This window comes from Streptomyces sp. NPDC093510, assembly GCF_040683555.1.
Lineage (GTDB): Bacteria > Actinomycetota > Actinomycetes > Streptomycetales > Streptomycetaceae > Streptomyces.
The window spans coordinates 112,920-338,879 of record NZ_JBFBEE010000008.1 but is presented as its reverse complement, the minus strand read 5'-3'; the positions used below and the strand labels follow the sequence as shown (position 1 = coordinate 338,879).

The following is a 225,960-nucleotide window of genomic DNA, read 5'->3' as shown; positions in this document are numbered from 1 at the left end:
GAGGGCTGCCACGAGATGGTGAACGTGATCCGCTCACCCGGCGAGACCGTGAAGTCGGCGTAGGTCGTGAGGTCCTTGCCGTAGGTCTCGGCGGTCGTGTCCAGCCAGACCGAGTCGGGGCCCGCGACGGCCACCGTCCGCCCGTCGAACTTGTGTACCCAGGGCACCACGCGGCCGTAACTGAACCGCATCCGCAGGGCCGAGTGCATCGGCACCCGGCCGCTGACGCCCTCGACGATCCGCACCAGCTGCGGGGCGTCGGCGTCGCGCGGCGGCATGAAATCGATCACGCGGACCGTGCCGCGCGGCGTGTCCCACTCGGATTCCAGCACCAGTGAGTCGCCGCGGTACGTGCGGCGCGCGGCAGTGGGGGGCTGCGCGTCGGGGCTGTACGCGGGCCCGAGGCGCCAGAAGCCGTGCTCCTCGGTGCCCAACAGGCCGGCGAAAACGGCGTGGGAGTCGAAGCGGGGCAGGCACAGCCAGTCGACTGTGCCGTCCCGGCAGACCAGTGCGGCGGTCTGCATGTCTCCGATGAGTGCGTAGTCCTCGATGCGCCCGGCCACGTCTATCTCCAGTCGAACGGCCACGTTCGCCCCGCGGGGCGCTTACAAATCAGCGGTCAAGTGATCGTTGACGAGCGCTTGTTCCGGGTGCAAGGCGGGATGTGCCGTGTGCCGGAGGGGCTCGGCAGCGAGTGTTTGAGCAGGATACGACGCACCCCGGTGATCTGCGCGCCCCTCCCGGCAACGATGCTGCGCCGAACGGGTGAGCGCCAGGTGAGAGCGGGTGCGCCGGGGAAAAACCTGGGGCGTGCGGGTCTGGTGACGGATATGTGTGCACCTGGTGGCGGTGCGTGGCCGGAAGCAGGCTCCTTCGGGCGCTGATACCCTGGTAGCCCGTGAGCCGGTGGTCATAGAACCCCCGAACCGCAGCGACGGCACCTCCCCGAATCCCTGGTGAGGACGCCGGTACGCACCTCCAGACCGCGACCACGGGAGCCCCCTCTTGGCCATGCAGCCCGCTGCTTTCCGAAACAGCACAGCCACGACGACCAAGCACATCTTCGTCACCGGGGGTGTCGCCTCCTCTCTCGGCAAGGGTCTGACGGCGTCCAGTCTGGGCGCGCTGCTCAAGGCTAGGGGCTTGCGCGTCACGATGCAGAAGCTCGACCCGTACTTGAACGTGGACCCGGGCACGATGAACCCCTTCCAGCACGGTGAGGTGTTCGTCACCAACGACGGCGCCGAGACCGACCTGGACATCGGCCACTACGAGCGCTTCCTCGACGTCGACCTCGACGGCTCGGCGAACGTGACCACCGGCCAGGTCTACTCGCAGGTGATCGCCAAGGAGCGGCGCGGCGAGTACCTGGGCGACACCGTCCAGGTCATCCCGCACATCACCAACGAGATCAAGCACCGCATCCGCCGGATGGCGACCGACGACGTCGACGTCGTGATCACCGAGGTCGGCGGCACGGTCGGCGACATCGAGTCGCTGCCGTTCCTGGAGACCGTCCGCCAGGTCCGCCACGAGGTCGGCCGCGACAACGTCTTCGTCGTGCACATCTCGCTGCTGCCCTACATCGGCCCCTCCGGCGAGCTGAAGACCAAGCCGACCCAGCACTCCGTCGCCGCCCTGCGCAACATCGGTATCCAGCCGGACGCGATCGTGCTGCGAGCCGACCGCGAGGTGCCGACCGCCATCAAGCGCAAGATCTCGCTGATGTGCGACGTCGACGAGGCCGCCGTGGTCGCCGCCATCGACGCCAAGTCGATCTACGACATCCCGAAGGTCCTGCACACCGAGGGCCTCGACGCCTACGTCGTGCGCAAGCTCGACCTGCCCTTCCGCGACGTCGACTGGACCCAGTGGGACGACCTCCTCGACCGGGTGCACAACCCGAAGCACGAGGTCACCGTCGCGCTCGTCGGCAAGTACATCGACCTGCCCGACGCGTACCTCTCGATCACCGAGGCGATGCGCGCCGGCGGCTTCGCGAACAAGGCCCGCGTCAAGGTCAAGTGGGTCACCTCGGACGACTGCAAGACGCCCGCGGGCGCCAAGAAGCAGCTCGGCGACGTCGACGCGGTCCTGATCCCCGGCGGCTTCGGCGACCGCGGCGTGAAGGGCAAGATCGGCGCGATCCAGTACGCCCGCGAGAACAAGGTGCCGCTGCTCGGCATCTGCCTGGGCCTGCAGTGCATCGTCATCGAGGCCGCCCGCAACCTCGCGGACATCCCCGACGCGAACTCGACCGAGTTCGACGCGGCCACCGGCCACCCGGTGATCTCCACCATGGCCGAGCAGCTCGACATCGTCGCCGGTGAGGGCGACATGGGCGGCACGATGCGCCTTGGCATGTACCCGGCCAAGCTCGCCGAGGGCTCCATCGTGCGCGAGGTGTACGAGGACAAGGAGTACGTGGAGGAGCGTCACCGCCACCGCTACGAGGTGAACAACTCCTACCGCGCCGACCTGGAGAAGAAGGCCGGCATCCAGTTCTCCGGCACCTCCCCGGACGGCAAGCTCGTCGAGTACGTCGAGTACCCGCGCGAGGTCCACCCCTACCTGGTCGCCACCCAGGCGCACCCGGAGCTGCGTTCGCGCCCGACGCGCCCGCACCCGCTCTTCGCCGGTCTCGTGAAGGCCGCCGTCGAGCGCCAGCAGGGCCAGCACAAGTCCGGCGGCAAGTCGGGCAAGTAACACCGGAGCGATACGGTTGCCGGGGTGTGCGTCTTCCGAGGCGCGCACTCCGGTTTCTTTTTGCACGTGTGGGAGGACAGGGCACATGACGATCAAGGACACCGCCGAGGAGTGGCAGGTCACGGCCACGGAGACCCCGTTCGTCGGGAACAAGACCTCCGTACGCACCGACGACGTGGTCATGCCCGACGGAACCGTCGTCCGGCGCGACTACCAGGTCCACCCCGGCTCCGTCGCCGTCCTCGCGCTCGACGGCGAGGGCCGCGTCCTGGTCATCCGCCAGTACCGCCACCCGGTCCGCGAGAAGCTCTGGGAGATCCCCGCGGGCCTCCTCGACATCCCCGGCGAGAACCCGCTGCACGCCGCCCAGCGCGAGCTCTACGAAGAGGCGCACGTCAAGGCCGAGGACTGGCGTGTCCTGACCGACGTCTACACCACCCCCGGCGGCTGCGACGAGGCCGTGCGGATCTTCCTCGCCCGCGATCTGTCCGAGGCGGAGGGCGAGCGCTTCGAGGTCTCCGAGGAGGAGGCCGACATGGAGCTCGCCCGGATTCCCCTCGACGAGCTCGTCCGCGGTGTGCTCGCCGGTGAGCTGCACAACAACTGCCTGGTGGTGGGCGCCCTCTCGCTGCACGCGGCCCTGAACGGCGACGGACTCGACGCGCTGCGCCCGGCCGAGGCGCCCTGGCCGGCCCGCCCCTTCGAGGCGTAGGACCCTCGGGACGCGGAGCCGTTCGGTATGGCGATATGACGATCTGTTGATCCGATCGGGCGACTTGTGCGTGCTGCGCGACCCGAAGCGCCACAGGGCCTGAACTAGGCTCTGAAAGCGTCCCGCCCGGAGTCCCGGCGGGCTCGTGCGCAGCGGACGGGAGCGTGGCCCGTGACGGATCAGGCGGTCGACACGGACGGTGCGGCGGCGGGCGGCGCGGTGCCGCCCCCCGCGAGTGCCTCCCTGCAGCCGACGAGGACTCAGTTCGTCGGCAGACGCCGGGAACTGAAGGAACTCCGCGCCGACATCGACCGGGCGGGCCTCGACACCCTCGCGGGCCGCAAGGCCCCCCGCGCGCGCGTGCTGCTGATCGCGGGCCGCCCCGGCTCGGGCCGCACCTCGCTCGCGGAGGAACTCGCCCGGCAGGTCGCCGCCGACTACCCCGACGGGGTGCTGCGCGCCCGCCTCACGGAACCCGACGGCAACCGGGTGCCCACGGAGCGCACCGCCCGCGAACTCCTCGGCGCCCTGGACGTGCCCGCACCACCGGGAGCCGCCGAGGACGACCTCGCCGAGATCCTCAGGGACGCGCTGTCCGGACGCAGGGCGCTGCTCCTCCTCGACGACGCCGCGGACGCCGAGCAGGTCGACCCGCTGCTCCCGGACACTCCCGACTGCCTGGTCGTCGCGGTCTCCGAGGGCCCGCTCACCGGCATCCCCGACGTGCGGCCGTGCACGCTCGGGGGCCTGGACAAGGCGGCCGCCGTCGAGCTCCTTGCCCGCGCCGCCGGGCCCGTCCGCATCACCGTCGACCCGGGCTCCGCGGAGTCCCTGGTCGAGGCGTGCGCGGCGCATCCGGCGGCGCTCGTCCTCGCCGGCGGCTGGCTCGCGGCGCGGCCCAAGGCGGCCGTCGCCGACCTCGCCAAACGGGTGCACGACCTGCCCGACGAGGGCTCGGCCCTCGCGCGTGTCTTTGCCCACACCTACGCCTCGCTGCCCGCGGCCGCCGCGCGGATACTGCGCTTCCTCTCCCTCGCTCCGGCCGGTGACGTCGACCCGCACACCGCCTCCGCGCTCGCGGGCTGCTCGGTCTCCGCGGCCGGGACCACGCTCGACGACTTCGTGGCGCTAGGGCTGGTGCGGAGCGTCGCCTCCCCGCTCCCGCAGTACGAGGTGCCCGGCTGCCTGGTGCCGCTGCTGCGGGCGCGCACCGGGAGCCAGGACCGTCCGGCGGAGATCCAGCTGGCCAGGGCGCGGATGCTGGAGCGGACCGTGCGTCTGCTGCAGTCCTGCCGGGCCGTCACGGAGCCGGACGCCTCGGCCGCCCGCAAGAAGCTCGCCGGGCTGCCGCGCGCCCTGCGCTTCCCCGGCCCGCCCGCCGCCGCCGAGTGGCTGCGCGTCCGGCAGCCCGCGCTGCTCGCCTCCGCCCGGCTCGCGGTGGCCGACGGCGAGCTCGACACCCTCGCGCGGCGCCTGATGGCGGCCCTGGTCCGGGCCCTGGTCGCGCACCGCGGCACCGAGGACGCGGCTCCCGAGCTGTACGGAATCCACCGTCTTGTCCTGGACGTGGCCGAGCGGCGGAACCTGCCGCGCGAGCAGGCGGCCGCACTGCTGAACCTCGCGGACCTCGACGCGCGGACGGGCCGGACACGGGACGCGCTGGCCCGCTACCGCGCGGCGCTGGACGCGGGACGCGCGGCGAACGATCCGTACGCGACCGGGCGCGCGATGGAATCCGTAGGCGGCGCGTATCAGGAGCTGGGGGACTGGCCGCGGGCCTCCGACTGGTTCGGCAGGGCGCTGGCCCAGCGCCTGGCCCGCGGCGAGCGCGCGGACGCCGCCCGCTTGTACGGCCGGATCGGCGCGGTGCACACCTACGCGGGTCGCTACGGAGAGGCGCTGCGCAACTGGAGCTCGGCGGTCACCGGGCACCGCAAGAACGGCGATGTGGCCGCCCAGGCAAGGGCGTTGAGCGAGATGGCCCGCGTGCAGGAGTACGCGGGACGGCCCGAGGAGTCGTTGCGTACCTGCCAGGAAGCCGTGGAGCTGGCGCGGCACGCCGAGGACGTCCGACTCCAGGCGGCGCTGCAGCTCCGTCTCGCGGACACCTTGGAGCGGCTCGGCGACCCGGCGGCCGCCCGGCTGCACCGCAGCGCGGCCGAGCGCATGCTGGGAACCGAGCTCCTCCAGGGTGCGAGGCTTGAAACGAATGGCGGACCGGAGCCTTCCGCCTGCGAAATCCGTAGTGCATCTGCGGAAGATTGAAGTATTGAAAGGCTAGACAGCGAGAAATCCTTCATTAGACTGGCTCCGCCGCATACCTCTGCGGTGTCTCCCGCTGCGCCCCCACGCGCACCGGTATGCGTTGCATTGCCCGAGATATCCCCTGAGCCAAGGACCGTGATCGACGATGAAGGTCGGCATCCCCCGCGAGGTCAAGAACAACGAGTTCCGGGTGGCCATCACCCCCGCCGGTGTGCACGAGCTGGTGCGCCACGGCCACCAGGTCGTCATCGAGCGGAACGCCGGCGTCGGCTCCTCGATCACGGACGCCGAGTACGTCTCGGCCGGTGCCACGATCCTGGACACCGCCGACGAGGTCTGGGCCACCGCGGACCTGCTCCTGAAGGTCAAGGAGCCCATCGCTGAGGAGTACCACCGCCTCCGCAAGGACCAGACGCTCTTCACCTACCTCCACCTGGCCGCCTCCAAGGAGTGCACCGACGCGCTCCTGGAGTCGGGCACGACCGCCATCGCGTACGAGACGGTGGAGACCGCGAACCGCGCGCTCCCGCTGCTCGCCCCGATGTCCGAGGTCGCGGGCCGCCTGGCTCCGCAGGTCGGCGCCTACCACCTGATGGCCGCCAACGGCGGCCGCGGTGTCCTGCCGGGCGGCGTCCCGGGCGTCGCCGCGGGCAAGGCCGTCGTCATCGGCGGCGGCGTCTCCGGCTGGAACGCTGCGCAGATCGCCATCGGCATGGGCTTCCACGTGACCCTGCTCGACAAGGACATCAACAAGCTCAAGGAAGCCGACAAGATCTTCGGCACGAAGATCCAGACCGTCGTCTCCAACGCCTTCGAGCTGGAGAAGGCCTGCCTGGAGGCCGACCTCGTCATCGGTGCCGTCCTCATCCCGGGCGCCAAGGCCCCGAAGCTGGTCACCAACGAGCTCGTCTCGCGCATGAAGCCGGGAAGTGTCCTTGTCGACATCGCGATCGACCAGGGCGGCTGCTTCGAGGACTCGCACGCCACCACGCACGCCGAGCCGACCTTCCCGGTCCACAACTCGGTCTTCTACTGCGTCGCCAACATGCCCGGCGCGGTCCCGAACACCTCGACGTACGCGCTGACCAACGCGACGATGCCGTACATCGTGTCGCTGGCGAACAACGGCTGGGTCGAGGCGCTGCGCCGCGACCACGCGCTCGCCCTGGGTCTCAACACCCATGACGGCAAGGTCGTTTACAAGGAGGTCGCGGAGGCTCACGGTCTCGACCACGTCGAGCTGGAGTCGCTCCTCGGCTGAACCTGACCGCTTTCGTCAACGAAAGTCGTCAATCTCACGCCCGCGGCCGGACCTTGAGAGGGGTCCGGCCGTACGCGTATCGGTGCGGACACGCTCAACTGGCCTTGAACGTAACCCTTTAACCGTTTCGCCCACCCCGGTAGCGCGGCGATGGCGAGCCGCACGCCCTTGACACAAGGGTGTTCCATTGCCGACACATCGGGCCGGGTCCGGCGGATTGTGTTGCTGTGGACCGGTGACACGCCATAGAGTCGCCAACCGTCGGCATGGTGCCACGCTGACCTATCGAGAAATTTCCTGGTCACCAAGGAGGTAAGACGACTTGTGAATGAGTCGACATTTGCTCCCGGGGGTGGTCAACCAGGAATGTCTGTACGGGACCAGGGTCCCGTGGGGCTCGAGGCCGTCGGCTCGGTCGCTGTCCGCACCTTCGAAGCCCGGCAGAGCCCCCAGCCGACACAGTCAGCACCCCAGAGCATGGATGGCCATCACGTGAACGCCATGGCCGGCGACCGGAGTGGCGATAACACCCACACCCACCTCGCCGACTACGAGGAACTGCCCCAGGGGCACTTCTACGACCCCGACGCCGAGTACGAGCCCGATCCGGAGTACGCGGCCACGCTCGCGCCCGACGCGGCCCGCCAGCGCCGCGAGCGCATCGGCCCCACGGGACGCCCGCTGCCGTACTTCCCGATCCCGGGCCCCCTGACCGACCACGGGCCCGCCAAGATCATCGCGATGTGCAACCAGAAGGGCGGCGTCGGCAAGACGACGTCGACCATCAACCTGGGCGCGGCCCTCGCGGAGTACGGACGCCGTGTCCTGCTCGTCGACTTCGACCCGCAGGGCGCCCTCTCCGTGGGCCTCGGGGTGAACCCGATGGAGCTGGACCTGACGGTCTACAACCTCCTCATGGAGCGCGGCATGTCCGCGGACGAGGTGCTCCTGAAGACGGCGGTCCCGAACATGGACCTGCTGCCCAGCAACATCGACCTGTCCGCGGCCGAGGTCCAGCTGGTGAGCGAGGTCGCGCGCGAGTCCACGCTCCAGCGCGCCCTGAAGCCGCTGATGCAGGACTACGACTACATCGTGATCGACTGTCAGCCCTCGCTCGGCCTGCTCACCGTGAACGCCCTGACGGCGGCTCACAAGGTGATAGTGCCGCTCGAGTGCGAGTTCTTCGCGCTGCGCGGTGTCGCCCTCCTGACGGAGACCATCGAGAAGGTCCAGGAGCGGCTCAACCCCGACCTGGAGCTCGACGGCATCCTCGCGACCATGTACGACTCCCGCACGGTGCACAGCCGTGAGGTGCTCGCGCGCGTGGTCGAGGCCTTCGACGACCACGTCTACCACACGGTCATCGGACGCACGGTCCGCTTCCCGGAGACCACGGTCGCCGGTGAGCCGATCACGACGTACGCCTCCAACTCGGTCGGCGCGGCCGCCTATCGCCAGCTCGCCAGGGAGGTGCTCGCCCGGTGTCACGCCGAGTGAGTCTGCCCGGGGCCGACGAGCTGTTCCGTACGACCGGGGGAATGGCGCTGCAGTCGTCGTCCCCGCGCCGCCAGGCGAACGGCGAGGCGAAGGTGCCCGCGCCGGCGGGCGAGAGCGACGAGACGGCGGCCTCGGCCGAGGACACCGCGGCGCAGGGCGAGGGCGGTGACCCCGCCGAACACGCGGCCACCGACGCGGAGTCGGGCTCCGGCGAGTCCCGCAGCCGTTCCGCGGGCGACGCCGAGAAGGGTTCCGGACGTCGCTCCTCGGGGGCGCAGGAAGGTTCGGCCGCCCAGGGCGGCGGCAAGTCCGGCTCCTCGACCGCGCAGGCGCGGCGGCGGGCGCGGGCGGCCAACCGGCGGCCCAGCGGGCGCGAGCGGCACGACGAGAAGATCACCGTGTACGTCTCCGCCGAAGAGCTGATGGACCTCGAGCACGCCCGGCTCGTGCTGCGCGGCGAGCACGGCCTCGCCGTCGACCGGGGGCGCATCGTGCGGGAGGCCGTCGCGGTCGTCCTCGCCGATCTGGAGTCCCGCGGGGACGCGAGCATTCTCGTACGACGGCTCCGCGGGCGGTAGGGGTACCGTTTCTGGCCTCATGGCCTCGAACAGTGAACCCGCACCGCCCCCGCCCGCCCGGCGCCGCGCCCTGGGGCGCGGGCCCGGGGCGGCTCCCGAGGAGCCTCCGGAGCCTGAGCGTGACCAGCCCGACGAGCCCGACCAGGCCGACGAGCCCGACCAGCCCGATGACGGGCGGTTCAAGGTGCGGCTCGCGAACTTCGAAGGGCCCTTCGACCTGCTGCTCCAGCTGATCTCGAAGCACAAGCTGGACGTCACCGAGGTCGCCCTGTCCAAGGTGACCGACGAGTTCATGGCGCACATCCGGGCGATGGGCGCCGACTGGGACCTGGACCAGACGACGGAGTTCCTGGTCGTCGCCGCCACCCTGCTCGACCTGAAGGCGGCGCGGCTGCTGCCCACCGCGGAAGTCGAGGACGAGGCCGACCTGGCGCTCCTGGAAGCCCGGGACCTGCTGTTCGCGCGGCTCCTGCAGTACCGCGCGTACAAACAGGTCGCGGACATCTTCAGCGGGCGGCTCGACGAGGAGGCGCGGCGCTACCCGCGGACCGTGGGGCTCGAACCGCACCACGCCGAGCTGCTGCCGGAAGTCGTCATCAGCATCGGGGCGGAAGGATTCGCCAAGCTCGCCGTGAAGGCGATGCAGCCCCGCGCGAAGCCGCAGATCTACGTCGAACACATCCACGCTCCGCTGGTCTCCGTGCAGGAGCAGGCCGGGCTCGTCGTCGCCCGGCTCAGGGAGCACGGGGAGACGAGCTTCCAGGTGCTCGTGGCGGACGCGGGGGACACCCTGACGGTCGTCGCCCGTTTCCTCGCCCTGCTGGAGCTGTACCGGGAGAAGGCCGTCGCCATGGACCAGGAGGACCCCCTGGGCGAGCTGATGGTGCGGTGGACGGGCGGGGACGGCGCAGAGGAGCCGACCGTGACCGACGAGTTCGACCGGGCCCCCGAGCCGATGGAGGAGAAGGCGTGAGCGAGCACCCCGTGGGCTCGGCCGGTGTCGCGGACCTGGAGCTGCGACCCGCTCTGGAAGCCGTTCTGATGGTCGTCGACGAGCCGGCCACCGAGGAGCATCTCGCGAAGATCCTGCAGCGGCCCCGGCGCGCCGTCGCCGACGCGCTGCGGGAGCTCGCGGACGAGTACACCGTGCAGAGGCGCGGCTTCGAGCTGCGGCTCGTCGCGGGCGGGTGGCGGTTCTACACCCGGCCCGAGTACGCGGCAGCCGTGGAGGGCTTCGTTCTCGACGGGCAGCAGGCGCGGCTCACCCAGGCGGCCCTTGAGACCCTCGCCGTCGTCGCGTACCGCCAGCCGGTCAGCCGTTCCCGGGTCTCCGCGGTGCGTGGCGTGAACTGCGACGGCGTGCTGCGCACCCTCCTCCAGAGGGGTCTGGTGGAGGAGGCGGGCGCGGAACCCGAAACAGGTGCGATCCTGTACAGGACGACGAACTACTTCCTGGAGCGGATGGGCCTGCGTGGCCTGGACGAGCTCCCGGAGCTCGCGCCCTTCCTCCCCGAGGCGGACGCGATCGAAGGGGAGACGCAGGAAGGCGTTCCGTCGTTCGACCCGGACGCACCCGATGCGCCGGGGTACGAGCACACCCAGGACACAGCCGACTAACGGACATTTGATGCGAAGCAGCAGCGGCAGGAACAGCAGCGGAAACAACGGCGGGAGCCGTGGTGGCAACAGCGGCGGCCGCGGCGGGAACGGCGGCGGACGCGGTAATCCCCGTGGCGCCGGCAACAACCGCGACGACAAGCAGGGCGGCAGCGGCCGTCCGAAGAAGCCGCGTCCGGAGGAGCGGCGCTACGACGTAGGTGCCGACGGCACGCACAACGGTCCGAAGTCGGGCCGTGGCGCCTCGGCGCGCGGTGGCGCCAAGGGCGGCCCCAAGCAGGGCCAGGGCAGCGGACGGGGGCGTTGGGCTCCGGCCACCTCCCGTGAGTACGACGCGCGGGCCGAGGAGCGCAACCGCGAGCGGTACGCGGGCAAGAAGGAAGTCAAGCTCCCGAAGACCTTCCCCGGCGCCGAGCAGGAGGGCGAGCGCCTGCAGAAGGTGCTCGCGCGCGCGGGCTACGGCTCGCGGCGTGCCTGTGAGGAGCTGGTCGAGGAGGCGCGCGTCGAGGTCAACGGCGAGATCGTCGTCGAGCAGGGCATGCGCGTCGACCCGGAGAACGACGAGATCAAGGTCGACGGTCTGACCGTGGCCACGCAGTCGTACCAGTTCTTCTCGCTGAACAAGCCCGCCGGCGTGGTCTCCACCATGGAGGACACCGAGGGCCGCCAGTGCCTGGGCGACTACGTGACCAACCGCGAGACGCGGCTGTTCCACGTGGGCCGGCTCGACACCGAGACCGAGGGCGTCATCCTCCTCACCAACCACGGCGAGCTGGCGCACCGCCTGACCCACCCCAAGTACGGCGTGAAGAAGGTCTACCTCGCGCACATCGTGGGCCCGATCCCGCGTGACCTGGGCAAGCAGCTCAAGGACGGCATCCAGCTGGAGGACGGGTACGCCCGCGCGGACCACTTCCGCGTCGTCGAGCAGACCGGCAAGAACTACCTGGTCGAGGTCACCCTCCACGAGGGCCGCAAGCACATCGTGCGGCGCATGCTCGCCGAGGCCGGGTTCCCGGTCGACAAGCTGGTGCGGGTGGCCTTCGGGCCGATCACCCTCGGCGACCAGAAGTCGGGCTGGCTGCGGCGGCTGTCCAACACGGAGGTCGGCATGCTGATGCAGGAAGTCGACCTGTAGGAATCGCTTGCCCGAACCACCCCCCTCTCTTTATAGTCAACGAGACTATAAAGAGAGGGGGGTGGTGGTGCATGCAGGGATACGACAAGTACGCCTTCGAGCCCTTCGCCGTCACCGTCGACCTGGCGGTGTTCACTGTCCGGGACGGCGCGCTGCACGTGCTGCTCGTCGAGCGCGGCCAGGAGCCGTACGCAGGGCGCTGGGCACTGCCCGGCGGATTCGTGCTCCCCGAGGAGTCGGCCGAGCAGGCCGCGGGGCGGGAGCTCGCCGAGGAGACCGGGATCGTGGACGTCACGGGGCTGCACCTGGAGCAGGTGCGCACCTACAGCGAACCGGACCGCGACCCGCGCATGCGGGTCGTCTCCGTCGCCTTCGCGGCGCTCGTCCCGGACCCGCCCGAGGTACGGGGTGGTGGTGACGCCGCCCGTGCCGCCTGGCTGCCGTACAGCCCGGCGACGTACCGGCCGCTCGCCTTCGACCACGACCGGATCCTCGCCGACGCCCACGACCGGGTCGGCGCCAAACTCGAGTACACCGGGCTCGCCACCGCGTTCTGCGCGCCCGAGTTCACGCTCGGCGAGCTGCGCCAGGTCTACGAGGCGGTGTGGGGCGCCGAGCTCGACCCCGCCAACTTCCGGCGCAAGGTCGTCGGCACGGCCGGGCTCGTCGAGGCGATCCCCGGCGCCGCCCGGCTGACCGGCGGACGGGGCAAGCCCGCGGCACTCTTCCGGGCCGGCACCGCCTCCGCCCTGCACCCGCCCCTGCTCCGCCCCGCCCCCGAAGGACAGCCCTCATGAAGCGTGCCGCCACCGGATCCCTCATCGGTCTCGCCGTCGGGGACGCGCTCGGCTTCCCGACCGAGTTCAACGACGTGCCGGCGATCCTCGCCAAGTGCGGGCCCTGGCGGGAGATGGAGCTGCCGAAACCGGCGTTCATCACCGACGACACCCAGATGACCCTCGCGCTGAGCCGCGCCCTGCGCACCGCCATGGACCGCGGCACGCTCGGCCCCAAGCGTCTTGAGCGGCCGCTGCGCGAGGAGTTCGTGGACTGGTATCAGTCGCCGGAGAACAACCGCGCGCCAGGCAACACCTGCCTGAAGGCCTGCTACCTCCTGAAGACCGGCAAGCCGTGGGAGGAGGCCAGTCAGATGCACTCCAAGGGCTGCGGCGCCAACATGCGCGTCGCGCCGCTCGGCCTCGTCCCCGGCCTGGACGACGGACAGCGGGCGGGCGCCGCCCAGCTGCAGTCCGCCTACACCCACGGCCACCCGACGGCGCTCGCCGCCTCCGACCTCACCGCCCACGCCGTACGGCTGCTCGCCGAGGGCGCCGAGCCGACGGGACTCGTCGGACTGCTGCGCTCGTACGCGTACGACAACCGCGAGACGTATCACGAGCGCTGGCTCGGCGAGCTGTGGAGGCGGGGCGGGGACGCGACGCCGCGGGCGTTCATGGCGCGCGGCTGGGACGAGTGCCTCGACGCGCTGGAGCGGCTCCGGGTCGCCCTGCGCTCGCCCTCGCCGGAGACCGACCCCTGCCTCGCCACCGGCGAGGGCTGGATCGCCGAAGAGGCGCTCACCACCGGCCTGCTGTGCTTCCTGCTCTTCGTCGACGAGCCGGTCACCGCGCTGCGCAGGGCCGCCTGCACGTCGGGGGACTCGGACTCGATCGCCTGCCTCGCGGGCGCCTTCGCGGGGGCACACCTCGGCGCGGACGCCTGGCCGGCGGAGTGGGCGGGGCGTATCGAACACGGGGCCGAGCTCCAGGAGTTCGGGGCGCTCTGGGACGCTTGAGGGATGACTGTGGACCTGGGCCCCGACCTGGACATCGACCTCACCTCCGTCGTCGCCGAGCAGACCGACCCGCTGCTCTTCGCGACGGTCTCCGGAGCGCACCTGTACGGCTTCCCGTCCCGGGACTCGGACGTGGACCTGCGCGGGGTGCACCTGCTGCCCGTGACCGACCTGGTGGGGCTCAGGGAACCGGACGAGACCCGGTCCAGGATGTGGGACCGTGACGGGGTCGAGATGGACCTCGTCACGCACGACCTGCGCAAGTTCGTACGGCTGATGCTGCGGAACAACGGCTACGTCCTGGAGCAGTTGCTCTCCCCGTTGGTCGTCCACACCACCGACGCCCACGCGGAACTCGTCGCGCTGGCCCCGGCCGTCATCACCAGCCACCACGCCCACCACTACCGCGGGTTCGCAGGGACCCAGTGGCGGCTCTTCGAGAAGAACGGCGAGCTCAAGCCGCTGCTCTACACGTTCAGGGTGCTGCTGACCGGCATCCACCTGATGCGCTCCGGGCGGCTCGTCGCCCATCTGCCCACACTGCTGGGCGAGGTGCCGGCCGCCCCCGCGTACCTGCCGGAGCTGATCGCCGCCAAGAGCGCGGCCGAGCACGGCGGCGCCGATGTGGAGCACGCGCGCGTGGCCGACGACGTGGAGCGGCTGCACGTCCTCCTCGACGAGGCGCAGGCGGACTCAGTCCTGCCGGGGGCCCACACGGCGTACGACGTCCTGCACGACCTCGTCGTCCGCGTGCGGCTCCAGGGGATTCAGGGCTGACGCCCGGCGCGTACGGAACAGGAAGTCGGCGATCCGCTCCCGGTCGGGCTCCGGCGGGAGCGGGCTGTGCTCGGCCGCCGCCTCCGCCTCGGCCGCGAGGCGGTTCATCCAGGACTCGACCTCCGGCCAGGACATCTCGCCGCGCTTGACCGCGAGCAGCCGCTCGCGCTGATCGCCGACGTCGATCGTCAGCTCGCCGGTGCGCAGCAGGTCGCCGCAGGACATCAGCAGCCTCAGCAGGTGCATCGCGTGCTTCCAGCGCGGGGCGCCCTGGGTGCGGACGTCCGCGTCCAGCTTCTTGCGCTGGCCCAGCGCGTAGCGCGCGAACGTGTCGTGGGCCTGGCAGGAGAGGAACGCGCCGCGCAGCGCGAGCAGTTCGCGGCCGGTGTCGGTGACGTGCTCCACGAGCGGGGAGTGCAGGCACTCCAGGACGTTCGGGTTGGCGCGCAGCGCGAGCTCGCAGAAGCGCTCCAGCTCCCAGCTGAACTGCTCGTCGGCGGGACCGTCCACATGCGTCGGGGGCTTCTCGAAGCGCCAGAACAGCGGTGTGGGGGCCAGGAAGATGCCCCTGCGGTCGGTGTCGCTGCCGTCCGTGGCCAGGCCGAAGGCGCGCGAACCCATCACGCAGGAGTAGACCGTGTGGTGGCGTACCAGGTCCTGGGGGTGCATGCGGCGAGCGTACGGCCCCCGATCGGCCCAAGCGGCGACAGGGGCGATTCACGCGGCATCGGCGCGCTGGATAGGCTTACCGTCCACATATTGCGCATGCGGTACGACAAGGGGCAGTGACGTGGCGGTACGAGCGGTCCGGGGCGCCGTCCAGCTGGAGAGGGACGAGCCCGGACACATGGGCGAGCAGGTCGGCGCGCTGCTCACCGCCGTCCTGGAGCGGAACGGGCTGACAGCCGAGGACCTGATCAGCATCTGGTTCACGGCCACGCCCGATCTGCACTCCGACTTCCCCGCTGCCGCCGCCCGCGGCCTCGGCCTCGCCGACGTACCGCTGCTCTGCGCCCAGGAGCTGGACGTCGAGGGCGCCATGCCCCGCGTCGTCCGCGTCCTCGCACACATCGACACCGACCGGCCCCGCTCCGAGATCACCCACGTGTACCTCGGCGCCGCGGCCGCACTCCGCAAGGACATCGCCCAGTGAGAACCGCCCTCGTCATCGGCACCGGCCTGATCGGCACGTCCGCGGCCCTGGCCCTCGCCTCCCGCGGCGTCGCCGTCCACCTCGCCGACCACGACCCGGAGCAGGCCCGCACCGCGGTCGCGCTCGGCGCCGGCACGGACGAGGCGCCCGAGGGCCCCGTCGACCTCTGCGTCGTGGCCGTGCCGCCCGCGCACGTCGCCGCCACCTTGGCCGACGTCATGCGGCGCGGCGTCGCGCGCGGCTACCTCGACGTGGCGAGCGTCAAGGGCGGCCCGCGCCGCGAGCTGGAGGCCCTCGGCCTCGACCTGACCCCGTACATCGGCACGCACCCGATGTCGGGGCGCGAGCGCAGCGGCCCGCTCGCCGCCACCGCCGACCTCTTCGAGGGCCGGCCCTGGGTGCTGACCCCCACCCGGGACACCGACACCGAGGTGCTCAACCTCGCCCTGGAGCTCGTCGCCCTCTGCCGCGCCGTGCCGGTCGTCATGGAGGCCGACGCCCACGACCGCGCCGTCGCCCTCGTCTCGCACATGCCGCACCTGGTCTCCAGCATGGTCGCGGCCCGCCTGGAGAACGCCGAGGAGACGGCGGTCCGGCTGTGCGGGCAGGGCATCCGCGACGTCACGCGGATCGCCGCGTCCGACCCGCGGATGTGGATCGACATCCTCTCCGCCAACCCGGGCCCGGTCGCCGATCTGCTCGCCGACGTCGCCTCCGACCTGGCGGAGACGGTGACGGCGCTGCGGTCCCTGCAGTCCGTCGACGAGGCGAAGCGGTCCGAGGGCGCGGCCGGCGTGGAGAGCATGCTGCGGCGCGGCAACGCGGGCCGGACCCGGGTGCCCGGCAAGCACGGGGCGGCCCCGGCGGCGTACGAGGTCGTCGCGGTGCTCATCGACGACAAGGCGGGACAGCTGGCCCGGATCTTCGCCGACGCGGGCCGGGCGGGGGTCAACATCGAGGACGTCCGCATCGAGCACGCGACCGGGCAGCAGGCGGGTCTGATCCAGCTGATGGTCGAGCCGGCGTCGGCGCCCGTGCTGAGCGCGGCGCTGCGGGAGCAGGGCTGGTCGATCAGGCAGTGAAGGCCGGGCCCCGGGCGATCTCCGCGGGGGCTGTCGGGGCAGGGTGTGCGAGCCAGTAACCTTGTGCGGGGCGTGTTCGCGCCCCGCTTCCCTGGCCCGCGTAAAGCGAAAGGTGCCCACCTTCCCGTGGAAACAGCCGAAACCGCCGCCCCGGCAGCCGTGATCGTCGCCATCGACGGACCGTCCGGCACGGGCAAGTCGAGCACCTCGAAGGCCGTCGCCGCCCAGCTCGGTCTCAGCTACCTGGACACCGGCGCCCAGTACCGGGCCATCACATGGTGGATGGTCCACCACGGCATCGATCTCACCGACCCGACGGCGATCGCCGCCGTCGCGGGCAAGCCCGAGATCGTCTCCGGCACCGACCCGGCCGCCCCGACCATCACGGTCGACGGCACGGACGTGGCGGGCCCGATCCGCACCACCGACGTCACCTCCAAGGTCAGCGCGGTCAGCGCCGTCCCCGAGGTGCGCACCCGCATCACGGAGCTGCAGCGCTCCATCGCGGTGTTGGCGGAGAAGGGCATCGTCGTCGAGGGCCGTGACATCGGTACGACCGTGCTGCCCGACGCCGACCTGAAGATCTTCCTCACCGCGTCGCCCGAGGCGCGCGCCGCCCGCCGCTCCGGCGAGCTGAAGGGCGCCGACGTCAAGGCGACCCAGGAGGCCCTGATCAAGCGGGACGCGGCCGACTCCAGCCGCAAGACGTCCCCGCTGGCCAAGGCCGACGACGCCGTCGAGGTCGACACCACCGAGCTCACGCTGCAGCAGGTCATCGAGTGCGTGGTCACCCTTGTCGAGGAGAAGCGGGCCGCGAAGTGAGCGAGGCTCCCTCCGCGCGGGAGGCTTCCGGGCGGGGTGCCTCCGAGCGGGGCGCCTCCGAGCGGGGCGCCGAGGTCGGCCGCCGGATCGGCGTCGGCCTCATGTACGGCCTCTGGAAGCCGCGCGTGCTCGGCGCCTGGCGGGTGCCCGTGAGCGGCCCCGTCATCCTGGCCGTCAACCACTCGCACAACGTCGACGGCCCGATGGTCATGGGCGTCGCGCCCCGGCCCACGCACTTCCTGATCAAGAAGGAAGCGTTCATCGGGCCGCTCGGCTCCTTCCTGCACGGCATCGGCCAGCTGAAGGTGGACCGCTCGGTCGCCGACCGCACGGCCATCACCCGCGCCCTGGGCGTGCTCGGACAGGGCGGCGTCCTCGGGATCTTCCCCGAGGGCACCCGGGGCGACGGCGACTTCGCGGAGCTGCGGGCGGGCCTCGCGTACTTCGCGGTGCGGGCCGGCGCCCCGATCGTGCCGGTCGCGGTGCTGGGAAGCACCGAGAGGCCGGGACGGTTGATAAAGCAGCTGCCGCCGCTGCGCAGCCGCGTCGATGTCGTCTTCGGCGACCCCTTCGACGCGGGCGACGGAAGCGGGCGGCGCACGCGCAAGGCGCTGGACGAGGCGACCGTGCGCATCCAGGAGCGGCTCACCGCCCACCTGGAAAACGCCAGGCGCCTGACCGGGCGCTGAGCGAGACTTATCAGTAGTGCCCCGGCCCGACAGGCAGGACGGTGCACCGATCACCACGATGAACGACGAGGTACGGACTTCATGAACGACCAGATCCAGCCCGAGGGCGACGGCTTCGCCGAGCACGACCACGGGGCGCTCGGCGACGCCGAGTACGCACAGTTCATGGAGCTCGCCGCCGAGGAGGGCTTCGACGTCGAGGACGTCGAGGGCGCCATCGAGGAGGCGGGCCACGGCCCGCTTCCCGTCCTCGCCGTCATCGGCCGCCCCAATGTCGGCAAGTCGACACTGGTGAACCGCATCATCGGCCGCCGTGAGGCCGTCGTGGAGGACCGCCCCGGCGTGACCCGCGACCGCGTCACCTATGAGGCCGAGTGGGCGGGCCGCCGCTTCAAGCTCGTCGACACCGGCGGCTGGGAGCAGGACGTGCTCGGCATCGACGCGTCCGTCGCCGCCCAGGCGGAGTACGCGATCGAGGCCGCGGACGCCGTGGTCTTCGTCGTCGACGCCACGGTCGGCGCCACCGACACCGACGAGGCGGTCGTGCGCCTGCTGCGCAAGGCCGGCAAGCCCGTCGTGCTCTGCGCCAACAAGGTCGACGGCCCGTCCGGCGAGGCCGACGCCACCGCCCTGTGGGCCCTCGGCCTCGGTGAGCCGCACCCCGTCTCCGCGCTGCACGGCCGCGGCACCGGCGACATGCTGGACGCCGTCCTGGAGGCGCTGCCCGAGGCGCCGGAGCAGACCTTCGGCGCGGCCATCGGCGGCCCGCGCCGCATCGCGCTCATCGGCCGTCCGAACGTCGGCAAGTCCTCGCTGCTCAACAAGGTGGCGGACGAGGACCGCGTGGTCGTCAACGAGCTGGCGGGCACCACCCGTGACCCGGTCGACGAGCTCATCGAACTCGGCGGCATCACCTGGAAGTTCGTCGACACGGCGGGCATCCGCAAGCGCGTCCACCTCCAGCAGGGCGCCGACTACTACGCCTCGCTGCGCACGGCGGCCGCCGTCGAGAAGGCGGAGGTCGCGGTGATCCTCATCGACGCCGCCGACACCATCTCGGTCCAGGACCAGCGCATCGTGACGATGGCCGTCGAGGCGGGCCGCGCGATCGTCGTCGCCTACAACAAGTGGGACACCCTCGACGAGGAGCGCCGCTACTACCTGGAGCGGGAGATCGAGACCGAGCTCGGCCAGGTCGCCTGGGCGCCCCGGGTGAACGTGTCGGCGCGCACGGGCCGCCACATGGAGAAGCTGGTCCCCGCGATCGAGGCGGCCCTGGAGGGCTGGGAGACGCGCGTGCCGACCGGGCGTCTGAACGCGTTCCTCGGTGAGATCGTCGCCTCGCACCCGCACCCCGTCCGCGGCGGCAAGCAGCCCCGCATCCTCTTCGGCACGCAGGCGGGCACCAAGCCGCCGCGGTTCGTCTTCTTCGCCTCCGGCTTCATCGAGGCGGGCTACCGCCGCTTCCTGGAGCGCCGCCTGCGCGAGGAGTTCGGCTTCGAGGGGACGCCGATCCACATCTCGGTGCGGGTGCGCGAGAAGCGCGGCCGCAAGAAGTAACGCGGCCCGCCGGCCCGTCCGTACGTACGCCGAATGCCCGGCTCCCCGTCGTGGGGAGGCCGGGCATTCGGCTGTCCGGGCCGGCGCTCAGTGCTCGCGGCGCGGGCCGGGCGGCAGGGCCGCGGGGAACTGGTGGTGGGCCGTGGCGTAGTGCTCGTGCTGGCCGTAGCGGGCCATGTGGAACTGGCCGTAGGAGGTGTGGCGCGCTTCGTGCCGTCCGTCGCCGCGGTGCTGGAAGCCGTACGGCCCGGAGCCGAAGGCGGTGAACCCCAGATCCTCCTCGCCGGACCGGTCGCCCGGCAGGGCCCTGAAGGACCTGAGGTACTCCGAGTACAGCGTGTCGTAGATGGGTGTGGCCGAGTGGCTGCCCGCCGCGTCCGGCGCGGTGCGCATGGACGGGATGTGGCTCTGGTACGCCGGCCGGTGGGGGGAGGGGTCGTATGGGTGCACGTCTGTGCCAACGAAACCGTCGCCCTACGGATGCGGGGGCCGCGCCGCTTTCCCCGGTCCGGCAGCGGTGTGACCGGCACTTTCGGGGATCGGGGCGGCCCTCCGGAGACTTCTGCGGGCTCAGGCTCAGGATCAGGTTCCGGCGAGCGGCATGGTGGCCGCGACGAGCCGGCCGTGGGTCGCCGCCTTGTCCAGGGCCGACCGCAGCATGTCCTCCCGCGGCTGTCGGCCGATGGAGCCGACGGGCCCCGCGAAGAGCAGCACGCTCTGCGTCTTGTTGGCCGCGGTCCGCCAGTCCTCGGTGACCTGGAGCGGATGGTGCGCCTGCCACCAGGCGACGGGGGAGCCGCCGCCCGTGCCGGGCTGCAGGATGGCGTGCAGCTGGCCCATGGCGAGCAGCACCGACCAGCCGGGCAGCACCGGCGGTACGGAGTCGAGCGAGGTGGCCGGTGCGAAGCCCTGCTCCATCAGGAGGGGCAGGAAGTCGTCGCTGCCGCCCGGCGCCGCGCCGGGGCGGGCGATGGGGCCGGTCGGCTCCACCACGAGCGCGGGGCGCAGCTCGCCCTCGATCAGGACGAGGCCGCTGGTCACGCCGAGGACGGCCTGGCTCGGCGCCGCTTCGGCCGTCGCGTCGGGCGCCGCTTCGCCGTCGTCGCCGGTGATCGAACGCACGGCACCCTGAAGCTGCTCCTCGGAGACCGTGACGATCTGGGAGGGCAGGCAGCTGGAGTGGGCGAAGGCGAGTACGGCCGTCTCCTCGCCGACGAACAGGACCGTGCTGGTGCGCTCCTGTTCGGCGTCGCCCGGGGTGCGGCAGGACGTGCAGTCGTAACTGCCCGGGGTGTTGTCTCCGGCGAGCAGCCGGTCGGCTTCTTCGTCGCCGATCTCGGCGCGTACGTCGTCGCTGAGGTCGAGCATGCGCGGCACGGGTGGCTCCTCGGGATCGTCATCTGGGGTGCATGGGGAAGGTGTGGTGAGCCGGAGAGTGTCCGGCTCATAAGAAGACAACGGTGGATCAGTGGCGCAAGTCACGCGCGAAGGCGAACGGAATCGAACCACCCGCAGCGGAGGGTGAGGCGGGCGGCGAGATCCGTCACTCCACGCCAACAGGTGCCGGGGGCACGGAAGTTGGGGCGGTGAGCTGAGTCACAGATCGGCATGGCGAGTGGTCGACAAATCCTGATATCAGCCAATGAAGTGGGTGGCCGGAACTCGACGATACCGGGAGTAACGCCCAACTGGCCTGGAATGACAAGGACTTGTTTGGTGGCGGGGCGGGAGGGCTCCTAGATTCCACCGTCGTGTGCAGCGAGCACCGCTCGGGTACGTCCGCCGGTCGCATCAGCCAGTCCGAGCACGACACCGGCGGACGGGGCCGACCGGACCCCGGACGCCGGATGCGCGAGGGGCCCGTACCGCCAGGGGGAGCCCGGGTCCTCCGAGAGGGAAATACATGTCCGCATGTCCCAAGCGCACGCGTACCAGGGCAGTGATCGGAGGGGCCGCACTCCTGGCCCCACTGGGCCTGCTCGCCGCGACCGGCGAGGCCGGCGCGGCCGACAGCGGAGTGTGGGACCGCATCGCACGGTGCGAGAGCGGCGGAAACTGGCAGATCAACACGGGCAACGGCTACTACGGCGGGCTGCAGTTCTCCGCCGGTACGTGGCGTGCGTACGGTGGCGGGGCCTATGCGCCGACCGCCGACAAGGCGTCGAAGGCGCAGCAGATCGCCGTCGCCACCAAGGTCCAGCGCGCCCAGGGTTGGGGCGCGTGGCCCACCTGTTCGGCACGGGCGGGCGCGTACGGCAGCGCGCCGTCCGCCGCGGCACCGGTGCCGAAGGCCGCGAAGCCGGTGCCCGAGGCCGTGCAGCAGCGGCCCGGCAAGGCCCAGGACCGGTCCGACCGGGGGGCCTCGCGCGGCGCCTCCGGGAACTACACCGTCCAGCAGGGCGACACCCTCAGCCGCATCGCGGCCCGGCACGGCACCGACTGGCAGCGGCTGTACGCCGCCAACCGGCAGGTCATCGGCGGTGACCCGGACGTGATCGTGCCGGGTCAGCGGCTGAGCGTCTGACCTGATAGTCCGACCGGGTGGGGTCGGCTCCGCGGCGGCGCGGCACGCCATGGGCCCGTCGCGGAGCTGCCTAGCGTGACCCGATGCACCCGAAGCTGACCAAGCGTGTCCGGTCCGTGTCCCTGGTCGTCGGCGCGGTTCTGGCGGCGGTGACACTGCCGTCGGCCGCCGCGTCCGCGGCTCCTCCGTCCCAGCGGGCCGCGGCATCCACGGCGTACGACTGTTCCGGGACTTCCGGGACTTCCGGGACCAAGGGGGCCTGGGCCTGTCTCGCCGAGTGTGAGAGCAATGGCCGATGGCATACCAACACGGGCAACGGCTTCTACGGAGGGCTGCAGTTCCGGCAGGCCACCTGGGAGGAGTACGGCGGCCTCAAGTACGCGCCGCGCGCCGATCTCGCCACCAAGCAGGAGCAGATCAAGGTCGCGGAGAAGGTGTTGCGCATCCAGGGGTGGAACGCCTGGCCCGCCTGCTCCAAGAAGCTGCGCATCCAGCGGTTCGACCGGCGCGTCCACCTGGTGGTGGCGGGCGAGACGCTGAGCTCGATCACCCGCCTCCACCAAGTGAAAGGGGGCTGGAAGGCCCTGTACGAGGCCAACCGCGGCGCCGTCGGGAGCAATCCCGACCTGCTCGGTGTGGGCACCCGCCTCGTCATTCCGGGACGCGCCGCGTCCGGGCGGGCCTGAGCTCTCCCGCCTCCCCGCTGAACACGACCGCGCCCCGGCGCAGTTCGTGCACGACCGCCGTCCGCCTCGCGCCGTCGCGCAGGGCGGGCGGCAGACGCTGTTCCGCCAGGACCACGCACGCGTCCAGGCCGTCCAGAAGCGCGTAGGTCCGTGCAGCCACGGCGGGCGACATGCCTTGCGTCGGCTCGTCCACGAGAACCACCTCCGCGGACGGCAGCAGTGCGCGGGTCAGGGCCAGCATGCGCTGCTCGCCCCCGGAGAGGGTGCCGGCGCGGCGGGGCAGCAGCGGGCGCAGCTCGGGGTAGGCGTCCAGCGCGCGGGAGAAGTCCCCGGCCGGGTACGAGAGGCCGAGGTTCTCTGCGACGGTGAGGGACGCGAACACCGCCAGGTGGTCCGGTACGAAGCACACGCCCTTCGCGGCCCGTTCGTGGGCGGGCCGACGGGTGATGTCCCGTCCGTCGCGGACGACCGCGCCCGAGGAGAGGGCGACCGTGCCGGCCAGGGCGCGCAGGGCCGTGGTGCGGCCGGCGCCGTTGCGGCCCAGAAGGACGGTGAGGGCGGCGGCGGGGGCGGCCAGGGTGACGCCGTGCAGGGCTTCGAGGGGGCCGTAGTGGACGCGGGCGTCGCGCAGTTCGATGCCGCGCATTCAGCGGCCCTCCTCCAGGGCCTGGCCCGCGGGCCCCGTGGTCACGATGCGGCCCGCCGCCATCACGTGCACGGTGTCGGCGAGGCCCGCCACGAGGTCGAGGTCGTGCTCGACCACGAGGAGTGCCATGCCGTCGGCGGCGAGGGCGCGCAGCAGGGTGGCGAGCGCCGCCACCTCGGACTCGTCCAGGCCCGCGGCCGGCTCGTCCAGGAGGAGGGTGTGCGGGTCGCCCGCCAGGGCTCTCGCGAGTTCGGCGCGTCTGAGGGTGCCGGTGGAGAGGCCGGACGCCGGGTGGGCGCGGAGGGCGGTGAGGTCCAGGAGGCGCAGGGCCCGGGTGGTGGCCCGGGGGTGCTGTCCGGGGGTCCGGTCGGCGCCCACCTGGACGTTCTCCGCGATCGTCAGTGACGGGAAGACCGCCAGTTGCTGGAAGGTGCGGGCCACGCCGGTGCGGGTTCGGGTGTGGGCGGGGAGCGCGGTGATGTCCCGGGGGCCGAGGGTGATGCGGCCCGACGCGGGGCGCAGGGTGCCGGCCAGGCAGTGGAAGAGGGTGCTCTTGCCCGCGCCGTTGGGGCCCACGATCGCGGTGACGCGGCCCGGGGGGACGGTGAGACTGACGTCGTCCAGGGCCTTGAAGCCGTCGTAGGCGAGGGTCAGGTGGTGGGCGGTGAGCGGGGGGTGGGCGCCCGCGCGGGCCGTCCGGGTGAGGCGCGGGGGCGTGGGCTTGTCCGCCCGCTCGCCGTCCCCGTGGTCCGGCCCTTCTGCCCCGGCTCTGGCGGCGTGGGCTCGTTGTTGCTGTTGCTGTTGCTGTGGCGGCTGTGGCGGCTGTGGCGGCTGTGGCTGTGGGGCGGTGGGGCTTCCGGCGCCCGCCAGGGCCTCGCGTGCCCTTTCGCCCGCCGGGGTGAGGCGCGGGGTGCGGCGGAGGCGGTGGGTGGCGGCGCGCAGCGCCTCGTACGGGCCGCCCGGGCAGCGGCAGATGAGGACCGCGAGGAGGCCGATCACCGCGGCCGCGACACCGCCCCGCGTCCCCGCGTCGAGGCCGACCAGGAGCGCCGCCGCGGTCAGGGCCCCGAGGACGCTGTCCGACCCCAGGACCATGACCGCGGCGAACCAGAGGAGTCCGCGGACCGGGTCGTACGCGCCCGCGTCGAACGCCCGGTGGCCCAGGGCGAGCATGCCGCCGCCGAGCGCGGCGAGCGCCGCCCCCGTGACGAACGTGGCGAGTTTCAGCGCGGGGACCGGTATCCCGGCGGCCGCCGCGCCCGCCTCGTGGTCCCGCATGGCGGCGAGCGCCCGGCCCGCGCGGCCCCGGCGCAACGCGACGACCAGGAGCAACGCCCCCGCGAGCAGGCCGAGTTCGAGGACGTAGTACGCGCGGTCACCGGTGAAGCCCGCGGGGCGGTCCAGGGTCAGGCCCGACGTCGCGTACGGCTGATTGAAGACGAAGCGGCTGACGCCCACGCCGACCGCGAAGGTCGCGAGGGCCAGTGCCAGGCCGTGTCTGCTGATGGCGGGCCAGCCGGTGAGCAGGCCCAGGGGCGCGACGAGGAGTACCGCCGCGGCCAGGGCGGCCAGGTGCGGGAGTCCGGGGAGGCCGGGGAAGCGGCCCGCGGCGAGGAGAGCCGTGAAGAGGGCGCCCAGGCCCGCGTACGCCGCCTGCCCCAGGGAGATCTGGCCCCCTCTGCCCGTGACGATCACGAGCGAGAGGAGGATCACCGCCAGCGCCGGGACCTGGACCGACGTCGTGAGGTCGCTGCCCGCGAAGCCCAGGGGGATGAGGAAGAGGACCGCCGCCACGATCCAGGCACCCGGGGGTGTGGGCACGCGGGCCGTCGCCGTGCGGGGGAGGGCGTCCCGGGAGCCGATGCCGGGCAGGATCAGGGCCGCGACGAGCAGGGCGATCACGAAGAGGTTGGCGCCCGCCGTCTGGAGGAGCTGCTCCTGCGGGCCCCCGGGGTGCAGGCGGGTCAGCTGGCTCTGCGCGACGCCCAGGCCGAGGGCGACCGCCACGGCGACGGGCAGGCTGCGCATGCCTGCCGCCACGGCCACCGCCACCACTTCCATGACGAGCAGCGGCATGCCGTACGGGTCGAGACGTACGTAGGGGGCGAGCAGGACACCGGTGAGGCCCGCCGTGAAGGAGCCGAAGGCCCAGCCCGCCGCGGCCACCCGGTCCGCGTCGATGCCGGAGAGCACGGCGAGGCCGCGGTTGTCGACGACCGCGCGCAGTTCGCCGCCGAAGCGGGTCCAGCGGGTGAGCGCGCCCACGGCCGCGGCGAGCGCGACGGCCGCGCCCAACTGGGCCCAGGGCTCGGCGGGGAGGAGCACGGGTGCGTCGTCGCGGGCGCCGGGCCCCCACAGAAGGGCCGCTCCGCCGACGAGCAGCACGAAGACGCCGATCGAGGCGACGAGGGTCTGTGCCGGGTCCGCGGGTCCTGTAGCCGGCGGGCGGAAGACCGCGCGGGCGAGGAGCAGGCCGATGCCGGGGGCGACGACAAGCAGCGTGAGCGCCGCGGCGAGGGGGAGCGGCCAGTGCCATTCGGCCGTCAGCTGGCGCAGGACGTAGGCGCAGAGCATGGCGATCGCGCCGTGCGCGAAGTTGAGGACGCCGGTGGCGCGGTAGGTGACGATCAGGCCGGTGCCGGTGAGGGCGGCGGCGGAGCCGACCGAGAGCCCGGCCAGTGTGAGGTCGTAGCTCAGGGACGACACCGGGTCAGTGCTCCGGGGCCGGTTCGGGGGCGGCGGGCGGGCCGTCCGGCTCCGGGGGGCGCTCGGGTTCGCAGACCGGGCAGGGGGCCAGGGCGTCCGCCGCCGGGGCCGTGGCGTCCACCGGGGCCGTGGTGTCCGCCGGGACCGTCGCCTTACCCGCGACCAGCGGGCAGTCCGCGCGGTGCCGGAGGGTTCCGCCGGGGACCATGAGGAGCGCGTCCCCGGTCGCCACGGGGGGCCGGGGCCGTTCCGTGGCGGTCGCGGTTTCCGTCGCCACCAGGAGTCCGTACAACTCCTCGACGCGCGCCGCCGCCAGGGCGCTCCTGCCGTGGGCGAGCAGCACGGCGCCCGCGACGATCAGCGCCGCACCGGGCACCGTGCAGGAGGCCAGGTAGGGCAACTGCCGTTCGGCGAACCGTTCTCCGGAGACTCCGTACCAGCCGATCACGCAGAGCACCGCGCCGGCGGAGAGCGCCGCGAAGGCCGCCCACAGCAGGGGGTGCACGGCACGCGAGCGGTCCCGGCCTGACGCACCGGCCGTCCGAACTGTCTGAGCCGCCCGCATCGGAGCCCCCTGGGACACGTCGTCGGTCACATCGGTGACGTCGATGGGCTGTCCATGTCAGCCGATGGATTGCACTATGCCTTCTGGAAGCCGACCCTGAAAGCTCCGGGCCCGCACGGCCCGGACCGACACCCGGTGGTGAGCCAGATGGTTCTCGGGAGCAGCCCAAGGCGGGGGACGTACCACGGGCGGGGAAGGGTGCGGGGCGCGGCGCTGGCGGCCGCCGCGGTCCTGCTGATCGGACCGGCCGCCGTGGCCTGCGGCGACGACAGCGGAGGCGGGGACGGCGGCAAGCCGCCCGAGCCGTCCGTGGAGAAGACGGCCGACGCCCCCGAGGAGAGCGCGTCCGCGCCCGCCGATCCGGCCGCCGAGGAGAAGGAAGTCCGCGAGAACTGGGAGAAGTTCTTCGACCCGAAGGTGTCGCTGAAGGAGAAGGAGACCGTCCTGGAGAACGGCCCCGAGATGCGCGCCGTGCTGAAGAGCTTCGGCGGCGACGAGCGGGGCGAGCAGGTCGCGGCGGAGGTCGGCGAGGTCGAGTTCACCTCGGCGGACGAGGCGGACGTGACGTACGCGCTGACCCTGAAGGGGGCCACCGCGCTGCCCGACGCCTCCGGGACGGCCGTCGACGAGGACGGCACCTGGAAGGTGTCCGTCAAGACCCTCTGCGCCCTGGTGAAGCTGAGCGGCAATGCGTCGCCCGGTCCGGGCTGCTGAGGCGCTGCTCGCCGTCGCGGTCCTCATCGCGGGCGCGGCCTGCGGGAGCCGGCTGCCCGAGAGCGACTTCGAGCGGCGCGGCACCGTGCCCGCCCCCGCCGGGGGAGCTCCGGTCAGGGTCGGCATCATCACCAGCGCGACCAGTCCCGTCGGCGGCGCCGCGTTCACCGGGCCGCGCGACGGCGCCAAGGCCTATTTCGACCGGCTGAACGCACGGGGCGGCATCGCGGGACGCGAGGTCGAGGTGCGCACCTGTGACGACGGCGGCAGCGGCGTCGGCAACAACGAGTGCGTGCACAAGCTCGTCGAGGAGCAGCAGGTCGTCGCGCTCGTCGCCACGTCCTCCCTGGACTACGCGGGCGCGGCCCGGGTCTCCCGCGCGCGCGTGCCCGACGTCGGGGGACAGCCCATCGGGCCCGCCTACGAGACGTATCCGCACCTGTACGGGATCTACGGCAGCCTCGCCCCGCGCGAGGGGAAACCGGGCTGGGACGGCAAGCTGTACGGCGGGACCGAGGTCTACCGCTACTTCAAACGGGAGCAGGGCGCGAGGACCGCAGCCGTGGTCTCCTACAACCAGGCCGCCTCCGCCGCGTACGCGCGGCTCGTCACCCGGGGCCTGGAGGCCGAGGGCTACAAGGTGGTCACCGAACAGGTCGACTTCGCGCTCCCCAACTTCCGTGCCGCCGCGGCCGATCTGAAGGAGCAGGGCGCCGACCTCGTCTTCGACGCGATGGACACGCACGGCAACGCCCAGCTGTGCGAGGCGATGGACAAAGTCGGTGTGAAGGTCACCGCCAAGGTCACCAACGTGCAGAACTGGACCTCGACCGTCGGCGACGACTACAAGGACGCGCCCCGCTGCCGCAACGCCCTGTGGGCCACCGGGTCGAGCAGGAATTACGAGGACACCGGCCACCCGGCCGTGCGGGAGTTCCGCGCGGCCATGAAGGGCAGGGCGCTCTCGCAGTGGCAGCTGGAGGGCTGGGCCGCCGCCATGTGGTTCACCGACGCCGCGCGGTCCTGCCTGGACGGGGGCGGCGACGTCACGCGCGCGTGCGTGGACCGTTTCATGGGCAGGAACGAGCCGTACTCGGCGCGGGGGCTGCTGGTGCCCGTGCGGTTCGAGCAGCGGACGCGGCCGCCCGCGACGCGCAGGACGTGTGTGTCGGTGGCCCGTTGGCGGGACGGGAAGGGTTGGATCACGCAGGGCGGCGACATGAACCGGAACTGCTTCGAAGTGCCCCAGCTCTCCTACCAGCCTTGATGCGTGAAACCGCAGAAAGGTTCCCATCCTCTGCTTTCGATCACGCATCTGTTCGGAAACAGGATGGTGAGGGAACCCAACCTTTGGCCAGGATTCCCCGTCTAACCCTGCGGTAGGCGGACGAGGGGGACTGTCCGCATGGAAGCGCGGAATACGGGGACGCATGCACATCTCTTTCCTTATTCACAACGCGTACGGAATCGGAGGGACGATCCGGACGACGTACAACCTGGCGAACACGCTGGCCCAACAGCATGACGTCGAGGTCGTATCCGTCTTCCGGCACCGCGACGCGCCCGTCTTCGCGCCTGACCAGCGCGTCCGACTGAGCCACCTCGTCGACCTGCGTGAGGGCACCTCGGGCTACGAGGGGAAGGACCCGGAGCATCTGACCCCTGCCCGGACGTTCCCCAGCGCCGAGGGCCGGTACGCCCAGTACAGCGCCCTCACCGACCGCCGCGTGGCCGACCACCTGGCACGCCTCGACGCGGACGTCGTCGTCGGCACCCGGCCCGGCCTCAATGTGCACATCGCCCGCCAGACCGCGCGCGGCCCGCTGCGGGTAGGCCAGGAACACCTCACGCTCGACAGCCACAGCAAGGAACTCCGCCGCCAGCTGCGCAGCGTCTACCCGCGCCTCGACATCCTGACCACGACGACCGAGGCCGACGCCCGCGCCTACACCCGCACGATGCGCCTGCCCGGCGTGCACATACAGGCGGTGCCGAACCCGGTGCCCGCACCCGGCATAGAGCCCGCCGACGGCTCCCACAAGTGGGTCGTCGCGGCCGGACGGCTGGCCCCCGTCAAGCGGTACGACCTGCTGATCAGGGCCTTCGACAAGGTGCGGCGCGAGCGCCCCGACTGGCGGCTGCGGATCTACGGCGGCGGCAAGCAGAAGGAGAAGCTGCGCGCGCTGATCGACGAACTCGGCCTGTACAACCACGTCTTCCTGATGGGCCCCGCCCACCCGATCGAGCCCGAGTGGGCCAAGGGCTCCATCGCCGCCGTCACCTCCAGTCTGGAGTCCTTCGGCATGACGATCGTCGAGGCGATGCGCTGCGGGCTCCCCGTGGTCGCCACCGACTGCCCGCACGGCCCCGGCGAGATCATCGACAACGGTGTCGACGGGCGGCTCGTCGAGACGGGCAACGCCGACGCCATAGCCGGCGGACTGCTCGAACTGATCAACAACGACTCGCTCCGGCAGCGGATGGCGGGCGCGGCGCTCCAGGACTCCGAGCGCTTCGACCCGGAACGCATAGCCGAGCGCTACGACGCCATGTTCTCCGGGATGCTCGCCCGCGGAGGCTCCATGGGGGGCCGGATGCGCGGCTCCCTGCACCGCACGCGAGGCGCGCTGCTCGGGGGCGCGTACGCCGTGCGTGATCTCGGCCGCGCACAGACGAAGGGATCGACCGCATGACGTCCTTGGCCACCTCGAAGGCGGCGTCGCACGCCGGGGACGACCAGGAGGCGTCGGGAGCGCCGCGCGCCGACTGCATCGCCGACTCCGCCGGGGGACTCACCTTCGACGTCACGGACCCCGGCGTGCCCGGCACGGAGGACGCCGCCCACCTCCTGCTGCGCCGCCGCGACGCCGAATCGCCCGAGGACTGCGTGCGCCTGCCGCTCTCCCCGTCGGCCGACGGCAGGCTGCGGGCCGCGCTGCCCAGCAGCGTCGAGCTCGCCGAAGGCCGCTGGAACGCGTACGCGCAGGTCGCGGGCGGTGAGCCGCGCCGTCTGATGCCGGGCCTGAACGATCTGCGCTCGCTGGTCGACCGGGCGCCCAGCGGCAGCCGCGGCCACGTCGCGGTGCGCATCCCCTACGCGACGAAGCAGGGCAACCTCTCGGTGCGCAGCTGGCTGCGCGCGCCGCACGCCGAGACCGGCGAGATCGGGATCACCGACACCGCCATGACCGTGCAGGGCCGGGTGTACGGCACCGCGATCGCCGACACCGCGTACGTCGAGGCCGTCCGGCGCGCCGAGCCCGACGTCGTCCACCGGGCCGAAGCCACCGCGGAGGGACCCGAGTTCACCTTCGAGCTGCCGTACGGCCCGCTCGCAGGGCGCGGGGCCGGCCCGTGGGACCTGTGGCTGCGGCCGGCCGGCGAGAGCGGCCCGCGGGTCCGCCTGGCCCGGCTCCTCGACGACGTCCCGGACAAGAAGGCGATCTTCACGTACCCGGTCGTGCCGTGTGCCACGGCGGACCACGGCACGCTTGAGGCGGGCCCGTACTACACGCTCGACAACGACCTGTCCGTGCGCGTCCGCGAGACGGAAGCGAAGAAGGGGACCGGCGGGAAGGAAGGGGCCGGCGAGAAGGAGGAGGCCGGCGAGGAGGGCTGACCCGCCGGGCACAATCACGTCCATGTTGGAGACCTCGGCACGACTGCTCCGCCTGCTCTCCCTCCTGCAGGCCCACCGCGACTGGTCCGGCGCGGACCTCGCCGCCCGGCTCGGCGTCACCCCGCGCACGGTCCGGCGCGACGTCGACCGGCTCCGCGAACTCGGCTACCCCGTCAACGCGTCCCCCGGCACCGGCGGCGGCTACCAGCTCGGCGCCGGGGCCGAACTGCCGCCGCTGCTCCTGGACGACGACGAGGCGGTCGCGGTCGCCGTCGGCCTGCGCACCGCCGCCGGGCAGGGCGTCGAGGGCATCGGCGAGACCTCGGTCCGCGCGCTCTCCAAGCTCGAACAGGTGCTGCCGAACCGGCTGCGCCGCCGTGTCGGCGCCCTGCACGCGTTCACCGTGCCGATGCTGCGGGCCCCGCAGCCCGAGGGCGTCGACCCGGCGGTCCTCACCGAACTCGCCGACCTCTGCCGGGACTCGGAGCGGCTGCGCTTCGACTACCGCGACCACGAGGGAAGTGCCTCCCGCAGGACCGTCGAGCCGCACCGCCTGGTGTGCACCGAGCGCCGCTGGTACCTCGTGGCCCGGGACCTCGACCGCGACGACTGGCGTACGTTCCGCGCGGACCGCATCGAGCCGCGGCCGCCGCACGGGCCGCGCTGCGCGCCGCGCACCCCACCCGCCGACGACCTCGCCGCCTATGTCGCGAAGGGCGTCTCCACGCGCGCGTACGCCGCACACGCCGTGGTCCGCCTCCTCGTCCCGCTCGCCGAGGCGGCCCAGCGGATCACGCCCACCGACGGCACCCTGGAGGCCGAGACCGAGAAGAGCTGCCTGCTGCGCACGGGGGCGACGAGCCTGGACGTGATGGTCTTCCATGTGATGTTCATGGGCTTCGAGTTTGAGATCGTCGAGCCCGCCGAGCTCGCCGAGCGGGTCAGGTCGGCGAGGGACCTCCTGAGCCGGGCCCTGGACCGGGGTGCTCGGTCTGCGGATCCTGACGCGGCCGGTCCGTGTCCCGCGCCTCGTACGCCGCGTACTCGGGATGGTGCAGATCGAACGCCGGGGACTCGGAGCGGACCCGGGGCAGCGTGACGAAGTTGTGCCGAGGGGGCGGGCAGGAGGTCGCCCACTCCAGGGAGCGGCCGAAGCCCCAGGGGTCGTCGACGTCGACCTTCTTGCCGTACTTGGCGGTCTTCCAGACGTTGTAGAGGAACGGCAGCGTGGACATGCCGAGCAGGAACGCCCCGATGGACGAGATGGTGTTGAGCACCGTGAAGCCGTCCGCCGCCAGATAGTCGGCGTAGCGGCGCGGCATGCCCTCGGCGCCCAGCCAGTGCTGGACCAGGAACGTCGTGTGGAAGCCGACGAAGAGCGTCCAGAACTGGATCTTCCCGAGCCGCTCGTCGAGCATCTTGCCCGTCAGCTTCGGCCACCAGAAGAAGAAGCCGCCGAAGGTCGCGAAGACGACGGTGCCGAACACCACGTAGTGGAAGTGCGCGACGACGAAGTACGAGTCGGTGACGTGGAAGTCGAGCGGTGGCGAGGCCAGGATGACGCCGGTCAGACCGCCGAAGAGGAAGCTCACCAGGAAGCCGACCGCCCACAGCATCGGCGTCTCGAAGGACAGCGATCCCCTGAGCATCGTGCCCGTCCAGTTGAAGAACTTCACGCCCGTCGGCACCGCGATGAGGAAGGACATGAACGAGAAGAAGGGCAGCAGGACCGCGCCGGTGGCGAACATGTGGTGCGCCCACACGACCACGGAGAGCCCGGTGATGGCCATCGTCGCGCCGACCAGCGGCAGATAGCCGAAGATCGGCTTCCGGCTGAAGACAGGGATGATCTCCGTGATGATGCCGAAGAACGGCAGCGCGATGATGTAGACCTCGGGATGCCCGAAGAACCAGAACAGGTGCTGCCACAGCAGCGCCCCGCCGTTCTCCGAGGCGAAGACGAGCGAGTGGAAGCGGCGGTCCGCCTCCAGGACGAGCAGCGCGGCGGCGAGCACGGGGAACGCGATCAGCACCAGGATCGATGTGAAGAGGACGTTCCAGGTGAAGACCGGCATCCGGAACATGGTCATGCCGGGCGCGCGCATCCCGATGATGGTGGTCAGGAAGTTCACCGCGCCGAGGATCGTGCCGAAGCCGGAGAGCGCGAGCCCCATGATCCACAGATCCGCGCCGATGCCCGGCGACCGCTCCATGCTGTTGAGCGGCGCGTACGCGAACCAGCCGAACGAGGCGGGCCCGCTCGGCACCATCAGCGAGCCGAGCACCATCAGGCCGCCGAAGAGGAACAGCCAGTACGAGAGCATGTTCAGCCGTGGGAAGGCCACGTCGGGCGAGCCGATCTGCAGCGGCATGATCTCGTTGGCGAACCCCGCGAACGTCGGCGTCGCGAAGAGCAGCAGCATGATCGTGCCGTGCATGGTGAAGGCCTGGTTGAACTCCTCGTTGTTCATCAGCTGCAGCCCCGGGCGGGCCAGTTCGGCCCGCATCAGCAGGGCCAGCGCGCCGGCGACGAGGAAGAAGACGAACGACGTGATCAGGTAGAGGTGGCCGATCTTCTTGTGGTCCGTGGTGGTCAGCCAGTCCACGATCACCCGGCCGGGACGCCGGTCCCGCACCGGCCGTCCGGTCTCCAGCGCCGTCTCGGTCCCCATCGCTCGCCCCTTCGCCGTCGCGTCCTGGGACCAGCCCGCAGGCTGTCGAAGCTCACGCCATGATGCTCGCGTCGCCCCGGCTCCGACAGAGGGCGTACGCGGGCTCAGGGTGACCGGTGAGCGGACACCGGCGCCGGAACGGAGAATTCCCCCTGCCTCGTCACGCGTCGTCACATCCCGCTCGGCGGCCGGGATTCGGAAATGCGGAGGGCTCGTAAAGGGCCCGCGATCTTATTCGGGCGTGGCTTATAAGGGAGGGGAGAAGAATCCTTCCGGGTGACGCGAAGACGCCGCCGAATTACGTCGACAGAAGGACGGAACCGCCCGTACGTGTGACGGAGTTCGACCGAAACGCACGTGGTGATCCTGTGACAAAAGCGTGACCGGAGAGGTATCGGTGACGCATGGTGTCCGCTCCCCGGGCTTCCCCGCCGGTGCCATGGCCGCCTAACGTGGCGGCCATGGCACCTATCCCGACCCCTCCCACAGAGCCCCAGGACAGCCCGGACAGTTACGTGGGCCTGGCGGCCGACGGAGCCGAGCGGCAGGCGCGCGAGCGCGGCTGGTCCACCGTCAGGTCGCTTCAGCCGGGCACGATCATCACGATGGAGTACCTCGCGGGACGCCTCAACTTCGAGGTCGAGGAAGGCACCGTGACGCGCTGCTGGAAAGGCTGAGAGCCCGTGTCACCACCCCGGCCCCGAGGCGTAAGGCGGAAGGCCCCGGCTCCCTGAACGGGGGCCGGGGCCTTCGCGGTGCGGGGGGTGGGCTGTGCGTACCGGCCCCCGCCGTCTGTGGGGTCAGCCGCCCGCCACCGGGCGGGCCGACGTGGTGCCGCGGGTCACGCGGTCGGTGTGCGGCGGGCGGCGGCTGCCCGCTGGAGTGACCGGGGTGCGCTCGGAGCGGGCCGTGTGCGGGCCCGGCGCCAGATAGGCCGAAGGGCGGCCGGCGCGGGCGGCACCGACCGGCTCGCGCGCGGGCGCGCCGTCGTCGGCGGCCGGGCGCTGCGGCACCATCGCGGGGGCGCCGACCGGCGCGGGAGCCGGCTCGGGCACCGTGATGATGCCGGTGCGGCGGGCGCGCCAGGACTCGCGGACGCTGAAGATCACGGCTTCGACCCGGGTGATCAGCGACTCGAACCAGGGCAGCGCGAGCAGGATGAGAAGGCCCGCGGCCCAGCCGAGGAAGACGTCGCTCAGCCAGTGCGTCCCGAGGTAGACGGTGGTGAGGCCCACGCTCAGCGAGACCACCGCGGACAGGGCCGACAGATAGCGGCGGGTGCGCGGGGTGGAGGCGAGGTAGGCCAGGATTCCCCAGGTCACGACGGCGTTGGCGGTGTGGCCCGAAGGGAATATATCGCCGCCGAGCCACATCTCGTTCGAGCCGATCGTGGTGGCGTAGTGCGGGCCGAGGCGGCCCATGCCGATCTTGGCGGCGCCGACGGTGACGTTGAGCAGGAGCAGGGATGCGCCGAACATCAGGAGCGGCCGCAGGGTGTGCTGCCGCCAGGAGCGCCAGCCGAGCCAGGCCGCGACCATGACGGCCGTCGGTCCGCGCTGGCCGAGCACGACCCAGTAGTCGAGGAAGGCGTGGATCTCCGGCCACTGCTGGTAGGGCCGGAAGAACATGACCTGCCAGTCGAACCGCACCAGCCACGAGGTGGTCAGCACGGCGACGACGATGGCCAGGTAGAAGGCCAGGGTCGCGCTGAAGAGCACGATCCTGTGCCGGCTCATCCTCGGCACATCGAGGTGGGTCGGTCGTTCCGGCTCACGGTCCAGCCGGGCGAAGACCCGGTCAAGACGGGTGAGGTTTCGTTCGGTACGCACCCAATCGACGTTACAGCGAGTGAGTGCGGCACTAGGCCGAATCAGTGGCTTTGTGATGACGATGTGATGTGGGATTGATCTCAGGGCGAGGTTTATTCCTGGCGTTTCTCTATTCTGTGCCGGTCCCTTACTCAATTCGTTGATCATTTTCGATGCCGTTTTATGGCCCTTATGAATTCGTTCACCGGGGCCTGGCGTGGAATTTCCCGTTCGATCATCGAGGGTCCACGAAAACGATCATGACGTGATCAGGGCGGGCCCGAGCCGTGCAGCCAGAACGCCCCGTAGACCGCGCTCACCACGGCCACACCCCCGAGGACCAGCGCCGACCTGGACGTACGCAGCCGGGCCAGCGCCACCGCGACCGGCAGCAGGAGCGGGAAGGCGGGCATCAGGAGCCGCGGCTTCGAGCCGAAGTAGCCCGCCGCGCACAGGGCGAGCACGACGACGATCCCGCAGTAGACGAGAAGCGGCAGCGGCTGCTTCCGGCGTACGCCGAGGACGTACAGCCAGACGACCAGGGCGACACCGGCGATGAGGCCGAGACCCGCGAGGGCGCCCGGGACGGAGGTGAACTTCTCCCCGACGAAGCGCGCGAAGGCGTAGCCGAAGTCGAAGCCGTTGCCCCAGCCCGCCTGGACGTCGAGATAGCCGAGGAGACCGCCGCCGGTGCGGTGCCCGACCCACAGCACATAGGCCGCCGCGCCGAGCGGGGCCAGGACCACTCCGAGCAGCATGCGCGGGTCCGCCCGCCGCTCCCGGTACACGCGCACGGCCGCAGCCGCCCAGATCGCCGCGACCACCGCGGCGCCCACCGGCCGGGTCAGCCCCGCGAAGGAGGCGAGCACACCCGCCGTCACCCAGCGGCCCCTGAGCACCGCGTACAGCGACCACGCGGCGAGCGCCGTGAACAGGGACTCGCTGTACGCCATCGACTGCACGACGCCGACCGGGAGGACCGCCCACAGCGCGGCCGCGCAGATCCCCGCCCGTCGCCCGTACACATGGTCGGCGACCGCGAAGATCCCCGCGGCGGCGAAGAGCGACGCGACCCAGCTCACCACCAGACCCGCGTCCGCGTACGACAAGGGGCTGATCGCCGACACGAGCCGTTCCAGCCAGGGCAGCAGCGGGAAGAACGCGAGGTTCGAGTGGACGCTCCCGTCCGGGAGCGTCACCTCCCAGCCGTACCCGTGCTCGGCGACCCGCGTGTACCAGAGCGAGTCCCAGCGGGCGGTCAGCAGCGTGTGCGGGCTCTTGCCGGCCGCCGCGCCCCACACCGCGAGGACGGCGAGGCCCAGCGCGCGCACCCCCGCGTACACGAGGAGCGCGGGGGCGGCACGGCGCAGCGCGTGGCCCGCCGGGGGAGGGGCGAGGCGTAGATCAGGATCGGTCACGGGCTCGATTATCGGCCGCGGGGGGAACCGGACGTTCCAGGGGGGCGCGGCCGGGAGGCCGGGGCGTGGCGCACACCACATCGCATCCGTACAACCATGAGAGGTCCGCCACGCGCCCCGGATGAGGACTCGCGTACTCTGACGGCTCACTCGCCTTTGTCCGTGCCGCCGGAGCAGGGAGTTCACATCCCGCGGGCCACCGATGCGAGGGACCACTGGGAGGTACGCACATGTCCGGGACGACCACGGCCGCAGCACCGCAGGGCCGGCGGGGATCCGGGGCCGGTGCCGGGGCCAACCGCTGGGTCGTGCTCGTCGTCCTCTGCGTCAGCCTGCTGCTCGTCGCCGTCGACGCCACCGTGCTGCACGTCGCGGTTCCCGCGGTCACCGAGGACCTGAAGCCCGGCGCCATCGAACTGCTGTGGATCGTCGACATCTATCCACTCGTCTGCGCCTCGCTCCTCATCCTCTTCGGCACACTCGGCGACCGCGTCGGCCGCAGACGCGTCCTCCTCCTCGGCTACGCCCTCTTCGGCGTCGCCTCCGCGGTCGCCGCCCTCTCCGACAACGCGCAGGTCCTGATCGGCGCCCGCGCGCTGCTCGGCGTCGGCGGCGCGATGATCATGCCCGCGACCCTCTCGATCCTGCGCCAGGTCTTCCCCGACCGCCGCGAGCGGGCCCTCGCCATCGGCATCTGGAGCGCGGTGGCCGCGGTCGGCGCGGCCGTCGGCCCGCTGCTCGGCGGGTTCCTCCTCGAGCACTTCTGGTGGGGCTCGGTCTTCCTCATAAACATCCCGCTGATGCTGATCAGCCTGCCCATCGGGCGGTGGCTGCTGCCCGAGTCGACCGGTGACAGGAACGGGCCGTGGGATGTCGTCGGCGCGCTGATGGCCGCGGGCGGGCTCTTCGGCCTCGTCCTCGGGGTGAAGCGGCTCGGCGGCGGCGAGTCGCCGCTCGGCGCCACGACGCTGGTCTCCCTCGCCGTCGGCGGTGCCCTCCTCGTCGGCTTCGTCCGCAGGCAGCGGCGGCGCAAGCATCCACTCGTCGACCTGTCGATGTTCGCGCGGCCCGCGTTCAGCACGTCGGTCGGCTGCATCGTCCTCGCCATGCTCGCCCTCGTGGGGCTTGAACTCATCGCCGCGCAGTACCTCCAGCTGGTGCTCGGGCTCTCCCCGCTGGAGACGGGCCTGCGCCTCGTGCCCCTCACCGTCGCCGCGATGGCCGCGGGGCTCGCGGGCTCGAAGATGCTCAGCGGTCTGGGGCCGCGCACGATGGTCTGCGCCGGCTTCTGCCTGACCGCGGCCGCCGTGCTGCTGCTCACCGGCATGGGCGCGCACGCCGACGACACGCTGCTCCTCGTCGGCTTCGTCCTGCTCGGCTTCGGCCTGGAGACCACGCTGTTCGGCGCGTACGAGTCGATGCTGAGCGAGGCGCCGCCGGCGCAGGCGGGCGGGGCGGCGGCGATCGGCGAGACCTCCTACCAGCTCGGCGCGGGCATCGGCATCGCGCTGCTCGGCAGCGTCATGAACGCGGCGTACGCGCCGGGGCTCTCCTCCGTGCCGGGGGTCTCCGCGGCGGACGGCGCCGCGGCGGGGCACTCGCTCGGCGAGGCGTACGAGGTCGCGGCGCGGCTCGGCGGGGATTCGGGGGCGGCGCTGCGGGCCGCGGCGCGGGACGCCTTCGTGCACGGGCTGCATGTGACTCTGCTCGTCAGTGCGGGGCTGCTGCTGCTCGGGGCGGTGGCGGCGTTGAGGCTGCCGCGGGGCATGGAGTGCGGGGCGCCTGCGGCGCGGCTTGAGCCGGGGGTGCCTGGGCCCCGGACCCCGCGCGGGTCGGCGCCGCCCGGTCGTCCGTGGACGTCTGAACCACCCTCGGGGTCGGGTTCTTCGGGTGCGGGTGGTTTGTGGCTGGTCGCGCAGTTCCCCGCGCCCCTGGTGGGGGCCGTCCGGGTTTTTCGCGTGCGGGTGGGGTGTGGCTGGTCGCGCAGTTCCCCGCGCCCCTGGGGGGTCCGGGACATAGCTGTTCCCCGTGCCCCTGGGGGGTCCGGGACACCGCTGTTCCCCGCGCCCCTGATGGGGGTCGGTGTGCTCTGGACGTGCGGGAGACTGCGTCGTAACGTCGGCGTGAGTCGTTGTTAACTACCGCTGCTAGTTTTGTGTCGCCGGAGGCCCGCATGTCCGCAAGCGCCCGCACCCCTCTGCCGCCCTTCGATCCCACCGATCCCCTCGGCATCGACGACCTCCTCGACCCGGAGGACCTCGCGATCCGCGACACCGTCCGCACCTGGGCGACCGATCGGGTACTGCCGCACATCGCCGACTGGTACGAGAGGGGCGAGCTGCCCGGCATCCGTGAGCTGGCCCGGGAGCTGGGCTCGATCGGGGCCCTCGGGATGTCCCTGGAGGGGTACGGCTGCGCGGGGGCCAGTGCTGTGCAGTACGGGCTCGCCTGCCTGGAACTGGAGGCCGCCGACTCCGGCATCCGCTCCCTCGTCTCCGTGCAGGGCTCCCTCGCCATGTACGCCATCTGGAAGTTCGGCTCCGAGGAGCAGAAGCAGCGGTGGCTGCCGGGCATGGCCGCCGGTGAGATCATCGGCTGCTTCGGGCTGACCGAGCCGGACCACGGCTCCGACCCGGCGTCCATGCGGACGCACGCGAAGAAGGACGGCACCGACTGGGTGCTCAACGGCCGCAAGATGTGGATCACCAACGGGTCGGTCGCCGGGGTCGCCGTCGTCTGGGCGCAGACCGACGAGGGCATCAGGGGATTCGTCGTCCCGACCGACGCGCGGGGCTTCTCGGCGCCCGAGATCAAGCACAAGTGGTCCCTGCGCGCGAGCGTCACCAGTGAGCTGGTCCTCGACGAGGTGCGGCTGCCCGCGGACGCCGTGCTGCCCGAGGTCGTCGGCCTCAAGGGGCCGCTGAGCTGTCTCTCCCACGCCCGTTACGGCATCGTCTGGGGTGCGATGGGCGCGGCCCGCTCGTCCTTCGAGGCGGCCGTGGAGTACGCGAAGAGTCGTGAGCAGTTCGGCCGGGCCATCGGCGGCTTCCAGCTCACCCAGGCCAAGCTCGCCGACATGGCGGTCGAGCTGCACAAGGGCGTCCTGCTCGCCCATCACCTGGGACGGCGCATGGACGCGGGCCGGCTCCGTCCCGAGCAGATCAGCTTCGGCAAGCTCAACAACGCCAGGGAAGCGATCGAGATCTGCCGCACGGCCAGGACCATCCTGGGCGCCAACGGCATCTCGCTGGAGTACCCCGTCATGCGGCACGCGACGAACCTCGAGTCGGTGCTCACCTACGAGGGCACCTCCGAGATGCACCAGTTGGTACTGGGCAAGGCGCTCACCGGTCTCGATGCCTTCCGGTGACCGGTCCTGTGCCGGCCCGGGCTCCGGTGAGCGGCCCTGCCCCTAGCTCTGATTGAAGAAGCCGTCCGAAGGGCGACTCACGGCCTCGCCGTTGACGATCTGCGTGTCGGCGGGGGTGAGCAGGAAGACCCGCGTCGCCACGCGCTCGATCGAACCGCGCAGGCCGAAGGTGAGGCCGGCCGCGAAGTCGACCACGCGCTTGGCGTCGGTGGGCTCCATGGACGTGAGGTTCATGATGACCGGGACGCCGTCCCGGAAGAGTTCACCGATGTGGCGCGCGTCCCGGAAGCTGTCCGGGGTCACGGTGCCGATCCGCTGCCCGTGGTCCTGGGCCGGCTCGCTCGCCACCCGCGCGCGCGGGTCCGTGACCCAGGCCTCCGGCTGGTCGGGTCCCTCGGCCCGGTCGTCTTCGTAGCCGTCGTCGTAGTAACGCTCGTCGTTGTTGTCGTCGACGAGGCCAAGCCAGGCACTCGCCTTGCGCACCGATCCCATGGACGCCTCCTCTCGCAGCGGTTTCCCTGAATTCCGCATCCCTATCGTCGTCCATGATGCGGATGATGCGCCAAGTGGATAGTCGCCGCGCGGGGTTTTCGTGACGGTACTGGTGCAGAGTCAACACGCCGATGTGCGGTGCGCTCCAAGGGTCGTCCTGTGCACGGCTGCTGACTGTGAGTGAAATATGATTCTTCACGGCGTACGGGTGACGGCCGGTGCGTACGGGTGAACGAGCGCCTCGCTACGATGCCGGAGTTGATCACATCCGGGCCACTCGGGGGAGTCGTCTTGTTCGGAATCGTCAGGCCCTGCAGCCACCGCCTCGGTGAGGGCCTCAAGGCCCAGTGGATGGCGCACCTGTGCGGGCTCTGCCTCGCACTGCGCGGTGACCACGGGCAGTTCGCCCGCGTCGTCACCAACTACGACGGGCTCATCATCTCGGTTCTGACGGAGGCTCAGGCCCAGCGGTCGACCGGCTGGCGGCGCACCGCGGGGCCCTGCCCGCTGCGGGGGATGCGGACCGCCTCCGTCGCCCAGGGGGAGGGGGCGCGGCTCGCCGCCGCCGTCTCGCTGGTGCTCGCCTCGGCGAAGGTCCGCGACCATGTGGTCGACGGTGACGGGCTCCTGGCTCGCAGGCCGGTGGCCGTCGCCGCCCGGCGGGTGGCCAGGAGCTGGGACAGGGCGGGCGCGCGGACCGGCGCCGACGTGGGGTTCGACACGGCGGTCCTGGTCGACGCCGTCGAACGGCAGGCCGGCATCGAGGCATTGGCGGGGCCCGGCAGCTCGCTGCTCACGGTCACCGAGCCGACGGAGACGGCGACCGCCGCGGCCTTCGCGCACACCGCCGTCCTCGCCGGGCGGCCCGGCAACGCGGCGCCGCTCGCCGAGGCGGGCCGGCTCTTCGGCAGGCTCGCGCACCTGCTCGACGCCGTGGAGGACAGGGAAGCCGACGCCGCGGCGGGCGCGTGGAACCCGCTCGCCGCGACCGGCACGTCCCTGGCCGAGGCGCGGCGCCTGGCCGACGACGCGCTGCACGGCATCCGGCTCGCACTGCGCGACGCCGAGTTCACCGACGGCAAGCTGGCGCACATGCTGCTCGCGCACGAGCTGGGCAGGTCGGTCGACCGGGCCTTCGGGACGACCGCGTGCGGCCACGCGCATGACGTGACGGCGCATCAGGGCGGTTCCTTCGGACCGCCGCAGGGCGGCGCGTACGGCACTCCGCCGCAGGGCGGGCCGTACGGGGACGGCAATCCGTACGGGAGCGGGAATCCGTACGGGGGTGGCAATCCGTACGGGGGCGGGGCGCCCGGCGGGCCGGGTGGCCCGGTCGGGCCGGGTGGGCCGGAGGGCCCCGGTGGCTTCGGTGGCGGGCCCGCCTTCGAGCCGCAGCCCCCGAAGCCCGGCAAGCGCGGCTTCTGGGCGGGGTGCGCCGTCGCCATCGGGCTCTGCTGCACCTGCAAGATGTGCTGCGCCGACACGTACGAGGGCCCCTGGTCCCGCAAGAAGCGCGAGGGCTGCTGCAGCAACTGCGGCGACTGCGACTGTGGCTGCTGCGGCATCTGCGAGTGCTGCTCCTGCTGCGACTGCGGGCTGTAGCCGGCCCGTGCGACGGCCCGTCAGTCCTTGATCTCGGGCGGTGAGATGCGCGATTTCTCGATCGCTGAGTCCTGCGTGCCCCACTTCTTCAGGATGCGGTCGTACGTCCCGTCCTCGATGAGCCGGTCGACGGCCGCTCGGAACGCGGGCGCCAGCTTCGTGTGCTTCTTGAAGGCGAAGCCGACGTCGAGCCGCCGGTACTCGCCGAGGAACTTCAGGCCCTCCTGTTGTTTCACGGCGTAGCGCAGACCGTTGATGGTGGACATCACCACGTCGGTGCGGCCCTGCTGGAGCGCGGCCCAGATCGCGCCCTGCTCGGCGTACGTCTTCACGGCGTACGGCTTCTTGCCCGCCTCCGTGCAGACGTGCCGGTTGTCCTCCAGGGTGACCTCGAAGGTGGTGCCCGCGCCGGTCGCCACGTTCAGGCCGCACAGCTGCTCGAAGTCGGTGACCTTCTTCAGCTTGCTGTCCTCGCGGACGGCGAAGCCCTGGCCGTCGTTGATGTACGTGACGAAGTCGATGGTCTTCCTGCGCTCGTCGGTCACGCCGAAGTTGCCGGTACCCAGGTCGTACTTGCCGCTGCCCAGGGCGGGCAGGATCGCCTCGAAGCTCGCGGCCTCCCGTTCCGCCTTCAGGCCGAGGACCTTCGCGACGGCGTCCGCGAAGTCGATGTCCTGGCCGACGACGGTCCTGCCGTCCTCCAGATAGAGGGCGCCGGGCGGGGAGCCGCCGACGGACGAGGCGATGGTGAGCGTGCCCCGTTCGCGCACGTCCCGGGGCAGCAGACGCGCCGCCGCCTCGTTCTTGCCGACCGAGGAGACCACGTCCGCGGTCGGTATCCCGGTGGTCCCGCCCGCGGGTCCCGCTCCGCCCGCGGTGTCGGCGGCGTCACCGGAGCCGCAGCCGGTCAGCGCGAGGGTGGCGGCCGTGATCAGGGCGAAGGCCGCCGGGAGGCGGCGGGAGTGCGGGGGCGTGCTCATGGCGTGGCGGTCTCCAGCTCGGCAGGGCAGGACAGGACAGGGCAGGGCAGGGCAGGGCAGGGCAGGGCGAAGCGGACGTGCGAGGGGAGGGGGTGCCGTCGCCCGGACAGAACGGGGCGGCGGCGTACGCGTGTGAAGGCGGGGGCGACGGCGTGCGGGCGCACGGACGTCGGGAGGATGGCGCGGGGTGCCGACCCGGGCAGGGGGAGCGGGCTCAGCGGACGCGGAGCGGGCTCAGGGCTGCGGGAAGCGCAGGAGGAAGTGCGGGAAAACGCGCAGGGGGTCGGCTCAGAAGAACATCAACAAGACGCCGACCACACTCGACCGAAGTCGATGTGGGAGCGCGTGACCAGCCACTGCTGTGGATGCATGGGCCAAGTGGAACAGGCATCCGTTTCCGCGTCAACTGCCGTGAGACGTACGGCTCACATCCTGGACAGTCTTGACAGCGCGTGTGAAGTGCCCCGTAATCTCGAGGCGGATCGTGCTGAGGGGCTCGGTCCGTGTGAAGGCGTCACCCGTGTTCGATCTTCTGTATCCACGGAGCCTTCCGCATGTCTTCCGACACCCTCGCCAAAGTGGCAACCGCCCCTTCGCCCCGAGATCCCGACGCGTCCCCCGCCGAGCCGCGCATCGTGCCCCGTCCCCGCGTGGGTCAGTGGACGGCGGCCGTGGTCGTCCTGGTCCTGCTGGCGCTGGCCGCCGACTCCGTCGTACGCAATGAGGCGTTCCAGTGGGACGTCGTCGCCGGCCACTTCACCTCGGCGGCCGTGCTGCGCGGCCTCGGGCTCACGCTCTGGCTGACCGCCCTCGTCATGGCGCTCGGCTTCACGCTCGGCACGCTCCTCGCCATGGGCAGGCTCTCCGACAACCCCGTTCTGCGCGCCGTGAGTTGGGGTTACGTCTGGTTCTTCAGGTCGATGCCGATCCTGGTCCAGCTGCTCTTCTGGTTCAACATCGGGGCGCTGTACCCGCAGGTGTTCGGCGTGAAGACGGTGGACCTGCTCGGTCCCGTCACCATCGCCGTCATCGGGCTCACCCTGCACGAGGCCGCCTACGCCGCCGAAGTGGTGCGCGGCGGAATCCTCTCCGTCGACCGGGGGCAGGTCGAGGCCGCCCGTTCGCTGGGTCTTGGGCGGTGGCGCCGCTGGCGGCGGATCGTCCTGCCGCAGGCCATGCGGTCCATCGTGCCGCCCGCGGGGAACATGCTGATCGGCACCCTCAAGGGCACCTCGATCGTCTCGGTCATCGCCGTGCAGGACCTGCTCTACTCCGTGCAGCTCGTCTACCACCGCACCTACCAGGTCATCCCGCTGCTCATGGTCGCCACCATCTGGTACGTCGTGGTCACCTCGGTGCTCAGCGTGGGCCAGTACTACGTCGAGCGGCACTACGCGCGCGGGTCGGAGCGGTCCCGATGAGGCGCTCGCTGGTGATCGTGGGGGCCGGGCCCCGCGGCACCGGAATCCTGGAGCGCATCGCCGCCAACACCCTTCTTTCAGGGGCGGGTCCGGGGTTCGACATCCACTTCGTCGACCCCTACCCGCCCGGCGGCGGACGCATCTGGCGGCACGACCAGTCGCCGCTGCTCTGGATGAACTCCGAGGCGCGGGACGTCACCATGTTCACCGACGAGACGGTGGAGGTGGCGGGCCCGGTTCTGCCGGGCCCCGCGCTCCACGAGTGGGCCGGGCGCGACGGACGGGCCTTCCTCGGCCGCCGCGAGCAGAGCGCCTACCTGCGCTGGGTGTACGAGGAGGCCGTCGCCGCCCTGCCCGAGGGCGTCGTCGTCCGCCACCACCGGCGCAGGGCGCTGCGCGTCACCGGGGGCCGCGACACCTGCCAGGAGGTCACCCTCGAAGGCGTCGACGATCCCCTCGCCGCCGACCTCGTCATCCTCGCCCAGGGCCACCTGGACGCCGAACCGGACGAGGAACAGGCCGAGTTGGCCGCGTACGCCGAACGGAACGGGCTCGTGCATCTGCCGCCCGACTTCACCGCCGACAGCGACCTGTCACGGCTCGCCCCCGGCGCGCCCGTCATCGTGCGGGGCTTCGGCCTCGCCTTCGTCGACCTGATGGTGCTGCTCACCGAGGGGCGCGGCGGACGGCACGAAGGGGACACGTACCACCCCTCGGGCCGCGAACCCGTCCTGTACGTCGGCTCGCGGCGCGGCGTCCCCTACCGGTCGAAGATCGGCTACGACTGGGCAGGCGAACGGCCGCCCCTGCCGCGCTACTTGGGTCCCGCCGAGATCGACGGACTCCTGGGGATACCCGGCGGGTTCGACTTCCGGCGGGACGTCTGGCCGCTCGTCGAGAAGGAGCTCGGCTTCGCCCACTACCACCGCCTCTTCACCGCACACCCCGAACGCACCCGGACCGCATGGACGGACTTCGACGAGAAGTACGGGGCCTGCGACCCCGGCAGCCCCGAGCTGGACGCCCTCGTCGTCTCCGCCGTGCCCGACCCCGCCGACCGGCTCGACCTCACGGCGCTGGACCATCCCCTCGCCGGGGTGCGCCACACCTCCTACGAGCAGCTGCAGGACGGGCTGCGCGGCCACATCGCCGCCGACCTGGCACGCAGGCACGACCCCGGACACAGCCCCGACCTCGCCGTCTTCCTCGGACTGCTCTCCGTCTACGGGCAGCTGGTGCGGCTCGGCGACGTGGGGCCCTGGTGGCACGGCTTCTTCAGCCACCTCGCGTCCGGGCCGCCAGGGCCCCGGCTGAGGCAGCTGCTCGCGCTCTCCCGCGCCGGAGTCGTGCGGTTCCTCGGCGCGGACGTCCGGGTCACCGCCGAGGGCGGGGTGTTCCGCGCCCAGAGCCCCACCCTGCCCGGACAGGTCACCGAGGCCCGCGCGCTCGTCGAGGCGCGGCTGCCGCAGCCCACCCTCGCCCGCACCCGCGATCCGCTGCTGCGCGCCCTGTACGCCGAGGGCGCCGCGTCGACCGAGGCGGGCCTCCTCGCCGTCGACCCGGCCGACGGACGGGTGCTCGACCGGGCCGGCGCGGCGCACCCGCGCCGCTTTGCGCTCGGCCCGCACACCGACGCGCGCGGCGCCGGAGCGTTCACCCGGCCACGGACCAACAGCCCCACCTTCCGGCAGAACGACGCCACCGCACGCGCCGTACTCGACTTCCTGCTGACCACTCGGACCCGAGGACCCCATGTCTCTACCTCTGCCTCTGCCCCTTCCCAGTGACCCCGCCGCCGCTTCCCCCATGGTCGAACTCCGCTCCGTACGCAAGTCCTTCGGGGCGCTGGAGGTGCTGAAGGGAGTCGACCTCCGGGTCGGCAGGGGCGAGGTCGCCGTCGTCCTCGGCCCGTCCGGCTCCGGCAAGTCCACCCTCCTGCGCACCATCAACCACCTGGAGAAGGTCGACGGGGGACAGGTCGGCGTCGACGGCACGCTCATCGGCTACCGGCGCTCCGGCGACAAGCTGTACGAGCTGCGCGAACGCGAGGTGCTCAAGCAGCGCACCCGGATCGGCTTCGTCTTCCAGGACTTCAACCTCTTCCCACACCTGACCGTCCTGGAGAACGTCGTCGAGGCACCCGTCTCCGCGCTCAAACGGCCGCGCCCCGCAGCGGAGAGGGCCGCACGGGAACTCCTGGAGCGCGTGGGCCTCGCCGCCAAGGCCGACACCTACCCCCGACAGCTCTCCGGCGGACAGCAGCAGCGCGTCGCCATCGCCCGCGCCCTCGCCATGGAGCCGAAGCTGCTGCTCTTCGACGAGCCGACCTCCGCGCTCGATCCCGAACTGGTCGGCGAGGTCCTTGACGTCATCAGGGACCTCGCCCGGCAGGGCACCACGATGATCGTCGTCACGCACGAGATCGGCTTCGCCCGCGAGGTGGCCGACACCGTCGTCTTCATGGACGACGGCCGCGTCGTCGAACAGGGCGCCCCCGCCGACGTACTCGACAGGCCGCGGCACGAACGCACGCGCGCCTTCCTCTCCAAGGTCCTCTAGGAGTACGCATGCCTTCCCTCCACCTCGCCGTCGCCATCGACCGGCCCGGCGCCCCCGACGCCCACGAAGCCGACGCCTACGCCGAGTCGGCGCTGCTCGCCGAGCAGGGAGCGCTGGACTTCGTGACGCTCGGCGACTCCTTCGCGCGCCCGGGACCCGACGCGCTCGCCGTGGCCGCCAGGATCGCGCCCGGCACCGGGCGCATCGGCCTCGTGCCGACCGTCACGACCACCCATACCGAGCCGTTCCACGTGCAGGCCGCGGTGGCGACCCTCGACTGGGTCAGCCACGGGCGGGCCGGCTGGACGCTCGACGTGTCGGCGACCGAGGCCGAGGCCCGGCTCTTCGGGCGGCGCGGCGCCGCGTCCCGCGAGGAGCTGTGGCACGAGGCGGGCGAGGTCGCCGACGTCGCCGCCCGGCTGTGGGACAGCTGGGAGGACGACGCGGAGATACGGGACGTGGCGACGGGCCGCTTCATCGACCGGGACAAGCTGCACCACACCGACTTCCAGGGCCGTACGTTCTCGGTGCGCGGGCCCTCCATCGTGCCGCGGCCGCCGCAGGGCCACCCGGTGCGGGTGGTCGACGCGACCGCGCCGCAGGCCCGCGAGACCGCCGCCCGGTACGCGGACGTCGCCCTCGTGCGGGCCGCGTCCGCCGAGCGGGCCGACGCCGCGCGGGCCGAACTGCGGGGCCTGGCCGCGCGATGCGGGCGAGACCCGCGGACGCTGCTGGTGTTCGCCGCCCTCCACGTCGACCTCGGCGGCGGGGAGTGCGCCGCGGAGCCCGGCCACGGAGGCGGGCCGCTGCCCACCGCAGAGGGGCCCGCCTACCGGGGCGGCCCCGTCGACCTGGCCGAGCTGATCGCCGACTGGCACCGGTCGGGCGCCGTCGACGGTTTCCACCTCACACCCGCCGAGCCACGCCGTGACCTGGAGCGGCTCGTCAACGGAACCGTCGCACTGCTCCAGCACCGGGGCCTGTTCCGCACCTTCTATCCGGGCAGCACGCTCCGCGAGCACCTGGAGCTCGCCCGGCCCGCCAACCGATACGCCGCGCTCGCGGGGGAGTCCTCATGACACAGCGCCCCAAGCAGGTCCACCTGGCCGCCCACTTCCCCGGGGTCAACAACACCACCGTCTGGTCCGATCCGAGGTCCCGCTCGCACATCGACTTCTCGTCCTTCGCAGAGCTCGCCCGCACCGCCGAGCGCGGTCTCTTCGACTTCTTCTTCCTCGCCGAAGGGCTGCGGCTGCGCGAGCACAAGGGGCGGATCCACGACCTGGACGTGGTCGGGCGGCCCGAGTCGCTCACCGTCCTGACCGCGCTCGCCGCCGTCACCGAGCGGCTCGGCCTCGCCGGCACCGTCAACGCGACCTTCAACGAGCCCTTCGAGCTGGCCCGCAGATTCGCCTCGCTGGACCATCTGAGCGCGGGCCGTGCCGCCTGGAACGTGGTCACCACCTCGGACGCCTTCACCGGCGAGAACTTCCGGCGCGGCGGCTACCTCGACCGGGCCGACCGGTACACCCGCGCCGCCGAGTTCCTCGCGACGGCGCGCGAGCTGTGGGACTCCTGGACGCCGCAGGGCAGGCCGCGGCCCTTCGCGCACCACGGCGAACACTTCACGATCGAGGGCGAGTTCACCGCGCCGCGCTCCCCGCAGGGGCACCCCGTCGTCATCCAGGCCGGGGACTCGCCGGAGGGGCGCGAGTTCGCCGCGTCCGCCGCCGACGTGATCTTCACGCGGCACGGCACCCTGGAAGCCGGCCGTGAGTTCTACGCCGACGTGAAGGGGCGCCTCGCGAAGTACGGGCGGGCCGCCGACGACCTGAAGATCATGCCCGGCGTCACCTTCGTCCTCGGCGACACCGCCGCCGAGGCGCAGGAGAAGGCGACCGGCATCCGCCGCGAACAGATCTCCCCGCAGAACGCGATCCTCGCCCTGGAGCAGGTCTGGGGCGTCGACCTCTCCGCGTACGACCCGGACGGACCGCTGCCCGACATCGACCCGGACCCGGACTCGCAGCTGGTCCAGGGCCGGGTGAAGATCGGCGACCCGCTCGCCGTCGCCGCGAAGTGGCGGGCGCTCTCCGAGGCCAAGGGGCTCTCCATCCGCCAGACCGTCATCGAGACCACGGCCCGCCAGTCGTTCATCGGCACCCCGGACCAGGTCGCCGCCGACCTGACGGAGTTCGTGCGCACCGGCGCCGCCGACGGCTTCATCCTCGTGCCGCACCTCACCCCCGGCGGGCTCGACGACTTCGTCGACAAGGTGGTGCCGCTGCTCCAGGAACGCGGTGTGCACCGCACGGAATACGAGGGCGCGACGCTGCGCTCCCACCTCGGGCTGCCCGAGCCCGTATGGAAGGGTTGATCACCATGACCGACGACATGACCGACGACATGACCGACGACATGACCGACGACGCGCAGGACTGGAAGCACTGGCATGAGCAGCGGACCCAGACGGTGTCGGCCCCCTACGGGCCGCTCTCCCTCACCGGCACGCACTGGCTCGCCGACCATCCGGACGGACGCCTTCCGGGCATCCCCGGGCACTGGTCCGTGACGTCGGAGTCCGTGACGTCCGAGTCCGTGACATCCGACGCGGTCGTCCTGGCCGCCGGGGACGACGACGGCCTCACCGTCGACGGGCGGCCCCGCACCGGCGAGGTCCGGCTGGACGCCGACAGCGGGCCGGTCGCGGGGGCCCGCGTCGCGCACGGTGCCCGCCGCCTCGTCGTCATCCGGCGCGAAGGCCTGTGGGCGGTGCGCGTCTTCGACCCGGACGCCGCCACGCGCCGCGCCTTCCGGGGCATCGACGCCACCGCGTACGACGCCCGCTGGGCCGTGCCCGGGCGCTTCGTCCCGTACGACGAGGACCGCACCGTCCTCGTCGGCAACGCGGACGGCAAGGAGCGCGGCCTCGGCCTCGGCGGTGAACTCTCCTTCCGCCTCGGGGGAGTCGAGCACACCCTCCAGGTGAGCGTCGAGGCGGACGGATCGCTGTGGGCCGTCTTCGCGGACGCCACCAGTGGGACGTCCAGCTACCGCTTCCGTTTCCTGCGGCCCGCCGCGCCCGACGCGGAAGGGCGCACCACGGTCGACTTCAACCGGACCGTGCTGCCCCCGTGCGCCTTCGCCGACCACTTCGTCTGCCCTTTCCCGCCGCCCGGCAACACGCTGGTCAGCGAGGTGGCGGCGGGAGAGCGGAACCTTCGCCGCTGAGACGTCGGAGGATCGATCACGGCCGAAAGGCGCCCTTGTGCGGCTCGTGCCCACCCCCCAATACTCCCGAGCAGCGCTTGTCAGGAGCACGGCGTAACCGGAATCCGGGCTTGCTCTTTGGCTGCGCCTCACGGGTCCTCAACCCACAAGGACCCACTGACTTCCCTCGGGAGGGAACAACGTGAGGATCAAGCGCACCATCCCCCACAACGGTTCGGCGAGACGCACCCGTCTGCTCGCCATAGCCACCGGACTCGTCGCTGCGGGCGCTCTCGCCGTGCCCGCGGCCAGCGCCCAGGACGGCATGGCGACCTTCAGCGCGTCACAGCTGGAACAGGCCAGTGACGCCGTCCTCGACGCCGATGTCGCGGGCACCGCCTGGGGTGTCGACCCGAAGACCAAGCAGGTCGTCGTGACCGCCGACAGCACGGTCTCCAAGGCCGAGATCGCGAAGCTCAAGGACGCGGCCGGGGCCAGCGCCGACGCGCTGAAGATCGAGCGCACGCCGGGCAAGTTCCAGAAGTACATCTCCGGCGGCGACGCCATCTACGCGAGCAGCTGGCGCTGCTCGCTCGGCTTCAACGTGCGCAACAGCGCCGGCGCCTACTACTTCCTGACCGCCGGTCACTGCACCGACGGCGCGACCACCTGGTGGGCCAACTCGGCGAAGACCACCGTGCTCGGCACCACGTCGGGTTCCAGCTTCCCGACGAACGACTACGGCATCGTGCGGTACACCAACACCTCGATCACCAAGTCGGGCACCGTGGGCAGCCAGGACATCACCCGGGCCGCCGACCCCACCGTCGGACAGAACGTGACCCGGCGCGGTTCCACGACCGGCACGCACAGCGGCCGCGTCACCGCGCTGAACCAGACGGTCAACTACGGCGGCGGCGACGTCGTCTATGGCATGATCAAGACCACGGTCTGTGCCGAGCCCGGCGACAGCGGCGGCCCGCTGTACTCGGGTACCACGGCGCTCGGTCTGACCTCCGGCGGCAGCGGCAACTGCTCGTCCGGCGGTACGACGTTCTTCCAGCCGGTCACCGAGGCACTGCGCGCGTACAACGTGAGCGTCTACTGATCCGGACGCACGGCGCCTGAGCCCGCAGCCAGCAGCGGGCGAGCCCCCGTCCGGACACCGGGCGGGGGCTCGCTCAAGCCCTCGGGGAGAGCTACCTTCGAGGGGAACGCTCAACACGCCCAATTCGGACCCTGGGGGGCCGGCATGGTCGAGGAGCTGGTGGCGGCGGGGCTGACCCTCGGGTCGGTCGGGGTGGTCTACGTGATGGCGGCGGCGCGCGTCGTCAAACAGTACGAGCGAGGTGTGGTGCTGCGCCTCGGACGGCTGCAGCAGTCCGTGCGCGGGCCGGGGTTCACCATGGTCGTGCCGTTCGTGGACCGGCTCCGCAAGGTCAACATGCAGATCGTGACGATGCCGGTGCCGGCGCAGGACGGCATCACGCGCGACAACGTCACGGTCCGGGTGGACGCGGTCATCTACTTCAAGGTGGTCGACGCCGCCGAGGCGGTCATGCAGGTGGAGGACTACCGCTTCGCGGTCTCGCAGATGGCGCAGACGTCGCTGCGCTCCATCATCGGCAAGAGCGACCTGGACGACCTGCTCTCCAACCGCGAGAAGCTCAACCAGGGCCTGGAGCTGATGATCGACTCCCCGGCCATCGGCTGGGGCGTGCAGATCGACCGCGTCGAGATCAAGGACGTGTCGCTGCCGGAGACCATGAAGCGCTCCATGGCCCGCCAGGCCGAGGCCGACCGCGAGCGGCGCGCCCGCGTCATCAACGCCGACGCCGAACTCCAGGCCTCCAAGAAGCTCGCCGAGGCCGCCCACGAGATGTCCGAGGAGCCCGCCGCCCTCCAGCTCCGGCTCCTGCAGACCGTGGTGGCCGTCGCCGCCGAGAAGAACTCCACCCTCGTCCTGCCCTTCCCCGTCGAGCTCCTCCGCTTCCTGGAGCGGGCCCAGCCGGCCCTGCCGCAGCAACAGCAGCCGCCTCCCGCGCCCCCCGCGAAGCTGCCGGAATCCGGAGCGCAAGGGGCGGAAGCCGGAGAGCCGGGCCCCTCGGAAGGATCGAGAACCGGACAGGACTAGTCCTCACAGGCTGACGATCGTTCCTCGCGCGCGGTGTTTGCAACGGGAACCGACGTGGCGTGACCGGGCGCACTCGATGTGCGAGGGGCGCACTGCCGTCCACGTGTGCGCGTCCTGAAGTCGACCTTGTGTGCTACCGGACGGCCTCGGGATAGTGGACGAGGCAACTTTGGCATGGACGCGCCTATTTCAGCGTGGCAACTCCGTGCGGTGCAACCTTGCGGCCCGTCAGGCCCCCACGCCCGCCGGGTCGTTCCCCCCACAGGAGGTCGTGAGTTTTGAAGCACCGACGCATACCCAAGCGGCGTGCCGCCGTGGCAGGCGCGGGCATCGCCGCGCTGGTGGCCGCGGGAATCACCTTCCAGACTGCGAACGCGAGCGAGAACTCCCCGACGCCGACACCGGACACCCTCTCGGTGGCGAAGGCCGGAAAGCTCGCCTCGGCTCTCGGTAAGGACCTCGGCGCGGACGCCGCGGGCACGTACTACGACGCGAAGGCCAAGGCCCTCGTCGTGAACGTGCTGAACCAGAAGGCGGCCGACGCCGTCGAGTCGGCGGGCGGCAAGGCCAGAATCGTCGAGAACTCCCTGGCCGAGCTGAAGAGCGCCCGCGCGACGCTCGACGACAAGGCCGCCGTACCCGGCACCTCGTGGGCGATGGACCCGGCCACGAACAAGGTCGTCGTCACGGCCGACCGCACGGTCAAGGGCGCGAAGCTCGACAAGGTCAGCTCGATCGTGAAGAGCCTCGGCGGCAAGGCCGAACTCAAGCACAGCAAGGGCGAGTACAAGGCCTTCATCGCCGGCGGCGACGCGATCTGGGGCGGCGGCTCGCGCTGCTCGCTCGGCTTCAACGTCGTCAAGGGCGGCGAGCCGTACTTCCTGACGGCCGGTCACTGCGGCAACGCGGTGAAGAGCTGGTCCGACTCGCAGGGCGGCTCGGAGATCGGCGCCACGGAGGAGTCGAGCTTCCCGGGCAACGACTACGCCATCGTCAAGTACACGGCCGACACCCCGCACCCCAGCGAGGTGAACCTCTACAACGGCAGCTCCCAGCCGATCAGCAAGGCCGGGGACGCCACGGTCGGCCAGGAGGTGACGCGCAGCGGCAGCACCACGCAGGTCCACGACGGTGACGTCACCGCGCTCGACGCCACGGTCAACTATCAGGAGGGCCAGGTCGACGGTCTGATCCAGACCACCGTCTGTGCCGAGCCCGGCGACAGCGGCGGCGCGCTCTTCGCCGGTGACACCGCGCTCGGTCTCACCTCGGGCGGCAGCGGCGACTGCTCGTCCGGCGGCGAGACCTTCTTCCAGCCGGTTCCGGAGGCCCTTTCGGCCTACGGAGCGGAGATCGGCTGATCCCGCAGGACACTCGACGCCCCGCCTCCGCGAAAGCGGGGGCGGGGCTTTTTCTGCTTGCGGGAAGCCCGGAGAAGGGACCTTTCGGGACTTTCTTCCCGGAGTTCGGGGACACGAGAAGCAGCAGGCGATGAACGCGTACGCCGACCAGTGCGCTCCGGCCGATCCCCGGATGCCGATGCTCTCCGAGAGGGAGGGGCTCATGCGGCAGGCGTACTACGGCGCGAGCAGCCACTGACGAGCCGCAGGTGCGGACTCACCGCTTGGGCCAGTACCACAGCGGTTCGTCCAGGAGGCTTTCCCGGCCCGCCACCGTCGTCCGGCCCGACTCCTTTGTCAGCTCGATGGAGTTGACGTCGACCTGGTGGCGGGCCGCCCCCTTGGCGACGGCCTCGGCGAGGGGGTGGGCGTGGGTCACCAGGACCACTTGCGTCTCCGTCGTCGCCGTGAGGATCAGGTCGGCGAGCGGGCGCAGGAGGTCCGGGTGCAGGCTCGTCTCCGGCTCGTTCAGGACGAGCAGGGCGGGCGGCCGCGGGGTGAGCAGCGCGGCGGTCCACAGCAGGTAGCGCAGCGTGCCGTCGGAGAGCTCGGCCGGGCCCAGCGGGCGCAGCAGCCCGCGCTGGTGCAGCTGGAGCTCGAACCGGCCGCCGTTGTCGGTGACGTGGACCCGGCTGCCCGGGAAGGCGTCGTCCACCGCGGCGTCGAGCGCCGCGTCGTCGCCGGTCTCGCGGATGGTCTGCAGGGCGGCGGCCAGGTCCGCGCCGTCGTGGGAGAGGACCGGGGTGCGGGTGCCGATCCGGGCGGCGCGGGCGGGCGCGTCGGCGTCGGTGCGCACGTGGTCGTAGAACCGCCAGGAGCGGATCAGCTCGCGCAGCCTCAGCAGGTCGGGTGCCAGCTGCGGGTCGGCGAACTCGCTCAGCATGCTGTCGTACGGCCGGATGCCCTGGGTGCGGTGCCAGCCGCCGTCGGCCGTGCGGGTGCGCGCGGCGGGGCCCGCGCGGTCGCAGAGCAACGACGCGGGCCGCAGGACGGGGCCCGCCCAGGTGGACTCCCGCTTGATCTCCGGGTCGAGCCGGAAGAGGGACGGCGTGCCGTGCGGGCCCGCGCCGCTCGACTGGGGGAGGCCGAAGTCGACCGCGTACCCGAACTCGTCGCCGGCGAAGCCGAGCTTCAGACCGGTGGGTTCCGCCGTCCGCTCGCCCGCCCAGAGCGCGGACGGCAGGCCGCCCTCGCGGGCCAGGGCCGCGACCGCGCCGCCCGTGGCGGAGTCGGCGAGCAGGCGCAGGGCGCGGTACAGGCTGGACTTGCCCGTGCCGTTCGCCCCCGTGACCACGTTCAGCCGGTCCAGCGGGACGATCAGCTTGCGCAGGGAGCGGTAGTTCTCGACGGCGAGTGTGCGGATCATGCGGTTCAGCCTCGCACCCGGGTCTGACAATGCCCTTCGTGCAGCCGGGGGCGCACGCTGCTCACGTCACCCGAGGCGCCTGCTGCCGCTGCCGTAGTTGGTGCCGGTGAGGTCGATGGAGCTGCTGTTGGGCGTTCTGCGCCGGGCGGACAGGGCGAGGGTGACGACGACGCCGAGGACGGCCCAGGCGGAGAGGACGAGCAGCGCCCGGGTGACCGAGTTCCCCTCGAAGTACGCGATGGAGCGGGCGACCCAGGTGCCCGCGCCCGGCGGCAGCCAGGGCCCGATCGCCTCCCAGAAGGGCGGCAGCATCGGCAGCGGGAAGGCGCCGCCCGCGCTGGGGTTGCCCGCGATGACGACGAGGAGGACGGCCAGGCCGATGCCGACGATGCCGGTGAGCGACTGCAGGGCGAGCGTGATCGCGCCGACCCCGAAGATCACCAGGGCGCCGAGGCCCCACAGGCCGAGGACGCTGCCCGGCAGGGCGCCGAGGATCGGCCCGATGATGACCGCGCCGCCGAGCCCGCCGGCGATCGAGTAGAGCGCCATGGTGCCGAGCCTGATGACCGCGCGCGGCACGTTGGAGGCCCGGGAGCCCGCGCTGATCGCGAGGATCGACGCGCACAGATAGCCGCCGACGCACCAGCCGACGACCAGGTAGAAGGACGAGAGGCCGTTGAAGTCCTGGCCCGACGCCGGGGCCACGTCGTCGGTCTTGACCGTGCGCTTCTCGGCCGCGTCGATGTCGGTGGCGAGCGTGGTGAGGGTCCTGGAGAGTGCGGTGCCGCCACCGGAGGCGACCAGGAGGGTGTCGGTGGTGCCGCGGGGGTCGACGAGCAGGGCGCCGTCGATGTCGCGGTTCATGATCTGGCGGCGGGCCGTGGCCTCGTCCTTGAGGACACGGGGGTCGAGCGGGTCGCCGGGGAGCTTCTTCAGCCGGTCGGCGGTCTGCTCGGCCGCGGCACCGGGGGCGACGACTCCGAAGGGCACGTCTGTCGGTTTCGGGTTGTGCAGGGCCCCTACGTAGGAGGCGATGAACAGCAGTTGCAGGGCGAGTACGCCGAGGACGAGCAGGGCTGCTCGCGGAGTGACGGCGCTCTTCAATTCGTCGGCGAACCTCATGTCCCCACGCTCGGGGTCGTGGGTCGTTTCCGCAGGTGGGATGGGCCGAACGGACGACGCAGGGGGCGGGCGGGTCACTCTCCGACAGTGAATCGAACGTGTGTGTCGTACGTGAGTTCGAAACTGGTCTATGGTGGGAGGCGGGGGATGTGAGATCGGATCGGTTCAGGGTTTCAGGAGGTGCGTGTGCCCGGGTTCACGCATCTGCACACCGTCTCCGGGTTCTCCCTGCGCTACGGCGCCTCGCACCCGGAGCGGCTCGCCGAACGTGCCGCCGAGCGGGGCATGGACGCCCTCGCCCTCACCGACCGGGACACCCTCGCGGGCGCCGTCCGGTTCGCCAAGGCCTGCGCCAAGGCGGGCGTGCGGCCGCTGTTCGGGGCCGAGCTCGCGGTGGGCGCGCCCGCCCCGGCCAAGGGCGAGCGGCGCCGGGCCCCCGTACGTGGCGGTGCCTTCATCGACGAGTCGACCCCGCGCGTCACCTTCCTCGCCCGCGACGGCGCTACCGGCTGGGCCGCGCTCTGCCGCCTGGTCACCGCCGCGCACCGCGACGCCGCGGACGGGCAGCCCGTCCTGCCCTGGCAGGAGAACCACGGCGAGGGCCTCACCGTGCTGCTCGGTCCCGCATCCGATGTGGGCCGCGCACTCGCCGCGGGCCGCCCCGACCGGGCCGCCCGCCTCCTCGTCCCCTGGCGCGAGCGGTACGGCGACGCACTGCGCCTGGAGTCCGTCTGGCACGGCCGCGAGGGCACGGGCCCCGGCTCGCTGCGCCTGGCCGCGCGCACCGTCGGCTTCGCCGCCGAACAGGGCGTGCGCCCCGTCCTGAGCAACGCCGTGCGCTACGCCGACCCAGGCCAGGGCCCCGTCGCCGACGTCCTCGACGCCGCCCGCCGCCTCGTCCCCGTCGACCCGACCAAGGAACTCGACAGCGGCGAGCGGTGGCTGAAGGGCGCGGACGACATGCTGCGCGTCGCCGAGCGTGTCGTCGAGGCCGCGGGCTTCCGCCGCGACACCGCCCACCGCCTGCTCGAACAGACCCGGGCGGCCGCCGCCGAATGCCTGGTCGACGCCGAGGACGACATCGGCATCGGCTCCGTGCGCTTCCCCGAACCGCACCTGGTGGGCGCCGGGCGCCGCACCGCGCAGCGCGTCCTCGCCTCGCGGGCGGCGGCGGGCATGGTGCGGCTCGGCCACGACTCCCGGCGCGACTACTGGGAGCGGATGCACCACGAGCTGGACATCATCGACCACCACGGCTACGCCTCGTACTTCCTGACCGTGGCGCAGGTCGTCGACGACGTGCGCGGCCTGGGCATCCGGGTCGCGGCGCGCGGCTCCGGCGCCGGGTCCCTCGTCAACCACCTCATCGGCATCGCGCACGCCGACCCCGTCGAGCACGGGCTGCTCATGGAGCGGTTCCTGTCCAAGCGGCGGCACGTCCTGCCGGACATCGACATCGACGTCGAGTCGGCCCGCCGCCTGGAGGTCTACCGCGCGATCATCGGCCGCTTCGGCCCCGAGCGGGTCGCGACGGTCGCCATGCCCGAGACCTACCGGGTGCGCCACGCCGTACGCGACGTGGGCGCCGCCCTGTCCATGGACCCGGCCGACATCGACAGGATCGCCAAGGCGTTCCCGCACATCCGCGCCCGCGACGCCCGCGCCGCCATGGAGGAACTGCCGGAACTGCGCGCGGTGGCCGAGGAGCTGGGCGACCGCGACCGGCTGTGGGAGCTGGTCGAGGCACTGGACGCGCTGCCGCGCGGCGTCGCCATGCACCCGTGCGGGGTCCTGCTCTCCGACGCCTCACTGCTCGCCCGCACCCCCGTGATGCCGACCAGCGGCGAGGGCCTGCCCATGTCGCAGTTCGACAAGGACGACGTGGAGGACCTCGGCCTGCTCAAGCTGGACGTGCTCGGCGTGCGGATGCAGTCGGCGATCGCGCACGCGGTGGCGGAGGTCGAGCGGGCCACGGGCGACGCGGTGGACGTCGACGACCCGCGCCAGGTCCCGCCGGGCGACCCGGCGACGTACCGGCTCATCAGGTCCGCCGAGACGCTGGGGTGCTTCCAGATCGAGTCGCCGGGCCAGCGGGACCTCGTCGGGCGCCTCCAGCCCGCGACCTTCCACGACCTGGTGGTCGACATCTCGCTGTTCCGTCCCGGCCCGGTCGCCGCCGACATGGTGCGGCCCTTCATCGAGGCCAGGCACGGCCGCGCGCCCGTCCGCTACCCGCACCCCGACCTCGCGGAACCCCTGAAGGAGACGTACGGCGTCGTCGTCTTCCACGAGCAGATCATCCAGATCGTGGACATCATGACCGGCTGCGGGCGCGACGAGGCGGACCGGGTGCGGCGCGGGCTCTCCGACCCCGAGTCGCAGGGCAGAATCCGCTTCTGGTTCGCGCAGCACGCCGCGGCCAGGGGGTACGACGCGGAGACGATCGGCCGCACCTGGGAGATCGTCGAGGCCTTCGGTTCGTACGGCTTCTGCAAGGCGCACGCGGTGGCCTTCGCCGTGCCGACGTACCAGTCGGCCTGGCTGAAGGCCCACCACCCGGCCGCGTTCTACGCCGGGCTGCTCACGCACGACCCCGGGATGTATCCGAAGCGGCTGCTGCTCGCGGACGCGCGGCGCAGGGGGGTGCCGATCCTTCCCCTGGACGTGAACCGGTCGGCGGTCGCCCACCGCATCGAACTGGTGTCCGATGAGGCGGGCAAGGTTGGGCCCAGGGAGGTCTGGGGGCTGCGGCTCGCGCTCTCCGACGTGCACGGCATCAGCGAGGCCGAGGCCGCCCGGATCGCCGACGGGCAGCCCTACTCCTCGCTCGTCGACTTCTGGGAGCGGGCCAGGCCCTCCAAGCCGGTCGCGCAACGGCTCGCGCAGGTCGGCGCGCTCGACGCGTTCGGCGCCAACCGCCGCGACCTGCAACTCCACCTGGCCGAGCTGCGGCGGGGCGCACGCGGCGCCGCCGGCGCCCAACTGCCCCTGGCGGGCGGCCGGAGGGCGGCGCCCGCGGGCCTGCCCGATCTGGACGACGCGGAGCGCCTCAGCGCCGAACTGGGCGTCCTCGGCATGGACTCCTCGCGCCACCTCATGGGCGACCACCGCGCCTTCCTGGAGGAGCTGGGCGTCTTCAGCGCCCGGCGCCTGCGCGAGGCCGAACACGGCGCGACCGTCCTGGTCGCGGGCGCCAAGGCCGCCACGCAGACCCCGCCGATCCGCTCCGGGAAGCGCGTCATCTTCACCACCCTGGACGACGGTACGGGCCTGGTCGACCTGGCCTTCTTCGACGACGCCCACGAGCGGTGCGCGCACACCGTCTTCCACTCCTGGCTGCTGCTCGTACGCGGCGTGGTGCAGCGCCGCGGACCGCGCAGCCTCAGCGTGGTGGGCGCGGCGGCGTGGAACCTCGCGGAGCTCGTGGAGGTGCGGAACGAGGGCGGCCTCGACGCGGTGGCGCAGCGCCTGGCGGAACCGGGACCGGAACCGGGACCGGACTCGGAGCCGGATTCGGAGCCGGCCCCGGTGGCGCAGGGGCGCCGCATCCGCATGGCCAACGGATACGAGATGCACCCCTGGGCGGACCTGCGCCCGGCGGGCGAAGGGACGGCATCGACACGGAAGTTGTGGCACCAGAGCCCGGGGAGCGCGGGATGAACGACGGCATCACCACCCTCTACGTACGCTTCCTGCTGCCACCCATGTGCGAGGCGGTCCTGCCCCAACTGCTCGCCCTGCTCGGCGAGTTCACCCCGCAGGTGGAGGCGTTGCCGCCCGACGCCGCGCTCGTCGACGTGCGGGGCGCGCGGCGGTACTTCGGACGGAACGCCGTCGACCTGGCCGCGCTGATCCGGGTGCGGGCGCTCGCCCTGTACGGGGTGGAGTGCGCGATCGGCGCGGGACCCGGGCCGATGCTGGCGCGGTTGGCCGCGCGCGGCGCCGCCCCCGGCGTGACCCGCGCGGTGCCCGAAGGTCCTGACGGTGTACGGGAGTTCCTCGCCGACCGGCCGGTGGGCGAACTGCCCGGCATCGGCCGCGCCACCGCCCGCACCCTCTGCGAGTACGGCCTCGACTCCCTCGGGAAGGTCGGCGCCGCGCCCCTGTCCACCCTGCAACGGCTGGTCGGCGCCCGCGCGGGCCGCGAGCTCGGCGAGAAGGCGCGGGGCATCGACCGCACCCGGGTCGTGCCGAACGCCGCCGCGCGCTCGCTCTCCGTCGAACGGCCCTTCCCCCGCGACGAACTGGACCCCTTCCGGCACCGCCGCGCACTGCTCTCCGGCGCCGAGGAGCTGGGCGCCAGGATGCGCGGCGAGGACCAGGTGTGCCGCACGCTGACCCTCACCGTGCGGTACGCGGACCGGAGTACGACCGTCCGGACCCGGGCCCTGCCCGAGCCGACCGCGCACTCCACCGCGCTGACCACGGCCGCGTACCGCATGTACGAGGCGCTCGGCCTGCAACGGGCCCGGGTGCGCGCCGTGTCGCTGCGCGCCGAGGGGCTCGGCCCCGCCGAACACGCCGCCCACCAGCTGACGTTCGACCCGGCGGACGAGAAGGCCCGCCGCATCGAGGAGGTGGCCGACCGGGCACGGGAGAAGTTCGGCCCGGGCGCGATCGTGCCGGGGACGCTGGCGGCGTGACCTCTGCGCGGCGTGACCTCTGCGCGGCGCGTTCGCCGGCGCGTCCGTCCGCGAACCGTGCCAGTGACCGCTGGAACTTTTGCCGACGCGCGACTTCACTCTTCCGCTACTCGCGCGTAGCTTGTCGTGTACGCAACATCCTGGTGATCCGGATCACGGCATCGCACCACGTCGTCACAGACTCGACTCCCTTGAGCCGCAAGGAGATCACACGATGCTGCCCTGGAGACGCGCGCTGCGCGCCCTCGCCGCCGCCCTGCTCGTCACGGGCGCGGTCACCCTCGCTCCCGCCGCCACGGCCGCGGCCGACACCGCGCCCTCCGCGACGTCGAGGGGCTGGAACGACTACGGCTGCAAGCCGTCCGCCGCACACCCCCGCCCGGTCGTCCTCGTGCACGGCACCTTCGGGAACTCCGTCGACAACTGGCTCGTCCTCGCCCCCTACCTGGTCAAGCGCGGCTACTGCGTCTACTCCCTGGACTACGGCCAGTTGAAGGGCGTGCCGTTCTTCAACGGGCTCGGCCCCATCGACAAGTCGGCCGAGCAGCTCGACGGCTTCGTCGACAAGGTGCTCGCCTCGACGGGCACGAAGGAGGTGGACCTCGTCGGCCACTCGCAGGGTGGCATGATGCCCCGCCACTACCTCAAGTTCCTCGGCGGCGCCGACGAGGTGAACGCCCTGATCGGCCTCGCCCCCGACAACCACGGCACCACCCTGCTGGGCCTCACCAGGCTGCTGCCGTACTTCCCCGGCATCGAGGACCTGCTGACCACGAACACCCCGAGCCTCGCCGACCAGGTCGCGGGATCGCCCTTCCTCACCAGGCTCAACGAGGGCGGCGACACGGTGCCCGGCGTGCGCTACACCGTCATCGCCACCAAGTACGACGAGGTCGTCACCCCGTACCGCAGCCAGTTCCTGAACGGCCCCGACGTCCGCAACGTCACCCTTCAGGACCTGTGCCCCGTCGCCCTCTCGGAGCACGTCGCGATCGGGGTCCTGGACCGCGTCGCCCACCACGAGGTCGCGAACGCCCTCGACCCGGCGCACGCGACGCCGAGCACCTGCCTGTCGTAGCCGCGACGACGCGACGGGCCGCGCCCCCCGGGCAGGGAGCGCGGCCCGTCACGTCGGACACGTACGCCTCAGCGGCCGTGGCGTCCGGCGGCCCGGCGGCGGGTGGTGGCGAACATCGCCGCGGTGCCGACGGCCAGAATCGCGGCACCACCCATCGCGATGTACGGCGTGGTGCTGTCGCCACCGGTCTCGGCGAGGTTGTCGTTCGCCGTGGTGACCGGCTTCTCGGCGCCGCCGTTCACCTCGGGCCGGTTGTCGCCGGCCGCCTCGTCAGGACCGTCCGCGGCGGGAGCGGCCTCGGTGGCCTCGGCGCCCGTGTCCGCGTCGGCGTCCCCGTGGCCGTGGTGCTCGACCGACGACTTGTCGGCGCCCGCCGCGATGTCCTGGTCGGAGGGTGCGGAGGCGGCCGGGGCGGGCGCGGAGCCGGCGCCGCCCGTGTCCTTGCCGAAGACGACGTCGGAGCAGGTGTAGAACGCCTCGGGGGAATCCGAACGCTGCCAGATCGAGTAGATGAGGTGGCGGCCCTCACGGGCGGGGATCTTGCCGTCGAAGACGTAGTCGCCGTTCTCCATCTTCGGGTCGGTGACCTTGACGAAGGGCTTCTCCTCCAGGTCCGACCACTTCAGGGGCTTGGACGGGTCGTACGACTCCTTCGTGACGAACAGCTCGAAGGAGCCCTTGTGCGGGGCGGTGCCCTTGTAGCGGAACGTGTGGTTGCCCGCGGACAGCTTGCTGGACGGCCAGTCGGCGCGCGGCAGGTCCAGGCCCTTGTACTTGTCGTTGCCGGCGCTGCACAGCTTGCCGTCGGGGATGATCTCCTTCGACTTGCCGGCGGCGTTGGCGATGTTCACGCCGTTCCAGTCGTAGAAGGCCTGCGCGCCACTGGCCGCCACAGCGGCCTTGCAGGCGGCCGACTTCGGGGACTCCGGCCCCTCCTGGAAGCAGGCGGAGACCCGGCTGACCGGGTCCGTCATCGAGCCGTGCGCGGCGGCGGGCGCGACCGACAGGGCGGTCAGGGCGAGCGGCGCGACACCGACGGCGGCGATGGCGGACACCTTGCGGAGGCGAGTCATGGTGGTTCTCCTCGATGACGGTTCAGGGGGCGACCAGAAAGCTAGCCCCTGAAATCCGCGAAAACCCCTGCTGAGAACGGAGAACGGAGATCCTTATGGTGCGTTTAAGGGAGTGCTAACCGGGAGCTCAGGTAGAGCCCCCGGCACGAGGGTCACGGGTGCATCCGGGCGCCCTTCAGCACCTTGTCGACCGCGTTGCGTGGCCCGTGGACGGCGATCCCCACCACGTCCAGCGCGTCCCCCGCGACAGCCCGGACGGCCGCACGGTTGTCGGTGTCGTTGCCGGTGGCGAACAGGTCGGAGGTGAACACGGAGCACGGCAGGTCCCGCCCGAGCGCGCGGCCGCGGGCGGCGGTCAGCACCTCCTTGCCGCCCTGGAAGACGAGCACCGGCTGCCGGAACATCGGAAGGTAGGCGGTGCCGTCGGCGTCCTCGTACGGCTCCCCGACGACCTCGGGCAGCCGCGTGCCGAGCCCGCTCACGAGGAACGCGGTCACGTTCAGCCGCTGCCAGCTCTCCAGGTCGTCCCGGAGCAGTACGGCGATCTTGGTGTCGAAGCGGACGGGCCGCCGCTCGGCGGCGGTGTCCGGGGTGGGCGTGCGGGGCGTCATGGCGGTGTCTGTGCTCATGCCTTGAGACTGCCGATCGCCGTCCGCCCCCGTCTTGTACGTTCTTTGCATGGCGGCCGGCGAGGAGATCACCGCGTGGCGCCCCGCGGTGCAGGGCGTCACGGAGGTCTTCCACGCCCACTTCACGCGGCACGCCTACCCCATGCACGTGCACGACACATGGACGCTGCTGATCGTCGACGAGGGCGCCGTCCGCTACGACCTGGAGCGGAACGCGCACGGCACCCCGTTCGGCACCGTCTCGCTGCTGCCGCCGCAGATCCCGCACAACGGCTCCGCGGCCACCCCGGACGGCTTCCGCAAGCGCGTCCTGTATCTGGAGGCGACGGAGGACGGGCCGCTCGACACGTCGTTCATCGGGTCCGCCGCGGACGCCCCCGACCTGGTCGACCCGCTGCTGCGGCACCGCATCGGACAGCTCCACACGGCCCTCGCACGCCCGGGCGACGAACTGGAGGCGGCCGCCCGGCTCACGCTCGTCACGGAACGGCTGCGCGAGCGGCTGCGCCCCCGCCTGGCCGCGGCAGCCGGGCCCGCGCCCGACCACCGGCTCGCGGGCGCCCTGCGCGAGCTCCTCGACGCACGCGTGGCCGAGGGCATCGCCCTGGAGGAGGCCGCCCGCCTGCTGCACGCGCACCCGGCGCACCTGGTGCGCTCCTTCGGGGCGGCGTACGGCATCGCCCCGCACCAGTACCTGATGACCCGCCGCGTGGACCGGGCCCGCCGCCTCCTGCTGGCCGGGCAGCCGCCCGGTGATACGGCGACGGCCTGCGGCTTCTACGACCAGTCGCATCTGACCCGGCACTTCAAGCGCGTGGTGGGCGTCCCCCCGGGCCGCTACGCCCGCGGCCGCTGACGGCACCGCCGGGACAGCGCCGCCCTCACCCCACCCACCGGTACCGCCGCTCGGGCCGCCCCGTCCCGCCGTAGCGCAACGTCACCTCCACACGGCTCGTGTCCGCGAAGAACTCCAGGTAGCGGCGCGCGCTCACCCGGGACAGCGAGCCCGCCGCCGCGCACTCCGACGCCGACAGACCGCCCGGATGCCTCCGCAACGTCCGCTCCACCAGCTCCGCCGTGTGCGCCGCCAGCCCCTTCGGCAGCTCCCGGGAGCCCGGCGGGCGCGTCCCGAAGATCTGGTCGACGTCCTCCTGGCGCGCCTCCTGAAGGCCGTCGAGCCGGGCCCGCAACGCCGCCACATGCCTCAACTGCTCATGCAGCGCCGCCTGGTTGAACGGCTTGATCAGATAGTGCAGGGCGCCGGCCCGCAGCGCCGCCCGCACCACCTGCGCGTCCCGCGCCGCCGTGATGAACAGGGCGTCCACCGGCCGGCGCACCGGATCGCGCTCCTCGGCCGCCCGCAGCTCCCGCAGCACCGCGATGCCGTCCATGTCGGGCAGATACACGTCGAGGAGCACCAGATCGGGGCGCAGCCGCTCCACCGCGTCGACCGCCTCCGCGCCGCTGTGGGCGACTCCGGCCACGGTGCAGCCGTTCACCGCGGCGACGTACCGACTGTGCAGCTTGGCGACCATGAAGTCGTCGTCCACGACCAGCACCCTTGTCATCGCCGCAGGCTATGGGCGCGACCACAACGACCACAACGTCCGTTGATTCCGGAAGAGAGACAGGTTGTCGACGCGCGGGCAACATGTGGGCCACCTCACAACCGACTACATGCCGACAGGTGGTGGCACACGTGCGCCTGCGCACACCCCTCGCCCTGCTCGGGGCCGCCCTCCTCGTGCTCGTGGCGCCGCCGCTGCTCACCACGGGCAGCGGCGCCGACACCGGCACCCAGATCCCCGGCCTGCGTCTCATGGTCCCCAACACCCCTGGCGGCGGCTACGACATCACCGCCCGCACCGCCGCGAAGAACGCCGAGGACGCCGGACTCACCCACAACATCGAGGTGTTCAACCTGCCCGGCGCGGGCGGCACCGTCGGCCTGACCCGGCTCGTCGGCGAGCACGGCAACGGCAAGCTCGCCATGTCCATGGGCCTCGGCGTCGTGGGCGCCGCCCGCTCCAACCACTCGCCCAAGACCCTCGCCGACACGACGCCCATCGCCCGCCTCACCGAGGAGCAGGACGTCGTCGTGGTCGCCAAGAACTCCCCGTACAAGACCATCGACCAGCTCATCCGGGCCTGGAAGAAGAACCCCGGCAAGGTGCCCGTCGGCGGCGGCTCGTCACCCGGCGGCCCCGACCACCTCGCCCCGATGCTGATGGCCCGCGCCGCCGGCATCGCCCCGAAGAAGGTCAACTACGTCCCCTTCGACGGCGGCGGCGAACTGCTCGCCTCCATCCTCGGCAGCAAGGTCGCCTTCGGCGTCTCCGGAGTCGGCGAATACCTGGACCAGATCAAGTCGGGCGAGCTCAGGCTGCTCGCCGTCACGGGGCCGAAGCGGGTGCGCGGCCTGGACGGGCCCACCCTCAAGGAGTCCGGCTACGACGTGGACTTCACCAACTGGCGCGGCATCGTCGCCCCGCCCGGCCTCAGCGGCGCCGAGCGCAAGAAGCTCACCGGACTCGTCAGGAAGCTGCACGCCTCCAAGGAATGGCGCGCGTCCCTGAGGAAGAACGGCTGGGACGACGCCTTCCTGACCGGCGACAAGTTCGGCGACTTCCTCGAAGCCCAGGACAAGCGCGTCGTCTCGGTACTGAAGGAGCTGGGACTGTGACCACCACCGACGTCCCCGATGCACCCCGCGAGCCACGGGACCGCCGCGCCTGGCTGCGCGAACACTCCGAACTCGGCGTGTGCGTCCTGCTCCTGGCCCTCGGCACGCTCGTCCTCACCGACGCCCTCACCATGGACGTCGAGATCACCCAGCGCGGCCCGGTCGGCCCGAAGACCGTACCGGTCGCGGTGGGCGTCGGACTGCTCGTCGTCGCCGTCCTGCTCGCCGTCGACGTGCTGCGCGGCGGTCGTGGCGAGGCCGAGGGCGGCGAGGACATCGACCTGTCCGAACCCGCCGACTGGCGCACCGTGCTGCTCCTCGCGGGCGTCTTCCTCGCCACCGCCGTCCTCATCGAACCCGCCGGCTTCCCGGTCGCCGGAGCCCTGCTCTTCTGGGGCTCCGCCTACGCCCTCGGCAGCCGCCACCCCGACCGCGATCCGCTCATCGCCGCCGCGCTCTCCGTCATCACGTACGAAGTCTTCAACAACCTGCTCGGCGTGCCCCTTCCGGGCGGCCCCCTGATGGGAGTGCTGTGACATGAACGCCTTCAACTCCCTCATGGACGGCTTCGGCACGGCCCTCACCCCCATCAACCTCCTCTGGGCGGCCGTCGGCGTCCTCCTCGGCACCGCGATCGGCGTACTGCCCGGCATCGGCCCCGCGATGGCGGTGGCCCTGCTGCTCCCGGTCACGTACGGACTCGAACCGACCGGCGCCTTCATCATGTTCGCGGGCATCTACTACGGCGCGATGTTCGGCGGCTCCACCACCTCCATCCTGCTCAACACCCCGGGCGAGAGCGCGGCCGTCGTCGCGGCCATGGAAGGCCACCCGATGGCCAGGTCGGGACGGGGAGCGCAAGCCCTCGCCGCCGCCGCCGTCGGGCACTTCGCGGGCGGCATGATCGGCACCCTGCTCCTGGTGGCGCTCGCGCCGACGGTCGCCGACCTCGCCGTCGACATCGGCGCACCCGACTACTTCGCCATCATGGTGCTCGCGTTCATCGCGGTCACCTCGGTGCTCGGCTCCTCCCGCATCCGCGGCCTCGCCTCGCTCCTCATCGGCCTGACCATCGGCCTGGTCGGCCTGGACCAGATGACCGGCCAGCAGCGGCTCACGTTCGGCTCGCTCCAACTCGCCGACGGCATCGACGTGGTGATCGTCGCGGTCGGCCTCTTCGCGATCGGCGAAGCCCTCTGGGTCGCCGCCCACCTGCGCCGCGCCAGCGCGCGTGCCATCCCCGTCGGCCGCCCCTGGCTGGGCAGGGACGACGTGAGGCGCACCTGGAAGTCGTGGCTGCGCGGCCCCCTCATCGGCTTCCCGTTCGGCGCGATCCCCGCCGGCGGCGCGGAGATCCCGACGTTCCTGTCCTACGTGACGGAGAAGCGGCTGTCGAAGCACAAGGACGAGTGGGGCAAGGGCGCCATCGAGGGCGTCGCGGGCCCCGAGTCCGCCGCGTCCGCCTCGGCCGCGGGCACCCTCGTCTCCATGCTGACGCTCGGCCTGCCCACGACCGCCGTCGCCGCCGTCATGCTCGCCGCCTTCCAGCAGTACGGCATCCAGCCGGGACCGCTCCTCTTCGAACGCGAGGCGGACCTGGTCTGGGGCCTCATCGCCTCGCTGTTCGTCGGCATGGTGCTCCTGCTGGCGCTGAACCTGCCGCTTGCCCCGCTCTGGGTGAAGCTCCTGCGCATCCCGCGCCCCTACCTCTACGCGGGCATCCTCTTCTTCGCCGCCGTGGGCGCCTACGCGGTCGGCGGCGAACCGCTCGACCTCGTCATCCTGCTCGTCATCGGCCTGATCGGCTTCGGCATGCGGCGCTACGGACTGCCCGTGCTGCCCGCCGTCATCGGCGTCATCCTCGGCCCGAACGCCGAGCAACAACTGCGCCGCGCCCTGCAGATCAGCGACGGCAGCGTCGGCGGCCTCGTCGACACACCGTTCTCCGTGACGGTCTATGGCCTCATCGTCCTGATCGTGGCGTGGCCCTTGTTGAAGAAGGCGGTGGTGCGGGCGCGCCGCCGTGACGTAGACGTAGAGGCATGACCACGCCTGTAGACGCCACGGACCGCACGGACATCCGCCTCGCCACCGCCGCCGACGTACCCGCCGTGCGGGAGGTCACGGACGCGGCGTACCACCACTACATCGAACGCATCGGGCTCGTCCCCAGCCCGATGGAGGCCGACCACGCGGCCGATGTGGCGGCGGGGTTCGTGTACGTCACCGGGGACCCCGTGGTGGGTCTGCTGGTGCTCGTCCCGCGCCCGTACGAGGGCCGTCTCCTCCTGGAGTCCATCGCGGTACGCCCCGATGCCGCGGGGCAGGGGGTGGGCCGCCGCCTGCTCGCCTTCGTGGACGCCCACGCGCGGGCGCTCGGACTGCCCGAGATCCGGCTCTACACCAACGCGCTGATGTGGGAGAACCAGGAGATCTACCCCCGGTACGGCTACGAGTTCGTCGAGCGGCGGGTCGAGGGGCCGTACGACCGGATTCACTACCGCAAGCGGCTCCAGGACCGCTGACGGGACCTCACCCGTCCGGCCACCAGGTCCGCTGGATGTCCTTGCGGACCTCCGGCCTCTCCTGCGGCCGCGCCTCCGCCTCCTGGCGTTCCCGCACGCGGCGGCTGACGGTCTTGCCCGAGGGCTTGTGCGTGGTCACTCGGCGCATGGCGGCCTCCCTGCCTTCCGACTCCCTGCCTTACCGATGTCCATTCGAGAGCCGGGCTAGACCTCTCCGGAGCCGCTTTCTGATCGAGGGGCCGATTGTCAGTGGTGGCTGAGACCATCGGAAGATGACGAGCAACGAGCCTCAGGCCCGGCACGCCGAGATCGTCGACGTCCATCTGATCCTGCGCCGGGGCGGCGAGGTGCTGCTGGCCCGCCGCGCCCGGACGGGGTACGGCGACGGCCTCCTGCACCTCCCCTCGGGCCATGTGGAGGAGGGCGAGGACGTCCGCGCGGCCATGATCAGGGAGGCGCGCGAAGAGGTCGGCCTCGACCTCGCCCCGGCCGATCTGCGGGCCGAGGCGGTTCTCCAGCACCGCGGCCCCGGCGAGGCACCGCGCACGGGCTGGTTCTTCTCGGCGGAGCACGGCGCGGGCGGCGAGCCGTTCAACGCCGAACCGGACAAGTGCGCCGAGCTCGTCTGGCACCCCCTGGCCGCGCTGCCGCACGACATGGTGGCGTACTGCCGCGCGGGCCTCGCCGCCTGGCGCGCGGGCGAGCGCTTCACCGTGCACTGGCAGTCGGACGACGAGTCCGTGGCGTATGACGGGGACCGCACGACGGCGCCGCGAGCGCTGGCCCCCGCGCGGGCGGGCGCCCTCCACCACGTGGAGCTGTGGGTGCCTGATCTGGCGGCCGCGGAGGCCCCCTGGGGCTGGCTGCTCGGCGAGTTGGGCCATGTGCCGTACCAGCGCTGGGAGCACGGGCGCAGCTGGCGCCGCGAGGAGGCGTACGTGGTCCTCGAACAGTCGCCGGACCTGCGGCCCGGCGGCCACGACCGGCACCGGCCCGGCCTGAACCACCTGGCGTTCCACGTGGCGGGCCGGACCGGGCTCGACCGGATCGTGGCCGCGGCACCCGGCCACGGCTGGACCCTGCTCTTCCCGGAACGGCACCCCCACGCGGGCGGCGACAGCCAGTACGCGGCCTACCTGGAGGACGCGTGGGGCTTCGAAGTGGAGCTGGTCGCCGGCTAGTCCCGCCGAAACGATCCGGTCCGGGCCATCGCCTCCAGCTCGTCCAGGGCGCGGACCGCCGCGGCGGCCGCCTCCGGGTCAGCCTCGGACAGGCCGCTCGCCGCGAACTCGTCCTCGTCCAGGCGCAGTACGGTGGAGCCGTCCGCCGAGCACCACAGGTCCAGGTCCAGGTCCTCCACCGTGAGGACGGACCCCGCACGGACCGCGGGCCGCGTCACGTCGCAGTACCAGCCCTTCAGAGTCCCGTCCGCGGCGTACACCTCCTTGATCGCGTACCAGCGGTCGCGCCAGTAGTGCTCGGTGAAGACGTCGCCCGGCTCGAAGCGCACGAAGCCGAAGTCGCGGACGCCGGGGGCCGCCCAGGGGGCGCGGACGGTGATCCGGTTCCCGTCGTCGCGGACGAGCCGCGCCGGATAGCGGATCTTCGTCCGGCCCGCCTTCACCAGGGCGATCTCCAGGGTGGCCGCCGGCGCGGGCGCGTCAGCCGAGTGTGTGGACATGGCGGACCTCCGTCGCACAGATCTCGTACCCGAACCACTTGTTGATCGCCAGCATCGGTCCGTTGCCGGCGTCGTTGCCCGTGAACGCCTCCGTGCAGCCCGCCGCGCGGGCCCGGTGCAGCGAGTCGTTCTTGGCGAGCTTGGCCAGGCCGCGGCCGCGGTGGGCGCGCGCCGTGCCCGTCATGTTGGACGCGTAGCGGCCCGCGCCGTCCGTGCGGGCCAGGCTGAACGCCGCGGGGCGGCCGTCCACCAGCGCCACGGTGGTGAGCTCCTGGCTCACCAGCGGGTGGTGCCAGGTCTCGGCGACCCAGTGCTCGTAGTCCGTGAACTCCGCGGCCACGTCGCCCGGTTCGTCCGCCACCGTCTCCGCGTCCAGCGCGAAGAGCGGGCGCGCGTCGTCCGCGAACACCGCACCACTGACCAGCTCCACCCCGGCCGGCGGCTCTTTGCGGGGCGGCAGCGTGCCGTGCGCCAGGTCCAGGCGCAGGAAGTGCGCGCTGCGCCTGGACTCGTAGCCGTGGCGCGCGGCGAAGGCGAGGTTGGCGGGCTCGTCGAGCACCCACGAGTACACCGTCCGGGCGCCCGCGTCCGCGAGGTACTCCTCCGCCGTGCGCAGGAGCAGCGTCCCCGCGCCCCTGCCGAGCCGCTCCGGATGCACGTACACGTTGGCGTACCCCTGGCCGGGCTCGGGGCTGTCGTAGGCGATGCCGACCTGTGCCGTGCCGATGATCTCGCCGTCCGTCTCGGCGACCAACTGCCGGTAGCCGGAGTCCGGATGGGCGTGCGCCCGGTCGAACGCGATCGATTCGGGGGTGGCGAGCATGGCGGGTACGCAGGCGCGGCGCACGGCGGCGAAACCCGCGTCGTCCGCGGCGGCTGTCGGCACGGCGCGGTCCAGGGCTCGGACGATCACTGTCATGGAGCCGCACGCTACGTGCGGGGCGTGCCGGGCCGCCTCCCATTTTCCGCCGCCACCGCGCACGGCGGTGCGACCGGGGGCGGGACGTGCGGGACAATCGCTCCGTGACGTTGAAGATCGACATCGATGGAAGCGCGGGCGACGCGCCGTACGAGCAGGTGCGGGCCAGGATCGCCGAGCAGGTGAGGTCCGGGGCGCTGCCCGTCGGCTACAAGCTGCCCACGGTGCGCGGGCTCGCCGAGTCGCTCGGGCTCGCCGCGAACACGGTCGCCAAGGCGTACCGCGCCCTGGAGGCCGACGGGGTCATCGAGACCCGGGGCCGCAACGGGACGTTCGTCGCGGCGGCGGACGCGGCGGCCCGCGCCGCCTCGGCCGAGGCACAGGCCTTCGCCGAGCGGGCCCGGCGGCTCGGGCTCTCCGAGGAGGACGCGCTCGCCGCGGCGCGGGACGCCCTGCGCGCGGCCTACGGAAGCTCCGGCTAGAGCCGCCTACAGGTACAGCCCCGAGTCCGCTCCCTCCCGCTGATCAGGCACCGAGGTCGGGGACGTGCCCCGGCGCAGGGCGAAGAGTTCCGCGAGGGTCGCGCCCTCGCGGCCCACGCCCTCCTCCGTGCCGAGCCAGTCCACCGCCTCCGGGCGGGTCAGCGCGCCGACCTCGATGCGGGCGAGGCAGCGGCCGGGGCGGACCACGGCCGGGTGCAGCCGCTCCAGGTCCTCGTTGGTCGTCACGCCCACCAGCACGTTCCGGCCCTGGCCGAGCAGCCCGTCCGTGAGATTGAGCAGCCGCGAGAGCGCCTGGCCCGCCGTGTGCTTCGCCTCGCCGCGGATCAGCTCGTCGCAGTCCTCCAGGAGCAGCAGCCGCCAGCGGCCCTTCGCCGTCCCGTCGTCCTCGCCGATCGCGATGTCCATCAGATAGCCGACGTCGCTGAACAGCCGCTCCGGATCAAGGACGCAGTCCACCTGGCACCAGTCCCGCCACGACCGCGCGAGCGTCCGCAGCGCCGACGTCTTGCCCGTGCCCGGCGGGCCGTGGAGGAGGAGCAGCCGGCCCGCGATGTCCTCGGGCACCGTCTTCATCAGCTTGTCCATGGCGTCGGCGACCGGCGCCGTGTAGTTGGGCCGCACCTCCTCCCACGTGCCGGCCGAGATCTGCCGGGTGGTGCGGTGCGGGCCGCGCCTGGGGGAGACGTACCAGAAGCCCATGGTCACGTTCTCCGGCTGGGGTTCGGGCTCGTCCTGCGCGCCGTCCGTGGCCCGCTTCAGGACGTTCTCGGCGAGCTCGGCGGTGGTCGCCGTCACCGTGACGTCGGCGCCGCGGTTCCAGCGGGAGACCAGCAGCGTCCAGCCCTCGCCCTCGGCGAGCGTCGCGCTGCGGTCGTCGTCGCGGGCCGCGCGCAGCACCCGCGCCCCGGGCGGCAGCAGAGTGGACCCGGACTTGACGCGGTCGATGTTCGCACTGTGCGAGAAGGGCTGCTCACCCGTCGCGAAACGGCCGAGGAAGAGTGCGTCCACGACATCCGACGGGGAGTCGCTGTCGTCGACGTTGAGCCGGATCGGCAGGGCGTCCTGGGGGTTCGCAGACATGCCGCCATGATCCGGCACGTACCCGCCCCCGCGCACCCGGTTTGCACAGGCGCTCCACTTGCGCCGTTCGTGCTCCCGAGCGCTGTGACCGCGGCCAAGAGCTGTGGTGCGGAACCTGTCCTACCGCGTATGCCCGCCGATACGCTTGTCGCTGATGGGACGTCATCGGTGGTTTTCGGAAGCACGGCGGTGGCGACTCGCCGCACTGCTCGGAGTCGGTCTGGCCGTACTGGCCCTGGTGATCACGTTAATCAACACACTTCCCGGGGGCGGTGGCAGCACCGAGGGCACCACCCGGGACGGCGACAAGGTGCACGGCACGCCCGCGGTCCCCAAGGACGCCGACCCGGAGGTCGGCTGGGGCTTCACCCACACCCAGTACAGCGCGGACGAGGGTGAGGAGGAAGCCGTCGAGCGCGTCCGCGCCGAACTCGCGGGACAGGGACGCCCCATCCCGCAGATCCAGCACATCATGGGCTGGGGCGCGGGCAACCCGGAGCCGGTCGACGGCCGTTACGACTTCTCCGACATGGACCGCCGGATGGACTTCGTCCGGGCGAGCAAGGGCACACCCGTGGTCACGCTGTGCTGCGCACCGGACTGGATGAAGGGCGGCGAGCCCGGCGCGGAGAACACCGACTGGAGCCAGCAGGCCCTGGAGACCGCCCCGGAGCGCGAGCACTACGACGACTTCGCGCGGCTCGCCGCGACGGTCGCCAAGCGCTATCCCGACGTACGCCACTTCGTCGTCTGGAACGAGTTCAAGGGCTTCTGGAACAACGAAGAGGCCCGCTGGGACTACGAGGGCTACACCGAGCTCTACAACCTCGTCTACCGCGAGCTCAAGAAGGTCGACAAGGACATCATGGTCGGCGGGCCCTACCTCGGCATGGACAGCATCGACCCACGCCAGACCGAGAACGCCTCCCAGGTGGAGGGGCCTTGGGGCCGTCTCGACCAGCGGCCTCTCGACGCCTTCGAGTACTGGAACAAGCACAAGAAGGGCGCGGACTTCGTCGTCGTCGACGGCGCCAGCTACACCGCGGACGACGAGATGCTGCCCGACGAGTTCAAGGCGACCGAGAAGCTCACGGCCGTCGGCGAGTGGGTGCGCGAGCGGACCGGCGACCTGCCGCTGTGGTGGGCCGAGTACTACGTGGAGCCGGGCGACAGCCAGGACAACCGCGACGACTGGTCCGAGGCGCACCGCGTGGCCGTCCACGCCTCGGGCCTGATGGCGATCGCCCGCGGCGGCGCCACCAGCGGCTTCTACTGGAACCCGCAGAAGCGGGGGGCCAAGTGCGCGGGCTGCCTGTGGACAGCCACCCAACAGGCCGACGGTGGAGCCGAGTTGCCGATGTTGCAGCTCATCGAGCGGTTCGGCAAGGAGTTCGGCCCCGGCACCGCGTACGAGAAGGTGACGGTCGCCGCCGACGACCGCCCCCACGTCCGCGTCCTCGCCGACGACGAGGCGGTCCTCGTGGTGAACACCCGCGACCGGAAGATCGGCGCGGAGGTCGACGGGCGCCGTGTCGACCTGGCGGAGTACGAGGTCATGTGGCTGAAGCGCTGAGCGCCCTAGGCCCGCCCGCTCACGCCATCGTCACGAACCGCTGGATCAGCGAGGCCAGCAGCACCGCGAGCAGCGGCAGCGAGAACCAGAAGCTGCCCTGCAGCCGGCGCTGCTGCCGCACGCTCGGCGCCGCGGCGACCCGCACCAGCTCGCGCGCCGCGAGCAGCAGCACGAGCGCGACGGCGGCGAGCCCACCCACCACCGACCACGGCGTCCACGTCACCTTCGGCCCGACCGGACCCGGATCGGCCTTGGCGGCCCTGCCGTCCGGCTGCTCGCTCAGGGTGTAGATCGTCGCGTCGGCGTTGACGAAGACCTTCTCGACGTCCTTGCGGCGGTCCAGGTTGCGGACGAGCCGCGTCTCCCACGTCTTCGAGTAGCCCGCGTCCAGCTGCAGGAAGGCCGTCTGGCCCCGGTTGATCATCAGATACGAGTTGGGGCCCGCGTCCTTGAGGGCTTTCACCAGGCCGGACACCAGAACCGGGTCGGCGGGCGCGAGCGTGGGAACGTACTCCACCCGCTCCATGTCCCGCGAGCCCCACGGGATCGACGGCGTGACGTTGTTGACCGTGTCGTTGCTCATCCAGAGCAGCCGCGCCGTCGGCTTGTCGTGCGCGTACACGTACTCCATCGCCGCGACCTCGCCGGGACGCACCCGCTCGAAGGGCTCGTTGCCCCAGCGGGCCACCAGGAAGCCGCCCATCAGGACGAGCCCGGCCATCAGTGCGGCCAGCGGCGCGAGGCTCACCCGGTCGCGGTCGCGCTCGTCCGGCGTGATGCCCGCGCGCGGGAACAGCGCGAGCCCCGCGAGCAGGGCCGCGCCCGGCAGCGCGAACATGAAGACGCGCAGGGCCATCTCGCCGCCGTAACTCTGCATGCCGAAGCCCAGGAACGGCACGAAGGTGAGGACGAGCAGCGAGCGTTCGCTGTACTTGTAGAAGCGCCGCCGCCACCAGCCCCAGCAGGCGAACGCCATGACGCCGCCGGCCATCGCCACCCGCGCGTACAGCACCAGCTGATGCGTCGAACTGCCACCCTCGATGCGCCCGGAGACCGACGAGGACACATTGCCGCCCACGCCGCCGACCCCGCCGAACAGGTCCTCGAAGTGCCCCGACCAGTACGGCTCGGCGAGGAAGCCGAGCCACACGACGACGAGCACCCCGAAGAGGATCGGCAGACCGCGCAGCTCCGAACGGCCGACCAGGACGAGCACCGTCAGGACGCCGAGCATCATGAACGGCGTGAGCTGGTGCGCGGGGACCGTCGCGCCGAAGAGACCGATCAGGACCAGGAGCAGCACCGCGCGCTCCTTGCGGCCGGCCGGCTCGACCTCGGTCTCGCCCGGACGCCGCTTCGTCCACAGCACGCGCGGCGCCCGGAACCACACCAGGAGTACGGCGACGAAGACGATGTAGAGCAGGTACGTGAAGCCCTGCGGGGAGAAGTAGTCCTGGCCGACCCAGCCGCTCAGGACGAAGATCCACAGACCGGCCCACTTGGCGCGCCAGGCCGCCCGCATCGAGCGCACGAGCAGGAACATCGGGGCGAGATAGAGCAGTTGGATCGCCGTCGGCCACCAGCGGATCACCTCGGTCATGTCCGAGACGCCGCACGCCTGCGCGATGAACGTGGCCGCGGCGAAGAAACCGGGCCAGCTCCAGCGCGCGTCCAGATCGGGCACCGCGGAGCCCGTCCGGTCGATGTACTCCATGAAGCCCAGGTGCTGCCAGGCCGTGGCGAACCGCGGCTCGGTCTCGATGACGGCGGGCAGCGCGTGCAGCGACACCACGGTGGCCAGCAGGGTGATCAGGAGGAGGCTCTTGACCGGCCGGTCCATCCAGAGCAGCGCGGCGAACACGACGACCAGGAGGGCGGCGCCGGCCAGCGTCGGCGTCGGCAGCACGGAGATCAGCCCGAGCCCGCCCATGTCGTCCAGGTCCTTCTCGCCGAGGCCGAGGACGGGCAGCCAGTACAGGGCGAGCGCGGTGGCGAGGAGCAGCGCCATGACGAGGACGTTGCGGCGGGGGGTGCGGGGCGGTGGGGCTGGTTCTTCTGGGTCTGCCGGTACCGCCAGTTCCGGCGTGGTGGCCTCGGTCACGGGATCAGGGGCGGGCGAGGGATCGGGGTCGGGGTCGGCGTCCGTGACGGGTGTGGTGCCGGTGCCGGTGCCGGTACCGGTACCGGTGCCCGTGTCCGGCCCGGCCGGGGATCTCAGCGCCCAGGTCGGCCGGTGGTCCATGTCGTCCCCCTCGCTCCGCGCCACGGGCGTCCCCGCGGCGGGCGTGCCAGGACCGGGCCGCACGTCCGGCCTGCGCTCCTGGTGTTCGAAGTCGAGCTGTACAGCGAGCTGAAGAGTGTCCGAGTCGAGCGACTCGCGCAACGCCCACGCGGGCCCGTGACCCTCCTTGCGCGCCCTGCCCTCGCCCTTGCCCGCGCCCCTGTCCCCGCCCCTGTCCGAGGCCCCGGAGGTCTCCGCGGCCCCCGCCCGCACCCGCTCCGCCGGCGCGTCCGGCGTCCCCAGGTCGGCCAGGTCCCCGTCCGGCGCCGCACCCGCGGCCTTCCCCGAGGGCGCCGCCCGCACCACGCGGTACAGCTTCGGCGCCGCGATGGCCACGATCACCGTCAGACTGCAGATCTCCGCGACGCCCGCGCCGGTCAGCCCCATCCGCGGCAGCAGGATCAGCGTGAGGCCGAGCACCAGGAAGCACAACAGGCCCTGCAGCCAGGCGATGCCGGACGTCTTGCTCTGCGCGCGCTGCACCGCGAAGTACGTCTCCATGACGACCCGCAGCAGCGCCCCCACCACGAACCAGCGCAGCAGCGGGGTGGCCGCGTCCGCGTACCCCTGCCCGAACATGCTCAGGATCAGCGGCGCGGCCAGGAAGAGGATTCCGCACACCGGCAGCATGATCACCGCCATCCGGCGCAGCGCCGAGCGGGTGTTGGCGGCGAGCAGGGCCGGGTCGTGCGCGCCCTCCACGGTCAGCGAGGCACCCATGTTGATGGCGAGGAGATTGATGGTGCCGCCGATGGTGGTGGTGATGTAGAAGTACGCGTTGTCGACCGAGCTGACCTGCGACGCCACGATCACCGGGACGAGGTAGACCACGGCGAGCGAGAAGAGCGAGCCGGTGTAGTCGCCGGCGAGGAAGCGGCCGATCTCACGCAGGGTCGGCGGCTGCGTCTTCCCCTCGGTGGCCTTCATGTGCCGCGGCACCAGGCGCCGGAAGACCAGCCAGCCGAGCGGGATCACCGAGACGAGGATCGAGGCGACCCAGGACACGAAGACGCCCGCGGTGGGGATGGCGGCGGCGATCGCGATGAGCAGTCCGAGCTTGGCGACCGAGAAGACGGTGTTGCCCACCGGCACCCAGAGCGCGCTGCGCAGCCCGGTCAGGACGCCGTCCTGCAGCGTCAGGACCGACCAGGCCACCACGGCGAGGACGAAGCCGACGCCGTGGGCGGGGCCGTGCAGGAAGCGGTACGAGGGACCCCAGAGGTCCAGTGTGAGCAGGAAGACGACGGCGGCGAGCGCCACCACGGCGGAACTGCCCGCGTACGTACGGAAGATGAGCCTGCCCGTGGCGCGCCCCGCGATGGGGATGAACCGTGCGAGGGCGCCCATCAGGGTCAGCGCGGCGAGCCCCGCGAGGAGCTTCATCGCGGCGATCGCCGCCGAACCCTGACCGACCGCCGACTCCGAGTAGTACCGGGCGGCGGCCAGCCAGAAGCCCACGCCGAGCACGCCGGAGATGCCGGTGTTGAGCATCAGCGCGTACGCGTTGCGGAACAGCGGGCTCTGGCCGTCCCCGCGGCCCGGCAGGCGCATGCCGCGGGGCCTGCGGGACTTGCCGGACTTATCGGACGGTGACCGGCCCCCGGCGCCCGCGGAACCGGGAGCGCCGGCTTGGGCCGTGGTCGTGTCAGACACTGGAACGCGTTGCCTTCCGGCGGATCTGTCGGGCTCTGCGGACCACGGCGTACCCCTTGGTCAGGGCGCGGTCCCTGGCGAAGTTGAGGCCGACCGCGCGGCCCGTCACGAGCCGTTCGAACTCCTCGGCCCCGGTGGTGCGGCGCACGGTGACCCGCCGCAGCGCGTACGGCCCCTGCGTCCGGCACGCCAGGCTGTTGCCGACGGCGAGCGCCTGGCCGAAGCCCGCCTCGCGCACGAGCTCGCGCACCCGGCGGCTGGAGTAGCCGTACGGATACGCGAAGGACGTGGGCCGGGTGCCCAGTTGGTCGGCGATGATGTCACGGCAGCGCCGCAGCTCGAACCGGAGTTCGTCGTCGGCCAGCTGATCGAGTTCGGGGTGGGTGTGGCTGTGCCCGCCGATCTCCGCCCCGGCGGCCGCGAGTTCGCGCACCTGGTCCCAGTCGAGCATGCGGTCCGGGGCGCCCCCGGTGTCGTACTCGCCGCGCAGCCAGCCGGTGGTGAGGAACAGGGTCGACGCGAAGCCGTGCCCGGTGAGCACCGGAAGCGCGTACCGGTGCACGCCCTCGTAGCCGTCGTCGAAGGTGATCAGGACGGGCCGCTCGGGCAGCGACCAGCACGAAATGCGCCACAGGGCGCCCAGTTGGGCGGCCGTGAGCGGTGTGAAGCCCCGCTCGGCGAGCATGTCCATCTGGCGTTCGAAGGCGTCGGGGGAGACCGAGAGCTCGTGTGTCGCCGCGTTCGGCGCGCGCGCCACGGAGTGGTACATCAGTATCGGCACGGGTCCCGTGCTCATGCGGCAGCCCCCTCGCCGCCCGTGTCTGCCGTCCCGGCGATCTCCACGACCGAGAACGTGGCGCCTCCCCTGCGCGCACGGACGCTCCCGAGTATGTACCCCCCTGCCGCGGTGAGCACTCCCGCCACAATGGCCCCCGCGCGCCCCGCGCCGCCCGGGCGGCCGAGCGCCGCGTCGCGCAGGCCGCGGCCGACCCCGGCGGGCAGCACGCGCGTGGTGTAGCGCCGTTCCGACTCGAGCCCCTTGGCGGCGCCGACACTCCGGGAGACGAGCGCTTTGGAGAGGCCTTCCGCGTACGTCCTCGTACGGAAGTAGCGGAACCGTTCCCGCACGGCGGGCACCCGGTGGTGGATCACCGAGCGGTCGTCGATGAGCAGGACGGCGTCCGGCCTCGCCCGGGTGAGGCGGATGCAGAACTCCGTCTCCTCGCAGCCCAGCGGCCGCTTGTCGCCGTCCCGGCCGATGCCGGTGGCGAAGCCGCCCGCCGCGTCGAAGGCGGTGCGCCGGAACGAGGCGTTCCCGCCGAGGACGTTGCGCACGTGGACCCGGCCCCGGGGCAGCCCCTTGTACGTACAGCCCACGACCCAGTCGAACTCCTCGGGGAACCAGACGGGCCGCCGCCCCGACTCCCAGGCAGGCATGGTGCGGCCGCCGACGGCGAGGACCCGCGGATCCCGGAAGCCCTCGGCGAAGTACCGCAGCCAGTCCCGCTCGGCGACGGCGTCGTCGTCGAGGAAGGCGATGATGTCGCCGCGCGCGGCGGCGATCCCGGTGTTGCGGCCCGCCGAGAGGCCGCGGGGGCCCGCGTTCGCGAGCACCCGCACCCCCTCGGTCTCCTTGTACTCCTTGGCGAGACGGTCCAGGAGCGAGGCGTTGTGGTCGACCACGAGAAGGGTTTCCCGTGCCGCCGACGACTGTGCGCGCACCGAGGAGACCGCCGCGAGGATGTCCTCCCAGCGGTCCTCGGTGTACACGCAGATGACGACGGAGATCTGCGCGCTCAAGACACCTCTCCCTGGCCGGCGCGGTGAGGCAGCCCCCGGCCGCCCTTGCGCCGCGCGCCGCGCCTGCCGCGGCTGGAACGCTCGGAGAGGATCACCTTCAGTACGCGGATGCCGTCCCGGACGGCTCTGAGGTTGCTGGTGCCGTGGATCCGGAGGTACTCGTGGCTCGGGATCTCCTGGACTCGGAGACCCGCCTTGACGACCCGGATGTTCATCAGGGTCTCGACCTCGAAGCCGGTGCAGTCGAGCTCGATCTTGTCCAGGCAGTGCCGCCAGAAGGCGTTGTAGCCGTAGCACAGGTCGGTGTACCGCGCGCCGAACTTGGTGTTCACGACGGAGCACAGGACGTGGTTGCCGAGCTTGCGGATCGGCGTCATGTCGTCCGTGCCGCCGCCGTTGGCGAACCGGGAGCCCTTGGCGAAGTCGGCGCCCGAGACGAGGGCGGAGACGTAGGAGACGATCTCGCTGCCGTCGGCGGAGCCGTCGGCGTCGACCATCACGATGATGTCGCCCGTGCACGCGGCGAAGCCGGTGATCAGGGCGTCCCCCTTGCCCTTGCCGAGCTGTCGGACGACTTTCACGTCCGGCCACAGCTCACGGGCGACGGCCACCGTGTCGTCGGTGGAATTCCCGTCCACGAGGACGACCTCGTGAATCCAGTCGGGCAGTGTCTTGAAAACGTACGGCAGATTCTCCGCTTCGTTCATGGCGGGTATCACGACACTCACCGGAGGCGTGATCGCCAAGTGGGTGGAGATCGGGCGGTAGTTCCTGGAGATCGCGTCTAACGGGTCCTGCCCGGCGTCTGCCGGGCGCACAAAAGAAGTCATGAGTCCGGTGGTCCCTCTCGTCCGGTGGATCGCCCGCCCCCGGGCGGTCCGGTAATTGATCCGGTTCGAAAGGGGGGTTCTCACGGGAGCACGCCGAAATGGATCTCCGTGCATGCCGAGTGAGCTGGCGTTTGCGCGGGACGTGACTCGGCTGAAGAGCGGACACCGAGCACGGCACCCCCCTACCGCGCCCCGCACCGGCACCACCGCGACCTTGAGCCCTCCCCTAGATCGCATTGCGTGATGGACCGTTGCGGGTGGATGTACGACGGTATTGATGATTGAGACTGTATGGCAAGACCTGGAGCGCGGTCCCACGTTTTTCATGATTTGAGTAATCTGTGCGATCACATTCGGACCGTCTTATTCCCCGCCTCTAGATCGAATTCTGCCCATGCGCTTGAGCAGTTTGTCGGCAGGTTCGAATAATTCCGGTCGCGTCTGAACAGTGTTGCGCAGTGCCCTGACCGGGGCACGCCGTGCCCGGTGACCGAAAGCCACCGGGTGGCGGAGCGCCACCCACCCCTCGGACACCATGAGTTCACGTGTCTTGAGGGAGTCCTTGTAGACCTTCTGGCCGCGGCCGAGATCGATGTGCGCGATCCCGTCGGCGGCCGCACCCTCGGCCATGCCCAGGTGCATGATGAGGCCGGGTGAGTACTTCGCGAACGCCGGGTCGTACGCCGGGAACCAGCACGTGTGGATCCGCTCGGAACGCAGCCCGAAGTGCGCGGCGATCGGCACGTCGGCGGCGTAGAGGACGGAGAGGACCCCGGCGAACGAGTCGGCGCGGGTGTGGAAGAGCCGGCGCAGCAGCCGGACGATCCAGGGGTGCGCGAAGCGGTCGCTGCGGCCCGTCCTGCGGTACTGCGCGGACTTCCAGCCCATCAGCGTGGTGAGGACCGCGGGGTCGCGTTCGTCGTGCACGTAACGCACGGCTCCGTGGTCGCGGCTCAGCCTGCGCTCCTTGGCGAGCGTCCCCTTGATGAACTTCGGGGAGCGCTCGCGGAGGTGGCGGAGATAGGTGTCGTACCCCTGATCGAGATCGATCACAGGGGAGGCGAAAGTGGCGGAGGCGTGTGCCTCGAACGGCGCCTGACCGGACACCAGATGATCGAATTCCCACAGGGAGAGCCCGCAGGCCCGCAGCAGTTCCCTGGCGTTCCAGTCGAAGCCCGGCCGGTGCACCAGGCCCTGGCAGTCGGAGATGCCGAGACCGATGGCCCGGCCGACGCCGGTGGCCGATCTCTGGAAGGGGAGGAAACCGGCGGGTTCGCCGTCCTCGCGCGCGACGGCGATCCGCACCCCGCGCCGCTCGTGTCCGATCGCGAGGGTGAACTCGGGGGAGAGGAAGGGGTTGGCGAGACCGGGTGAGCCGTGGAGGTGCGCCCGGGACTGCAGCGCGGTCCACGCCGCCCGGTCGACGGCGGACAGTTCGCCGGGGCGGTGCACGGTGATGTTCACGTCAGGTGGTCCACCTTCTCGCCGGACGGCCGCGCAGCCGCCGCACCACGGTCAACAGGAGGATGAGCGAACTGAGGGCGGCCACCGCGGCGACGCCGCCGCGCACCGACCACACGTGCAGCGCCAGCATGCACTGGGCGACGAGCAGGTTGACCGCGAGGGACCCGGACACGGACACCACGGCCCGGCCCCACGGCGTGAGGGCCCGCAGCGCCGCGCCGATCGCGGCCCCGGGTGCGGCGAGAAGGAAGAAGAGGGTGAACGGGCCGCGCAGCGGCGAGTCCAGGCCGACGAGCGCGAGCATCGCGCCGATCCCGCCGACGGCGACGGCCGCTCCCGCGAGCAGCGGCACCAGGTCGTGGCGGGCGCCCCGTCCGGTGCGCTGCCCCGTGTCCGCTGGTGGTGCCTTGTTCCCGATGGTTTGCATGGGCGACTTTGCCCCCCGACGCGCCGGATGCCGGGCTTCAATGTCGCGCAGCCCCGGCAGCGCGTCAAGATGCGGAGAGAGTGTGCAGATGTTCTCCGCCAAGCCCCCTGTTCGAAGCTGAACTCCCTGTGCGGGAAAGGGAATTGTTGAGGAACTCATTGACATGAACACTATCGGCGGCCGGGGGTGCGTGTTACCACGGTCGAGGCAGAAACCCTGCTAAGGGAGGTTCCATGAAATTGTCCCGCATCACGGCATACATGTCCTCGCTCCTCCTCGCGGCCGCCTTCGCGCTCACCGGCGCGGCAGCGGCCCAAGCGGACCCGTCGGCCGGCCAGAAGGCCGCGGCCACGGGTTATGTGGCCCTCGGCGACTCCTACTCGTCGGGCGTCGGCGCCGGCAACTACGACAGCGGCAGCGGCAACTGCAAGCGCAGCAACCGCGCCTACCCCGTCCTGTGGGCGGCCGCCCACTCACCCTCGAGCTTCAACTTCACCGCTTGCTCGGGCGCTCGTACGGGTGATGTTCTGGCGAACCAGCTGGGCCCGCTCGGCTCCGGGACCGGCCTCGTCTCCGTCTCCGTCGGTGGCAACGACGCGGGCTTCGCCGATGTCATGACGACCTGTGTGCTGCAGTCCGAGAGCAACTGTCTGGCCCGCATCAACCAGGCGCGCCAGTACGTCGACTCCACCCTCCCCGGCAACCTCGACAAGGTCTACGACGCGATCAGCGCGAAGGCTCCATCGGCCCGCGTCGTCGTGCTCGGCTACCCCCGCTTCTACAAGCTCAGCGGCACCTGCGTCGCCGGCCTCTCCGAGCGGGAGCGGACCGCCATCAACGGCGCCGCGGACTACCTCAACGCGGCAACCGAAAAGCGTGCCGCCGACCACGGCTTCGCCTTCGGCGATGTCACCTCCGCCTTCGCGGGGCACGAGATCTGCTCCGGAAGTCCCTGGCTGCACAGCGTGAACTGGCTCAACATCGGCGAGTCCTACCACCCCACCGCCGCCGGCCAGTCCGGTGGCTACCTCCCGGTGTTCACCGCGGCGGCCTGACCCCCACCGGCCGTCCTTACCCGTTCGGCGTGTAGGAGGCCCCGCCCGTCGGGGTCTCCTCCTCGCAGGCCACCGCGTACGCAACGGAGTTGGAACGGGTCTGCACGGGCTTGCGCACCTCGACACCGATCGTGTTCTCGTACGTCCCGCCGCCCGGGTCGTACGCGGTCTCCACGTGGTTGACCTGCCGCGTCTTGCCGCCGCCCGACGGGAACGACAACGTCTTCCAGCCGGGGTCGCCCGGCTCGCCGGACTCCGTGACCCAGCGGTACTCGACGGTGGCGGGGGCGCGGCCCACCGTGAACGTCGCGGTGAACGAGGGTGCCTGCCCGGTCGCCGGGGGACAGGCGCCCTCGTACTGCGTGTGGGCGCCCGAGACGTGCACCTTCACGGACTGGGCGGGCGGCGTGGTCTTGCCGCCGTTCCCCCCGTTCTGCCCGCTCCCGTTCCCGTTCCCGTCGCCGTCGCCGTCGGTGCCGCCGTTCGTGGAGCCGCCGTCACCGCCGCCGTCCGTGGAACCGGTCGACCCGCCCCCGTCGGAGCCGCCCTTCGACCCCTCCGACGTACTGCCGCCGCCTCCGTCGCCACCACCGGACCCGCCGCCGCTGCTGTCGCTCCCTTCATTGCCGCCGCCTCCGCCGTCGTCGCGGTTGACCAGGGCGTACGTGATGCCGCCCAGGGCGAGCGCCAGCGCGATGAGCCCCGCCACCAGGACGACCACCGCCCGCCGGGACCGGCCGGACCCGGCCGTCGACGTGTCGGTGGTGGCCGTGCCGTGCCACGGCGGGGAGACGGGAAGGGGAGCGGGCGGCGTCGGCTCGAACGGCCGCTCCGCCGTGGTCGTCGGCATGTAGGGGAGCGCGGTCTCGGTGCGCGGGGTGCCGCCCGAGGCCACGATCCGCAGATCGCGCTCGGCGTCGGCGGCGGACATCCGCTCGTCCGGATCTTTGCGCAGCAGCCCTTCGATGACCGGCAGGAGCGGCCCTGCGCGGCGGGCGGGCGGCAGCGGCTCGTCCACCACCGCGCGCAGCGTGCTCAGCGGAGTGTCCTGCCGGAATGGCGAGCTGCCCTCCACCGCCGCGTACAGCAGCACGCCGAGCGACCACAGGTCGGACGCGGGGCCCGGACGCTGCCCCAACGCCCTTTCCGGTGCGAGGAATTCGGGCGAACCGACGACCTCGCCGGTCATCGTCAGCGCCGAACTCCCCTCGACCAGGGCGATCCCGAAGTCCGTCAGGACGACACGGCCGTCGTTCGCGATCAGTACGTTGCCGGGCTTGACGTCGCGGTGCAGGACCCCGGCGTCGTGGGCGGCGCGCAGGGCACCGAGGATCTCCGCGCCGATACGGGCGGCCCGCTGCGGGGTCAGCGCCCCCTCGGCGTCGAGCACGTCGGACAGGGAGAGGCCGCGCACCAGCTCCATGACGATCCAGGGGCGGCCGCCCTCGCTCGCGACGTCGTACACCGTGACCACGTTCCGGTGGGGGATGCGGGCGGCGGCCCAGGCCTCGCGCTCCAGCCGTGCGTACAGCCGGTCGACCTCGCCCGCCGGGAGCCCGGCGGGCGCCCGCACCTCCTTCACGGCCACCTCGCGGCCGAGCACGTCGTCACGGGCCTGCCACACGGTGCCCATACCGCCCTCGCCCAACGGCGCCAGAAGGCGGTACCGCCCGGCGATCACGCGCTCTGGCTGGCTCACGGGCGCCCCCATCCGCAGCGGTGCGATTCTCCACAAAACTAGCTCAACCGAGCGCTGTTGCGGCCCCCTTGAACACCAATCCACACCCGAGGGCGAGTACGACGCACGCAGAACCCAGCGGCAGGAGCCGCCGAGCACCGCGCCGCGCCCACTCCGGACCGAGGCGGCGCCCCGCGAGCGACCCCGCGCGGACGAAGAGGAACCCGGCGGCCGTCAGCGTGGCGGCAAGGCCCACGCCGTACGCCACCACGAGCAGCAGCCCGAACCAGGCCTCGCCGAGCGCGGCGGCGCCGACCAGCACGATGACCGCGGAAGGACTGGGCACCAGACCTCCGGCGAAACCGAGGAAGAGCGTGCCGCGCAGACCGCCCCCAGGGGAATGCGGAGGGTGATGGCCGTGACTGTGGGAGTGCCCGTGGGAGTGCACGTGCCCTGCCCGCCGCCGCAGCCACGCCCTACGGACCAGCAGCACGCCCGCGCCCGTGACGAGCAGCCCGCTCACCACACCGAGCCAGGCCACCACCGACGGGCCCGCGGCGGAGCCTCCGCTCACCAGCAGGCCCAGGGCGAGCACGCCCAGCGTGTGCGTGACCGTCACGGACGCGGCCAGAGGCAGCACATGACGCGCGGAGGCACGGCCGCGGGCCGCCGCCGTGGCGGCCATCAGCGTCTTGCCGTGCCCCGGCGCGAGGGCGTGCAGGGCGCCCAACAGCGCGGCGGTACCGAGGGCCAGCGCCGCGAAGCCCGGCGTGAGCGGGTGCCGTCCGACCAGTCCGGTCAGTGCCCGCGCCCACCGGTCGGCGCCGCGCGGCAGCACGGCGGCCACTCCTTCCGATGCGTCCGTCCGGCCCGCCCCCAGGGCGGGCCCGCCGGGCGTGATCCGCAGCGACGCGGACGCGGTGTCCGGCGGGGCGGAGAGCAACCGCTCCGGGTACCGGGTGAGCCGCTTCGACGCGGAAGTCTCCGGTACGTCGGACCGGGTGAGGGTCATCCGGTCGCCCCGGGCGGTGATCTCCCGCCATCCGGTACGGTCCCGGGAGTCGCCGCGGAACTGGACGCTCACGTCGCCCTGCCGGGGCGGGGAAGTACGCAGAACACACTCCACGCGCAACGTGTCGAGCCCAGCCTCCCCCGGCCGCACCCGCACCCGGGCAGCACCCACCCTCAACTCCGCACTCCGCCCGTCCACACGGACCCGTAGCCCGTCGGCGGCACTCCGGCACCGCTGCCGGGCCCAGTCGGCGCGGCCTGCCTCGCGGATGCGGGGGGTGGCCTGGGCGGCCGGGATCTCCGCGAGATCCTCCACGTGATCGACCGTCAACCGCCCCGGCTCGGCGACGAGCCCGTCGTACCGGCTGACCGTGAAGTTGCCCAGCGGGTGGGCGTGGGCGGTGCCGCCGGGGCCACCCAGAGCGACCATCACCCCCAACACAACCCCTCCGACGAACACCCACCCCCACCTACGTTTCGCCCCCGGCGCCGCCCCCTCCGCAGAAGCACCCACCCATCCGTTTACCCCGCAACGAGCAGCACAGGTAGGGACACAGACCAGGGCATCGGTCGGGGCTTCCCGGGCTTCCGTTCCGCCCCCACCCACCCGCAGCCGCCTCCCCCTCCCGAGGGGACGTGGCGGTATGTCCGCCCGGAGCACAGTGGTCACGGTGGCAGGGGCGAAGCACATAGGCCCCGCCGCAGGGATAGCGAGGACGGACATACCGGCGCGGCCCCGCCCCCCGGACAACGAGAGGCGCCCCCGGACGAACGGGAAGCACGCCCACAGCCCTCTCACGAGCCCTCTCACCAGCCTCCTCACGACCCCCCACCCCCCACCCCCATCTCCCGCAACACCGCCCGCGCCTCAAGAGAACCCACCGGCGAGAAGCCGGGGTTCAACCGCAGTGCCGCCCCCAACGACCGCCGCGCCGCCGCCACATCCCCCACGGCCCGCTCGATCAGCCCCCGGTGGTACAGGAACACGGCATCCCGGAACCCCGCCCCCGTGGCCCGCCGCGCGTACCGCAACGCCTCCTCGTCCCGCCCGTTCACATGCAGCGCCCACCCGAGCGCGTCAGCGGTGTGCACCGTCTTCCGGCGCCCCCACTCCGCCCGCGCCGCTCGCAGCGCCACCGCCCCGTCCCCGTGGTCGGCCGAGGCGAGCGCCGTGTCCAGGTCGGGGTTGACCCCGTTCGCGCGGGCCAGCGCGGCCCACGCGGCCACGAGGCGGTACTGCTCACGCGCCCGCCCCTCCTCACCCCGCGCCTCGTACAGTTCGCCGAGCGCGACCAGGGGGCCCGGCAGCGGCTGCCGGGCCACGACCTCGCGGAGCCCGGCGACGGCCGATGCGGTCCGGCCGCGCGCCGCCCGCGCCCTGGCCCGGCACTCCAGGGCGGGCAGATACGTGGAGTCCGCGCGCAGCGCGGCCCCGCAGTGCCGCAGCGCGTCCTCGTACTCGCCCTGGTGCCACGCCAGTTGCCCCAGCGCGGTCGCCACGTACGCGACGTCGCCGGGCGCCGTGGCCCCGTCGAGGGCGCGTTTCAGGACGCGCCGCGCGGCAGGCACGTCGCCGCGCAGCTCCTTCACGTACGCGTACCGCGTGAAGACCGGCACCCCGGGCCGCCGAGCGTCCGCCTCGTCGGCCGCGCGGGCCGCCGCGTCGAGGCGTCCGAGTTCGACTAGGGCGTCGATGCGGGTGGCCAGTGCCCGTTCGCTGTAGGGGTTCTCGGCGAGCGCGGCCGTGGCGTACCGCAGGGCGCCGCGGAAGTCGTGCCGGGCGGCGGCGACGGCGGCGCGCCCCGCGAGCGCCGCGTCGTTGCCGGGGCGCAGCTCCAGCGAGCGGTCCAGGGCGCGGTCGGCGGCGGCGTAGAGGGCCGGGTCGCCGCGGGTGCGGGCCTGTTCGACGTGGGCCGCGCCGAGCGTGGCCCAGGACGCGAAGTCGGCGGGCCGGTCGCGGAGCTGTGACCGGAGCGCTTCCACGCCCCGGTCCAGGTCCCCGCCGCGCAGGCCGTCGAGCGGCGCGGCGGGCCCGGCGGTGACGGAAGCGGTCCGCCCGGCCCCGTCGTCGGAGCCGCCGAGCACGACGGCGCCCGAGGTGAGGGCGAGCGCGAGAGCGACGACGGCCACGGAGCTCCGTACCGAGATGTGCGCCATGAAAGAGCCAGCCGTTTCTGGAGAAAGTAGAGAAAGAGAGAAAGAGAGAAGAGGGAGCAAGGGGGAGAGGCGCGGCCCGCAGGGGGATGAGTCACGGACCGCGCCCGTTCCGCAGGGACCCGAGGGGAACCTCAGAGAGCCCCGTCGACCCTGTCGCCCCCGTCGACCCCGTCGCCCCCGCGCCCCCGGCCCCGCCACCACGCGAGCCCGAGCCCCACGAGGAGCACTCCCGCGGCCCCGGCCGCCGCGGAGGCGATCAGCAGCGTGTCGTCGCCGGCGCCGTCACCGGACGACGACGAGGAGGCCGCGGGCACGGCACCGCCCACGAGCGCGTCACGCGCCGAGGTCTTGCCGCCGTTGCTGTCACCGTCTCCGCCGCCCTTGGCCGCCGGCGCGTGCGTCGGGGACGTGGGCAGCGCGAGATAGGGGAAGGTCCCGCCGAACGCCCGGTCGTTGGCGTTCACCGCGTCGCCCAGGTCGTTCTTGGCGCCGACGAGTTCACCCGCGACGGCCTGCAGTTCGATGTCGACGACGTCGTCGGTGAGCCGCCGCCCGTTCGGGAAGCCCGCGTTGTCGCCGTCGAGGACGCCGAGCCGCTTGGGGTCGGCGGACGGTTTGACGGAGGTGTTGAGGCGCAGGGCCTCGGCAGGGCGTACGCCGGGCGGCTGGTTGAGGTCCTTCACGCCGGTCAGGAAGACGGAGACCAGGTCCTTCCTGGGTTCGTCCGGTGCCTTGACGCCGTAGATCCGCTCCAGGAGCTTCGGCAGCTCGGGCTTCTGTACGTACGGCAGGAAGTCCGCGTCGTTCCACGGCGCGGACGCGTTGAACCTGTCCTTGTCGCGCAGCGGCACGACGAGCTCGTTGACCAGCGGGTTCCCGAGCTGCGAGACCTGCGTCCAGTCACCCTTGGCGTTCTTGCGCTGGGTCGTCGACCAGACGCCCACCGTCGGCTGCTTCGCCGACTGGCGTATCTCGGCGCTCGGCACCTGCAGCGCGACCGTGTTCACGTTGTAGCCCTTGAGGGTGTCCCGGCCGACCTGTGAGAGGTCCCCTCCGTACAGCAGGTCGAACACCTGGAGGTCCAGGAAGAAGGGGTCGTCGGCCTGCCCGACGTACGACGTGCCGCCGCCCGCGACCTTCCGCACGGCCTGGTCGCGCAGTTTCTTGTAGTCGGGCATCGAGGCGTTGCCCACCCGCGACGGAGCGACCGGCAGATCGTCGGCGATCTTCTTCGTGGAGACGACCTTCTGGTCCTCCAGCTTCAGCAGATCGATGTCGTACGACTGCGTGATGTTGAGGTCGGGGTCGTCGAGGCTGGTCACCGGGTCGGTGTTGTACAGGAAGGTGTTGCCGTTCTTGATCTTCGTGTCGAACGTCCACCGGTAGAGCAGATCGCCCTGGGCGTCGCCGTCGCTGTCGATGTGGATGTCGTACTGGGCGTCCTCGGGGAACAGGTAGAAGTTGGGTCCGCCGGCGGGTTCCTCGAAGGGGGTCCAGTTGGCCACGAGGGTCGTGGTGTCCGGCTTGTCGGGACTCACGAACGCGTACACGTCCGTGTTGTCGTACTGCGGCTGCCCCGAGATCAGCGGGGCCTCCCGGTGACTGGAGGCCTGTGCGGCCCCTGGTTCCAGCGCACTCACTCCGGCGGCTGCGAGCCCCCCGGCGGCGAGCGCGCAGCAGACCAGCGCGACGAGGCCGTGCCGCCCCGTCCTGCTTCTGGCGATTGTTGTCATCGCATCCGTCCTTACACGCCTGATGTACCTGCTTGACACAGGCCATTCGGGGCGGGACGGCAGGCGGATTGGTGCGGATCGGTGCGGATTCCCCGCCGTACGGGCTTTCGGGTCCACGTGAGATGTCCCACGCCACCGGAGTGCCCGTCCGCCTCATGGGCGCGAATGTCCAACTCGCCCTGGAATCAGTCAAATTCGGAGAGTAATCGTCAACCTCCTTGTGGGGTAGGTGAATCCTGTGCCCGGGATACACGCGTGTCAGGATGGGGCGATAGGGTTAACCTGCCCTGGGCCGGGTGCCCTCGTACGGGTGGGGAGTGACATGGAACAGATAACGGTGCGCAGCAGGGCGCGTGTCCCTGCGATCACTTGTGGCAGCAGCGCGAGCAGCTCGCGCCTCGACCGCCATCTCTCGGTGCTGGGCGGCCCCGCCGTCCCGCAGCGGGAGTCGCACGAGGCGACGCTGCTGATGCGTGAGCTGACCTCACGTGACACCGCGCACGCCCGCAGCAGCAGGGGTGCCCGAGTGAGGCGAGTCTCGCTCTTCGCGCCGCTGCGCCGGTTGCGGCGCTCGCTGTTCGGCGGACGCTGAACGCGGGTGGTCCCCGGGACTGAACCGCCGCTCCGCGGCGGATCTTTCCCGCCCATCCGCTCCCCGCACGCCATCACCCCCATGACACGCAGGGCTTCACACCACACCCACCTGTAAGACCGCTGCCGGTGCCCGCCTGCCACCGGCAGCGCGAACTCTCGTGAACTCCCCGCCGGTCAGCAGGCGTTCATTCACCGCAGCCCTCGTGCGTACCGACGTACGGCGAGCGGTGCGCACACCGCGAGCAGAAGCACGGACCAGGCGAGCGCCCCCGCCACGGGGTGGGCGACCGGCCAGGCGGCGTCCGCGGGGACGTCGGCGTTGCCGAACAGGTCTCGCACCGCCGTCGCCACCGCGCTGATCGGATTCCACTCGGCGACGAACCGCAGCCAGGACGGCAGTCCGTCCGTGGGGATGTACGCGTTCGACAGCAGCGGCAGCATGAAGGTCGCGCTCCCCAGTTGACCCGCCGCCTCCTCGCTCTGCGAGGCGAGCCCCAGCAGTATCCCGATCCAGGTCGTCGCGAACCGGAAGAGCATCAGCAGCCCGAACGCGCCGGCCGCCGCGAGCGGACCGCCCTCGATCCGCCACCCCATCGCCAGCCCGACGAGCGCCAGCGGCACGAGCCCCGCCGCCGTGGTCACCAGATCCGCCAGAGCCTGCCCGAGCGGCACGGCGGCCCTGCTCATCGGCAGCGTCCGGAGCCGGTCCATCACGCCCCGATGAGTGTCCTGGGCGGCGGTGAACATGCCGGTCATGATGCCGTTGGCGGCGGTCGCGACGAGCATGCCGGGCACCAGATAGGCCCGGTAGTCGGAGCCCGGCATCGCGAGGGCGCTGCCGAAGACGTAGCCGAAGAAGAGGAGGAAGACGATCGGCATCGTCTGGGTCATGATCAGGATCGCCGGCGCGTGCCGGGCGCGCTGCAGGTGCCGGCCGAGCATGGCGGTGCCGTCGTAGAGGATGGCGCTCATGGGGGAGACCTCCGGGGGTCGTGGAGTGGTGGGGTGGGCCTTGCGGGTCCGCCGGGTCAGGCGATGAGCCGCAGGAAGACGTCGTCCAGCGAAGGGCGCCGCAGACTCGCGTCGACGACGGGCACCCCCGCCGCGTCCAGCTCGCGGACAAGGCGCGGCAGCGTCAGCGCCGGATCGAGGGAGACCACCCCGGCGGTGCGGGACTCCGCGTCGAGCACCGGCTCGGCGCCCGTCAGCCGGTCGAGGACCGCCGCCGCCGCGAGCAGCGCCGCCTTCTCCGCGACCACGACCTCCGCGTAGCTCCCGATCCGTGCCTTCAGCTCCGCGGGCGTGCCGCGGTGCGCCGCCCGGCCCCCGTCGATCAGCACGATGTCGTCGGCCAGTTGGTCGGCCTCCTCCAGGTACTGGGTCGTCAGGAGCACCGTGGTGCCCTCGCCGGCGAGCTTCCGCACGGCCTCCCAGATGCCGTTCCTGCTGTGCGGGTCGAGGCCGGTGGTGGGCTCGTCGAGGAAGAGCACGGCGGGCCGGGTCATCAGGCTCGCGGCGAGATCGAGGCGGCGCCGCATGCCGCCCGAGTACGTGCGGGCCGGCCGCTCCGCAGCGTCGGTGAGCCCGAACTGCTCCAGGAGCTCGTCGGCGCGCCCGCGCGGCGCCCGCAGGAGCCGGCCGAAGAGCCGCAGGTTCTCACGCCCGGTCAGGTCGCCGTCGACCGACGCGTACTGGCCGGTGACGCCGATGCACCGGCGCACCGCCGCCGGGTCCCGCACCACGTCGTGCCCCGCGACCCGCGCGGTCCCCGCGTCCGGCGTCTGCAGGGTGGTGAGCACCCGGACCGCGGTGGTCTTCCCCGCGCCATTGGGGCCGAGCAGCCCGCACACGGTGCCCTCGGCGATGGAGAGGTCGAGGCCCCGCAGGGCGCTGACGGCCGTGTCGCCGGAGCCGTAGCGCTTCTCCAGGCCCTCACTCAGTACAGCGTACGTAGAAGTCATGCCGTGACGGTACCTCACTACGTACGGTGTACGTAACTAACATGGGGGTGAGGTGATGATCAATGGCGGGCCGAGCGGCCACTCCCGAAGTGATCTGGGCGCGCCCCGAGCGTGCGGGCCGCGGCCCCAAGCCCGCGTACAGCAGGGCCGACATCGCGGCGGCGGCCGTCCGCATCGCCGACGCGGACGGCATCGACGCGGTGTCCATGCGGCGCGTGGCGGGTGAGCTGGGTTGCGGCACGATGTCGCTGTACAACTACGTGCCGCGCAAGGAGGACCTGTACGAGCTGATGGTCGACACGGTCAGCGGCGAGTACGAGCTGTCCGAGGAGGCTGTGGGCGGCGACTGGTACACGGAGATGCTCGCGCTCGGGCGGCAGAGCCGGGGGATCCTGCGGCGGCATCCGTGGGTGGTGCGCGTGATGACGACGGCCTACGGCTCGAGCCCGAACGCGCTGCGGTACCTGGAGCACTGCCTCGGCGTCCTGGAGAGCCTCGACGCGCCCTACGGCACCAAGATGGAGCTCATCGCGATGGTCAACGGCACGGCGATGACGACCGTCGCCAACGAGATCGCCATCGCCGAGCGCACGAGGGGCCTGCCGTGGTCGGCGGAGGAGGAGCAGGAGGTCCGGACGGCCTACCTGGTCCGGCAAGTGGCGGGCGGGGCGTATCCGCGGCTGGCGGGCATGCTCGCGCAGGCGCCGCCGCCCGGGGACGCGGACGAGAGCTTCGAGCGGGCGCTGCGGCGTCTGCTCGACTCGTTTCGCTGAGGGCGCCTCGGCGACGGGCAGGGGCACGTCGGCGCCCGTCAGATCAGGGCGAACTGGCCGTCCGGGCCCTCTTCGTGGTGGTCGAGCACGGACGCCGGGCGGCGGGCGGCGTCGGGGACGGGGAGGATTCCCGCGGTGCGCAGGCCGGTTGCGGTGAGCGGAGCGCCGAGGGAGGCCGTCAACCGCGCCTGCTCCGGGCCCAGTTCCGCGAGCAGCGCCAGTATCGTGATCAGTTCGAGCAGTTCGGACGTCCACGTCTGGGGCCATGTCGCGGGCCGGATCGCCTCCAGCGTCCCCGCCCCGGCCGCCTCCGTGCGCAGCGCGAACCAGCGCTCCACGACGCGTACGCCGCTCACCTCGTACTCCCACGCCTCCCTCGGCACCGGCGAGATGACACCCTCCTCGCCGACCCGCAGGACCTCCTTCTCGGCGTCGTACGCCAGGGAGTCGGGCCGTGCGGGCAGCGGCGCCCGCACGTACGGCCTGCGTCCGCCCGGCAGCTTCGGCCGCTCGCCGTCGCCGCGCAGCTGCAGCCGGAGCAGCCGCTGTCCGAGTTCCACACCCCGCTCCCAGACCTCCGTGTCGGAGGTGAGCGGCACGCGGCAGCCCGCCGCCGAACCGGTGCAGGCCGTCAGCACCCACGCGAGCAGGGCCCGTGCGGTGACCTCACGGCCGAGCACGTCCGACAGATGCGCGAGCAGCCCCGGCGTCACATTGGGCTCCAGGCCCCCGGGACGGCGGAACAGCGGCCTGATCCTGCCCGGCCGCCCGGCCGGTGAGCGGCCGTCCGGCAGCACGCCCGACGCGAGGACGGCGGGCCCCGCGGCCCCCGGAACGTACCCCTGCTCGACGGCGAAGAGCTGACCCTCGCCCGACACACGCCACAGCTCGGGGCGGGCGACGTCGAGGAGGCGGTGGTCGGGGATCAGCCACTGCTCGTCGAAGGGGCCGTGCAGGATGCGCACGGGCTCGGGGCAGGGGCCGGACTCCCTGGCCAGGCGGCCCGTCCCGCCGGCGTGGCCGGGGAGCTGGGCCACCGCCGTGTGCAGGGTGCGGGCCCGAGTCGGGCGGAACAGGGCCTCGCGGTCCGGGCCCTCGGCGCGGACGAGGGCGCCCCAACGGGCTTTCAGGGATGCGGGATCCGGTCCCATCGGCCACCCGCGGCCCGGCCGGAGCGGTGCGACGGACCACGGCATGAGGTCCGCGAGCAGCGGCGCTTCGTCGTGCGTCACGCCCGGCATCGTACGACGTCGCGGTGCGGGCCCGTCACGTCGCGTCGAGCGTCACCGAGAAGGAGAAGCGGTCGCCGCGGTAGTGGATGCGGGCCACGTCCAGGGTGCGGCCCTCCTCGTCGTACGTGACACCGGTGTAGTGCAGGATCGGGCTGAGCAGCGGCACTTCGAGGAGCCGGGCCGTCTCCGGATCGGCGAGCGTCGCCTCGACGGTGTCCGTGATGCGGCTGATGCGGACGCCCACCACGTCGCGCAGGACCTTCGTCATGGGCCAGCGCGCGAGGTCGGCGGGCTCGATGCGGGCGGCCAGTTCGGGACGGACGTAGTTGCGGGCGTGGTTGGTCGGCTCGCCCGTCTTCTCGTCACTGCGCAGCCGGTGGTACGTCGCCACCTCGGCCGAGCCCGGGAAGTACCCGGCGAGGTCGGCGGGGAGCGGAGCGGTGCCGTGGTCGAGGAGCCGCGTGGTCATGCCCGACTGCTGGGCCACGATCGCGTCGACCGAGCCGAGCAGGCGGACGGGGGAGCCGCGCCGCGCGCTCGGCTCGATGAAGGTGCCGCGCCGCCGGTGGCGGGTGATGAGCCCCTCGTCCTCCAGCTCCTTGAGCGCCTGCCGCATGGTCAGCACACTCACCCCGTAGTGCCCCGCCAGCTGCTCCTCGGTGGGCAGCCGGAGCGGGGCGTCAGGGGTGCGGCCCAGTATCGAGGCACGCAGTGACTGCGACACCTGGTACCAGAGCGGCAGTTTCCGATTCAGGACGATCGAGTCCGGGGCGAATGCGGTCACGGTCTCTCCGAATCAGCGTGGTGTTACGTCAGTTGCGGAAGTGGCGCTCCAGACCCTGCCACACGTCGTCGTAGCCGCGCTGCAGGTGGGACGCGGTCGCCGCCTGCTCCGTCGCCGTCACCGGCCAGCGCGTCTCGAACATGAACGCCAGACCGTCGTCGATCTTCTGCGGCTTCAGCTCGGCGGCCGACGCCTTCTCGAAGGTCTCGCGGTCGGGCCCGTGCGCGGACATCATGTTGTGCAGCGAACCGCCGCCCGGCACGAAGCCTTCCGCCTTGGCGTCGTACGCGCCCTCGATGAGGCCCATGTACTCGCTCATCACGTTCCGGTGGAAGTACGGCGGCCGGAAGGTGTCCTCGCCCACCAGCCAGCGCGGCGCGAACACGACGAAGTCGACGCCCGCGAGGCCCGGGGTGTCGGACGGCGAGGTGAGCACCGTGAAGATCGACGGGTCCGGGTGGTCGTAGCTGATCGAGCCGATCACGTTGAAGCGGTGCAGGTCGTAGACGTACGGAACGTGGTTGCCGTGCCAGGCGACCACGTCGAGCGGCGAGTGGTCGTACGTCGCGCGCCACAGGTTGCCGCAGAACTTGTTCACCACCTCGACCGGGCCCTCGACGTCCTCGTAGGCGGCGACGGGAGCCCGGAAGTCCCGTGCGTTCGCTAGACCGTTGGCGCCGATCGGGCCGAGGTCGGGGAGCTGGAAGGGGGCGCCGTAGTTCTCGCACACGTACCCGCGCGCGCTCGCGTCGAGGAGCTCCACGCGGAAGCGGACACCGCGCGGGATCAGCGCGATCTCGCCGGGCTCGGCGTGCAGCAGCCCGAACTCGGTGCGCAGCAGGAGCCCGCCCTGCTCGGGCACGATCAGCAGCTCGCCGTCGGCGTCGCTGAACACCCGGCCCGTCATCGAGGAGTTGGCGTGGTAGAGGTGGATGCCCATGCCGGTGCGCTGCGTCGCGTCGCCGTTGCCGCCGAGCGTCCACAGGCCCGCCAGGAAGTCCGTGCCGGGCGCGGGCTCCGGGAGCGGATTCCAGCGCAGCCGGTTCGGGTCGGGCACCGACTCGGTGAACGGCGCCGTGCGGATCGCGCCGTTGTCGGCGCGCGTGAACCGCGGGTGCGCGGCCGACGGGCGGATGCGGTAGAGCCACGAGCGGCGGTTGTGCGCGCGCGGCTCGGTGAAGGCCGAGCCGCTCAGCTGCTCGGCGTAGAGACCGAGGGCCGCGCGCTGCGGCGAGTTGCGGCCGTGCGGCAGGGCGCCGGGCACCGCCTCGGAACTGTGTTCGTTGCCGAAGCCGGAGAGGTAGACCAGCCCCTCGGCGGTCTTCCGGGCGTCGCCCGCGTCCGCTCGGCCCGCGGTTCCTGCGTGGTCCCCGATCATCACAGCTCCCTCGTCAGTGATTCCTATGGGACACCGTAGGATTCAGGTTTTCCTTCCGCAAGAGGAAGCCAGGAATGTGAGCGATGCTCTACTCTCCCGGGATGCCCCACCCGAACCCGCCCAAGGACCCGCGGCCCCCCGCCTCCATGCGCCGCGTCCCCGTGCAGGAGCGCAGCGCCGAGCGCCTGACCCGCATCCTCGACGCCTGCGCCGCCGTCCTGGACGAGACCGGCTACGAAGGTCTCACCACCCGCGCCGTGGCCCAGCGCGCGGGCGTCCCCATCGGCTCGGTCTACCGCTTCTTCGGCAACAAGAGGGCCCTCGCCGACGCCCTGGCCCACCGCAACCTCGACGCGTACGCCGAGCGCGTCGCCGCGCGCGTGAGCGGTGTCGAGCGCGGTGACTGGCGCGGCGCCGTCGACGCCGCCTTCGACGAATACCTCGCCATGATGCGCACCGTCCCCGGCTTCGGCCTCGTGGACTTCGGCATCCCCTCGGCGCCGGACGCCATGCCGGACGCCAACTCGCAGGTGGCCGAACGTGTGGCGGCCCTGCTCGCCGGACACCTGAACCGCCCGCTCGACGCCGCCCTGCGCCGCACGATGCTCGTCGGCGTCGAGGCGGTCGACGCGGTCCTCCAGCTGGCGTTCCGCGCCGACCCGGCCGGCGACCCGGCACTCGTCGACGAGGCGCGGACCCTGCTGCACGCGTACTTCGCGCGGTCGCTGGACTGAGGGCGCGCGACGTTCGTAGCCGACACCCGGCCGTGACCAGGAGTTTTGCGCTTATTGCTCGCGCGTCAACATCTTGTTAACGCTGGATAGCGGGTCCTAACGTCGTCCGGACCGCCAGACCTGGTGGGAGTTCGATGGTGAACGTTAGGTAGCCCCCATGCTGACAATCCTCGGATTCGTCATGATCGCCACCTTCCTGGTGCTGATCATGATGAAGAAGATGTCGCCGATCGCGGCGCTGGTGCTGATCCCCGCGCTCTTCTGCGTGTTCGTAGGAAAGGGAGCCCATCTCGGGGACTACGTCCTCGACGGCGTCGGCAATCTGGCGCCCACGGCGGCCATGCTCATGTTCGCCATCGTCTACTTCGGCGTCATGATCGACGTCGGCCTCTTCGACCCGATCGTCCGGGGCATCCTGCGCTTCTGCAAGGCGGACCCGATGCGCATCGTGGTCGGCACCGCCGTGCTCGCCGCGATCGTCTCCCTCGACGGCGACGGCTCGACCACCTTCATGATCACCGTCTCGGCGATGTATCCGCTGTACAAGCGCCTCAAGATGAGCCTCGTCGTGATGACGGGCGTCGCCGCCACCGCCAACGGCGTCATGAACACCCTGCCCTGGGGAGGCCCCACGGCCCGCGCCGCGACCGCGCTGAAGGTCGACGCCGCCGACATCTTCGTCCCCATGATCCCGGCGCTCGCCATGGGCCTCGTGGCCGTGTTCCTCCTCTCGTACGCACTGGGTCTGCGCGAGCGCAAGCGGCTCGGCACGCTCTCCCTGGACGAGGTCCTGGAGAAGGAGACGGCGACCGAGACGGTCCTGGTGGGCGCGGGCGGCGACGGCCGGACCTCGCTCACGGAGAAGACCACCGGTGGAGGAGCGGGTTCCGGAACCGGCGGCGAGGCGGACGCGGAGGACGCGGCCGCCGGAGACGACACCGACGACGACGGCTTCCAGGGGCTCGACCCCAACCGCCCCACCCTGCGCCCCAAGCTCTACTGGTTCAACGCGGCCCTCACCGTCCTGCTGCTCACCGCCATGATCATGGAGTGGCTGCCGATCCCGGTCCTCTTCCTGCTCGGCGCCGCCCTCGCCCTCACCGTCAACTTCCCGCACATGCCGGACCAGAAGGCCCGCATCGCCGCCCACGCGGAGAACGTCCTCAACGTCACCGGCATGGTCTTCGCCGCCGCCGTCTTCACCGGCGTCCTCACCGGCACCGGCATGGTCGACCACATGGCCGACTGGCTCGTCGACGCCATCCCCGAGGGCATGGGCCCGCACATGGGCCTGGTGACCGGACTGCTCTCCATCCCGCTCACCTACTTCATGTCCAACGACGGCTTCTACTTCGGCGTCCTGCCGGTCCTCGCCGAGGCGGGCCAGGCGCACGGCGTCTCCACCCTGGAGATCGCCCGCGCCTCCATCGCCGGACAGGCCCTGCACATGTCGAGCCCGCTGGTCCCGGCCGTGTACGTCCTCGTCGGCATGGCCAAGGTCGAGTTCGGCGACCACACCAGGTTCACCGTCAAATGGGCCGTGCTCACCTCACTGGTCGTGCTCGGCGCCGGAATTCTCTTCGGCATCATCTGATGCCTGCCGCGTCGTCCCGGCCCGGTGGCAGGGGCTGGCTGCTCCGCCTCGTCATCGCCTTCAGCTTCGCGCAGGGGGCGGTGTCGATGGCCCGGCCCGCCGTCTCCTACCGGGCCCTGTCGCTGGGCGCGGACGAGCGGGCGATCGGTGTCGTCGCGGGCGTCTACGCGCTGCTGCCGCTCTTCGCCGCCGTACCGCTCGGGCGCAGGACCGACCACGGGCGGTGCGCGCCGCTGCTGCCCATCGGCGTCGTGCTGATCTCCGGAGGCTGCGCGCTGAGCGGTACGGCGGGCTCCCTCGCGGCGATGGCCGCCTGGAGCGGTGTGATGGGCCTCGGCCACCTCTGCTTCGTGATCGGCGCGCAGTCCATCGTCGCCCGGCAGTCCGCGCCCGCCGAACAGGACCGCAACTTCGGCCACTTCACCATCGGCGCCTCGCTCGGCCAGCTGATCGGGCCGATCGCGGCGGGCGCCCTGATCGGCGCCGACATGGGCCGCACGAGCGCCTTCGCGCTTGTCGTCTCCGCGGTGGTCGCGGCGGTCTCCCTCACCTCGCTGTGGCGCATCGAGCAGCGGCGGCCCGAGCCCGCGCCGCAGCGCGAGGGCCGTGGCCGTGGCCGTGTACCTGTCCTCGGCATCCTGCGCACCCGCGGCGTGCCCGCGGGCATCTTCATCAGCCTCGCCGTGCTCTCCGCGACGGACATCCTCACGGCCTATCTGCCGGTGGTCGGCGAGCACCGGGGCATCGCGCCCGCCACGGTGGGCGTGCTGCTCTCGCTGCGGGCGGCGGCGACGATCGCGTGCCGTCTCGTGATGACGCCGATGATCCGGCTGCTCGGCAGGACCGCGCTGCTGACCTCCACGTGCCTGCTCGCCGGGCTGCTGTGCGCGGGGCTCGCGCTGCCGGTCCCGGTGTGGGGGCTGGCGCTGATGCTGGCCGTGCTCGGTTTCTGCCTCGGGGTCGGGCAGCCGCTGTCCATGACCACGGTCGTGCGGGCGGCGCCCGACGACGCGCGTTCCACGGCGCTGGCGCTGCGCCTCACCGGCAACCGGCTCGGGCAGGTCGCGGCGCCCGCGTCCGCCGGTCTCGTCGCCGGGGTCGCGGGGGTGGCCGCGCCGTTCGTGATGCTGGGCGGGCTGCTGCTCGTCGCCGCGGGCCTCGGCGTGCGCGAGGGCGGAAGGGACGGCACGCGGAAGGCCCCCGGAGGCGCCGGCTGCCTCCGGGGGCCCGCACGTCGGCCGGGCCGGCGAACCGGCCGTCAGCCCGAGGGCGTTACGAGACGATCTTGAGGAGCTTGTTCGGCGAACCCGTGCCCGGGCTGGTCACCACGCCGGACGTGGCGCCGTTCACCAGGGCGGAGGAGACCTGCGCCGGCGTGGCCGAGGTGTGGCCCGCCAGGTAGACCGCCGCCGCGCCCGCGACGTGCGGGGTGGCCATCGACGTACCGGAGATGGTGTTCGTCGCCGTGTCGCCGGTGTTCCAGCCCGCCTTGATGTTGACGCCGGGCGCGAAGATGTCCAGGACCGAGCCGTAGTTGGAGAAGCTGGCCCTGGCGTCCGTGTTGCTCGTGGCGCCGACCGTGATGGCGGCCGGGACACGGGCGGGGGAGGTGTTGGCGGCGTTGGTGTTGGCGTTGCCCGCCGCCACCGCGTAGCTGACGCCGTCGGCGATGGAGTTCTTCACCGCGTTGTCCAGCGAGGTGGACGCGCCGCCGCCGAGCGACATGTTGGCCACGGCCGGGGCGCCGGCGGCGTGGTTGCCGGTCACCCAGTCGATGCCCGCGATGACGCCGGCGGTGGTGCCCGAGCCGTTGTTGTCGAGCACGCGGACGGCCACGACCTTGGCCTTCTTGGCCACGCCGTAGGTCTTGCCCGCGATGGTCGTGGCGACGTGCGTGCCGTGACCGTTGCCGTCCTGGGCGGTGTTGTCGCCGTCCACGGCGTCGTAGCCGTTCACCGCGCGGCCGCTGATCTCGGAGTGCGAGATGCGCACGCCGGTGTCGATCACGTACGCGGTGACGCCGGAGCCGGCGGTGTCCGGGTAGGTGTAGGTGCCGGACAGCGGCAGCCTCTGCTGGTCGATGCGGTCCAGACCCCAGGGGGCGTTGGACTGCGTCGCGGTGGCCCGGAGTCTCTGGTTCTGCTCGACGGAGGCGACCGCGGGGTCGGCGGCGAGTCTCTTCGCCTCCGCCTCGCTCAGCTTCGCGGAGTAGCCGTTGAGCGCGGACTTGAAGGTCTTCTGCACCGAGCCGCCGTACTCGGCTATGAGGTCCTTGCCCTGGCTCGTGGCGGCCTTGAGGCCCGAGCCGTTCTTCAGCGTGACGATGTAGCTGCCCTTGACCGCGTCGGCGGAGCCCGCGGCGAGCACGGTGCCCTCGGCGGGGGCGGCCTGGGCGGGCAGGGCGGTGACCGTGCCGAGGACGGCGGCGGCGGTGGCGGTCGAGATCGCCGCGGCGATCACAGTCTTCTTGCTGCGAAGCATGGCCATTACGAGGGAGTCCTCCTCATAGGCGGCGTGCCCGGGGTCGGGCGACGCGACTGTGGGGGGTGTGGGCGGTATCGCACACACAGAAGGGAGCGGTGGGTGCCGCTCCCGTCGCGATCAGTAGCGTGGCCGCTACTCGTTGCCGGATCAAGGGAGTTGACGCCTTGTCATGCGTCTGTCACGTATTCGAAATCGAATGCGGGGCGAATGCGGGGGGTGTGTCCGGAAAACAGTCCGGGACGGGGTGGGGGCGCGAGGAGATGGCGTACGACTCGCGACCGGTTCGTGCCCTGGTCGGAGGCCTTGCGCGGCCCCAATGCCGGCCTGGAGGCTGGCTGGAGGTGGGCTCGATACGGACTACAGGTGGGCCTGCGCCGACTCCGCCGGAGTCGGGGCAGGGGAGCCCCTGGTGTCAGAAAACTATCAGCGCTAGTTTGTAGCGCGGACGACTACCTGGAGGAATGCGATGAAGGCCCACGACGGGATGTACATCGACGGCGCCTGGCGCCCGGCTGCGGGCACCGACACCATCACGGTCCTGAACCCGGCCGACGAACAGCCCGTCGGCCAGGTTCCCGCGGGCACCGCGGAGGACGTCGACGCCGCGGTCCGCGCCGCCCGTGCCGCACTGCCCGGCTGGGCCGCCACCCCGCCCGCCGAGCGCGCCGCCCTGATCGGCGCCCTGCGCGACCGCCTCGTCGCCCGCAAGGACGAGGTCGCCGAGACCGTCACCGCCGAGCTGGGCGCCCCGCTGCCGTTCTCGCAGGCCGTGCACGCGGGCGTGCCGATCCTGGTCTCCGGCTCGTACGCCGAACTCGCCGCGACGCACCCCTTCGAGGAGCGGGTCGGCAACTCCACCGTCTATCTGGAGCCGGTCGGCGTGGTCGGCGCGATCACACCCTGGAACTACCCCCTCCACCAGATCGTCAACAAGGTGGCCCCCGCGCTCGCCGCGGGCTGCACGGTCGTGCTCAAGCCCGCCGAGGACACCCCCCTCACCGCCCAGCTCTTCGCCGAGGCGGTCCACGAGGCGGGCGTCCCCGCCGGCGTGTTCAACCTGGTCACCGGGTTGGGCCCGGTCGCGGGACAGGCGCTCGCCGAGCACGAGGGCGTCGACCTCGTCTCCTTCACCGGCTCCACGGCGGTCGGCAAGCGGATCGGCGCCACCGCGGGCGCGGCCGTCAAGCGCGTCGCCCTGGAGCTCGGCGGCAAGTCCGCCAACGTCATCCTGCCGAGCGCCGACCTCGCCAAGGCCGTCAACGTCGGCGTCGCCAACGTCATGTCCAACTCCGGCCAGACGTGCAGCGCCTGGACCCGCATGCTCGTGCACACCGACCGGTACGACGAGGCGGTGGAGCTCGCCGCGGCCGCCGCCGCCAAGTACGGCGACCGCATCGGCCCCGTCGTCAACGCCAAGCAGCAGGCACGCGTGCGCGGCTACATCGAGAAGGGCGTCGAGGAGGGCGCCCGGATCGCCGCGGGCGGCCCCGAGGCGCCCCAGGGCAAGGACAAGGGCTACTTCGTCCAGCCGACCGTCTTCGCCGACGTCACACCCGAGATGACCATCGCCCAGGAGGAGATCTTCGGCCCGGTCGTCTCGCTCATCCGGTACGAGGACGAGGACGACGCCCTGCGCATCGCCAACGGCACCGTGTACGGGCTCGCGGGCGCGGTGTGGGCGGCCGACGACGCGGAGGCGGTCGCGTTCGCCCGCCGCATGGACACCGGCCAGGTCGACATCAACGGCGGCAGCTTCAACCCCCTGGCGCCCTTCGGCGGTTACAAGCAGTCGGGTGTCGGCCGCGAGCTGGGCGCGCACGGTCTGACGGAGTACCTCCAGACGAAGTCCCTGCAGTTCTGACCGTACGCAGTTCTGGCCGTACGCAGTTCTGACCGAACGCAGTTCAGACCGTACGGCCCGAGTCCGAGACCTTCCTAAGGAGTACGTGAACGTGGTTCGCGCCGCCATCCTCCCCGCCGTCGGCTCCCCGCTGGAGATCGCCGAGATCGACCTGCCGGAGCCGGGCCCGGGCCAGGTCCGGGTGCGCCTCGCGGCCGCCGGGGTCTGCCACTCCGACCTGTCCCTGTCCAACGGCACGATGCGGGTGCCGGTGCCCGCCGTCCTCGGCCACGAGGGCGCGGGCACCGTGGTCTCCGTCGGCGAGGGCGTCACGCACATCGCGCCCGGCGACGGCGTCGTCCTGAACTGGGCGCCGTCCTGCGGAAGTTGTCACCCCTGCTCGCTCGGCGAGGTGTGGCTCTGCGTGAACGCGCTCGCGGGCGCCGCCGACGTCTACGCGAAGCGGCCGGACGGCACGGACCTGCACCCCGGCCTGAACGTCGCCGCGTTCGCCGAGGAGACCGTGGTCCGGGCCGACTGCGTCCTGCCCGCACCGGACGGCGTCCCGCTCACCGACGCGGCCCTGCTCGGCTGCGCCGTCCTGACCGGGTACGGCGCCGTGCATCATTCGGCGCGGGTCCGCGAGGGGGAGAGCGTCGCGGTCTTCGGCGTGGGCGGGGTGGGCCTCGCCACGCTGCAGGCCGCCAGGATCGCGGGCGCCGGGCAGATCGTCGCGGTCGACGTCTCGCCGGAGAAGGAGGAGCTGGCCCGCTCGGCCGGCGCCACGGAGTACGTGGTCGCCTCGGAGACGACGGCCCGCGACATCCGCAAGCTCACCGGCGGCCAGGGCGTCGACGTCGCCGTGGAGTGCGTGGGCCGCGCGGTGACGATCCGCACGGCCTGGGAGTCGACGCGGCGCGGCGGGCGCACCACGGTGGTCGGCATCGGCGGCAAGGACCAGCAGGTCACCTTCAACGCCCTGGAGCTCTTCCACTGGGGCAGGACCCTGTCCGGCTGTGTGTACGGCAACTCCGACCCGGCGGTGGACCTGCCGGTCCTGGCCGGGCACATCAGGGCGGGCCGCCTGGACCTGGGCGCTCTGGTGACCGACCGGATCGGGCTCGACGGCATCCCGGCCGCCTTCGAGAACATGATCGCGGGCAAGGGGGGCCGGGCGCTGGTCGTGTTCTGAGAGGTCCCTGTTCTCCAGGTCAGGACTCCAGTTCTCCAGGTCAGGACTCCAGCTTCAGGGCGGCAAGCGGGAGCGGATCGGCGGCCTCGTTCCAGAACAACCTGTCGCCGTACGCCGTCCCCGATGCGCCGTCCTGAAGCCGGATCTGCTCCCGGACGCGGGCCCGCAGCTCGTCCGGCCAGTACGGGACGTGGTCGATGAGCTGGTAGAGGCCCAGCTCGCCCCTCGACTGCACGGCCAGGGCGATGTCGCGGTCGGTGGGCGGCGGCGCGTCCGTGCGCAGCAGCTTCACGACGGGCCAGTCCTCGTGCCCGGAGTCCGCGGGCGTGATCCAGTGGGCGACGAGTGCGTCCCAGGTCTCCGGGTCGTCGGTGAGCACGGCGACGGCCGCGCACAGTTGTCGGAACGTGCCCGTGTCCAGCAGTCGGTGGGCTCGCGCGATGAGGTCGTGGGCCAATCCCTGCCCGCGCACCTCGGTGTAGATGGTCCACTCCTGAGAGGCCAGCCGCCGCGCCAGAGCGGCGAACTCCGCGTCGTCGGGGCAGTCGGAGAGCGCCAGCAGGACGACCTCGTACGAGATATGAGGGTCGTGTACGGCGGGGATCACCGCGATGGCCTCGCGCATCCGCCGAGCCGACGCCGTCGGGAGGCCGTGCCGTAGGCCGTAGCCGGAGAGCGGCAGCAGCAAGTGCTCCGCGAGGGCGGCCCGTGCCGCGTGCGGGCCGGTCCGGTGTGTGTCCCAGAGGCCCCAGATATCGGCGGCCAGTGGGGAGACGCGGGGTTCCGTCGCGCCCGGCGTGATCCAGCGCGTCGTGGCGAACGGAAAGCCGCTCGACGCCACGCCGGGGCCGAGCGCGCCCGTGCGCAGATACGTCTCGATGTCGTGGAGGCGCACACCCTCGGACATCCAGCGTTCCTCCGCGGCGTGCCAGGCCCGGACGTCGAGCGACTCCGGGGACGGCCGCACGCCGAGCAGCCATTCCCGCACCGGCCAGGGCAGCATGCGGGGCGCAGAGAAGTCCGAGAAGTCCGATGCCTTGTGTGCGAGCGCTTCCAGCGCGTCGGGGCAGGCGTCGGAGGTCGCGCGCGCCACCTCGCCCCAGGCCGTCCAGTTCGGATGACAGCGGTCCGGGGGTGTCGCCAGCGGTTCCAGCCAGCGCGAGTTCCCCAGAGCCACCGGACCGGACACCGGCCAGACGCCTTCGAGGTTCAGGAATCCCAACCTGCCCGCGGGAGGCCCCGAGTGAATGACGTGCCAGGCGGCCCACGCCCAGGGGGAAAGCCCTTCGACCTGCGGCACGAACGCGTCGGTGCGCACCGCGTGCGGATCGGCCCCGCGCAGCTGGTCCGCGAGCTGCTCCGTCCCGATGACTTCGGGGATCGCCGTGTCCAGCAGAAGCCCTGGGAGCAGCTCGGCGCAGGCCGCGTCCAGATGGGCGCGGGCCGCGACCGCGGCAGCCGTGTTCCCGGCCGCCGCGAGCTGGTTGACGAAACGCCAGAGAGGGAGGTCGGTGTACCGGGCGGGAGGACCCGATGTCATGCGGTCGAGGACGCCGTCGAGCCGGGCACCCTGGAAGAGAGGGGCCGCCACGCCGGCGAGCCGGTCGGCGCGGCCGTCGAGGTCGGCCAGGACGTCCGTGCCGGGCACCAGGTGACGCACATACCGCTCGTCGAGTTCCGGCATGTCCGACAGCAGGTCGATGGCCAGTTCGGCCCCGCGCAGATCCAGAGCGCGGGTCCCGCAGAACTCCGGCGTGTCCAGTTCGGCCAGCGCGGTCACCACCGAGTCGCGCAGGTCCCGCTCCCCGAGACGGTCCGGCTCGAAGGCCGCGGCGGCCATGAACCTGGCCACGTTGCGCCAGGGCTCGCGTGCGGCGACCGCGCGGAACCGCTCGCGCACCAGCCGCTCGTCGTCCGTCCCCGCGAGATGGGCGGCGGCCAGGAACTCCACGAGGGACTTGATCTGGAAGCCCACGCTGTCGGAGTCCACGCCGACGATCAGGACCAGGCGTTCCCCGGCGAACCGGAGGAGCCGCTCGACCAGGTCCGCCTCGTCGTCCTCCGCGGGACCGACGAAGTCCTGCACGTCCCGCACGTTCCGCATGTTCCGCATATCCCGCATGTCCCGCACCACGGACCGGGCGATCCCGGCGAAGTCCTCGGTGCGGATGCCGCCCGCGTCCTGCTGTGCCTCGCCCGCCACGATGATGTGGAAGGCGGCCCGTCGGTGCAGTTCGTCGACGAGTCGCCGGTGCTGTTCGAGGAAGGTGCCGAGCTCCCCGCCCCGGCCCTCTTCGCGCGTGTAGACGTGGTCGTAGTAGCGGGCGAACAACCGATGGCGTCCGGAGGGGAGTTCACCGGAGTCGGCCAGGATCGACATCACCAGCGCGACATGCAGCGGCGTGTTCAGGATGTCCGGCAGGTCGCCGTGGCGGGCCGCCTCGCGGAAGATCCCGAGGAGCCGCTCGCCGTCGGCGTCGTGCCCGGCCAGGACGGCCGCGTGCAGTTCGGCCTCCTGCGGGGAGAGGTCCGTCAGGGACCATGACGCGAATCCGTGCGGCCGCAGTTCGTTCCCGTACGCCTGCGGCCTGGAGGTGACGGTGATCGACGCGTCGGCCCGGTCCATCTGCAGATCGTCCGCGAAGTCCCTGACGTGGCCGAGGACGGCGGCGCGCCGGCGCGGGGACACCTCGTCGTAGCCGTCGAGGATCAGCACGGTCGGCACCGCGCGGGCCAGGGCGCGGACCTCCGTGGTGGAGACGTCGGTCTTGAGGAGACGTTCGTAGCGGTGGGTGAGGAAGTGCCAGAGGGAGCGCCGCGTCTCGGTGGCGCCGCCGAGGTACGCGGCGAAGGCGTCGGCCTCGACCCAGAGGGGGAACCGCGCGGTGGAGGGCGGAGTCAGCCCCAGCCTGCGCAGGCCCCGGTCGACGCGGTCGAGTTCCGTGAGGGTCCGCGGGGAGAGCCGTTCGGTGTCGAAGGCCCGTAGCAGCGCGGCCCTGTGCACATGGGCGAGCATCTGTACGGCGGTGGTCTTGCCCTGTCCAGGGCCGCCCGTCAGGACGGTACGGAACGACGGCTTCTCCAGGGCGAGGTACTGCTGCATGAAGTGCTGCGGTGTGCCCCCGGTGCCGAAGTCGTCCTGCTCCTCGGACGGCAGCAGGACGAGGAGGTCCACGAACACGTCCGCGATGCTCCGGCGCTCCCGTACGAGGGAGGGGTCGAGCAGCCGCACCGAGGCCCCGTCGTGGAACTCACGCTGCAGGACGCGCAGGAGCAGCCGCTCGGTGCTGGGCGGGTGGGGCCCGGGGCGTGCGGCGTCGTCCCGGAGGTGGAGGTTGACGTCGCCGTGGAAGACGGCACCGGGTGCGTTGAGCCCGGACGAGCCGTCGACGTGGTTGCTCACGGCCCTGCGGTCTCCGGTTCGTCGGTTCCCAGTCCCTCGGTCCCCGGTCCCTCGGTTCCCGGTCCCTCGGTCTCCGGCCCGTCCGTCTCCGGTTCGTCAGCGAAGTTCATGGTGACGGGCCCGGTGAACGTCGCTCCCGGCGCGTTCAGACCCCGGGAGCGGCTGACCGTGTTGAACTGCGGCGCCGCCGGGCCGAACCGGGCGGTCAGCGACTCCAGTTCACGGTGGAAGCCGGGGTCCGCGGCGGCGGACTCCCGCAGCGCCCCGCCCAGCCGGCGCACCGCTTCGGGGTCCGCCGGGTCCCGTTCGTCGAGCACAGCCACCACCGCGGGATTTCGGGAGAACCGCTCACGGAGCCGTTCCCAGAGCGCGGCGGCGGCATTGGTCCCCAGCTGTCCACCGGCTCCGCCGAGTGCCGCGGCGGCCAGTGCGTCGAAGGCGATACTCATGGCGTCACGGTATCGCCCCGCCCCGGCCGCGGAACGCCCGAACGGGCAAGCGCGGGAAAGGACTTGGCCGCGGCGAGGAACACGAAGGTGGTCAGCACGAACGGCCAGGTGAAGGCGTGCCCGCCGGACGGCGCGAAGAGCGCGGCCACCGCCGGGCCGAGCACCGTCGCGGTGGCGGCGCCCACGAGCGCGTACGCGAGGGTCGCCGCCCGCACCGGCAGGAAGACGCCGCAGAGGGCGAGGGCCACGAGGACGGAGTTGTATCCCGTCGTGCCGTCGGCGATCTGTGCGGCGGGAGCGCCCAGGGCCCACGCGGTGGCCGTCCCGACGGCGCTGCCGAGGCTCGCCACGGCCGCCGCGCGCGGCCCCGCGACGAGCAGGCCGAGCAGCAGCAGGGCGCCCACGTACCACTGCGGCATGAAGAAGATCTGGGCGAAGCCGGCGAAGAACCCGCGGACCGCGTCGGCCGGTTGGAGGGCGGTGGAGCCCGTCGCGGCTGTGGCGAGCGCGGCCGTGCTCTCCCCACCGTGCCAGACGTGCCGGAAGCCGGGCGCCGCGATGGTCGCAGCCGAGGCGAGCAGGCAGTACGGCAGGGTGAGCGAGGGCAGACCCCAGGTGCCGAGCAGCCGGACCACGGCAGCGGTCACGACCGTGACGACCACGCAGCCCGCGGCCGCGAGCAGCGCCGTCGACAGGTGCCGGGCGCCGAGGAAGACCGCGAAACAGAGCGCCGTCAGGCAGGCGTTGAACCCTTCGAGGCCGGTCGAGACACGGTCGTGGTCCACGCCGAGGAGCCGTGCGGTCGCCGTGCCCACGGCGGTGCCCACCAGGGCGTAGAGGCCGTACTCCCAGCCCGCGGCGGAGAGCGCGACACAGAAGACCGCGCCCGCGACGGCGCTCGGCAGGAATGTCACCTGGGCCTGGCCGCGCAGGACTTGTGCGGCGAAGAGGCGGGCGGCCGTGAGGAGGGCGCCGGGCGGCCCGGGCGCTCGCCCCGCGCCTCCCGTCGAGCCCTCGGCGTCCAGCGCATCCATCGCGTGCCCCACGGCCACCCCCGCGTTACGTCTGTTTCGCCCGAAAGGACGGATGCAGATTACATCTACTTGTGTGGGGGTGTGGGCCCGCCCCGTCGACGAGGTGGTGCGGGCCCGTCCCTTCAATAGGGTCCAAGAACCTCCCCGCCTCTAGTACTCTTCCTGTAGTGGTTGGGACGTAGTACTTCGAATGGAGTGGTGTCAGTGGTGCGCAGGAACGACGACCGGCGGGCGGCCCTGGTCGACGCCGCCATCGAGGTGCTGGCCAGGGACGGCGCCCGCGGGCTGACCTTCCGCGCGGTGGACGCGGAGGCCGCGGTGCCCACCGGTACGGCATCCAACTACTTCAGCAACCGCGACGACCTGCTCACCCAGGCGGGCGCCCGCGTCTACGAACGCATCGCGCCCGACGAGGCGGAGGTCGAGCGGCAGCGGACGGCCAAGCCCGACAAGGAGACCTACGTCGCGTTGATGCGTGACGTCGTCGGGCGCGTCAGCGGCTTCCGTACGGGCTATCTGGCGCTGCTCGAACTGCGCCTGGAGGCCACCCGGCGCCCGGAGCTGCGCGCCGTCCTCACCGAGCGCGTCCGCGCCGACCTGGAGACCAACCTCGCCTACCACGACGCCTCCGGGCTGCCGGGCGACGCGACGGCGGTCAAGCTCCTGTACATGGCGTTCAACTGGCTCATCGTCGAGCAGCTCACCCTGCCCGACGTCCTCTCGGAGGCCGAGCGCGACGCGCTCGTCGCGGCCGCGGTGGAACGCATCGTCACGGAGTGAGGCCCCCTGAGGCCCCCTGAGGCCCCCTGAGGCCCCCTGAGGCCCCCTGAGACCCCTGAGATCCCTGAGATCCCTGAGATCCCTGAGGCCCCTGAGAGTCCCATCCTGACGGGCTCTCAGGGGCCGTTGACGCCGAGGTGCTCCGCGAAGGCCCGCGCCCCGGCCGGGGTCACCCGCACGGCGCGCTCCGAACCGATCCGCTCGCACCAGCCCGTGGCCAGCGCGTGCCGGCACAGGGCCGCCCCCGCGACCCCGGCGAGATGAGGCTTGCGCTCGGTCCAGTCCAGGCAGGACCGGGCCATGGGGCGCCGCCCGCCGCGTACGAGCCCGATCCCCAGCTCCGCGAACCAGCTCACCCCTTGGTCGGTCAGGGCGAACCCGGTGTCCTGCCGCAACAGCCCCCGCTCCGTCATCGCCCCGGTGATCGTGATCCCGAGCCGCCCCGCCAGGTGGTCGTAGCAGGTGCGGCCCCGCGCCATCGCGCCGGCGGCGCCGGCCTCGCGCAGTGTGCGGGGCTTGGCCGGCGCCCCGGGCGCCGCGTGGGCGGCCAGATCCTCGACGAGTTGGGCGGCCCGCGCGTCGGCGAGCCGCACATAGCGGTGGCGGCCCTGCCGGTCCTCGGCGAGCAGGCCGCCCGCGACCAGCCTTCCCAGGTGCTCGCTGACCGTGGACGCCGCGACGCCCGCGTGCCGGGCCAGCTCGCCGGCCGTCCAGGCGCGCCCGTCGAGCAGCGCGAGCAGGCAGGCCGCCCGCGTCTCGTCCGCGAACAGCGCGGCGAGGGAGGCGAGGGCAGGAGCGGCGGCGTTCTTCGTGTGGCCCGGCTTCATGCCTCCAGGATGCGTCAGGAACACTTCGGCACGCACCGAAGAGTCGCGAGGGGCGTAAGCGTCATGGGTGCCGCCGCGTCACGGGCCCCGCCGCGTCACAGCGGCCGCCGCGTCATGGGCGCCGACGCGTCACGGGTGCCGCCGCGTCATGGGGCCGCCACGTCACGGGCCCCGCCACGTCACAAGAGCCGCCGCGCCACAGGAGCCGCCCCGCCACAGGAGCCGCCCCGCCACAGGCGCTCCCCCGCCACAGGAGCCGCCGCCTCACAACCGCTGTGCCGCCACCCGTTCGTACTGTTGCGTGAGGCCGTCGAGCAGGGCCTGGATGCCTGCTTCGAAGGCGCGCTCGTCGATTACCTGCTGGCGGTCGGCGAGCAGGTGGGCCTGGCCCAGGTGCGGGTAGTCGGCGGGGTCGTACGCGGCCTCGTCGTCCACGAAGCCCCCGGCGAACGAGCCGAGCGCGGAGCCCATGATGAAGTACCGCATCAGCGCGCCGATCGACGTGGCCTGCGCGGCCGGCCAGCCCGCGTCGACCATCGCCCCGAACACCGCGTCGGCGAGCCGCAGCCCGGCCGGACGGCGGCCCGGTCCGCGCGCGAGGACCGGCACGATGTTCGGGTGCCGGGTGAGGGCGGCCCGGTAGGAGACCGCCCAGTCGTGCAGCGCCGTACGCCAGTCGCGTCCGTCGGCGGCCTCGAACATCGACAGGTCGACCTGCGCGCTCACCGAGTCGGCGACCGCTTCCAGGATCTGGTCCTTGGTGCGGAAGTGGTTGTAGAGGGAGGGCCCGCTGACCCCGAGCTCGGCGGCGAGGCGGCGCGTGGAGACGGCCGCGAGACCCTCGGCGTCGACGAGGGCGCGGGCCGTGTCGACGATGCGTTCTCGGCTGAGGAGGGGCTTGCGCGGTCGGGCCATGCGGCACATAGTAGGGCTGCCGCAACAAACTAGCAGTGCTAATTTAATTCTCGACATCACGTCTCCGCCCGACCCGACATCACGTCTCCACTGAAGAGGTGCCCACGATGAACCTTGAGCTCAGCGACGAGCAGGCCGCCGTCCGGGAGCTGGCCAAGGACTTCGTCGCACGCGAGATAGCCCCGCACGTCGTCGAGTGGGACCGCGCCGAGAACGTCGACCGGGCCCTCGTGAAGAAGCTCGGCGAGGTCGGCTTCCTGGGGCTGACCATCGACGAGGAGTACGGCGGCTCGGGCGGCGACCACCTCGCGTACTGCCTGGTGACCGAGGAGCTGGGCCGGGGTGACTCCTCCGTGCGCGGCATCGTCTCGGTCTCCCTCGGCCTGGTCGCCAAGACCATCGCGCACTGGGGCAGCGAGGAGCAGAAGCGGCAGTGGCTGCCGGGGCTCACCTCCGGCGAGTACGTCGGATGCTTCGGGCTCACCGAGCCGGGCACCGGCTCCGACGCGGGCAGCCTCACGACCAGGGCCGTGCGCGACGGCGACTCGTACGTCCTCAACGGCACCAAGATGTTCATCACGAACGGCACCTGGGCCGACGTCGTGCTCCTCTTCGCCCGCACCGGCGGCGCCCCGGGGCACAAGGGCGTGTCCGCCTTCCTCGTCCCCGCCGACACTCCCGGCCTGACCCGCCGCACCCTGCACGGCAAGCTCGGCCTGCGCGGACAGGCCACCGCCGAACTCGTCCTGGAGGACGTGCGCGTCCCGGCGTCCGCCATGATGGCGCCCGAGGGCAAGGGCTTCTCCGTCGCCATGTCGGCCCTCGCCAAGGGGCGCATGTCGGTGGCGGCCGGCTGTGTGGGCATCGCGCAGGCCGCCCTCGACGCGGCGGTGCTGTACTCCACCGAGCGCGAGCAGTTCGGCAGGACCATCGCCCACCACCAGCTGGTGCAGGAGCTGATCAGCGACATCGCGGTGGACGTGGACGCCGCCCGCCTGCTGACCTGGCGGGTCGCCGACCTCATCGACCGGGGGCAGCCCTTCGCCACGGAGTCCTCCAAGGCGAAGCTCTTCGCCTCCGAGGCCGCCGTGCGCGCCGCCAACAACGCCCTCCAGGTCTTCGGCGGCTACGGCTACATCGACGAGTACCCGGCCGGCAAGCTCCTGCGCGACGCCCGTGTGATGACCCTCTATGAAGGCACCAGTCAGATTCAGAAGCTCGTCATCGGCCGTGCGCTGACCGGGGTTTCGGCCTTCTGAGTACGTCTCTGAGTACGCGAGCGGATGTGGCCGGGGCCGGGTGACCCGGAAGCTGCGGTCATGACCGAGCCACCCGTCAAGCAGCAGACAACGACCGCCTTCTACGGCCAGGCCGTCGCGTCCTTCTCCGTCGCCCTGGGCGCGGTGACCGTCGGCATCGGCTACCTCGACGCCTCCGCCTGGGTGCGGGGCTTCCTCGCCATCTCGGTGCTCTATCTGACGACCTCCGCGTTCACCCTCGCCAAGGTGATCAGGGACCGCCAGGAGGTGGAACAGATCGTCAGCAGGGTCGACCAGGCCCGCGTCGACAGGCTGCTCGCCGAGCACGACCCGTTCGCCAAGCCCTGAGAGCCCGCCCCGCGCGCTAAGCGCCCGCTCACCGCCGGGGGGTATGGTGTCCCTCCCGGCAGACCGGGTCAGGTGCGAAGGAGTGGGACATGAGTGCGGCGGAGGAGACCGGCGGCGAGGAGCAGCCGTGGGGCGAGGTCAGCCCCGACGCGGCCAGGCGACTGCTGATCGCCGCCGTCGAGGCCTTCGCCGAGCGCGGCTATCACGCGACGACGACCCGGGACATCGCGGGCCGCGCCGGCATGAGCCCCGCCGCGCTCTACATCCACTACAAGACGAAGGAAGAGCTGCTCCACCGGATCAGCCGGATCGGCCACGACAAGGCCCTCGCCATCCTGCGGACCGCCGCGGACGGCGAGGGCGGCCCCGCCGAGCGGCTCACGGAGGCCGTGCGCTCCTTCGTCCGCTGGCACGCCGCCCACCACATGACCGCGCGCGTCGTGCAGTACGAGCTGGACGCGCTCGGCGAGGAGCACCGCGCGGAGATCGTCGCGCTGCGCCGCAGGACGGACGCGGCCGTGCGGGACATCATCAACGACGGTGTGCGGGCGGGGGAGTTCGACGTCCCCGACGTGCCGGGCACCACGCTCGCCGTGCTCTCGCTCTGCATCGACGTCGCCCGCTGGTTCAACGCGGCGGGGCACCGGACGCCCGACGAGGTCGGCGCGCTCTACGCCGACCTCGTGCTGCGGATGGTGGGCGCGCGGCCCGCCGGGACCCGGAAGTAGAACGGCCCCGGAAGCCTCAGAAGTAGTAGCGCGACACCGACTCCGCCACGCAGGCGGGCTTGTCGCCGCCCTCCCGCTCCACGGTGACCTTGGCCGTCACCTGTACGCCCCCGTCCTTCGTCGGCGTGACGTCGGTGAGCACGGCGGTCGCGCGCAGCCGCGAGCCGACCGGCACGGGGGAGGGGAAACGGACCTTCTCGGTGCCGTAGTTGATGCCCATCTTCATGCCCTCGACCCGCATGGTCTGCGGCACCAGGCTCGGCAGCAGCGACAGCGTCAGATAGCCGTGGGCGATCGTCGTCCCGAAGGGGCCCTGTGCCGCCTTCTCCGCGTCCACGTGGATCCACTGGTGATCGCCCGTGGCGTCGGCGAAGAGGTCGATCCGCTTCTGGTCGATCTCCAGCCAGTCGCTGTGTCCGAGCTGCTCGCCGACTGCGGCGCGCAGCTCCTCGGGCGACGTGAAGATCCTCGGCTCCGCCATGTCCCTGGCCTCCTAGACGTATGCAAGAAACGTACGCAGACTAAGCGCTTGCTCAGCATGGGGTGTGGGCGGACGCGTGTCAACGGAGCTGCCAGTAGGTTTGAGGGGTGCCCCAGATACCGGAGAAGATCCACGAACTCACGGTCGGCCAGCTGGCCGACCGCAGCGGCGTCGCCGTGTCGGCCCTGCACTTCTACGAGGCCAAGGGCCTGATCGCGAGCCGCCGCACCTCCGGCAACCAGCGCCGCTACCACCGGGACACGCTGCGCCGCGTCGCCTTCATCCGTGCCTCCCAGCGCGTCGGCATCCCGCTCTCCACGATCCGCGAGGCCCTCGACTCCCTCCCCGAGGAGCGCACGCCCAACCGCGAGGACTGGGCGCGCCTCTCGGCGGGCTGGCGCTCCGAGCTGGACAAGCGCATCAAGCAGCTGGGCCGGCTCCGCGACCACCTCACGGACTGCATCGGCTGCGGCTGCCTCTCTCTGGACACATGCGTCCTGTCCAATCCCGACGACGTCTTCGGCGAGCGGCACAGCGGGTCCCGGCTGCTGGAGGAGCGCCGGCCGCGCCGGTCGTGACGCGGGACGGTCACGAGTTCGGATTTCCCTGCGCCACGTCTGGCCGCCTCGCGTTCCGCGTACCAACGTGTTCTGTACGCAGGCGAGATACGCCGACACCGAAACGGGGGAGGGCCGATGTCTGTCGCCGTTTGCTCATTGCTGTGGGACGCCGCGCGGCACGGACCGCAGACCATCAAGTACGACAGTGACGGGTACCACCTGGTGCGCTTTCCGTACGGCGCGGGTGACGAGTCCTACGACCCGTGGCACATGCACGACCCGTCGAAGGGCGTCACAAGCCCCTCCAAGTACCCGGACGCCCGCTCGGGGCTGATCTGGCCCAGCCACGACGGCTGGGGCATGCTCTCCGCGATGGTCTTCTGGGAGCCGGACCCCAAGGCGACCGAGTTCCGCTCGCGGTACGTCCGCGACCCGCTGAACGTGTCGACCGGGTACGACTCGACCGCGACGACCGACATCGCGCCGACCAGGGGCGGGCAGTACAGGACCTACCTCTGGCAGATGTTCGTGCACCCGGGCACGCCGGTGGGTTTGAAGATCTCGGCACGCGGCGCGGGAGACGTGAGGCTCCGCACGCCGCTGATTCACGCCCAGTTCAAGCTGGCCATCCACACGGACGTGGTCACACCCTGACCGTGCCGCACCTCACGCCGACACCAGCGGGCGCAGCCGGCGCGCCCGCGCCCGGGCCACCGCGTCCGGGGTGAGGACGGGGCAGGGCACGACGATGCCGCAACCCGTGCAGACCGCTCCCGACGATGGCTCGTGCGCCAGGCCGTGCTTCCAGGTGAGGGCGGTGTCCGCACAGACGGGGCAGGCCGTGCCCGGCTCCCTCTCCAGCGCCGCGATGAGCCGGCGCAGCACCTCGGCGAGGGGTTCGTGCGGGTGCACGTCCGGGTCGTCGCACCAGGCGACGCCGCACCCGCCCCACGTGCGGCGGTGCCAGTCGTCGACGCTGCCCGGGCGCCTGAGCCCGTCGTGCTTCTCCTTGCGGCGGCGCTCCGCGAAGCCCGCCTCGTAGGTGAGCCAGACCGCCCGCGCCGCCTCCAGTTCGTTGAGCGCCGCCACCAGCCGCGCCGGGTCGGGTGACCTGTCCTCGGGCCCGAATCCCGCCCGGGCGCACAGATGGTCCCAGGTCGCCCGGTGTCCGTAGGGGGCGAACCTCTCCAGGCACTTGCGCAGCGAGTAGCGCCGCAGTGCCAGGTCACTCTTCGGGTCGCGCACCTGTCTCGCGAGACTCCGGAATCCGGCCATCGCCCTGCACCTCCGTCACACGTACTTCCGTACTGGTACCCGTGTTCCGCATTCGCCGGCGTCGATGTCGAGCCGAGTCGACCGCGTTCGAAACGACGTCGCCGAATAGACGTATCGACACGCGATTCGGCTCCCTCCTCGCGCGACTGTTTTCCGCCTGCCCGCCTCATCTGGGGTGATGCAGACACAAGGGGGGCGCGTTGTGGTGATTCGGAAAAGGCGACGCTTGTTCATCTTTCGGGTTCGTCAACCCGCCAGTAGCCTCCGCCGCATCGGTCTTCCGCAGGATCCGGAGGAGCACCCATGCGACGACGCATCGTCAGGCTCAGAACACTCACGGCGGGGGCGGCGCTCGCGCTCGGCGCCTCCCTCCTCGCGCCCCTGCCGGGCGCCGCGGCCGCCCCGCGGGAGCCGGCGCCGAAGGAGGAGGCCGTCGACTACTGCGGAAGCCAGTGCGCGGACATCCTGCCGCCCGGCGCGAACGGCGGCGCGACCCTCGCCGAGATCCTCGCCCACCGCGTCCTCGGCACCCAACCGCCCCACGCCGACGACCAGTTGGGCCCTTACGACGCGCTCTCCTCCGGCTACCCCTCGCTCACCGACGACAAGCTCACCGAGTTCTTCAACGATGCCTCCTTCGGGGTGCCGGGCGACCAGGTGGCCTCCGTCACCAGGCCGCGCGACGACGTGACGATCACCCGGGACAAGAAGTACGGCGTCCCGCACATCAAGGGCACCACGCGGTACGGCACCGAGTTCGGGGCGGGCTTCGCCGCCGGTCAGGACCGGCTCTGGCTCATCGACCTGTTCCGGCACATCGGGCGCGGACAGCTGACCTCGTTCGCGGGCGGCGCGCTCGCCAACCAGGGCCTGGAGCAGCAGTTCTGGCCGCAGGCCCCGTACACGGAGAAGGACCTGGAGAAGCAGGTCGAGTACATCAGGACCACCCAGGGCGAGCGCGGCAGGCAGGCGATGGAGGACGCGCAGGCCTACATAGACGGGCTCAACGCCTACCGCGTGAAGTCCAAGAACGGCCGCTACTTCCCCGGCGAGTACGTCCTGACCGGCAAGATCGACGCGATCACCAACGCCGGTGAGATCGAGCCCTTCAAGGTCACCGACATGATCGCGCTGGCCTCCGTGGTCGGCGGCCTCTTCGGCAACGGCGGCGGCGGAGAGGTCGAATCGGCCCTCTCCCTCCTGAAGTCCCAGGAGAAGTACGGCGTCGAGAAGGGCACGAAGGTCTGGGAGTCCTTCCGCGCCCGCAACGACCCCGAGGCCGTCCAGACCATCCACGACGGCACGAGCTTCCCCTACGCGGGCAAGCCGGAGAAGGCGCGCGGCACGGCGATGCCCGACCCGGGCTCGGTCGAGCGCGAACAGCTCGTGTACGACAAGGAGGGCGGCGCCAAGTCCGCGGCCAAGGACCCGGTGAAGGCACCCGAGAAGCTGCGGCCGCTCCAGGGGATGTACGACGACGGGGTGCTGCCCGCCGATCTGTTCCGGCGGGACGGCCACAAGAAGGGCATGTCGAACGCCCTGCTCGTCTCCGGGAAGCACACCGCGAGCGGTAACCCCGTCGCCGTCTTCGGCCCGCAGACCGGCTACTTCGCGCCCCAGCTCCTCATGCAGCAGGAACTGCAGGGCCCCGGCATCAGCGCCCGCGGCGTCTCCTTCGCGGGCGTCGGCATGTATGTCCAGCTGGGACGCGGCCAGGACTACGCCTGGTCGGCCACCTCCGCCGGACAGGACATCACGGACACGTACGCCGTCGAGCTCTGCGAACCGGGCGGCGGCACCCCCACCAAGCAGTCGGCCGGCTACCTCCACCGGGGGACCTGCACCCCCATGGAGAAGATGGAGCGCAAGAACGCCTGGAAGCCGACCCTCGCCGACTCCACGGCCGCAGGCTCCTACCGCATGCAGGTCTTCCGCACCAAGTACGGCATCGTGACGCACCGTGCGAGCGTCGAAGGCAAGCCCGTCGCATACGTGTCGCTGCGCTCCACCTACCGCCACGAGGCCGACTCCATCATCGGCTTCCAGATGTTCAACGACCCGTCGTACGTCAAGGACGCCGCGAGCTTCCAGAAGGCGGCGCAGCACATCAGCTACGCCTTCAACTGGTTCTACGCCGACTCGCGCGACATCGCGTACTACAACAGCGGCGCCAACCCCGAGCGCGCGGGCGACATCGACCCCGCCCTGCCGGTCAAGGCCGAACAGGCCTACGAATGGCGGGACTTCGACCCCGAGAACAACACCTCCGCGCAGACCCCGCCCGCCGAGCACCCGCAGTCCGTCAACCAGGACTACTACATCTCCTGGAACAACAAGCAGGCGAAGGACTTCAGCACGGCGGGCTTCGGCGTGAGCGCCGTGCACCGCGGCGACCTGCTGGACGGCCGGGTCAGGAAGCTCACCGATGAGGGCGGCGTCACCCGCGCCGCGCTCACCCGGGCCATGTCGGAGGCGGCCGTCACCGACCTGCGCGGCGAACAGGTGCTGCCCGAGCTGCTCGCGGTGCTCCGCAGCAAGCCGGTCACAGACCCGCAACTCGCGAAGGCCCTTCAGCAGTTGGAGGCGTGGCGCAAGGCGGGCTCCCAGCGCAACCAGACCTCGGCCGGAGCCAAGGCGTACGCCCACCCCGACGCCGTGCGGATCATGGACGCCTGGTGGCCGCGGCTGATCGAGGCCCAGTTCCGGCCGGGCCTCGGCAAGGACCTCTACGACGCCCTCACGTCACAGCTCGCCACCGACGAGGCGCCGTCCGCCGGTCACGGACCCACCGGCGCGCACGCCGGATCGGCCTTCCAGTACGGCTGGTGGGGCTACGCCGACAAGGACCTGCGCAAGGTCCTCGGCCGGCCGGTGAAGGGCGAGCTCGCCGACACCTACTGCGGCGGCGGCAGGCTCGACGCCTGCCGCGACGCCCTGCTCGCCACCCTCGCGCAGGCCGTCGCCGCGCCCGCCACCGAGGTCTACCCCGGTGACGACTCCTGCAAGGCGGGCGACCAGTGGTGCGCGGACTCGATCATCCACCGGGCGCTCGGCGGCATCACGCACAAGCCGGTCCAGTGGCAGAACCGGCCCACCTACCAGCAGGTCGTCGAGTTCCCCCGGCACCGGTAGGCGCGGGCCCTCAGGCGAGAGCGATCCGCCCCGCGGCGAACACGAGGCGTGCCAGCTCCTCATGGCACACGTCGCTGTGCGCGCCGGAGGGCGGGCCGCCCCGCCGCACCACCGACGCCACGTCGACGCTCACACATCCCTTGGCCGGCACCTTGTCGCCCAGCTTGATGCGCTTGGTGCCGTCCACGGAACGGATGCCGTTGTAGCCGATGGCGCCCCACCGCTCCCACAGGCTCAGGAAGCCGGAGGAGTCACCGGCCAGCTTCGACGCCAGCGGATACAGCCGGCCGAGGGCGTCGTCGTGGCGCGAGTAGCAGGAGATCAGCGGGCCGTCGACGCGGTGCTGCATGCCGCGCAGGGCGCCGCCGCGGAACTTGTCGTGCGGCAGGCGCTCGGCGAACGTGTAGTGCGAGAAGGCCCCTTGGAGGAGCGTCACCGACTTCACCGTGCGCACGTCCGCGGGCATCCCGCGCAGCGCGTACGACACGAGCCTGCCGCCGAAGCTGTGCCCGATGAGATGCACCTTGATCGTCGGGACATCGGCGGCGAGCAGACCGATCGCCGGGCCGAGCCCCAGCTGGCCGACGGCGCCCGCCCGCCGCTTCATCGCGTAGTACGTGCCCTGCCGCAGCAGCTCGTGCGCGCCGTCCCACAGCCGCTCGCGCAGATCGCCGAGGAGCAGGGGCTCCCCGGTGTCCGCGCGGGCGGCCGCGAACACCTCGCAGACCCGGACCGCGTCGTCGGTGAGCATGGCGGGCTCGCCCGCGCCGGTGTCCTGGCCGAAGTGCCGTGCGGGGTGGGACTCGCGCAGGGAGACGAGCTCCCGTACATGCCGCCCGAACTCATAGATCCGCGAAGGGACTTCGGAGCGCTCCGCGAGCAGCTCGGCGATCCGGTCGAGAGTCTCGGTGTGGTCGGGGAAGGCGCGGTCGAGCGCCTGCCGCGTCGCCGGGTCGAGCACGGGCTCGCCCGGCGGTGTGGCGGCGACGGCGGCGGCCGAAGGGTCGAAGTCGGGGATGGTCTCGTCGGGGAAGCGGATGGCGGGCCACAGCACCCCGACATAGCCGAGGCGCACCTGCGGCCCGGCGAGCTCCCGACAAGGGGTGAAGAAGCGCCGGTACAGCTTCCGGGCGTCCTTCTGCTCGTTGTTCCAGCCGTGCGCGAAGACCAGCAGATCGGTGACGCGTTCACGTTCCGCGCCCGACAGCAGCTGCGCGCGCTGCGCGGTGTCGACGTCGCCGTCGGCGTCGAAGGTCAATTCCCAGTAGGGCTCCACGCAGGTATGGTCCTGCCGCCCGGGCCACCTGGCCAGATGTCGCGCACGACCTGACTCGGCCGGCGGGTCAGGTGAGTTCCCGCTCGCGCGTCTCCGGCAGCGCGAGCACGCACAGCAGCGACACGACCGCCATCGCGCTCACGTACCAGCCCACCGACGAGGAGCCGAACGCCGACTGCAGCCGGGTCGCCACCAGCGGCGAGACCGCGCCGCCGAGCACACCGCCCAGGTTGTACGCGAGCGAGGCGCCCGAGTAGCGCACGCTCGTGCCGAACAGCTCGGGCAGATAGGCGCCCATCGGGCCGTAGACCACACCCATGCAGAACAGCGCGCCGCCGATCGCGAGAGCGACGAGCACCGGCTGCTCGGTGTCCAGGAGCGGGAAGAGCACGAGCCCCCACACCACCGCGAGCGCCGCCCCCGCGAGGACCAGCCTGCGCCGCCCCGCGCCGTCGGAGCGCGTCGCGGCGAGCCAGGTGCCGGCCGCGAGGAAGAGGCAGGCGACCAGGGAGAGGCCGAGCATCGTGCCGCGCGGGATGTGCAGGGTGCCGGTGGCGTAGGAGAGGCAGTAGGTCGTGGCGGTGTAGAAGAGGCCGTACGCGACGACCATGCCGCCCGCGCCGAGCAGGAGTTCGCGCGGGTGGCGGCGCACCACGTCGAGCGCGGGCACCTTGCTCGCCTCCTGCGCCGCCATGACCTTCGCGAAGACCGGCGTCTCGCTGATCTTGAGGCGCACGAACAGGCCGACGGCCACCAGCAGGAACGAGAGCAGGAACGGCACGCGCCAGCCCCATGAGCGGAACGCGTCGTCGGAGAGCGTGGCCGACAGCAGCCAGAAGACGCCGGTCGCCGCGAAGAACCCCACGGACGGGCCGAGTTGGGGGAAGGCCGCGTACATCCCGCGCTTCTTCTTCGGCGCGTGCTCCACCGCGAGCAGCGCCGCGCCGCCCCACTCGCCGCCGAGCCCGATGCCCTGGAGGAAGCGGAGCAGGATCAGCAGCAGCGGCGCCCAGATGCCCCACGTGCCGTACCCGGGCAGGAGTCCGACGAGGGCGGTCGAGAGACCCATCAGGAGCAGCGAGGCCACCAGCACGGACTTGCGTCCCACCCGGTCGCCGAAGTGACCGAAGATCACCGAGCCGATGGGCCGGGCCGCGAACGCCACCGCGTACGTGGAGAACGACGCGAGGGTGGCGTTGACCGGGTCGAGGGTCGGGAAGAACGCCTCGTTCAGGACGAGGGCGGCCGCCGTGCCGTAGATGTAGAAGTCGTAGAACTCGATGGCCGTCCCGATGAAGGAGGCCACGGCCACCCTGCGCAGACTCTCGGCACCGCCGTCCCCCTCCGCGTTCCGGACCTGCTGTTTCTCTGCTGCTGTCGCTTCGCTGTGCACGAGCGGCACTCTCGTATTGGATGTAGGGGGCAGTCAATAGGTGATACGGCCGGTCTCGGTCACTGAGACAGGCGGTGGGCCGGTGTGATGGCGTGCAGATGGATGAGGATGTCGTGCGAGGCCTTGAGGCGGATCTTGTGCGGGCCGTCCGGATACGCGTTCCCGATGCTCCGGGTCGGCCGGGCCTCCTCCAGCCACTTCCCGGCGGCCGGGGGAGCGGTCCGCATGTCCACGAAGTAGTCGTCGAAGCGCACCCGGTCGAGCGTGTGCTCGTTCATGCCGGGCGTCGCAGGGGCGAGCCGACGCGGCTTCCACACCGGGGAGTCCGCGCTCTGCGCCATCAGCCCGCCCCGGTCGAAGGTGAACCCGATGCTCGCGTACCGCTTCCCGAGCCTGTCGCGCAGGAAGGCGCCCTGCATCTTCGGATAGCGCGGATCGAAGGACTCGTACGAGACGTGCGCGTTGTGGGCGGAGAGGAACACCTTGCCGCCCGTGTGCCGCTGCCACCACGCCGTGTTGTCCGCCATGATCCGGTCGCGGTACAGCATCGCGTCCTGCTGGCCCTCGGGGGTGTCGAGCGGCAGGGCGTACACGTCCCCGGTCTGCGCGATGGACCGGGCGTGGTGCAGGGCGAGTTCGTACGGCGTGCTCCGCGCCGTCGGCCGGCGCTTCTTGAGCAAGTCGTACGCCTCGCCGGCCTTCTCCGCCAACGTCCTGCGCTCGGCGAGCGGCCGTCCCATGTACGCGTCGCCGTCCGTCAGACGCCGCAGCGGCGCGTACAGCCCGGTGACCCGGGGCAGCAGATCCGGCTCGTTCGCGCGCACGTAGTCCCGCACCCCGTCGAACAACTCGGGCCCCTGCTCGGGGTAGTTGAGGTCATTGCCCACGAAACGCAGCTGCCGCTCCGGGTGCCGCTCGTTGTACGCGCGCATCCAGCGGAGCAGATGGACGTACTCCTCCGTGTCCCACGGCGTCTTCGCCAGCTCGCGGTGGACGAGCTCGCGCGCCCCGCCCGCGCCGCCCCTCACGTACGCGTCGAAGCGCAGCCCCGTCGTCCAGCTCACCTCCTGCGCGAAAGTGGTGAACCCGTTCTCCGCCACAAGGTGGCGGAACACGCGCTCCTTCATCGTGAAGAACTCGTGCGAGCCGTGCGTCGCCTCGCCCAGGCCCACCACCGAGGCGTCACCGACCATCCGGCCGAGCGGCCGCAGATCCTTCGTGCTCCCGCCCGGGCCGGTGGACCGCAGCGGGTGGGCCGCACGCTCGATCGCCGCGACCGGACCGTCCGGGCGCGGCGCCGCCCCGGCCTGCTGCGGGGCGACCAGCGCCCCCGCCCCGGCCACCGCCACCACCAGGAGCGGAACCCCCCGACGTGTCACCCGTGTCATGCCGAACCCCCTCAACTCGCCCGCACCGAACTGAAGATCATGGTCCGGTCCGGCCGGGGAGCGGCGCCATCCGGCTGGCACCCGCATGACCGGTGGGGCCTGCCCCACCGCCGCCAGGGCGTGTACGTTCACCACCATGGCGGAATACATACTGGTGGCAGGCGCGTGGCTCGGCTCCTGGGCATGGGAGGACGTGGCGCGGGACCTGCGGGCCGCCGGTCACGGCGCCCACCCTCTGACCCTCTCCGGCCTCGCCGACAAGCAGGACGTGCCTGCCGGACAAGAGACCCATGTACGGGACATCGTCGACGAGGTCGAACGCCTCGGCCTGCGGGACGTCGTCCTCGTCGGGCACAGCTACGCGGGCATCCCCGTCGGCCAGGCGGCCGAGCGGATCGGCGACCGGCTGACCCGGGTCGTGTTCGTCGACGCCAACGTACCGGTCGACGGCGAGTCGTTCGCCTCCATGTGGTGGCAGGGGCAGACGGCGTTCGAGGCCCTGCTCGCGGAGGGCGACGGCTCCTGGTGGCCCCTGAACGCCGCGGAGTTCGACGGCCAAGGGCTCGACAGCGAGCAGGTCGCCCGGATCGCGAGCGGCGGCACCCCGCACCCGGCCGCCACGCTGACCGAGCCCGCCGTGCTGGAGCGGCCGCTCGGCGAGCTGCCCGCGACGTACATCAAGTGCCTGCTCGACGGCGACGAGCCGATGGACGACGTCGCCGAGCTGCTCAAGAGCGAGCACTGGCGCCTCGTCGAGATGGACACGGGCCACTGGCCGATGTTCTCCCAGCCGCGCGAGCTGGCGCGGATTCTGCACGCGAGCGTGCGCGTACGGGCCTGAACCGCCCGGCCCGGGGGCAGCCGTGCTTCAGTCGGCCGCCCCTCTTTCGCCGCGACATACCGACTGGTTAGTCTGCCAGCGAAGCCGAGCCGCGGGCCGAAGGAGAACGAGCGTGGAAACCTTGCAGGACAAGGGAGTCGTCGTCACGGGCGGAGGGGGCGGCATCGGGGCCGCACTGGCCCGCCGCTTCGCCGCCGAGGGAGCGCGCGTCGTCGTCAACGACCTGGACGGCGCCAAGGCGAAGACCGTCGCCGACGAGATCGGCGGCATCGCCGTGCCGGGCGACGCGTCCGTGATCGTGCCGCAGGCCCGCGAGGCGCTCGGCGGCACGATCGACGTGTACTGCGCCAACGCCGGGCTCGGCTCCGGCGGCAGCGAGGCGGCGCCCGAGGAGGTGTGGGCCGCCGCCTGGGACGTCAACGTGATGGCACACGTACGCGCGGCCGGCGCGCTGCTGCCCGACTGGCTGGAGCGCGGCAGCGGCCGCTTCGTCTCCACGGTCTCCGCGGCCGGCCTGCTCACCATGATCGGCGCCGCGCCCTACAGCGTCACCAAGCACGGCGCGTACGCCTTCGCCGAATGGCTCTCGCTCACCTACCGCCACCGCGGCATCAAGGTCCACGCGATCTGCCCGCAGGGCGTCCGCACCGACATGCTCGCCGCCACCGGCACCGCAGGCGACCTCGTCCTCACACCCACCGCCATCGAGCCGGACGACGTCGCCGCCGCGCTCTTCACCGGCATGGCGGAGGACCGCTTCCTGATCCTGCCGCACCCCGAGGTCGCCGCGTTCTACCAGGCCCGTGCCGAGACCCCGGACAAATGGCTGAAGGGCATGAACCACATCCAGCAGAAGTGGGAGGCGACCGACCGGTGAACGACCCCACGCACGACCCCACGCACGACCCCACGCACGGCCCCACGCACGACCTCACCCGCGGCCACATCCCCGCCGGGTCCCCCTACGCGGCCAAGCCCTGGCTCGGCCGCCTCAACGACGCCCAGCGCGCCCCCGTGCACCCCGCCGCGTCCATGCCCGACGCCTTCCGCGCCGCCGTCGCCCGCGCCCCCGAACACACCGCACTCGCCTACTTCGACGGACGCCTGAGCTACCGCGACACCGACGCCCTCAGCGACTCCGTCGCCGGACACCTCGCCGCGCGCGGCGTCGCCCGCGGCGACCGCGTCGCGATCCTCCTGCAGAACACCCCGCACTTCGTGCTCGCGCTCCTCGGCGCCTGGAAGGCGGGCGCCACGGTCGTCCCCGTCAACCCGATGTACCGGTCGGCGGAGGTCGGACACGTCCTCGCCGACGCCGGGGTGACCGCGCTGATCTGCTCGGACCGTGCCTGGGAGACGTATCTGCGCGACACCGCGGCGGGCTCGCCGGTCAGCGTCGTCCTCACCGCCTGCCAGCTCGACCTCCAGACCCGCAACGACCCGCGCGTCCTCGACTTCGAGCGCCTGCCGCCCGCCGCCGACGCCGACGACCTGGTGGCGGTCGCGCGCCAGGGACTCCCGGCCCCCGCCGACCGCGCCGTCGGCCCCTCCGACATCGCGCTGATCAGCTATACCTCCGGCACCAGCGGCACCCCCAAGGGCGCCATGAACACCCACGGCAACATCACCTACAACGCCGAACGCCAGCGCACCGGCTCCGGAATCCCGGAAGGCGCCTGCTACTTCGCGATGGCGCCGCTCTTCCACATCACCGGCATGGTCGCGCAGATCGCCGCCTGCATCGCCAACGCCGGCACGCTCGCGCTCGCCTACCGGTTCGAGGCCGGAGTGGTCCTCGACGCGTTCGCCGAGCACCGGCCCGCGTACACGGTCGGCCCCTCCACGGCGTTCATGGCGCTGGCCGCCCACCCGTCGGCGACCCGCGGCCACTTCGACTCCTTCGCGATGATCTCCTCGGGCGGCGCGCCGCTGCCCCCGGCCCTCGTGGAGAAGTTCCGCGCGTCCTTCGGCCCCTACCTCCACAACGGCTACGGCCTCACCGAGTGCACCGCGCCCTGCGCCTCCGTGCCCCCGGGACAGGAGGCCCCGGTCGACCCGGTCTCCGGAACCCTCGCCGTCGGCGTCCCGGGCCCCGAGACGGTCGTCCGCGTCCTGGACGACCTCGGGCACGAGGTGCCGTTCGGGGAGCAGGGCGAGATCGTCGTCAGCGGACCCCAGGTGGTGCCCGGCTACTGGCGGCGGCCCGACGCCACCGCCGAGACCTTCCCCGACGGCGAACTGCGCACCGGCGACATAGGGTTCATGGACCCCGAAGGCTGGCTCTACGTCGTCGACCGCAAGAAGGACATGATCAACGCGTCCGGTTTCAAGGTGTGGCCGCGCGAGGTCGAGGACGTCCTCTACACCCACCCCGCCGTGCGCGAGGCGGCCGTCGTCGGCATCCCCGACAGCTACCGCGGAGAGACCGTGAAGGCGTACGTCAGCCTGCGGGCCGGCACCGGCGCGGGGCCGGACGAGCTGGCCGCGTACTGCAAGGAGCGCCTCGCCGCGTACAAATACCCGCGCGAGGTCGAGATCCTGACGGAGCTGCCGAAGACCACAAGTGGGAAGATCCTCCGGCGGGAACTGCGTTCCCGCGCACAGAACAGCAAGTGACGCGAAAGGCAGGTGGCGGCAGTGGCCAGAACGACGGACGGTGACGGCACGCCCGTCCCGCAGCGGCTCCTCGCCGCCGCCACCCGGCTCTTCGCCGACCAGGGCTACGACCGCACATCGGTGCAGGAGATCGTCGAGGGGGCGGGCGTCACCAAGGGCGCGCTCTACCACTACTTCGGCTCCAAGGACGACCTCCTGCACGAGGTCTACGCCCGGATGCTCCGCGTCCAGCAGGAGCGGCTCGACGCCATCGCCGCCACGGACGCCCCGGTCGCCGACCGGGTGCGGGACGCCGCGGCGGACGTCGTGGTCACCACCATCGACAACCTCGACGACGCCTCGATCTTCTTCCGCTCCATGCACAGCCTCAGCCCGGAGAAGAACAAGCAGGTCCGCGCCGAGCGGCGCCGCTACCACGAGCGCTTCCGCGCCCTGATCGAGGAGGGCCAGGAGTCCGGCGTCTTCTCCTCCGCGACCCCGGCGGACCTGGTGGTGGACTACCACTTCGGCTCGGTCCACCACCTGTCCACCTGGTACCGCCCGGACGGCCCCCTCACCCCGCAGCAGGTCGCCGACCACCTGGCCGATCTGCTGCTGAGGGCGCTGCGGCCGTGAGTTCACCGGGGCCCGACGCGTGGCAGCGCGCCGTCACCCGGCGGGGATCAGCTGAACAGGATGCCCTGCGTGTCCAGGTCGCGCGGGGTGTCGTACTCGCCGGGGGCCAGGTCGAGGCTGTCGCCCTCGATGAACTGCAGCAGCCGCCGCTGCACCGCCGCGGTGTCGTCGGTGGCCTTGGTGTAGCCCAGCTTGTCGAACTCGTCGAGGAAGATGATGCCGCGGGCCGCGACCTCCTCCGGAGCGCTGCCCCCGGACACCGGGTGCTCACCAGGCGCGTGGAGTCGACCACCAGGCAGGGAATCCTGAGCGCTTCGGCGGCCGGTGCTGGGGGTCCGGCATGCCGAACCACGAGAAGTGCATGTCGATGAGGCGGCTCAGGGCCGTGACCGCCCGGGCCTGCCCCCGCGACGAGGCGCTCCAGCGCCGCATGTGCTGAATCGGTCATGGCCCCCTCCTGGCGCCAGCGGTGTTACGGGAGGAGGGGGCCGTCAGCGGGGTGGTGGAAGAGCACACACGGGGCGTACGGGGCGCACGAAACCCCGTGTGGAGCTCAGAGGTACTTCTTCAGCTCCCGCCGGGCGAGGGACCGCTGATGCACCTCGTCCGGACCGTCCGCAAGCCGCAGCGTCCGCGCCGCCGCCCACAGCTCCGCCAGCGGGAAGTCCTGGCTGACGCCGCCCGCGCCGTGCAGCTGCACGGCCCGGTCGAGGATGTCGACCACCGCGCGCGGAGTCGCGATCTTGATGGACTGGATCTCCGTGTGCGCACCCTTGTTGCCGACCGTGTCCATCAGCCAGGCCGTCTTCAGGACGAGCAGACGCAGCTGCTCCACGGCGACCCGCGCGTCCGCGATCCACTCCTGCACGACGCCCTGCTGGGCGAGCGGCTTGCCGAACGCGGTGCGCGACACCGCCCGCCGGCACATCAGCTCGATGGCCCGCTCCGCCATGCCGATCAGACGCATGCAGTGGTGGATGCGGCCGGGACCGAGCCGCGCCTGGGCGATGGCGAAGCCGCCGCCCTCCTCGCCGATCAGGTTCTCGGCGGGGACCCGGACGCGGTCGAAGACGACCTCGGCGTGACCGCCGTGGTAGTGGTCCTCGTACCCGTACACCCGCATGGCGCGCCGGACTTCGAGGCCGGGGGTGTCGCGCGGGACGAGCACCATCGACTGCTGGCGGCGGATGTCCGCGCCGTCGGGGTCGGTCTTGCCCATCACGATGAAGATCTTGCAGTCCGGGTTCATCGCCCCGGATATGTACCACTTGCGGCCGGTGATGACCATGTGGTCGCCGTCGCGCTCGATGTGCGTCGTGATGTTCGTGGCGTCGGAGGAGGCCACCTCCGGCTCGGTCATCGCGAAGGCCGAGCGGATCTCACCGGCGAGGAGCGGTTCCAGCCACCGCTTCTTCTGCTCGTCGGTGCCGAACTGCGCGAGCACCTCCATGTTGCCGGTGTCGGGCGCGGCGCAGTTCAGCGCGGTGGGCGCCAACTGCGGGGAGCGGCCGGTGATTTCGGCGAGCGGCGCGTACTGGAGGTTGGTGAGCCCGGCGCCGTGCTCGGAGTCGGGGAGGAAGAGGTTCCACAGGCCCTGTCTGCGGGCCTCGGCCTTCAGCTCCGCGACCACGGCGGGGGTGTCCCATGGTGAGGCCAGTGCGGCACGCTGCTCGTCGGCGACGGCCTCGGCCGGGTGCACGTGCTCGTCCATGAAGGCGAGCAGCTTCGCTCGCAGCTCTTCGGTGCGGGCGTCGAATGCGAAGTCCACGGGGGGTCAGCCTTCCTGGAGGGTCGTGAGGCCGTGCTCGATGAAGACGGGCACCAGCTCGCCGATCCGGTCGAAGCCCGCACCGACCGTCTGGCCCAGCGTGTAGCGGTAGTGGATGCCCTCCAGGATCACGGCGAGCTTGAACCACGCGAACGCCGTGTACCAGGAGACGGATGACACGTCGCGCCCCGAGCGCGCGGCGTACCGCTCGATCAGCTCGGCCGGCTCCGGGTGGCCCGGTGCGCCCGCCGTGGTGCTGACGGGGGAGTCGGGCACCTCCAGCTTCGCGCTGTACATCACGAGCAGGCCCAGGTCGGTGAGGGGATCGCCGAGCGTCGACATCTCCCAGTCGAGGATGGCCTTGATCCGGTCGTCGTCGCCGATCAGGACGTTGTCCAGGCGGTAGTCGCCGTGCACGACGGTCGGCGCGGGCGAGCCGGGGAGTGAGCGTCCGAGCGACGCGTGCAGCTCGTCGATGCCGGCGAGCTCGCGGTTGCGGGAGGCGTCGAGCTGCTTGCCCCAGCGGCGCAGCTGCCGGTCCAGGAACCCTTCGGGCCGCCCGAAGTCGCCGAGTCCGACCGCTTCGGGGTCCACCGCGTGCAGGTCGACGAGGGTGTCGACGAGGCCGAGCACCGCGTCACGGGTGCGCTCGGGTCCGAGCGGCGCGAGTTCCTCGGCGGTGCGGTACGGCGTCCCCTCCACGAACTCCATCACGTAGAAGGGCGATCCGTCGGCCGCGTTGTTCTCGGCGGCCTCGCCCAGCAGTACGGGAGCGGGCACGGGCACGTCGGTCCGGTGCAGGGCCTCGATGACCCGGTGCTCGCGCTTCATGTCGTGCGCGGTGGCGAGGACGTGGCCGAGCGGGGGACGTCGCACGACCCAGCGCGAGACGCCGTCCGTCACGGCGTAGGTGAGGTTGGAGCGGCCGCCCTCGATCAGCCGCGCGGTGAGCGGCCCGCCGACCAGGCCGGGCCGCTCGCGGTCGAGGTGTCCGCGCAACTGGTCGAGATCGAGGCCCGGCGGGTGGTCTGAGCTCATTCTTCGCTCCTGATCGGCGTGGTGGTGGCGTGCCACCCCATGATGCCGACCAGTCGGTATGCCGTCCAGAGGTCCCCGCCTCAGGCATTCCGGCGAGCGGTCAGTGGTCGTCCCAGTGTCCGTCGTGCTCGGCGTGCCGGTGTCCGTCGTGGAGATAGTCCACGTGGTCGCCGTGCAGGACGGAGGTATGACCGCAGCCGTCCCCGTGCCGGTGGTCGTGCCCCTGGTGGGCGACGTGTCCCGCCGGCTCGCACTCGTCGTAGTGGTCGGAGTGCAGACGGTGCATGTGGCCGTCGTGCGCGTAGTCGACGTGGTCGCCGTGCGGCACCTCGGGGTGGCCGCAGGCCGGGCCGTGGATGTGGTCGTGCACCGGGTGTTCGTGGTGGAGCGTGGTCATGACGCGCACCTTCTGTGGGCCGGGAGGGGCTGTCCCTCTGCTGACCCTCTCAGGCTAGCCTCTGATGCCCTGTTGATGGCGTTATGGGAGCCTTGATGGTGTTTGGCGTTCTGACGTTCCGGCGTTCCCATGACCTCCGCGAAGGCGACTCCCATGAAGGCGATCAGCTACCGAAGCTACGGCGGACCCGAAGTACTCGAGTACGGAGAGGTGCGTGACCCCAAGGTCGGTCCCGACTCCGTCCTGGTGAAGGTGCGGGCCGCGGCCGTGAACCCCGTCGACTGGAAATGCCGCGAGGGCCACCTCGACGGCCTCCTGGAACCGGTCTTCCCCGTGATCCCCGGCTGGGACGTCGCGGGCGTGGTGGTCCAACCGGGCGCGTCCGCACCGGAGTTCGCCGTCGGCGACGAGGTCATCGGCTATGTGCGCGAGGACTTCCTGTCGCGCGGCACCTTCGCCGAGTACGTCGCGGCCCCCGTGCGCACCCTCGCCCGCAAGCCCCGCAACCTCACCTTCGAGGAGGCCGCGGGCCTGCCGCTCGCCGGTCTCACCGCCTACCAGGTCATCCACCAGGCCCTGCGGGTGACCGAGGGTGACGTGGTCCTCGTGCACGCGGCGGCGGGCGGTGTCGGCTCGATCGCGGTGCAACTCGCCCGGCACGCGGGCGCCCGCGTCATCGGCACCGCGAGCGAACGCAACCACGACTTCCTGCGCGAGCTCGGCGCCGAGCCGGTCACGTACGGGGACGGGCTCGTCGAACGGGTCCGCGCGCTCGCCGGGGAGGGCGTCGACGCGGCCTTCGACACGATCGGCGGCGACACCCTCAAGGCGTCCGCCGAACTCCTCGCGCCCGGCGGCCGTCTTGCGTCCATCGCGGACGGCGGGGTGGCCGCCCTGGGCGGCAGCTACTGCTTCGTGCGGCCCGACGCCGCCGACCTCCAGCGCCTGTCCGAGCTGGTGGAACAGGACGTCGTGACGGTCCACGTCGACGAGACGTTCCCGCTGGAGCGGGCGGCCGACGCGCACCGGCTGAGCGAGAAGGGCCGCACCCGCGGCAAGGTCGTGGTGACGGTGGACTGGGAGGAGTGAGGTCCCGAGGACCCTCCTGGGACGAGCCGCAAGGCTCCGGGGGTCTGCCTCAGACGAGCATCAAGGCCGCGCACACCGCGAGCGCGAGCGTGCACAGAGCCGCCGACCACGCGGACCGGAACGGCAGGGTCCGCGGCTCGCGCGAGGTCAGGGCGACCATCCTGCGGTGCGCGACCGCCAGGAAGCCGAGCCAGAGCAGCAGACACACCGCGCAGGCGAGGACGCCGAGCGCGGTGGTCCCGTCGTGCAGCACCGCACGGGCGGCGAGGACGGCCGCGACCGTGCACGACAGCGTCGTACGCCGCCACGCGAGGCGGGTGCGCTCCGGTTGCAGACCGGGGTCACGGACCTGCCCGTCGCCCGGACCTGAGGGCGTCACCCCTCCCACCCGAAGAGCACGACCACCACCATGGCGAGCGCGACCACCGCGACCGCCAGACTCAGCACGGTCGGGAAGCGGCCGGCCGGCAGGTCCTCGCCGCGCCGCATGGCGCGCTCGCAGCGCACCCAGTGGTTCACCGCGCGCAGCGAGCACAGGACGCCCGCGCCGAGCAGCGCCAGGGCGAGTCCGATCCGCCACCCCCACCGCAGGTCCGGCAGGAACTGGTCGACGGCGAAGCCGCCCCCGATCAGCGCGAGGGCGGTGCGCAGCCAGGCCAGGAAGGTCCGTTCGTTGGCGAGCGAGAAGCGGTAGTCGGGGGTTTCGCCCTCCTCGCGGATGCGCTCCGGGGCGAACCACAGGCGCAGATTCTGTACGAAATTGCTCACGGCCGCACCATAAGCCGTGGCCAGCCGTGGCCAGGCGTGGCCAGCCGTGGCCAGGCATGGTGTGGCGGACAGGCTCTCAGCTCGCGCGAAAGGCCCGCAGGCGGTGGTGGGCGTCGAGGCCGTCCGGCACCCACTCCCATTCGTCGAGCCGCCGCTCCAGCTCGTCCTCCGTGACGAAGGCGTGCCAGGCGACCTCCTCGGCCTGCGGGTTCACCGGCAGCTCGCAGCGCACTTCGTAGACGTACGACCACCAGGTGCGCCCGGCGCCGTCGTCGTACAGGAACTTGAACAGCGGTGTCGGGCGGGGCAGCCCCTGGACGCCCAGCTCCTCCTCCGCCTCGCGCAGCGCCGCGTCGTCGTACGACTCGCCCGCCCCGACCACGCCGCCCACGAACAGGTCGTACATCGAGGGGAAGACCAGCTTGGTCGGGGTGCGGCGGTGCACGAAGACACGGCCCTCACCGTCCCGGACCTGGATGAACGCGCAGCGGTGGCGCAGGCCGCGCGCGTACGCCTCACCGCGCGGGGCCTCGCCCACCACGTCGTCGTTCTCGTCGACGATGGTGATCATCTCTGCGCCGTGGTCGGGCACGGGTGCGCTGTTGGCCGTCATGCCGACCATCCAACCCCACCCCGGCCGCGGCACGGGGAGCGGGTTCACTGCCCCATGACGTACTTGACCGTGGGTCCTGCCGTCCAGCCGCCGTCGACGGCCAGTTCGGCGCCGGTCACGTAGGACGCGGCGTCGGAGAGCAGGAAGACCGTCGCGCCCGCGATCTCGTGCGGCTCGCCGACCCGGCCCATCGGCGTGTTGGGGTACTTGCCCTCGCCCTGCTCGATGCCGACCTGGGCGGTCATCGGCGTGTACGTCATGCCGGGGTGGACGGAGTTGACGCGGATGCGGGCCGTGCCGAGCTCCACCGCGCCGATCTTGGTGAGACCGCGTACGCCCCACTTCGACGCCCCGTACCCGGCGGTGAGCGCGAGGCCCATCAGGCCCGCGGCGGAGGAGACGTTGACGATCGAGCCGCCCCCGGCCTCCTTCATGGCGGGCACGACGGTCTTCATGCCGATGAACACGCCGGTGAGGTTGATGTCGAGGACCTTGCGGAAGTGCTCGACGGACTCGGACTCCAGGAACTGGCCGGTGGATATGCCGGCGTTGTTGACCAGGCCGTGGATCGCGCCGAACTCGGCGACCGCGAGATCGGCGACGCGCCGCCAGTCCTCCTCGGACGTCACGTCGTGGTGCGCGAAGCGGGCACGTGCGCCGAGCGCGGCGGCGGTGGCCTCGCCCTCCTCGTCGAGCACGTCGGTCAGGACGACGCAGGCTCCCGCGGCGACGGCCTGGCGGGCCGCCTCGGCGCCGAGGCCGCGCGCGGCGCCGGTGATGACGACGGTCCTGCCGGTGAGGTCGTGCTGGGTCATGGGGTGTCTCCAAGGGTGGATCGCGGGGCCCGCAGCAGCGCCGCGGTGGTCTCGACGAGGTCGGCGAGGAAGAGGTCCTCGCCGGTCAGGGGGGTGGTGCCGGCCAGGTACTGACGGGCCCGGTCGCTCATGGCGGCGCCGATCATCGTGAGCGCGAGGTCGAGCCGTTCCAGGCGGAGCGGCTCCGGGAGGCCGGGGGCCGGGCGGGTCAGGCACTCCTCGAGCCGCCCGATCAGGGTCCAGTAGACGGTGCCGTCGATGGTGGGGTGCGGGGTCCGGGTGCGGACGCCGCTCTCGTGGCTGAGCTGGGCGGAGATGCGCAGGCAGCGGCGCCCGCGCTCGGTGCGCAGCTCGCCCGCCTCCGTGTTCACCAGGGCGGTCAGCAGTCCGCGCAGGTCCGCATCGGCGCCCCCGACGCGCTCCAGCTCGGCTGCGAGCACCCGCTCGGTGCGCTGCTGGCGTGCGGCCATCACGGCGTCCAGGAGGCCGCCGCGCGAACCGAAGTGGTACTGCACCGCGGAGGGGTTGCTCTGCCCCGCGATCCGCACGATGTCCCGCAGCTGGGCGCCGTCCACGCCCTGGGCGGCGAAGACCTCCTCGCCGGCGCGGATGAGCTTCTCCCGGGTCTCCGGGCCCGACGTCCTTGCCATGAGGGCATGTTAATGCTGGCCATTATTAAAAGCGAGCACAGGTTGCCCCTTCGTGTCGGTTGACGTGGGTCACGCCGCTGCCCAGGATCTGACCTGTGCGGGACATGACCCGCCAGTAACCTTGCGGGACCTTGTCGAGGAGGACGACCTCTATGGCGTACGACGCAGATGTGATCGTGATCGGGGCAGGGCTCGCCGGACTGGCGGCGACCGCGGAGCTCGTCGACGCCGGCCGCCGGGTCATCCTCGTCGACCAGGAACCGGAACAGTCGCTCGGCGGCCAGGCGCACTGGTCCTTCGGCGGCCTCTTCTTCGTGAACTCGCCCGAGCAGCGGCGGATGCGGATCAAGGACTCCCACGCGCTCGCCCTCCAGGACTGGATGGGCACGGCCGCCTTCGACCGGCCGGAGGACCACTGGCCGCGCAAGTGGGCGGAGGCGTACGTCGACTTCGCCGCCGGTGAGAAGCGGCCCTGGCTGCACGGGCAGGGCGTCAGGTTCTTCCCCGTCGTCGGCTGGGCCGAGCGCGGCGGCTACGACGCGCAGGGCCACGGGAACTCGGTGCCGCGCTTCCACATCACCTGGGGGACCGGTCCGGGGCTCCTCGCGCCGTTCGTGCGGCGGGTGCGGGACGGGGCGGCGCGCGGCCTCGTCCAGCTGAAATTCCGGCACCGCGTCACCGGGCTCTCGCGCAGCGCGGGCACCGTCGACACGGTCACCGGCGAGGTCCTGGAGCCGTCGGCCGTCGAGCGGGGCAAGGCCAGCGGCCGCGCGGTGGCCGGGAGCTTCGAGTTGCGGGCCCAGGCGGTGATCGTCACCTCGGGCGGCATCGGCGGCAACCACGATCTCGTACGCGCCAACTGGCCCGAGCGGCTCGGCACCCCGCCCCGCAAGATGATCTCCGGGGTCCCCGCGCACGTGGACGGCAGGATGCTCGGCATCACCGAGGACGCCGGGGCGCGCCTCATCAACCGCGACCGCATGTGGCACTACACCGAGGGCATCGAGAACTGGAACCCCATCTGGGAGCGGCACGGCATCCGCATCCTGCCGGGCCCCTCGTCCCTGTGGCTGGACGCGCGCGGCAGGCGCCTGCCCGTGCCGCTCTTCCCCGGCTTCGACACGCTCGGCACCCTCGACCACATCATGAAGACCGGGTACGACTACACGTGGTTCGTGCTCAACCAGCGCGTGATCGGCAAGGAGTTCACCCTCAGCGGGTCGGAGCAGAACCCCGACCTGACCGGCAAGTCGGTGCGCGGCGTCATCGACCGGGCCCGGTCCGAAGTGCCGGGCCCCGTCAAGGCGTTCATGGACCACGGCGTCGACTTCGTGGTGGAGAAGGACCTCGGCGCCCTCGTGCGCGGCATGAACGCGCTCACCGGGGACTCGGCCGATCCCCTCATCGACGAGGAGGAGCTGCACCGCACCATCGCCGCCCGCGACCGCGAGATCGCCAACCCCTTCACCAAGGACCTCCAGGTGACGGCCGTCCGCGGCGCCCGCAAGTTCCTCGGCGACCGGCTCATCCGCGCCGCGACCCCGCACCGCCTCCTCGACCCCAAGGCTGGCCCGCTCATCGCCGTCCGCCTCAACATCCTCACCCGCAAGACCCTCGGCGGCCTGGAGACCGACCTCTCCTCGCGCGTCCTGACCGAGGGCGGCGAGCCCCTGCCCGGCGTGTACGCGGCCGGGGAGGCCGCCGGGTTCGGCGGCGGGGGAGTGCACGGCTACCGCTCCCTCGAAGGCACCTTCCTCGGCGGCTGCCTCTTCTCGGGGCGCACCGCGGGCCGCGCCGCCGCCCGGGCGGTGAACTGAGCACGGCTCCACCACCGGTTGAGCAGCTCTTTACCCAAGGGGGATAGGCGAGTTCACCCAGGTCGCGGGCGAAGTCTGCGGATTTTGAAATGAGTTGGTGAAGAACGGGCACCGCCGGGCCTTGACGTGGAGCGGTGCCTACCGCTTTGCTGTGCGTGATCATCCGCTCGCAAGCCGCGCCGGGGAGGACGTCCCGCGGTGTCACCACCCCCACCCCCACTGGGCCGTCCCCGTAAAAAGTCCGCGGGGCACGCCTTCGACGCCGCACTCGGCGACGCCGAACTCGTCACCGCCCGCACGGCATTGGCGCAGGGCCGCTGGACCGAGGTCCGCGCGCTGCTCGCCGCCACCGGCGACGACTGGGACCGCAGGGGACACCGCTTCGACGTGCTGGGCCAGGAACCCACCACCACCGCGTGGGCGCGCGACTGGCAGCTCGCCGAGCCCGAGAGCCACGACGCCGACGTGCTGCTCGCCTTCGCCGCCGTGCACAAGGCGCTGCGCGGCAAGGAGCGTTCGGACCGGGTGCGCGCCCGGTGCCGGGACGCCGCCGCGCGCGTCCCCGCCGACCCGACGCCCTGGCTCGCGCTGCTCCTCCTCGAACGCTCGCTGGGCCACGAGGAGGACGTCGTACGCCTCTTCGACGAGATCCGGCACCGCCACCCCGAACACCACCACGCCCACCACCTGATGGTCGCCCGGCTCGCCGAGCGGCGCCCCGGCGCGGGCCAGGACCCGATGCACGAGGTGTACGACTTCGCGGCCTGGGCCGCCGAACAGGCGCCCGCCGACTCGCCGCTGGCCGTCCTGCCCGTCGTCGCGCACGCCGAGCGCTTCCGCGTCCTCGCCGCCGCGGGCCTGGAGCCGGCCGACGCGGCCGCGTCCGGACACTGGGTCGGGCGGCGCGCCCGCGGCGTCATGAAGACCGCCTTCGACTGGTGGCTGGAGTGGGAGACGCCCGACGACCCCGCCCACCCGCGCCTCCTCGTCGACCTCAACTTCCTCGCTCACGCGAAGTCCTGCGAGGGCAGGGCGGCCGAGGCCGCCGCACTCTTCCACCGCATCGGACGGCACGCGACCCCGGCCCCGTGGTCGTACCCGGACCGGGACCCGTACGAGGCCTTCACCGCCGCGCGGGCCACCGCGTTCGGCGCGGCCTGAAAGCACCCCCTCCCCGAAAGGACCACCGCGCCATGGCGACGGGAAGTTCGAGCCCGAGCGGCACCAGACCTGTCAGTGCACCGACGGGTGACACCGGGATCAGCACGTACAAGGGGCAGGAGCAGGCGCTGCGCGCGGGCCGGCTCGGTACGGCAGGACTGCTGCTCTCCGTGCTCGCCGCGACCGGCCCCCTGATGGTCGTGGCAGGCGTCATGCCCACCACCTACGGCGTGATGGGCATCGTCGGGCAGCCCCTGCTCTTCCTCATCCTCGGTGTGGTCCTCGCGCTCTTCAGCCTCGGGTACGCCGAGATGAGTCGGCACGTCCACAACGCCGGCGCCTTCTACGCGTACATATCCCGCGGGCTCGGCGGCACCGCGGGCGCGGGCGCCGCGCTGGTCGCGCTCGTCGCCTACAGCGCCCTCCAGGCGGGCCTGTACGGACTGCTCGGCTTCGAGGTGTCCGGGCTGCTGCAGACGTACTTCGAGGTCGAGGTCGCCTGGTGGATCCCGGCGCTGATCACCGTGGCCCTGGTCGGCGTCCTCGCCTGGCTGAAGATCGACCTCAACGCGCGCGTGCTCGGCGTCCTGCTCCTCATCGAGGTGGCGCTCGTCGTCATCTTCGACATCGCCGCCGTCGCCGACCCGGCCAAGGAAGGCCTGTCGCTGCACGCGTTCAACCCGGACACGCTCACCGGCGCGGGCGTGGCCACCTCCCTCTGCTTCTGCATCGCGGCCTTCACCGGCTTCGAGCAGGCCCCCGTGTACGCCGAGGAGACCAGCCGCCCGCAGGTCGTCGTCGCCCGCGTGATGTTCTTCGCCGTGGGCTTCGTCGCCGTCTTCTTCGCGTTCAGCTCGTGGGCGCTGACGGTCGCGGCGGGCCCGTCCGGCATCGTCCCGGCCGCTCAGGAACAGAGCGCGGGCCTGCTCTTCGGCCTCACCGAGTCCCGGCTCGGCGGCACCTTCACCGACGTGCTCCACGTCCTGTTCGTCACCGGCATGTTCGCGGCGATCCTCAGCTTCCACAACGTCGTCGCGCGGTACGCGTTCGCGATGGGCCGCGAGGGCCTGCTGCCCGCCGCGTTCGGCCGCACCAACACCTCCACCGGCGCCCCCGGCACCGGCTCGCTGCTCCAGACCGTCATCTCCGTCGTGGTCGTGGTGGGCTTCGCGGTCGCCGACGACGGCACGGCGGGCGACCCGACCGCTCCCGTCCTCCACCTGTTCACCTGGGGCGGCAACATCGGCGCGCTCGGCGTGATCCTCCTGATGGCCACCGCGTCCGTCGCCGTGATCGTCTTCTTCGCCCGGCGGGGCGCGGCGCGCGCCCAGGCGTGGCGGATCGCCGCGTCCGCGCTCGCCGCGGTCGGCCTGCTCGTCATCGCCGGCTACACCGTCAAGGACTTCGACGTCCTGGTCGGCGCGGGCGAGGGCTCCGCGCTCAGCTGGGTGCTGCCCGGTGTCATCTTCGCCGCCGCGGTGATCGGCGTCCTCTACGGCCTGATCCTCCGCTCCAGGAACCCGGAGGCGCATGCGCGGATCGGGCTCGGGAACGAGGCGTTCCAGCTGGAGAAGGCGTCCTCCTCGCCGGAGGCGTAACGGTTCCACGGGGCTCGGTCGGTCACCGGCTTCGCCGAGTTCGTCCTCAATCGCCGGACGGGCTGGATATGCCGACGGCCGCGCTGGAACTTCCAGCGCGGCCGTCGGCATATCCGGCTATGGCGGTGAACGCTAGATGATCAGCGACAGCAGCAGGACCAGCGCTCCCGCCACCACGGAGATGATCGTCTCCATGACGGACCACGTCTTGATCGTCTGGCCGACGTCCAGGCCGAAGTACTCCTTGACCAGCCAGAACCCCGCGTCGTTGACGTGGGAGAAGAACAGCGAACCCGCACCGATCGCGAGTACGAGGAGCGCCGTGTGCGAGGTCGACATGTCGGCGGCGAGCGGTGCCACCAGACCCGCCGCGGAGATCGTCGCGACCGTCGCGGAGCCCGTCGCGAGCCGGATGGCCACCGCGATCAGCCAGGCCAGGAGCAGCGCGGGGATCGACCAGTCCTTGGAGAAGTCCAGGATCATCTGGCCCACGCCGACGTCGATGAGCGTCTGCTTGAAGCCGCCGCCCGCGCCCACGATCATCAGCACGCCCGCGATCGGGGCGAGCGACTTCTCGACGGTCGTCGACAGCCGGTCCTTGGTGAACCCGGCCGCGCGGCCCAGCGTGAACATGCCCACGATCACCGCGGCGAGCAGGGCGATCAGCGGCGACCCGATGACGTCGAAGACGCGCTGCACGGTGGTCTCGGGGTCGTCGACCACGATGTCCACCAGCGCCTTGGCCAGCATCAGGACGACGGGCAGCAGCACGGTCGCCACCGTCGCGCCGAAGCCGGGACGCTTCTCCAGGTCCTCCGAGGGGCGCTGCGGGATCATCTTCTCGGGGGCGGGTACGTCCACCCAGCGGGCCGCGACCTTCGAGAACAGCGGGCCCGCGATGATCACCGTGGGGATCGCGACGAGGACGCCGAGCGCGAGCGTGACACCGAGGTTGGCCTTGACCGCGTCGATCGCGACGAGCGGGCCGGGGTGCGGCGGGATGAGCCCGTGCATCACGGACAGTCCGGCCAGCGCCGGGATGCCGATCCGCATCAGCGAGTAGTTGCCGCGCTTGGCGACCATCAGGACGACCGGGATCAGCAGCACGATGCCGACCTCGAAGAAGAGCGGCAGCCCGATCACCGAGGCGATGAGGACCATCGCCCAGGGCATCGCGCGCCCGCCCGCCTTGGCGAGGATCGTGTCGACGATCTGGTCGGCGCCCCCGGAGTCGGCGAGCAGCTTGCCGAGGATCGCGCCGAGCGCGATGAGTACGCCGACGCCCGCGACGGTCGAGCCGAGCCCGTTCGTGAAGCTCGTGATGGCCTTGTCGAGCGGGGCTCCCGCGAAGGCGCCGAGCGCCAGCGACCCGACGGTCAGCGCGAGGAACGCGTGCAGCTTGAACTTGGTGATGAGCAGGACGATGACGGCGATGCCCGCGAGGACGGCGATCCCCAGCTGGGCGTGGCCCGCCGAGGTGATCGGCTCGACGGACTCCGCTGCCAACATCTCGACGCTGAGATGGGTCACGGTGGCTTCCTTGTACGTGGGTGCGGGGTGCGCCCCGTCAGGGGCGCGGGGAACTGCGCGACCAGCCACAAGCGGCCCGCAGATCAAAAGCCTTCCGGCGGGAGCACTCAGCCGAGTCGACTGAGCGCCTTGACGGCCCGATCGGCGATGTCATCCGGACTGCCGGCGACGTCGACGCCGACGCCCGCCTCATCCGCCCCGAGAGGCTGAAGCGTGGCGAACTGCGAGTCGAGCAGCGCCGTCGGCATGAAATGCCCCTGCCGATGCGACATCCGGTCCTCGATGAGCTTCCGGTCACCGGTGAGGTGTACGAAGACGACGTCAGGGGCGACCGCGCGCAGCCGATCCCGATAGCTCCGCTTCAGCGCCGAGCTGCTGACCACTCCGCCGAGACCGGCCCGCCCGTGCGCCCAGGCGCCGATGGCGTCGAGCCAGGGCCACCGGTCGTCGTCGGTGAGCGGTGTGCCGGAGGACATCTTCGCGATGTTCTCCGCCGGGTGGAAGTCGTCGCCCTCGGCGTAGGGAACGCCGAGCCGGTCCGCGAGCAGGGGCCCGATCGTGGTCTTGCCGGTCCCTGCCACGCCCATGACTACGACGACGTGAGGGGTGCGTTCCTGCATCGGTCCTGCCTCGCTGTCTTCATCGACATCGGTCGGTTGTTCACGTCACTGAAACCCATTAGGTCTGACGAATTCAAGAGTCTGTGACGTAAAAGTCTGACTTATTGTTCCCGTGCTGCTCCTCGTAGGCTTTCGCCATGACCGCACACGCCCGAGGGCTGCACTCCCGCGTACTGGAAAGCCTCGGGCCCGCCATCACCGCCGGCGAGTACCCGCCGGGCAGCGTGTTGCGCACGGACGAGCTGGGCCAGCGCTTCCAGGTGTCACGCTCCGTGATGCGGGAGGCGGTCCGGGTCCTGGAGTCCATGCACCTCGTCGAGTCCCGCCGCCGCGTCGGCGTGACCGTACTGCCCACCGAGCAGTGGAACGTGTACGACCCGCAGGTCATCCGGTGGCGCCTGGCCGGTGCCGACCGGCCCCGGCAGCTGCGCTCCCTGACCGTCCTGCGGTCCGCCGTCGAGCCGGTCGCCGCGGGTCTCGCCGCCCGGCACGCCACGGCCGCCCAGTGCGCCGAGCTCACCGAGTGCGCCCTCGGCATGGTCGCCCACTCGCGCGGACACCAGCTGGAGGGCTACCTCAGTCACGACGTCGCCTTCCATCGGGTCATCCTCAACGCCTCCGGCAACGAGATGTTCGCCCGGCTCGGCGACGTCGTCGCCGAGGTCCTGACCGGACGTACCGCGCACCAGGTGATGTTCGAGGACCCCGACCCGCCCGCCGTCACCCTGCACGTCCAGGTCGCCGAGGCGGTCAGGGAGGGCGACGCGGTGCGCGCGGAGGCCCTGACGAGGGAGATCGCCCTCGGCGCCCTGGAGGAGCTGGACATCCTCGCGCCCTGAGATCCCGGCCCGCACACGGTCGGCGACAATGGACGCCATGTCCCGACGCGCGCCACGCCCCACCGCCACGCCCTGCCCCTGCGGGCAGCCCCTGTCGTACGAGAAGTGCTGCGGCAGGCTGCACCGGGGCGAGGCCGCCGCGGTCACCCCCGAGGAGCTGATGCGCTCCCGCTACAGCGCCTTCGCCGTACGGGACGAGGGCTACCTCCTGCGCACCTGGCACCCGCGGACCAGGCCGCCGCGCATCGACTTCGACCCGGCGCTGCGCTGGGTGGGCCTGGACATCGAGGCGACCACGGAGGGCACGGCCTTCCACACCACGGGCTCGGTCACCTTCCGGGCCCGCTACACCGACAGCGGCCGCCCCGACTCCCTGCACGAGAAGAGCCGCTTCGAGCGCGTCGACGGAGCGTGGGTGTACGTCGACGGCACGTTTATCGACTGAGGGGCCGAAGGCGCCGCCAAGGGGCGCGGGGCTCTGACATGTGCGGCTCCGCCGCGTGGGCGCGACCAGCCACGACGAACCCGCACCCGAAAAGTCACAGCACATCCCCGAACTCGCTCAACACCCCCGGCGGAGTAAGCGCGTTGACGTAGTGCCCCGGCCCGTGGTCCTCGAAGGAGTACGTGAACGGGATGGACCGCGTCAGCGCGAGACGCGCCGCGAAGAACGCGAGGGGCGCCACCACCGCCAGCCCCGCGAGGCTGTCCATCTGCGGATAGTGCAGGCCGGGGTCGCGCACCTCGGCCCAGCCGCCGGGACGCGGCCCCCGCGCGAGCTCGGACAGCGAGCGCCCCGCCGCCCGCGCCCTGCGGCCCGCCATCCGGCGCAGCTGACCGCGCAGCAGGTCGCCCGGGAGCGAGACCGTGTCGATCGCCGCCTCCGCCGCGAACGCGAGCGCCCCCTCAGCCACCCCGCGCGGCCTGCGGTAGTGGAACTCGCGGCCGAAGGGGGCGTACGGCCCGACGGGCCGCGGCGGCAGTGCGGGCACCACGTCGCGGTCGAAGATGTAGCGCAGCAGCCGGTCCCGCAGGACGTACTCGCCCCGGTGGTCGGTCGCCCGCGCGCAGGCGTCGGCGAACTCGGGTCCGCCGAGCAGCGGCTGGCCGAACGTGTAGACGGCCCGCAGCCGTTCGGCGACGGAGTGGTAGCGCGGCTCGTGGGCCAGGACGACACCCATCAGCGCGGCCATCGCCCCGCCGAGGCTGTGCCCGGTGATGTACAGCGCCTCCATGCCCTCCCCGCGTACGCCCTTCTCCTCGGGGTCGACCGACTCGCCGCGCGCCGCCCGGTCGAGGGCCTGCATGATCAGGTGCCGGGTGGCGCGCATGTTGCGGTAGAAGCCCGCGTGGACCTCGTGGCGCTCGCCCGCCAGGTCCACGCAGAGCGTCTCGGGGCGCACGTCGGCGTCGGTGAGGATGCTGATGATGTCCTCGGGCTGGGTGCCGCGGTAGCAGAGGATCACCACCCGCCGGTCCTTGTCCTGGATCAGATACGCGGCCGACGCGATGTACATGGCGTCCACCCGCTGCTCGAAGACGCGGCAGCGGTTCTCCTCCAGGCCCAGCCTGGACATGATCATGGCGACGGTACGGGGGTCGCCGACCCGCCCGGCACCGGCGTACGCGTACGCGGCGCAGGTCGCCATGGTGTGTGGGACGGGCCCCTCGGTGGCCGGCGGCCCCTTGTCCGCGACGAGCAGGTCCACCAGATCGCGGTGGACGGGGAAGGCCGGGTGCCCCGGCGCGCCCTCGATGGGCTCCTTGAACGGGCGCAGCTCCGCGAAGCCCGGCCCCCTGGCGAAGTCGTCCCGCATGGCATTCCCCCCACTACGAGCGGTCGCCGCACCCGCACAACGCGCGGTGGGCGCACCGGACTTGCGAGCACACCACCGGCCCGGCACACCGTCAACTCGCCCGCCCCGCGGCGGCGGACACCCGACGGGACCCGGCCATCCCACGCGCCCCGCGCGTGGGACTGGTGGGAAGCGGAGACTCACACGGGGTGTGAACCAAACACCCACCGGTGTCCGCCGGACCCCGCGGAACCCCGCCCACGGGCCCAAACGCCGCGGCCCGCCCGCCAGTTCGATGCGTACGGGCGGCCGCACACATAGGCGGGAACCATCGCTGCGGCCGACCGGTGCCGCAAGTAGCGTCTGCCTGCCCCCCTGTCCCGTACGCAGTCCCGCAACCAGCCGTGCGAAGGAAGAAGCGCCCGATGGCCGACACCGGACAGCACCAGCAGAGCTACGAGCGCTACATGGGAGGCAGCCCGGAAGCGGAGCGCCGGCTCTTCGAACGCCTGGCCAGGGAACTGATGAAGGTGCAGGAGAAGAACCGCCGCGCAGGCCGGGCCGCCGACCTCGCCCGCACCCTGCACGCCAAGGCCGCGCTCGGCGTGGAGAACGCCCGCCTGCGCTTCCACGACGACCTGCCCGAGGCGCTGCGCCACGGCTTCGCCCGGCCCGGCGCCGAGTACCCGGTCACCCTGCGGCTCTCCAACGCGGGCGGCATCCGACAGGCCGACGGCGCACCCGACCTGCGCGGCGCCGCCCTGCGCGTGACCGTCTCCACCGACGAGCACCACGACCTGCTCGCCACCAACCACCCGGTCTCGCACGCCCGCGACGCCCGCGAGTTCGTCGCCTTCGCCAAGGCCATGGCGGGCGCGACGACCCGGCCGCGGAAAGCCGTGGCGCTCTTCGTCGCACTCCCGCTCGCCGTCGGCGCCACCACCGCCACCAGGATGCGCCGCAACGTACAGGCCGCCACCCGGCACACCGTGACAAGCCTCGCCGCAGAGACGTACTGGAGCCGCAGCGCCATCCTGTGGGGCGAGGCGGGCCCTGTCCGCTACCTGCTGCGCCCCGTGGGCGCCACCACCGCCGCGTCCGACCCCGCGCGCCGAGACCCGCAGTACCTGCGCCGCGAGCTGGAGACCCGGCTCGCCCGGCAGGACATCACCTTCGACCTGTGCCTGCAGCGCTACGTCGACGAACGGCGCACCCCCGTCGAGGACGGCTCGGTGGAGTGGCTGGAGTCCGTCGCCCCCGCCGTGCCCGTGGCCACCCTCACCGTGCCGAGCCAGGACCTCGACACGGCCGAGTGCCGCACCGCCGCCCAGCGCGTCGAGGCGCTCGCCTTCAACCCGTGGCACACCACCGACGCGTTCCGCCCGCTCGGCAACCTCAACCGCGCCCGCAAGGCCACGTACGAAGCGAGCGCCGCCCACCGCCAGGGCCTGCGCTTCGTCACCGAGGAACCGCTGCGCAACACGGCGCTCGGAGTGCCCTCCGCCGCCGCCTTCCGGCTCCTGAACCGCTATGTGCCCTGGCACAAGCTGCCGGTGCAGGCCGGACTGCTCAATCTCGTCTTCCTCCGCAAGGCGCTGCGCCGCCTCAACCTCATCGACACCGACGTGCACGAGGCGCCGCCCAAGGTCATGCCCGTGCCCGCCCCGTTCGACGAGCAGCTGCGCACCGTCCGCTCCTACGACGGGACGTACAACGACCTCTCCAAGCCGGCCATGGGCGCCGTGGGCGCCGCCTTCGGACGCAACCTCAAGCCCGTCTACCGGCCCGACCTCTTCGACGTCCCCAACCCGGTCACCGTCAGCCGCGAGCTGCTCCACCGCGACACGTTCCTGCCCGCGACCTCGCTGAACGTCCTCGCCGCGGCCTGGATCCAGTTCCAGGTCCACGACTGGGTCAACCACCGCCGCCACAAGCCCGGCGGCAAGGCCGTGGAGGTACCGCTGCCGCCCGGCACCACCTGGTACAACACCCCCGGCGGCCCCGCCGAGCGCGTGATGCGCTTCGCCGAGAACGAAGGCATCGAACTCCCCGGCGACCAGCCGCCCGTCCTCTTCGCCAACACCGCGTCGCACTGGTGGGACGGCTCCGAGGTGTACGGCGAGAACGAACACACCGCCAGGTTCCTGCGCGAGCCCGACGGCGGCGCCCAACTCCGCCTGGAGGAAGGCCACCTGCCCATCGGCCCGAACGGCATCCCGCTGACCGGCTTCGCCGAGAGCTGGTGGATGGGCCTCAGCGCCATGCACACCCTCTTCGCCCGCGAGCACAACGCGGTCTGCGACGCGCTGCGGCATGCCTACCCTTCGATGAGCCAGGAGAGCGTCTACCACACCGCGCGCCTCGTCGTCTCCGCCCTCATCGCCAAGATCCACACGGTGGAGTGGACCCCCGCGATCCTCGCCACCGAAGCCATCGACATCGGCCTGCACACCAACTGGGACGGCCCGCCGAGCGGCTGGCTCAACAAGCTCGGCCTGTGGCTGTTCGAGTCCCACTCGCTGACGGGCATACCCGAGACGCTGCCGGACCACCACAGCGCGCCCTACTCCCTGACGGAGGACTTCGTCACCGTCTACCGCATGCACCCCCTCATCCCCGACGACTTCGAGATGCGCGAGCACCACTTCGGGCAGCGCCTTGAGACCCTCGGCTTCAACGACATCCAGGGCGCCGCCGCGGAGGCCGCCATCCGCAAGACGGGCCTCGCCGACACGCTCTACTCCTTCGGCATCGCCCACCCCGGCGCGATCACCCTGCACAACTTCCCGCGCGCGCTCCAGCAGTTCGAGCGCGACGGCGAGATCATCGACCTGTCCGTCGTCGACCTCGTCCGGACCCGCAGGCGCGGCGTGCCCCGCTACAACGACTTCCGCGAGGGCCTGCACAAGCAGCGCATCCGCCGCTTCGAGGACCTGTCCCAGGACCCCGAGACCGTCGCCCGCCTCAAGGACGTCTACCACTCCGTCGACGACATCGACACCGTGGTCGGACTGTTCGCCGAGAACCCGCCGCACGGCTTCGGCTTCAGCGACACGGCCTTCCGCATCTTCATCCTGATGGCCACCCGGCGGCTGCAGAGCGACCGCTTCCTGACCGCCGACTTCCGCCCCGAGATCTACACACCGCTCGGCATCGACTGGGTCCAGAAGGGCGGCATGAACTCCGTCCTGCTGCGGCACTGCCCGGAGCTGGCGGGCCTGCTGCCGCGCGGGGCGAGCGCGTTCGCGCCGTGGCGGCAGGTACAGCCGATGAGTGACGGTGGCGGGCGTGCGGGCGGCTGACGGCGACCCCGGTCACCCGGGCCTCGCGGACCTGTTCGCCCGGCCCCTCCTGGAGACGGTCTGGCGCCGCCGAACCCACCGGGTGAGCCGCGGTGCCGCCGTCCCCGCGGGCTCGATGAGCTACCGGTCGCCGCACGAGGCGCGCCCCCTCTCCGAACTGGAGGAGGCGGTGCTGATCGCGCTGACCGGCTGCACCGGCCTCACCATGCCGGACCGGCCCTTCGACGACCCCCGCGACGGCAAACCCATCATGGCCAAGCCCAACATGACCATGGCGGGCCGCACCGCGGGCAGCCCGGACAACGCGCAGGGCACCCACTTCTTCCTGATCAACGACTCGGGCACGTACTTCCTGCGCGGGCTGGACCCGGCGCCCTCCGAACCCCTCGACGCGACGAGCCTGGTGGAGCGGGCCCGGCAGGCGAAGGTCCGCGTCCTCGACCACCGCCTGGACGTCGCCGAGGACCGGCGCGACTTCCCCGCCTACCTGGACTCGAACCGCTTCCTGTCCAACCTCCCCGGGACGACGATCCTGTTCCCGGTGGTGGACCTCTCCCACCAGTACATCAACGCCCTGATGTACCTGCTCACCCAGCCCGACGACGCCCGCCCCACCCTGGTCGACGACCGCAACTTCTACCGCCCCGCGGGCGTGAAGAAATGGGTTCGCGAAGGCTTCCTCAACGGCGACCTGAAGCTGCCGCTGGGCGCGCTCGGCCCGCTGCGCACCCAGATCGAGGCGGACCTGCTCCTGCAGAACCTGATGCTGAGCGCCGAGGCGATGGGCCTCGGCGCCTGGATCCACGCCTCCATCAACCCCCAGATAGCGCTGGGCGACCCGAAGTTCTCACCCGTCTACGGCAGGATGCTCGGCTTCACCCACGTCGTACCGCGCTGGCGCCCGCAGGACCTGTGGCGCTGGCACGTCCCGCTCCCCAGGTACGCGAACCTGCGCTCCCACCCGGTCGGCCTCACATCCCCCGACGGCGAGCCGCTGATCGAGGCGGCGGGCCCGCCCGCGCACCGCACGATGACGGCGGCGGTCGACGCGGTGGTCCGCGCCAAGTTCGGACCCGGCGGCACCTACGGCGACAAGGAGGTCTTCGCCCGCATCTACAAGGAGCAGTACGGACAGCGGTACCTGGCGGAGGCGAGCGAGTACGAGGACCGGGTGATCGCCTGCACACGGGACATCTGCGAGTACATCCTGCGGACCCACCGCCGCTTCCCCGCGCACACCGACGCGATCCACGTGCCGGGCGTGTGGCTCCAGGTCCACCACGTGGAGACGGAGTACTACGAGAAGTTCTTCACCGGCGGCCTCACCGACGCGCACCGCCGCCACGAAGAACTGTGGGACACCTGACACCCCTCCTGACACCGCACCGCCCACGCCGGGGTCACGCCAGCGGCGGCACCACACAGTCGATCAGGAAAGGCCCCGGCTCCGCCAGACCCCGCTTCAGGAGCGCCGCGAACTCCTCGGCCGTGGTGGCCCGTCCCGCCGGCACACCCATCCCTCGCGCCAGCGCGGCGAAGTCGAGGGACGGGCCCGACAGGTCGAGGAGCCGACGGGCGCGCGCCCCGCCCGCGACCGCTCCGACCGCCCCCAGCTCCAGACTGAGGATCGCGTACGACCGGTTGTCGAAGACGACCGTCGTCACATCGAGCCCTTCCCGCGCCTGCGTCCACAGCGCCTGCAACGTGTACATCGACGCGCCGTCCCCGACCAGCGCCAGCACGGGCCGGCCGGGACAGGCCACCCCGGCCCCCACCGCGAGCGGCAGCCCCTGCCCCATCGCGCCGCCGGTCAGCGTCAGCCAGTCGTGCGGCGGCGCGCCCGCGGTCGCGCCCGGCAGCCACAGACCCGAGGTGTTGGCCTCGTCGACCACGACGGCGCCCTCCGGCAGCAGCGCCCCGATCACGGCGGCCGCCGACTCCGCGGTCAGCTCACCACGGGGCAGCGCCGGCCTGACCGCCGCCTCCTCCCGTACGCGCCCGACGCCCGGCCCGACCACCTCGGCGAGCCCTTCGAGCGCCGCCGTCACGTCCTCCGCACCCGCGGCCAGCGTGTGCACGGCACACCCCTCGGGCACCAGCGCCCCGCTCTGCCCCGGATAGGCGAAGAAGGTCACCGGCGACGCGGCCCCGGCGAGCACCAGATGCCGTATGCCCGCCAGTTGACCCACCGCGCCCGACGCGAGATAGGCGAGCCGCTCCACGGCGGGCCGTCCCGCGCCCCGCTCGAGACGGGCGGGGAACGTCTCGCACAGCAGCTTCGCCCCCGTCGCCGCGGCGATCCGCCCCGCGGCCGCGAGACCGGCGCCGCGCACGGCCGCCCCGCCGAGCAGCAGGGCGACGTCCGCACCGGACCGCAGCGCCCCGGCCGCACCCGTCACGGCGTCCACGGAGACGAGCCCGTGCCGCGCGGGAGCCGGCGGCACGGGAACGGGCGCCTCGCCCGCCTCCGACCAGGACACGTCGGCGGGCACCACCAGCGTCGCGACGGCGCCGGGCGGACCGGTCGCCGCGGCGACGGCCGCCGCGACATCGCCGGCGAGCTCGGTGGCGTAGTACGTACGCCGCGTCCAGGCCGACACAGTGCGGGCCAGCGCCCCGATGTCGGACTCCAGAGGCGCGTCGAGCCGCTTGTGGTGCAGGGCGTGGTCGCCCACGATGTTGACGACGGGCGTCGCGGCCCGCCGCGCGTTGTGCAGGTTGGGCAGGCCGCCCGCGAGACCGGGCCCGAGGTGCAGCAGCGTGCACGCGGGGCGCCCCGTCATCCGCCCGTACCCGTCGGCGGCGCCCGTGGCCACGCCCTCGAAGAGGCACAGCACGGGCCGCAGGTCGGGCGTCTCGTCGAGAGCGGCCACGAAGTGCATCTCGGAGGTGCCGGGGTTGGCGAAGCACGCGCGGACGCCCCCGTCCACGAGGCCGTTGATCAGGGTCTGCGCTCCGGTCGGCATGACGGTCCGCCTCTGCTCGGTGGCGAGGATGGGACAGGCCAGTCTTCACGGGGTCGGGGCCGCGGCGGCAGCCGGGATCCGGCCAGCCGCCGCGGACATGCCGGGACCGAACCTGCGCCGGTAATCGGACGGACTGAGCCCCGTCTCGCGGCGCAGCCGGGCCCGCAGATTGGCCGCGGAGCCGAGACCGCTGCGGTGCGCGACCACGTCAAGGCGCTCCTCGCCACGCTCGATGAGCCGACAGGCGAGGGCCACGCGCTCTCCCGTCAGCCAGACCAGCGGGGTGGTGCCGAGCTGGGCCTGGAAGCGCCGGTGCAGGGTCGCGGTGCTGACCCCGGCGCGGGCCGCGAGCCCCGCCACGGTGAGGGGGTCGCCGAGCCGCTCCTGCGCCCAGGCGAGCACCGGTGCGAGGGACTCGTCCCGCACCTCTGGAACAGGCCGTTCCACGAACTGCCGCTGCCCTCCGTCCCGGTGCGCCGCGAAGACGAGTCGCCTGCTCACGGAGTTGGCGACCTCCGCGCCGAAGTCCTTGCGGACGACGTGCAGACCCAGGTCGATGGCGGCCGCGCTGCCCGCCGCGGTGAGGATGTCGCCGTCGTCCACGAACAGCACGTCCGGTTCGAGCTGCACGGCCGGAAACCGCTCCCGGAAGGAGCCGGCCCACTTCCAGTGGGTGGAGGCCCGGCGGCCGTCGAGGACGCCCGCCTCCGCGAGCGCGAAGGCGCCGGTGCAGAAACTCATGATCCGGGCGCCGCGCGCGTGGGCCCGCCGGATGGCGGCGAGGACCTCCGGGGCGCGCGGCACGGTGTTGTCGGGCCGGCCCGGCATGATCAGGGTGTCCGCGGTGTCCACGGCGTCGAGTCCGGGCACGCCGGTGAGGGTGAAGAACCCGTGGTTCATACGGATGCCCTGCCTCGGGGCGCACAGCACGGTGTCGTACAGGGCGCCCGGCAGGCCGAGTTCGGGCCGCGGCAGTCCGAAGACCTCCGTGGCGACGCCGACTTCGAAGGGGTTGGTGCCCTCGTCGACGACGACCACGACGCGGTGCGGTGTGCGCCCGGCGCCGGGCTGCGAGGATTCTTGCGGCATGTGCGATTTCTAGCACTCGTGGCGGTGGTCCGTCACGGCACAGGATCACTCCATGAACAGTGAACCCATCGCCGGGAACAGCAGCGAACCCATCGCCCTCGACCAGGCCTTCGCCTCCTTCGACGCCCTGTGGAGCCCGCGCATCGTCGCCTCCGTCAACGACTACGACGTACGCGTCACCAAGGTCGAGGGCACACACGTCTGGCACGTCCACGACGACACCGACGAATTCTTCCTGGTGCTCGGCGGCGAACTGCACATCGATCTGCGCGAACCGGCGGGGGAGCGCAGGGTCACGCTCCCGCAGGGCTCCGTCTTCACGGTCCCGCGCGGCATCGAACACCGCCCGTACGCCCCGCGGGGGGCCCGCATCCTCCTCTTCGAGCCCACCGGCACCCTCACGGTCGGCGACCGCCACGAGGAGGTCCCGGACCACGTGGACGCGACGACGGGGCACGCCCTGAACGCCTGAACCTTCTTCCAGAAGAGCCCCTATCCGTACGAGGCCGTCGAACGCGGCACCATCGGCCCGGGCGGCGGAGCTCCGGCTCACCGGTGGCCGAGCCGAGCGGACTGTAAGAGAGCCGTCAAGACGGCCGAAAGCCTCGTATGGAGGCCGTCAACGAAGGTCGTGGACGGCGGAAAGGGCGGTTACCTCTAACCGTCCGAGCAAGTACTGCACCGTCCACGTCCTTCAGGAGCTCACGATGGCCGACCTGGCCTTCGTCGCCACCACGATCGCGGTCTTCGCGCTGGTGGCCCTCGTCGCCAAGGGGGTGACGAAGCTGTGACCGCCGAGAACATCGTCGGCCTCGTCGTGGCCGTCGCCCTCCTGGGCTATCTCGTCCTCGCCCTCGTCTTTCCGGAGAGGTTCTGAGTACGGATATGAGCCCCGTCCTTGCCGGTGTGCTCCAGCTGCTCGCCCTGGTGGCGGCCCTCGCGCTGGCATACCGACCGCTCGGTGATCACATGGCCCGCGTCTACGGCTCGAAGAAGCACCTTCGCGTCGAGAAGTGGATCTACAAGGCCATCGGCGCCGACCCCGACACGGAAATGCGCTGGCCCGCCTATCTGCGCGGCGTCCTCGCCTTCTCCGCGGCCGGCGTCCTCTTCCTCTACCTGCTGCAGCGGCTCCAGGGCACGCTGCCCGGCTCGCTCGGCTTCAGGTCCATCGACCCCGACCAGGCGTTCAACACCGCGGCGTCGTTCGTGGCGAACACCAACTGGCAGTCGTACTCCGGCGAACAGGCCATGGGCCACGTGGTGCAGACCGGCGGCCTCGCCGTGCAGAACTTCGTCTCGGCTGCCGTGGGCATCGCCGTCGCGGTCGCTCTCGTACGGGGCTTCGCCCGCTCCCGCACCGGCGAGCTCGGCAACTTCTGGGCCGACCTGGTGCGCGGCACCGTCCGCATCCTGCTCCCCATCTCCGTGCTCGGCGCCCTCGTCCTGGTCGCCTGCGGCGCCCTCCAGAACTTCTCCGGCATCCACGAGGTCGGTCAGTTCGTAGGCGGGAAGCAGGAGTGGAACGGCGGGGCCGTCGCCTCCCAGGAGGTCATCAAGGAGCTGGGCACGAACGGCGGCGGCTACTTCAACGCCAACTCCGCGCACCCCTTCGAGAACCCCACCCCGATCTCCAACCTCTTCGAGATCTTCCTGATCCTCGTCATCCCCTTCTCGCTGACCCGGACCTTCGGCCGCATGGCCGGCTCGCTCCGGCAGGGCTACGCGATCCTCGCCACGATGGCGACCATCTGGCTCGGCTTCACCGCGCTGATGATGTGGACCGAGTTCCACCACGGCGGCCCGGCGTTCGACCTCGCGGGCGGCGCGATGGAGGGCAAGGAGACCCGGTTCGGGGTCGGCGGCTCGTCGATCTTCGCCGTGGCCACCACGCTCACCTCCACCGGCGCCGTGAACTCCTTCCACTCCTCGTACACGGGCTTCGGCGGCGGCATCCAGCTGCTGGGCATGCAGCTCGGCGAGATCGCGCCGGGCGGCACGGGCTCCGGCCTGTACGGCATGCTCATCATGGCGCTCATCGCGGTGTTCATCGCAGGACTGATGGTCGGCCGTACGCCGGAGTACCTGGGCAAGAAGATCGGCACCCGCCAGATCAAGCTGGCGGCCTGCTACATCCTCGTCACCCCGGCCCTCGTCCTCGGCTTCACGGCCGTCGCGATGGCCCTGCCCACCCCGGGCGACTCGATGACGAACTCCGGAGCCCACGGCTTCTCCGAGATCCTCTACGCCTATACGTCCGGGGCCAACAACAACGGCTCGGCCTTCGCGGGCCTCGGCGCCGACACCCAGTGGTTCAACAGCACGATCGGCATCGCGATGCTGCTCGGCCGCTTCCTGCCGATGGTGTTCGTCCTCGCGCTCGCGGGCTCGCTCGCCGAGCAGCAGCCGGTCCCGTCGACCGCGGGCACCCTGCGTACCGAGAAGCCGCTCTTCACCGGCCTGCTGGTCGGCACGATCATGATCATCACCGGTCTGACCTATTTCCCCGCGCTCGCGCTGGGACCGCTTGCCGAGGGGCTGGCGTCATGAGCACTCACACCACACAGCACGACAGGGACGACCAGGACCACCGGGGCGCGTCATCGGTCGTCACCGCGGACCGCGCCCCCCACCACGACGTCCCCACCGGCCACACGTCCGCCGACGCCGGCAAGGTCGGCGCGGGCCTCTTCGACCCCGCCCAGCTCCTGAAGTCGCTGCCGGACGCCTTCCGCAAACTGCACCCGCGCGTGATGGTCAAGTCGCCCGTCATGTTCGTCGTCCTGATCGGCTCGGTGGTCACCACCCTGCTGGCGCTCAAGGACCCGGGGGACTGGTTCGGCTGGGCGATCACCGCCTGGCTCTGGCTGACCACGGTCTTCGCCAACCTCGCGGAGGCCGTCGCCGAGGGCCGCGGCAAGGCGCAGGCCGACACCCTGCGCAAGGCCAAGACCGACACCGTCGCCCGCCGCCTCACCGGCAGCATCGAGGAACCGGTGCCCGGCACCGACCTGCGCATCGGCGACCTGGTCGTCTGCGAGGCGGGCGACATCATCCCCGGCGACGGTGACGTCGTCGAGGGCGTGGCCTCCGTCGACGAGTCCGCGATCACCGGCGAATCGGCCCCCGTCATCCGGGAGTCCGGCGGTGACCGGTCCGCCGTCACGGGCGGCACGAAGGTCCTCTCCGACCGCGTCGTCATCAAGATCACGACGAAGCCGGGCGAGACCTTCATCGACCGCATGATCAATCTGGTCGAGGGCGCGGCCCGCCAGAAGACGCCCAACGAGATCGCCCTGAACATCCTCCTGGCGTCCCTCACCATCGTCTTCCTGCTCGCCGTGGTCACCCTCAAGCCCTTCGCCATCTACGCGGGCGCCGACGACCAGACCTCGATGATCGTCCTGGCCGCGCTGCTCGTCTGCCTGATCCCGACGACCATCGGCGCACTGCTCTCCGCGATCGGCATCGCGGGCATGGACCGGCTGGTCCAGCGCAACGTCCTTGCCATGTCGGGGCGGGCCGTCGAAGCGGCGGGCGACGTGTCGACGCTGCTCCTCGACAAGACCGGCACCATCACCCTCGGCAACCGGCAGGCCGCCGAGTTCGTGCCGGTGCGCGGCACCACCGAGGCCGAGGTCGCCGACGCCGCCCAGCTCTCCTCGCTGGCCGACGAGACGCCCGAGGGCCGCTCCATCGTCGTACTCGCCAAGGAGAAGTACGGTCTGCGCGAGCGGCACCAGGGCGAGCTGACCGGCGCCGAGTGGGTGCCGTTCACCGCGCAGACCCGCATGTCGGGCGTGGACGTCGACGGGCGCAAGGTCCGCAAGGGCGCGACCGGTTCGGTCATCGCCTGGGTCAAGGAACGTGGTGGCGAGGTCGCCGAGGATGCGCAGGAACTCAACGACCGCATTTCACAGGCTGGTGGCACGCCGCTGCTGGTGGCTCTGGAAGACGCTGAAGGCGCCCGGGTCCTCGGGGTGATCCACCTCAAGGACGTCGTCAAGGAAGGCATGCGGGAGCGGTTCGACGAACTGCGCCGCATGGGCATCAAGACCGTCATGATCACGGGCGACAATCCGCTGACCGCCAAGGCGATCGCGGACGAGGCGGGCGTGGACGACTTCCTCGCCGAGGCCACGCCCGAGGACAAGATGGCGCTGATCAAGCGCGAGCAGGCCGGCGGCAAGCTGGTCGCGATGACGGGTGACGGCACCAACGACGCCCCCGCGCTCGCCCAGGCCGACGTCGGCGTGGCCATGAACACCGGCACCTCGGCCGCCAAGGAGGCCGGGAACATGGTGGACCTGGACTCCAACCCCACGAAGCTCATCGAGATCGTCGAGATCGGCAAGCAACTCCTCATCACCCGGGGCGCGTTGACGACGTTCTCGATCGCCAACGACGTCGCGAAGTACTTCGCGATCATCCCAGCCATGTTCGCGGTGGCGTACCCGAGCCTCGACAAGCTCAACATCATGGACCTGTCGTCGCCGGAGTCCGCGATCCTCTCCGCGGTCGTCTTCAACGCGCTGGTCATCGTCGCGCTCGTGCCGCTCGCCCTCAAGGGTGTGCGCTACCGGCCGATGAGCGCCGACAGGATGCTGCGGCGCAACCTCGGCGTCTACGGCCTGGGCGGGCTCATCGCCCCGTTCATCGGCATCAAGGTCATCGACGTACTCATCTCTCTCATCCCCGGCATTGGGTGACACGGTCATGAACAACTCCGTAGGAAACACCGCCCGGTTGCTCGGCGCTGGACTGCGCGCCCTGCTCGTCCTCACCCTCGTCTGCGGCGTCGTCTACCCGCTCGCGGTGACCGGCGTCGCCCAGGTCCTCTTCCACGACAAGGCCAACGGCTCCGAGATCAAGGCGGACGGCGAGGTCGTCGGCTCCGAACTCATCGGCCAGCGCTACGACCTGCCGCTGAAGAAGGGCCAGGAGACGGCCGGGCCGGACCTCAAGTGGTTCCAGCCCCGCCCCTCCAACGGCCTCGGCTCCAACCGGGCCAACGGCGTCAACACGCGGTACGACCTGCTCGTGTCCGGCGCCACCAACCTCTCCGGCGACAACAAGGACCTGATCCGGCAGGTGAAGGAGGCCAAGGCGGCCGTCATCGAGGACAACTCGACGGCCGGTCACCGGGTCAGGCCCTCCGACGTGCCCGCCGACGCGGTCACCTCCTCGGGCTCGGGCCTCGACCCGCACATCTCCCCGGAGTACGCGAACCTCCAGGTGCACCGCGTGGCCGCGAGGAACCACCTGTCCGTCGAGCGGGTCCAGGAACTGGTCGACGAGCACACCGACGGGCGGATCCTCGGCTTCATCGGCGAGCCGCGCGTCAACGTCCTGCGGCTCAACATCGCCCTGAGGGACTTGGCGGGCTCGCCCTGAGGGACCTGGCGGGCTCGCCCTGAGGGGCCCGGACGGGCAGGGCGGGCCGGGCGTCAGGGGGCAGGGTCCGCGTCGCGCAGTACCGTTCGGATGAACTCCTCGGCCCCCGCGATCTGCTGGGCGTCGATCTCCACCTCCTTGCCGTCGGGGTGCCGGACGACGATGGAGAGGTCCGCGCGGCGCTGCTTGATCCAGAGCTGCGCGGACGCGATCAGCGCGGCGACCGTACCGCTGCTGACCGCGGTGAGGACCAGCTCCGTCACGGTCCCCATCTGTCCGGGCTCCGGCGCCTCGCCGCGCAGCCGGACGCGCCCCCGCAGCTCGTCCTCCCGCTGCAGCCAGGCGTGCAGGTCCCGCACCAGCGTCGTACCCGATCCCGCAGGGCCGCCTGTCACCTTGATCTGTACCGACATCACCGAATCCGTTCCCGCGCCGGGCATGGACGTCTCGTCATACTGTGCCGCACGACAACTCGGTCGGTCCGTACGTCAATTGGCCCGACCTGACCCGAAGTGGTGATCCAGTGCGTACAGCCGTGGCCGCGTTCGATGTGGGTGGCACCAATTCCCGGCTGCGCGGCGGCTGGACCGACGATCCGGCATACACCGAACTGAAGGTGCGGACCGCCGACCACCCCTCGCTCCAGGAGCTGCTGGTCTCCTGCCTTCGAGAGACGGACCTGCGGCCGGCGAACATGGTCCTCGCGGTCGCCGGCCGCGTCCCGCCGCACGGCAACGTGCGGATGACGAACCTCCCCTCCTGGCCGCTGTTCGCCAGCGCGGAGTTCGCGGAGCGGCACGGCATCCGGCTGCGCGTCGTGAACGACATGACGGCCACCGCGCACGGCATGGCGGACCTCGGACCGCACGAGGTACGGCCCCTCACCCGCCACGATCCCGCCGTCGCGGCAGGCGAGCTCCTCGCCGTCTCCGTGGGCAGCGGCGTCGGCAGCGCCCTGCTGGACGGGTACGGGGTGGTCCACACGTCCGAATCGGGGCACGTCACCTGGCAGCCCGTGGACGACTTCGAGGCCGGATACCTCGCGAGTCTCAGGGCGGAGACCGAGGGGGCCGTCACCGTCGAGGAGTCCATCGGCGGGCTCCGCGGCTTCGACCGGATGTACGACTACGTCCGTCGTACGGCGCCGCCCGCCCCCGCGCTGCACGACGAGGTGGACCGGGCGCGCAGGACCGGGGCCGCCGTCGCGCCCGTGATCACCTCGGCGGCGCTGGCCGGAGACCCCTGCGCGGTCGCGGTCGTCAGGCTGTTCGCGTCCCTCTTCGGCCAGTACCTGCGCGGGGTGGTCCTGGTCTGCCTGCCCGCCGGGGGAGTCGTCGTCCTGACGAGCGGGGTCCTCCAGGCGCCCGGAGTCGCGGAACTCCTCTGCGAGGAGACGGAGTTCCTGAACCGCTTCATCAGTCCGGGCGCCTGCCACCACGACCTCCTGGCGGAGATTCCGGTACGGCTCGCCCTCGACCCGCTGGTGGGAGTGCGGGGCGCCCACCGCATGGCGATCCGGGACGCGCAGACCGGACCGAAGGCCACCGGCTGACGGCGACCGGCTGACGGCGAGCAGCCGCGCGGTCACGGCAGGGGCGCGCACCAGCCCCCGTCCCCCGGCAGCCCGGCCGCCTTCCCCGGCCCCCAGGAACCACGCGGGTACTCCAGCGGGGCGTCCCGCAGATCCAGGGCGGGCGCCACGACGCGCCACGACTCCTCCACGGTACGCATCGACACGAACCGGCCCGTCCTGCCGTGGATCGCGTCCGAGAGCAGGTGCGTGTACGCCTCCCACTCGTCGCCGGCGGACGGCAGGGCCCGCGGGTCGAAGTCCAGGTCGACCGGCACCGGTCCCGCGTCCACCCCCGGCCCGCGGGCGTTGAGCGTCAGCACGGCGCCGCCGCGGCTGCCGAGCCGGAAACGGACACGGGCGGGCCCCGGCGCCTGCCGGGTGAACCAGAGGCGGTCCTCGGTGGGCACGAAGTCGACGACCACCTCGATCGCCGTAGCGGCGAGCCCCTTGCCGGAGCGCAGCAGGAACGGAACGCCGCGCCAGCGCTCGGTGTCGACATCGAGCCGCAGCGCCGCGAAGGTCTCCACCGTCGAGTCCGCGGCCACGCCCGCCTCCGAGCGGTAGCCCGCGTACTGCCCGCGGACGAGGTGCCCCGGCGCCACCGGCCGCACCGCCGCAAGGGCGTCCGCGATCCGCTCGCGGAAGGCCCCCGCGGTGCCGTCGGCCGGACGCTCCATCGCCACTATTCCGACGAGCTGCAGCAGATGGCTCTGCACCACGTCGCGGACCGCCCCGATCCCCTCGTACAGCGATCCCCGGCTGTCGACACCCCTGACCTCGCAGTGCGTGATCTGCACCCGGGAAACCGACGTCCGGTCCCAGACCGATTCCAGGAACGGATTGCAGAAACGAAAAGCCAGCAGATTCTCGACGGCCTCCTTGCCGAGATAGTGATCGATTCTCAGCACGGCATCGGCGGCGAACACCTCGAGCAGCGATTCATTCAGCATCCGGGCCGAATCGAGATCATTGCCGAACGGCTTCTCCACGAGCACGGCGCCCGAGGGGAGCCCCACGGCGCCCATCGCCGCAATCGTCGCGGTGGCCCGCGACGGCGGAACACCGAGGAAGAACACGGGACGGGCCGCGTCGCGCAGCGCCCGCGCCACCTCCTCCATCGTGCCGCGCCACGTCGTGTCCCCCTCGACGAAACACGTCCTGGCCAGCAGCCGGTGCACCACCGCGCTGTCGGCGGGACCGCACATGTCGTCCACGGCCGCGGACACGAACTTCTCGAACCCGGCCCGGCCGGGACCGGGCAGCCCGACGGCGACGATCAGGGGCGCGCACTGCTCCGACACCGACAGGCGGTAGAGGGCGGGCCACAGTTTCCGGCGCGCCAAATCTCCGGTCGCGCCGAAGAGAACCAGTGCGTCTGCCGATGCGTTCGCCACGCACCCTCCTCAGGGAGAACCGGACGCCGCGAGAATACCCAAGCCGCCCCTCCGGGACACGTCTCGCATCCTTGTGCAAGCCGTATAATTCGCCCAACTTGCTTTGACCCACGGGGGGTGGATCCGTGTCAGCAGGGGAAATACATGGAGCGGCCGCGGGCGCGCCCTCGCGCGACGCCCCGACGACCGGGTCGCAGACCAGCTGGGAGGGGCTCCGGAGGCTGGTCGAGAGCCGTCTTCGGTCCACGGTCGGCTCGGTCGACGAACTGTCCAGGGCCGTCACGGACGACCCGGAGTTCGACCGGAAACTGATCGAGCGCCTGCTGCTGCGGTTCCAGTCGCCCGCGGCGGGCACGACGGACCGGCCACCGCTCCCGGTGCCCCATCAACTGCCGCTCGACCGCCCGGGGTTCGTCGGCCGCGAGGACGAGCTCGCCGAGCTGGACCTGCTCCTCGCCCAGTCCCGGAAGGAAGGCCCCGACACCGCCGTCATCTCCTCCGTCGGAGGAGCGCCCGGCGTGGGCAAGACGGCCCTGATGGTGCACTGGGCGCACCGCTCGCGCGACGCGTTCCCCGACGGACAGCTGTACGTCAACCTGCGGGGCCACGGCCCGGGGATTCCGCTCGGACCCGCGGAGGTCCTCGCCGACTTCCTGCACGCGCTGGACGTCGCCTCCCCGAAGGTGCCGCAGGAACTCGAACCGCGCGCGGCCATGTTCCGCACCCTGCTGCACGAGCGGAAGATGCTGGTCCTCCTGGACAACGCCCTCAACACGGCACAGGTGTTCCCCCTGCTGCCGGGCAGCGCCACCTGCGTGGTCATCGTGACCAGCCGGAACCGCCTCCAGGGCCTGGTCGGGAACTTCGGCGCCCGCAGCATCCGCCTCAACACACTGAGCGAGCGGGAGTCCGTCGAGCTGCTGACGGGGATCGTCGGGGACGACCGTGTGGTGCAGGAACGCGGAGCGGTCGAGGAGCTCGCGGCGGGCTGCGGGCATCTGCCGCTGGCCCTCAGCATCGTCGGCGAGCGGGTCGCGGCGTATCCGCAGTGGCCCATCGCCGACCTCCTGGAGGGCCTCGGGGACGAACGCCACCGGCTCGACACCTTCGCCGCGGACGGGGAGGACACCGGGGACGAGCAGCGCGAGGTGCGCGTGGCCTTCTCCTGGTCGTACGGCGCGCTCGGCGCCGGAAGCGCCCGCTGTTTCCGGATCCTGGGACTGCATCCCACGGGCGAGTTCAGCCTGCTGGCCGCCGCTGCCGCCACGGGCGACTCCAGGATGCGCACCAACCTGTACGTGCGGGGACTGATCGACTGCCATCTCCTCGAACAGGTGGCGCCCGACCGGTTCCGCTTCCACGACCTCATACACGACTACGCCGCCGAGCGCGCGTACGAGGAGGAGTCCGCGGAGTCACGGCGCGAGGCCGTCAGGCGCTCCCTGCTCTGGTACCTGCACACGGCGGACGCGGCGAACAGGCAGCTGATGCCCCACCGGCGCAGGATCGAACTCGACGAACTGCCCGACCGGTGCGAACCGCTCCGCTTCGCCGACGGCGCGGAGGCGCTCGCCTGGTGCGACACCGAGCGGACGCACCTGATCGCGCTGGTGCGGCAGGCGGTGCAGTACGAGCAGGACGCGATCGCCTGGCAGCTGCCCGTGGTCCTGTGGAGCTTCTTCAACGTCCGCAAACTCCTGGACGACTGGATCGTCACCCACGAGCTCGGCCTCCGCGGCGCCCGCCGCTCCGGCTGCCCCAGGGGAGAGGCATGGACACTGAACAGCCTCGGCAACGCCTACCGCGGCACGCGGGAGTTCGAGAAGGCCGTCGAGGTCTGGGAACAGGCCCTGGCCATCCGCCGCAGGATCGGCGACAAGTACGGCGAAGGCACCTCTCTCAACAACCTCGCGGGCGCGCTGCGGCAGATGAACCGCATCGAGGCGTCCATCCGCTGCTCCACCGAGGCGCTGGCCATCCACCGGGAGATCAAGGACCGCTGGAACGAGGGCATCGACCTCAACAGCCTCGGCACCGCCCACCGCGACCTCGGCCGGATCGACGAGGCGATCGAATGCTGGCTCCGTGCCCTTGGCATCCAGCGCGAGATCAAGGACCTGTTCGGCCAGGGCACCTCGCTGAACCACCTCGGCGAGGCCTACCGCACCACCGGGCGCGACGAGGAGGCCGTGGCGGCCTTCGACGAGGCGCTGCGGATCAGAAGGTCCTTCGGGGACGAGCCGGGAGCCGCGACGACGGCGCTCAACCTGGGCGCGACGCTGGCCGCGATGGGACGGCTCAAGGAGGCCGCGGTCTACTACACCCTCGCGCTGGAGGACCTGGAGCGGCTCGGCGACCCGCGCACCGAGGCGGTGAACGAGACCCTCAGCGACCTGGTCGACCGGACCGCGACGTAGGAGCGCGGGACCGTGCGGACGCAGCGGGCGTTACGGCGCTGTCCCGTCGCGGACCGCGGCGAGATCCCCGAGCTGTGCCCGCAGCCAGCCCTCGGGCGAGGTCTCCAGCAGTGGCGCGCGCATCCGCCGGGCCCGCGCGGCCCGCTCGGGAAGCGGCATCGTGAGCGCCTGCCGCAGAACCGCCGCGGTCTCGCGCACGTCGCGCGGGTCGTGGACGACGACGGCCCCTTCGCGCAGCCGCTCGGCGCTCCCGGTCCTGGCGGACAGGACGACCGCGCCGTCCCGCCGGTTGACCAGCACCCCTTCCTGGGCGACCAGATTCATCCCGTCGTGCACCGAGTTGACGAGCAGGACGTCGTACTCCCGCAGCGCCGCCATGGCCCGCACCCGGTCCTCCTCCCAGTGGACGGTCAGGACGCCGGGAAAGTCACGCTGGATGCCGGCGACGGCCTCCCGCACGCGGGCCGCGTACCACGCGTACTCGGGAACCCCGGGCCGGGACGGGGTCAGACAGCACACGAACCTGACGCGGTCCCGGAGCTCAGGCCGCTCGGCGAGGAGCAGCGCGAAGGCCTCGAAGCCCCGCAGGACGTTCTTCGCCGGATCGAGCCGGTCGACGCGCACCAGCAGCCGCACCCCCTCCCGCAGCCGCCGGAAGTCGCCGGACCACCGGTCCGCCTCCGGGGTGCCGAACACCCCGGACAGGTACTCCTGGTCGGGCGGGGCAGGGTAGCGGCGGACCAGCGTGCGCCGGCAGGCGTGCCGGACGGCTCCGGCCCGCCGGTCCACCTCGTATCCGGCCTCCTCGCTGAAATCGAGGAAGGAGTCCGCCCACCGTTCGCACTGGAAGCCGAGCACGTCCGCCGCGAGCATGCCCCGCAGGAGCAGCCCCCGCACCACGACCGGCAGAGCCGAGAGCGCGGCCGGCGCCGCGAACGCCGCGTGCATGAAGAAGCCCACCGTCTGCGTGGGCAGCCGCGCCCGGAGGAACCCGGGGGCGGTGACGAACTGGTAGTCCTGGAAGCAGACGACGGTACGGGGGTGACAGCGGGCGGCGGCCGCGGCGGCGACGGCACGGTTCACCTTCTGGTACGACCGCAGCGCCGCACCGTCACGGAACGGGGGCCCGGCGCCCAGGCCCTCGGACGGCAGGTCCTTCCCGAGGTCGTGCAGCGCGTACCAGAGCCCGCGCACGCCCGCGTCCTCGTAGTACCGCCGGTAGTCCGAGGCCCGGCACGGGACCGGGTGGAAGCCGTAACCGAGCCCCGGCCCGGCGGCGTCGAACCGGCCGTCCCGGACCGCCCGGCGGTCCTCGTCGCTCGTCGAGGGAGCCAGCCAGCAGACCTCTTCGCGCAGGGCGCGCGCGGACCTGTCGAGCAGCGCCGTCACGCTGCCCGGCCGGCGTTCCAGGACCGGCCCCGACGGCGTGGACCGGAACGTCACGGGGCCCCGGTCGGACACGAGGACCACATCGGCCGTGCGCGTACGGGGCGCCCGCGCGGGCCCACCGTCCACCGTCAGCCCTGCATTCCGCCGAGCGAGGGGTCCAGGATGTCCCGGGGATGGCCCCTTCCCGTGCCCAGCGCGAGGGCCAGCGAATGCACCAGGCCCAGATGAACGGTCTCCACCACCCCGTACACGTCGCTGTCGACCAGCAGCGGCACGTCGACCAGCGCGGCCGCACTGCCGCCGGAACCGCCGAGCAGCCCGACCGTGCGGACACCGCGCGACCGCGCCGCCTTGAGGCCCTCGAGGATGTTCGGGGAGGTGCCGCTGACGCTGATGGCCACCACGACGTCGCCGGGTGTGAGCAGGCGGGCGAGCTGCTCGGAGAAGACGCGGTCGTATCCGATGTCGTTGGCCAGCGCGGTGAGCAGCGGAGAGTTGCCGGTGAGCGCGTTCGTCCGCAGCCCCGCGGCGTGCGGGCCCGAGGTCATGGCGAGGTCGCACGCCAGATGGCCCGCCGTGGCCGCGCTCCCGCCGTTGCCGATCACGTAGAGGCAGTTGCCGCTCGTCCTGACCGAGTCGAGCAGCCGGACCGCGGAGACGAAGTCGTTCGGATCCACTGCGAGGGCGGCGTCGGCCACCAGATTCTGGAACGCCGTGCAGACGGCGGAAGCCTGGCGTGTGCCCCCCTCGCGCCCTAACTCGTCAGGGTTGTCCATCGTGTCCGGGCGTCCCATGGCAACTCCCAGTCGTCGCGGCCGACTTCGGATTGGCCAGCATGCCCGAAACCTCGGACAGCGGTAAGAGCGCCGCTCCTCAAATGAGTTGCCTCGCTATCATTTGGGCAGCGGTGTGGTGCGGCAAGAGGGGGACGACATGCGGTTGGCCCGTGGCTCGAACTCGCATGCAGTACTCATCGGTTGCGGCAGCTACGACGACGTCGAACTGCCCCCGCTCCCCGCGGTGCGCAACAACCTCGACGATCTCCGGTCCCTCCTCACAGGGCCGACCAACTGCGCCCTGCCCGAAGCCCGTTGCACGGTGCTGCGGGACGTCAGCGGACCTCAGCGGGTGGGAGAGGCGCTCAGCCGCGCGGCGAGCACGGCGGAGGACATGTTCCTCGTCTACTTCGCCGGCCACGGCGCGCTGGACGACCGGGGCCTGCTCCATCTCCTGCTCACCGGGAGCGACACCCGGCTGCTCGGCTGGTCGAGTCTGCGGTTCGACCTGATCCGCGAGACGATGGCGTCCGCCCCCGCCCGCAACCGCGTGCTGCTGCTCGACTGCTGCTTCTCGGGCCGGGCCATCGAGGCCATGGGCGGCAGCGCGTCGGTCTACTTCGGCCAGCTGGAGATCGCCGGCACGTTCGTCCTGGCCTCGGCCCCCGCGAACGCCCCGGCCCGCGCTCCCGTGGGCGACCGGCACACGCTGTTCACGGGGGAGCTCATCAGGTTCCTCCGTGACGGCTCCGCCGCGGAACGCGAGCTGCTCACGCTGGAGGCGATGTACCGCCATACGTCCCGGGTCCTGACCGCGAAGGGGGAGCCGAGGCCCCAGCGGAGCGGCACGGGGACGAGCGACCAGCTGGCCCTCGCGGCCAACGCCGCGTTCCGCCGGCTGATCCCCGCCGACGTACCCGAGCACCTGCGCAGAGCCGTCGAACTGGGCGAAGCCGGTGACCCGGCGGGAGCGCTGACCGCTCTGCAGGCCCTCGCGCTCCAGTGCGACCAGGTGCTCGGCGAACGCCACGAGTTCACTCTCCTCACGCTCCGGGCCCTGGCCCACGCCGAGGGCGAGAACGGCCACGAGGCCGACGCCGCCCAGGGGTACGCCCGCCTCGTCGAGCGGCTGGTCGCCGAGCGGGGCCCGACCCACCCCGACACGCTCCAGGCGCGGCACGAGCAGGCCCGCTGGACCGGCGTCGGCGGCGACCCGGCAGCCGCCGCCGACCTCTTCGCCGAGCTGTCCGTGGACGCCTCGGGAGCGCTGGGCCCGGGGGACGTGCGTTCCCTCAGCTGCCGGTGGCAGCACGCGCACTGGCTGGGGGCGAGCGGCCGTCCCGAGCGCGCGGCGGCGGCCTTCGCCGAGCTCGCCGACAGCTACGGTTCCGCGCTGGGCGAACGGCATGACGACACCCGGGCCGCCCGCCGCAACCACGCGTACTGGCGGGACGCCACCGGCCCGGCCTGACCTCACGCATCCGTACACGCCACGCATCCGTACACGCGAAAGGCCCCAGTCTCACGACTGGGGCCTTGCTGGTGTCCGAGGGGGGACTTGAACCCCCACGCCCGATAAAGGGCACTAGCACCTCAAGCTAGCGCGTCTGCCATTCCGCCACCCGGACCAGGTGTCTGTCTCGGCGGGGTGTTCCCCGCGGCGACACAGAGAACATTACCAGGCTTCCAGGGGTACTCGATCACCCCTGTGGTCTGCCGTGAACGGCTGATGACGACACCCGCCCGCCCTTGGGCGAGAGGCCCCGGAGAGGGAGGATGAAGGGGACCACCAGCAGCGAATGCGGGAGGAACCAGCGTGAGCGGGTCCAGCACGGGCAAGGCCGTCACCGGTGAGGACGAGGTCGTCGACCTCTGTCGCGAACTGATCCAGATCGATACGAGCAACTATGGCGACCACTCGGGCCCGGGGGAGCGCAAGGCCGCCGAGTACGTCGCCGAGAAGCTCGCCGAGGTCGGTCTCGAACCGAAGATCTTCGAGTCCCACCCCGGCAGGGCCTCCACGGTCGCCAGGATCGAGGGCGAGGACCCGTCGCGGCCCGCGCTCCTCATCCACGGCCACACGGACGTCGTGCCGGCCAACGCCGCGGACTGGACGCACCACCCCTTCTCCGGGGAGATCGCGGACGGCTGCGTGTGGGGCCGGGGCGCGGTCGACATGAAGGACATGGACGCGATGACCCTCGCGGTCGTACGGGAGCGGATGCGCACGGGCCGCAAGCCCCCGCGCGACATCGTCCTGGCGTTCCTCGCCGACGAGGAGGCGGGCGGCACGTACGGCGCGCGGCACCTCGTCGACAACCACCCGGGCCTCTTCGAGGGGTGCACGGAGGCGATCAGCGAGGTCGGCGGCTTCTCCTTCACCGTCAACGAGAACCTGCGGCTCTATCTCGTCGAGACGGCCCAGAAGGGCATGCACTGGATGAAGCTGACCGTGGACGGCACCGCGGGCCACGGTTCGATGATCCACAAGGACAACGCGATCACCGAGCTGTCCGAGGCCGTCGGGCGCCTCGGGCGGCACAAGTTCCCGGTGCGGGTCACCAAGACGCTGCGGCACTTCCTCGACGAGCTCGGCGACGCCCTCGGCACCGAGCTCGACCCGGAGAACATGGACGAGACGCTCGCCAAGCTCGGCGGCATCGCCAAGCTCATCGGCGCTTCCCTGCAGAACACCGCCAACCCCACGCAGCTCGGCGCCGGGTACAAGGTGAACGTCATCCCGGGGCAGGCCACCGCGCACGTCGACGGGCGCTACCTGCCGGGTTACGAAGAGGAGTTCCTCGCCGATCTGGACCGGATTCTCGGCCCGAGGGTCAAGCGCGAGGACGTACATGCCGACAAGGCTCTGGAGACCACCTTCGACGGGGCTCTCGTCGACGCCATGCAGACCGCCCTGCGGGCCGAGGACCCGATCGCCCGCGCCGTGCCGTACATGCTCTCGGCCGGCACGGACGCCAAGTCCTTCGACGACCTCGGCATCCGCGGCTTCGGCTTCGCGCCGCTGAAGCTGCCGCCGGAGCTGGACTTCGCGGGCATGTTCCACGGCGTCGACGAGCGGGTGCCGGTCGACGGGCTGAAGTTCGGTGTCCGGGTGCTCGACCGGTTCATCGAGGCTTCGTGACGGAATTCGGCCGATGTGCGTGCTGAAACGACACTCCAATAATCGTCAGCGCGTGCGTACTTGACTGAAAAGAGTGAAAGGGACCATAAGCTCGTAGCCCCGTCACGCCCTCCTCGTTACAGGTGATGCAGTCCGCGGCTGGGACTGCATTGCCAACAAGGAGGAATAATGATCAAGAAGGTCGTCGCTGCTGCGGCTGCCACTGGTGGTCTCGTGCTCGCTGGCGCGGGCATCGCCGCTGCCGACGCCGGTGCCCAGGGTGCCGCCGTGAAGTCTCCCGGTGTGGTCTCGGGCAACGTTATCCAGGTGCCCGTGCACGTGCCGGTGAACGCCTGCGGCAACACGGTCTCCGTGATCGGGCTGCTGAACCCCACCTTCGGCAACGCCTGCGTCAACAAGTGACGTTGATGTGCCTCACCCCTTGAGGGTCTGAGTCCGTCGGCCCCGGAGCGCGCGCCATGCGCTCCGGGGCCGACCGGCATTCCACGTCCGGGCCAGCGGGTCCGTACGTACTCCGGATGGCAAAAGGCAGGGAACAGCTATGCGACAGGTCACGCGAAAAGGCCTGATCACCGTGGTGGCCGCGACCGGCGTGTTCGCCGCGACCGGCAATTACGCACACGCGGATTCGGGCGCCAACGGGAGCAGCACGAATTCACCCGGCGTGCTGGCGGGCAACAACGTCCAGCTCCCCGTTGACGCTCCGGTCAACGTGTGCGGAAACACCGTCAACGTGGTCGGCGTCCTCAATCCGGCGGCGGGCAACAAATGCGCCAACACCTCTCCCAAGGGCGGCGGTTCGCACAAGCCGTCCGGCGGCGCCAAGGCAGACGGCCACGCCGGTGACTCACCCGGTGTGGGCTCGGGCAACGACGTGCAGTTGCCCATCAACGCACCGGTGAACGTCTGCGGGAACAGCGTCACCATCGGCGGCCTCGGCAACGCGGCCATGGGCAACAACTGCGCCGACGACTCCGGCGGTTCGGTGACCCCGCCGGGCGGTGAGAAGCCTCCGACCGAGCCCGAGCACCCCGGGGACCCGGAACACCCCGGGGACCCGGAGCACCCCGGTAAGCCGGAGAACCCCGGCAACCCCGGCAACCCCGGCAATCCGGGTAACCCGGGCAACCCTGGTGACCCCGGCGACCCCGGTGGCTCCCAGACCCCGCACAATCCGGTCAGCCCGATCGACGACCGCGCCATCCCGAACAACCCGGACGCGCAGACCGTCACGCCGCCCGAGGGGACCTCGCAGCTCGCCTCGACGGGCAGTGAGCTGCCGCTCGGCCTCGCGCTCCCCGTCGGCGCGGGCGCGCTGCTCGCGGGCGTCGTGCTCTACCGCAGGGCCCGGGCCGCCGCCTGAGTCACCGCGTCGTCCGAGTACGCCGAACGGAGCGGGCCCCGCCGTCGCGGGGACCCGCTCCGTTCGTCTGTTCTCCGGCTCTCCCGTGTTCCCCGGCTCTCCCGGTTCACCAGGTGGCCCTCACCTGGCGGATGATCCGCCGTTTCAGCCGCACTCTGCGGCTTCCGTCGGGGTGCAGACTCAGGCGGTCCAACTCCCAGTGTCCGTACTCGGCGTGGTCGGTCAGCAGGCGTGTGGCTTCCTTGCGGGTGACCCCGCGCGGTACATACACGTCGACAAATTCGTATTCCGGCATCGCATCTATTGTGCGGGCACGGGCCCGGTACGGATAGCGTCTGCACTATGTCTGATGCTGCGCAGCCCACCGCTGCCGAGGTACGTGCCGCCGCCGAGGCGGTCAAGACCGCGCTCGACCGCCACTTGGCCGCGGTCGAACGCAGGGCGGGCGAGGACGATCCGGCCGTCTACGAAGCGTTCAACGAACTCGCCGCGGCGGCGGAGGAGTACGACGAACTCCTCTACGACCGCTACGACGAGGTCACCCCCTTCGAGATCCCCGGCACGGAGGAGGCACTGCCGCCCTACCAGGGCCCGGAGGAGGCGAAGGCGCTGAGCGTGCTGCTCCGGCGTGACTACACCGTGGCGGAGCCGCAGCGGCTCCTGGCGCAGGCCCAGCGGGTCGCCGACCTCGACGCGGGTGACGTGGGAGGCGCCGGCTCGGCCGACACCGTGCACAGCGCCCTCGGCGTCCTCTTCGGGGAGTTCGAGCCGGACGAGATCTCCTCCCGGCACAAGGAGTTCGGCCTGGAGGAGGGCGACTCCACGCTCTGGGTCACCGCGGTGGACACCCCCGCCGAGCCGGGGGAGTGGCTCGACGCCCCCTTCGACCAGGCCGACCCGCACCGGGTGGTGTGCCGCTTCGACGTCAGCGTGGTCTTCGACGACGAACTGGACGACGAGCTCGACGGCCTCGACGCGGACGTCGACATCGATCCCGATGTGGCGGTGCCCGTCGACGAGATCGACGACACCGACGACACTGACGACGCCGACGAGACAGCCGGTCGTTGACGCGCCGCACGTGATGAATCGCTCCTGCGCCCGCCGCCTCCCAGGGGGCGGCGGGCGCAGGCTTCGCGCGAGCGGGCGGCTCAGGCCGTCGCGGCGGGCACCTGCGGGCGCAGCAGCGTCTGCAGACGCGTCGTACGGTCCTTCCAGAGGCGTTCCGCCACCGCGCGCGGCAGCGCCTCCTCCACGCCCTGCACGACCGACAGGTGCCGCTCCCCGCGGCTGAACGCGGTGTAGACCCACGGGCGGTTCAGCGCCTGCGCCGCGTCGCCCGGCAGCACCACGACCACCGCGGGCCAGCGCTGCCCGGTCGCCTGGTGCGCGGTGAGCGCCCACGCGTGCCGCACCTCGCGCTCCACGCGCTCCTTCGGTACGACGACGGGGGCGCCGTCGCACTCCAGGTGCAGCCCCTCCGCGTCGGCCCGCACCACCCGGCCGAGCGTCGTGCGGCCCGCCGCGGGGACATGCGCGACCCGGTCGTCCGGGTCGAAGCCGCCGAACCGGCCGGGGCCCGGATTCAGCCGTTCCTTCAGCGCGGCGTTGAGCGCGCGGGTGCCCGCGGCGCCGCCGTGTCCGGGCGTGATGACCTGCGTCTGCTCCGCGGGCACTCCGATCGCCCGCGGCACCGAGTCCGCGACGAGCTGCACGGTGCGGTGGATCGCCTCCGCGGCGTCACGCACCGGGACGAGGACGACCTCCTTGCCGGGCGCGTCGACCTGGTTCAGCTCGCCGATGCCGATGCCGGACGTCAGCTCCCCGATGGGCCCCGGGTCGGGGGTGCGGGAGACGACCTGCGGGCAGCAGCGCGCGGCCAGCAGATCGGCGAACACCCGGCCGGGCCCCGCCGACCACAGGACGCCGGGGTCGCCGCTGAGCACCAGCCGGGCGCCGTCCGGCAGGGACTCGGCGAGCATCGCCGCGCTCTCCACGTCCAGCTGCGGCGCGTCCAGGACGACCAGGAGGTCGAGCGCGAGCGCGCCGTCCGCGTCACGCCCGGGGCCCTGGTCGCCGGAGAGCAGCCCCGCGACGGTCACCGCGGTCCCGTCGTCGCCCGTGGCCCGCGCGACGCGGCGGCGTCCGTCGGCGCTGTGGGCGGCGGCGCAGACCCGGAGGCCGAGCCGCGTCGCCGCGGCGACCAGCGCGGCGGGCTCGGCGCGCGCCTCCTCGCCGCCGGAGTGCAGCACGAGGCCGTGCCCGGCGACGGCGCGGATCAGCTCGGCGGCGGACCCCGACACCTGGGCCGCGGCGGCCTCCCAGTCGGATTCCGGGGGACTCGAGCCGTCCTCCTTGGAGAGCGAGTTGATCACTCGGGCGAGGCTGTCGGCGAGGCTCTCCTCCGCGAGCGCGTACCTCTCCAGGCCGATCAGGACGCGGACCGGGCGCTCCGGCTCGTCCTCCGCGCCGTCCTCGCCGGCCCCCGCTCCCTCGTCGTCCGTGCGCTGGACCGGCACATCGGTCCCTTCGAGGGCGTCCTGGAAGACCAGCGCGTCGCCCTCGGCGAGCGCGCTCTGCACGGCGGCGTCCGGGTCCGGCACCGCGCGCTGCCCGAGCGCGGCGGTCAGCGCGGCGGAGTCGAGCGCCGTGTGCCCCGCGAGGGCGGCCTGCTCCAAAAGCCATACGGTGATCGCACGGCCCCTGCGCTCGTCGTCGGGCCCGCACTCCGGGCCGAGCAGCGCCCTCGCGAACCCGTCGGCCTGCTCGGGCCGCACGCCCGCGACCCGCAGCAGCTGCCAGGGGTCGGCGCGCAGTTGTTCGTCGGCGCCTTCGCCGAGCGCGGCCGCCGTCGGCGCGGTGAGGGCGGCCGGCGCGCCTCCCTCGGCGAGCACGGCTGCGACGGCCTCTACGGTCTCCGCCCCGGGCGCCTGCGCCGGCGAGGGCCGCTGCGGACGCACGGGCTCGGGCGTGGCTGACGGCGCGGGCCTGCGCGGTGCGGGCTCCGGGTCGCGGAAGGCGCTCGCGACGGGCTTCTCGCCGCTCTCCACGGCGCGCACGGCGGCCAGCAGATCGGCGGCGGTCCCGCTCAGCTTCGCGCCGGCCCCGATCGGTCCCTGCTTCGACGCCTTCCGCTGCTCGATCTTCTCCCGCAGCTCCCGCTGCGCGGCGATCTCGGCCTCGGTCTCCGACAGCTCGGTGCCCTCGCTCTTGGCCTCGCCCTCCGGCGTCTCGGATGTGTCCGGTGTATCCGATGTGTCCGACGTCTCCGGTGTCTCCGGTGTCTCCGGTGTCTCCGGCGAGGCTTCCTCCGCGCCGGGCGACTCCGGCTGCTCCGCGGCAGCGGCCTCGGGGTCCTCCGCGGCAGCGGGTTCCGTACTCACAGCGTGCTCCAGTCGTGATCGGGATAGCGGTGCACCGGAGCCGACACGTCGTCGAGCGCCCGGCAGATCTCGTCAGGAAGACTAAGGGTCTCCACTGACAATGCGGCCGCGAGCTGCTGCGCGTTGCGCGCGCCGACGATCGGGGCCGTCACCCCGGGGCGGTCCCGCACCCAGGCGAGCGCGACCTGGAGCGGGGTCGCGGCGAGCCCGTCGGCGGCCGTCGCGACGGCGTCGACGATGCGGCCCGCCGTGTCGTCGAGGTACGGGGCGACGAAGGGTGCCATCTGGTCGGAGCCGCCGCGTGAGTCGGCGGGGGTGGCGTGGCGGTACTTCCCCGTGAGCACGCCCCGGCCGAGCGGCGAGGACGGCAGCAACCCGACGCCGAGGTCGACGGCCGCGGGCAGCACTTCCCGCTCCACCCCGCGCTGCAGCAGGGAGTACTCCATCTGGGTGCTGGCCAGGCGGGTGCGGGTGCCGGGCGGTGCGAGCTGCCATGTGGCGGCCTTGGCGAGCTGCCAGCCGCAGAAGTTGGAGACCCCCGCATAGCGGGCCCGTCCGCTGCCGACCGCCATGTCGAGGGCCTGAAGGGTCTCCTCCAGGGGTGTCTCCGGGTCGAAGGCGTGCAGCTGCCACAGGTCCACGTAGTCCGTGTTGAGGCGGTTGAGGGAGGCGTCGAGCGCGTCGAGCAGGTGGCCCCGGGAGCCGTCGACGCGCCGCTCGAGGTCGGGCACGCTGCCCGCCTTGGTCGCGATGACCAGGTCGCGTCGGGGCACGAGCCGCTCGATCATGCGCCCGAGCAGATATTCGGCCTCCCCGTCGCCGTACACATCGGCGGTGTCGACGAGCGTGCCGCCCGCCTCCCAGAACACCTTCAACAGATCGGCGGCGTCGTTCTCCTCGGTGTGCCCCCAGGTGAGGGTGCCGAGTCCGATGCGGGACACGCGCAGGCCGGTCCGGCCGAGATGCCTCTGCTCCATGGGCGCTGAGATTACTGGCCGGGCCCGTGCGACGGGCGAGCCTGTGGACAAAGCAGCGATTGTGGAGAACCCGGTCACCCTTTACAGTCCCCGGCACAGGACGTTACTCATGAGTACAGCGGTAAGGGGATCGGTCATGCAGCTCGGGATCAACCTCGGCTACTGGGGCGCGGGGATGGACGCGGACAATCTCGCCGTCGCCAAGGAGGCCGACAAGCTGGGCTACGCGGTCTGCTGGGCCGCGGAGGCGTACGGCTCGGACGCCGCGACGGTGCTGTCCTGGGTGGCCGCGCAGACCGAACGTATCGACATCGGGTCCGCGATCTTCCAGATCCCGGCCCGCCAGCCGGCGATGACCGCGATGACGGCGGCGACCCTCGACTCGCTCTCCGGCGGCCGTTTCCGGCTCGGCCTCGGCGTCTCGGGCCCGCAGGTGTCCGAGGGCTGGTACGGCGTGAAGTTCGACAAGCCGCTGGCGCGCACACGCGAGTACGTCGAGATCGTCCGCAAGGCCATGACGCGGGAGCGCCTCTCGTACGAGGGCGAGCACTGGACGCTGCCGCTGCCCGGCGGCCCCGGCAAGCCCCTCAAGCTGACCGTCCACCCGCAGCGCGAGCACATCCCGCTGTACGTCGCCGCGATCGGCCCCAAGAATTTGGAGCAGACCGGCGAGATCGCCGACGGTGCGCTGCTGATCTTCCCCGCGGCGGAGCACCTGGAGGAGACCGCGGTCAGGCATCTGCGTGCCGGGCGCGAGAAGGCCGGCAAGGCGATGGACGGCTTCGACATCGTCCCGACGCTGCCGCTGGCCGTCGGCGAGGACTCCGCGGTCGACGCCCTCGCGGACATGTTCCGGCCGTACACCGCCCTGTACGTGGGCGGCATGGGCAGCCGGAAGCAGAACTTCTACAACCAGCTGGCGCAGCGCATGGGGTACGAGAAGGAGGCCGCCGAGATCCAGGACAAGTACCTGGCGGGCGACAAGGACGGGGCGGCCGCCGCCGTGCCGCGGCAGCTCATCGACTCCACCACGCTGCTCGGTTCCGTGGACCGGATTGCCGACCGGATGCAGGCCTACGCCGCGGCGGGTGCCACCACGCTGACGCTGGCTCCCGCGGGCTTCACGCTGGAGGAGCGGATCACGGCGCTGCGGGCGGGCACGGAGGCCCTGGAGCGCGCCGGTCTCGCATAGCGCGCGGGTCTCGCAGAGCGGGGAGCAGGAAGTCCGCGGCCGTGGTGGGGGCTCGGGGGGTCTCCCCGCCACGGCCGTCACGGGGAACAACGCGTCACAGGGCCCGCGGTTACGGCCTCGTGGAGGTGCCCGTCTCCGCCGTTCGGCGGAGCTGACCTGTACAGCTGTTGCCCCTTGCGGAACCTCGCACTTGACTGTCTCTTTGCGGGGATATGCGCAGCGCGGATATGCGCACAGGGCATGGAGGTGCCAGTGATGTTGTCGACCAAGAGCGTCTTCAGGGAGATCCTCGACAACGACGAGTCGTTCCGGCTCTTCTGCTCCATCGCCGCCAGTGGCGAGGCCCAGGGCGGCTGGGAGAACGGCCGCATCGCCGCGCTCGTCCCGGAGAGCGAGCGTGCGCTCGCGCCCAAGATCGCCCGGCACGGCGCCGACGAGGACAAGCACGGCCGGATCTTCCACGCCCTCATGAAGAAGCGCGGCCTGCGACCGGTCGACGTCCCGCACGACACCGACTACACGATGCTCCTGGAGAAGCACGGCATCGGCCTCGCGCACCACCGGCTGAAGGCCGACGAGCCGCTCACCGTGCAGGACATCGTCACCTACCTCGCCCACAGCAGGGTCACCGAACAGCGCGCCTCCGAGCAGATGCGGCTCCTGCTCAAGCACTTCGCCGACGACCCGGACATCGGCCGCGCGGTGCGGATGATCTCCCACGACGAGGACAACCATCTGGCTTACTGCCACGAGGAGTTGCTGCGGTTCGCGTACGCCGGACACGGCCGCGCCATCCAGCGCACCCTGCGCGACTGCGCGCACGCCGAGATCCACATCCACCGCGACGTGAGCCTCGCGGTGATGGAGCGCATGGGGCGCATCCTCGGCTGGGCCCCGGCCAAGCGGCAGCTGCTCGCCGCGGGCATCCACGCCCTGCACGGCTACGAGAGGTCGGGCGGCTGGCGGCGGATGGTCTCGCTGAGGACGCCGGAGCGGCGCGACGCGCTGGGCGGGCCCGCGCCCTCGGCCGCCGAGTTCGCCTGACGGGGGAGCCGAGCGCGGCACCGGAGCCCGGAGCCCGGAGCCCGACACCGGAGCCCGACACCGGAGCCGGGTGCTACAGCCAGCCGCGACGCTTGAACATCCGGTACAGGACGATCTCCAGGACCACCATCAGGAGGATCACGGCCGGGTAGGTCCACCACCAGTGCAGCTCGGGCATGTGGTCGAAGTTCATGCCGTAGATGCCCGCGATCATCGTGGGGACCGCCGCCATGGCCGCCCACGCCGAGATCTTCCGCATGTCGTCGTTCTGCCGGACGCTCATCTGCGCCAGATGCGCGGACAGGATGTCCGACACCAGTCGGTCCAGACCCTCCACGGACTCGTTGACGCGCGTCAGGTGGTCGTTGACGTCCCGGAAGAAGGGCCGCGCCGTCTCGTCCACGAAGGGCACGGAAGGGCTGAAAGGGCCCGCTCCGGAGAGGCGCGCCACGGGCAGCGCCAACGGGCCGGTGGCCCGGCGGAACTCCAGGATCTGCCGCTTGAAGGTGTAGATCCGCGACGCGGTGGGCCGCGAACGGCCGCCCTCCGGAGAGAAGACCTCCGCCTCCAGGACCTCCAGGTCGGCCTGCAACTCGTCGGCGACCTCCAGGTAGTGGTCCACGGAGGCGTCCGCGATCGAGTACAGGACGGACGTCGGACCGTGCTTGAGCACGTCGGGGTCGGCCTCCAGACGGTGCCGTACGACGCCGAGGGGCGCGCCCTCGCCGTGCCGCACGGTCACCACGAACGAGTCACCCACGAAGATCATGACTTCTCCGGAGGAGACCGTGTCGCTGTCCGCCTCGTACACGACCGGCTTGAGGACCATGAACAGCGAATCGTCGTAGACCTCCAGCTTGGGCCTCTGATGGGCCTTGAGGGCGTCCTCCACGGCCAGTGGATGCAGCCCGAACTCCTGACTGACGGTTTCGAACTCGTCCTCCGTCGGCTCGTGCAGACCGATCCACACGAACGCGTCCTCCGCCGTCCGCGCCTCATCGAGGGCGTCGGAGAAGTCCTGGGGGCCTTCGGTCCGACGGCCCCCGCGATAAATGGCACAGTCGACGATCACACTGCGCATTGTTCCCAGCCTCCCCAGCCGTTGCACCTCCGCAGACGCATAGGGTGAACCGCATGCCCACGCTGATCCTCGTCCGGCACGGACGCTCCACCGCCAACACGGCCGGTCTGCTCGCCGGGTGGACTCCCGGCGTGGCCCTCGACGAGCGGGGCGCCGCACAGGCCGCCGCGCTCCCCGAGCGGCTCGCCGCGCTGCCGTTGGCCGAAGTCGTCACCAGCCCCTTGCAGCGCTGTCAGGAGACCGTGGCGCCGCTGCTCACCGCCAGGCCCGGCCTCCAGGCGCACACGGAGGAACGCATCGGGGAGTGCGACTACGGCGACTGGTCGGGCCGCAAGCTCGCCGAGCTCACCGACGAGCCGCTGATGGAGGTCGTCCAGCAGCACCCGTCCGCCGCGGCCTTCCCCGGCGGCGAGTCGATGCGGGCCATGCAGACCCGGGCGGCCGAGGCGGTACGCGAGTGGAACGCGCGCGTGGAGCGCGACCACGGCGAGGACGCCATGTACCTGATGTGCTCGCACGGCGACATCATCAAGTCCCTTGTCGCGGAAGCCATCGGGCTCCACCTCGACCTCTTCCAGCGCATCTCCGTAGAGCCCTGTTCCGTCACCGTCATCCGCTACACACGGCTGCGCCCCTTCCTCGTGCGCCTCGGGGACACCGGTGACTTCGCCTCGCTGGCGCCGCGTGAGGAGCCGCCGGGCGGCGACGCCACCGTGGGTGGCGGTGCGGGCGCACCGTGATCGTCGCCCGCAGTAGGGTGAAGCGGTTGAAGCAGCCCTCTTGCAGTCGATCCAATGGAGACAGGTCGTGTCCCGTCAGGTGTTCCTCTACGACCCCCCGGAGCGTTTCGTCGCGGGAACGGTCGGGCTGCCCGGACGGCGTACGTTCTTCCTCCAGGCCTCCGCGGGCGTCAGGGTGACCAGCGTCGCCCTGGAGAAGACCCAGGTGGCGGCGCTCGCCGAGCGCATGGAGGAGCTCCTCGACGAGGTCGTGCGCCGCAGCGGCGGCAACGCCCCGGTGCCGGCCGTCGCACCCACCGACGTCGCCGACAGCGCACCGCTCGACTCCCCCGTGGAGGAGGAGTTCCGGGTCGGCACGATGGCGCTCGCCTGGGACGGCGAGGAGGAGCGGATGGTCGTCGAGGCACAGGCCCTCGTCGAGCTGGACGCCGATTCCGAGGACGACCTCGCCGCCGCCGAGGAAAGGCTTCTGCAGGACGACGAGAACGGCCCGCCGATGCTGCGCGTCCGCCTCACCGGGGCGCAGGCCCGCGCCTTCGCCAAGAGAGCCCTCGACGTCGTGAACGCCGGACGCCCGCCGTGCCCGCTGTGCAGCCTCCCGCTCGACCCGGAAGGACACGTATGCCCGCGCCAGAACGGATACCGGCGGGGAGCGTGAGCGTCGACCCCGTCACGCTCCTCACCCACGGCGAGCTGACCGTGCGCGGCCGCATCCGTGAGGCCTCGAACGCGGTGCTCTACTGCACGGTCGCGTACGAGGGCCAGGAGGCCGCCTGCGTCTACAAGCCGGTCGCAGGGGAGCGCCCCCTGTGGGACTTCCCCGACGGCACGCTCGCGCAGCGCGAGGTCGCCGCGTACGAGGTGTCGCTGGCCACCGGCTGGGACCTCGTGCCGCCGACCGTGCTGCGTGCGGGTCCGCACGGCGAGGGCATGTGCCAGCTGTGGATCGAGACCTCCGGAGACGCGGAACTGCTCGCCCTGGTCGACGGCGACGAACCGGGCGAGGGCTGGAAGGCGGTCGGTTTCGCGCAGGTCGACGAGGAGCGGACGGCGCTCCTCGTGCACGCGGACGACGTGCGTCTTCGCCGGCTCGCGGTCCTCGACGCCGTGATCAACAACAGCGACCGCAAGGGCGGCCACCTGCTCGCCGCGGACGGCCGCCTCTACGGCATCGACCACGGTGTCACCTTCCACGCCGAGAACAAGCTGCGGACGCTGCTCTGGGGCTGGGCGGGGGAGCCCTTGACCGACGAGGCGGTGGAGGCCCTCCAGGCCCTGCGGGACGGCCTCAAGGAGGGGGCCGCGCTCGCCGAGCGGCTCGGCGGGCTGATCACCGCCGCGGAGACCGAGGCGCTGCGCGGGCGGGTCGCTGCCCTGCTGGAGTCGGGGCGCCATCCGGAACCGACGGGGGAGTGGCCCGCGATTCCCTGGCCACCGGTCTGATCCGCGGCCACCCGTCTGATCCGCGGCCACCGGCCTGATCCGCGGCCACCGGCCTGATCCGCGGCCACCGGCCTGATCCGCGGCCACTGGCCTGATCCGCAGTCACCGGCCTGATCCGCCCCCCTAGCGCGCCCTGCACACGCCCGCCCGTCGCGCAAGAGCGCGGGTTCAGCCACCGTTCCGATGATCCCCACTCGTATACGGACGCCCCGTCCGGTTAGGCTCAGGGCATGCATGCCTGGCCCGCTTCTGAGGTCCCCGCCCTTCCTGGCAAGGGCCGCGACCTCCGGATCCACGACACCGCGACCGGTGGACTCGTCACCCTCGACCCTGGTCCCGTCGCCCGTATCTACGTCTGCGGCATCACTCCGTACGACGCGACCCACATGGGTCACGCGGCGACCTACAACGCGTTCGACCTCGTGCAGCGCGTGTGGCTCGACACCAAGCGGCAGGTTCACTACGTCCAGAACGTGACCGACGTGGACGACCCGCTCCTGGAACGCGCCAACCGCGACGGCAAGGACTGGGTCGAGCTCGCCGAAGGCGAGACCGCCCTGTTCCGCGAGGACATGACCGCGCTGCGGCTCCTGCCGCCCCAGCACTACATCGGAGCCGTCGAGGCGATACCCGGCATCGTGCCGCTCGTCGAACGGCTCCGTGACATGGGTGCCGCCTACGAGCTGGAGGGCGACGTCTACTTCTCCGTCGAGTCGGACCCCCACTTCGGGGAGGTGTCCGGGCTCGACGCCGCCGCCATGAAGCTGCTCTCCGCCGAGCGCGGCGGCGATCCGGAGCGGCAGGGGAAGAAGAACCCGCTCGACCCGATGCTCTGGATGGCCGCCCGCGAGGGCGAGCCGAGCTGGGACGGCGGCTCGCTGGGCCGCGGCCGGCCCGGCTGGCACATCGAGTGCGTGGCCATCGCCCTGGACCACCTGGGGATGGGCTTCGACGTGCAGGGCGGGGGATCGGATCTCGTGTTCCCGCACCACGAGATGGGCGCGTCGCACGCCCAGGCGCTGACCGGTGAGCACCCCTTCGCCAAGGCGTACGTCCACGCCGGGATGGTCGCCCTGGACGGCGCGAAGATGTCCAAGTCCAAGGGCAACCTCGTCTTCGTGTCGAAGCTGCGGCGCGACGGGGTCGACCCCGCGGCGATCCGTCTCGCCCTCCTCGCGCACCACTACCGCGCGGACTGGGAGTGGACGGACGGCGTCCTCGAAGAGGCCGTCGAGCGGCTCGGCCGCTGGCGGGCCGCGGTGTCCCGGCCCGACGGGCCGTCCGCCGACGCGCTCGTCGAGGAGATCCGCGAGGCCCTCGCGAACGATCTGGACGCGCCGTCCGCGCTCGTCGCGGTCGACCGCTGGGCCGCCCGTCAGGACGCCGAGGGCGGTACGGATGAGGGGGCGCCCGGTGTGGTGTCGCGCGCCGTCGACGCGTTGCTTGGCGTGGCCTTGTAGCGGTTGTCCTCGCTGAGCCCGATCGCCCTGCGGGCTCGTCCTCAAACGCCGGACGGGCTGAAACCCTCCGCCCGTCCGGCTCGTCAGCAAGTGCGGGCGGGCAGGAATCTTCCGTCCGTCCGGCTGGTCGGCGAGTGCGGGCGGGCTGGAATCTTCCGCCTGTCCGGCTGGTCAGCAAGTGCAGGCAGGCAGGAATCTTCCGTCCGTCCGGCTGGTCGGCAAGTGCGCGCGGGCTGGAGACCTCCGTCCGTCCGGCTGGTCGGCGAGTGCGGGCGGGTTGGAAACCTCCGTCCGTCCTGCTGGTCGGCAAGTGCGGGCGGGCTGGAGTCTTCCGCCGTCCGGCTCGTCAGTACGTGCAGGCGGGCTGGAACTTTCCGCCCGTTCGGTTCGTTCGTGCTGTGGGTGTGGGAAATCCACGTGTGGGTGTGCAAAGTCCATGGCCCCGGGGCCAGTTGCCGCGCTAGACCTCCGCCATGAGATCTTCCACGCGCTTCAGATCGGCGGCCGCGGCCGCTCTCCTGGGCCTTCTCGTGAGTTTCGCGGGGCCCGGTGGCGGGTCCGCGCGGGCCGTCGACGAGTCCGCGACCACGGTCGGCGACGTCACCGGGTTCGGCCACGACGGGGCCGTCTACCGGATCAGCGCGGGCGAGGCCGAGGCCCGCGTCAGTTTCGTCTCGGCGGAGACCTTCCGGCTCGAACTCGCCCCCGACGGGGAGTTCACCGACCCGACGGGTGACGACATTGTCCTGCCGCAGGGCGATCCGCCCCGCACCAAGTGGGCGGACAAGGGCGACCGTTACGAGCTGAGCACCTCCAAGGTGACCCTGCGCGCCTACAAGTCGCCCCTCCGCTTCGCCCTGTACCGCTCCGACGGCAGCCGCGTCTGGGCCGAGTCCAAGGGGCTGTCCTGGACGAAGGGCGCCACCACGCAGAGCCTCGCGCGCGGCGCCGACGAACAGTTCTACGGCGCCGGGATGCAGAACGGACGCGGCAACACCTCGCACCGCGGCAAGAAGGTCGAGGTCAGTGTCGACTACAACTGGGACGACGGAGGGCACCCCAACTCCGTGCCGTTCTACCTGTCCTCCAAGGGCTACGGCGTCTTCCGGAACACGTACGCGCCCAACACGTACGACTTCGCAGAGCCCGTGACCGCCACTGCGAAGGAACAGCGCTTCGACGCCTACTACTTCGCGGGACGCGGCGGCGACGCCGCCAAGGACGTCATCGGGCAGTACACCAAGCTCACGGGCAAGCCCTTCCTGCCACCCGTCTACGGCATGGAGATCGGCGACGCCGACTGCTACCTCCACAACGCCAACCGCGGTGAACGCCACACCCTGGACTCCCTCAAAGTCGCCGACGGGTACGTCGAGAACGACATGCCGAACGGCTGGATGCTCGTCAACGACGGCTACGGCTGCGGCTACGAAGACCTCGCCGAGACCGCCAAGGGCCTCGCCGAGCGCAAGATGAAGATGGGCCTGTGGACCGAGGACGGCCTCGACAAGATCGCCGAGCAGGTGAAGGCGGGCCAGCGCGTCGCCAAGCTCGACGTCGCGTGGGTCGGCGACGGCTACAAGAAGGCCCTCGACGGCTGCAAGGACGCGTACAAGGGCATCGAGGACAACAGCGACGCCCGGGGCTTCACCTGGGCCCCCGAGAGCTGGTCGGGCGCCCAGCGCTGCGGCGTGCAGTGGTCCGGCGACCAGAGCGGCAGCTGGGAGTACATCCGCTGGCAGATCCCGACGTACGCCGGGTCCACCATGTCCGGCCTCGCCTATACGACCGGTGACGTCGACGGCATCTTCGGCGGCAGCCCCAAGACGTACGTACGCGATCTGCAGTGGAAGATGTTCCTGCCGGTCACGATGACGATGGACGGCTGGGCCGCCAGCGACAAGCAGCCCTTCCGCCAGGGCGAGCCCTACACCTCCATCAACCGCAAGTACCTCAAGCTGCACGAGGCGCTGCTGCCCTACTTCTACTCGTACGCCCACGAGGCGACCAGGACCGGTGTGGGCGCCGTGCGGCCGCTGGCCCTGGAGTACCCGGACGACCCGAAGGCCGCGACGGACGCCGCCAAGTACGAGTTCCTGACCGGCGAGGACTTCCTCGTGGCGCCCGTCCACAAGGACAGCACCACACGCGACGGCATCTACCTGCCCAAGGGCACCTGGACCGACTACTGGAGCGGACGGACCTACCAGGGACCGACCACCGTCGACGGTTACAGCGCGCCCCTCGACACGCTGCCCCTCTTCGTGAAGGGCGGCGCCAGTGTGCCGATGTGGCCCGGTGGCATCCGCTCCTACGAGGACAGGAAGGCGGACTCGCCGCTCGCCTGGGACATCTACCCTCAGGGCAGATCCTCCTTCGAGCTGTACGAGGACGACGGCGTGACCCGGGAGCACCGCGCCGGAAAGTACGCCACGCAGCGCGCCGACGTCCGGGCGCCGCGCTCCGGAGCGGGCGACGTGCGGGTGCGGATCGGCGCGAGCAAGGGCACGTACAAGGGCAAGCAGAGCAGCAGGCCCTACGCGTTCACACTGCACACCGGAGACGCGCCCGCCCGCGTGGAGCTCGACGGGCACAGGCTGCCGCGGCTCACCTCGAAGAGCGCGTACGACAGCGCACGGCAGGGCTGGTTCTACGACAGGGACGACCGCGGCGGCGTCGTCAAGGTGAAGACGAAGGCACTGCGCACCGACCGCGCCTTCGAGCTGGCCCTCGACGACACCAGCGCCGTCGGCGGCGCCGTGCCCGGCGCACCCGCCACCGTGAGCGTCCCGGCGGGCCAGGAGATCGGCGCCGGCACGCCCGGAAAGGTCGCCGTCGACATCACGGCCGGCACGAAGGACGCCACCCGTGTCGAGGCCACCGTCGACGCGCCGGAGGGCTGGACCGTCGGCACCGCGAAGGCGGACCGCGTCCCCGCCGGCACCACACGCCGCGTCGAGGTGGCCCTCACCCCGGCCAAGGACGCGGACATCGGCGAACAGCCGCTCACCGCGACCGCCCGCCACCGCTCGGCCGGCCAGGACCGCACCACCGTCCAGCGGTTCGCGCTCGGCGTGATGCCCGAGGCGCCCTCGAAGGACACCTGGGCGAGCGACATGAAGTGGCTGAAGTCCACCAATGGATACGGTCCCGCCGAACGCGACCGCAGCAACGGCGAGTCCGGCGCCGACGACGGCCACCCGCTCACCCTGGCCGGAAAGACGTACGAGAAGGGGATCGGCACGCACGCCGACTCCGCCATCGAGGTCTATCCGGGCGGCCGGTGCTCCACCTTCACCGCGGACGTGGGCATCGACGACGAGATCAACGGCTACGGAGAGGCCGCCTTCTCCGTCGAGGCCGACGGCAAGGTGCTGTGGACCTCGCCGAAGGTGACGGGCGCCTCGGCGACCGTGCCGGTCGACGTCGATGTGCGCGGCGCCCGGCACGTGGAGCTGAAGGCGACCGACACCAACGGCTCGAAGAGCGGGGACCACGCGGACTGGGCCGCCGCCCGGTTCACCTGCGCGTAGGAACAGTCGACGGCGCCGGGCGGAGAAGTCTCCGCCCGGCGCCGCCGTCCGCTCACACGAGGGTCACTTGGTGACCACGATGGCCAGCAGGTACCCGGGGTTGTTGGTGTCGTAGTAGCCGATCACCTGCTGTCCGAAGGCGAACGCCTCCTGGACCTCGTCGTGGGTGTGCGGGTTGGGGTTGACGAAGGCCCGCCAGGCGTTGTCCACGTGCAGGTAGAGGATGTCCGCCTGGCCCGGGAGCGGCTCGATGACGTCCCAGAACGCCGTCGCCACGTTGGACGCGAGCGCCTGGGTGGAGATCTCCGGCGCCTGCGCCTGCGGGATCTGCTGCTCCTGCTCCTGGCCGAACTGCTGGAGCAGGTGCTGGAAGGGCTGCTGCTGGCCGAGCTGCTGCAACTGCTGGCGCAGGTGCGGCGGGACCTGCTGCATGCCCTGCTGGCCCTGGATGCCGGGCTGGTTCTGCATGCCCTGCTGACCGTGCATGCCGGGCTGGTTCTGGATTCCCTGCTGGCCCTGCATGCCCTGTTGGCCCTGCATGCCCTGCTGGGGGTACTGCTGCTGGCCGATGGGCTGCTGCTGGTACTGCTGCCGGCCCTGCTGCTGCGGCGGGGCCGTGCTCGGGCTCTGCTGCTGGCCGTACTGCTGTGTTCCGTACTGCTGCTGGCCGTACTGCTGCGGTCCTTGCTGCTGTCCCTGTTGCTGGCCCAGCTGGCTCATCTGCGGGGTGGTGCTCATGCGTGTGCCACCTTCCCTCAATGGTTGTGGTCCTTCAGCAGTGCTGGAGTGCGGTCGTGCTGGAGGGGTCGTGCTTCAGCCCGTGACGACGAGGCCCACGACCTCGTCGTCCGAGAACCAGACGCGTACGTCCGGTCGGCCCCCGGCGAAGGCGGCGTGGACCGCCTGCCGTGTCTCGGGGGACGGGTTGTCGAGGTTGCGCCACTCGCCGGCCACGAACAGCCGGAGCCGAGGCGGGAGTTCCGGCGGGTACGGGAGCAACTCGTCCCAGTACCGCTCGGCCTGGCCCGAGCCCACCGCCGACGGCAGCAGGTTCGTGACCGCCGCCTTGATGTCGGGCCGGTTGCCGATGCGCTGCGACGCGGGCCTGCCCGGCGCGTCCTGCTGCGGCGAGCCCGTGGAGCGCAGCATCGCGCGCGCCCGGTTCGGCGTCATCGGCTGCTGGCCCGCGGCCTTCAGCATGCCCTGCAGCGCGGCCAGGGCGCCGACGACGATCGGCGACGCGGAGGACGTGCCGGAGAACGTGTCGGTGTACCAGGCGATCTCGTCGGCGCCGCCCTGCAGATCGCCGGGCCCGTTCCAGGAGCCACCGGTCGTGGTGGTCTCGCGGCCCCAGCCCTGCGCGTCCACGCGCGCGCCGTAGTTGGAGAACGCCAGACGTGAGCGGTCGGGCCCGTGGTCGCGGCCGTGCGTGCCGGGCGGCGGGGCGCCCGCGCCGACCAGGACCGCGCCGGAGGTGCGGTTGGCGGGGTTGAAGGGGTTGCGCCACCAGGCGGGGAAGCCGTCGGGCCTGCGCTCGTAGACCGCGTCGTCCAGGGACTCGGCGCCGTTGCCCGCCGCGCCCACGACGAGGACGCCCTTCGCGGTGGCGTGGCGCACCGCCGCGTAGTCGTCGGGCCACCACTCGATGGCGATGTAGCCCTTCTGGTCGTCGCGCGGCTCGAAGTCGGACTTCGGCCCGGGGCGGTGGAGTTCGAGCAGGATGATGTCGCCGCGGTTCAGCCGCTCGGCCGCCGCGTGGATGGTGGCCGCCGTGCCGAGAGGCTGGAAGGAGGCGGCCGCCGTCACGGCCTCCGGGACGATGCCGGTGACGCCGACGGCGTTGCGGTCGCCGCCGAGGACGCCGATGACCGCGGTGCCGTGGTTGCGCCAGGCCAGGTCCTGGATCGGGGCGCCGACGACGACGCCCGCGAGCTTCGCGGCGAGGTCCTCGTGGCGCAGCTGCCAGGCGCCCTCGATGTCGATGACGGTGACGCCCTCGCCGGAGCCGCCGATGCGCTGCCAGGCCCAGCGGGCGTCGATGCCCTCGGGGGCCGGCTTCAGGTAGCCCTGGCGGCTGGTGAAGTCGGGCGTCGCGGGCATGCCCTCCTTGCGCCGCCGGGTCGTGTCGTCGAGGTCGTGCGGCTGGGTCGGCGCCACGTGGTCGGCGGCGGGTACCGCGCCCGGTTTGACGTACGCCGTGTCGATGCCCGGCAGCGCCGCCATCCGCGCCCGCAGTTCCTCGGACCTGTCATCGCCGCCGCGGACGCGGTAGAAGAGGGCCAGGTCCGGCAGGTCGTCTTCGCCTTCGGCCGGGGGCGCGGCGGCCCGCAGCCGGTCTTCGTTGCCGAACAGCGGCTCCAGGGAGAGCTGTTCGTCGGAGAGGAACATGTTCAGGGCCGACACGTCGGAGCCGGAGGCCGATCGGACGTCCCGCTCCCCGGCGCGGAGCCGGGCCTCGGGCCGTGCGACGACGATCAGCTCGTGGTCCGCTTCTCGGTAGGTGAATCCCGCCCCGTCGGGGCCCGGCCCGCCGGCTCCGGGGTCCCGCACCGGGTCTGCCTGCTCGGTCATCGCTTCACCGCTCCCTTCGATTCTTCGGGTGCCGTGCTGTGCGCTGCGCCAGGTGTCCGGGGCACACCCTGCTACGGCAGGGCCGCGACGTCCACCCCTCTTTCGCGCAACAATGTTTGAAGAGAAGTTGAAAGGGGAACCCCGTGCAATTCGGCCAAGTGATACACATCGGCCATGAGCAGCACAATGGGGCGGCACCCGTGCGGGTGCCGCCCCATTGGCGCGTTACGAAACCTCAGTCGTCGGAGTCGTCGGAGTCGTCCGAGTCGTCCTAGTCGTCCGAGGAATCGGCGGGCCCGGAGTCCTCGCTGTCGTTCTCGCCCTCCGCGCCCTGTCCCGGCCGCTGCGTGGGCTTCGGCTTCGGCGGCCTGGTCCGATCGCTGGGCGTGTCCCGCAGATACGCGGCACCGTCGCCGCCGTCACGGCGCCGCAGATACCGCTCGAACTCGCGGGCGATGGCCTCGCCCGACGCCTCGGGGAGCTCCGCGGTGTCCCGCGCCTCCTCCAGCGACTGGACGTACTCCGCGACCTCGCTGTCCTCGGCGGCCAGCTGGTCCACGCCCACCTGCCAGGCGCGCGCGTCCTCGGCCAGCTCGCCCAGCGGTATACGCAGACCGATCAGGTCCTCCAGGCGGTTGAGGAGCGCGAGCGTGGCCTTCGGGTTGGGCGGCTGCGACACGTAGTGCGGGACGGCCGCCCAGAGGCTGACGGCGGGGACGCCCGCGTGCGTGCACGCCTCCTGGAGGATGCCCACGATGCCTGTCGGGCCCTCGTACTTGGTCTCCTCCAGGTCCATGGTGCGCGCGAGGTCCGGGTCGGACGTCACTCCGCTGACCGGGACGGGCCGGGTGTGCGGGGTGTCGCCGAGCAGCGCCCCCATGATCACGACCAGCTCGACGCCCAGCTCGTGCGCGAAGCCCAGGATCTCGTTGCAGAACGACCGCCACCGCATGGACGGCTCGATGCCCCGCACCAGGACCAGGTCACGGGGCTTGTCGCCGCCGACGCGGACCACCGAGAGCCGGGTCGTCGGCCACGTGATCTTGCGCACCCCGCCGTCCAGCCAGACCGTCGGGCGGTTGACCTGGAAGTCGTAGTAGTCCTCGGCGTCCAGCGCCGCGAACACCTCGCCCTTCCACTCCTTGTCGAGATGCGCGACCGCGGCGGAGGCGGCGTCACCGGCGTCGTTCCAGCCCTCGAACGCGGCCACCATGACCGGGTCGACCAGCTCGGGTACCCCCTCGAGCTCGATCACCCAGGCCTCCTTCCGACGTTCCCTTGCGTACGCCCCAACCTTACGGCGTCGGCGGGGTCCCTCCGCAGCCCCCTTGCGTGGGGGAGTGCATGATCACTGCCCACGCCGGGCGCCGGGAAACGGCGGCTTCGCGCCGGGCGGAGGCACGCCTTCACACAGCGCAGCGAACCGGTCTCACAGCGCAGCGAACCGCTCTCGCAACGCAGCGAAGCGATCTCACAGCGTCGAGCGCAGCCACTGCTCCACGCTCGCGATGTGCACCGTCGCCCACGACCTGGCCGCCTCCGCGTCGCGGTCCCGCAGTGCGGCGAGGATCGCCCGGTGCTCGTGCAGGGTGCGGCTGACGGCGTCCTCCTGGGTCAGGCCGCGCCAGATGCGGGCCCGGGTGGTCGGGCCGGAGAGTCCGTCGAGGAGGGAGCAGAGGACGGAGTTGCCGGACGACTGGACGATGCCGCGGTGGAACTCCAGGTCGCAGGCGACCAGCTCCTCCACGGACGGCGCGGCGCCCAGGGCGTCCAACTGCCTTGTCAGCGAGTCGAGTTCGTCCTCGGTGATGTGGGCGCACGCCATCGCCGTGGCCGCGGGTTCGAGGATGCGGCGCACGGCGAGGAATTCGAGGACCGTGTCGTCGCGGTGGAAGTCGACGACGAAGCTCAGCGCCTCCAGGAGGAGTTGGGGGTCCAGGCTCGTGACGTACGTGCCGTCCCCCTGGCGCACGTCGAGGATGCGGATCAACGCGAGGGCGCGCACCGCCTCGCGCAGCGAGTTGCGCGAAAGGCCCAGTTCGGCGGCGAGTTCGCTCTCCTTGGGCAGCCGGTCGCCGGGGCGCAGCGCGCCTGAGACGATCATGTCCTTGATCTTCTCGATGGCCTCGTCGGTGACAGCCATGGGACCTCGCCTCAACAGTCAAAAGTGCCGGAAAGACATCCGATGTATCAGGCGATTATGTCCCGGCACGCGACCGCGCCGCAGGTGAGTGCCGGGATCGGACCGGTTCCTCAGCCGAAGCGTTCGATCCGAATCCGGTCCACCGGCTGACCGCCCTCCACCAAAAGCCGCGAGGCGTGCTCGGCGAAGCCGTTGGAGCCGCAGATGTACGCTTCCCAGCCGCCCTCGGGCCGCCCCTCCTCGCTCAGGAAGGGCGCCAGGTGGCCGGAGTGGAGGCGGCCTTCGGAGCGGGTCAGGACGACCGTGGTCTCCTCGGCGTACTCGTCCGCGTAGATCAGGTCCTCGGGCGTGCGCGCCGAGACGATCAGGCGCAGCGGCACGTCGAGGCCCGCGAGCCGGTGGTGGCGGACCATCGACATCAGCGGCACCACGCCCGAACCGGCCCCGAGCAGCAGCGCGGGGCGGTCGCCGGGCCAGGCGAAGAAGCCGGAGAGCGGGCCGCGCACCTCGACGGTGTCGCCGACCGCCGCCACGGTGTGCAGATGGCCGGACACCTCGCCGTCCAGCACGTGGTCGAGGGTCAGCTCGATCTCGCCGCCGCCGTCGGGCGCGGACGCGATCGAGTAGTGCCGCTGGGCCATGTAGCCGTCCTCGGCGGTGAGCCGCAGCATCAGGTGCTGGCCCGGCAGATGGCCCTGCCAGTCGGGCACCTTCAGGCGGAACGTCGAGGCGCTCGGGGTCTCGCGGCGGATCTCCACGACCGTCGCGTGCTGCCACACGGCGGCGGAGCGGTTGCTCACCGCGATGCGGCCGGGCACGGCGAACGCCGTCGGCGGCACGAAGCGCTGCTCCGCGGAGGAGGGGTTCGGAAGGTCAGTCACCGGCGTAACGCTCCTCGGCCCACGGGTCGCCCCGGTGGTGGTATCCGTTCTGCTCCCAGAAGCCGGGCTCGTCGCGGTCGAGGAGCCGCAGTCCCGCGACCCACTTGGCGCTCTTCCAGAAGTACAGGTGCGGGACGATCAGGCGGGCAGGGCCGCCGTGCTCGGCGGGGAGCGGCGCGTCGCCGTACTCCCAGACGATCCACGCCTTGCCGCCCGTCACGTCGGACAGCGGCAGGTTCGTGGTGTAGCCGGTGTGCGAGTATGCGACGACATGCGTCGCCGCGGGGAGCGGGCGGGTCGCGGCCAGGAACGTGTCCAGGCTCACCCCGCCGAACCGCACCCCGAACTTGGACCAGCTCGTCACACAGTGGATGTCGCCCCGGTACTCGGAGGCGGGCAGGGCGTGCGCCTCGTCCCAGGTCCAGGTGCGCGGGGCCGCGACCAGGCCGTCGACGCGGAACGTCCAGTCGGCGGCGGCGAGCCGGGGGGTGACCTCGGCGGACAGGACGGGCCAGCCGTCGCGCGCGTCGTACTGCCCCGGAGGCAGTCGTGGGTCCCGGTCGGCGGCGCGGGCGCGGCCGGTGAAACCGCGGGTGGGTTCGAACGTCATACGGAGGTTGCCACTTCGGTGTCTGCTTCGGAGGTCGTCGCCGCGTCCCGCAGGGCCCGCAGGACGGCCGGCTCGTCGAGGGTGAGCAGGTCGCGGCCGCGCATCAGGACACGGCCGTCCACCACAGTGTCCCGGACGTCGGCGGCCGACGCGGCGTACGCGAGCGTCGACCACGGGTCGTGCCGGGGCGCGAGGTGCGGACGGTCCAGGTCCAGGACGATCAGGTCGGCCTGCTTGCCGGCCTCCAGCGAACCGAGGCGGTCGCCGAGACCGAGGGCGCGCGCCGACTCGATGGTCGCCATCCGGACGGCCTGCTCGGCGCCGACCGCGGTGGGGTCGCCGCCCGCCTTGTGCACCAGCGCGGCGATCTTCACCGCGCCGAGCAGGTCGAGGGTGTTGGAGGACACCGCGCCGTCCGTGCCGAGGCCGACCGTGACGCCGGCGTCCAGGAGTGCGGGAACACGTGCGATGCCGCAGCCCAGCTTGAGGTTGGAGACCGGGCAGTGCGCCACCGCCGTGCCGGTGCGGGCCAGGGTCGCGACCTCGGCGTCCGTGAGGTCGACGGCGTGCGCGAGCAGCGTGTCGGGGCCGAGCACGCCGAGCGAGTCGAGCAGCTCGACGGGGCGCATGCCGTGCTGCTCGACGACGGCCGCCACCTCGCCCGCGTTCTCCGAGGCGTGGATGTGCAGCAGCGCGCCGTGCTCCCGGGCCAGCGCGGTGATCTCGGTGAGCTGCGCGGGGTTCAGCGTGTACGCGGAGTGCGCGCAGACGACGGGACGGGTGCCCGGCGCCGGAACGTACGCCTTCAGGTGCGCGGTCGCCCAGCCGAGCCGCTCCCCGTAGGGCCTGCCGTCCGGCGGGCCCGGCACGTCCATGAACGTCGGCCCGGTCAGCAGCCGCCACCCGGCGTCGCGGGCCGCGTCCTCGGCCGCCTCGTGGAACCAGTACATGTCGAGCGCGGTCGTGACGCCGCCGCGCACGGACTCCGCGATCGCGGCCCGCATCGCGGCCGCCACCGTCTCCGGCGAGAGGATCTCGGCCTCGCGCGGGACGACCCGGGCGAGGAAGCCCTGCAGCGTGACGTCGTCGGCGATGCCGCGCATCAGATTCATCGCGAGGTGCGTGTGCGTGTTGATCAGGCCCGGCAGGACGAGGCAGCCGCGCGCGTCGATCTCCTCGGCCGCCTCGTACCCGGCGCGCAGCCGCGCCGCGGGCCCCACCTCGACGACGCGGCCCCCGCGGACGGCGACCGCGCCGTCCGGCACGACGGTGCCCGCGTCGTCGACGGTCAGGACGTCGCCGCCGTGCACCAGCAGGTCTATGTGGCCGCCCCGGTCCTGGGACGGCAGGTCAGTGGCGTGCATCGTTCCGTTCTCCCTGGTCGCCTCGGCATCGGCTGATCGCCACGGTCGTTCAGCGCTCGGTGGAGGCCAGCAGGCGCAGCGCGTCCAAGGTTATCCGGGCACCCCGGTCGACTCCGTCGGCGACCACCTCGCGGTGCGGGTCGTACCCGCCGGTGGCCTCCTTGTCGACGAGCTCGTCGGCGTTCGCGCCGTCCACGACCAGGGCGCCGCCCGCCGTCAGGCCGTGCGTCGAGGCGAAGACGAAAAGCGCCGAAAGCTCCATCTCGATGGCGGCGATCCCGGCGGCCGCGTACGCCTCGCCGGGCAGCGGCAGGAAGCCTGGCTGGAACGCGGCCCGCGTCCACACCACGCCCCGGTGGTACGGGGCACCGGCCGCCCGCGCCGCGCGCTGCAGCGCGAGGACGGCCTCCGGCGCGGAGAACGCCGGGTACTCGGCGGGGATCAGCTGCTGCGTGACACCGTCGTCGCGCACCGCCGCGTCCGCGATGACCAGGTCGCCGTCGCGGATGCCGGGACGGATCGCGCCCGCCGTGCCGAGCCGCAGGATCGTGGTGACACCCGCCTCCGCGAGCTCCTGGAAGAGGAGGATCGCGCCGGGCGCGCCGACGCCGTGCGAGGCGACGACGACCTCGGTGCCCTGCCAGGTGCCGGTGAAGGTGCGGTACTCGCGGTGGTACGACACCTCCTTCGCGTCGGACAGGAGGTCGGCGACGGCGGCCGCCCGGCCCGGGTCGCCGACGACTACCGCCCGCGCGGGCAGGCCGGTGCGGGGGACACGGGTGATGGGCAGCGCGTCGGTGAGCGACGTCATGTGGATGCTCCTACCGGGGACTTGGAACGCTTTCGGCGCTTGCGGCGCGCCGTGGACAGGAAGAGGGCGACCAGGGTCACCACATAGGGGGCGGCGTCGGTCGCCTGCTGCGGCAGACCGTTGCCCTGCAACCGGAACCCGACCGCCTCCGCGACGCCGAAGAGCAGCCCCGCGAGCAGCACCCCGAGCGGCAGCGCCCGGCCCAGCATCACGGCGACGACGGCGATCCAGCCGCGCCCCGCCGTCATGTTCTCCGAGAACAACGTGACGTTGCCCAGGGCCAGTTGGGCGCCCGCGAGACCGCAGAGCAGCCCTCCGGTGAGGACGGCGGCGTACTGGTACTTCGCCGGGCTCACACCGAGCGTCGCCGCCGCGTCCGGCGCCTCGCCCACCCCGCGCAGCCGCAGCCCCCAGGGATGGCGGGCGAGGAACACGGCGGCGACGGCGACGGCCGCCCACGAGACGTACACGAGAGGCGAGTGCCCGGACAGGACAGGGCCGAGGAAGGCGAGGTCGACGCCGTCGAGGCCCGCGAGGTCAGGGTCGGAGAACGTCCCCTGGACACCGAAGACGGTGCGCAGCAGGAAGCCGGTCAGGCCGACCGCGAGGAGGTTCAGCGCGACGCCGAGTACGACCGCGTCGCCGCGCAGGGTGATGGTTCCCACGGCGAGGATCATCGCGTACGCGGCGGACGAGAGGGCGGCGAGGGTGACGCCCAGCCAGGCGCTGCCCGTGAACCAGCTGCCCGCGACGGCGCTGAAGCAGCCGATCAGCATCATGCCTTCGAGCCCGATGTTGAACACGCCCGCGCGTTCACAGACCGCGCCGCCGAGCGCGGCGAGCAGGATCGGGGTGAGCGCGAGGAGCGCCGAATGGAACAGCGCGGAGTCGACGGACATCAGAGATCCCCCTCGGGGCGTACGGCCTTCCCGGCGCGCCGCCAGGTGAAGCGGAGGCGGGCGGCCAGGAAGACGATGACGACGGCCTGGAGCACCTGCGTCAGCTCCCGCGGCACCTCCGTGGCCCGCTCCATGGCGAGCCCGCCGACGTCGAGCGCGGCGAAGAACAGCGCGGCGACCGCGGTGCCCAGGGGCGCGGCGGACGCGAGGAGCGCGGCCGTCAGACCGGTCCAGGTGTGCCCGGCCGCGGTCAGCGAACCGTCGATGAAGCGGTACGGGAAGCTGAGCACCCCGATCGCGCCGACGAGCCCGGCGACGGCTCCGGAGACAGCCATGAGCCGCAGCGTGAGGCGGGGCCTGTCGACGCCCGCGTACGCCGCGAAGCGCGGGTTGAGCCCCGTCATGCGGATCTCGTAGCCGGTGGCGGTGCGGGCGTCCGCGAAGACGAAGACGCCCGCGGCGATCACGACGAGCACCAGCCCCACGGTGACCGTCGACGAACCGAAGGCGGGCAGCTCCACGCCCTCCGGGAGCCGCCGCGTCTGCGGCAGGCTCGAACCGTCCTCCTTGAGCGGGAAACGCGCGAGATAGGAGGCGAGGGACATCGCCGGATAGCTCAGCAACAGGCTGCTGACCAGCAGGGGAACGCCGAACCGGTTCTGGCAGACCGCGGCGAGCGCGGCATAGCCGGCGCCCGCCAGCATCCCGGCGAGCAGGGCGGCAACCACGGCGAGGGGCGCGGGCAGCGGGACGTGGAGCCCGGTGGCAGCGGCGGCGATCCCGCCGAGCACCAGCTGCCCGTCGCCGCCCAGGTTCAGCAGCCCCGCCCGCATCGGGATCGCGAGCGCGACGGCGAGGCCCAGGATGCTCGTCCCGGTGGTGAGCGTCGACCCGATCCCGTCGGGCCCGAGCGAACCGCTGACGACGGTTGCGTACGCGCCGATCGGCTCGGCGCCCGTGCCGACGAGGAACAGCGCCCCGACGAGGACGGCGGCGACGACGGAGTGCAGGGCGGACGACCGAAGGGCCCGCCGGACGGGGGAGTGTTCCCCGTACAGGCGGGAGAGGCTCTCGACGGCCATGTCAGGGGGCCTCCTTGAGAGGGACGGGCGGGGTGGGGGAAGCGGGCGGACCAGTCGTCCCGCCGCCCGCCATCGCGAGCCCCAGCGTCGGCTCGTCCGCCTCCTCGCGGGTGAACTCCGCGGCGACCCCGCCCTCGTACATCACGAGGACCCGGTCCGAGAGCCCGCGGATCTCGCTGAGTTCGGCGGAGACGAGCAGGATCGCGTGGCCCGCGTCGCGGTGTGCGATCAGATGGTCGTGGATCGTCTGCACGGCGCCGATGTCCACGCCGCGGGTGGGCTGCTCGACGATCAACAGGGGGACTTCGTGGGCCAGTTCGCGGCCGATCACGAGTTTCTGCAGGTTGCCGCCCGAGAGCGAGCCCGCGGGCTGTCCCGACGACGCGGCCTTGATGCCGAACCGTTCCACGAGCACGCGCGCGTGCTCGCGTAGCCGGCCGGGACGCAGCAGACCGTGCCCCCGGTGGTGCCCCATCACGAGGTTCTCCGCGACCGTCGCGGCCGGCGCCGTGCCGACCGCCGCGCGGTCCTCGGGGACGTACGCGAGCCCGGCGCCACGCCGTCCCGCGGCCGACGCGTCGGTGATGTCCCGCCCGGCGAGCGTGACCCGCCCCGCCAGCGTCGGCCGCAACCCCGCGACGGCCTCCACCAGGTGCGACTGGCCGTTGCCCGCCACCCCCGCGATGCCGACGATCTCCCCGGCGCCGACCGTGAGCGACACCTCGCGCACCCCGTCCGCCGTCAGGCCCTCGACCGTCAGGACCGGGCCGCCCGGCGAGCCCGCCGGATGCACCCGGTCGAGCTCCACCGCGCGCCCCGTCATGGCCGCAGCGATGCCGTCCGCGCTCGTGTCGGCGGTCCGCAGGCGCGCCGCGACCCGTCCGTCGCGCAGCACCGTCACCGCGTCGCTGCCCTCCATCACCTCGCGCAGCTTGTGGGTGACCAGAAGGACGGTGCGGCCCTCGTCGGCGAGGGAGCGGAGCACTCCGAAGAGCGCGTCCGCCTCCGCCGGGGTCAGCACGGCGGTCGGCTCGTCGAGGATGAGCGTACGGGCGCCGCGGTAAAGGAGCTTGAGGATCTCCACGCGCTGGCGCACACCCACCGGCAGGTCGCCGACCTTCGCCACCGGGTCGACGGCGAGCCCGTGCTCCGCGGCGAGCGCGGCCACCCGCCGCACCGCCTCCGCCCGGTCCGTGAGACCGAACCGGCGCGGTTCGGCCGCGTACACGACGTTCTCGGCGACCGTGAAGGAGGGGAACAGCTTGAAGCTCTGGTGCACCATCCCGAGGCCCGCGCCGATCGCCTCGCTCGGGCTCGCGAAGGACACCTCGCGCCCGTCGAGCAGGATCTGCCCGGCGTCCGGCCGCAGCAGCCCGTACACGACGGACATCAGCGTCGACTTGCCCGCGCCGTTCTCGCCCATCAGGGCGTGGATCTCACCGCGCCGCACGGCCAGGTCCACCCGGTCGTTGGCGAGCGTGCCGGGGAACTCCTTGGTGATGCCCCGCAGTTCGACGGCGAACGGGGCGCCGGTGTCCTCAGGCGGCCGGGTCATCGACGGTCAGCTTTCCGGCGGCGATGTCGTCGCGCAGCCTCTCGACGCGCTTCAGCACGTCCTTGTTGGCGGGCTCAGCGATCAGGCACTTGGAGTCGGCGAGCCCCGGCTCCAGGCCGGTCAGCGACATGCCGCCCTCCTTGAGGCCGTACGACACGGTGGTGCCGCCCTTGCCGTCGAGGATCTGCCCGATGCCCTTCTCCACGGCGACGTCGGTTTTCTTGAGCACGTTGTCGACGACGACCCCCGGGCTGCCCAGGCACTGGTTGGCGTCCACCCCGTACGCCTGGAAGCCCTCACCCTTCGCGGCCTTCGCGGCCTTCGCCGCCTGGAAGACGCCGGTGTTGCCCGCCGCCGCGGCCGCCATCACCTGGTCGACGCCGCCCGAGGCGAGCGTCGACGCCTGGTCCTTGGCGCGCGCCGCGTCGTTGAACGGCGACTGCCCGCCGACGAACAGCGTCCGGGACCGCACACCCGGCCTCACCTTTCTCGCACCCGCCGCGAAGGGCTCGCTGTACCGCCGGAACTGCGGGGTGTCGAGCACGTCGACCGCCCCGACCTTCTTGCTCCCGGTGAGCAGACCGGCCTCGGCACCGGCGAGGAAGACAGCCTCGTGCTCGCGGAAGACGGCACAGGTGACGTTCTTGTACGTCTTCTTCGTGCACGCGTCGACGAGCAGGAACTGCTGGTCCGGGTGGGCCTCGGCCTGCTGCGCCACGATGTCGGCGAACTCGAAGCCGACCAGCGCGACGACGTCGGGAGCGGAGTCCACGGCCGAGGCGACGTTCTGCTGCCGCGAGCCGGTGTCGCTGCTCTGGAAAACCTTCTGCGAGCCGTCGTGCGCCTTCGCCGCCGCCTTCACCCCGGAGACGGCGAGCTTGAGGAACTCGTTCTGGGCGACGGGGTCGGGGGTGACGAGCGTGAACGCCTTGCCGCCACCCCCGCCGCCCGAATCGCCGTCCTTCGCCGCCGCGTTGCAGCCGGTGGCGAGCAGGACGGCACCGACGGCCGCGGCGGTGATCCGCAGGGACGTGTGCGTACGCAGAGACAGCGGGGACATGGCCATCGCCTTCATGGAGGTGCCCGGGGCCCGGGCGGTGACAGGAGAGTCGTACGTGCTGAAACGGTGTCGCTCAGCGAAGACAGCGAAGACAGCGGCGACAGCCGCACATTCGGCGGCCGCGGGACACGGCGGGGCAGCACATCGCACCGGCTTTCGCGGTCATGGCTGTCCTCCTCACACCGTGGATCGGATCGATCTGTCCTGGGTGGCGGCGAGGGTAACACCGGATTTCGGACGGCCGTGCGATCGTCTCGAAATGTGGTTCGCGCACGTCAGGTACGGTGACGGCACCCCTCCCCGCATGGCCGGAAACGCCCCTTTTCACTCGGAGTTGAGCCCATGAACAGCCAGGAACTGCGTGCCGTGACGTGGACGGCGGCGACGGAGGGCGGCGAGCCGTTCCCGTCCCTCTCCCTCATCGACCAGACGGTGCTCCCGCACTCCCTGGAGCGCCTGGCCGTCACGACGGTCGACGGCCTGGTCGACGCGATCGTCCGGCTCGTCGTGCGCGGCGCGCCCGCGATCGGCGCCGCGGGCGCCTACGGTGTCGCGCTCGCCATGACGCAGGCAGGGCGCGAGGGCTGGGACCGTGCGCGCCTGGACGCCGAGGTCACCCGCATCCGGGAGGCCAGGCCCACCGCGGTCAACCTGATGGTGTGCGTGGACCGCGTGAAGCCCTTCATCGACAAGGGGACGGCCGCGGTCCTCGCCGAGGCGGACGCGATCGTCCAGGAGGACCTGGCCGCCAACCACGCGATGGGCGCGTACGGCGCCGACTGGCTCCTGGACCGCGTGCCGGCCGCCGCGGACCGCCCGCTGCGTATCCTCACGCACTGCAACACCGGCGCCCTCGCCACGGCCGGCTGGGGCACGGCGCTCGGCGTCATCCGCGAACTGCACGCCAGGGGACGGCTCGAAACGGTCTACGCGGACGAGACGCGCCCCCTCCTCCAGGGCGCCCGGCTGACGGCCTGGGAACTCGCCCAGGAGGGCATCCCGCACTACGTCCAGGCGGACGGCGCGGCCGCGGGCACGATCCTGCGCGGCGAGGTCGACGCGGCGATCGTCGGCGCGGACCGTGTGGCGGCCAACGGCGACACGGCCAACAAGGTCGGCACGGTCGGCATCGCCCTCGCGTGCGCGCACGCGGGCATCCCCTTCATGGTGGCGGCGCCCACCACGACGGTGGACCTCACCACCCCGTCCGGCGACGCCATCCACATCGAACTCCGGGGCGAGGACGAGGTGTTGGAGTGGGCAGGCGTCCGTACGGCCCCGGCGGCCTCGCGCGGCCACAACCCCGCGTTCGACGTGACGCCGGGAACCCTGGTGACGGCACTGGTCACGGAGCGGGGCGTGCTGGAGGTGGCGGCGGGGCAAACGCCGAAGGAGGCGCTGGGGTAGAAGGTCAGCCCCGCGCCAGCTCCAGCTCCAGGAGCCACTCCACGACCTCGGCCCGGTGCCGCGCCTCGCTAGGCTCCGCTCCCCAGACGTAGATACCGTGCCCGGCGACCACCACCGCCGGCATCCCCGGCCGCAGCGCCGTTTCGAGGCGGTCACCGAGCACGGTCATGTCCTGGCTGTTCTCGATCACCGGGAGCGTCACCGACACCTCGTGCGTCGGATGCCCGAGCCCCTTCAGCATCTCCAGGTTCTCGAAGGGGATTCCGGCGGGGGAGCGCTGCCCCATGACCACCGACGCCACCGTGTGGACGTGCACCACCGCGCCCGCGCCGGTGAGCCGCACCACGCGCGCGTGCAGGGCGGCCTCGGCCGAGGGGCGCCCCGGCCCGACCGCCGCGCCCTCGCCGTCCGTCAACACCACGTCGGACGCGGTCAGTTCGCCCTTGTCGCGCCCGCTCGCGGTGACGGCGAGCCGGAGCGGGTCCCGCGCGAGGACCAGCGACAGGTTCCCGGACGTCCCCCGCATCCAGCCGAACGACGCGAACCGCGCGGCCTCGACGGCCAGCACCGCCCCCGCCTCCTCCAGGTCCGCGGCGGTGACATCGGCGGCGGTGCCGGCAGTGGTGACGTCGGCGGCGGTGTCGGTCATGAACTGCTCCCAGCGTCAGGAGTGGCGGCAAGAGGGGCGATCCCGGAGAAGGCCGGGACCTGGGGGTGATCGCCGAAGTCGGCGTCGGCGTACGGCTCCCCGGCGCGGCGCACGCCGACCGTCCGCCAGCCCGCGGCCCGCGCCGCGTCCAGCTCACCGGGCCGGTCGGAGAGGAAGAGCAGCCGCCCGGGGGTGACGCCGGTGGACGAGGCGATGGCCCGGTAGGAGTCCGCCTCCTGCTTGGGCCCCGCGTTCTCGGTGTCGTACAGGCCGCTGACGAGCTCCAGCAGATCGCCCTCGGCGGAGTGCGCGAACCAGGCCCGCTGCGCCGCCACCGACCCGGACGAGTACACGTACAGCCGCACCCCGTCCGCGTGCCAGCGCCGCAGGACCGGGATGACGTCAGGGTAGAAGTGCGAGACGAGCTCGCCGCGCGCGAAGCCCTCCGCCCAGAGAATCCCCTGGAGCGTCTTCAGGGGCGTGGCCTTGCGGTCGGCGTCGACCCACTCGCCGAGGACCTTCTCCACGCGCCCGGCATCGGCGTCCGGCTCGCCGATCTCCGCCCGTACCTGCGCGACGGCCCGCGCCACCGCGGGCTCGTCGCCCCGCGAGGCGAGCAGCTCGCCGAACCGCTCGCGCGCGTACGGGTACAGCACGTCCACCACGAACCCGGTGGCGCTGGTGGTGCCCTCGATGTCGAGGACGACGGCGTCCACGCCGTACAGGTTCTGGTCCGTCACGCGGCGTACCCCGAGTGGATCTCGTCGAAGTCGGGGAAGCGGTCCGCGATCGGGCTGCCGGTGAAGTTGCCGATCCAGCCGTCCTCCTCGTGGAAGAAGCGGATCGCCGTGAACGCGGGGGACGTGCCCATGTCGAACCAGTGCGTGGTGCCGCGCGGCACCCCGAGCAGGTCGCCCTTCTCGCAGTACACGGCGTGCACCTCGCCGCCCACGTGGAGGTAGAAGATCCCGGCGCCCGCGACGAAGAAGCGGACCTCGTCATCGTCGTCGTGCGTGTGCTCGGCCAGGAACTTCTGCCGGGCCGCCTTCGCCTTCTCCGGCCACGACGGATCGTCGCCGTCGGCCGGCGGGTGGAGCGCCACCACGTCGACGGTCCGGAAGCCCTCTTCGGCGTTGAGCTTGTCGATCTCCGCGCGGTACGCGGCGAAGACGGTGTCGCTGTCGGCGTCGGCCGGTACGTCCTCGCGCACCGGCCACTGCTCGTAGCGCACGCCTATGGGAGCGAGTGCGGCGGCGATCTCCGCCGGGTCCGCGGTGCGGCGGACGACGGTCTCGGGCCCGGCCTCCGGCCAGGTCGTCAGGAGAGTCATGGTCACTCCAGGGCAGGTCAGCGGGTGTTCTCGGGATCGTAACTCCCGCCCCCGGCCCGCCACAGGGTGTCCCAGTGCGTGGACGCGTAAGGGGCGGCCTCCAGGGAGGCCGCCCCTTACCCACTACCTATTACCTACTGCCGATGAACCGTCAGTCCTTCTTCTTCAGCAGGTCCTCGACCTTGCCGCGCACGTCGTCCGTGGCGAGGCCGCGGATCGTCAGCGTCGTACGGCGGCGCAGCACGTCGTCCGCCGTCTCGGCCCACTCGTTGTCGCGGGCGTAGACGACCTGGGCCCAGATCTCCGGGGCGTCCGGGTGGACGCGCTCGGCCAGCTCCGGGTTCTCGTTCGCGAGGCGGGCGATGTCGAAGGAGAGCGAACCGTAGTGCGTCGCCAGGTGCTTGGCGGTGTCGGCGGCCATGCGCGGGCCGGGCGCCGGGCCGTCCACCAGGAGGCGGTGCGCGACGGCGCGCGGGTTGGCGATACCGGGCAGCGGCAGCTTCTTCGGCAGCTCGGAGATCGGCTCGTAGTCGTCGCCGAGGGGATGCCCCGGCAGGGACTCCAGCTTCTTCATCACCGTACGACCGATGTGGCGGAACGTCGTCCACTTGCCGCCGGCCACCGACAGCATGCCACCGGTGCCCTCGGTGACGACCGTCTCGCGCTTGGCCTTGGAGGTGTCACCGGGGCCGCCGGGCAGCACCCGCAGACCCGCGAAGGAGTACGTGATCAGGTCCCGCGACAGCTGCTGGTCGCGGATGGAGAACGCGGCCTCGTCCAGGATCTGGGCGGTGTCCGCCTCGGTGACGCTCACGTCCGCCGGGTCGCCCTCGAACTCCTCGTCCGTGGTGCCGAGCAGCAGCATGTCCTCCCAGGGGAGGGCGAACGTGATGCGGTACTTGTCGATCGGGGTCGCCAGCGCGGCCTTCCAGGGAGCGGTGCGCTTGAGGACCAGGTGCGCGCCCTTGGAGAGGCGGATGGAGGGCGACGCGTCCGGGTTCTCCATCTTGCGCAGGTGGTCGACCCAGGGGCCGGTCGCGTTCAGGACCAGGCGGGCGTTGACCCCGAACTCGTCGCCGCTCATGCGGTCCTTGAGCTCGGCGCCGGTGACCCGGCCCCCGGTGAAGCGCAGTCCTGTGACCTCGGCGTGGTTGAGGACGGCGGCACCGGCCTCGACGGCCGCGCGGACCGTCATCAGGGCCATGCGGGAGTCGTTCATCTGGTCGTCGCCGTAGACCGCGACGGCCTTCAGGTTGTCCGTGCGCAGCTCCGGCACGTCCTGCGCGGCCTTGGAGGGCGAAAGCAGGTGGCCGACGCCGTCGCCGAACGCGGACAGCGCGCTGTACGCGAACACGCCCGCGCCGAGCTTGGCCGCGCCGTGCGGGCCGCCCTTGTAGACCGGCAGGTAGAAGGTGAGCGGGTTCGCCAGGTGGGGGGCCACCTGACGGGACACCGCGCGACGTTCGAAGTGGTTCTCCGCGACCAGCTTCACCGCACCGGTCTGCAGGTAGCGCAGACCGCCGTGGAGCAGCTTGGAGGAGGCGGAGGAGGTGGCGCCGGCGAAGTCACCGGCGTCCACCAGGGCCACCCGCAGTCCCGACTGCGCGGCATGCCAGGCGGTGGAGATGCCCAGGATTCCGCCGCCGATCACCAGGAGGTCGTACGTCGCCTTGGAAAGCTGCTCCCGGGTCTCGGCGCGGCTCGCCACTCCAAAAGCAGCACGTGAACCGGCAGCCGGATGCGTCCCGAGGGCAGGGACGCTCTGCAGGGTGGTCATGTCTTACTCCTCGCCACTCTCATCGAGCCAACCCATGGACCGCTCGACGGCCTTGAGCCAGCTCTTGTACTCACGGTCGCGGGTGCCCGCGTCCATGTGGGGGGTCCATTCCGCGGCCCGGCGCCAGTTGGCGCGCAGCTCGTCGGTCGAGGACCAGAAGCCGACGGCGAGACCGGCGGCGTAGGCGGCGCCGAGGCAGGTCGTCTCGGCCACCATCGGGCGCACCACCGGCGCGTCGAGGAAGTCCGAGAGGGTCTGCATCAGCAGGTTGTTGGAGGTCATGCCGCCGTCGACCTTGAGGGCCGCGAGCTCGACGCCGGAGTCCTTCGTCATGGCGTCGGTGATCTCACGGGTCTGCCAGGCCGTGGCCTCCAGGACGGCGCGCGCGATGTGCGCCTTGGTGACGTACCGGGTCAGACCGGCGATCACACCGCGGGCGTCGGAGCGCCAGTACGGGGCGAACAGGCCGGAGAAGGCCGGTACGAAGTAGGCGCCGCCGTTGTCCTCGACCGACGACGCGAGCGTCTCGATCTCGGCGGCGGAGTTGATCAGGCCCATCTGGTCCCGCATCCACTGCACCAGCGAACCGGTGACGGCGATGGAGCCCTCCAGGGCGTAGACCGGCTTCTGGTCGCCGATCTGGTAGCCGACCGTGGTCAGCAGCCCGGAGTAGGAGTTGATGGCCTTGTCACCGGTGTTCATCAGCATGAAGGTGCCGGTGCCGTACGTGGACTTGGCCTCGCCCTCGTCGAAGCAGGTCTGGCCGAACAGGGCCGCCTGCTGGTCGCCGAGCGCGGAGGCGACGGGGATGCCGCCGAGCAGGTCGCCGAGCTGTCCGCCGGTGACCTCTCCGTAGACCTCGGCGGAGGAGCGGATCTCGGGGAGCATCTGTGCGGGGACGCCGATGGAGTCGCAGATGCGCTCGTCCCACTCCATCTTGTGGAGGTTCATCAGCATGGTGCGGGAGGCGTTGGTGACGTCGGTGACGTGCTTGCCGCTGTCGACCCCACCGGTCAGGTTCCAGATGACCCAGGAGTCCATGGTGCCGAAGAGGATGTCGCCCGCCTCGGCGCGCTCGCGCAGGCCCTCGACGTTGTCGAGCAGCCAGCGGGCCTTGGGCCCGGCGAAGTAGGAGGCCAGCGGGAGGCCGGTCTCGCGGCGGAAGCGGTCCTGGCCGACGTTGCGCCCGAGCTCCTTGCAGAGCGCGTCGGTGCGGGTGTCCTGCCAGACGATGGCGTTGTGCACCGGCTCGCCGGTGTTCTTGTCCCACAGCAGCGTGGTCTCACGCTGGTTGGTGATGCCGATCGCCTTGATGTCGTCGCGGGTGATGCCGGCCTTTGACACGGCTCCGGCGACGACTTCCTGGACGTTGTTCCAGATCTCGGTCGCGTCGTGCTCGACCCAGCCCGGCTTCGGGAAGATCTGCTCGTGCTCCTTCTGGTCGACGGAGACGATCCGGCCGTCCTTGTCGAAGACGATGCAGCGGCTCGAAGTGGTGCCCTGGTCGATGGCCGCGATGAAGGGGCCTGCGGTGTGTGCGTCGGTCACGGTGTGCTCCAGAATCTTCTTTTCTGACGGCTCTCAGGCGTCTGCGGCGGTCACGTCTACGGCGGTCATCGGTCGCTGTCGCGGGTCTACTTGAACGCGACGTTGTAGAGACCGCCGGCGATGGCGCCGCCGATCAGCGGACCGACGACCGGAACCCAGGCGTACGACCAGTCCGAGCTGCCCTTGTTCGGCAGCGGCAGCACGGAGTGGATGATGCGCGGACCGAGGTCACGGACCGGGTTGATCGCGTAACCCGTGGGACCGCCGAGCGAGAGACCGATGCCGACGACGACGAGCGCGGTGATCAGGGCGCCGAGGGTGCCGAGGCCGTTGCCGCCGTCGTTGAGGCCCTGCGTCAGGATGGCGAGAACCAGGACGACCGTGGCGATGATCTCCGTGAGCACGTTCTGGACGTAGTTGCGGATCTCGGGTCCTGTCGAGAAGATGCCGAGCACCGGGCCCGCCGCGGGGGCGGCCTTCTGGTCGACCATGCCCTCTTCCACCGGCTGCGCCGCGAGGATCTCGGGGTCGGTCAGGTGGGCCTTGAACTGGCCCATGTAGGTGACCCACACCAGAACGGCGCCGATCATCGCGCCGAGCAGCTGCGAGCCCAGGTAGAGCGGTACGTCGCTCCACTTGGTGCCGCCCTCGACGGCGAGGCCGAGCGTGACCGCCGGGTTGAGGTGGGCGCCGGAGACGCCCCCCGCGAGATAGGCGCCGGTCAGTACGGCGAAGCCCCACCCGAAGGTGACGGCGAGCCAGCCGGCGTCCTTGGCCTTCGAGCGCTTGAGCGTGACGGCGGCGCACACGCCACCGCCGAGCAGTATGAGCACGGCGGTACCGATGGTCTCGCCGATGAAGATGTCGGAGCTGGACACCCGCGACTCCTTTGTCCTTCGTCCAGGGGAAGGCGAACCCCGGGTCCCTCCGGTGGTCCGCGACCTCAGGTGAGGTCGTTGCCGGCCCTTGGCCTTGTCACACTCTAGCGCGTAATGCCGGTAGGTGTTCGACAATGCCGACCGATGGACGCGAGTCTCGCCCTGGGCTCACTTGCTCGTCAAGAGTTCTGTTATTGAAAACACGATCGTTATTGATCGTTTCGCGTTATCGGTGATTCCGCAGCCCGAAGGGGTGCGGCGCGGCTCAGAAGCGCCCGGCGCCCAGGTCCCTGGACACGGCGCGGGCGCAGTCCCGCACGGCCGCGATCAGCTCGGGCCGCAGCTCCCCGTCCTTGCAGACGCGCTCCACGGCGCCGGTGACGCCGACCGCGCCGACCGGCATGCGGCGCCGGTCGTGGATGGGGGCGGCGACGGAGGCGATGCCCTCCCAGGTCTCCTCGACATCCGCCGCGTACCCACGCGCGCGCGTCAGGTCGAGGACGCCCTCGAACCCTTCGGAGTCGGCCACCGTGTGCACGGTGAAGGTCTGGCGCTCCGCCTCGACGGCTTCGTTGTGCGCGACCGGGTCGTACGCGGAGAGGACCTTGCCCAGCGCCGTGGAGTGCAGCGGCTGCATGGCCCCCACCTCCAGGACCTGGCGGCTGTCGTCGGGCCGGAAGACGTGGTGGACGATGAGCACGCCCTGCTGGTGCAGCACGCCGAGGTGGACGCTCTCGCCGCTTGAACGCGCCAGGTCGTCCGTCCACACCAGGGCGCGGGCCCGCAGCTCGTGCACGTCCAGATAGCTGTTGCCGAGGCGCAGCAGCTCGGCGCCCAGCTGGTAGCGGCCCGACGCGGAGTCCTGCTCCACGAAGCCCTCCGCCTGGAGGGTGCGCAGGATGCCGTGGGCCGTGCCCTTGGCGAGGTCGAGGGCGGAGGCGATCTCCGAGAGGCCGAGCCGTCGCTCGCCGCCCGCGAGCAGCCGCAGCATCGCCGCGGCCCTTTCGAGCGACTGGATGTTGCGTGCCATCGCAGCCCCGACCTCCGTCCTCTTGCACCAACTCGACGTTCGACAATGCTGAACACTATCGGTCGTTGTCGACCTCTCGCTAATGCGCGGACAGCACGTGTTGCCCCCGTTGACCGTGTCAAGCATCCGATCCGGCCAAGCCCGACCCGCACGTCCGTTTGGTGGACTACTTCACAAAGGGACCTTGGTCCCCGCTACCCTGACCGGGTGCGCCCTCCAGCCAGAAGGCGCAAAGCCGACAGCCGTCGCACTCCAGGGAGCTCTTTCATGGCCTCGTTGCCAACCCCGTCGTCGCAGCCCACGCCTGTTTCGTCCGAGAGCAGGACCCGAGCCGACGCCCTCCGCGAGGCCCTCGCCACCCGAGTGGTGGTGGCCGACGGCGCGATGGGCACCATGCTCCAGGCGCAGGACCCGACGCTGGACGACTTCGAGCAGCTCGAGGGCTGCAACGAGATCCTGAACGTCACGCGCCCCGACATCGTGCGCTCCGTCCACGAGGAGTACTTCGCGGTCGGCGTCGACTGCGTGGAGACCAACACGTTCGGCGCGAACTTCGCCGCCCTCGCCGAGTACGACATCGCGGACCGCAACTTCGAGCTGTCCGAGGCGGGCGTCCGCATCGCCCGCGAGGTCGCCGACGAGTTCACCCTCTCCACCGGACAGCAGCGCTGGGTGCTCGGCTCGATGGGCCCCGGCACCAAGCTGCCCACCCTCGGCCACGCCCCGTACACCGTCCTGCGCGACGCCTACCAGACCAACGCCGAAGGCATGATCGCCGGCGGCGCCGACGCGCTCCTGGTCGAGACCACCCAGGACCTCCTGCAGACCAAGGCCGCCATCCTCGGCGCCCGCCGCGCCCTGGACGCCACCGGCGCGAACCTCCCCCTGATCTGCTCGGTCACCGTCGAGACGACCGGCACCATGCTCCTCGGCTCGGAGATCGGCGCCGCGCTGACCGCCCTGGAGCCGCTGGGCATCGACATGATCGGCCTGAACTGCGCCACGGGCCCGGCCGAGATGAGCGAGCACCTGCGCTACCTCGCCCGCCACTCCCGCGTCCCGCTCTCCTGCATGCCGAACGCGGGCCTGCCGGTCCTCGGCAAGGACGGCGCCCACTACCCCCTGACCGCGTCCGAGCTGGCCGACGCGCAGGAGAACTTCGTCCGCGACTACGGCCTCTCCCTGGTGGGCGGCTGCTGCGGTACGACGCCCGAGCACCTGCGCCAGGTCGTCGAGCGCGTCCGCGGCATCGAGACGCCGGCACGCGACCCGCGCCCCGAGCCGGGCGCCGCGTCGCTCTACCAGACGGTGCCGTTCCGGCAGGACACCTCGTACATGGCGATCGGCGAGCGGACGAACGCCAACGGCTCGAAGAAGTTCCGCGAGGCGATGCTCGAGGGCCGCTGGGACGACTGCGTGGAGATGGCCCGCGACCAGATCCGCGAGGGCGCCCACATGCTCGACCTGTGCGTCGACTACGTGGGCCGCGACGGCGTGGCCGACATGGCCGAGCTCGCCGGACGCTTCGCGACCGCCTCCACACTGCCGATCGTGCTCGACTCCACCGAACTGCCCGTCCTCCAGGCCGGGTTGGAGAAGCTGGGCGGCCGCGCGGTCATCAACTCGGTCAACTACGAGGACGGCGACGGCCCCGAGTCGCGCTTCGTGAAGGTCACCGCCCTCGCGAAGGAGCACGGGGCGGCGCTGATCGCCCTGACCATCGACGAGGAGGGCCAGGCCCGCACCGTCGAGCACAAGGTCGCCATCGCCGAGCGCCTGATCAACGACCTGACCGGCAACTGGGGCATCCACGAGTCGGACATCCTCATCGACACCCTGACCTTCACCATCTGCACCGGCCAGGAGGAGTCCCGGGGCGACGGCATCGCCACCATCGAGGCGATCCGGGAGCTGAAGAAGCGCCACCCCGACGTGCAGACCACGCTCGGCCTGTCCAACATCTCCTTCGGCCTCAACCCGGCCGCCCGCGTCCTGCTCAACTCGGTCTTCCTGGACGAGTGCGTCAAGGCCGGCCTGGACTCGGCGATCGTGCACGCCTCCAAGATCCTGCCGATCGCCCGGTTCGACGACGAGCAGGTCACCGTCGCCCGCGACCTGATCTACGACCGCCGCGCCGAGGGCTACGACCCGCTGCAGAAGCTCATGGAGCTCTTCGAGGGCGTCTCCACCAAGTCGATGAAGGCGGGCAAGGCCGAGGAGCTCCTCGCCCTGCCGCTGGACGAGCGGCTGCAGCGCCGCATCATCGACGGCGAGAAGAACGGCCTGGAGGCCGACCTCGACGAGGCGCTCCAGGACACGCCCGCCCTGGACATCGTCAACAAGACCCTCCTGGAGGGCATGAAGGTCGTCGGTGAGCTGTTCGGCTCCGGGCAGATGCAGCTGCCGTTCGTGCTGCAGTCCGCCGAGGTCATGAAGACCGCGGTCGCCCACCTCGAACCGCACATGGAGAAGACCGACGACGAGGGCAAGGGCACCATCGTGCTGGCCACGGTCCGCGGCGACGTGCACGACATCGGCAAGAACCTCGTCGACATCATCCTGTCCAACAACGGCTACAACGTCGTCAACCTCGGCATCAAGCAGCCCGTCGCCGCGATCCTCGACGCGGCCGCGGAACACCGCGCCGACGTGATCGGCATGTCCGGACTGCTGGTCAAATCCACGGTGATCATGAAGGAGAACCTGGAGGAGCTCAACCAGCGCAAGATGGCCGCCGACTTCCCCGTCATCCTCGGCGGGGCGGCGCTCACCCGGGCGTACGTCGAGCAGGACCTGCACGAGATCTACGAGGGCGAGGTGCGCTACGCACGCGACGCGTTCGAGGGCCTGCGCCTGATGGACGCGCTCATCGCGGTCAAGCGCGGCGTGCCCGGGGCGACCCTGCCGGAGCTGAAGCAGCGCCGGGTGCCCACCAAGGCCACCGCGGCCGTCCTGGAGGTCACCGAGGAGGAGGGGCCCGCCCGCTCCGACGTCGCCACCGACAACCCGATTCCCACCCCGCCGTTCTGGGGCACCCGGGTCGTCAAGGGCATCCAGCTCAAGGAGTACGCGTCCTGGCTGGACGAGGGCGCCCTCTTCAAGGGCCAGTGGGGCCTCAAGCAGGCCCGCACCGGGGACGGACCCTCGTACGAGGAGCTCGTCGAGAGCGAGGGCCGCCCGCGCCTGCGCGGCTGGCTGGACGAGCTGCACACCAAGAACATGCTGGAGGCGGCCGTCGTGCACGGCTACTTCCCGTGCGTCTCCAAGGGCGACGACCTGATCCTCCTCAACGACGACGGTTCGGAGCGCACCCGCTTCTCCTTCCCGCGCCAGCGCCGCGGCCGCCGCCTGTGCCTGGCGGACTTCTTCCGCCCCGAGGAGTCCGGCGAGATCGACGTCGTCGGCCTGCAAGTCGTCACCGTCGGCTCGAAGATCGGCGAGGCCACCGCCAAGCTGTTCGCCGCCGACTCCTACCGCGACTACCTCGAACTGCACGGCCTCTCCGTCCAGTTGGCCGAGGCGCTCGCCGAGTACTGGCACGCCCGCGTCCGCGCCGAGCTCGGCTTCGGGGGAGAGGACCCCGACGACGTCGAGGACATGTTCTCGCTGAAGTACCGCGGCGCGCGCTTCTCGCTCGGCTACGGCGCCTGCCCCGACCTGGAGGACCGCGCGAAGATCGCCGAGCTCCTGCAGCCCGAGCGGATCGGCGTGCAGCTCTCCGAGGAGTTCCAGCTCCACCCCGAGCAGTCCACCGACGCGATCGTCATCCACCACCCCGAGGCGAAATATTTCAACGCGCGCTGATCCGGCGCAGTCGTACACTGGTCGGTCCAGTGCAGGCCGGTTGCCTTCCCGCAAGAAGGAGGCGACCGGCCTTCTCGTCCCTCATGGAAGGTGTGGTCGCATGACCAGTACGGTTCCCGCGCTCGGCACCCGAACGGCCGAAGGCTCCGCATTGCAGGGCGTGCTGCTCGACATGGACGGCACCCTCGTGGACACCGAGGGCTTCTGGTGGGACGCCGAGGTCGCCGTCTTCGCCTCCCTCGGCCACGCACTCGACGAGGCCTGGCGCGAGGTCGTCGTCGGCGGCCCCATGACGCGCAGCGCCGGCTTCCTCATCGAGGCGACCGGCGCCGACGTCACCGTCGCCGAGCTCACCGTGCTGCTCAACGACAGCTTCGAGGACCGCATCAGCCGCTCCCTGCCGCTGATGCCGGGTGCCGCGCGCCTGCTCGCCGAACTCGCCGCGCACGACGTGCCGATGGCGCTGGTGTCCGCGTCGCACCGCCGCATCATCGACCGCGTCCTCGACTCGGTCGGCGCCCACCACTTCGAACTCTCCGTCGCCGGCGACGAGGTGGCCCGCACCAAGCCGCACCCCGACCCCTACCTCGTGGCGGCCCGCGGGCTCGGTGTGGACCCCACCAGATGCGCCGTCATCGAGGACACGGCGACCGGCGTCGCCGCCGCGGAGGCCGCCGGCTGCCGGGTGGTGGCCGTGCCGTCGGTCGCGCCCATCCCCGCCGTCGCGGGCCGCACCGTCGTCCCCTCCCTCGAACACGTCAACCTGCCTTTCCTGCAAGGCCTGATGACCCTCTGACAGCTCCGTTCCGTTCCACTTCGAAGGCCCTTCGGAGGTGTGACGTTTCCCACTCCATCGGGGGTCGACAGTGGGATCGGCGTGTGCAGTGAGCCCTCCTGGGGCCCTGGGTGACGTGTCGTTGTGTCCCGATTGGTGGGAGCGTGCACGAAACCTTCCGGTGTCGGGTTATCAGTGTGTCCACGCCCGGTTTCGCAGCGTGATTGATGGACCCTTCAGGTGCCCTCCGGAGCCCGTCTGGTGCGGACTAATCTCGTCGCGAGAACATCGCCCCACCCCCCGTGCCCCACCAACCCACACCCCGCGTTGCGGGATTCACGGGATTCAAGAGCTCTGGAGAACGTCGAGCATGAACCGCAAGACTTTGGTGCTGCCGGCTGTCATAGGTCTGCTCGCCCCCGCGCTCGCCGCGTGCGGCGGTTCGGACGGCGGAGACGGCGACAAGCCGGTCACCGCCGGCACCACGGACACGTTCGCCATCTCCAAGGAGGTCCCGGCGCCCTTCGACCCGGCGTACGCCTACGACGCCGGTTCCTGGAACATCCTGCGCCAGACCGTCCAGACGCTGATGGCCATGCCGCGCGGCGGCGGCGATCCGCAGCCCGAGGCCGCCGAGCAGTGCGGCTTCACCGACACGGGCAACGAGCGCTACGCCTGCACCCTGCGCAAGGGGCTGACGTTCTCCGACGGCAAGCCGCTGACGGCCGCCGATGTGAAGTTCTCCATCGAGCGGGTCCGCGACATCAAGATCAAGTACCCCAGCGGTTCGGACGGTCTGGTGTCGAACGTCGACGAGATCGAGGTCCAGGGCGACCGCGACATCGTCTTCCACCTCAAGACCCCTGACGCGACGTTCCCGTTCAAGCTGGCCACGCCCACCGCGGGCATCATCAGCAAGGACCACTACAGCAAGAACAAGCTGCGGGACGGCTTCGAGGTGGACGGCTCCGGCCCGTACACGGCGAAGCAGGAGGTCACCGACGACCGCCTGGTCAAGACGGTCTTCACGAGGAACCCCAAGTACAAGGGCGGGTTCAAGGTCCAGAGCGACAAGGTCGAGCTGCGCAACTTCACCGACACCGACGCCATGGGCAAGGCGCTGGAGGACGGCGACATCGACCTGATGACGCGCACCATGTCGCCCGAGCAGGTCCAGGAGTACGACGGGGCCAAGGACAAGAAGATCGACGTGGTCGAGATGCAGGGTCTGGAGATCCGCTACCTCGCCTTCAACACCGAAGCGCCGACGGCCAAGAACAAGGCCGTGCGCCAGGCCATGGCGCAGCTCGTCGACCGCGGCGCGCTGGCCTCCGCGGTGTACGGCTCGACGGCCGACCCGCTGTACTCGCTGGTGCCGTCCACCATCACCGGGCACGCCAACTCGTTCTTCAACAAGTACGGCAACCCGAGCACCGCCAAGGCCCGCTCCCTGCTGAACAAGGCGAACATCTCCACGCCGGTGAAGATGACGCTGCACTACACCACCGACCACTACGGCCCGGGCACCAAGAAGGAGTTCGAGCTGCTGCGCAAGCAGCTGAACGACTCCGGCCTGTTCGACGTGTCGATCAAGGGTGTGCCGTGGAACACCTTCCGAGCGGCCGAGCGCGACGGCAAGTACGCGGCGTACGGCATGGGTTGGTTCCCCGACTTCCCGGACGCCGACAACTTCCTCGCGCCGTTCCTCGACAAGGACAACTTCCTCGGCTCGCCGTACGTGAACGACACGATCAACGAGCAGCTGATCCCGACGTCCCGCCGCGAGGCCGACCGGCTCGCCGCCTCCAAGAGCTTCCGCCGCATCCAGGACATCGTCGCCGAGGACGTCCCGGTGCTCCCGCTCTGGCAGGGCAAGCAGTTCATCGCGGCGCGTGACGACATCACGGGTGTCGAGTGGGCCCTCAACTCCTCCTCGAACCTCCAGCTGTGGGAGCTCAGCCGCGGCGTCAGCGGCTGACCTCCGCACCCGGGTCCACTTCCAAGTTCCAGCGAACGACCACAACAACTAAGGCACGTACGTGAAATGTCGTAACCAGTGGCTGGCCCTTCCCCTCACGGGAGGGCTCGCCGCCGCCCTGCTGACCGGCTGCGGCACGGAATCGGGCGGTGCGGGGGACACGGGCGACGCGGTCGTGATGGGGATGTCCGACGACGTCCTCGCCACCGACCCGGCATCCGGCTACGACCCCGGGTCCTGGCTCCTGTTCAACAACGTCTTCCAGTCGCTCCTGAGCTTCCCCAAGGGCGCCACCGAGCCCGAGCCGGAGGCCGCCGAGAGCTGCGGGTTCACGGACACGGAGGCGAAGGTCTTCAAGTGCGAGCTGCGTGACGGGCTGAAGTTCAGCAACGGCAACGCGCTCACGTCGAAGGACGTCAAGTTCTCCTTCGACCGCATGCGCAAGATCAACGACGGCGACGGCCCGGCGATCATGTTCCCGATGCTCGACCGGGTGCAGGCACCGGACGCCAAGACCGTCGTCTTCAAGCTGAAGTACTCCGACGCGACCTTCCCCAGCAAGATCGCCTCGGGCGCGGGCTCGATCGTGGACCACCGCGAGTACGACATGAACGGGCTGCGCGAGGACGGCAAGGCCGTCGGCTCCGGGCCGTACACGCTCGACTCGTTCGACAAGGAGCAGGCGGTCTTCTCCGTCAACTCCGGCTACAAGGGCAACGCCAAGGTGAAGAACGACGGCGTGGCCATCAAGTTCTTCCACGGCGACCAGAAGGGCCTGAAGAAGGCGCTCCTGGAGGACCGGATCGACCTGGCCTACCGAGGCCTCGCCGCCGCGGACATCGCGGACATCGAGCAGGACACCTCCAAGGACGGCCAGGACGTCGACATCGTCGAGGGCACCAGCGCCGAGGTGCAGCACCTGGTCTTCAACATGAAGGACCCGGTCGCGGGCAAGCTCGGCGTGCGCAAGGCCATGGCCTACCTCCTGGACCGGGACGCCCTGGTCAAGGAGGTCTACCAGGACACGGCCACGCCGCTGTACTCGATCGTGCCCGCGGGCATCGGCGGCCACAACACCGCGTTCTTCGACACGTACGGCGCCCGCCCGCAGCGCGCCAAGGCCGCCGCCGCCCTGCGCTCCGACGGCGTCGAGGGCAAGGTCGAGCTCACGCTCTGGTCGACCCCGACGCGCTACGGCCCGGCCACCGACCAGGAGCTGCGGGCCATCGCCAAGCAGCTCAACGCGTCCGGCCTCTTCGACGCCGATGTGAAGTCCGTCGCCTTCGAGCAGTACGAGAAGGACATCGAGGCCGGCAAGTACGGCGTCTACGTCAAGGGCTGGGTGCCGGACTACCCGGACCCGGACAACTTCACCCAGCCGTTCTTCGGCAAGGGCAACGTCCTCGGCAACCACTTCGAGAACAGCACCATCACCGGGAAGATCATCCCGGGCACCGCGACGGAGAGCGACCGCACCAAGACCGACAAGCAGTACGGCGAGCTGCAGGACATCGTGGCCGAGCAGCTGCCGGTCCTGCCGGTCTGGCAGGCCAAGCAGTACGCCGTCGTCCGCGACAGCGTCTACGGCCTGGAGTCCTGCCTCGACGCGTCGACGGTCTTCCGCTTCTGGGAGATCAGCAAGGGCTGACCGTACGGACGGCTGACCGTACAGACGAAGGTGGCCACCCCCTCGGGGGGCGGCCACCTTCTTCGTTCTCACTTCTCTCGGCCGGGTCACTGCGCGCCGGGACGCACCAGCCCGCTCTCGTACGCGTACACCGCCGCCTGCACACGGTCGCGCAGGCCCAGCTTCGTCAGCACATGGCCGACGTGGGTCTTCACGGTCGTCTCGCTGACGAAGAGGTCCGCGGCGATCTCCGCGTTCGACAGGCCGCGGGCGACCAGCTTCAGGACCTCGACCTCGCGATCGGTGAGCGTGTGCAGGGTGTCGGGCACCGGCTCGTCACCGGACGGGAGGTGCGCGGAGTACTTGTCCAGGAGCCGGCGGGTGATGCTCGGCGCGAGCATCGCCTCACCCGCCGCGACCACCCGGATCGCCTGCACCAGCTCGTTCGCCGGGGCGTCCTTGAGGAGGAAGCCGCTGGCACCGGCGCGCAGCGCCTCCACCACGTACTCATCGAGGTCGAAGGTGGTCAGGACGAGCACCTTCGCCGGACCGTCCCGGCCGGGACCGGTGATCTGCCGGGTCGCCTCGACACCGTCCATCCGCGGCATGCGGATGTCCATCAGGACCACATCGGGCTGTAGTGCCCGCACCTGGTCGAGAGCCTGCAGGCCGTCTCCGGCCTCGCCGACGACCGCGATGTCCTGCTCGGCCTCCAGAATCATCCGGAACCCGGTGCGCAACAGCGGCTGGTCATCGACCAGTAGGACGCGGATGGCCACGTGTCTCTCCTTCAGCTAGCCCGCGCCCATTCTGCCCTGCTCACCCTCAGCCGACTCGGGCGCCCTCACAGGAAGCGGATACGGCGGGGGAGTCCCCCCAAATTCAGGACATACCGCCCGGTGATCGCACCAACCGCACAACTTGGTCGGCCTCGGCCGCCAATTCCCGGTCTCGGTCGCCAGCTCGATCGCCTCCCACAACGCGAGCAACTTGCGCTCGACCCGCTCCAGGTCCGCCACCACCGGGTCGTACGTGACGACGTCGCCGCTCCCCAGATAGACAAGCTGGAGACGGCGCGGCACCACACCCTTCAGACGCCACACCACCAGGGCATAAAACTTCATCTGGAACAGCGCACCCTCCGCGTACTCGGGACGCGGAGCCTTGCCCGTCTTGTAGTCGACGATGCGGACCTCACCCGACGGAGCCACGTCCACGCGGTCGATGATGCCCCGCAGCTTCAGGCCCGACTCCAGCTCGGCCTGCACGAACAGCTCCCGCTCCGCGGGCTCCAGACGCGTCGGGTCCTCCAGCGTGAACCAGCGCTCCACGAGCTTCTCCGCGTCGGACAGCCAGCGCGCCATGCGCTCACCCTCCGGATCGTCCGCGAACAACTCCGTCAGCTCCGGCTTCGCCTCCCGCAGCCGGTCCCACTGACCCGGAATGAGCGACTTGGCGCGCGGCGCGGTGCGCTCACCCGCCGGGGCATCGAAAAGCCGCTCCAGGACCGCGTGCACCAGCGTGCCCCGGGTCGCCGCCTCACTCGGCTTCTCAGGCAGCTTGTCGATCACCCGGAAGCGGTACAGCAGCGGGCACTGCATGAAGTCGCCCGCGCGCGAGGGCGACAAAGACGCCGGGCGCACGGCCGCCGCGGCACCGTCGGTGCTGGTTTCCATGAGGACAGACCCTACGACCCACCACTGACAACAGCCGCATACCATCGACGACAGACCCTCTCACCCTGCATGATCGGGCGGGTAACCGCGCCATATTGGGGCGAGGGACGCTTCGAACGAGGGGACATCGTGGACGAAAGCGGCGAGAGCGGCGGGCCGCAGTCCGACGGCACCGAGGGCCTGCGGCCGAAAGACGCCACCGGCTCCCGAGAGCCGACGCGTCCGGCCGACACGGACACGGACACGGCCCACGAGCCGGAACAGCCCCGGCACGACAAGACCGGCACATCCCTCACCAAGGCGCCGCGCGAGGAGCGGCCCACCGAGCCACAGCGCCCGAGCACCCCGCCCACGCCACCCCCCGGCAAAGGAACGCCGCAGCCGCCCAAGGCACAGAAAGGGCCCGGCGGCGGACTGCTCATGGGCAGGCCCTTCGGCGTACCCGTCTACGTGGCACCCAGCTGGTTCCTCGTCGCCGCCCTCATCACCTGGGTCTTCGGCGGCCAGCTCGACCGCGTCCTGCCCGAGCTCGGCAGCGCCCGCTACCTGGTCTCGCTCTTCTTCGCCGTCGCCTTCTACGCCTCCGTACTCGTCCACGAACTCGCCCACACCGTCGCAGCACTCCGCTTCAAGCTGCCGGTGCGCCGCATCCAGCTGCAGTTCTTCGGCGGCGTCTCCGAGATCGAGAAGGAGTCCGAGACCCCGGGGCGCGAGTTCGTCCTCGCCTTCGTCGGCCCGCTGCTCTCCCTCGTCCTCTCGGGCCTCTTCTACGGGGCCATGCGCCTCGTAGAACCCGGCACCGTGCCCGGCGTCCTGCTCGCCGGCCTGATGATCTCCAACCTCATCGTCGCCGCCTTCAACCTCCTGCCCGGCCTGCCCCTGGACGGCGGCCGCATGCTGCGCGCCGTCGTCTGGAAGATCACCGGCAAGCCCATGAGCGGCACCGTCGCCGCCGCCTGGGTCGGCCGTGCCCTCGCCGTCTCCGTCCTCGTCGGGCTGCCCCTCCTCAACCAGTCCGGCGCCCTCGGCGGCGAACCCGAGGACATCGGCGGCATGAACACCGTCACCGACGCCCTGCTCGCCGCGATCCTCGCCGCGATCATCTGGACCGGCGCCGGAAACAGCCTGCGCATGGCACGCCTGCGCGAACACCTGCCCGAACTGCGCGCCCGGAGCCTGACCCGCCGCGCCGTCCCCGTCGAGAGCGAGACCCCACTCTCCGAAGCGCTCCGCAGGGCCAACGACGCCGGCGCCCGCGCCCTCGTCGTCGTCGACACCGACGGCGACCCCATGGCCGTCGTCCGCGAGGCCGCCATCGTCTCCGTGCCCCAGCACCGCCGCCCCTGGGTCGGCGTCGGCGGCCTCGCCCAGGACATCACCGAAGGCATGCGCATCTCCGCCGAGCTCTCGGGCGAGGAACTGCTCGACACGCTCCGGGCCACCCCCGCCACCGAGTACCTCGTCGTCGAGGAGTCCGGCGAGATCTACGGAGTACTCTCCGCCGCCGACGTCGAGCGCGCCTTCGTCAAGGCGATGGCCAGACCGTCCTGAGCCCCGCTCCCCTCAAGCGGTGGTCCGAGGTCCCTGCCGCGGCCGGTAGGCTGGTCACATGTCCGAACCGACCGGTGCCGCCCGCCGTCGCGGGCCCTTCAAGGTCGGGGACCAGGTCCAGCTCACCGACCCCAAGGGACGCCACTACACGTTCACGCTCGAGGCCGGGAAGAACTTCCACACCCACAAGGGTTCCTTCCCCCACGACGAGCTGATCGGCGCTCCCGAGGGCAGTGTTGTCCGAACCACGGGAAACGTCGCCTACCTGGCGCTGCGACCCCTGCTCCCCGACTACGTCCTGTCCATGCCCCGCGGTGCCGCCGTGGTCTACCCCAAGGACGCGGGTCAGATCCTGGCCTTCGCCGACATCTTCCCCGGCGCCCGCGTCGTCGAGGCGGGCGTGGGCTCCGGCTCGCTCAGCAGCTTCCTGCTGCGCGCCATTGGTGACCAGGGAATGCTGCACTCGTACGAGCGCCGCGAGGACTTCGCCGAGATCGCCCAGCAGAACGTGGAGCGCTACTTCGGCGGCCCGCACCCCGCCTGGCAGCTCACCGTCGGCGACCTCCAGGACAACCTGAGCGACACCGAGGTCGACCGCGTCATCCTGGACATGCTCGCCCCCTGGGAGTGCCTGGAGGCCGTCTCCAAGGCGCTCGTCCCCGGCGGCATCCTCTGCTGCTACGTGGCGACCACCACCCAGCTCGCGCGGACCGTCGAGTCCATCCGCGAGATCGGCGGCTTCAACGAGCCGACCGCCTGGGAATCGATGATCCGCAACTGGCACATCGAAGGCCTCGCGGTCCGCCCCGACCATCGCATGATCGGGCACACCGGTTTCCTGCTCACCGCCCGCCGCCTCGCGGACGGTGTGGAACCCCCGATGCGCCGCCGCCGCCCCGCCAAGGGCGCGTACGGCGACGACTACTCCGGCCCGAACGCCGACGGCGGCACCCCGCGCTGACCCGCGCGGCAGACCCCGCCCAATGAACAGGCGCCGCCGCCGAGTTCCCTGACCGACCAGGGAACTCGGCGGCGGCGCCGTTTCGTTGACAGGACACCAGCCCGTACCAGGACCCCGGTGTCCCACCTCACTGTGACGTATGGCACGATGCTGGCCACCTCCCCACCGGCACAGCCCTCACAGGAGACACTTCCTAGTGCAGCACCCCGCCGTCCCGGAACTGGCACACGCCACCACCCGCCCCATCCACTGGCTGGCCACCGCGGCCGCGCTGGCCGCCGTCGTCGCGGGCTCCGCCGTCCTGCAGCCCGACGCCGCGACCGCCGCACAGACAGACCCGAAGCCGCACTCCAGAGCCGCCGCGGCCGCACCGGCCCCGGCACCCGCACCGGACCCGGCCTCCGTCGACTTCCCGATCGCCTGCGGCCCCGTGGAGCCCGTCGTGAAGAAGAAGGCGTCCGGCGACCTCGACGGCGACGGCAGACCGGAGACCGTGGCCGTGGTCCACTGCCAGGCCGGGTCGGGCACCCCACCGGACGGGATCTATGTGATCACCCGATCCGGGACCGGAAAGCCCCGCGTGGTCGCGACACTCGTCGACCCGAAGGACCGGCTCAGCGTGAGCGACTTCGCCGTCCGCGAGGGCACGGTCACCGCGACCCTGCTCGGCTACTCCTCACCCGACGTGCCCCGCTGCTGCCCCGACCAACAGGACAAGGCCAAGTGGCAGTGGAAGGACGGGACGTTCGAGCGGGCCGCACCCGCCGAGGCGCGCAGCGTATGACGGCCCGCCAGGGGCGGAATCAAGCCGCTTCAGGTCCGTAGACCTCGACCCCGTCCGAAACGCGTCGCACATGGATGCAGTCGCCGGGGCACTCCTTGGCCGAATCCACGACATCGTTGAGGAGCGGCAACGGCACGGGCGTTGTCGCCCCGGGCGCCTGCAGCAGCTCGTCGTCACCGCTCTTCACATAGGCCAGACCATCGATGTCCAGCTCGAACACCTCGGGCGCGTACTGCGCGCAGATGCCGTCCCCGGTACAGAGGTCCTGGTCGATCCAGACCTCCAGCGGGTCGCCCTCACTGCCGGTCTCGGCCTCGTGCCGCACGGTCATCTCTCCTGCCGGTCGCTGCGCCGGGCGGCCCGAGATCCAGCAAGTCGGGCCAGCCCTGACGGGTGTTGAACACTTCGACGATACAACCGCCCGCTTTCCGATGTTGTTGGGTGGGTATTCCCCTGGTGTGAGGGAGAGCGCAAGGGTGAAGATCGGACACACCCCCACCGTCTTTGTGATCTAGGGGTTTCAATCGACACCCACCCAGGTAGGGTCTGGAAGCGTCCAGCTCCCCTTGGAGGAGGTGAGGACCGTGGCAGCCCACGACGACGACATCAACCGCGGCATCCGGCCGGGGCGAGGGTCTGAAGACCCCGCCGGTCAGGTTGCCTATCTCGAGCAGGAAATCGCCGTCCTGCGACGCAAGCTCGCCGACTCTCCGCGTCATACGAGGATTCTCGAAGAGCGGATCGTCGAGCTGCAGACCAACCTGGCCGGCGTGTCCGCGCAGAACGAGCGGCTCGCCAACACGCTCCGTGAGGCCCGCGACCAGATCGTGGCCCTCAAGGAGGAAGTCGACCGGCTCGCACAGCCGCCGGCCGGCTTCGGAGTCTTCCTCGTGGCGAACGAGGACGGCACGGCGGACATCTTCACCGGGGGCCGCAAGCTCCGGGTGAACGTCAGCCCGAGCGTGGAGCTCGAAGAGCTCAGGCGCGGCCAGGAAGTAATGCTCAACGAAGCGCTCAACGTGGTCGAGGCCATGGAGTTCGAGAGCGTCGGCGACATCGTCACCCTCAAGGAGATCCTCGAGGACGGCGACCGAGCCCTGGTGGTCGGACACACCGACGAAGAACGAGTGGTGCGGCTCGCCGAACCCCTCCTCGACGTCACCATCCGCCCGGGCGACGCCCTCCTTCTCGAACCCCGCTCCGGCTACGTCTACGAAGTCATCCCCAAGAGCGAGGTCGAAGAGCTCGTCCTCGAAGAAGTCCCCGACATCAGCTACGAGAAGATCGGCGGCCTCGGCGGCCAGATCGAGATGATCCGGGACGCCGTCGAGCTCCCCTATCTCTACCCCGACCTCTTCAAGGAGCACGAACTGCGGCCGCCCAAGGGCGTGCTGCTGTACGGGCCCCCCGGCTGCGGCAAGACACTGATCGCGAAAGCCGTCGCCAACTCCCTTGCCAAGAAGGTCGCCGAGGTGACCGGCCAGCCCGCGGGGAAGAGCTACTTCCTCAACATCAAGGGCCCCGAACTCCTCAACAAGTACGTCGGCGAGACCGAGCGCCACATCCGCCTGGTCTTCCAGCGTGCACGGGAGAAGGCGAGCGAGGGCACCCCCGTCATCGTCTTCTTCGACGAGATGGAATCCCTCTTCCGCACCCGCGGATCCGGTGTCAGCTCGGACGTGGAGAACACCATCGTCCCGCAGCTGCTCGCCGAGATCGACGGCGTGGAAGGCCTGGAGAACGTCATCGTCATCGGCGCCTCCAACCGCGAGGACATGATCGACCCCGCGATCCTGCGGCCCGGCCGGCTCGACGTGAAGATCAAGATCGAGCGCCCGGACGCCGAGGCGGCGAAGGACATCTTCGCCAAGTACCTCACCGAACGGCTCCCGCTGCACGCCGACGACCTGGCCGAGCACAGCGCCGACCGGCGCACCACCGTGCAAGGCATGATCCAATCCGTCGTCGAGCAGATGTACGCCGAATCCGAGGAGAACCGCTTCCTCGAGGTGACGTACGCCAACGGCGACAAGGAAGTCCTCTACTTCAAGGACTTCAATTCCGGCGCCATGATCGAAAACATCGTGGGCCGCGCCAAGAAGATGGCCATCAAGGCCTTCCTCGAAGCGAACCAGAAGGGCATCCGGGTCGCTCACCTCCTCCAGGCTTGCATCGACGAGTTCAAGGAGAACGAGGACCTGCCCAACACCACCAACCCCGACGACTGGGCCAGGATCTCCGGAAAGAAGGGCGAGCGGATCGTGTACATCCGCACCCTTGTCACCGGAAAGCAGGGCGCGGACACCGGACGCTCCATCGACACGGTGGCCAACACCGGTCAATACCTGTAGAACACAGGACGGCTGCGGGTGTCCTTCACGGGTACCCGCAGCCGTCTGTTTTTCAATGAAGGCAATGATCTCCCCACCAGCGCAAAGGCGTTCTAGGCTCTGCGGTACCGCCGAGTCGCGCAGTGCGGGGACGGGCACCGCACACGCACCGGAGCACCAGCGGTACTTGAGCGCCGTTCCCGGACGGGAGCGCCGCCGGGCAAGGAGGGCCGCATGACCGTACGGCGAGTAATGGGCATCGAGACGGAGTACGGCATCTCCGTCCCCGGCCACCCCAACGCCAATGCCATGCTCACCTCGTCCCAGATCGTCAACGCCTATGCCGCGGCGATGCACCGGGCGCGACGCGCCCGCTGGGACTTCGAGGAGGAGAACCCGCTGCGGGACGCGCGGGGTTTCGACCTCGCCCGCGAGGCCGCCGACTCCAGCCAGCTGACCGACGAGGACATCGGCCTCGCCAACGTCATCCTGACCAACGGGGCGCGCCTCTACGTGGACCACGCGCACCCCGAATACAGCTCACCGGAGATCACCAACCCCCTGGACGCGGTCCTGTGGGACAAGGCCGGCGAACGCATCATGGCCGAGGCCGCCGACCGCGCGGCACAGCTCCCCGGCGCCCAGCCGATCCACCTCTACAAGAACAACACCGACAACAAGGGCGCGTCGTACGGCACGCACGAGAACTATCTGATGAAGCGGGAGACCCCCTTCTCGGACATCGTGCGGCACCTGACGCCGTTCTTCGTCTCCCGCCAGGTGGTCACCGGGGCGGGCCGCGTCGGCATCGGACAGGACGGCCACGAGCACGGCTTCCAGCTCAGCCAGCGCGCCGACTACTTCGAGGTCGAGGTCGGCCTGGAGACGACGCTGAAGCGGCCGATCATCAACACCCGCGACGAGCCGCACTCCGACGCCGAGAAGTACCGCAGGCTGCACGTCATCATCGGCGACGCCAACCTCTCCGAGATCTCGACGTACCTCAAGCTCGGCACGACCTCCCTGGTCCTCGCGATGATCGAGGACGGCTTCATCAACGTCGACCTCGCGGTCGACCAGCCCGTGCGCACGCTCCACCAGGTCTCGCACGACGCATCGCTGAAGCACCTCGTCACGCTCCGCAGCGGCCGTTCACTGACCGCGGTGCAGCTCCAGATGGAGTACTTCGAACTGGCCCGCAAGTACGTCGAGGAGCGGTACGGCTCCGACGCCGACGAGCAGACCAAGGACGTACTGACCCGCTGGGAAGACGTCCTCGGCCGCCTCGAAAGCGATCCGATGAGCCTCTCCGGAGAGCTCGACTGGGTCGCCAAGCGGGAGCTCATGGAGGGCTACCGCCGCCGTGACAGCCTCGACTGGGACGCCGCACGGCTCCACCTGGTCGACCTCCAGTACGCCGACGTACGGGCCGAGAAGGGCCTGTACAACCGTCTGGTGGCGCGGGGCAAGATGAAGCGGCTCCTTGACGAGGCGGACGTCGAGCGCGCCATCACGAAGCCGCCCGAGGACACGCGCGCCTACTTCCGCGGCCGCTGCCTCGAGCAGTACGCGGACGACGTGGCCGCGGCGTCCTGGGACTCGGTCATCTTCGACCTCCCGGGCCGTGACTCTCTGCAACGGGTCCCCACGCTGGAGCCCCTGCGCGGCACGAGGAACCACGTCAAGGAACTCCTGGACCGCTGCCGCACGGCAGAGGAGCTGGTTCGGGTCCTCTCGGGCGGCTGAAAGGTCATCGACGGGGGAATCACACAGGTGGGTCCCGCACGTTGACGCAACTGCGGGGCCGATGTCGGACCCGGAGCGTAGGGTCTGATCAAGAACGTCTAACCGAGCGAGCGGGGTGAGGTAGATGGCGACCAAGGACACCGGCGGCGGACAGCAGAAGGCGACGCGTCCCACCGAGGAGACCGAGGAGCAGACGCAGGACGCGCAGGCTTCGGAGGACCTCAAGGAACGCCAGGAGAAGCTGAGCGACGACGTCGACTCGGTTCTGGACGAGATTGACGATGTCTTGGAGGAGAACGCAGAGGATTTCGTGCGGTCCTTCGTTCAGAAGGGTGGAGAGTGATTGTGCCTTTGAATCGAAGGCGGCGTCCGGGTTCGTTGGAGCTCGCGAGTTGACTGTGGCGAAGCGATGCTCGCGGTGCCAGGAGAGTAAGCCAAGCGCGGAGTTCGCCAGCAACAGGTCCATGCGGGACGGTCTCCAGGCGTACTGCCGCAGCTGTGCCGCGGCGTACCACCAGGAACGGCAACTGGCCCGCGGCAAGAACGTGAGACCGAGGGTGGCGACGCCTGAGGGGCACAAGTTCTGTCGCACGTGCGGGGAGATCAAGCCGCACAGCGAGTGGGACCGGAATCGTCGGGCTTCGGATGGCCTGGCCACACTCTGCAAGCCCTGCAAAGCGGTGAAGGGGCGAGCAGGCCATCTGAAGCGGCAGTACGGCATCACGGAGGCCGACCGAGATGAGTTGGTCGCGTCTCAAGTCGGCGTCTGCTGTATCTGCCTGGCCGCTCCGGCGGTACATGTGGATCACTGCCACGACACGGGTAGGGTCCGAGGCGTACTGTGCTTCAGCTGCAACGCCGCGCTGGGGCAGTTCAAGGATCGGCCGGACTCCATAAGGCGAGCGGCCGCATACGTGGAAGGAAACGCGTGGAAGCCAACACTCGTAGCACCGGGCGTCTACCAGCTGCCTTCCTGACGCCTGGTTCGTCGTCGTTCATGGATTTCCTGTCCGAGCACCAGCCGGAGATCCTGCCCGGCAACCGCCAACTGCCGCCCACGCAGGGCGTCATCGAGGCGCCGCACGGCACGACCATCGTGGCCGTGACGTTCCCCGGCGGCGTGGTCCTCGCCGGTGACCGGCGGGCGACCATGGGCAATGTGATCGCGCAGCGCGACATCGAGAAGGTCTTCCCGGCCGACGAGTTCTCGGCGGTGGGCATTGCCGGTACGGCGGGCCTCGCCGTGGAGATGGTGAAGCTCTTCCAGCTGGAGCTGGAGCACTTCGAGAAGGTGGAGGGCGCCACGCTCTCGCTCGAGGGCAAGGCGAACCGGCTCTCCACGATGATCCGCAGCAACCTCGGCATGGCCATGCAGGGTCTCGCCGTCGTGCCGCTCTTCGCGGGGTACGACGTGGACCGCGAGAAGGGCCGCATCTTCTCGTACGACGTGACGGGCGGGCGTTCGGAGGAGCACGGCTTCGCGGCGACCGGTTCGGGTTCGGTCTTCGCGCGCGGTGCGATGAAGAAGCTCTACCACGACGGTCTCACCGAGGAGCAGGCGACGACGCTGGTCGTCCAGGCGCTGTACGACGCCGCCGACGACGACTCGGCGACCGGCGGCCCGGACGTGGCCCGCCGGATCTACCCGATCGTCACCGTGATCTCCGACGAGGGGTTCCGGAGGCTGACGGACGACGAGTCCTCCGCCATCGCGCGCGCGATCCTGGAGAAGCGGCTCGAGCAGCCGGACGGCCCGCGGGCCTCGCTGCTCTGATCGCTCCGAATTCGCCACTGACTGAAGTTTTTTGACAGAAAGGGACGGATCCGGTGTCGACGCCGTTCTATGTCTCACCCCAGCAGGCCATGGCCGACCGGGCGGAATACGCCAGGAAGGGCATCGCCCGTGGCCGCAGCCTTGTCGTGATGCAGTATGCCGACGGCATCGTCT

Annotated in this window: 197 protein-coding genes, 1 tRNA gene and 2 pseudogenes (1 of these 200 cut by a window edge); 108 read left to right on the top strand and 92 right to left on the bottom strand. The window is 71.6% G+C overall.

All coding sequences use genetic code 11. The annotated features are described in order from the left end of the window. Positions 1-587, bottom strand: a 587-nt coding sequence (locus AB0N81_RS15815) for a trehalase-like domain-containing protein (RefSeq protein WP_365358416.1), incomplete at its 3' end; no start/stop codon positions are given. 424 nt (positions 588-1,011) lie between these two features. Here AB0N81_RS15815 and AB0N81_RS15810 point away from each other — a divergent pair. The 12 genes from AB0N81_RS15810 to AB0N81_RS15755 all read left to right on the top strand — a co-directional run bounded on the left by AB0N81_RS15810 (position 1,012) and on the right by AB0N81_RS15755 (position 14,346). After that, positions 1,012-2,706, top strand: a complete 1,695-nt coding sequence (locus AB0N81_RS15810; protein WP_365358414.1) for a CTP synthase — start codon at positions 1,012-1,014, stop codon at positions 2,704-2,706. Between the two features lie 85 nt (positions 2,707-2,791). Beyond that, positions 2,792-3,418: an NUDIX hydrolase gene (locus AB0N81_RS15805; RefSeq protein ID WP_365358412.1), complete on the top strand. Its 627-nt coding sequence runs from the start codon at positions 2,792-2,794 to the stop codon at positions 3,416-3,418. Between the two features lie 285 nt (positions 3,419-3,703). Continuing rightward, the gene (locus tag AB0N81_RS15800) at positions 3,704-5,683 is read left to right on the top strand and encodes a tetratricopeptide repeat protein (protein WP_365358448.1); all 1,980 of its coding nucleotides are present in this window, start codon (positions 3,704-3,706) and stop codon (positions 5,681-5,683) included. Between the two features lie 145 nt (positions 5,684-5,828). Then, a complete protein-coding gene (ald, locus tag AB0N81_RS15795; protein WP_362991203.1) occupies positions 5,829-6,944 on the top strand; it encodes an alanine dehydrogenase in 1,116 nt (371 codons plus the stop codon). A 366-nt stretch (positions 6,945-7,310) separates the two neighbouring features. After that, entirely contained in the window at positions 7,311-8,441 is a 1,131-nt protein-coding gene (locus tag AB0N81_RS15790) for a ParA family protein (RefSeq protein WP_205039437.1), read from the top strand. Further along, entirely contained in the window at positions 8,426-9,019 is a 594-nt protein-coding gene (locus tag AB0N81_RS15785; protein WP_365358409.1) for a hypothetical protein, read from the top strand. The genes AB0N81_RS15790 and AB0N81_RS15785 overlap by 16 nt, the downstream gene beginning before the upstream one ends. Positions 9,020-9,038: 19 nt before the next feature. Continuing rightward, positions 9,039-9,992, top strand: coding sequence for a segregation/condensation protein A (locus AB0N81_RS15780; RefSeq protein ID WP_365358407.1), 954 nt, complete (start codon positions 9,039-9,041; stop codon positions 9,990-9,992). Beyond that, positions 9,989-10,636, top strand: a complete 648-nt coding sequence (gene scpB / locus AB0N81_RS15775; protein WP_365358405.1) for an SMC-Scp complex subunit ScpB — start codon at positions 9,989-9,991, stop codon at positions 10,634-10,636. Before AB0N81_RS15780 ends, scpB begins: the two co-directional genes overlap by 4 nt. Before the next feature lie 10 nt (positions 10,637-10,646). Then, complete coding sequence (locus tag AB0N81_RS15770; RefSeq protein ID WP_365358403.1) at positions 10,647-11,774, top strand: pseudouridine synthase; 1,128 nt, start codon at positions 10,647-10,649, stop codon at positions 11,772-11,774. Positions 11,775-11,845: 71 nt separating this feature from the next. After that, positions 11,846-12,571 (top strand): NUDIX domain-containing protein, encoded by a 726-nt coding sequence (locus AB0N81_RS15765; protein WP_365358401.1) that lies wholly within the window; start codon positions 11,846-11,848, stop codon positions 12,569-12,571. After that, positions 12,568-13,569 carry an ADP-ribosylglycohydrolase family protein gene (locus tag AB0N81_RS15760; RefSeq protein ID WP_365358399.1) on the top strand — a complete coding sequence of 334 codons (1,002 nt, stop codon included), beginning with the start codon at positions 12,568-12,570 and terminating at the stop codon, positions 13,567-13,569. The genes AB0N81_RS15765 and AB0N81_RS15760 overlap by 4 nt, the downstream gene beginning before the upstream one ends. A 15-nt stretch (positions 13,570-13,584) precedes the next feature. Further along, positions 13,585-14,346, top strand: coding sequence for a nucleotidyltransferase domain-containing protein (locus AB0N81_RS15755; RefSeq protein WP_365358446.1), 762 nt, complete (start codon positions 13,585-13,587; stop codon positions 14,344-14,346). Here AB0N81_RS15755 and AB0N81_RS15750 read toward each other — a convergent pair. Further along, complete coding sequence (locus AB0N81_RS15750; protein WP_365358397.1) at positions 14,263-15,015, bottom strand: nucleotidyltransferase domain-containing protein; 753 nt, start codon at positions 15,013-15,015, stop codon at positions 14,263-14,265. The two genes, AB0N81_RS15755 and AB0N81_RS15750, sit on opposite strands and share 84 nt — an antisense overlap. A gap of 121 nt (positions 15,016-15,136) precedes the next feature. Here AB0N81_RS15750 and aroH point away from each other — a divergent pair, with 121 nt between their 5' ends. The 5 genes from aroH (at position 15,137) to der (ending at position 19,652) form a co-directional block, all read left to right on the top strand. Continuing rightward, positions 15,137-15,499 (top strand): chorismate mutase, encoded by a 363-nt coding sequence (gene aroH, locus AB0N81_RS15745; RefSeq protein ID WP_365358395.1) that lies wholly within the window; start codon positions 15,137-15,139, stop codon positions 15,497-15,499. Beyond that, the gene (locus AB0N81_RS15740; protein WP_365358393.1) at positions 15,496-16,581 is read left to right on the top strand and encodes a prephenate dehydrogenase; all 1,086 of its coding nucleotides are present in this window, start codon (positions 15,496-15,498) and stop codon (positions 16,579-16,581) included. The genes aroH and AB0N81_RS15740 overlap by 4 nt, the downstream gene beginning before the upstream one ends. Positions 16,582-16,707: 126 nt before the next feature. Further along, entirely contained in the window at positions 16,708-17,403 is a 696-nt protein-coding gene (cmk, locus tag AB0N81_RS15735) for a (d)CMP kinase (protein WP_365358391.1), read from the top strand. A gap of 101 nt (positions 17,404-17,504) precedes the next feature. After that, positions 17,505-18,092 carry a lysophospholipid acyltransferase family protein gene (locus AB0N81_RS15730; protein WP_365358444.1) on the top strand — a complete coding sequence of 196 codons (588 nt, stop codon included), beginning with the start codon at positions 17,505-17,507 and terminating at the stop codon, positions 18,090-18,092. A gap of 81 nt (positions 18,093-18,173) precedes the next feature. Beyond that, positions 18,174-19,652 carry a ribosome biogenesis GTPase Der gene (gene der / locus AB0N81_RS15725; RefSeq protein WP_365358389.1) on the top strand — a complete coding sequence of 493 codons (1,479 nt, stop codon included), beginning with the start codon at positions 18,174-18,176 and terminating at the stop codon, positions 19,650-19,652. Positions 19,653-19,739: 87 nt separating this feature from the next. Here the strand turns inward: der and AB0N81_RS15720 are convergent, their stop codons facing one another. Continuing rightward, positions 19,740-20,045 carry a hypothetical protein gene (locus AB0N81_RS15720; protein WP_365358387.1) on the bottom strand — a complete coding sequence of 102 codons (306 nt, stop codon included), beginning with the start codon at positions 20,043-20,045 and terminating at the stop codon, positions 19,740-19,742. Positions 20,046-20,234: 189 nt separating this feature from the next. After that, positions 20,235-21,029, bottom strand: coding sequence for a hypothetical protein (locus tag AB0N81_RS15715; RefSeq protein ID WP_365358385.1), 795 nt, complete (start codon positions 21,027-21,029; stop codon positions 20,235-20,237). Positions 21,030-21,555: 526 nt separating this feature from the next. On the opposite strand from AB0N81_RS15715, the gene AB0N81_RS15710 reads away from it, so the two are divergent. Together AB0N81_RS15710 and AB0N81_RS15705 are read left to right on the top strand one after the other, a co-directional pair. Continuing rightward, positions 21,556-22,176 carry a transglycosylase family protein gene (locus AB0N81_RS15710; protein ID WP_365358383.1) on the top strand — a complete coding sequence of 207 codons (621 nt, stop codon included), beginning with the start codon at positions 21,556-21,558 and terminating at the stop codon, positions 22,174-22,176. A gap of 83 nt (positions 22,177-22,259) precedes the next feature. Continuing rightward, positions 22,260-22,862, top strand: coding sequence for a transglycosylase family protein (locus AB0N81_RS15705; protein WP_365358381.1), 603 nt, complete (start codon positions 22,260-22,262; stop codon positions 22,860-22,862). On the opposite strand, the gene AB0N81_RS15700 is transcribed toward AB0N81_RS15705, so the two are convergent. From AB0N81_RS15700 to AB0N81_RS15690, 3 genes are read right to left on the bottom strand one after another with little or no spacing between them, the layout of a single operon-like run. Next, on the bottom strand, positions 22,828-23,508 hold the full coding sequence (locus AB0N81_RS15700; RefSeq protein ID WP_365358379.1) for an ATP-binding cassette domain-containing protein: 681 nt from the start codon (positions 23,506-23,508) through the stop codon (positions 22,828-22,830). The two genes, AB0N81_RS15705 and AB0N81_RS15700, sit on opposite strands and share 35 nt — an antisense overlap. Further along, positions 23,509-26,214: an ATP-binding cassette domain-containing protein gene (locus AB0N81_RS15695; protein WP_365358377.1), complete on the bottom strand. Its 2,706-nt coding sequence runs from the start codon at positions 26,212-26,214 to the stop codon at positions 23,509-23,511. Between the two features lie 4 nt (positions 26,215-26,218). Further along, on the bottom strand, positions 26,219-26,779 hold the full coding sequence (locus tag AB0N81_RS15690; RefSeq protein WP_365358375.1) for a hypothetical protein: 561 nt from the start codon (positions 26,777-26,779) through the stop codon (positions 26,219-26,221). A 147-nt stretch (positions 26,780-26,926) separates the two neighbouring features. Between AB0N81_RS15690 and AB0N81_RS15685 the strand changes: the two genes are divergently transcribed. The 5 genes from AB0N81_RS15685 (at position 26,927) to AB0N81_RS15665 (ending at position 32,211) form a co-directional block, all read left to right on the top strand. Then, positions 26,927-27,493: a hypothetical protein gene (locus AB0N81_RS15685; RefSeq protein ID WP_365358373.1), complete on the top strand. Its 567-nt coding sequence runs from the start codon at positions 26,927-26,929 to the stop codon at positions 27,491-27,493. Then, the gene (locus AB0N81_RS15680; RefSeq protein WP_365358371.1) at positions 27,468-28,760 is read left to right on the top strand and encodes an ABC transporter substrate-binding protein; all 1,293 of its coding nucleotides are present in this window, start codon (positions 27,468-27,470) and stop codon (positions 28,758-28,760) included. Before AB0N81_RS15685 ends, AB0N81_RS15680 begins: the two co-directional genes overlap by 26 nt. A gap of 163 nt (positions 28,761-28,923) precedes the next feature. Next, positions 28,924-30,186, top strand: a complete 1,263-nt coding sequence (locus tag AB0N81_RS15675; protein ID WP_365358369.1) for a glycosyltransferase family 4 protein — start codon at positions 28,924-28,926, stop codon at positions 30,184-30,186. After that, on the top strand, positions 30,183-31,112 hold the full coding sequence (locus AB0N81_RS15670; protein WP_365358367.1) for a hypothetical protein: 930 nt from the start codon (positions 30,183-30,185) through the stop codon (positions 31,110-31,112). Before AB0N81_RS15675 ends, AB0N81_RS15670 begins: the two co-directional genes overlap by 4 nt. A 22-nt stretch (positions 31,113-31,134) precedes the next feature. Then, positions 31,135-32,211 carry a YafY family protein gene (locus AB0N81_RS15665; RefSeq protein ID WP_365358365.1) on the top strand — a complete coding sequence of 359 codons (1,077 nt, stop codon included), beginning with the start codon at positions 31,135-31,137 and terminating at the stop codon, positions 32,209-32,211. Here AB0N81_RS15665 and ctaD read toward each other — a convergent pair. Further along, positions 32,147-33,784 (bottom strand): annotated as a pseudogene (ctaD, locus tag AB0N81_RS15660) (cytochrome c oxidase subunit I); the annotation flags it as partial. The gene AB0N81_RS15665 and the pseudogene ctaD overlap by 65 nt on opposite strands. Before the next feature lie 461 nt (positions 33,785-34,245). Here ctaD and AB0N81_RS15655 point away from each other — a divergent pair. After that, positions 34,246-34,461, top strand: coding sequence for an I78 family peptidase inhibitor (locus AB0N81_RS15655; RefSeq protein WP_365358363.1), 216 nt, complete (start codon positions 34,246-34,248; stop codon positions 34,459-34,461). Positions 34,462-34,584: 123 nt separating this feature from the next. On the opposite strand, the gene AB0N81_RS15650 is transcribed toward AB0N81_RS15655, so the two are convergent. Next, positions 34,585-35,613 carry a phosphatase PAP2 family protein gene (locus AB0N81_RS15650; protein WP_365358361.1) on the bottom strand — a complete coding sequence of 343 codons (1,029 nt, stop codon included), beginning with the start codon at positions 35,611-35,613 and terminating at the stop codon, positions 34,585-34,587. 248 nt (positions 35,614-35,861) lie between these two features. Next, complete coding sequence (locus tag AB0N81_RS15645) at positions 35,862-37,010, bottom strand: glycosyltransferase family 39 protein (RefSeq protein ID WP_365358359.1); 1,149 nt, start codon at positions 37,008-37,010, stop codon at positions 35,862-35,864. A gap of 230 nt (positions 37,011-37,240) precedes the next feature. Here AB0N81_RS15645 and AB0N81_RS15640 point away from each other — a divergent pair, with 230 nt between their 5' ends. After that, the gene (locus tag AB0N81_RS15640) at positions 37,241-39,148 is read left to right on the top strand and encodes an MFS transporter (protein WP_365358357.1); all 1,908 of its coding nucleotides are present in this window, start codon (positions 37,241-37,243) and stop codon (positions 39,146-39,148) included. 35 nt (positions 39,149-39,183) lie between these two features. Next, positions 39,184-40,380 (top strand): acyl-CoA dehydrogenase family protein, encoded by a 1,197-nt coding sequence (locus AB0N81_RS15635; RefSeq protein WP_365358355.1) that lies wholly within the window; start codon positions 39,184-39,186, stop codon positions 40,378-40,380. 42 nt (positions 40,381-40,422) lie between these two features. Here the strand turns inward: AB0N81_RS15635 and sepF are convergent, their stop codons facing one another. Continuing rightward, positions 40,423-40,872 (bottom strand): cell division protein SepF, encoded by a 450-nt coding sequence (sepF, locus tag AB0N81_RS15630; RefSeq protein WP_365358353.1) that lies wholly within the window; start codon positions 40,870-40,872, stop codon positions 40,423-40,425. Between the two features lie 291 nt (positions 40,873-41,163). On the opposite strand from sepF, the gene AB0N81_RS15625 reads away from it, so the two are divergent. Then, the gene (locus AB0N81_RS15625) at positions 41,164-42,474 is read left to right on the top strand and encodes a DUF5685 family protein (protein WP_365358351.1); all 1,311 of its coding nucleotides are present in this window, start codon (positions 41,164-41,166) and stop codon (positions 42,472-42,474) included. A gap of 20 nt (positions 42,475-42,494) precedes the next feature. Here AB0N81_RS15625 and AB0N81_RS15620 read toward each other — a convergent pair whose 3' ends face one another. Then, positions 42,495-43,454 (bottom strand): ABC transporter substrate-binding protein, encoded by a 960-nt coding sequence (locus AB0N81_RS15620; protein ID WP_365358349.1) that lies wholly within the window; start codon positions 43,452-43,454, stop codon positions 42,495-42,497. Between the two features lie 554 nt (positions 43,455-44,008). Between AB0N81_RS15620 and AB0N81_RS15615 the strand changes: the two genes are divergently transcribed. The 9 genes from AB0N81_RS15615 (at position 44,009) to AB0N81_RS15575 (ending at position 54,139) form a co-directional block, all read left to right on the top strand. Continuing rightward, the gene (locus tag AB0N81_RS15615; RefSeq protein ID WP_365358348.1) at positions 44,009-44,875 is read left to right on the top strand and encodes an amino acid ABC transporter permease; all 867 of its coding nucleotides are present in this window, start codon (positions 44,009-44,011) and stop codon (positions 44,873-44,875) included. Continuing rightward, positions 44,872-46,662, top strand: a complete 1,791-nt coding sequence (locus tag AB0N81_RS15610; protein ID WP_365358347.1) for an FAD/NAD(P)-binding protein — start codon at positions 44,872-44,874, stop codon at positions 46,660-46,662. Before AB0N81_RS15615 ends, AB0N81_RS15610 begins: the two co-directional genes overlap by 4 nt. A gap of 19 nt (positions 46,663-46,681) precedes the next feature. Further along, the gene (locus tag AB0N81_RS15605) at positions 46,682-47,434 is read left to right on the top strand and encodes an amino acid ABC transporter ATP-binding protein (protein WP_365358346.1); all 753 of its coding nucleotides are present in this window, start codon (positions 46,682-46,684) and stop codon (positions 47,432-47,434) included. 8 nt (positions 47,435-47,442) lie between these two features. After that, the gene (locus AB0N81_RS15600) at positions 47,443-48,513 is read left to right on the top strand and encodes an LLM class flavin-dependent oxidoreductase (RefSeq protein WP_365358345.1); all 1,071 of its coding nucleotides are present in this window, start codon (positions 47,443-47,445) and stop codon (positions 48,511-48,513) included. Further along, entirely contained in the window at positions 48,510-49,811 is a 1,302-nt protein-coding gene (locus tag AB0N81_RS15595) for an NtaA/DmoA family FMN-dependent monooxygenase (protein ID WP_365358344.1), read from the top strand. The genes AB0N81_RS15600 and AB0N81_RS15595 overlap by 4 nt, the downstream gene beginning before the upstream one ends. Positions 49,812-49,816: 5 nt before the next feature. Continuing rightward, positions 49,817-50,665, top strand: a complete 849-nt coding sequence (locus tag AB0N81_RS15590; RefSeq protein ID WP_365358343.1) for a DUF1684 domain-containing protein — start codon at positions 49,817-49,819, stop codon at positions 50,663-50,665. 181 nt (positions 50,666-50,846) lie between these two features. Then, positions 50,847-51,752, top strand: a complete 906-nt coding sequence (locus AB0N81_RS15585; RefSeq protein ID WP_365358342.1) for a S1 family peptidase — start codon at positions 50,847-50,849, stop codon at positions 51,750-51,752. A 144-nt stretch (positions 51,753-51,896) separates the two neighbouring features. Then, positions 51,897-52,778 (top strand): slipin family protein, encoded by an 882-nt coding sequence (locus AB0N81_RS15580; protein WP_365358341.1) that lies wholly within the window; start codon positions 51,897-51,899, stop codon positions 52,776-52,778. Between the two features lie 278 nt (positions 52,779-53,056). Further along, positions 53,057-54,139 (top strand): S1 family peptidase, encoded by a 1,083-nt coding sequence (locus AB0N81_RS15575; RefSeq protein ID WP_365358340.1) that lies wholly within the window; start codon positions 53,057-53,059, stop codon positions 54,137-54,139. 256 nt (positions 54,140-54,395) lie between these two features. On the opposite strand, the gene AB0N81_RS15570 is transcribed toward AB0N81_RS15575, so the two are convergent. Further along, positions 54,396-55,544, bottom strand: coding sequence for an AAA family ATPase (locus AB0N81_RS15570; RefSeq protein WP_365358339.1), 1,149 nt, complete (start codon positions 55,542-55,544; stop codon positions 54,396-54,398). Between the two features lie 66 nt (positions 55,545-55,610). Then, a complete protein-coding gene (locus AB0N81_RS15565; protein WP_365358338.1) occupies positions 55,611-56,666 on the bottom strand; it encodes a DUF3533 domain-containing protein in 1,056 nt (351 codons plus the stop codon). 186 nt (positions 56,667-56,852) lie between these two features. On the opposite strand from AB0N81_RS15565, the gene AB0N81_RS15560 reads away from it, so the two are divergent. The 3 genes from AB0N81_RS15560 (at position 56,853) to AB0N81_RS15550 (ending at position 62,387) form a co-directional block, all read left to right on the top strand. After that, on the top strand, positions 56,853-60,326 hold the full coding sequence (locus AB0N81_RS15560; RefSeq protein ID WP_365358337.1) for a DNA polymerase III subunit alpha: 3,474 nt from the start codon (positions 56,853-56,855) through the stop codon (positions 60,324-60,326). Positions 60,327-60,334: 8 nt separating this feature from the next. After that, on the top strand, positions 60,335-61,309 hold the full coding sequence (locus AB0N81_RS15555) for a hypothetical protein (RefSeq protein ID WP_365358442.1): 975 nt from the start codon (positions 60,335-60,337) through the stop codon (positions 61,307-61,309). A 214-nt stretch (positions 61,310-61,523) separates the two neighbouring features. Continuing rightward, on the top strand, positions 61,524-62,387 hold the full coding sequence (locus tag AB0N81_RS15550) for an alpha/beta fold hydrolase (protein WP_365358336.1): 864 nt from the start codon (positions 61,524-61,526) through the stop codon (positions 62,385-62,387). Between the two features lie 68 nt (positions 62,388-62,455). On the opposite strand, the gene AB0N81_RS15545 is transcribed toward AB0N81_RS15550, so the two are convergent. Further along, positions 62,456-63,460, bottom strand: a complete 1,005-nt coding sequence (locus tag AB0N81_RS15545) for a lytic polysaccharide monooxygenase (RefSeq protein ID WP_365358335.1) — start codon at positions 63,458-63,460, stop codon at positions 62,456-62,458. Between the two features lie 152 nt (positions 63,461-63,612). Beyond that, the gene (locus AB0N81_RS15540) at positions 63,613-64,089 is read right to left on the bottom strand and encodes a DUF2000 domain-containing protein (RefSeq protein WP_365358334.1); all 477 of its coding nucleotides are present in this window, start codon (positions 64,087-64,089) and stop codon (positions 63,613-63,615) included. 49 nt (positions 64,090-64,138) lie between these two features. On the opposite strand from AB0N81_RS15540, the gene AB0N81_RS15535 reads away from it, so the two are divergent. Further along, complete coding sequence (locus AB0N81_RS15535; RefSeq protein WP_365358333.1) at positions 64,139-64,945, top strand: AraC family transcriptional regulator; 807 nt, start codon at positions 64,139-64,141, stop codon at positions 64,943-64,945. A 25-nt stretch (positions 64,946-64,970) separates the two neighbouring features. Here the strand turns inward: AB0N81_RS15535 and AB0N81_RS15530 are convergent, their stop codons facing one another. Next, on the bottom strand, positions 64,971-65,657 hold the full coding sequence (locus AB0N81_RS15530; protein ID WP_365358332.1) for a response regulator: 687 nt from the start codon (positions 65,655-65,657) through the stop codon (positions 64,971-64,973). A 131-nt stretch (positions 65,658-65,788) separates the two neighbouring features. On the opposite strand from AB0N81_RS15530, the gene AB0N81_RS15525 reads away from it, so the two are divergent. Genes AB0N81_RS15525 through AB0N81_RS15510 form a run of 4 tightly spaced genes read left to right on the top strand, consistent with a single transcriptional unit; the run spans position 65,789 to position 69,297 of the window. Next, complete coding sequence (locus tag AB0N81_RS15525) at positions 65,789-66,772, top strand: tripartite tricarboxylate transporter substrate binding protein (protein WP_365358331.1); 984 nt, start codon at positions 65,789-65,791, stop codon at positions 66,770-66,772. Further along, a complete protein-coding gene (locus AB0N81_RS15520) occupies positions 66,769-67,308 on the top strand; it encodes a tripartite tricarboxylate transporter TctB family protein (RefSeq protein WP_365358330.1) in 540 nt (179 codons plus the stop codon). Before AB0N81_RS15525 ends, AB0N81_RS15520 begins: the two co-directional genes overlap by 4 nt. Position 67,309: 1 nt before the next feature. Continuing rightward, positions 67,310-68,818: a tripartite tricarboxylate transporter permease gene (locus tag AB0N81_RS15515; RefSeq protein ID WP_365358329.1), complete on the top strand. Its 1,509-nt coding sequence runs from the start codon at positions 67,310-67,312 to the stop codon at positions 68,816-68,818. Further along, positions 68,815-69,297 (top strand): GNAT family N-acetyltransferase, encoded by a 483-nt coding sequence (locus AB0N81_RS15510; RefSeq protein ID WP_365358328.1) that lies wholly within the window; start codon positions 68,815-68,817, stop codon positions 69,295-69,297. Before AB0N81_RS15515 ends, AB0N81_RS15510 begins: the two co-directional genes overlap by 4 nt. Positions 69,298-69,304: 7 nt before the next feature. Here AB0N81_RS15510 and AB0N81_RS15505 read toward each other — a convergent pair whose 3' ends face one another. Further along, positions 69,305-69,445 (bottom strand): hypothetical protein, encoded by a 141-nt coding sequence (locus AB0N81_RS15505; protein WP_365358327.1) that lies wholly within the window; start codon positions 69,443-69,445, stop codon positions 69,305-69,307. A gap of 148 nt (positions 69,446-69,593) precedes the next feature. Between AB0N81_RS15505 and AB0N81_RS15500 the strand changes: the two are divergent. Then, a pseudogene (locus AB0N81_RS15500) lies at positions 69,594-70,478 on the top strand (NUDIX domain-containing protein); the annotation flags it as partial. On the opposite strand, the gene AB0N81_RS15495 reads toward AB0N81_RS15500, so the two are convergent. Both AB0N81_RS15495 and AB0N81_RS15490 read right to left on the bottom strand, forming a co-directional pair. Next, a complete protein-coding gene (locus tag AB0N81_RS15495) occupies positions 70,475-70,978 on the bottom strand; it encodes a DUF402 domain-containing protein (protein ID WP_365358326.1) in 504 nt (167 codons plus the stop codon). The pseudogene AB0N81_RS15500 and the gene AB0N81_RS15495 sit on opposite strands and share 4 nt — an antisense overlap. Then, positions 70,959-71,897, bottom strand: a complete 939-nt coding sequence (locus AB0N81_RS15490) for a GNAT family N-acetyltransferase (protein ID WP_365358325.1) — start codon at positions 71,895-71,897, stop codon at positions 70,959-70,961. Before AB0N81_RS15490 ends, AB0N81_RS15495 begins: the two co-directional genes overlap by 20 nt. A 104-nt stretch (positions 71,898-72,001) precedes the next feature. Between AB0N81_RS15490 and AB0N81_RS15485 the strand changes: the two genes are divergently transcribed. Next, positions 72,002-72,379: a GntR family transcriptional regulator gene (locus AB0N81_RS15485; RefSeq protein ID WP_365358324.1), complete on the top strand. Its 378-nt coding sequence runs from the start codon at positions 72,002-72,004 to the stop codon at positions 72,377-72,379. A gap of 6 nt (positions 72,380-72,385) precedes the next feature. On the opposite strand, the gene AB0N81_RS15480 is transcribed toward AB0N81_RS15485, so the two are convergent. Beyond that, positions 72,386-73,480, bottom strand: coding sequence for a DUF5925 domain-containing protein (locus tag AB0N81_RS15480; protein WP_365358323.1), 1,095 nt, complete (start codon positions 73,478-73,480; stop codon positions 72,386-72,388). A gap of 154 nt (positions 73,481-73,634) precedes the next feature. Here AB0N81_RS15480 and AB0N81_RS15475 point away from each other — a divergent pair, with 154 nt between their 5' ends. Next, on the top strand, positions 73,635-75,053 hold the full coding sequence (locus AB0N81_RS15475) for a xylan 1,4-beta-xylosidase (protein ID WP_365358322.1): 1,419 nt from the start codon (positions 73,635-73,637) through the stop codon (positions 75,051-75,053). Positions 75,054-75,072: 19 nt separating this feature from the next. On the opposite strand, the gene AB0N81_RS15470 is transcribed toward AB0N81_RS15475, so the two are convergent. The 6 genes from AB0N81_RS15470 to AB0N81_RS15445 all read right to left on the bottom strand — a co-directional run bounded on the left by AB0N81_RS15470 (position 75,073) and on the right by AB0N81_RS15445 (position 83,508). Then, complete coding sequence (locus AB0N81_RS15470) at positions 75,073-78,885, bottom strand: lipopolysaccharide biosynthesis protein (RefSeq protein ID WP_365358321.1); 3,813 nt, start codon at positions 78,883-78,885, stop codon at positions 75,073-75,075. A 94-nt stretch (positions 78,886-78,979) separates the two neighbouring features. Continuing rightward, on the bottom strand, positions 78,980-79,783 hold the full coding sequence (locus AB0N81_RS15465; RefSeq protein ID WP_365358320.1) for a polysaccharide deacetylase family protein: 804 nt from the start codon (positions 79,781-79,783) through the stop codon (positions 78,980-78,982). Further along, positions 79,780-80,787, bottom strand: a complete 1,008-nt coding sequence (locus AB0N81_RS15460; protein WP_365358319.1) for a glycosyltransferase family 2 protein — start codon at positions 80,785-80,787, stop codon at positions 79,780-79,782. Before AB0N81_RS15460 ends, AB0N81_RS15465 begins: the two co-directional genes overlap by 4 nt. After that, positions 80,784-81,617, bottom strand: coding sequence for a glycosyltransferase family 2 protein (locus AB0N81_RS15455; RefSeq protein ID WP_365358318.1), 834 nt, complete (start codon positions 81,615-81,617; stop codon positions 80,784-80,786). Before AB0N81_RS15455 ends, AB0N81_RS15460 begins: the two co-directional genes overlap by 4 nt. 363 nt (positions 81,618-81,980) lie before the next feature. Then, complete coding sequence (locus AB0N81_RS15450; RefSeq protein WP_365358317.1) at positions 81,981-83,081, bottom strand: GNAT family N-acetyltransferase; 1,101 nt, start codon at positions 83,079-83,081, stop codon at positions 81,981-81,983. Position 83,082: 1 nt separating this feature from the next. After that, entirely contained in the window at positions 83,083-83,508 is a 426-nt protein-coding gene (locus AB0N81_RS15445; protein ID WP_365358316.1) for a hypothetical protein, read from the bottom strand. Positions 83,509-83,741: 233 nt separating this feature from the next. On the opposite strand from AB0N81_RS15445, the gene AB0N81_RS15440 reads away from it, so the two are divergent. Continuing rightward, on the top strand, positions 83,742-84,563 hold the full coding sequence (locus AB0N81_RS15440; protein ID WP_365358315.1) for an SGNH/GDSL hydrolase family protein: 822 nt from the start codon (positions 83,742-83,744) through the stop codon (positions 84,561-84,563). A gap of 16 nt (positions 84,564-84,579) precedes the next feature. On the opposite strand, the gene AB0N81_RS15435 is transcribed toward AB0N81_RS15440, so the two are convergent. From AB0N81_RS15435 to AB0N81_RS15420, 4 genes are all read right to left on the bottom strand, one after another. Further along, positions 84,580-86,274 (bottom strand): serine/threonine-protein kinase, encoded by a 1,695-nt coding sequence (locus tag AB0N81_RS15435; RefSeq protein ID WP_365358313.1) that lies wholly within the window; start codon positions 86,272-86,274, stop codon positions 84,580-84,582. A gap of 31 nt (positions 86,275-86,305) precedes the next feature. After that, a complete protein-coding gene (locus AB0N81_RS15430) occupies positions 86,306-87,682 on the bottom strand; it encodes a nickel transporter (protein ID WP_365358312.1) in 1,377 nt (458 codons plus the stop codon). A gap of 389 nt (positions 87,683-88,071) precedes the next feature. Further along, entirely contained in the window at positions 88,072-89,382 is a 1,311-nt protein-coding gene (locus AB0N81_RS15425; RefSeq protein WP_365358311.1) for a hypothetical protein, read from the bottom strand. Positions 89,383-89,540: 158 nt separating this feature from the next. Beyond that, entirely contained in the window at positions 89,541-91,142 is a 1,602-nt protein-coding gene (locus AB0N81_RS15420; protein WP_365358310.1) for a DUF4331 domain-containing protein, read from the bottom strand. A 322-nt stretch (positions 91,143-91,464) separates the two neighbouring features. On the opposite strand from AB0N81_RS15420, the gene AB0N81_RS15415 reads away from it, so the two are divergent. Continuing rightward, the gene (locus tag AB0N81_RS15415) at positions 91,465-91,734 is read left to right on the top strand and encodes a hypothetical protein (protein ID WP_358590355.1); all 270 of its coding nucleotides are present in this window, start codon (positions 91,465-91,467) and stop codon (positions 91,732-91,734) included. Positions 91,735-91,925: 191 nt separating this feature from the next. Here AB0N81_RS15415 and AB0N81_RS15410 read toward each other — a convergent pair whose 3' ends face one another. Both AB0N81_RS15410 and AB0N81_RS15405 read right to left on the bottom strand, forming a co-directional pair. Then, positions 91,926-92,708, bottom strand: coding sequence for an ABC transporter permease (locus AB0N81_RS15410; RefSeq protein ID WP_365358309.1), 783 nt, complete (start codon positions 92,706-92,708; stop codon positions 91,926-91,928). 56 nt (positions 92,709-92,764) lie between these two features. After that, positions 92,765-93,697, bottom strand: a complete 933-nt coding sequence (locus AB0N81_RS15405; RefSeq protein ID WP_365358308.1) for an ATP-binding cassette domain-containing protein — start codon at positions 93,695-93,697, stop codon at positions 92,765-92,767. A 62-nt stretch (positions 93,698-93,759) separates the two neighbouring features. Between AB0N81_RS15405 and AB0N81_RS15400 the strand changes: the two genes are divergently transcribed. Continuing rightward, complete coding sequence (locus AB0N81_RS15400) at positions 93,760-94,470, top strand: TetR/AcrR family transcriptional regulator C-terminal domain-containing protein (RefSeq protein ID WP_365358307.1); 711 nt, start codon at positions 93,760-93,762, stop codon at positions 94,468-94,470. Positions 94,471-94,508: 38 nt separating this feature from the next. On the opposite strand, the gene AB0N81_RS15395 is transcribed toward AB0N81_RS15400, so the two are convergent. From AB0N81_RS15395 to hmgA, 3 genes are read right to left on the bottom strand one after another with little or no spacing between them, the layout of a single operon-like run. After that, positions 94,509-95,711 carry a type ISP restriction/modification enzyme gene (locus tag AB0N81_RS15395; RefSeq protein WP_365358306.1) on the bottom strand — a complete coding sequence of 401 codons (1,203 nt, stop codon included), beginning with the start codon at positions 95,709-95,711 and terminating at the stop codon, positions 94,509-94,511. Between the two features lie 25 nt (positions 95,712-95,736). Then, the gene (locus AB0N81_RS15390) at positions 95,737-96,486 is read right to left on the bottom strand and encodes a GntR family transcriptional regulator (protein ID WP_365358305.1); all 750 of its coding nucleotides are present in this window, start codon (positions 96,484-96,486) and stop codon (positions 95,737-95,739) included. Between the two features lie 28 nt (positions 96,487-96,514). Further along, positions 96,515-97,864: a homogentisate 1,2-dioxygenase gene (hmgA, locus tag AB0N81_RS15385; RefSeq protein ID WP_365358304.1), complete on the bottom strand. Its 1,350-nt coding sequence runs from the start codon at positions 97,862-97,864 to the stop codon at positions 96,515-96,517. Between the two features lie 101 nt (positions 97,865-97,965). Here hmgA and AB0N81_RS15380 point away from each other — a divergent pair, with 101 nt between their 5' ends. The 3 genes from AB0N81_RS15380 to AB0N81_RS15370 all read left to right on the top strand — a co-directional run bounded on the left by AB0N81_RS15380 (position 97,966) and on the right by AB0N81_RS15370 (position 101,481). Next, positions 97,966-98,598, top strand: a complete 633-nt coding sequence (locus AB0N81_RS15380; protein ID WP_365358303.1) for a TetR/AcrR family transcriptional regulator — start codon at positions 97,966-97,968, stop codon at positions 98,596-98,598. 157 nt (positions 98,599-98,755) lie between these two features. Continuing rightward, the gene (locus tag AB0N81_RS15375) at positions 98,756-100,192 is read left to right on the top strand and encodes a citrate:proton symporter (RefSeq protein WP_365358302.1); all 1,437 of its coding nucleotides are present in this window, start codon (positions 98,756-98,758) and stop codon (positions 100,190-100,192) included. After that, positions 100,192-101,481, top strand: coding sequence for an MFS transporter (locus AB0N81_RS15370; RefSeq protein WP_365358301.1), 1,290 nt, complete (start codon positions 100,192-100,194; stop codon positions 101,479-101,481). The genes AB0N81_RS15375 and AB0N81_RS15370 overlap by 1 nt, the downstream gene beginning before the upstream one ends. Here AB0N81_RS15370 and AB0N81_RS15365 read toward each other — a convergent pair. After that, positions 101,465-102,679: a S8 family peptidase gene (locus tag AB0N81_RS15365; protein ID WP_365358300.1), complete on the bottom strand. Its 1,215-nt coding sequence runs from the start codon at positions 102,677-102,679 to the stop codon at positions 101,465-101,467. The genes AB0N81_RS15370 and AB0N81_RS15365 overlap by 17 nt on opposite strands. A gap of 463 nt (positions 102,680-103,142) precedes the next feature. On the opposite strand from AB0N81_RS15365, the gene AB0N81_RS15360 reads away from it, so the two are divergent. Next, positions 103,143-104,537 carry an aldehyde dehydrogenase family protein gene (locus AB0N81_RS15360; RefSeq protein WP_365358299.1) on the top strand — a complete coding sequence of 465 codons (1,395 nt, stop codon included), beginning with the start codon at positions 103,143-103,145 and terminating at the stop codon, positions 104,535-104,537. A gap of 91 nt (positions 104,538-104,628) precedes the next feature. Next, entirely contained in the window at positions 104,629-105,708 is a 1,080-nt protein-coding gene (locus tag AB0N81_RS15355; protein WP_365358440.1) for a Zn-dependent alcohol dehydrogenase, read from the top strand. A gap of 40 nt (positions 105,709-105,748) precedes the next feature. Here the strand turns inward: AB0N81_RS15355 and AB0N81_RS15350 are convergent, their stop codons facing one another. Genes AB0N81_RS15350 through AB0N81_RS15340 form a run of 3 tightly spaced genes read right to left on the bottom strand, consistent with a single transcriptional unit; the run spans position 105,749 to position 110,594 of the window. Next, positions 105,749-109,111, bottom strand: a complete 3,363-nt coding sequence (locus tag AB0N81_RS15350; RefSeq protein WP_365358298.1) for a hypothetical protein — start codon at positions 109,109-109,111, stop codon at positions 105,749-105,751. Beyond that, positions 109,108-109,560: a hypothetical protein gene (locus tag AB0N81_RS15345; RefSeq protein ID WP_365358297.1), complete on the bottom strand. Its 453-nt coding sequence runs from the start codon at positions 109,558-109,560 to the stop codon at positions 109,108-109,110. Before AB0N81_RS15345 ends, AB0N81_RS15350 begins: the two co-directional genes overlap by 4 nt. Continuing rightward, positions 109,557-110,594, bottom strand: a complete 1,038-nt coding sequence (locus AB0N81_RS15340; protein ID WP_365358296.1) for an urea transporter — start codon at positions 110,592-110,594, stop codon at positions 109,557-109,559. The genes AB0N81_RS15345 and AB0N81_RS15340 overlap by 4 nt, the downstream gene beginning before the upstream one ends. 204 nt (positions 110,595-110,798) lie before the next feature. Between AB0N81_RS15340 and AB0N81_RS15335 the strand changes: the two genes are divergently transcribed. After that, on the top strand, positions 110,799-111,374 hold the full coding sequence (locus AB0N81_RS15335) for a TetR family transcriptional regulator (protein ID WP_365358295.1): 576 nt from the start codon (positions 110,799-110,801) through the stop codon (positions 111,372-111,374). A 116-nt stretch (positions 111,375-111,490) separates the two neighbouring features. On the opposite strand, the gene AB0N81_RS15330 is transcribed toward AB0N81_RS15335, so the two are convergent. Both AB0N81_RS15330 and AB0N81_RS15325 read right to left on the bottom strand, forming a co-directional pair. Then, positions 111,491-112,201 (bottom strand): winged helix-turn-helix domain-containing protein, encoded by a 711-nt coding sequence (locus AB0N81_RS15330; RefSeq protein ID WP_365358294.1) that lies wholly within the window; start codon positions 112,199-112,201, stop codon positions 111,491-111,493. Positions 112,202-112,465: 264 nt separating this feature from the next. Further along, on the bottom strand, positions 112,466-113,116 hold the full coding sequence (locus tag AB0N81_RS15325; protein WP_365358293.1) for a TetR/AcrR family transcriptional regulator: 651 nt from the start codon (positions 113,114-113,116) through the stop codon (positions 112,466-112,468). A gap of 107 nt (positions 113,117-113,223) precedes the next feature. On the opposite strand from AB0N81_RS15325, the gene AB0N81_RS15320 reads away from it, so the two are divergent. The 3 genes from AB0N81_RS15320 to AB0N81_RS15310 all read left to right on the top strand — a co-directional run bounded on the left by AB0N81_RS15320 (position 113,224) and on the right by AB0N81_RS15310 (position 115,451). Next, on the top strand, positions 113,224-114,375 hold the full coding sequence (locus AB0N81_RS15320; protein ID WP_365358292.1) for an acyl-CoA dehydrogenase family protein: 1,152 nt from the start codon (positions 113,224-113,226) through the stop codon (positions 114,373-114,375). 60 nt (positions 114,376-114,435) lie between these two features. Beyond that, positions 114,436-114,723, top strand: a complete 288-nt coding sequence (locus AB0N81_RS15315) for a YiaA/YiaB family inner membrane protein (protein ID WP_365358291.1) — start codon at positions 114,436-114,438, stop codon at positions 114,721-114,723. Between the two features lie 89 nt (positions 114,724-114,812). Next, entirely contained in the window at positions 114,813-115,451 is a 639-nt protein-coding gene (locus tag AB0N81_RS15310; protein ID WP_365358290.1) for a TetR/AcrR family transcriptional regulator, read from the top strand. Between the two features lie 16 nt (positions 115,452-115,467). Here the strand turns inward: AB0N81_RS15310 and AB0N81_RS15305 are convergent, their stop codons facing one another. Next, on the bottom strand, positions 115,468-115,932 hold the full coding sequence (locus AB0N81_RS15305; protein ID WP_365358289.1) for a MaoC family dehydratase: 465 nt from the start codon (positions 115,930-115,932) through the stop codon (positions 115,468-115,470). A 107-nt stretch (positions 115,933-116,039) separates the two neighbouring features. Here AB0N81_RS15305 and soxR point away from each other — a divergent pair, with 107 nt between their 5' ends. Beyond that, positions 116,040-116,510, top strand: a complete 471-nt coding sequence (gene soxR, locus AB0N81_RS15300; protein ID WP_365358288.1) for a redox-sensitive transcriptional activator SoxR — start codon at positions 116,040-116,042, stop codon at positions 116,508-116,510. A gap of 117 nt (positions 116,511-116,627) precedes the next feature. Further along, positions 116,628-117,146: a hypothetical protein gene (locus tag AB0N81_RS15295; protein WP_365358287.1), complete on the top strand. Its 519-nt coding sequence runs from the start codon at positions 116,628-116,630 to the stop codon at positions 117,144-117,146. A gap of 12 nt (positions 117,147-117,158) precedes the next feature. Here the strand turns inward: AB0N81_RS15295 and AB0N81_RS15290 are convergent, their stop codons facing one another. Beyond that, positions 117,159-117,767, bottom strand: coding sequence for a hypothetical protein (locus tag AB0N81_RS15290; RefSeq protein ID WP_365358286.1), 609 nt, complete (start codon positions 117,765-117,767; stop codon positions 117,159-117,161). Between the two features lie 303 nt (positions 117,768-118,070). Between AB0N81_RS15290 and AB0N81_RS15285 the strand changes: the two genes are divergently transcribed. Continuing rightward, entirely contained in the window at positions 118,071-120,899 is a 2,829-nt protein-coding gene (locus AB0N81_RS15285; RefSeq protein WP_365358285.1) for a penicillin acylase family protein, read from the top strand. Between the two features lie 10 nt (positions 120,900-120,909). Here the strand turns inward: AB0N81_RS15285 and AB0N81_RS15280 are convergent, their stop codons facing one another. The 3 genes from AB0N81_RS15280 to AB0N81_RS15270 all read right to left on the bottom strand — a co-directional run bounded on the left by AB0N81_RS15280 (position 120,910) and on the right by AB0N81_RS15270 (position 124,956). Beyond that, positions 120,910-122,175: a serine-threonine protein kinase gene (locus tag AB0N81_RS15280; RefSeq protein WP_365358284.1), complete on the bottom strand. Its 1,266-nt coding sequence runs from the start codon at positions 122,173-122,175 to the stop codon at positions 120,910-120,912. Positions 122,176-122,242: 67 nt separating this feature from the next. After that, a complete protein-coding gene (locus AB0N81_RS15275) occupies positions 122,243-123,496 on the bottom strand; it encodes an MFS transporter (RefSeq protein WP_365358438.1) in 1,254 nt (417 codons plus the stop codon). 131 nt (positions 123,497-123,627) lie between these two features. Further along, a complete protein-coding gene (locus AB0N81_RS15270; protein WP_365358283.1) occupies positions 123,628-124,956 on the bottom strand; it encodes an erythromycin esterase family protein in 1,329 nt (442 codons plus the stop codon). Between the two features lie 136 nt (positions 124,957-125,092). Here AB0N81_RS15270 and AB0N81_RS15265 point away from each other — a divergent pair, with 136 nt between their 5' ends. From AB0N81_RS15265 to AB0N81_RS15250, 4 genes are all read left to right on the top strand, one after another. After that, complete coding sequence (locus AB0N81_RS15265; protein WP_365358282.1) at positions 125,093-125,797, top strand: alpha/beta hydrolase; 705 nt, start codon at positions 125,093-125,095, stop codon at positions 125,795-125,797. 112 nt (positions 125,798-125,909) lie between these two features. Continuing rightward, positions 125,910-126,674 (top strand): SDR family oxidoreductase, encoded by a 765-nt coding sequence (locus AB0N81_RS15260; protein ID WP_365358281.1) that lies wholly within the window; start codon positions 125,910-125,912, stop codon positions 126,672-126,674. Positions 126,675-126,742: 68 nt separating this feature from the next. After that, positions 126,743-128,413 (top strand): AMP-binding protein, encoded by a 1,671-nt coding sequence (locus AB0N81_RS15255; protein WP_365358436.1) that lies wholly within the window; start codon positions 126,743-126,745, stop codon positions 128,411-128,413. A 21-nt stretch (positions 128,414-128,434) separates the two neighbouring features. Then, the gene (locus tag AB0N81_RS15250; RefSeq protein WP_365358280.1) at positions 128,435-129,028 is read left to right on the top strand and encodes a TetR/AcrR family transcriptional regulator; all 594 of its coding nucleotides are present in this window, start codon (positions 128,435-128,437) and stop codon (positions 129,026-129,028) included. Between the two features lie 47 nt (positions 129,029-129,075). Here AB0N81_RS15250 and AB0N81_RS15245 read toward each other — a convergent pair whose 3' ends face one another. The 4 genes from AB0N81_RS15245 to AB0N81_RS15230 all read right to left on the bottom strand — a co-directional run bounded on the left by AB0N81_RS15245 (position 129,076) and on the right by AB0N81_RS15230 (position 132,231). After that, positions 129,076-129,288: a hypothetical protein gene (locus tag AB0N81_RS15245; RefSeq protein WP_365358279.1), complete on the bottom strand. Its 213-nt coding sequence runs from the start codon at positions 129,286-129,288 to the stop codon at positions 129,076-129,078. A gap of 293 nt (positions 129,289-129,581) precedes the next feature. Beyond that, complete coding sequence (locus tag AB0N81_RS15240) at positions 129,582-130,796, bottom strand: acyl-CoA dehydrogenase family protein (protein ID WP_365358278.1); 1,215 nt, start codon at positions 130,794-130,796, stop codon at positions 129,582-129,584. A gap of 6 nt (positions 130,797-130,802) precedes the next feature. Continuing rightward, positions 130,803-131,834 (bottom strand): phosphotransferase family protein, encoded by a 1,032-nt coding sequence (locus AB0N81_RS15235; protein ID WP_365358277.1) that lies wholly within the window; start codon positions 131,832-131,834, stop codon positions 130,803-130,805. A 100-nt stretch (positions 131,835-131,934) separates the two neighbouring features. After that, entirely contained in the window at positions 131,935-132,231 is a 297-nt protein-coding gene (locus AB0N81_RS15230; RefSeq protein WP_365358276.1) for a hypothetical protein, read from the bottom strand. Positions 132,232-132,384: 153 nt separating this feature from the next. Between AB0N81_RS15230 and AB0N81_RS15225 the strand changes: the two genes are divergently transcribed. Beyond that, positions 132,385-133,320, top strand: a complete 936-nt coding sequence (locus AB0N81_RS15225; protein WP_365358275.1) for an NADP-dependent oxidoreductase — start codon at positions 132,385-132,387, stop codon at positions 133,318-133,320. Between the two features lie 49 nt (positions 133,321-133,369). Here the strand turns inward: AB0N81_RS15225 and AB0N81_RS15220 are convergent, their stop codons facing one another. From AB0N81_RS15220 to AB0N81_RS15200, 5 genes are all read right to left on the bottom strand, one after another. Then, complete coding sequence (locus tag AB0N81_RS15220; RefSeq protein ID WP_365358274.1) at positions 133,370-133,699, bottom strand: DUF202 domain-containing protein; 330 nt, start codon at positions 133,697-133,699, stop codon at positions 133,370-133,372. Next, positions 133,696-134,088: a DUF202 domain-containing protein gene (locus tag AB0N81_RS15215; protein ID WP_365358273.1), complete on the bottom strand. Its 393-nt coding sequence runs from the start codon at positions 134,086-134,088 to the stop codon at positions 133,696-133,698. Before AB0N81_RS15215 ends, AB0N81_RS15220 begins: the two co-directional genes overlap by 4 nt. Before the next feature lie 76 nt (positions 134,089-134,164). Further along, the gene (locus tag AB0N81_RS15210) at positions 134,165-134,701 is read right to left on the bottom strand and encodes an NUDIX domain-containing protein (RefSeq protein ID WP_365358272.1); all 537 of its coding nucleotides are present in this window, start codon (positions 134,699-134,701) and stop codon (positions 134,165-134,167) included. 44 nt (positions 134,702-134,745) lie between these two features. Then, on the bottom strand, positions 134,746-135,516 hold the full coding sequence (locus tag AB0N81_RS15205) for a glucose 1-dehydrogenase (protein ID WP_365358271.1): 771 nt from the start codon (positions 135,514-135,516) through the stop codon (positions 134,746-134,748). Next, positions 135,513-136,166 carry a TetR family transcriptional regulator gene (locus AB0N81_RS15200; RefSeq protein WP_365358270.1) on the bottom strand — a complete coding sequence of 218 codons (654 nt, stop codon included), beginning with the start codon at positions 136,164-136,166 and terminating at the stop codon, positions 135,513-135,515. The genes AB0N81_RS15205 and AB0N81_RS15200 overlap by 4 nt, the downstream gene beginning before the upstream one ends. 152 nt (positions 136,167-136,318) lie before the next feature. Between AB0N81_RS15200 and AB0N81_RS15195 the strand changes: the two genes are divergently transcribed. The 3 genes from AB0N81_RS15195 to AB0N81_RS15185 all read left to right on the top strand — a co-directional run bounded on the left by AB0N81_RS15195 (position 136,319) and on the right by AB0N81_RS15185 (position 140,742). Then, complete coding sequence (locus AB0N81_RS15195; RefSeq protein ID WP_365358269.1) at positions 136,319-137,983, top strand: FAD-binding dehydrogenase; 1,665 nt, start codon at positions 136,319-136,321, stop codon at positions 137,981-137,983. A gap of 198 nt (positions 137,984-138,181) precedes the next feature. Next, positions 138,182-139,144: a hypothetical protein gene (locus AB0N81_RS15190; RefSeq protein ID WP_365358268.1), complete on the top strand. Its 963-nt coding sequence runs from the start codon at positions 138,182-138,184 to the stop codon at positions 139,142-139,144. 32 nt (positions 139,145-139,176) lie between these two features. Continuing rightward, a complete protein-coding gene (locus AB0N81_RS15185) occupies positions 139,177-140,742 on the top strand; it encodes an APC family permease (protein ID WP_365358267.1) in 1,566 nt (521 codons plus the stop codon). 132 nt (positions 140,743-140,874) lie between these two features. On the opposite strand, the gene AB0N81_RS15180 is transcribed toward AB0N81_RS15185, so the two are convergent. After that, positions 140,875-142,272: a gluconate:H+ symporter gene (locus AB0N81_RS15180; protein WP_365358266.1), complete on the bottom strand. Its 1,398-nt coding sequence runs from the start codon at positions 142,270-142,272 to the stop codon at positions 140,875-140,877. 107 nt (positions 142,273-142,379) lie between these two features. Then, on the bottom strand, positions 142,380-142,892 hold the full coding sequence (locus AB0N81_RS15175; RefSeq protein ID WP_365358265.1) for a gluconokinase: 513 nt from the start codon (positions 142,890-142,892) through the stop codon (positions 142,380-142,382). A 137-nt stretch (positions 142,893-143,029) separates the two neighbouring features. On the opposite strand from AB0N81_RS15175, the gene AB0N81_RS15170 reads away from it, so the two are divergent. Then, positions 143,030-143,731 carry a FadR/GntR family transcriptional regulator gene (locus AB0N81_RS15170; protein ID WP_365358264.1) on the top strand — a complete coding sequence of 234 codons (702 nt, stop codon included), beginning with the start codon at positions 143,030-143,032 and terminating at the stop codon, positions 143,729-143,731. Positions 143,732-143,768: 37 nt separating this feature from the next. After that, positions 143,769-144,176 (top strand): YchJ family metal-binding protein, encoded by a 408-nt coding sequence (locus tag AB0N81_RS15165; RefSeq protein ID WP_365358263.1) that lies wholly within the window; start codon positions 143,769-143,771, stop codon positions 144,174-144,176. Between the two features lie 94 nt (positions 144,177-144,270). Here the strand turns inward: AB0N81_RS15165 and AB0N81_RS15160 are convergent, their stop codons facing one another. Continuing rightward, positions 144,271-145,548 (bottom strand): lipase family protein, encoded by a 1,278-nt coding sequence (locus tag AB0N81_RS15160; RefSeq protein WP_365358262.1) that lies wholly within the window; start codon positions 145,546-145,548, stop codon positions 144,271-144,273. A gap of 404 nt (positions 145,549-145,952) precedes the next feature. Between AB0N81_RS15160 and AB0N81_RS15155 the strand changes: the two genes are divergently transcribed. Beyond that, complete coding sequence (locus tag AB0N81_RS15155; protein WP_365358261.1) at positions 145,953-148,829, top strand: peroxidase family protein; 2,877 nt, start codon at positions 145,953-145,955, stop codon at positions 148,827-148,829. Continuing rightward, positions 148,816-150,195 carry a hypothetical protein gene (locus AB0N81_RS15150; RefSeq protein ID WP_365358260.1) on the top strand — a complete coding sequence of 460 codons (1,380 nt, stop codon included), beginning with the start codon at positions 148,816-148,818 and terminating at the stop codon, positions 150,193-150,195. Before AB0N81_RS15155 ends, AB0N81_RS15150 begins: the two co-directional genes overlap by 14 nt. Positions 150,196-150,229: 34 nt before the next feature. Here the strand turns inward: AB0N81_RS15150 and AB0N81_RS15145 are convergent, their stop codons facing one another. Next, the gene (locus AB0N81_RS15145; protein ID WP_365358259.1) at positions 150,230-151,795 is read right to left on the bottom strand and encodes an acetolactate synthase large subunit; all 1,566 of its coding nucleotides are present in this window, start codon (positions 151,793-151,795) and stop codon (positions 150,230-150,232) included. 45 nt (positions 151,796-151,840) lie between these two features. Beyond that, entirely contained in the window at positions 151,841-152,884 is a 1,044-nt protein-coding gene (locus tag AB0N81_RS15140; protein WP_365358258.1) for a helix-turn-helix domain-containing protein, read from the bottom strand. Between the two features lie 52 nt (positions 152,885-152,936). Here AB0N81_RS15140 and AB0N81_RS15135 point away from each other — a divergent pair, with 52 nt between their 5' ends. The 5 genes from AB0N81_RS15135 to AB0N81_RS15115 all read left to right on the top strand — a co-directional run bounded on the left by AB0N81_RS15135 (position 152,937) and on the right by AB0N81_RS15115 (position 158,278). Continuing rightward, positions 152,937-153,356, top strand: coding sequence for a cupin domain-containing protein (locus tag AB0N81_RS15135; protein ID WP_365358257.1), 420 nt, complete (start codon positions 152,937-152,939; stop codon positions 153,354-153,356). 315 nt (positions 153,357-153,671) lie between these two features. Beyond that, positions 153,672-153,761: a K(+)-transporting ATPase subunit F gene (kdpF, locus tag AB0N81_RS15130; RefSeq protein ID WP_033264828.1), complete on the top strand. Its 90-nt coding sequence runs from the start codon at positions 153,672-153,674 to the stop codon at positions 153,759-153,761. Between the two features lie 8 nt (positions 153,762-153,769). Further along, complete coding sequence (kdpA, locus tag AB0N81_RS15125; protein ID WP_365358256.1) at positions 153,770-155,434, top strand: potassium-transporting ATPase subunit KdpA; 1,665 nt, start codon at positions 153,770-153,772, stop codon at positions 155,432-155,434. Beyond that, entirely contained in the window at positions 155,431-157,593 is a 2,163-nt protein-coding gene (gene kdpB, locus AB0N81_RS15120; protein ID WP_365358255.1) for a potassium-transporting ATPase subunit KdpB, read from the top strand. Before kdpA ends, kdpB begins: the two co-directional genes overlap by 4 nt. A 7-nt stretch (positions 157,594-157,600) precedes the next feature. Then, a complete protein-coding gene (locus tag AB0N81_RS15115; protein WP_365358254.1) occupies positions 157,601-158,278 on the top strand; it encodes a potassium-transporting ATPase subunit C in 678 nt (225 codons plus the stop codon). 53 nt (positions 158,279-158,331) lie between these two features. Here AB0N81_RS15115 and AB0N81_RS15110 read toward each other — a convergent pair whose 3' ends face one another. After that, on the bottom strand, positions 158,332-158,691 hold the full coding sequence (locus AB0N81_RS15110; protein ID WP_365358253.1) for a hypothetical protein: 360 nt from the start codon (positions 158,689-158,691) through the stop codon (positions 158,332-158,334). Positions 158,692-158,801: 110 nt separating this feature from the next. Here AB0N81_RS15110 and AB0N81_RS15105 point away from each other — a divergent pair, with 110 nt between their 5' ends. Continuing rightward, the gene (locus AB0N81_RS15105; protein WP_365358252.1) at positions 158,802-159,830 is read left to right on the top strand and encodes a glucokinase; all 1,029 of its coding nucleotides are present in this window, start codon (positions 158,802-158,804) and stop codon (positions 159,828-159,830) included. 32 nt (positions 159,831-159,862) lie between these two features. Here the strand turns inward: AB0N81_RS15105 and AB0N81_RS15100 are convergent, their stop codons facing one another. Next, positions 159,863-161,245 carry a glucose-6-phosphate dehydrogenase gene (locus tag AB0N81_RS15100; RefSeq protein ID WP_365358251.1) on the bottom strand — a complete coding sequence of 461 codons (1,383 nt, stop codon included), beginning with the start codon at positions 161,243-161,245 and terminating at the stop codon, positions 159,863-159,865. A 125-nt stretch (positions 161,246-161,370) separates the two neighbouring features. Between AB0N81_RS15100 and AB0N81_RS15095 the strand changes: the two genes are divergently transcribed. Next, complete coding sequence (locus AB0N81_RS15095) at positions 161,371-163,662, top strand: tetratricopeptide repeat protein (RefSeq protein ID WP_365358250.1); 2,292 nt, start codon at positions 161,371-161,373, stop codon at positions 163,660-163,662. Between the two features lie 30 nt (positions 163,663-163,692). Here the strand turns inward: AB0N81_RS15095 and AB0N81_RS15090 are convergent, their stop codons facing one another. Both AB0N81_RS15090 and AB0N81_RS15085 read right to left on the bottom strand, forming a co-directional pair. Continuing rightward, complete coding sequence (locus tag AB0N81_RS15090; RefSeq protein WP_365358249.1) at positions 163,693-165,177, bottom strand: trehalose-6-phosphate synthase; 1,485 nt, start codon at positions 165,175-165,177, stop codon at positions 163,693-163,695. A 2-nt stretch (positions 165,178-165,179) separates the two neighbouring features. After that, entirely contained in the window at positions 165,180-165,845 is a 666-nt protein-coding gene (locus tag AB0N81_RS15085; RefSeq protein ID WP_365358248.1) for an SIS domain-containing protein, read from the bottom strand. 139 nt (positions 165,846-165,984) lie between these two features. Here AB0N81_RS15085 and AB0N81_RS15080 point away from each other — a divergent pair, with 139 nt between their 5' ends. After that, the gene (locus AB0N81_RS15080; RefSeq protein ID WP_365358247.1) at positions 165,985-167,298 is read left to right on the top strand and encodes a caspase family protein; all 1,314 of its coding nucleotides are present in this window, start codon (positions 165,985-165,987) and stop codon (positions 167,296-167,298) included. A 69-nt stretch (positions 167,299-167,367) separates the two neighbouring features. Here AB0N81_RS15080 and AB0N81_RS15075 read toward each other — a convergent pair. After that, positions 167,368-167,455 (bottom strand) — tRNA-Leu (locus AB0N81_RS15075). A gap of 188 nt (positions 167,456-167,643) precedes the next feature. Between AB0N81_RS15075 and AB0N81_RS15070 the strand changes: the two genes are divergently transcribed. The 3 genes from AB0N81_RS15070 to AB0N81_RS15060 all read left to right on the top strand — a co-directional run bounded on the left by AB0N81_RS15070 (position 167,644) and on the right by AB0N81_RS15060 (position 170,332). Continuing rightward, positions 167,644-168,969 (top strand): M20/M25/M40 family metallo-hydrolase, encoded by a 1,326-nt coding sequence (locus AB0N81_RS15070; RefSeq protein WP_365358246.1) that lies wholly within the window; start codon positions 167,644-167,646, stop codon positions 168,967-168,969. A gap of 168 nt (positions 168,970-169,137) precedes the next feature. Continuing rightward, entirely contained in the window at positions 169,138-169,371 is a 234-nt protein-coding gene (locus tag AB0N81_RS15065) for a chaplin (RefSeq protein WP_365358245.1), read from the top strand. A 139-nt stretch (positions 169,372-169,510) separates the two neighbouring features. Beyond that, positions 169,511-170,332 carry a chaplin gene (locus AB0N81_RS15060; protein ID WP_365358244.1) on the top strand — a complete coding sequence of 274 codons (822 nt, stop codon included), beginning with the start codon at positions 169,511-169,513 and terminating at the stop codon, positions 170,330-170,332. A gap of 106 nt (positions 170,333-170,438) precedes the next feature. Here the strand turns inward: AB0N81_RS15060 and AB0N81_RS15055 are convergent, their stop codons facing one another. Continuing rightward, entirely contained in the window at positions 170,439-170,627 is a 189-nt protein-coding gene (locus AB0N81_RS15055) for a DUF5703 family protein (protein WP_127911640.1), read from the bottom strand. A 47-nt stretch (positions 170,628-170,674) separates the two neighbouring features. Between AB0N81_RS15055 and AB0N81_RS15050 the strand changes: the two genes are divergently transcribed. After that, on the top strand, positions 170,675-171,403 hold the full coding sequence (locus AB0N81_RS15050; RefSeq protein WP_365358243.1) for a hypothetical protein: 729 nt from the start codon (positions 170,675-170,677) through the stop codon (positions 171,401-171,403). A gap of 80 nt (positions 171,404-171,483) precedes the next feature. On the opposite strand, the gene AB0N81_RS15045 is transcribed toward AB0N81_RS15050, so the two are convergent. Together AB0N81_RS15045 and AB0N81_RS15040 are read right to left on the bottom strand one after the other, a co-directional pair. Further along, entirely contained in the window at positions 171,484-173,715 is a 2,232-nt protein-coding gene (locus AB0N81_RS15045) for a helix-hairpin-helix domain-containing protein (protein WP_365358242.1), read from the bottom strand. Beyond that, positions 173,712-174,692, bottom strand: coding sequence for an aldo/keto reductase (locus AB0N81_RS15040; RefSeq protein ID WP_365358241.1), 981 nt, complete (start codon positions 174,690-174,692; stop codon positions 173,712-173,714). Before AB0N81_RS15040 ends, AB0N81_RS15045 begins: the two co-directional genes overlap by 4 nt. 136 nt (positions 174,693-174,828) lie before the next feature. Between AB0N81_RS15040 and AB0N81_RS15035 the strand changes: the two genes are divergently transcribed. Further along, the gene (locus AB0N81_RS15035) at positions 174,829-175,884 is read left to right on the top strand and encodes an LLM class F420-dependent oxidoreductase (protein ID WP_365358240.1); all 1,056 of its coding nucleotides are present in this window, start codon (positions 174,829-174,831) and stop codon (positions 175,882-175,884) included. Positions 175,885-176,139: 255 nt separating this feature from the next. Then, entirely contained in the window at positions 176,140-176,928 is a 789-nt protein-coding gene (locus AB0N81_RS15030; protein WP_365358239.1) for a ferritin-like domain-containing protein, read from the top strand. A 73-nt stretch (positions 176,929-177,001) separates the two neighbouring features. Here AB0N81_RS15030 and corA read toward each other — a convergent pair whose 3' ends face one another. Beyond that, positions 177,002-178,000, bottom strand: coding sequence for a magnesium/cobalt transporter CorA (gene corA, locus AB0N81_RS15025; protein ID WP_365358434.1), 999 nt, complete (start codon positions 177,998-178,000; stop codon positions 177,002-177,004). 62 nt (positions 178,001-178,062) lie between these two features. On the opposite strand from corA, the gene AB0N81_RS15020 reads away from it, so the two are divergent. The 5 genes from AB0N81_RS15020 to AB0N81_RS15000 all read left to right on the top strand — a co-directional run bounded on the left by AB0N81_RS15020 (position 178,063) and on the right by AB0N81_RS15000 (position 185,185). Then, positions 178,063-178,749, top strand: coding sequence for a histidine phosphatase family protein (locus AB0N81_RS15020; protein ID WP_365358238.1), 687 nt, complete (start codon positions 178,063-178,065; stop codon positions 178,747-178,749). A 67-nt stretch (positions 178,750-178,816) separates the two neighbouring features. Beyond that, positions 178,817-179,407, top strand: coding sequence for a DUF3090 domain-containing protein (locus AB0N81_RS15015; protein ID WP_365358237.1), 591 nt, complete (start codon positions 178,817-178,819; stop codon positions 179,405-179,407). Then, entirely contained in the window at positions 179,371-180,192 is an 822-nt protein-coding gene (locus AB0N81_RS15010) for an SCO1664 family protein (protein WP_365358236.1), read from the top strand. Before AB0N81_RS15015 ends, AB0N81_RS15010 begins: the two co-directional genes overlap by 37 nt. Before the next feature lie 230 nt (positions 180,193-180,422). Next, complete coding sequence (gene mshC / locus AB0N81_RS15005; protein ID WP_365358235.1) at positions 180,423-181,652, top strand: cysteine--1-D-myo-inosityl 2-amino-2-deoxy-alpha-D-glucopyranoside ligase; 1,230 nt, start codon at positions 180,423-180,425, stop codon at positions 181,650-181,652. A 473-nt stretch (positions 181,653-182,125) separates the two neighbouring features. Beyond that, positions 182,126-185,185, top strand: coding sequence for an NPCBM/NEW2 domain-containing protein (locus AB0N81_RS15000; RefSeq protein ID WP_365358234.1), 3,060 nt, complete (start codon positions 182,126-182,128; stop codon positions 185,183-185,185). Between the two features lie 63 nt (positions 185,186-185,248). On the opposite strand, the gene AB0N81_RS14995 is transcribed toward AB0N81_RS15000, so the two are convergent. From AB0N81_RS14995 to AB0N81_RS14940, 12 genes are all read right to left on the bottom strand, one after another. Beyond that, positions 185,249-185,923, bottom strand: coding sequence for a hypothetical protein (locus tag AB0N81_RS14995; protein WP_365358233.1), 675 nt, complete (start codon positions 185,921-185,923; stop codon positions 185,249-185,251). A gap of 75 nt (positions 185,924-185,998) precedes the next feature. Next, on the bottom strand, positions 185,999-187,756 hold the full coding sequence (locus AB0N81_RS14990; RefSeq protein ID WP_365358232.1) for a S8 family peptidase: 1,758 nt from the start codon (positions 187,754-187,756) through the stop codon (positions 185,999-186,001). 271 nt (positions 187,757-188,027) lie between these two features. Continuing rightward, a complete protein-coding gene (locus AB0N81_RS14985) occupies positions 188,028-189,011 on the bottom strand; it encodes a PAC2 family protein (protein WP_365358231.1) in 984 nt (327 codons plus the stop codon). A 216-nt stretch (positions 189,012-189,227) separates the two neighbouring features. Further along, complete coding sequence (locus tag AB0N81_RS14980; RefSeq protein ID WP_365358230.1) at positions 189,228-189,899, bottom strand: FadR/GntR family transcriptional regulator; 672 nt, start codon at positions 189,897-189,899, stop codon at positions 189,228-189,230. A 110-nt stretch (positions 189,900-190,009) separates the two neighbouring features. Next, positions 190,010-190,780 carry a ferredoxin reductase gene (locus AB0N81_RS14975; RefSeq protein WP_365358229.1) on the bottom strand — a complete coding sequence of 257 codons (771 nt, stop codon included), beginning with the start codon at positions 190,778-190,780 and terminating at the stop codon, positions 190,010-190,012. After that, positions 190,773-191,390: a sulfite oxidase-like oxidoreductase gene (locus AB0N81_RS14970; protein WP_365358228.1), complete on the bottom strand. Its 618-nt coding sequence runs from the start codon at positions 191,388-191,390 to the stop codon at positions 190,773-190,775. Before AB0N81_RS14970 ends, AB0N81_RS14975 begins: the two co-directional genes overlap by 8 nt. Beyond that, positions 191,387-192,754 (bottom strand): amidohydrolase, encoded by a 1,368-nt coding sequence (locus AB0N81_RS14965; RefSeq protein WP_365358227.1) that lies wholly within the window; start codon positions 192,752-192,754, stop codon positions 191,387-191,389. Before AB0N81_RS14965 ends, AB0N81_RS14970 begins: the two co-directional genes overlap by 4 nt. Positions 192,755-192,803: 49 nt before the next feature. After that, on the bottom strand, positions 192,804-193,565 hold the full coding sequence (locus AB0N81_RS14960; RefSeq protein ID WP_365358226.1) for a purine-nucleoside phosphorylase: 762 nt from the start codon (positions 193,563-193,565) through the stop codon (positions 192,804-192,806). Then, positions 193,562-194,464: an ABC transporter permease gene (locus AB0N81_RS14955; protein WP_365358225.1), complete on the bottom strand. Its 903-nt coding sequence runs from the start codon at positions 194,462-194,464 to the stop codon at positions 193,562-193,564. Before AB0N81_RS14955 ends, AB0N81_RS14960 begins: the two co-directional genes overlap by 4 nt. Further along, positions 194,464-195,546 (bottom strand): ABC transporter permease, encoded by a 1,083-nt coding sequence (locus tag AB0N81_RS14950; protein ID WP_365358224.1) that lies wholly within the window; start codon positions 195,544-195,546, stop codon positions 194,464-194,466. The genes AB0N81_RS14955 and AB0N81_RS14950 overlap by 1 nt, the downstream gene beginning before the upstream one ends. Position 195,547: 1 nt before the next feature. Then, positions 195,548-197,101, bottom strand: a complete 1,554-nt coding sequence (locus AB0N81_RS14945) for an ABC transporter ATP-binding protein (RefSeq protein ID WP_365358223.1) — start codon at positions 197,099-197,101, stop codon at positions 195,548-195,550. Continuing rightward, the gene (locus tag AB0N81_RS14940) at positions 197,085-198,161 is read right to left on the bottom strand and encodes a BMP family ABC transporter substrate-binding protein (RefSeq protein WP_365358222.1); all 1,077 of its coding nucleotides are present in this window, start codon (positions 198,159-198,161) and stop codon (positions 197,085-197,087) included. Before AB0N81_RS14940 ends, AB0N81_RS14945 begins: the two co-directional genes overlap by 17 nt. 342 nt (positions 198,162-198,503) lie before the next feature. Between AB0N81_RS14940 and mtnA the strand changes: the two genes are divergently transcribed. After that, complete coding sequence (mtnA, locus tag AB0N81_RS14935; protein ID WP_365358221.1) at positions 198,504-199,568, top strand: S-methyl-5-thioribose-1-phosphate isomerase; 1,065 nt, start codon at positions 198,504-198,506, stop codon at positions 199,566-199,568. A gap of 4 nt (positions 199,569-199,572) precedes the next feature. On the opposite strand, the gene mtnB is transcribed toward mtnA, so the two are convergent. From mtnB to AB0N81_RS14900, 7 genes are all read right to left on the bottom strand, one after another. Next, positions 199,573-200,217 carry a methylthioribulose 1-phosphate dehydratase gene (gene mtnB, locus AB0N81_RS14930; protein WP_365358220.1) on the bottom strand — a complete coding sequence of 215 codons (645 nt, stop codon included), beginning with the start codon at positions 200,215-200,217 and terminating at the stop codon, positions 199,573-199,575. Then, positions 200,214-200,957, bottom strand: a complete 744-nt coding sequence (gene mtnC / locus AB0N81_RS14925) for an acireductone synthase (RefSeq protein ID WP_365358219.1) — start codon at positions 200,955-200,957, stop codon at positions 200,214-200,216. The genes mtnB and mtnC overlap by 4 nt, the downstream gene beginning before the upstream one ends. Then, complete coding sequence (locus tag AB0N81_RS14920; RefSeq protein WP_365358218.1) at positions 200,954-201,547, bottom strand: cupin; 594 nt, start codon at positions 201,545-201,547, stop codon at positions 200,954-200,956. Before AB0N81_RS14920 ends, mtnC begins: the two co-directional genes overlap by 4 nt. Positions 201,548-201,698: 151 nt before the next feature. Further along, complete coding sequence (locus tag AB0N81_RS14915) at positions 201,699-203,324, bottom strand: glycerol-3-phosphate dehydrogenase/oxidase (RefSeq protein WP_365358217.1); 1,626 nt, start codon at positions 203,322-203,324, stop codon at positions 201,699-201,701. A 3-nt stretch (positions 203,325-203,327) separates the two neighbouring features. After that, positions 203,328-204,872, bottom strand: a complete 1,545-nt coding sequence (gene glpK / locus AB0N81_RS14910) for a glycerol kinase GlpK (RefSeq protein WP_365358216.1) — start codon at positions 204,870-204,872, stop codon at positions 203,328-203,330. Positions 204,873-204,958: 86 nt separating this feature from the next. Continuing rightward, positions 204,959-205,750 carry an MIP/aquaporin family protein gene (locus AB0N81_RS14905; protein WP_365358215.1) on the bottom strand — a complete coding sequence of 264 codons (792 nt, stop codon included), beginning with the start codon at positions 205,748-205,750 and terminating at the stop codon, positions 204,959-204,961. Positions 205,751-206,015: 265 nt separating this feature from the next. Further along, positions 206,016-206,780 (bottom strand): IclR family transcriptional regulator, encoded by a 765-nt coding sequence (locus AB0N81_RS14900; protein ID WP_365358214.1) that lies wholly within the window; start codon positions 206,778-206,780, stop codon positions 206,016-206,018. A 267-nt stretch (positions 206,781-207,047) separates the two neighbouring features. Between AB0N81_RS14900 and metH the strand changes: the two genes are divergently transcribed. The 4 genes from metH (at position 207,048) to AB0N81_RS14880 (ending at position 214,985) form a co-directional block, all read left to right on the top strand. Further along, positions 207,048-210,584, top strand: a complete 3,537-nt coding sequence (gene metH, locus AB0N81_RS14895) for a methionine synthase (protein ID WP_365358213.1) — start codon at positions 207,048-207,050, stop codon at positions 210,582-210,584. A 100-nt stretch (positions 210,585-210,684) separates the two neighbouring features. After that, the gene (locus tag AB0N81_RS14890) at positions 210,685-211,380 is read left to right on the top strand and encodes an HAD family phosphatase (RefSeq protein WP_365358212.1); all 696 of its coding nucleotides are present in this window, start codon (positions 210,685-210,687) and stop codon (positions 211,378-211,380) included. A 349-nt stretch (positions 211,381-211,729) separates the two neighbouring features. Then, complete coding sequence (locus AB0N81_RS14885; protein ID WP_365358211.1) at positions 211,730-213,337, top strand: ABC transporter substrate-binding protein; 1,608 nt, start codon at positions 211,730-211,732, stop codon at positions 213,335-213,337. A gap of 61 nt (positions 213,338-213,398) precedes the next feature. Further along, entirely contained in the window at positions 213,399-214,985 is a 1,587-nt protein-coding gene (locus tag AB0N81_RS14880) for an ABC transporter substrate-binding protein (RefSeq protein ID WP_365358210.1), read from the top strand. Between the two features lie 86 nt (positions 214,986-215,071). On the opposite strand, the gene AB0N81_RS14875 is transcribed toward AB0N81_RS14880, so the two are convergent. After that, positions 215,072-215,743: a response regulator transcription factor gene (locus AB0N81_RS14875; RefSeq protein ID WP_030782872.1), complete on the bottom strand. Its 672-nt coding sequence runs from the start codon at positions 215,741-215,743 to the stop codon at positions 215,072-215,074. 15 nt (positions 215,744-215,758) lie between these two features. Beyond that, the gene (locus AB0N81_RS14870) at positions 215,759-216,640 is read right to left on the bottom strand and encodes a RecB family exonuclease (protein ID WP_365358209.1); all 882 of its coding nucleotides are present in this window, start codon (positions 216,638-216,640) and stop codon (positions 215,759-215,761) included. Between the two features lie 129 nt (positions 216,641-216,769). Here AB0N81_RS14870 and AB0N81_RS14865 point away from each other — a divergent pair, with 129 nt between their 5' ends. The 3 genes from AB0N81_RS14865 to AB0N81_RS14855 all read left to right on the top strand — a co-directional run bounded on the left by AB0N81_RS14865 (position 216,770) and on the right by AB0N81_RS14855 (position 219,936). Beyond that, positions 216,770-218,191 carry a site-2 protease family protein gene (locus AB0N81_RS14865; protein ID WP_365358208.1) on the top strand — a complete coding sequence of 474 codons (1,422 nt, stop codon included), beginning with the start codon at positions 216,770-216,772 and terminating at the stop codon, positions 218,189-218,191. 58 nt (positions 218,192-218,249) lie between these two features. Further along, complete coding sequence (locus AB0N81_RS14860) at positions 218,250-219,152, top strand: tRNA (adenine-N1)-methyltransferase (RefSeq protein WP_362993698.1); 903 nt, start codon at positions 218,250-218,252, stop codon at positions 219,150-219,152. Positions 219,153-219,348: 196 nt separating this feature from the next. Beyond that, the gene (locus AB0N81_RS14855; RefSeq protein WP_365358207.1) at positions 219,349-219,936 is read left to right on the top strand and encodes a hypothetical protein; all 588 of its coding nucleotides are present in this window, start codon (positions 219,349-219,351) and stop codon (positions 219,934-219,936) included. 19 nt (positions 219,937-219,955) lie between these two features. On the opposite strand, the gene AB0N81_RS14850 is transcribed toward AB0N81_RS14855, so the two are convergent. After that, positions 219,956-220,267: a ferredoxin gene (locus AB0N81_RS14850; RefSeq protein WP_365358206.1), complete on the bottom strand. Its 312-nt coding sequence runs from the start codon at positions 220,265-220,267 to the stop codon at positions 219,956-219,958. Between the two features lie 253 nt (positions 220,268-220,520). On the opposite strand from AB0N81_RS14850, the gene arc reads away from it, so the two are divergent. The 6 genes from arc to prcA all read left to right on the top strand — a co-directional run. Next, positions 220,521-222,287, top strand: coding sequence for a proteasome ATPase (gene arc, locus AB0N81_RS14845; protein ID WP_362993692.1), 1,767 nt, complete (start codon positions 220,521-220,523; stop codon positions 222,285-222,287). Between the two features lie 213 nt (positions 222,288-222,500). Further along, positions 222,501-224,012, top strand: a complete 1,512-nt coding sequence (dop, locus tag AB0N81_RS14840) for a depupylase/deamidase Dop (RefSeq protein WP_365358205.1) — start codon at positions 222,501-222,503, stop codon at positions 224,010-224,012. 124 nt (positions 224,013-224,136) lie between these two features. After that, positions 224,137-224,355, top strand: a complete 219-nt coding sequence (locus tag AB0N81_RS14835; protein WP_150219625.1) for a ubiquitin-like protein Pup — start codon at positions 224,137-224,139, stop codon at positions 224,353-224,355. A gap of 121 nt (positions 224,356-224,476) precedes the next feature. Beyond that, positions 224,477-224,989 (top strand): endonuclease VII domain-containing protein, encoded by a 513-nt coding sequence (locus AB0N81_RS14830; RefSeq protein WP_365358204.1) that lies wholly within the window; start codon positions 224,477-224,479, stop codon positions 224,987-224,989. Beyond that, positions 224,941-225,786 carry a proteasome subunit beta gene (gene prcB, locus AB0N81_RS14825; RefSeq protein ID WP_365358203.1) on the top strand — a complete coding sequence of 282 codons (846 nt, stop codon included), beginning with the start codon at positions 224,941-224,943 and terminating at the stop codon, positions 225,784-225,786. The genes AB0N81_RS14830 and prcB overlap by 49 nt, the downstream gene beginning before the upstream one ends. A gap of 53 nt (positions 225,787-225,839) precedes the next feature. Continuing rightward, on the top strand, positions 225,840-225,960 hold the 5' portion of the coding sequence (gene prcA, locus AB0N81_RS14820) for a proteasome subunit alpha (protein WP_365358202.1). Its footprint extends 671 nt past the window's final position; the window shows 121 of its 792 coding nt (coding positions 1-121); it begins with the start codon at positions 225,840-225,842; its stop codon lies beyond the right edge, outside the window.

Bases quoted from the DNA above. Each gene is read 5' to 3' on its own strand.
- AB0N81_RS15810 (WP_365358414.1), top strand. From the start codon at position 1,012: ATGCAGCCCGCTGCTTTCCGAAACAGCACAGCCACGACGACCAAGCAC.
- AB0N81_RS15805 (WP_365358412.1), top strand. From the start codon at position 2,792: ATGACGATCAAGGACACCGCCGAGGAGTGGCAGGTCACGGCCACGGAG.
- ald (WP_362991203.1), top strand. From the start codon at position 5,829: ATGAAGGTCGGCATCCCCCGCGAGGTCAAGAACAACGAGTTCCGGGTG.
- AB0N81_RS15790 (WP_205039437.1), top strand. From the start codon at position 7,311: ATGTCTGTACGGGACCAGGGTCCCGTGGGGCTCGAGGCCGTCGGCTCG.
- AB0N81_RS15780 (WP_365358407.1), top strand. From the start codon at position 9,039: ATGGCCTCGAACAGTGAACCCGCACCGCCCCCGCCCGCCCGGCGCCGC.
- AB0N81_RS15770 (WP_365358403.1), top strand. From the start codon at position 10,647: ATGCGAAGCAGCAGCGGCAGGAACAGCAGCGGAAACAACGGCGGGAGC.
- AB0N81_RS15765 (WP_365358401.1), top strand. From the start codon at position 11,846: ATGCAGGGATACGACAAGTACGCCTTCGAGCCCTTCGCCGTCACCGTC.
- AB0N81_RS15760 (WP_365358399.1), top strand. From the start codon at position 12,568: ATGAAGCGTGCCGCCACCGGATCCCTCATCGGTCTCGCCGTCGGGGAC.
- AB0N81_RS15750 (WP_365358397.1), bottom strand. From the start codon at position 15,015: ATGCACCCCCAGGACCTGGTACGCCACCACACGGTCTACTCCTGCGTG.
- AB0N81_RS15730 (WP_365358444.1), top strand. From the start codon at position 17,505: ATGTACGGCCTCTGGAAGCCGCGCGTGCTCGGCGCCTGGCGGGTGCCC.
- der (WP_365358389.1), top strand. From the start codon at position 18,174: ATGAACGACCAGATCCAGCCCGAGGGCGACGGCTTCGCCGAGCACGAC.
- AB0N81_RS15720 (WP_365358387.1), bottom strand. From the start codon at position 20,045: ATGCGCACCGCGCCGGACGCGGCGGGCAGCCACTCGGCCACACCCATC.
- AB0N81_RS15710 (WP_365358383.1), top strand. From the start codon at position 21,556: ATGTCCGCATGTCCCAAGCGCACGCGTACCAGGGCAGTGATCGGAGGG.
- AB0N81_RS15705 (WP_365358381.1), top strand. From the start codon at position 22,260: ATGCACCCGAAGCTGACCAAGCGTGTCCGGTCCGTGTCCCTGGTCGTC.
- AB0N81_RS15700 (WP_365358379.1), bottom strand. From the start codon at position 23,508: ATGCGCGGCATCGAACTGCGCGACGCCCGCGTCCACTACGGCCCCCTC.
- AB0N81_RS15690 (WP_365358375.1), bottom strand. From the start codon at position 26,779: ATGCGGGCGGCTCAGACAGTTCGGACGGCCGGTGCGTCAGGCCGGGAC.
- AB0N81_RS15685 (WP_365358373.1), top strand. From the start codon at position 26,927: ATGGTTCTCGGGAGCAGCCCAAGGCGGGGGACGTACCACGGGCGGGGA.
- AB0N81_RS15680 (WP_365358371.1), top strand. From the start codon at position 27,468: ATGCGTCGCCCGGTCCGGGCTGCTGAGGCGCTGCTCGCCGTCGCGGTC.
- AB0N81_RS15675 (WP_365358369.1), top strand. From the start codon at position 28,924: ATGCACATCTCTTTCCTTATTCACAACGCGTACGGAATCGGAGGGACG.
- AB0N81_RS15670 (WP_365358367.1), top strand. From the start codon at position 30,183: ATGACGTCCTTGGCCACCTCGAAGGCGGCGTCGCACGCCGGGGACGAC.
- AB0N81_RS15665 (WP_365358365.1), top strand. From the start codon at position 31,135: ATGTTGGAGACCTCGGCACGACTGCTCCGCCTGCTCTCCCTCCTGCAG.
- AB0N81_RS15655 (WP_365358363.1), top strand. From the start codon at position 34,246: ATGGCACCTATCCCGACCCCTCCCACAGAGCCCCAGGACAGCCCGGAC.
- AB0N81_RS15640 (WP_365358357.1), top strand. From the start codon at position 37,241: ATGTCCGGGACGACCACGGCCGCAGCACCGCAGGGCCGGCGGGGATCC.
- AB0N81_RS15635 (WP_365358355.1), top strand. From the start codon at position 39,184: ATGTCCGCAAGCGCCCGCACCCCTCTGCCGCCCTTCGATCCCACCGAT.
- sepF (WP_365358353.1), bottom strand. From the start codon at position 40,872: ATGGGATCGGTGCGCAAGGCGAGTGCCTGGCTTGGCCTCGTCGACGAC.
- AB0N81_RS15620 (WP_365358349.1), bottom strand. From the start codon at position 43,454: ATGAGCACGCCCCCGCACTCCCGCCGCCTCCCGGCGGCCTTCGCCCTG.
- AB0N81_RS15615 (WP_365358348.1), top strand. From the start codon at position 44,009: ATGTCTTCCGACACCCTCGCCAAAGTGGCAACCGCCCCTTCGCCCCGA.
- AB0N81_RS15610 (WP_365358347.1), top strand. From the start codon at position 44,872: ATGAGGCGCTCGCTGGTGATCGTGGGGGCCGGGCCCCGCGGCACCGGA.
- AB0N81_RS15605 (WP_365358346.1), top strand. From the start codon at position 46,682: ATGGTCGAACTCCGCTCCGTACGCAAGTCCTTCGGGGCGCTGGAGGTG.
- AB0N81_RS15600 (WP_365358345.1), top strand. From the start codon at position 47,443: ATGCCTTCCCTCCACCTCGCCGTCGCCATCGACCGGCCCGGCGCCCCC.
- AB0N81_RS15595 (WP_365358344.1), top strand. From the start codon at position 48,510: ATGACACAGCGCCCCAAGCAGGTCCACCTGGCCGCCCACTTCCCCGGG.
- AB0N81_RS15590 (WP_365358343.1), top strand. From the start codon at position 49,817: ATGACCGACGACATGACCGACGACATGACCGACGACATGACCGACGAC.
- AB0N81_RS15580 (WP_365358341.1), top strand. From the start codon at position 51,897: ATGGTCGAGGAGCTGGTGGCGGCGGGGCTGACCCTCGGGTCGGTCGGG.
- AB0N81_RS15570 (WP_365358339.1), bottom strand. From the start codon at position 55,544: ATGATCCGCACACTCGCCGTCGAGAACTACCGCTCCCTGCGCAAGCTG.
- AB0N81_RS15565 (WP_365358338.1), bottom strand. From the start codon at position 56,666: ATGAGGTTCGCCGACGAATTGAAGAGCGCCGTCACTCCGCGAGCAGCC.
- AB0N81_RS15550 (WP_365358336.1), top strand. From the start codon at position 61,524: ATGCTGCCCTGGAGACGCGCGCTGCGCGCCCTCGCCGCCGCCCTGCTC.
- AB0N81_RS15545 (WP_365358335.1), bottom strand. From the start codon at position 63,460: ATGACTCGCCTCCGCAAGGTGTCCGCCATCGCCGCCGTCGGTGTCGCG.
- AB0N81_RS15540 (WP_365358334.1), bottom strand. From the start codon at position 64,089: ATGAGCACAGACACCGCCATGACGCCCCGCACGCCCACCCCGGACACC.
- AB0N81_RS15535 (WP_365358333.1), top strand. From the start codon at position 64,139: ATGGCGGCCGGCGAGGAGATCACCGCGTGGCGCCCCGCGGTGCAGGGC.
- AB0N81_RS15530 (WP_365358332.1), bottom strand. From the start codon at position 65,657: ATGACAAGGGTGCTGGTCGTGGACGACGACTTCATGGTCGCCAAGCTG.
- AB0N81_RS15515 (WP_365358329.1), top strand. From the start codon at position 67,310: ATGAACGCCTTCAACTCCCTCATGGACGGCTTCGGCACGGCCCTCACC.
- AB0N81_RS15510 (WP_365358328.1), top strand. From the start codon at position 68,815: ATGACCACGCCTGTAGACGCCACGGACCGCACGGACATCCGCCTCGCC.
- AB0N81_RS15505 (WP_365358327.1), bottom strand. From the start codon at position 69,445: ATGCGCCGAGTGACCACGCACAAGCCCTCGGGCAAGACCGTCAGCCGC.
- AB0N81_RS15495 (WP_365358326.1), bottom strand. From the start codon at position 70,978: ATGTCCACACACTCGGCTGACGCGCCCGCGCCGGCGGCCACCCTGGAG.
- AB0N81_RS15490 (WP_365358325.1), bottom strand. From the start codon at position 71,897: ATGACAGTGATCGTCCGAGCCCTGGACCGCGCCGTGCCGACAGCCGCC.
- AB0N81_RS15480 (WP_365358323.1), bottom strand. From the start codon at position 73,480: ATGTCTGCGAACCCCCAGGACGCCCTGCCGATCCGGCTCAACGTCGAC.
- AB0N81_RS15475 (WP_365358322.1), top strand. From the start codon at position 73,635: ATGGGACGTCATCGGTGGTTTTCGGAAGCACGGCGGTGGCGACTCGCC.
- AB0N81_RS15470 (WP_365358321.1), bottom strand. From the start codon at position 78,885: ATGCGCCTGCCGGGCCGCGGGGACGGCCAGAGCCCGCTGTTCCGCAAC.
- AB0N81_RS15465 (WP_365358320.1), bottom strand. From the start codon at position 79,783: ATGAGCACGGGACCCGTGCCGATACTGATGTACCACTCCGTGGCGCGC.
- AB0N81_RS15455 (WP_365358318.1), bottom strand. From the start codon at position 81,617: ATGACTTCTTTTGTGCGCCCGGCAGACGCCGGGCAGGACCCGTTAGAC.
- AB0N81_RS15445 (WP_365358316.1), bottom strand. From the start codon at position 83,508: ATGCAAACCATCGGGAACAAGGCACCACCAGCGGACACGGGGCAGCGC.
- AB0N81_RS15440 (WP_365358315.1), top strand. From the start codon at position 83,742: ATGAAATTGTCCCGCATCACGGCATACATGTCCTCGCTCCTCCTCGCG.
- AB0N81_RS15435 (WP_365358313.1), bottom strand. From the start codon at position 86,274: ATGGGGGCGCCCGTGAGCCAGCCAGAGCGCGTGATCGCCGGGCGGTAC.
- AB0N81_RS15430 (WP_365358312.1), bottom strand. From the start codon at position 87,682: ATGGTCGCTCTGGGTGGCCCCGGCGGCACCGCCCACGCCCACCCGCTG.
- AB0N81_RS15420 (WP_365358310.1), bottom strand. From the start codon at position 91,142: ATGACAACAATCGCCAGAAGCAGGACGGGGCGGCACGGCCTCGTCGCG.
- AB0N81_RS15415 (WP_358590355.1), top strand. From the start codon at position 91,465: ATGGAACAGATAACGGTGCGCAGCAGGGCGCGTGTCCCTGCGATCACT.
- AB0N81_RS15410 (WP_365358309.1), bottom strand. From the start codon at position 92,708: ATGAGCGCCATCCTCTACGACGGCACCGCCATGCTCGGCCGGCACCTG.
- AB0N81_RS15405 (WP_365358308.1), bottom strand. From the start codon at position 93,697: ATGACTTCTACGTACGCTGTACTGAGTGAGGGCCTGGAGAAGCGCTAC.
- AB0N81_RS15400 (WP_365358307.1), top strand. From the start codon at position 93,760: ATGGCGGGCCGAGCGGCCACTCCCGAAGTGATCTGGGCGCGCCCCGAG.
- AB0N81_RS15395 (WP_365358306.1), bottom strand. From the start codon at position 95,711: ATGCCGGGCGTGACGCACGACGAAGCGCCGCTGCTCGCGGACCTCATG.
- hmgA (WP_365358304.1), bottom strand. From the start codon at position 97,864: ATGATCGGGGACCACGCAGGAACCGCGGGCCGAGCGGACGCGGGCGAC.
- AB0N81_RS15380 (WP_365358303.1), top strand. From the start codon at position 97,966: ATGCCCCACCCGAACCCGCCCAAGGACCCGCGGCCCCCCGCCTCCATG.
- AB0N81_RS15375 (WP_365358302.1), top strand. From the start codon at position 98,756: ATGCTGACAATCCTCGGATTCGTCATGATCGCCACCTTCCTGGTGCTG.
- AB0N81_RS15370 (WP_365358301.1), top strand. From the start codon at position 100,192: ATGCCTGCCGCGTCGTCCCGGCCCGGTGGCAGGGGCTGGCTGCTCCGC.
- AB0N81_RS15365 (WP_365358300.1), bottom strand. From the start codon at position 102,679: ATGGCCATGCTTCGCAGCAAGAAGACTGTGATCGCCGCGGCGATCTCG.
- AB0N81_RS15360 (WP_365358299.1), top strand. From the start codon at position 103,143: ATGAAGGCCCACGACGGGATGTACATCGACGGCGCCTGGCGCCCGGCT.
- AB0N81_RS15345 (WP_365358297.1), bottom strand. From the start codon at position 109,560: ATGAGTATCGCCTTCGACGCACTGGCCGCCGCGGCACTCGGCGGAGCC.
- AB0N81_RS15340 (WP_365358296.1), bottom strand. From the start codon at position 110,594: ATGGATGCGCTGGACGCCGAGGGCTCGACGGGAGGCGCGGGGCGAGCG.
- AB0N81_RS15330 (WP_365358294.1), bottom strand. From the start codon at position 112,201: ATGAAGCCGGGCCACACGAAGAACGCCGCCGCTCCTGCCCTCGCCTCC.
- AB0N81_RS15325 (WP_365358293.1), bottom strand. From the start codon at position 113,116: ATGGCCCGACCGCGCAAGCCCCTCCTCAGCCGAGAACGCATCGTCGAC.
- AB0N81_RS15320 (WP_365358292.1), top strand. From the start codon at position 113,224: ATGAACCTTGAGCTCAGCGACGAGCAGGCCGCCGTCCGGGAGCTGGCC.
- AB0N81_RS15315 (WP_365358291.1), top strand. From the start codon at position 114,436: ATGACCGAGCCACCCGTCAAGCAGCAGACAACGACCGCCTTCTACGGC.
- AB0N81_RS15310 (WP_365358290.1), top strand. From the start codon at position 114,813: ATGAGTGCGGCGGAGGAGACCGGCGGCGAGGAGCAGCCGTGGGGCGAG.
- AB0N81_RS15305 (WP_365358289.1), bottom strand. From the start codon at position 115,932: ATGGCGGAGCCGAGGATCTTCACGTCGCCCGAGGAGCTGCGCGCCGCA.
- AB0N81_RS15295 (WP_365358287.1), top strand. From the start codon at position 116,628: ATGTCTGTCGCCGTTTGCTCATTGCTGTGGGACGCCGCGCGGCACGGA.
- AB0N81_RS15290 (WP_365358286.1), bottom strand. From the start codon at position 117,767: ATGGCCGGATTCCGGAGTCTCGCGAGACAGGTGCGCGACCCGAAGAGT.
- AB0N81_RS15285 (WP_365358285.1), top strand. From the start codon at position 118,071: ATGCGACGACGCATCGTCAGGCTCAGAACACTCACGGCGGGGGCGGCG.
- AB0N81_RS15270 (WP_365358283.1), bottom strand. From the start codon at position 124,956: ATGACACGGGTGACACGTCGGGGGGTTCCGCTCCTGGTGGTGGCGGTG.
- AB0N81_RS15265 (WP_365358282.1), top strand. From the start codon at position 125,093: ATGGCGGAATACATACTGGTGGCAGGCGCGTGGCTCGGCTCCTGGGCA.
- AB0N81_RS15235 (WP_365358277.1), bottom strand. From the start codon at position 131,834: ATGAGCTCAGACCACCCGCCGGGCCTCGATCTCGACCAGTTGCGCGGA.
- AB0N81_RS15230 (WP_365358276.1), bottom strand. From the start codon at position 132,231: ATGACCACGCTCCACCACGAACACCCGGTGCACGACCACATCCACGGC.
- AB0N81_RS15225 (WP_365358275.1), top strand. From the start codon at position 132,385: ATGAAGGCGATCAGCTACCGAAGCTACGGCGGACCCGAAGTACTCGAG.
- AB0N81_RS15210 (WP_365358272.1), bottom strand. From the start codon at position 134,701: ATGACGGCCAACAGCGCACCCGTGCCCGACCACGGCGCAGAGATGATC.
- AB0N81_RS15205 (WP_365358271.1), bottom strand. From the start codon at position 135,516: ATGACCCAGCACGACCTCACCGGCAGGACCGTCGTCATCACCGGCGCC.
- AB0N81_RS15200 (WP_365358270.1), bottom strand. From the start codon at position 136,166: ATGGCAAGGACGTCGGGCCCGGAGACCCGGGAGAAGCTCATCCGCGCC.
- AB0N81_RS15195 (WP_365358269.1), top strand. From the start codon at position 136,319: ATGGCGTACGACGCAGATGTGATCGTGATCGGGGCAGGGCTCGCCGGA.
- AB0N81_RS15185 (WP_365358267.1), top strand. From the start codon at position 139,177: ATGGCGACGGGAAGTTCGAGCCCGAGCGGCACCAGACCTGTCAGTGCA.
- AB0N81_RS15175 (WP_365358265.1), bottom strand. From the start codon at position 142,892: ATGCAGGAACGCACCCCTCACGTCGTCGTAGTCATGGGCGTGGCAGGG.
- AB0N81_RS15170 (WP_365358264.1), top strand. From the start codon at position 143,030: ATGACCGCACACGCCCGAGGGCTGCACTCCCGCGTACTGGAAAGCCTC.
- AB0N81_RS15165 (WP_365358263.1), top strand. From the start codon at position 143,769: ATGTCCCGACGCGCGCCACGCCCCACCGCCACGCCCTGCCCCTGCGGG.
- AB0N81_RS15160 (WP_365358262.1), bottom strand. From the start codon at position 145,548: ATGCGGGACGACTTCGCCAGGGGGCCGGGCTTCGCGGAGCTGCGCCCG.
- AB0N81_RS15155 (WP_365358261.1), top strand. From the start codon at position 145,953: ATGGCCGACACCGGACAGCACCAGCAGAGCTACGAGCGCTACATGGGA.
- AB0N81_RS15145 (WP_365358259.1), bottom strand. From the start codon at position 151,795: ATGCCGACCGGAGCGCAGACCCTGATCAACGGCCTCGTGGACGGGGGC.
- AB0N81_RS15140 (WP_365358258.1), bottom strand. From the start codon at position 152,884: ATGCCGCAAGAATCCTCGCAGCCCGGCGCCGGGCGCACACCGCACCGC.
- AB0N81_RS15135 (WP_365358257.1), top strand. From the start codon at position 152,937: ATGAACAGTGAACCCATCGCCGGGAACAGCAGCGAACCCATCGCCCTC.
- kdpA (WP_365358256.1), top strand. From the start codon at position 153,770: ATGAGCCCCGTCCTTGCCGGTGTGCTCCAGCTGCTCGCCCTGGTGGCG.
- kdpB (WP_365358255.1), top strand. From the start codon at position 155,431: ATGAGCACTCACACCACACAGCACGACAGGGACGACCAGGACCACCGG.
- AB0N81_RS15115 (WP_365358254.1), top strand. From the start codon at position 157,601: ATGAACAACTCCGTAGGAAACACCGCCCGGTTGCTCGGCGCTGGACTG.
- AB0N81_RS15110 (WP_365358253.1), bottom strand. From the start codon at position 158,691: ATGTCGGTACAGATCAAGGTGACAGGCGGCCCTGCGGGATCGGGTACG.
- AB0N81_RS15085 (WP_365358248.1), bottom strand. From the start codon at position 165,845: ATGGGACGCCCGGACACGATGGACAACCCTGACGAGTTAGGGCGCGAG.
- AB0N81_RS15080 (WP_365358247.1), top strand. From the start codon at position 165,985: ATGCGGTTGGCCCGTGGCTCGAACTCGCATGCAGTACTCATCGGTTGC.
- AB0N81_RS15065 (WP_365358245.1), top strand. From the start codon at position 169,138: ATGATCAAGAAGGTCGTCGCTGCTGCGGCTGCCACTGGTGGTCTCGTG.
- AB0N81_RS15060 (WP_365358244.1), top strand. From the start codon at position 169,511: ATGCGACAGGTCACGCGAAAAGGCCTGATCACCGTGGTGGCCGCGACC.
- AB0N81_RS15055 (WP_127911640.1), bottom strand. From the start codon at position 170,627: ATGCCGGAATACGAATTTGTCGACGTGTATGTACCGCGCGGGGTCACC.
- AB0N81_RS15050 (WP_365358243.1), top strand. From the start codon at position 170,675: ATGTCTGATGCTGCGCAGCCCACCGCTGCCGAGGTACGTGCCGCCGCC.
- AB0N81_RS15040 (WP_365358241.1), bottom strand. From the start codon at position 174,692: ATGGAGCAGAGGCATCTCGGCCGGACCGGCCTGCGCGTGTCCCGCATC.
- AB0N81_RS15035 (WP_365358240.1), top strand. From the start codon at position 174,829: ATGCAGCTCGGGATCAACCTCGGCTACTGGGGCGCGGGGATGGACGCG.
- AB0N81_RS15030 (WP_365358239.1), top strand. From the start codon at position 176,140: ATGTTGTCGACCAAGAGCGTCTTCAGGGAGATCCTCGACAACGACGAG.
- AB0N81_RS15020 (WP_365358238.1), top strand. From the start codon at position 178,063: ATGCCCACGCTGATCCTCGTCCGGCACGGACGCTCCACCGCCAACACG.
- AB0N81_RS15010 (WP_365358236.1), top strand. From the start codon at position 179,371: ATGCCCGCGCCAGAACGGATACCGGCGGGGAGCGTGAGCGTCGACCCC.
- mshC (WP_365358235.1), top strand. From the start codon at position 180,423: ATGCATGCCTGGCCCGCTTCTGAGGTCCCCGCCCTTCCTGGCAAGGGC.
- AB0N81_RS15000 (WP_365358234.1), top strand. From the start codon at position 182,126: ATGAGATCTTCCACGCGCTTCAGATCGGCGGCCGCGGCCGCTCTCCTG.
- AB0N81_RS14995 (WP_365358233.1), bottom strand. From the start codon at position 185,923: ATGAGCACCACCCCGCAGATGAGCCAGCTGGGCCAGCAACAGGGACAG.
- AB0N81_RS14990 (WP_365358232.1), bottom strand. From the start codon at position 187,756: ATGACCGAGCAGGCAGACCCGGTGCGGGACCCCGGAGCCGGCGGGCCG.
- AB0N81_RS14980 (WP_365358230.1), bottom strand. From the start codon at position 189,899: ATGGCTGTCACCGACGAGGCCATCGAGAAGATCAAGGACATGATCGTC.
- AB0N81_RS14970 (WP_365358228.1), bottom strand. From the start codon at position 191,390: ATGACGTTCGAACCCACCCGCGGTTTCACCGGCCGCGCCCGCGCCGCC.
- AB0N81_RS14965 (WP_365358227.1), bottom strand. From the start codon at position 192,754: ATGCACGCCACTGACCTGCCGTCCCAGGACCGGGGCGGCCACATAGAC.
- AB0N81_RS14960 (WP_365358226.1), bottom strand. From the start codon at position 193,565: ATGACGTCGCTCACCGACGCGCTGCCCATCACCCGTGTCCCCCGCACC.
- AB0N81_RS14955 (WP_365358225.1), bottom strand. From the start codon at position 194,464: ATGTCCGTCGACTCCGCGCTGTTCCATTCGGCGCTCCTCGCGCTCACC.
- AB0N81_RS14950 (WP_365358224.1), bottom strand. From the start codon at position 195,546: ATGGCCGTCGAGAGCCTCTCCCGCCTGTACGGGGAACACTCCCCCGTC.
- AB0N81_RS14945 (WP_365358223.1), bottom strand. From the start codon at position 197,101: ATGACCCGGCCGCCTGAGGACACCGGCGCCCCGTTCGCCGTCGAACTG.
- AB0N81_RS14940 (WP_365358222.1), bottom strand. From the start codon at position 198,161: ATGTCCCCGCTGTCTCTGCGTACGCACACGTCCCTGCGGATCACCGCC.
- mtnA (WP_365358221.1), top strand. From the start codon at position 198,504: ATGAACAGCCAGGAACTGCGTGCCGTGACGTGGACGGCGGCGACGGAG.
- mtnB (WP_365358220.1), bottom strand. From the start codon at position 200,217: ATGACCGACACCGCCGCCGACGTCACCACTGCCGGCACCGCCGCCGAT.
- AB0N81_RS14920 (WP_365358218.1), bottom strand. From the start codon at position 201,547: ATGACTCTCCTGACGACCTGGCCGGAGGCCGGGCCCGAGACCGTCGTC.
- AB0N81_RS14915 (WP_365358217.1), bottom strand. From the start codon at position 203,324: ATGACCACCCTGCAGAGCGTCCCTGCCCTCGGGACGCATCCGGCTGCC.
- AB0N81_RS14900 (WP_365358214.1), bottom strand. From the start codon at position 206,780: ATGGCACGCAACATCCAGTCGCTCGAAAGGGCCGCGGCGATGCTGCGG.
- metH (WP_365358213.1), top strand. From the start codon at position 207,048: ATGGCCTCGTTGCCAACCCCGTCGTCGCAGCCCACGCCTGTTTCGTCC.
- AB0N81_RS14890 (WP_365358212.1), top strand. From the start codon at position 210,685: ATGACCAGTACGGTTCCCGCGCTCGGCACCCGAACGGCCGAAGGCTCC.
- AB0N81_RS14885 (WP_365358211.1), top strand. From the start codon at position 211,730: ATGAACCGCAAGACTTTGGTGCTGCCGGCTGTCATAGGTCTGCTCGCC.
- AB0N81_RS14870 (WP_365358209.1), bottom strand. From the start codon at position 216,640: ATGGAAACCAGCACCGACGGTGCCGCGGCGGCCGTGCGCCCGGCGTCT.
- AB0N81_RS14860 (WP_362993698.1), top strand. From the start codon at position 218,250: ATGTCCGAACCGACCGGTGCCGCCCGCCGTCGCGGGCCCTTCAAGGTC.
- AB0N81_RS14850 (WP_365358206.1), bottom strand. From the start codon at position 220,267: ATGACCGTGCGGCACGAGGCCGAGACCGGCAGTGAGGGCGACCCGCTG.
- dop (WP_365358205.1), top strand. From the start codon at position 222,501: ATGACCGTACGGCGAGTAATGGGCATCGAGACGGAGTACGGCATCTCC.
- AB0N81_RS14835 (WP_150219625.1), top strand. From the start codon at position 224,137: ATGGCGACCAAGGACACCGGCGGCGGACAGCAGAAGGCGACGCGTCCC.
- AB0N81_RS14830 (WP_365358204.1), top strand. From the start codon at position 224,477: ATGCGGGACGGTCTCCAGGCGTACTGCCGCAGCTGTGCCGCGGCGTAC.